This window comes from Xanthomonas sp. CFBP 8445 (assembly GCF_025666235.1).
Lineage (GTDB): Bacteria > Pseudomonadota > Gammaproteobacteria > Xanthomonadales > Xanthomonadaceae > Xanthomonas_A > Xanthomonas_A indica.
In genome coordinates this window covers 941,458-1,172,143 of sequence record NZ_CP102594.1, presented here as the reverse complement: position 1 = coordinate 1,172,143, position 230,686 = coordinate 941,458, and the positions used below count along the sequence as shown (strand labels likewise).

Sequence of the window (230,686 nt, the reverse complement as noted above, 5' to 3'; positions counted from 1 at the left end):
GATCAATCGCCACCTGTTCGAAGAGCTGGGCTATACCGGCAACCACGACGAGTATTACGACCCGCGCAACAGCTACATGAACCAGGTGTTCGAGCGGCGCCTGGGCAACCCGATCTCGCTGGCGCTGGTGCAGATGGAAGTGGCGCGGCGCCTGGACATCCCGCTCGACGGCGTGTCCTTCCCCGGGCATTTCCTGGTGCGCCTGCCGGTGGACGACGGCCTGCTGGTGATGGACCCGTTCAACGGCGGGCGCCCGCTGGCGGTGGAGGAACTGCGCGAGCGCGCGCGGCCGCACATGGGCGGCGAAAGCCCGGACGACCGCGCCCTGCTGCAGATCCTGGACCCGGCGCCGCATCGCGCGATCCTCGCCCGTGTCCTGCGCAACCTGCACGGCCTGTATGCCGAACGCGACGAGTGGGACCGCGCCGCGCGCAGCGCCGACCGCGTGCTCAAGCTGATGCCGGACCAGCCCGAAGCCCTGCGCGACCGCGGCATGGCGTACCTGCAGATGGACTACGTGCCCGGCGCGCGCCGCGACCTGGGGCGCTACCTGCAACTGAACCCCGAGGCCTCCGACGCCCTGCCGATCCGCGAGCGCCTGGTGGAACTGAGCGCCCGCGCGCAGCGGATGCACTGACGGCGGGGATTCGGGATGAGCCGCCTGCGGCGGTGGAAAGCCGGGATCGCAAGAACCAACCTGCGGCTGTTGAACGCCGGAACTCGGGATTTGGACGAGCCATGCAGTGTGGCGTCGCTGTAAGCGCTCCACACCGTCACGGACTTCTTTGAGGCGCGCGCAAACCGCGTCGTCGACGCATCGCCACTGTGGGAGGGGCTTCAGCCCCGACGCCACAATGGCGGACGGGTGGGAACTGAAGCCTCTCCCGCATCACGCCAGTCAGCGGCGCCATCGCGGCAAACGCGATCGCATCGCCCAGACACCCAGAGAAAGCCGCATCTAAGACATGGATCTCGGGAGCGGAGGCTGCCTTCACTCCCGAATCAGGCATCACCAGCGCCACATCGCGGCTGATCCAGGGGAACGAAGCCGCATCTACCAGCAGGAAAAAAGGCGGAACCGGGCTCCAACGAATCCCCAATCCCGACTCCCCAATCCCGGCCTCACTCCATTTCGACCATCTCGAAATCGTCCTTGGTCACGCCGCAGTCCGGGCAGGTCCAGGTGTCGGGCACGTCTTCCCAGCGGGTGCCGGGGGCGATGCCTTCTTCCGGCAGGCCGTCGGCCTCGTTGTAGATGAACCCGCAGACGACGCACATCCAGGTGCGATAGGTGGTGGCGGTGGCGTCGCTCATTGGATAATCGCAGGTCACAGTCGGACGGAACGGCATTGTCCCATCGCCGTCGACGCATCGGAAGGCTTGGCCATGAACGCATCTCCGGCGCCGCGCGGCGTGTACCTGATCACTCCCGACGAGGCCGACGGCGCGCGCCTGCTGGCGCGGGTGGCACCGCTGCTGGACCAGGGCGTGACCTGGCTGCAGTACCGCAACAAACGCGCCGATGCGGCGCAACGGCAGCAGCAGGCCGCGGCACTGCAGGCGCTGTGCGCGCAAGCCGGGGTGCCGCTGATCGTCAACGACGACGTCGCCCTGGCGCAGGCGGTGGGCGCGGCCGGCGTGCACCTGGGCGAGGACGACGGCGACCTGGCCGCCGCGCGCGCCACGCTCGGGCCGCAGGCGCTGATCGGCGCGTCCTGCTACGACGACCTGGCGCTGGCCCGCAGCGCCGCGGCCGCCGGCGCCAGCTACGTCGCCTTCGGCGCGTTCTTCCCCACCCGCAGCAAGGTCACCACGCGCCGCGCCACGCCCACGTTGTTGCACGAGGCCGCGGCACTGGGTCTGCCGCGCGTAGCGATCGGCGGCCTCACCGCGGACAACGCGCGCCCGCTGGTCGCGGCCGGCGCCGACCTGCTGGCGGTGATCAGCGGTGTGTTCGATGCGCCCGACCCGCGTGCGGCGCTGGCTGCGTACCGCGCCTGTTTCGACTGAGGCACGGAACCTAGCGCCTTCCTTCTCCCACCGGGACCAGGCTCCCCTTCTCGGGGGAAGGTGCCCCGAAGTGGCGGATGAGGGTATGGGCGCAGCCTCATGCACCCGGACGTCGCGCTCCGCTGCGCGCCGGACCCTCACCCCAACCCCTCTCCCGATGGGAGAGGCGCTTAGCGTTTCCCTTCTCCCTTTGGGAGAAGGTGCCCCGCAGGGGCAGATGAGGGTACGGGCGAAGCCTCGTGCACCAAGACATCGCGCGTCGCTGCGCGCCGGACCCTCACCCCACCCCCTCTCCCCGCGGGAGAGGGGCTAGCGCTTGAGCGTAGACAGCAAATCACGGCGCGGCGCCAAGCGCGGCGGATCGACGACATGGCGCATGCCGGCGGCAGCCGCGACAATAGACGGCCTCGCTCCGTGCCCGGCAGATCGGCCTGGCCAGCATCGCCAAGGATTTCCGCTCATGAACCTTTCCCGCTCGCACGCCCTGTTCGCCCAAGCGCAGTCGTTGATTCCCGGCGGCGTCAATTCGCCGGTGCGCGCTTTCAAGTCGGTCGGCGGCGAGCCGTTCTTCGTGCAGCGCGCCGATGGTCCGTACCTGTACGACGTCGACGGCAACCGCTACATCGACTACGTGGGCTCGTGGGGGCCGATGATCGCCGGCCACAACCACCCGGCGGTGCGCGAGGCGGTGCAGCGCGCGATCGGCGACGGGCTGTCGTTCGGCGCGCCGTGTCCGGCCGAGGTGACGATGGCACAGACCATTACCCGGCTGGTGCCGTCCTGCGAGATGGTGCGCATGGTCAACTCCGGCACCGAGGCCACGCTGTCGGCGGTGCGCCTGGCGCGCGGCGCCACCGGGCGCAACCGCATCGTCAAGTTCGAAGGTTGCTACCACGGCCACGGCGACTCGTTCCTGGTCAAGGCCGGCAGCGGCATGCTGACCCTGGGCGTGCCGACCTCGCCGGGCGTGCCGGCGGGCCTGAGTGAACTCACCGCCACTCTGGCCTACAACGACGCCGAGGGCGCCACCGCGCTGTTCGAGCGGATCGGCCACGAGATCGCCGCGGTCATCATCGAACCGGTGGTCGGCAACGCCAACTGCATTCCGCCGCGGCCGGGCTATCTGCAGCACCTGCGCGAGCTGTGCACGCAGCACGGCGCGCTGCTGATCTTCGACGAGGTGATGACCGGTTTCCGCGTCGCCCTGGGCGGCGCGCAGGCGCACTACGGGGTCACCCCGGACCTGACCACCTTCGGCAAGATCATCGGCGGCGGCATGCCGGTGGGCGCCTACGGCGGGCGCGCCGAGCTGATGCGGCAGGTGGCGCCGTCGGGGCCGATCTATCAGGCCGGCACGCTCAGCGGCAACCCGGTGGCGATGGCCGCGGGGCTGGCGATGCTGGAACTGATCCAGGCACCGGGCTTCCACCAGCGCCTGGACACGGCCACCGCGCAGCTGTGCGCCGGGCTGGAAGCCGCCGCGGCGGCGGCCGGCGTGGCGGTCACCACCAACCAGGTCGGGGCCATGTTCGGGCTGTTCTTCACCACCGAGAAGGTCGAGACCTATGCGCAGGCCACCGCCTGCGACACCGCTGCGTTCAACCGTTTCTTCCACGCGATGCTGGAGCGCGGCGTGTTCCTGGCGCCCTCGGCCTACGAGGCCGGCTTCGTCTCCAGTGCGCACGACCAGGGCGTGCTGGACGCCACCCTGGCCGCGGCGCGCGAGGCATTCGCAGTGGTCGCCGCCGGCTGAGATGCCGGCGCCACGACTATGGCATGACGACAACGCACGGCGCCGATGGCTGGCGCCGCGACGCTGTGCTGGATCAGCCGAATACGAACTTGCCCTTCATCACCGCCCAGTGCCCCGGGAACGAACAGAAGAAGGTGTAGTCGCCGCCCTTGCTGAGCTTAGCGGTGGAGAACTTGACCGTATCCGACTGCCCCGCGCCGATCACCTTGGTGTGGGCGATGATCCGCGGATCGTTCTTGGGCAGGTAGCTGTCGGCCAGGCTGGAGCTGGTGCCGGCACTGGCCACCGCCTGGAAATCCGGGGTCTTGGTCAGCACCCAGTTGTGGCCCATCACCGCGGCGGCGAGCTTGCCGCTGTGCTTGAGCGTCACCGCCACCTCGGTGCAATCGGCCGCGACCTTGATCTGGGTCTGGTCGAAGGACATCTGGTCGGTGCCGGTGATGGTCACCGCGCAGGTCTTGGCCCAGGCGGCAGGCGCGAACGCGAGGCCGGACAGGACGAGCAGCAGGGACGGAAACTTGGTGTTCAAGGCGGATTCCTCGGCAAGAAAGACAGGTTTGCGCCACGGCAGATCATGCGTGCGGCGATGTGCCCCGACTGTCCACTCGCGCGTAACGGCTTGTCAACGACAAGCGATGGCGCATTGCATCATCGACACGCGCTGCGGCGCGCGGCGGCGAGCGCGAAACGCGGCTCGATCGGCGCAGCTCCCTCGCCACGTTCACTGCGCTTGCAGCCAGCCACGCAGGCGCACGCATGTCCGCCATGATCCGCGCGCGGCCGGCGCTGCTGCTGCTCGATTTCGATGGAGTGCTGGCGCGCTACACGCGCGCCGCGCGCATCGCCGCGCTGGCCGCGCACTGCCGATGCGAGGCGGCGCAGGTGCGCGAGGTGCTGTTCGGCTCCGGGCTGGAGACCGCCTACGACGGCGGCGCACTGGACACCGCCAGCTACCTGCAGCGGCTGAGCGCGGGCCTGGGCGCCGAGGTGGATGCGACTGCATGGATCGCTGCGCGGGTGGCGGCCACGCGCGCCGATGCCGGCGTGGTCGCGCAGGTGCTGGCGCTGGCCGAACGCGTGGCCGTCGGCGTGCTGACCAACAACGGCCCGCTGATGGCACAGGCGCTGCCGCAGATCGTGCCGGCACTGTTCCCGCTGCTGCACGGGCGCGTGCTGTGCAGCGGCAGCCTGGGCGGGCGCAAGCCGGACGCGGCGGTGTACCGGCAGGCGCTGGCCCACTTCGGTGTCGCGCCGCGGCAGGCACTGTTCATCGACGACCTGTTCGTCAACGTGCGCGGCGCCCGCGCGATCGGCATGGCCGCGGAAACCGCCAGCGGCGCACGCGCCCTGCGCCGCGCGCTGGCGCGGCAAGGGCTGGGTTGAACTGCTGGATCAGCGCGCGGCGAGGTAGGCGCGCAGCGCGCTGCGCAACCGCGCCAGGCCTTCGCCCAGTTCGGCATCGGTGAGATTCAGCGCCGGTACGAAGCGCAGCACGTCCGGCCCGGCCTGCAAGGTCAGCACGCCGTGCGCGGCGGCGTGGTCGAGGATCGTCCCGGCCTGCCCGGCATGCGCCGGATTCAACACCGCACCGAGCATCAGGCCGCGGCCGCGCACCTGCGAGAACAACCTGAACTCCTCGTCGAGCGCCGCCAGGCCCTTGCGCAGCGCCGCCGACTGCCGCGACACGTTGGCGGCGATCGCCGTCGAGGCCAGCTTGCGCAGCGCCACCCGCGCCACCGCCGCGGCGAGCGGGTTGCCGCCGAAGGTGGTGCCGTGCGCGCCGAACTGCATGGTCTCGGCGACCTTCGGCCCGGCCAGCAGCGCGCCGATCGGGAAACCGCCGCCCAGCGCCTTGGCCAGGGTCACGATGTCCGGCGTCACCTGGTCCTGCCAGTGCGCGAACAGGGTGCCGGTGCGGCCCATGCCGCATTGGATCTCGTCCAGCACCAGCAGCGCACCGTGGTGGTCGCACAGCGCCCGCACCTGCGCCAGGAAGCCCGGCGCCGCCGGCATCACCCCACCCTCGCCCTGCACCGGCTCCAGCATCACCGCGACCACGTCGCCGGCGGCCATCGCCGTTTCCAGCTGCACAATGTCGTTGAAGTCGACGTAGCGGAAACCGCCGGGCAGCGGCTCGTAGCCTTCCTGGTACTTGGGCTGCGCGGTGGCGGTCACCGCCGCCAGGGTGCGGCCGTGGAAGCTGCCGCGGAAGGTGACGATCACCCGCCGCTGCGGCGGGCGGCCCTGGGCGGTGGCCCATTTGCGCACCAGCTTGATCGCCGCCTCGTTGGCTTCGGCTCCGGAATTGCACAGGAACGCCTTGTGCGCGAAGCGCGAGGCCACCACCAGTTCCTCGACCAGGCGCAGCGGCGGCTCGCTGTAGAACACGTTGCTGGTGTGCCACAGCTTGCCGGCCTGCTCGAGCAGCGCCGCCTGCAGGTCCGGATCGTTGTGGCCGAGCCCGCACACGGCGATGCCGGCGGACAGGTCGATGTAGTCGCGTCCCTCGCTGTCCCAGACCCGGGCGCCCTGGCCGCGCTCCAGCACCAGTTGGCGCGGACGGTAGATCGGCAGGCTGTAGCGTTGACCGAGGGCGATCAGCTCCGCGGCGGAAGAAGCGGTCATCGAGGCAGTCCTGCGGGGAAAGCGCCGATTATAGAGACCGCCGCGGCAGGCGCGGCGGTCGGACCGCGACCGGCGGCGCAACGCGGCGCCGGCTCGCCGCGACGGACACACGCTCGCGCGCCGCTGGCGACGGCGCGGCGGCGGCAGCGCTGGCTGTGCTTACCAGACGCCGGTGTTGGGCATCGACGCCCACGGTTCGGCCGGGGCCAGCGCCTCGCCCTTCTGCAGCAACTCGATCGAGATCAGGTCGGGGCTGCGCACGAAGGCCATGCGCCCATCGCGCGGCGGCCGGTTGATGGTCACGCCGAGCGACTGCAGGTGCGCGCAGAGGGCGTAGATATCGTCGACCTCGAAGGCCAGGTGGCCGAAATTGCGGGCGCTGCCGTAGTCCTCGTCCGAGCCCCAGTTGTAGGTCAGCTCGACCTCGGCCTCCGGGTTCTCCGGGGCGCCGAAGTACACCAGGGTGAACTTGCCGGCTTCGTTGTCGATGCGGCGGGTCTCGTGCAGGCCCAGGCCTTCGGTGAAGAATTTGCTGGTCTTCTCCAGGTCGTGGACGCGGATCATGGCGTGCAGGTATTTCATCGTGACAACTCCGATGGTGGGGGATGGGGCGCGCGCGGTACTGCGGCGGCGCGCGGAGAGCACGCATAGGGTAGCGCCGGCGCCGTGCAGGCATGGCGACGCCGCGGCAGCACCGGTTCAGCGGAAATAGCAGGCCTTCAGCGGCAGCGCCGCCGCGCCCACCGCACTGGCATCGGCGGTGGCGGCGGCCGGCAGCAGCACCGGCAACGGCCGCGCCTGACCGCGGCGCGGCTGGTTGTCGATGCGCACGTGCGGAATCAGCCGCGTCGCCAGTTCGCGCGGCATGCGCCCGCCGAACACCACCGCCTGCGGATCGAAGATCGCCACGATCGCCGACACGATCAGCGACAGGCCCGGCGCCACCCGTGCGATCCAGCGCTCGATCGCCGGCCACGTCGGATCGTAGGCCGCCAGCAGCGCGCGGATGTCGGGCAGCGCAATGCCGTCCTCCGCCAGCAACTGCCGCAACAGCTCCAGCGTGCCGCGCTCCAGCCCCTGCTGCGGCAGCATGCCGGCGAACTCGCCGGCGTTGCCGTGCGCCCCGCGCAGGCAGGCGCCATCGATCACCACGCCGCCACCCAGGCCGTAGTTGAAGTGCAGGTAGGCGAAATCGCGGTATTGGCGGCCGATGCCGAGCAGGCTCTCGCCCGCCGCCGCCACCGTGCCGTCGTTGTCCACCCACACCGGCAAGCCCAGTGCCTCGGCCAGCCAGTCGCCGATCGACAGCTGGCCCAGCGCGCGCAGTGGCTCGGGCGGGTTCATGTGCACGCCGTCCTCGACGAAGAAGCCGGTCATCGCCACGCCCGCGCCCAGGCGCGGACCGAGTCCGGCGCCGGCCGCCGCCGTCAGCGCGGCGTCGGCCTCGCGCAGTTGCGCCAGCAGGGCGGCCGGCTCGGTCGAGCGCAGCGCATGCTCGGCGGTGGCGCGGATCTGCCCGCTGAAATCCAGCAGCGCCAGCGACAGCGCATCGGTGGCGATCGCATAACCGACGGTATGGCCGTAGCCGGGGTTGAGCGCGATGCCCGCGCCCGGCTTGCCGCGGCCCGCGTGCGCCAGCGAGGCGCCGATCGCGACCAGGCCGCGCTCGGCCAGCGCATCGACCAGGCGCACCGCCGATTGCACGGTCAGCCCGGTGCTGCGGCTGAGATCGGCGCGGGTGGCGGTGCCGGCCAGGCGCAGGCGATCGAGAATGTGCCGCTCGTTGTCGCTGAGATCGGCATGGATGGCGTGGCGGGACTCGGGAAGGCGCGGCAGGGCGACGGCGACTGGAGCGGGCATGGGCGGCGGTGGCATGAAGACCCCGGCAGCATAGCCGCGCCGCGCTTGGTCATTGCGGCACCGACCGCGATCGGATGGAACAGAGCGTCTTCGCAGCGCGCCGCCGCCCGCACGCAGCGCGTCGCGATCGCGGCCTCCCAGCGTCCGGAACGCGCGCCGCGTCGCATCTGCCGCGCGCCCGCCACCAGCGGGTCTCAATCCAGGAACAGATCCGGCAACAGTGGCTGCGAGGGATCCAGCGCATAGCCGGACAGATCGTGCACGCCGGCCTCGGCCAGCACTGCGTCGTCGATCAGGAATTGGCCGTAGAAACCGGCGGCCGGCCGGGTCAGCACGGCGTGCGCGGCATCGGCCATGATCTCCGGGCGGCGGCCGTTGCCGGCCTCGACGCCAGGGATCATGTTCAACGCCTCGGTGGCGATCAGCGTGCGCGGCCACAGCGCATTGACGGCAACGCCTTGCGGGCCGAACTCGCCGGCCAGGCCCAGGGTGACGAAGCTCATGCCCATCTTGGCCAGGGTGTAGCCGGTATGCGGCGCCCACCACTTCGGATCCAGCGACGGCGGCGGCGCCAGGGTCAGGATGTGCGGGTTGGCGCTGCGCAGCAGATGCGGCAGGCAGGCCTGCGCGCACAGGAAACTGCCGCGCGCGTTGACCTGCTGCATCAGGTCGAAGCGCTTCATCGGCGTCTCCAGCGCCCCGCGCAGCCAGATCGCGCTGGCGTTGTTGACCAGGATGTCGATGCCGCCGAAGGCCGCGACCGTCGCCGCCACCGCCGCGCGCACCTGCTCCTCTTCGCGGATGTCGCACTTCAGCGCCAGCGCGCGCCCACCGGCCGCCTCCACCGCCGCCGCCGCGCTGTGGATGGTGCCAGGCAGCTTGGGATTGGGCACCGCCGACTTCGCCGCGATCGCCACATTGGCACCATCGCGCGCCGCCCGCAGCGCGATCGCCAGCCCGATGCCGCGCGAGGCGCCGGTGATGAAGAGGGTTTTGCCTTGTAAGGTCACGGGATTGGGGAGTCGGGATTGGAGATTCGCCAAAGCTTAGCGCCTTGCTGTCCCCACCAGGGCAGGGTCAGGCGCCACCATGCGCCGTTGCCAATCCCCAATCCCGAATCCCCAATCCCGGCCCTTCAGGGCTTCGGCCCCTGCCCCTCGTTGTCTTCCCACTTGAGCAGACGCCGAGTGACGAAGCGGTACACCGGCTTGCCGCTGGCGAACCACAGGTCGCGCACCCAGGAATGGCGCTTGAGCAGGCGCCGTTCGACCGGGGTCAGGGCGTGGGCGCAATACATGCGCTTGTGCTTGAGCAGGTGGCGCAGGTCCTCGCGCGCCAGCAGGCGCATCCAGCGCGCGCGCGGAGCGCCGCGCACGGCGAGCTGGAAGTCGATCAACGCCGGGCTGCCGTCTTCCAGCACCAGCCAGTTCGCCTCCTTGGCCAGATCGTTGTGCGCCACGCCGCGCCGGTGCACCTGCTGCAGCAGGCGCCGCGCGGCGCGGAAATACGCCAGGTCACCACGTGGCGGCCGCTGGTACATCGCCGCGCCGTCCAGGTAGCTGCGATCCAGGAAGGTGCCGTCCCAGCCGCGCAGTTGCGGCGTCGCCGGCATGCCGTCCAGGTGACGCAGGGCGAGCGCCTCGCGCCGCGCCAGCCACCACGCCGGCAGCCGCAGCCACCAGGGCGAGGCGGTGAGGTCGCGGCGGACGAAGCGCGCCTCGCCCTCGCCCAGCAGCAGGATGCGGCCGAAGCTGTCGGCCTTGAGGATGTGCACGGTGCGGGACGCGGGGGCAGGCATCCGGCCAGTGTAAACGTGCCCTGCCGTTTGCGAGGCGGGTCGGGCCCGTCGCACCTTTGTCCCTGCCGGCAGCGCGCCGTTCGCCGCGGCGTCACACGATCTCGCCGGAAGCGTCCGGCGCTCGGGCGATGCCGCAGGCTAAGCTTGCGGCCGATCCACGCGAAAGCGCCCCCATGAGTTCCAACGACCTGTTCCTGCTGTTCACCGCGCTCTTCAGCGTCATCGCCCTGGTCCTGCTGATCGTGGCACGCCCCAAGCTGCATCCGCTGCTGGCGCTGCTGCTGGTGTCGCTGGTCGCCGGCCTGGTGGTCGGCATGCCGATGGACGCGCTGCTGCACGCCGTCGCCACGGGCGCGGGCAAGACCCTGGGGGCGGTCGGCCTGGTGGTGGCGCTGGGCGCGATGCTCGGCAAATTGCTGGCCCAGGCAGGCGTGACCGACACGCTGGCCAACGCGATCCTGCGCCGCGCGTCGCCGCGCGCGCTGCCCTGGGCCATGGCAGGCGTCGCCTTCATCGTCGGCATCCCGATGTTCTTCGAAGTCGGCCTGGTGATCCTGCTGCCGCTGATCTTCGGCGTGGCCCGCAAGCTGCAAGCGGATCGTCAGGTCAACGGCTCGGCCTATGCCTACGTGGGCGTCCCGGTCATCGCCGCCCTCGCCGCGATGCACGGCATGGTGCCGCCGCATCCCGGTCCGCTCACGGCCATCGCCACGCTGGGGACCAGCGTGGGCGCCACCATGCTCTACGGCTTCATCGCGGCCATTCCGGCCATCGTCCTGGCCGGACCGCTGTACGGCCGCTATATCGCGCGGCACATCCAGGCCGAACCGGATGCCGCACTGCTGGCGCAGTACGCGTCGGCCGACGCCGCGGACGGTGGCGCGTCCGCACAACGCACGCCGCCCGCCTTCGGCCTGGGCGTACTGGCGGCGCTGGCGCCGGCCCTGCTGATGCTGTGCCATGCGGTGGCCGAGATGCTGCTGCGCAGGGACTCGGCGGTGCTGCATGCCACCGCCTTCGTCGGTCACCCCATCGTGGCGATGCTGCTCGGGGTGCTGTTCGCGCAGGTCGCGTTGCGGCCGGGAACACCGGCCGCCCTGCGCAAGACTCTGGGCGACAGCGTCAAGCCGGTCGCCGGCGTGCTGCTGATCATCGCCGGCGGCGGCGCCTTCCAGCAGGTGCTCACCGATGCGCACGTGGGCGATGCGATCGTGCACATGAGCCAGCAGTTGGCGCTGTCGCCGCTGCTGCTGGGTTGGCTGATCTCGATGCTGCTGTCGGTGTCCACCGGCTCGGCCACCGTCGGCGTGGTCGGCGCTGCCGGGCTGCTGGCGCCGCTCGGCAGCGCCGAGCCCACGCTCAACCTGCCGTTGCTGGCGCTGTCCATCGGCTGCGGTTCGCTGTTCTTCAACTACGCCAACCATGCCGGCTTCTGGCTGGTGAAGGAATCCTTCGGGATGAGCATGGGCGAGGCCACCAAGACGATCTCGGTGGTGCAATCCATCGTGGCGCTGGTGGGCCTGGGCATGGTGCTGCTGCTGAACCTGCTGCCGCCCTTGGCGTGACCCGCGGCGACGGCCTCGCCGCCTCGCCGTCGCCCGGCGGCAGCGCAGGCAGGCCCAGGGACCGGTCACGATCGGCAACGCGGTCGCTTGCACGGACGGTCATCGTGCTCCCTCTATAATCGCCCGATGAATGCCTCATGGACCGATGCCACGCTGGAGTGGATCGCAGCACACCCCGTCCTGGCCGGCGCGGTCATCTTCGCCATCGCGTTCTGCGATGCGGTCATCATCCTCGGCACGCTGGTGCCGGCGCTGCCGTTGCTGTTCGCGATCGGCGTGCTGATCGGCCTGGGCCAGATCTCCGGCCCGTATGCGGTGATCAGCGCCGCGCTCGGCGCGCTGATCGGCGATGCGGTCAGCTACTGGGTCGGCTATCGCTGGGGCCATCAGCTGCGCAACTATTGGCCGTTCAAGCGCTACCCGCAGTTGCTCGACCGCGGCGAGGCGATGTTCCGCCGCAACGCCTTCAAGAGCATCCTGGTGGCGCGCTATGTCGGCGCCATCCGTCCGTTCGTGCCGGCGGTGGCGGGCATGATGAAGATGCCGCTGCGGCGCTATCTGCTGCCCAGCAGCGTGGCCGCGGTGACCTGGGCGCTGCTGTTCCTGGGCCCGGGCTGGCTGTTGGGCCAGGCCTACGACGCAGTCGCCGCCGTCGCCGGCCGCCTGTTCCTGGTTGTGGGCCTGCTGGCGCTGGCGCTGGGCCTGGTGTGGGCCATCGTGCTGTACGGCTACCGCTGGTCGGCCGGGCACATGGACGCGCTGCTGGCGCGCGGCCTGGATTGGTCACGCCGGCATCCGGTGCTGGGCCGCTATTCGATCGCGGTATTCGATCCGCAGCGGCGCGAGTCGGTGCCGCTGGCGATGCTGGCGGTGATGCTGCTGGCGCTGGGCTGGGGTTGGTTCGCGCTGCTGATGGTGGTGGTGGCACACGGCGAGCCGCTGCGCCTGGACCTGGCCGTGCACGACCTGATGCTGGCCTTGCGCAACCCGCTGGCCGACTACCCGATGACCGCGCTGGCCTCGCTGGGCAACTGGCAGGTGCTGGTGCCGCCGACCGCGCTGGGCCTGCTCTACCTGGCCTGGCGCCGGCGCTGGATGGCCGCGGCGCACTGGCTGGCGGCGCTGGCCTTCGGCCTGGCCCTGACCAAGCTGCTCGGCGCCACCGTGCACGTGGTACGCCCGCCGGCGGCCAGCAGCGGCTTCGGCTTCCCGTCGGTGGCGGTGACCATGGCCACGATCAGCTTCGGCTTCTTCGCGGTGCTGATCGCGCGCGAACTGCCGGGGCGCTCGCGCGTGTGGCCGTACCTGCTGTCCGGCGCGGTGGTGACCCTGATCGGCTTCGCCCGCCTGTACCTGGGCGCGCACTGGCTCAGCGACGTGGTCGGCGGCATGCTGTTCGGCATCTTCTGGCTGCTGGTGCTGGGCATCGCCTACCGCCGCCGCTTCAACCGCGGGTTCTGGATGAAGCCGCTGGCCTGGCTGTTCTACGGCGGCTTCGCGATTGCGGCCCTGTGGTACGCGCCGCGCCAGCTGGAACGCAAGCTGGCCAAGTTCGAACCGCCGCCGCCGCAGCTGACGCAGTTGGCCGACGCGGCCTGGTGGCAGCACGACTGGCGGCAATTGCCGTCGCGGCGCAACGAGTTCGACGACGATCAGCGCTGGCCGCTGGACATCCAGGTGGCCGGACCGCTGGCGCCGCTGCAGCGCCAGCTCGAAGCGGCCGGCTGGCGCGTGCAGCCGCAGGCCGGCTGGCAGCAGGCGCTGCAGTTGCTCGACTACAAGGCCACGCCGGCACAGGTGCCGGTGCTGCCGGCGACGCTGGACACGCGGGTGGAATCGCTGCTGATGCTGCGCCCCGGCCCGAACCCGGACGAGCTGTACGCGCTACGCCTGTGGCCGGCGCCGGCACGTCTGCAGCCGGGCAACGTGCCGCTGTGGCTGGGCAGCGCACAGAGCCTGCGCTACGAGCGCCACTTCAACCTGATCGGGCTGTGGCGGCCGCTGCGCGGCGCCGATCCTGCACTCACCGCCGTGACCGAGGCGCTGCACGCGCTGCCCACGCGCAAGGACATGCACCGCCGCAGCGAGATCCCGGTGCTGCTGGTGCGCAGCGACGGGCAGACGCCGCCGTCGCCCTGAGCGACGGCGGCAACGCGGGCCGCGATGGCGCACGCGCAGGCGACTCACGGTTGACGCGACCCGCCACTGGCGCAGGCGCGTCGCCGTCCCGCTACTTCACCTCGACCCGGACCGAACGCGAGTCGGTGGCCCGATCTTCCCAGTGCCGGGCGTAGAGGAGATCGATCGTGCCGCTGCCGTGCTCGGTGGCCTTGAAGGTGTAGGTGACATTGCTGGGGCAGCCCATCCGGCCGGCGGCGCAGGCCGTGCCCGGTGCATGTTCGATGTCGAGCAGCGACAGCGACGCGGGCAGACTGCGCAAGGCCCAGGCGCTGCCGGTCGAGCCGTTCTCGGACAGGGTGATGGCGAACAGTTGGCCGCGCTGCAGGGCGAACGGCTTCATCGACGGCGTCAGGCAGGTCTTGGGCGACACCTGATCGGCATTGCCGGTGACCAGGGCGATGGCGCCGCGCGGGCAATCGGCCTGGCCAGTGGTGGCAGCGGCGGTGGTGCCGGGCGGCTCGGCGGCGACGGCCGGCAGGCTCGCGGCGCCGCCGGCGGACAGCAACAACAGCAGGAAGGAACGCCTCATACGAAGTCCTCGATCGTGCGTGGATAGGACGTCAGGCCGCCAGGGCGGGATGCCGTTGCCGGCAGCCGGGCGGCCGCCGATCGCTGCCAAGCGTCGCCTGCGCCTGCTAGCGGCGCGCTGAATGCCGTGCGTGGGCGCCTTCGCTGCCCCATCGACGGCAGCGCGCGGCGATCTGTGTCGGATGGGGGCCGATCCTGGCGCGAGGCCGCGCAGAGCTCGGGCCGCTCTGCGCCGCGATGCGTCGTGCAGGCGAGGACGGCGCTACCGCCCTCGCCCGCCCCGCTCAGGGAATCCAGGCCAGCAACTGATCCAGCCGCGCGTGCGGGTCGTCTTCCTGCAGCAGCGACAGGCGCTGGCGTTCGTCCAGCGGCAGCAGTTCGGCCATGCGCCAGCCGACCCAGGCGGCCTGGTCGAGCTGGCGCGGACCGGCCAGCGGATACACCGCGGCGGCCTGGTCGAGGATGCTGTCGAGCACGGTCGCCAACAGCGCGTGCTGCGGGCGCAGTTCGTCGTCGCCGTCGGCTTCGCGCCATTCCACGTCGCCGACCACCAGGCCGTTGTCGCGGACCCGGCTGCGCAGCACGTGGAAGCGCCGTGCGCCGCGCAGGCTCAGCACCAGCACGCCGTCGGCGCCGACATCGAAATCGACGATGCGCGCCTCGGTGCCGAACGCCGCTGGCACCGCCGGGGCGCCGGTCTCGCTGCCGTCCAGGATCAGGCACACGCCGAAGCCGCTGTCGGTGCGCCCGCACTCGCGGACCAGGTCCAGGTAGCGGCGCTCGAACACACGCAGCTTGATCGAGGCGCCGGGCAGCAGCACCGCGTGCAGCGGGAACAGCGGCAGCGTGGTCCGCTGCGGGCTCACGCGCCGGCTCCGCCGTGCCCGGCGAGACTCATTGCAGCGCCGCCAGGAAGCGCCGCGGCGCTCCGTCGAAACCGCCATTGGACATGAACACCACGTGGTCGCCGGCGCGCGCCTGCGCCTGCAGCGCGGCCAGCAAAGCGTCCACGTCGGGCGCCGCGCAGGCATCCCCGCGCACCGCAGCGATCACCTTGCCCGCATCCCAGGCCAGCTCCGGCCGCTGCAGGAACACCACCGCGTCGGCGGCCTCCAGCGACGGCGCCAGCGCTTCGGCATGCGCGCCCAGCCGCATCGAATTGCTGCGCGGCTCCATCGCCACCACGATGCGCGCCGCGCCGACCTTGGCGCGCAGGCCTTCCAGCGTGGTGCGGATGGCGGTGGGATGGTGGGCGAAGTCGTCGTACACGGTGATGCCCTGCGCCTGGCCGAGCAGTTCCAGGCGCCGCTTGACGCTGCGGAAGCGCGCCAGCGCCGGCATCACCTGCGCCGGCGCCACGCCCACCGCATGCGCCGCGGCCAGCGCGGCCAGCGCGTTCATCACGTTGTGGCGGCCGAGCAGCGGCCAGTCCACCTCGCCCAGTTCGCGGCCCTGGTGCAGCACCGCGAAACGGCTGCCGTCGGCGGCGAGCAGGCGTGCGCTCCACTCGAAGGCCGGATCGAAGCCGAAGCGCTCGACCGGGGTCCAGCAGCCCATCGCCAGCACCTCGCGCAGGTGCGCGTCCTCGCCGTTGACGATCAGCCGGCCGCGGTGCGGCACCGTCCGCACCAGGTGGTGGAACTGGCGCTGGATCGCGGCGACGTCGGGGAAGATGTCGGCATGGTCGTACTCGAGGTTGTTGAGGATCGCCACCAGCGGCCGGTAGTGCACGAACTTGCTGCGCTTGTCGAAGAACGCGGTGTCGTACTCGTCGGCCTCGACGACAAACAGCGGGCGCTCCGCAAGGTCCGATCCCGCGTTTCCTTCTCCCCCAGTAAGAAGGTGGCGCGCAGCGCCGGATGCGGGTTCGGCAACGGCACGCCCCAGCCGCGCGGACACGCTGAAGTCCTCGGCCACCCCGCCGATCAGGAAACCCGGTTCGCGCCCGGCGGCCTGCAGCAGCCAGGTCAGGATGCTGGTGGTGGTGGTCTTGCCGTGGGTACCGGCCACCGCCAGGGTGTCGCGCCCCGGCAGCACCTGCTCGCTCAGCCATTGCGCCCCGGAGGTGTAGGCGCGCCCGGCGTCGAGCACCGCTTCCACGGCCGCATTGCCACGCGACAACGCGTTGCCGACGATCACCTGGTCGCAGTCCGCGGCGATGTGCTCGGGCAGGTAACCCTGCTTCAGCGCGATGCCAAGGTGTTCCAACTGCGTGGACATCGGCGGATAGATCGCCTGGTCGCTGCCCTCGACCGCATGGCCGAGTTCGCGCGCCAGCGCGGCGACACCGCCCATGAACGTACCGGCGATGCCGAGAATATGGATCTTGCTCATGGCCCGATTGTCGCCGATCCCCCGGCGCACGCAAACCAGCGACGTGCCGGCCGTTGGCGGCGACAGGCCCCGCGCGGGACCGCTTCGGAGCAAGTGCGCCGCTGCGCCGTCAAGTAGGGAATCCCCCACATCGGCTGGGTAAAGTTCCCGATAGGCAAGTCGGGAGCCGACGCCGAGAATGAACGGGCCAGCCTCGACACCCTGTGGTTCTACTCCCCAAGAGACCATCCCCAAGGGAGCTCATGTCGTGGGGCCCTGAGCAAGCCCGCTCGCTGGCACTTTTTTTATCGATCCTGGCCCCATGGCAAGCGACATGCGCGCCCACGGTCGATCACTCGCTGTGCGGCGGCGGGAGACAAGCTTACCTTCGTAGGAGCGGCTTCAGCCGCGATGGGCTTTCCCGGGAATGCCCGTCGCGGCTGAAGCCGCTCCTACGGGCGTTGCGCGTCGTGAATGGGGACGCGCAATCGTCGGGATCTAGCACCATCTGCACGTCCGGCGCCCGTCGCGGGCGCCGGCGTGTGTGCCGCCTCAGCGGCCGATCGCCGCCAGGATGCGGGCGAGCACCTCGTCCAGCGAGCCGACGCCATCCACCCGCGCCAGCGTGCCGCGCTTGTCGTAGAAGCCGATCACCGGCGCGGTCGAATCGGTATAGACCTGCAGGCGCTTGCGCACCGACTCGGGGTTGTCGTCCTCGCGGCCTTCGGCCTTGGCGCGGCCAGCGATGCGCTCGACCAGCAGTTCGTTAGCCACGTCCAACTGCACCACCGCGTCCAGCGGCTGGCCGAGCTTGGCCAGCAGTTCGTCCAGCGCGCCGGCCTGGGCCAGGTTGCGCGGGTAGCCGTCGAGGATGAAGCCGTTGCGCACGTCGTCGCGGCCCAGGCGCGATTCGAGCATGCCCAGCAGGATGTCGTCGGAAACCAGATCGCCGCGCGCCATCACTTCCTTGGCCTGCACGCCCAGCGGGGTGCCGGCGGCGACTTCGGCGCGCAGCAGATCGCCGGTGGAGATGTGCGGGATCTGCAGCTTGTCCTTCAGGCGGGCCGCCTGCGTGCCCTTGCCCGATCCGGGCGGTCCCAACAGAACCAATCGCATCAACCTGACTCCTCGAGGAAAGTACCGTGCGCGGCCGGCGGCGTTAGACTCGGGGGCCACGCCTGCGCTGCACCGCAAGATCCCCAGCTTACCGCATCCAGGCAATGTCCCGGCAATGTCCCCACCCCAGGAGCGAACCCCGACCATGGCCCAAGGCACCCTGCTGTACGCCCAGTCCGGCGGCGTCACCGCCGTCATCAACGCCAGCGCCGCCGCCGTCGTCGGCGAAGCGCGGGCACGCAAGGTCAAGGTGCTGGCCGCGCGCAACGGCATCCTCGGCGCGCTGCGCGAGGACCTGATCGACACGTCCAAGGAGTCGGCGGCGGCGATCGCCGCGCTGGCCCACACCCCCGGTGGCGCGTTCGGCTCGTGCCGCTACAAGCTCAAGTCGCTGGAGGCCGACCGCCCCAAGTACGAGCGCCTGCTGCAGGTGCTGCAGGCGCACGACGTGCGCTACTTCCTCTACAACGGCGGCAACGATTCGGCCGACACCGCGTGGAAGGTGTCGCAGCTGGCGCAGGCGTTCGGCTACCCGCTGCACTGCATCGGCGTGCCCAAGACCATCGACAACGACCTGGCGGTCACCGACACCTGCCCAGGCTTCGGCTCGGCCGCCAAGTACACCGCGGTGTCGGTGCGCGAGGCGGCGCTGGACGTGGCGGCGATGGCCGAGACCTCGACCAAGGTATTTGTCTACGAAGCCATGGGCCGCCATGCTGGCTGGCTGGCCGCCGCCGCCGGCCTGGCCGCGCAATCGCCGGACGACGCGCCGCAGATCATCCTGTTCCCCGAGCGCGCCTACGACGAGGCCGCGTTCCTGGCGCAGGTGCGCAAGGTGGTGGACAAGGTCGGCTGGTGCGTGGTGGTGGCCAGCGAGGGCATCCAGACCGCCGACGGGCGCTTCGTCGCCGATGCCGGCGGCGGCACCGACGCGTTCGGGCACAGCCAGCTCGGCGGCGTGGCGTCCTACCTGGCCGGCAAGGTCAAGGCCGAACTGGGCTACAAGGTGCACTGGACCCTGCCCGACTACCTGCAGCGTTCGGCGCGCCACATCGCCTCGCGCACCGACTGGGAGCAGGCGCAGGCGGTCGGCAAGGCCGCGGTGCAGTTCGCGCTGAAGGGCATGAACGCGGTGATGCCGGCGATCGTGCGCAGCAGCGACGCGCCGTACCGCTGGAAGATCGAGGCCGCGCCGCTGGCAAAGGTCGCCAACCACGAGAAGAAGATGCCGGCCGGCTTCCTGCGCAAGGACGGTTTCGGCATCACCGAGAAGGCGCGCCGCTACCTGCAGCCGCTGATCCGCGGCGAAGCGCCGCTGCCCTACGGCAGCGACGGCCTACCGAAGTACGTGGCGCTGAAGAACGTGGCGGTGAAGAAGAAGCTGCCGGCCTGGGAGGGCTGACAACGCGGGCAAGCGCCCCTGTGCCGCGACCGGCGCACGCCGGTGCGCGGTATGCTGCGGGACGGGCGCCAACGCCTGAAGCGCGGCGACGGAGGCGTGGCAGACCCCACTCGCTCACCACGCGCAGGCACGACGGCACGCGCGCCATCGTGCCGGCGCCCCGATGAAGTCCAAGAGGGCCGACATGCACGGCGGCAAGCGCGAAGACCGCACCAGCGAGCGCGCCCGGATGCACTTCGATTGGCACAGCGACACCATCACGCGCGCGACGCCGGTGGACGGACGCTACCGCAACACGCAGAACGTGCGCCGTTTTCTCGTTGCGGCATTCGGCGACGGCTTCGCCTTCGATCGCGCGTTCATGGCCTGGATCAGGAATGGCGTGGCCAAGACCATGGGCGACGTCGCCGACGCATGGCAGCGGCGGCACATCGGCACGACGTCAGCCGATGAGACGCCGCCGGTCGCACACACCGCATGCGCCGGATCGGCAACCAGCAGCTAGCGCGAGGCGCCACGCCGGGGAGCCTGGCCAGAGTCCTGATTGACGCACGCGCCGATACCTCACATCCGCCGGCATGGGCCGTGTCACGGCAGCTCCGTCATAGTCGCGCACACACGCTGCGGCAGTCGCGGCCGTGCCGCCCCGCCGTGCAGGCGAGTCGCCGAGACGGCCCAGCCAACCCGCTCGCTCAGCGGCAGGCCTTGCCTTCCACGGTCATCTGCGCGGTGAACTGCGGCACCTGCGCGACCTTGCCGGCGGCCGCCTGCTGCTTGGCCTCTTCCAGATAGATCCGCGACTGGCCCTGGCCATCGCGTTCGCTGTTCAGTGCGACCGGCTTGCGCCACACCCGCACCACCGCCTGCTGCGACGGACAGGCCGCGCTGGGCACGCGGATCAGATCGTTGAACTTCCAGCCGGTGGCCTCGCTGGGCTTGGCCTGGTCGAACTCGACCAGCCTGGCGCGCGGCTGGCAGGTGGGGCTGCTGCGCACGGCGGAGAAACGGTAGGGCTGCGCCGCATCGCCGGTGTACTCGCCCTCGAAGCGCACGCAGGCCTCGGGGATCTGGCGAATGGTGTGGACCACGCCTACCGCCTGCGGCGCGCTGGCCGGGCGCTGCAATTCGGGGGTCGGGTCGGCGGCCGCCGCGGCCAGCGGCGCCAGCGCGCACAGGGCGATGGCCAGGATCGAGGCGCGTGCGCGCAGTCGCGGGGAAATCGTCGATTGCATCGGAAGGCTCCTGGGAAGCGATGCGCCACGCTGCCATGCGCAGACTGAACCGGACGCCAAAAGTGCGACGCCCTGCCTGGTCGCTGGCGGCATCACGGAGCCAGGCGCATACTCGCCCACGTTCAGGCCAGATGACATTGCGATACGCACCAGCGGCGCGCGTTGTGGCCGCGGAGTCGTTGCATGCTTCAGCTCCTACGGTGTGATCCCTCGGTATGTCCAGCGCTTGGGCGCCATCCACATCCTTGGGAGGGGTCATGTTGGAACGATATGCGGTCACCGTGGCACTGGCGTGCGCGGCTCTGGCGGTGCTCTACGGCATCGTCTCCACGCGCTGGATCCTGGCGCAGCCTGCCGGCAACGAACGCATGCGGCAGATCGCCGATGCGATCCAGGAAGGCGCCCGCGCCTACCTCAACCGCCAGTACCTGACCATCGCCATCGCCGGCGTGGTGTTGCTGGTGCTGGTCGGCGTGTTCCTGAGCTGGTACACCGCCGGGGGCTTTGCGATCGGCGCGGTGCTGTCCGGGGTCGCCGGCTACATCGGCATGAACCTGTCGGTACGCGCCAACGTGCGCACCGCCGAGGCGGCGCGACGCGGGCTGGCGCCGGCCATGGCGGTGGCGTTCCGCGGCGGCGCGATCACCGGCATGCTGGTGGTGGGCCTGGGCCTGATCGGCGTGGCCGGCTACTACGGCCTGCTGCAGTGGCTGGGCCACAGCGTCGGCGACAGCCTGCATGCGCTGGTCGGCCTGGCCTTCGGCAGTTCGCTGATCTCGATCTTCGCGCGCCTGGGCGGCGGCATCTTCACCAAGGGCGCGGACGTCGGCGCGGATCTGGTCGGCAAGGTCGAGGCCGGCATTCCCGAAGACGACCCGCGCAACCCGGCGGTGATCGCCGACAACGTCGGCGACAACGTCGGCGACTGCGCCGGCATGGCCGCCGACCTGTTCGAAACCTATGCGGTCACGGTGATCGCGACGATGCTGCTGGGCGGGCTGATGGCCGCCGAGGCCGGGCGCAACGCGGTGCTGTATCCGCTGGTGCTGGGTGGGGTCTCGATCGTCGCCTCGATCGTCGGCACCTTCTTCGTGCGCGTGCGCCCGGGCGGTTCGATCATGGGCGCGCTGTACAAGGGCGTGGTGGTGTCGGCGGTGCTGGCGGCGCTGGCGTTCTGGCCGGTGACCCAGCAGCTGATGGGCGACACCGCCGCCGGTGCCGGCAAGCTCTACGGCTGCGCGCTGATCGGCCTGGTGCTGACCGGGCTGATCGTGTGGATCACCGAGTACTACACCGGCACCCAGTACAAGCCGGTGCAGCATGTGGCCCAGGCCTCCACCACCGGGCATGGCACCAACATCATCGCCGGGCTCGGCATCTCGATGAAGTCCACCGCGCTGCCGGTGGTCGCCGTGTGCGCGGCGATCTGGGGCGCGTTCGCGTTGTCGGGCCTGTACGGCATCGCCATCGCCGCCACCGCGATGCTGTCGATGGCCGGCATGATCGTGGCGCTGGATGCGTACGGCCCGATCACCGACAACGCCGGCGGCATCGCCGAAATGGCGGAACTGCCGCCGGAGGTGCGCGCGGTCACCGATCCGCTGGACGCGGTCGGCAATACCACCAAGGCCGTGACCAAGGGCTATGCGATCGGCTCGGCGGCGCTGGCGGCGCTGGTGCTGTTCGCCGACTACACCCACAACCTGCGCGCCGCGCACCCCACCGACACCTTCGCCTTCGACCTGTCCGACCACACGGTGATCATCGGCCTGCTGATCGGCGGCCTGATCCCCTACCTGTTCGGCGCGATGGCGATGGAAGCGGTGGGCCGTGCCGCCGGCGCAGTGGTGGAGGAAGTCCGGCGGCAGTTCCGCGAGATCCCCGGAATCATGCAGGGCACCGGCAAGCCGCAGTACGACCGCGCGGTGGACATGCTGACCCGCTCGGCGATCCGCGAAATGATCGTACCGTCGCTGCTGCCGGTGGCGGTGCCGATCGTGGTCGGCCTGTTGCTGGGCCCGCGCGCGCTCGGCGGCCTGCTGATCGGCACCATCGTCACCGGCCTGTTCGTGGCGATCTCCATGACCACCGGCGGCGGCGCCTGGGACAACGCCAAGAAGTACATCGAGGACGGCCATTTCGGTGGCAAGGGCAGCGAGGCGCACAAGGCCGCAGTGACCGGCGACACCGTCGGCGACCCGTACAAGGACACGGCCGGGCCGGCGATCAATCCGCTGATCAAGATCATCAACATCGTGGCGCTGCTGCTGGTGCCGCTGCTGTAGCCGCAAGGGCAGCGGGCGCCGGCGACATGCCGACGCCCGCTGCGCAGGACGCGCTTGGCTACAGGCAGTCGATCAGGCCGTCGTTGATGCTGCGCTCGCTGCGCGGCAGCGGCGCGAACAGCGGCCGCTCGCCCGACAGCGCCGTGTACAGCGCGTGCAGCCGGGTCTGCGGTTGCAGTGGCGTGCGGCAATGCCACAGCCGCGCATCGACCACCACCCGGCCGCTGTCCGGATCGATGCTGGCCTCGCTGGCGCCGAAGCTCCAGATGCACTCGCCGATCACCCCGTCGCGCTGGCGCACCGAGCAGCGATAGCGCAGCGGCCGGTAGTCGCTGTAGTCGCCCTCGCAGAAGGTGTCGCCGCACAGCTGGTCGAAGTCGTGCGCCAGCCGTTGCTCCAGGTCGGCGAACGCCTCCCAGCCCTCGCCGGGTGCCGGGTAGTCCATCGCATCCACGTAGGTCGGTTGCGCCTGCCGTGCCTGCGCAGCGCCGCAGGCCAGGACCAGCACCGCCAGCAGCGGCCACATCGATCGCCGGATTCCATTCATCGTCTTGCTCCGTGGTGGGGGACAGTGGCCACAGGATCGCCGCCGCCCGGTACCGGCACCATCGGACTGCGCCCCATGCGGGCCGGTATGGAGTCCGAAACCGCTGTAGGAATCCTCCGAACGGGCGTGCGCTGCATTGCAACAGCCAACCGACTAGAATGCCTGCCTCTTTAGAAGCCACTCCACTGGAGCTAGCGCATGGGTCTGGAACTGGTCACCTCCGGCAAGAACCTGCCGGAAGAAATCAACGTCGTCATCGAAATCCCCAAGGATTCCGAACCGGTCAAGTACGAAGTGGACAAGGCCAGCGGCGCCATCTTCGTCGACCGCATCCTCTCCACCCCGATGCGCTATCCCTGCAACTACGGCTACGTGCCCAACACCCTGTGCGGCGACGGCGACCCGGCCGACGTGCTGGTGGTGCTGCCGCTGCCGCTGGTGCCCGGCTGCGTGGTGCGCTGCCGCCCGGTCGGCGTGCTGAAGATGAGCGACGAGGCCGGCAGCGACGAGAAGATCCTGGCGGTGCCGGTGGCCAAGGTGTTCCAGGGCTATGCGCACATCGAGGACATCACCCAGGTGTCCGGCCACTGGATGGAGCGCATCGGCCACTTCTTCGAGCACTACAAGGACCTGGAGAAGGGCAAGTGGGTCAAGCTCGACGGCTGGGGCAACGCCGAAGAGGCCAAGCGCATCCTGCGCGAGTCCGTGACCCGTTTCGAAGCCGGCGCCTGAGCCGCTCGCCGTGGCGGGGCCCTGCCCCGCCGTGGCCGACCTGTTTCACGTTTTGCCGTTGCCGGGGCGCCGCCCATCGGGGTTTGCGGTACATTGCGCCATGGCATCACCGAGCCCGGTCCGTCCGCGACCCGGCTCTTCTTGGGGGACAGTCTCTTGCGCATCCTGTTCGTCGGCGACGAAGCCAGCCTTCCGTCCGAAGTCACTGAATACATTCGCGATCTTGGCGAGGACTGGCAGGTCCAGAGCGTCGCCGACGGCAATGCCGCCATCGCCGCGGCGGCCACCGTGCGCCTGGATGCGGTGATCGCCGCGCCGACGCTGCCGGACCTGACCACCGCCACCCTGCTCGGCCAGATCCGCACGCTGAGCCCGGAAACCATCCGCATCGCCTTGATCGAGGCCGAGCAAAGCAACCGTGCGCCGCCGGCGCGGATCATCGGCGTGGCGCACCGGTTCCTGCCGCTGCCGCTGTCGCCGGAGATGCTGCTGGAGGCGGTCACCAGCCTGGAGGAGCTGCAGGAACTGCTGGGCAACCCGCGCCTGCGTTCCAGCATCGGCCGCATCGAGAAGCTGCCCTCGCCGCCGCATCTGTACCTGAGCCTGATGCACGCGCTGGAGCAGGACGAAGGCAGCAACGCCGCCGACCTGGCCAAGCTGGTCTCGGCCGACCCGGCGATCGCGGCCAAGGTGCTGCAGCTGTGCAATTCGGCGTTCTTCTCCAACGGCCGCACCATTTCCGACCTGCGCACCGCCGTGACCCGCCTGGGCACCGCCACCCTGCGCGACCTGGTCCTGGCCAGCGAAGTGTTCTCGGTGCAGGCGCTGTCCAACGCCGAGCGCAACGCGCTGCAGCAGCGCTCGCTGCTGGCGTCCAAGCTGGCCGCGAAGATGCTGCCGACCTCCAGCGTCGAGCTGGGGTCGACCGCGGCACTGCTGGCCGACATCGGCCTGCTGTTGCCGGGCGTGCGCGACGAGCGCGAGCCGCCCACCGGTGACGACGACACCCGGCCGGGCCATGCCGAGGCCGGTGCCTACCTGCTCGGCCTGTGGGGCCTGCCGATGCCGATCATCGAGGCGGTGGCCTTCCATCGCCAGCCGCAGCGTTCCAGCACCCGCAGCTTCTGGGTCACCGGCGCGGTGCACGTGGCGATGGCGCTGGCCAGCGGTTCGGAAGTCGACGAGGAATACCTGGCCAAGACCGGCATGCTCGGCAAGTTGCCGACCTGGCGCGAGCAGGCCGAGAACCTGATGGGGCTGACGTCGGCCTGAGCCCGAACGTGGTGCGCGCGGCTTGCCGCCGTGCGCGCCGAATGGCGCTTGTGCACCTCGCCGGCGTCCTCGCTGCCGTTGGTCCGCTGTTTTCGGCGTATCTCGCCGGCATCGCGGCCCGCCAATGGGCCAATCCGCAAGACGGTCCGCCGCGCGCCCCTGCAGCGGCGCGACGACGGCACCATCGCGAGTCGCGGCAGGAGCCGCCCCCGCGAGCGCGTAGCGGCCGCGAAAGGGGCGGGTTCAGAGCATCCCGCGACGACGCGAAGCGCGCTGCCGCAGGAGCGGCTTCAGGGCGCCTCTAATAAACTAAGGACGTGTCCGTAGGAGCGGCTTCAACCGCGACGCGGGCGTTCCCGGTAAAGCCCGTGGGGGCTGAAGCCGCTCCTACGACAGCGACAGCCGGTGCTTGCAGCGGCCCTGATGCCGTGATCGTCGGCACGCGCTGCCAAGCCAAGCGCCTCCATCGCCAGCAGTCCCCGGGCCATAGCAGCGACGCGCACGCCAGGATGCGCCGGCCATACGCCGCGCCACGGTTCGCCAACCGCCTGCCTGCCGCCCAGCGTGCCACCTCACAGACGCCGCGCAGACACAAAAAAAAGACGGGCCTTGCGGCCCGTCTTCGTGTCACGCCAACAGCTCGATCAGAAGCGCTGGGTGTACTTCATGTACACGTAGCGACCGATGTCGAAGCCGCCGTAGTAGGCGAAGCTGCTGTCCGGGGCCGAGTACATCAGCGGACCGCGGTGGTCGAACACGTTGTTCGCACCGATGGCGATCGTCGCGTCCCACGGCGCCTTCCAGTTGACCTGCAGGTCGTGGAAGGTGTTGGAGCCGGTGTGACGCAGCGGATCGGATTCGCCGTTGGCGAAGTGGTCCGGCGCATCGCAGTAGTCCGTGGCCAGCGAGATGCAGCTTTCCTTCATGCCGGAGTAGTAGCGCAGGGTGTAGTTCACACCGAAGTCGCCCATCGTCCAGTTCACGCCCAGGTTGGAACGCACGCGGAAGATGCCCGGCTCGCCGACGCGGCCGATCGTGATGTTGTCGCCCGCGGCGTTCTGGCCGGCTTCGTCGTACTTGCTGACGTAGCTGGTCTGCCAGTCGATCATGATCTTGCCGAACGCCATTTCCGGCAGACGGTAGCGGATGCCCAGATCGTAGCCTTCGGTCTCCATCTGGCCGAGGTTGGCCACGCCGTAGGTCATCGCCGAGATGTGGCCGTCGGCGGCGCGGGTCACGCCGGCGCAGCGCTCGGCATTGCCCAGCACGTAGCAGTCGCGCAGGATGCGGTCCACGCTATCGGCGATGATCATGTCCTTGATCTCGTAGCGGTACCAATCCAGCGAGATGTCCAGGCCCTGCACCCAGCGCGGGCTCCACACCAGACCGGCGGTCTTGCTGGTGGAGGTTTCCGGCTTCAGGTTCGGGTTGGAGCCGCTGATGAACTCGTCCGGGGTCTGGCACGGATAGGTGGTGCACGGCACGTAGCCCTGGCCCAGCTGGGTGTAGCCGACCGGCACGCCGGCCGCGGAACACGCCGCATTGCCGTTGACGCTGTTCGGCGCGCCCACGCCGCACGGATCGACGTAGGACTCGAAGCTGCTGCTCAGGCCGCCGTACAGATCGCTGATGGTCGGGGCGCGGAAGCCCTCGGCGTAGGTGCCGCGGACCAGCAGCTCGTCGATCGGCTTCCAGGTGAAGCCGAACTTGGAGTTCACCGTGTCGCCGAAGTTGCTGTAGTCGGAGTAGCGGCTGGCCAGGTTCAGGGTCAGCTGCTTGGCGAACGCCATGTCGGCCAGGATCGGCACGTTCAACTCGAGGTAGAACTCGTCCAGATCGTAGTTGCCGGCGGTGGTCTTGGCGCCCAGGCCGGTGCTCTCACCCGACTGCGCGAAGGCGTCCGGCGAGAAACGGCCTTCTTCCTTGCGGTGCTCGTAGCCGACCGCGATGCCGAGGTCGCCCGCCGGCAGGGTCGCCAGCGTGCCGCTCAGGTTGGCGGTGTAGCTGGTGGTCTTGGTCAGGCCGGTGTCGGTGAAGTACGGGAACAGGAAGGCCTGCGTGTCCGCATCGGCCAGCGAGCCCGGGCCGGCCACGCCGTACGGCAGCAGCGGGTTCCACGGACGGCAGGCGCTCAGCGACACCGGCGCGGCGGCGGTGCCGCACTGGGCGACGCCGTTGGCGTTGATGAAGGACGAACCCAGCGCCTGGCGCGCCGCGATCAGGCTCATGTCGCCGTGACCGGTCTTGGTGCTCTCGTTGCGGTTCCACAGCGCACCGACGTCCCAGTCCCAGCTCTTGTCGGCGAACTCGAAGGAGCCGCTGATGGTCGGCGCGAAGCGCGTGGTCTTCAGCTTGCTCTCGGTGGTGCGCGGCACTTCCCACAGGCGGCGGCGGAAGTCGATGTCCTGGCCGATCGGGTTGAACGCGCTGTCGCCGGCCAGCGGGGTGCCGAACGCGGCGGACTGGTACGGGTAGCCGGCGATCTGCTGATCGGTGGTGCGCTCGTTGTAGAGCACGTCGGCGTTGAAGACGATGGAGTCGGTCAGGTCGTAGTTCGCGTTGGCGAACACCGACTTACGCTCGACGCCGGTCTGCACCATCATCTGCTGGTTGGAGTTGGCGCGCTCGGCCGCCGTCAGCGGGTGGTAGTCGGCCGGGTTGTTCGGGTTGCCGCCCGGGTTCAGGGTCTGCCACACCGCCACGTCCGGATCCGAGCAATCGACGGTCAGCGGGTTGCACCAGCTGCCGTTCTGGCTGATCGGGCTCCAGCTGCTCGGCGTGGAGTTCGGGCCACGGCTGCCGTCACGGCTGAACCAACGGTTCTTGGCGAACACCGGATCCTGCTTGGAGTACTCGGCGGTCAGCGCCACGCCACCGCGCTCGCCCTGGGTCCCGATGGTGAAGGAGTACTGCGAGGTCTTGCCGTCGCCTTCGCCGAACTGGCCGAACTCGGCCGAGGCCTCGGCGCCGTCGAAGCGCTTGCGGGTGATGATGTTGACCACGCCGGCGATGGCGTCGGAGCCGTAGATCGACGAGGCGCCGTCCTTCAGCACTTCGATGCGCTCGATCGCCGCCATCGGCACCTGGCTGAGGTCCTGCAGGCCCGAGGTGGTGGCGCCCAGGCGCTTGCCGTTCAGCAGCACCAGGGTGCGCTCGGCGCCGAGGTTGCGCAGGTCGACGTAGTAGCCGCCGACGTTTTCGCCGGAGGCCAGCGCGTCGGCGCGCGAGATCGCCGGGGAACCGGCCGAGGTCAGGTTCTGCAGCACGTCGGCGACCGAGGTGTAGCCCTGGCGCTCCAGCGCCTGGCGGTCCAGGGTCAGGATCGGCTGCTGGGTTTCGACGTCGGCGCTACGGATGCGCGAACCGGTGATTTCGATCCGGTCCAGCGTGGTGGTGGACGAGGCGGCGGCTTCTTGCGCGCCGGCAATCGCCGGCGTCAACGCGATCGCGATGCTGGCGGGCAGCAAGCCCAGCCGCACTGCGGGAGTGCGAAGGTTCATCAATCTCTCCAGGGTAACGTTAGGGGCGTGTTAAGACGCCCTCGGCACGTTACGTTCCGGTGAGCGCGGCTGCTTTGCCGCTGCCGCTCGCAGACTTTGCCGATTCTGGCGGCACGGTAGTGCCATGCCGATATTGCGAGGCGGAGACCCCGAAACGCGCACGGAACGCCCGCGCGAAGCTGCAGCAGTTGTCGAACCCGCTGGCCGCGGCCACCTCGCCGATCATCATCGTGGTCTCGCGCAGCAGATCCGCCGCACGCTCCAGGCGCAGGCGCGCCGACAGCGCCTGCGGGCTTTCCTCGTACAGGCTCTGGAACGTCTTGGACAGGTACCAACCGGAGAAGTTGGTCAGTTCGGCCAGTTCGCTGATCCGCACCACGCGGTCGCGATGGCCGTCCAGATACAGCCGCGCGCGCTGCATGCGCCCGAACACCTGGCGCTTGCGCATCCGCGAGCGCCCGGGACAGCGCTGCACGCGGCGCGACAACTCGCCCTGCATGGACGCCAGATGCAGCAGCACCGGCCGCATCGCCAAGGCGTCGCCCGGTCTCGCCGCCGCCTGCCGCCACAAGCGCAGCGCGGTGCGCGTCTCGCGCAACGACAGCTCGCCGCGCCCGGCATACAGGGTCTCGTCGGCCATGCGCCCCAAGGCCTTCAGCGCCTCACCGTCCAGACTCAGGCCGATGCACAGGCCGTCGCGGTCGGTCTGCAGCAGGGGACGCGAATCGCGTTCGAAGGCCAGCCACTGACCGCGGCGCAAGGCGAAACGCCCCTCCTTGGCCTCGATCCAGGCGCTGCCGCGCAACTGCAGCCAGACCGTGAAGGCGTTCGCCGACGCCTGCACGCTGGCCAGTCGGGCTGCGCCCAGGCAGGCGGGACCGGTCGGCGCATCGTCCGCGTCCAGTACCAGCTGTTGTCCATGATCGACCAGGAAAGATTGCCGCATCCGAGCACCTGTTTGACGTAAACCGGTGCGCAGTCTTTGCCGAATGTGGCGAGAGGTCAGGAAGGCCTGGCGATATTTGTCCGAAATCGCCACGACGCCCTTACGAACAACTTACGAAACCTATATGTCCTTGTGGATCAACCAGTTGTGCGAAATGGTCGAGAACCATTCCGGTTGCTCGTGCATCCGGATGAAGCCGATCTCGCTGCCGTCTTCGATCGCCAGCGACACATAGGCGTCGCCACTGCGCGGGTCGATGCTGAACCCGTTGACCGCGCTGAAATGGTCGCGGTCCAGGCACACGCTGGCGCCGAGACCGCCGCCGATCCGCGCCAGGCGGCTGGCGCATTCGCCGGTCTGGAACAGGTAATGTACCGCGCCATCGGGGCCCAGCGCCCAGCTGCGGTAGCGCCACAGCGATGGCAGGGTGTCGTCCACGGCACGCACGCTGTCCAAGTCCAGGCTGGCGTCGGCGCGCCACAGGCCGCTGCGTGCGAGCCGGGTGAACAGGATCTGCCCGGTGGCGGGATCGGTGCGGACCTGGGACACGTCCGGCAAACTCGCCAAGGGTCGCCACGGCACGGCGCGCCGGTCGTACAGCTGCAGGCGGGTGCGCCCGCTCTCGCCCAGCAGCACCAGCAATTGCCCGGGATCGGCGGTGTACAGCGCCTGCAGCGGCTCGCCGGCCGGCACCGGCAGGGCCGCCACGCTGCCGGACTGCGGCCGTACCTCGTAGATCGCCGACGCGCCGTGCGCATCGCGGCCGCTGACCAGGAGCGCCTGGCTGTCGTCCGACCAAGACAGGGGCTGCCGGGTTTCCGGGCGCACGCCCTCGATCAGCCGCAGCGAGGCCGGCTGGGTCACGTCGCCCCACCACAGCGAATAGCTGCCGTCGCGATCAGAGGTGAAGGCGAGTTGGCGTCCGTCCGGCGCAATGCTCGGCTGCCCGTCGCGGCCGGTGGAGGCGAACAGCCGCTGGCGCTCGCGTGGCACATCCGCCGCGCCGGCCGGGATGCGGTACACGGCGAACTGCGGGCGCCGGTGCACGAACGCCAGGCTGCCACCGTCGCGCGCCAGGCGCGGCGCCTGCGCATCGCTCAGGCCCAGGTCGCGCAGGCGCCGGGTCTGGGTGTCCAGCCGGTACAGCCGGGTCTCGCCATCGACGCGGCGCCCGAACACGATGCCGCGCCCGTCGCGCGCCCAGTCCCAGCCGCGGATCTCGGCGAATTCATGGGTCAGCGGCTCGGCGGTGCCGCCTGCGGCCGGCATCCGCCACAGCCCGCCCATCTGCGGATTGCGCACGAAGGCGATCCACTTGCCGTCCGGCGAGTAGCGCGGCGCGTAATCGAAATCGCCAGCGGCGACCGGATAATCCAATGCCGTCCAGCGGCCGCTGCCCAGATCCAGCACGCGGATGCCACGCACGGCCGAGCGCCCGTGCATGCTGCCGAACACCAGCCCATGGCCGTCCGGGGTCCAGTCGAAGCTGAGCAATTCGCTGTCGTCGCAGCGCGAGACCTCGCGCGCGGGCGTGCGCCCGTCGGCCTGCACCAGCATGACCCGGCACTGCCGCTCCGCGCCGAGGCGGGCGAAGGCGATGCGCGTGCCGTCGGGCGACCAGGCCGGCAGCCGGTCGGACTCGCCGCGCGCCGGGACGCCCAGCGAGCGCGGCGTGGTACTGCCGGCGCCGCCGCTGGTCGGCTGCACCAGCAACTGCGTGCCGTCGCTGCCGATGGCGCGCGCGGCATAGGCCACCTGCGCGCCATCCGGCGACAGCGCCGGCTCCAGCTTGAATCCGGAGGTGGCGGTGATCAACCGATAGGGCCGCTTGGGGCTGCCCAGCACCCGCTCCTGTTCGGCGCTGTCGGCAGGCACGGGCTCGCGGGCGAACCACCACCAGCAGGCCAGCGCCAGAACCAGCATGACGGCCGCACCGGCGGCGGCGGCGAGCCACGGCGGCAGGCGCCGCCGGCACGCTGGCGGCGGCCGTCGCCGCGGCGTCGTCCGCGTCCGTCGTCGAGGCCGCCACCACCTCCGTCTCGACCTCGGCCTCGACATCAGGCAAGGCCTGCACCGGTGCCACCAGGCGGTAGCCGCTCTTGGCCAGGGTCTCGATGTACACCGGCGCCTCGCCGCGCTCGCCTGCGGCGAAGGCCTTGCGCAACTGGGTGATGGCCTGGGTCACCACATCGTTGGTCGGCTGCGTGTCCGGCCAGACCTGCGCCAACAACGCCTCGCGCTCCACCACCTGGCCCGGTTGCGCCAGCAACACCCGCAGCACGCTCATCGCCTTGGGCGTGAGCCGTTGCGGTCGGCGCGCGCGTGGCGCATGCACTTCCCGCAAGGACAGCAGCACCAGGCAATCGCCGACCTGCATCCGTTGCGGAAGCGTCGGGGTGGCGAACGATGAGGAAACCATGTTGGACAACAAAGAAAACGCCGTGATGGAAGTGTCGCAGATGCGGCGGCGACGCAGCCACGGGTGGCCCGCAGTGGAGGCCAACGAGCAAACTCGGCAAAACGAGGCGGCGGATACCGTCAAGCGCGACCTGTCGTCGGATTCTACTCTAGTCGTCGCCGTTGCCACCGCGACGACGCATTCAGGCTCTCTCTCCGCCGACGCAATTCACATAATCGCTCCATGACTGCGCGCCCCTGGGCGCGCTTTTTTTACGCCGCGTTCACGCTTTCATGTGACGCGTGACGCTGAGCCCAATCAGCCGCGACACCACCAGCGCGATATACATCACCCCGGCGAACTGTTCGATCATCACCAGTGCCCGCGCGAACGGCTGCACCGGCACCACGTCGCTCAAGCCCACGCCCGACAGCACGCTGAAGCTCAGATACAGCAATTCCATCCAGGTCCGCGGCGAGGCCGCGTCCACGGCCGCCGTGAAGCTGCCCGGCCACCATTGCTGGCACACCGCGAAGACGAACGCGAACGCCCAGGCCAGCAGGGTGAAGGTGGCGCCGGCGGCATAAAGCTCGTCGCGGGTCACCACGTGGTCCTGCAGCATGTAGGCGATCAGGCTGCCGGCCGTATAAAAGTACAGCAGGCTTTCCAGCAACTGCGCCCAGGCGGTCATCGCCGGGTTGCCGAGCAGGGCCGCGGCGATCGACAGCGCCACCGACGGCAGCGCCAGGCAGCAGGCGATCCACAGCGCCGACGGCCCGCGGTTGACCACCCATAACGCCAGCGCCAGCACCACGATGCCGAACGCGCCGAACAGCGCGCGTCCGGCCGCGGTGTCCTCCATCCACGGATACAGCAGCACGCCCAGCAGTTGCACAGCAAGCAACAGTGCGGACGGATGGCGACGCAGCGCGAACGCGTAGCGCAGCATGAGACATTCCCTGTGGCGACCCAGCGCGCATCATAAATGTGCGCCCGCAAGGCGCCGTGGTCATGACCTCGGACGCACGCCGCACCTGTCGTGCACGTGAGCACTCCAGGCGTGGCGGTGCACAGGCGCACGGGGCCACCGGGCCACGTCAGCGGTCGGCGGACCGCGCCGCCGACCGCTGTGAGTCACTCGGCGCGGTACACCTGCGCGCCAGCCGCCAGGAACTGCGCCGACTTCTCCGCCATGCCGGCGTGCAAGGCCGCCTCGGCGTCGACGCCGCGTTCGGCGGCGTAGTCGCGCACGTCCTGGGTGATCTTCATCGAACAGAAATGCGGCCCGCACATGGAACAGAAGTGCGCCAGCTTGTGCGCGTCCTTGGGCAGGGTCTCGTCGTGGAACTCGCGTGCCTTCTCCGGATCCAGGCCGAGATGGAACTGATCGTCCCAACGGAACTCGAAGCGCGCCTTGGACAAGGCGTTGTCGCGCACCTGCGCGCCGGGATGGCCCTTGGCCAGGTCCGCGGCGTGCGCGGCGATCTTGTAGGCCATGATGCCGTCGCGCACGTCGGCGCGGTTGGGCAGGCCCAGATGCTCCTTGGGCGTGACATAGCACAGCATCGCGGTGCCGAACCAGCCGATCATCGCCGCGCCGATCGCCGAGGTGATGTGGTCGTAGCCAGGCGCGATGTCGGTGGTCAGCGGTCCCAGCGTGTAGAACGGCGCCTCGCCGCATTCGCGCAACTGCTTGTCCATGTTCTCCTTGATCAACTGCATCGGCACGTGGCCGGGGCCTTCGATCATGGTCTGCACGTCGTGCTTCCAGGCGATCCTGGTCAACTCGCCCAGCGTCTCCAGTTCGCCGAACTGCGCAGCATCGTTGGCATCGGCGATGCAGCCGGGGCGCAAGCCGTCGCCCAGCGAGAAGGCCACGTCGTAGGCCTTCATGATCTCGCAGATGTCCTCGAAGTGGGTATAGAGGAAGTTCTCGCGATGGTGCGCCAGGCACCACTTGGCCAGGATCGAGCCGCCGCGCGAGACGATGCCGGTGACGCGTTTTGCAGTCAGCGGCACGTAGCGCAGCAGCACCCCGGCATGGATGGTGAAGTAGTCCACGCCCTGCTCGGCCTGCTCGATCAGGGTGTCGCGGAAGATCTCCCAGGTCAGTTCCTCGGCGCGGCCATCCACTTTCTCCAGCGCCTGGTAGATCGGCACGGTGCCGATCGGCACCGGCGAATTGCGCACGATCCATTCGCGGGTCTCGTGGATGTGCTTGCCGGTGGACAGGTCCATCACCGTGTCCCCGCCCCAGCGGATCGCCCACACCAGCTTCTCCACTTCCTCGGCGATGCCGGAACTGACCGCGCTGTTGCCGATGTTGGCGTTGATCTTGGTCAGGAAGTTGCGGCCGATGATCATCGGCTCGCTTTCCGGGTGGTTGATGTTGCACGGCAGGATGGCGCGGCCGCGGGCGATTTCCGCGCGCACGAACTCGGGCGTGATCTGCTGCGGGATGGCGGCGCCGAATCCCTCGCCGGGGTGCTGCACGCGCAGTTGCGCATCGTGTAGGTCCTGCAGGCGCTGGTTCTCGCGGATCGCCACGAACTCCATCTCCGGGGTGACGATGCCGCGCCGCGCGTAGTGCATCTGGGTGACGTTGGCGCCATCGCGGGCGCGCCGCGGCAGGCGCCGCGCTGGGAAGCGCACCGCCTGCAGGCGCGCATCGTCCTCGCGCGCGCGACCGAACTGCGAACTCAGCCCGGCCAGCGCGACGCTGTCGCCGCGCTCAGCGATCCAGGCGGCGCGCAACGGCGCCAGGCCGGCGCCGAGATCGATCCGTGCCTGCGGATCGGTATAGGGCCCGGAGGTGTCGTAGACGGTGACCGGGGCGTTCTCCTCGCCGCCGAACACGGTGGGCGTGCGGGTCAGCGCGATCTCGCGCATCGGCACCTGCAGGTCGGCGCGGGAGCCCTGCACGAAGATCTTGCGCGAGCCGGGGATTGGGCGGGTCACCGCCGCGGACAAGGTATCGGTCTGCTGCTGCAGCGGATTGGGTACGGCGTTCATCGGCGTTCGTCCTGGTTCAAGTGACCCGCGGCGGAGGCGGGACGGGTGCGAGCGGACTCGCATCTCGGACGAAGCGGCGGCGCGGGCCCGCCACGTGCGCACAGGCGCCCGCGGCGGACTTGCGAAGCTTCCCTACGCCGGTATCAACCGGATCAGGTTCGAAGGGACTGTCTCAACCGCGGCCTGCGCCGGCGGTACCCCCGCTTCTGCGGCTATTAGACCCGTTTCCGCCGCTGGCCGCCAACCGGCGCGCCTGAACGCCGGCACAGCCGCCATGCGCATGTGTCAGCACCGCCACGCGCCACGCCGCCGGCGACAAACCGCGGCCACGTGGCCGGCCTAGCCTGCTCGCACAAGCATCAGGGCTCTCTCTCATCACCGTCGGCGCTGCCGGCGGCTTTTTTGCCCGCGTACCGCGCGCCTCGCGCGCTCACTCGAGTACGTAGGCCACGCGCAGCCCGCCCCAGTGGCGCCCGCGCACCTGCACCGGGACCGACAGGTCGAACAGGATCTGCCCGGTATCGCGCCGGTAGACCTGCAGCAGATAGGGCTCGGTGTGGCGGCCGACGTTGCGGCCGACCCGGTCGCTGAAGATGCGCTTGGTGCGGTTGCCGACCAGATCGCGCGCGCGATCGCCGCTGAGCGGCTGGCTGAAGCGCAGGTTATGGGTCGGCACGTAGCCGTCGACGTTCGCGCAGATCGCGAACACGATCCACGGATGCGCGGCCAGCAGCGGCTCCTGCAGCGGCGGCAGCAGTTCGTCGCACAGCGCATCGAAGGCGGTGCGGTACTTGGGCGGGTCGACACCCGGGATCGGGACATAGTCGGTGGCGAACAGCGCATCCTCGGCGATGCGCCCACGTGCCAGCGCGGCCTCGAACGCCTGGCCGATCCCGACGGCGGCGGCCCTGGCCAGATCGCGCACCCGCGCATGCCGAGGCTGCCGCATCGGATCGGCCGGCAAGCGGAACAGGTTCACGCAGTCATGCAGGGTCTCGCTGCCGGCCGCCAGGTCGGCGCTGCGCTGCACTACGCGCGCGGCGTGCTCCAGGTTGCTGCGGCTGAGTCCGACCACGTGCTCGACGGCCCGGTCGATGCCGCCGATCTCCCCGCTCTGGGTGGCGATGCGGCCGGCCACCGCGTCCATCGCCGCGCTGGCGCGACCGAGCAGTTCGCCGATGCCGCCCAGCACCTGTTCGGTGCGCTGCGCCGAGGCCGCGCTGTCCTGCAGGGCCGCACCGGTCTCGCCGATGATGCCGCGCACGTCGCGCGCCGCGGTGGCGGCACGTTCGGCCAGTTGCCGGATCTCGGTGGCGACCACCGCGAAGCCGCGCCCGGCCGGGCCGGCGTGCACCGCCTCGATGTTGGCGTTGATCGAGAGGATGTTGGTCTGGAACGCGACCGAATCGATCACTTCGATGACCTGGTTGGCGCGCGCCGAACGCCGCGCCACCTCCTGCATCGCCTGGCCCAGGGTGCGCGCCGCCTCCACGCCCTGGCGTGCGCTGTCGTCGGCGCTGGCCGCCACTGCGATCACCGCGCGCAGGTCGCGATCCATCTCGTGCAACCCCTGCAGCAGTTGCCGGGTGGTGGCCAGCACCGTCTGCAAGGCATCCAGTTGAGTCTGCGATTGCCGCGCCAGTTCGTCGTTCTCGGCGACCACGTGCGGCACGTCGGCGGCGATCTGCAGCGACAGCGCCACCGCCTGGCGGATCGCCTCGGCCAGATTGCCGAAGCCGGCCGACAGGCGCCGCCCCGGCATTGCCTCGGTCTCCTGCGCCGACAGCGGCGTCTGCAGCCCCAGATCCAGATCGCAGCCGGTCAGCCGCTCGCCGACCCGGTCCAGCAGCGCCTGCGCGGCCGCGCCCTCGTGGATCCGTTGCGCCAGCGCCTGCAGCGCCGGGCTGATCGCGCCCTGCGCCTGGCCGGCGCCGAGCAGGGCGACATCGCGCAGCAGCGCCGCGGTTTCCGGATGCGGCAGCGACAGCAGCCAGCCCTGGCCGCCGCGATCGCGATCGCGCTGGTAGCGCACGCGGCGCGTGGGATCGGCTCCCGGCGCCAGCCAACTGCCTTCGGCGTCGACCAGGGCGGTCAGCGGCAGGCCCCAGATCGCCTCGCTGGTGGCGCCGAGCAAGGTCTGCGCGGTCACTCCCAGCAGGTCGAGGGCCGCGCGGTTGGCGGCGCTGATGCGGCCGTCCGGTTCCAGCCGCAGCAGCGCGATCGGGGCGTCCGGCAAGCCGGCAGCGGGTGCGGCATCGACTTCCGGACTGCGTGAGAACAAGGCCATCGTCGTCTCCCTCGGTGCTGCGCCCATGGTATCGGCTCCCGCCCTGCTCCCGCAGCCACGGCCGCCGCAACCCGGGATCCTCATCATGCGCCGCCGCGTGACCGGCAGACGCGACAACGACGCGGTCATGACGCCGTCCTCGCGAGGATCGGGATCCATCACGCCACGACGGCGGTCGCGCAGGGCTCGGCGGGATGCGATCCGGCAGGACGCCGGCACCCCGATTCGCTGCGACGCGACGCGCGGTCCCCGCCTCCCCGCCCGCTTGCGCGAAGCCGGCGCACCCACCGTCCACGACTGGAGACGCATCCCCATGGTGTTCCGCATTTCCATCGCCCTGGTGGCGCTGCTGGTCCTGATCGCCGGCATCGCGCCCGGGCCGTTCAATGCGCTGGTGCAGGCGGCACTGGTGGAGGTGGTCCGTGGCGCCGGCTGGATGTACCTGCTGATCGTGTTCCTGACCTTGAGCTTCCTGCTGTACCTGGCCTTCGGCCGCTTCGGCAACTTGCGCATCGGCGGCGAAGACGCCGAACCGGATTTCTCGCGCGGCAGCTGGCTGTCGATGCTGTTCGCCGCGGGCATGGGCATCGGCCTGGTGTTTTGGGGCGCGGCCGAACCGATCTCGCATTTCCTTGCGCCGCCCGAGGGCCTGGCGCCGCAGAGCATGGAGGCCGCGCGCGCATCGATGCGCTATGCGTTCTTCCACTGGGGCCTGCATCCCTGGGCGATCTACGGCCTGATCGGCCTGGCGATGGCCTGGTTCCAGTACAACCGCAACGGCCGCGGCCTGGTCAGCGACATGCTGCAGCCGGTGATCGGCCGCCACCACCGCGGCTGGATCGGACAGAGCGTGAACATCGCCGCCGTGGTCGCCACCGCGGTCGGCGTGGCGACCACGCTGGGCTTCGGCACCATCCAGATCGCCGCCGGCCTGCAACGCGTGTTCGGCGTGCACGCCGGCATCCCGGTGCAGATGGCGGTGATCGCGGTGGCCTTCGTGCTGTACATGGCCTCGACCAGCAGTGGCGTGGAGCGCGGCATCAAGTGGCTGTCCAACTTCAACCTGGCCCTGGCGGCGCTGCTGCTGGCCGCGGTGCTGGTGCTCGGCCCCACCGGCTTCATCTTCGACACCTTCACCACCACGCTGGGCGCCTACCTCAACCAGCTGGTGACGATGAGCCTGCGCATGTCGCCGTTCTCCGGCAGCCGCTGGGTGGCGGACTGGACCATCTTCTACTGGGCGTGGTGGATCGCCTGGGCGCCGTTCGTCGGCGCATTCATCGCCCGCGTCTCGCGCGGCCGCAGCGTGCGCGAATTCGTCGTCGGCGTGGTGCTGGCACCGACCCTGCTCGGCTTCCTGTGGTTCTCGGTGTTCGGCGGCACCGCGCTGTGGTCGCAGTTGTTCGGTCACGTCGACATGCTGCAGGCGCTGCACAACGGCTACGAGACGGTGTTGTTCACGCTGTTCGACAGCCTGCCCGGCTCGCTGCTGCTGTCGAGCGCGGCGCTGTTGCTGCTGATGATCTTCTTCGTCAGCTCCGCCGACTCGGCGGTGCTGGTGCTGGCCAGCATGTCCACCGACGAGGCCGGCGACCCGCCGCTGGCGCGCAAGCTGGTGTGGGGCGTGGCGGTGGCGCTGATCGCCGCGGTGCTGTTGCTGGCCGGCGGCCTGGATGCGCTGCAGGGCATGATCACCATCGCGGCATTGCCGTTCGCCCTGCTGATGGTGTTGGTGATCGTGTCGCTGTACCGCGTGCTCGATGCCGAGTCCAACCGCGAACGCCGCAAGGCGCAGCGCGCGCGGCACATGATCGAGGCCTGGATCGCGCGCGAACAGGCCGCGCAGGCGCAGCGCGACGGCACCGACCCGGCGCCGCCCCGCGAACAGGCATGAACCCCGCCGCGCGCGGTCGGCTTCAGTAGCCGGCGGCCTGCCCGTCCTTGCGGCTTTCCGAGGCGCCGTAGTACACGCCGCTGTCCGGGTCGCGGGCGATCGCCTGGTAGCCGCCGTAGGGACCGTCGGCGAAGATCACCCGGTGACCCTTGCGCATCAGGTCGCGGATGGTGTCATAGGCAAAGCCGGTCTCCAGGTTCAGCTCGCCGCCGTCGCGCATCGCCGTGGCCTGCCCGGTCGGTTCGGTGGAGCCGTCGTGCTGGATCCGAGGCGCGTCGCCGGCCTCCTGCAGGTTCATGTGGAAATCGATGAGGTTCATCAGGATCTGCACGTGGCCCTGCGGCTGCATCGCCCCGCCCATCACGCCGAAGCTCAGCCACGGCTTGCCGTCCTTGGTCACGAACGCGGGGATGATGGTCTGGAACGGACGCTTGCCCGGTGCGTAGCCGTTGGGATGGTCCTTCTGCAGCACGAACATCTCGCCGCGATCCTGCAGGATGAAGCCCAGCCCGGGCGGCGCCATGCCGCTGCCCATGCCGCGGTAGTTGGACTGGATCAGCGACACCATCATGCCGTCGGCATCGGCGACGGTCAGGTAGATGGTGTCGCCCTCTTCCAGTTGCTTCGGTGTGCCCGGTTGCACTTCCTTGAGCGCGCGATCCATCGAGATCAGCGCACGCCGCTGCGCGGCGTAGTCCTTGGAGATCAACCGCGCCAGCGGCGCCGGCTGGAACGCCGGGTCGGCGTAGAAGCGCGCGCGGTCGGCGAAGGCCAGCTTCTTCGCCTCGGTGAACAGGTGCACGTGCTCGGCCGAGCCGAACGGGATCTTGGAGAAGTCGTAGCCTTCCAGGATGTTGAGCATCTGCAGCGCGGCGATGCCCTGGCTGTTGGGCGGCAGTTCCCACACATCGTAGCCGCGGTAGTTGGTGGACACCGGCTCCACCCATTCGCCATGGTGGCTGGCCAGGTCCTCGTAGCGCAGGAAACCGCCGTTGGCCTTGAAGTAGGCGTCGATGGTGCGCGCGATCGGCCCCTTGTAGAACGCGTCGCGGCCGCCGTCGGCGATCTGCTGCAAGGTGTTGGCCAGGTTCGGGTTCTTCCACAGCTCGCCCTTGCGCGGGGCGCGGCCATCGATGGTGAACTGCTCCTTGAAGCCGGGGTACTGCGACAGCCGCGGCACCGAGCGGTCCCAGTAGTAGGCGATGGTCTCGGCCACCGGATGGCCGTCGCGGGCGTAGCGGATCGCCGGGGCCAGGTTCTGCGCCATCGTCCTGCGCCCGAAACGCTCGTGCAGCGCGAACCAGCCGTCGACCGCGCCGGGCACCGACACCGGCAGCGGGCCGGTGGCCGGGATCTCCTTCAGCCCGCGGCGCTGGAACTCGGCCAGGGTCAGCGCCTTCGGCGAGCGGCCCGAGCCGTTGTAGCCATAGAGCTTTTGCGTCTTCGGATCCCAGACGATGGCGAACAGGTCGCCGCCGACGCCGTTGCCGGTCGGCTCCATCAGTCCCAGCGCGGCGTTGGCGGCGATCGCCGCATCCACCGCCGAGCCGCCTTCGCGCATGGTCTCCAGCGCGATCTGCGTGGCCAGCGGCTGCGAGGTGGCGGCCATGGCGTGCGGGGCGATCACTTCCGAGCGGGTCGCGAACGGCTGGCCGGTGATGCGGTCGGCGGCCTGCGCCGGCGCCGACGTCGCCAGTGCCAGCGCGAGCGCCAGGCGCGCCAGGGAAGGAAGCGAAACGGACATGCGCGGCTCTCCGAAAGAACAGGGGACACCCACCGTACCCGAGTGCGGCCGGCGCCGCCGCGGACACGTGCACAGCGCGCCGTCGGCAAAGGCCGGATTTCCGCGCAATTGGCGCTTTTCGCCGCCTGCGCCACCTCCGTTTCATGCGTAACCATGCAGCGCTGGCGCGGCTTTCGGCACATTCGCTCACGCACGCCCGCAACACAGTTGACAGTCGCGCAAAGCCCATGGTTATCTCGCTGCATGTTGCAGCGCCACACCCGCCCGAAGTCGACCCTCCAGCCCGCCGCCCTGCGCGCGGACGCTGCGGCGTCGCTCCTCGTACTCGTGCTTATTACCTCGCCCACAAGTGCGGGACGAACCGGCGTGTAAGCGACAAGCAGCCAGGATTCGATCAGACCCCGCACCGGCAACGGCGCGGGGTTTTTTGTTTCAGTGACCGCGAATGCAAGACCCCCCTTCACTCCAACACCGTTCAAGGACATCCGCCCCATGACCAGTTCCGCCCAGCCCACCACCAAGATCGCCATCGTCGGTTACGGCAGCCAGGGCCGCGCGCACGCGCTGAACCTGCGCGAGTCCGGCTTCGACGTCACCATCGGCCTGCGTGCCGGCGGCCCGACCGAAGCCAAGGCGCAGGCCGACGGCTTCGTGGTGAAGAGCCCCGCCGAGGCGGTGAAGGACGCCGACCTGGTCGCGGTGCTGACCCCGGACATGGTGCAGAAGAAGCTGTACGAAGAGGTGCTGGCGCCGAACATGAAGCAGGGCGCGTGCCTGCTGTTCGCGCACGGCCTGAACGTGCATTTCGACATGATCAAGCCGCGCGCCGACCTGGACGTGGTGCTGGTCGCGCCCAAGGGCCCGGGTGCGCTGGTGCGCCGCGAGTACGAGATCGGCCGCGGCGTGCCGTGCATCTGGGCGGTGTACCAGGACAAGAGCGGCAAGGCCGAGCAGTTCGCGCTGGAGTACGCCGCCGGCCTGGGCGGCGCGCGCGCCAACCTGATCAAGACCACCTTCAAGGAAGAGACCGAGACCGACCTGTTCGGCGAGCAGGCCGTGCTGTGCGGCGGCGCCTCGTCGCTGGTGCAGGCCGGCTTCGAAGTGCTGGTGGAAGCCGGTTACCAGCCGGAAATCGCCTACTACGAAGTGCTGCACGAACTGAAGCTGATCGTCGACCTGTTCTACGAAGGCGGCATCACCCGCATGCTCGAGTTCGTCTCCGAGACCGCGCAGTACGGCGACTACGTCAGCGGCCCGCGGGTGATCGATGCGGCGACCAAGGAGCGCATGCGCGACGTGCTGACCGACATCCAGAACGGCACCTTCACCAAGAACTGGGTGGCCGAGTACGACGCCGGCCTGCCGAACTACACGAAGTTCAAGCAGGCCGACCTGGACCACCCCATCGAAACGGTCGGCAAGCAGCTGCGCGCCAAGATGGTGTGGCTCAACGGCGACGCCGCTGCCGCTCCGGCCGCCGGCGGCACCAAGGCCGCGTAACCCGCGGCTCCCCCACCCGCTTCCACCGAAAGGTCGCCACCGTATGAACTCCTCCGCTCACGGCACGCCCCGCAACGGCGCGCGCTGGCTGACGCAGGCCCTGGAAGCCGAAGGCGTGGACACGCTGTTCGGCTATCCGGGCGGCACCATCATGCCGTTCTACGACGCGCTGGTAGACAGCCAGCTCAAGCACATCCTGGTCCGCCACGAGCAGGGCGCGGCGCTGGCCGCCAACGGCTACGCCCGCGCCAGCGGCCGGGTCGGCGTGTGCGTCGCCACGTCCGGCCCGGGCGCGTCCAACCTGGTCACCGGCATCGCCGATGCGATGCTCGACTCGGTGCCGATGATCTGCCTGACCGGACAGGTCGCCACGCCGCTGCTGGGCACCGACGCGTTCCAGGAACTGGACGTGTTCGGGCTGACCCTGCCGATCGTCAAGCACAGCTTCCTGGTGCGACACGTGGACGACCTGCCGCAGGTGCTGCGCGACGCGTTCCGCATCGCCCGCGAAGGGCGGCCGGGGCCGGTACTGATCGACCTGCCCAAGGACGTGCAACTGGCCGATGCCACGCATCTGCCCGCGCACGTGCCGGCGGAAGTGCCGACCCCGCCGGCGCCGCAGGATGCGGTGCTGGCCGAGGCGCTGGCGGCGATCGCCGGCGCCGAAAAGCCGGTGATCTACGGCGGCGGCGGCATCGCCCTGGGCGATGCGGTGGAGGCGTTCCGCCAGTTCGTCGAGGCCACCCGCATCCCCACCGTGCTGACCCTGCGCGGCCTGGGTGCGCTGCCGCACGCGCACCCGCATTACCTGGGCATGCTGGGCATGCACGGCACCCGCGCCGCCAACATGGCAGTGCAGGAGTCGGACCTGCTGATCGTGGTCGGCGCCCGCTTCGACGACCGCGCCACCGGCAAGCTGGCCGAATTCGCGCCGGTCGCGCGGGTCATCCACCTGGACGCCGACGCTTGCGAGATCTCCAAGCTGCGCCAGGCCGACATCGCCGTGCCTGGCGACGTGGCGCAATCGTTGCGCGCGCTGGCCGCGGCGACCAGCACCTGCGAGGCCTGGCACGCCCGCTGCGTCGGCCACCGCGAGAAGTTCGGCGCGCGCTACGACGCGCCCGGGCAGGACATCTACGCGCCCGGCCTGCTGAAGCGGCTGAGCGAACTGGCACCCGCCGACACCGTGATCGCCTGCGACGTCGGCCAGCACCAGATGTGGGTGGCGCAGCACTGCCGCTTCAACCACCCGCGCAATCACCTGACCAGCGGCGCGCTGGGCACCATGGGCTTCGGCCTGCCGGCGGCGATGGGCGCGCAGTTCGCCTGCCCGGACCGCACGGTGGTGCTGGTCAGCGGCGACGGCAGCTTCATGATGAACGTGCAGGAGCTGGTCACCATCGCCCGCTGCAAGCTGCCGGTGAAGATCGTGCTGCTGGACAACAGCTCGCTGGGCATGGTGCGGCAATGGCAGGAACTGTTCTTCGCCGAGCGCTACAGCGAGATCGACCTGTCCGACAACCCGGATTTCGCCGCGCTGGCGCAGGTGTTCGGCATCCCGGCCAAGCGCATCACCGCGCGCGGCCAGGTCGAGGACGCGCTGGCCGAGCTGTTGGCGCAGCCGGGCCCGGCGCTGCTGCACGTGGCCATCGACGCGCGCGCCAACGTGTGGCCGCTGGTGCCGCCGAACACCACCAACAGCACCATGCTGGAAAGCAATCCCGCCGCCCAGCGCCAGGAGACGACACATGCGTTACCAGCTTGACCTGGTGCTGAAACCGATCGACGGCGCCCTGCTGCGCGCGATCGGCATGGCCGAACGCCGTGGCTTCGCGCCGATCTCCATCAGCGGCGCGCCGGTGGCCGAGGACGCCGGCCGCTGGCACCTGCAACTGGTGGTGGACGGCAACCGCCCCGGCGAGACCCTGCGCCTGCAGATGGAGAAGGTCTACGACTGCGAATCGGTGCGCGTGACCGCGCTGGATGGGGTGGTATGAAAAGGTCGGGATTCGGGACCCTGGACCCGGGACCCGTGGCGGTCGCCGCGGGTGTCAGGCGCAGCGCGAAACGCGCGCAAGCGAGGGCTGCACGGAGGTGTCTTCTTCCATGGAGGTCGCTTCTCCGGGAACCCGCTTTTCCCGGGTTCCGGGTCCCGGGTCCCCGGTCCCGGCTCCATGTCTAACATCACCGTCCCGCAGGAGCCGGACGTACCGCACGTCGCCGTCAGCGTCGCCGACGTGCTGGCCGCGCAGGCGCGGTTGCGCCGCTACCTGCCGCCGACGCCGGTGCATTACGCCGAGCGCTTCGGCGTCTGGCTGAAGCTGGAAAACCTGCAGCGCACCGGTTCCTACAAGGTGCGCGGCGCGCTCAATGCGTTGCTGGCCGGGCTGGAACGCGGCGACGAGCGCGCGGTGATCTGCGCCTCCGCCGGCAACCACGCGCAGGGCGTGGCCTGGGCCGCGCACCGCCTGGGCGTGCAGGCCATCACGGTGATGCCGCACGGCGCGCCGCAGACCAAGATCGCCGGCGTCGCGCACTGGGGCGCCACCGTGCGCCAGCACGGCAACAGCTACGACGAGGCCTTCGCCTTCGCCCGCGAACTGGCCGAGCAGAACGGCTACCGGTTCCTGTCCGCCTTCGACGACCCGGACGTGATCGCGGGCCAGGGCACGGTCGGCATCGAGCTGGCCGCGCACGCCCCGGACGTGGTGATCGTGCCGATCGGCGGCGGCGGCCTGGCCTCCGGCGTGGCCCTGGCGCTGCGCTCGCAGGGCGTGCGCGTGGTCGGCGCGCAGGTCGAGGGCGTGGATTCGATGGCGCGGGCGATCCGCGGCGACATCCGCGCCGTGGATCCCGTCCCCACCCTGGCCGACGGCGTCAAGGTTAAAATCCCCGGGTTCATCACCCGCCGGCTGTGCGCCAGCCTGCTCGACGACGTGGTGATCGTGCGCGAGGCGGAACTGCGCGAAACGCTGGTCCGCCTGGCGCTGGAGGAGCACGTCATCGCCGAGGGCGCCGGCGCGCTGGCCCTGGCGGCCGGGCGCCGCGTCGCCGGCAAGCGCAAATGCGCGGTGGTGTCCGGCGGCAACATCGACGCCGGCGTGCTGGCGACGCTGCTGTCGGAGGTGCGCCCGCGCCCGCCGCGCAAGCCGCGCCGCCGCAGCGCAGAGCGACTTCGCAGCCAACGTCCCGCCCCGCCCGCTCCTGCCAGCATCGCGTCGTCCCCGCATCCCCATCCGCAAGCCACCGCCGCCGTAGAGGAACCCATCTGGTGAACACTTCCATTTCTTCCCAGACCCCCCGCATCCGCATTTTCGACACCACCCTGCGCGACGGCGAGCAATCCCCCGGCTGCAGCATGACCCCGCCGCAGAAGCTGGTGATGGCGCGCGCCCTGGCCGAGCTGGGCGTGGACATCATCGAGACCGGCTTCCCGGCCAGTTCGCAGTCCGACCGCGAGGCGATGGCGTTGATCGGCCGCGAGCTGCGCACGCCGACCCTGGCGGTGCTGTCGCGCTGCCTGGCCGCCGACATCGAGACCTCGGCACGGGCACTGGAAGCGGCGGCCAATCCGCGCCTGCACGTGTTCCTGTCGACCGGCCCGCTGCACCGCGAGCACAAGCTGCGGATGAGCCGTGAGCAGGTGCTGGAGTCGGTGCGCAAGCACGTGGCGCTGGCGCGCCAGTACGTGGACGACGTGGAGTTCTCGGCCGAGGACGCCACCCGCACCGAGGAGGATTTCCTGGCCGAGGTCGCCAGCGTGGCGATCGCCGCCGGCGCCACCACCATCAACCTGCCCGACACGGTCGGCTTCACCACCCCGGAAGAGATCCGCGGCATGTTCGCGCGGATCATCGCCAGCGTCCCCGGCGCCGATCGGGTGGTCTTCAGCACCCACTGCCACAACGACCTGGGCCTGGCCGTGGCCAACTCGCTGGCCGCGGTGGAAGGCGGCGCACGGCAGGTGGAATGCACCATCAACGGCATCGGCGAGCGTGCCGGCAACTGCGCGCTGGAAGAGATCGCGATGGCGCTGAAGGTGCGCAACGCGTTCTACGAGCTGGACACCGCGATCCACACCCCGCGCATCGTCGCCACCTCGCAGCTGCTGCAGCGCCTGGTCGGCATGCCGGTACAGCGCAACAAGGCGATCGTCGGCGGCAACGCCTTCGCCCACGAGTCGGGCATCCACCAGCACGGCATGCTGCGCCACCGCGGCACCTACGAGATCATGCGCCCGGAAGACGTGGGCTGGGAGTCCTCGCAGATGGTGCTGGGCCGCCACAGCGGCCGCGCCGCGGTCGAGCAGCGCCTGCGTGCGCTGGGCTATGTGCTGGACGAGGCCGAACTGAACATCGCCTTCGATGCCTTCAAGGCGCTGTGCGAGCAGCAGCGCGTGGTCAACGACGCCGACCTGCAGGCGATGATGCAGGACGCGCCGGAGAGCCAGGGCTACCGGCTGTCGTCGATGACCGTCAGCGACCGCGGCCAGCGCGCCAGCGCGCAGGTCGAGTTGTCCGATCCGGATGGCCAGCGGGTCAGCGAGCGCGCCGAGGGCGACGGCCCGGTGGACGCGCTGTTCGCCGCGCTGTCGGCGGCCACCGGCGTGCAGCTGGTGCTGGACAGCTACCAGGTGCACAGCGTCGGCATCGGCGCCGACGCGCGCGGCGAGGCCAACCTCAGCGTGCGCCATGGCGAGGTCGAGTACGACGGCACCGGCACCAGCCGCGACATCATCGAGGCCAGCGCGCTGGCCTGGCTGGACGTGGCCAACCGCGTGCTGCGGCAGCGCCAGGGCGCGCCGGCCGGCATCGCCGACGCGCTGGCCTGAGCCGCCACCGCACGGTCATCGTCGTGGTGCACGCTCGCCTTCGCCCGTCCTTCCCGCCCAGCTTTCCTGCCAGGTAGTTCCGCAATGTCCGCCACTCCCCGCACCCTGTACGACAAGCTGTGGGACGCGCACGTCGTCGTCCCCGAAAGCGCCGCCGCCCCGGCGGTGCTGTACATCGATCTGCACCTGATCCACGAAGTGACCTCGCCGCAGGCGTTCACCGAGCTCAAGGCGCGCGGCCTGACGCCGCGCCGGCCGGACCGCACCAAGGCGACCATGGACCACTCCACGCCGACCCTGCCGCGCGGCGCCGACGGCAAGCTGCCGTACTACACCCCGGCCTCCGAGGCGCAGGTGGACATGCTCGCGCGCAACTGCGCCGACTACGGCATCGAACTGTTCGACATGGGCTCGGACAACCGCGGCATCGTCCACGTGATCGCGCCGGAACAGGGCTTCACCCAGCCCGGCATGACCATCGTCTGCGGCGACAGCCACACCTCCACGCATGGCGCGTTCGGCGCGCTGGCGTTCGGCATCGGCACCAGCGAGGTCGGCCATGTGCTGGCCACGCAGTGCCTGCTGCAGCGCAAGGCCAAGACCATGGCCATCACCGTCGACGGACCGCTGGCGCCGGGCGTCGGCGCCAAGGACGTGATCCTGCACATCATCGGCGTGATCGGGGTCAACGGCGGCACCGGCCACGTGCTGGAGTACCGCGGTTCCACCATCGCCGCGATGGACATGGAACAGCGCATGACCCTGTGCAACATGTCGATCGAGGCCGGCGCGCGCGCCGGCATGGTCGCGCCGGACCAGGTCACCTTCGACTGGGTCGCCAAGACCCCGCGCGGCCCCAAGGGGGCCGACTTCGAGGCCGCCGTGCAGCGCTGGTCGCAGTTGCAAAGCGATCCCGGCGCGCGCTTCGACGCCGAGGTGCGCATCGACGCGCGCGACATCCGCCCGACCCTGACCTGGGGCACCCACCCCGGCACCGCGATCGCGGTGGACGTGCCGATCCCGGCCGCGCAGGATCCGGCGGCGCAGAAGGGCCTGCACTACATGCACCTGGAAGCCGGACACGCGCTGATCGGCACGCCGGTGGACGTGGTGTTCGTCGGCTCCTGCACCAACGGCCGGCTCAGCGACATGCGCGAGGTGGCGCAGGTGCTGCGCGGCCGCAAGGTGGCGCCGCACGTGCGCATGCTGGTGGTGCCGGGCTCGGAGATCGTCAAGCGCCAGGCCGAGGCCGAGGGCATCCACGAGGTGGTGCGCGCCGCCGGTGCGGAATGGCGCGAATCGGGCTGCTCGATGTGCATCGCCATGAACGGCGACCTGGTGGCGCCGGGACAGCTGGCGGTGAGCACCAGCAACCGCAATTTCGAAGGCCGCCAGGGCCCGGGCTCGCGCACCCTGCTGGCCTCGCCGCTGACCGCGGCCTGGGCCGCGGTGAACGGCCGGGTCAGCGATCCGCGCGCGCTGTTCGCGGAGGTCGCGTGATGGCATCGCACATCGCCGCATTCGCGGCCACGCTGACCTTCGTCGCCACCACCACCCGCGCTTTCGCACACCGCCATCAGCCGCTGCTGCCGCCGCATGTGCCGCCCGCGGCACTGCCGCCAGCGGCCGACGCCGCGGCGCCCGCCCCCGACTCCGTCGCTTCCCAGGAGACCCCGTGATGGCCGGCTTCGCCACCCTCACCTCGCGCAGCGTGGTGCTGCGCCAGACCAACATCGATACCGACCAGATCATCCCGGCACGGTTCCTGTCCACCACCGAACGCGCCGGCCTCGGCCGCCACGCCTTCAACGACTGGCGCTGGCAGGCCGACGGCACGCCGAACCCGGAGTTCGCCTTCAACCAGGCGCACAACGCCGGCCGCCAGATCCTGCTGGCCGGGCGCAACTTCGGCTGCGGCTCCTCGCGCGAGCATGCGCCGTGGGCGCTGACCGACCTGGGCCTGCGCGCCATCGTCAGCAGCGAGATCGCCGACATCTTCCGCAACAACAGCCTCAAGAACGGCCTGCTGCCGATCGTGCTGGCCGAGGACGACGTGCAGACGCTGATGCAGCGCCCGGACGACGAACTGACCATCGACGTGGCCGCACGCGAACTGCGCACCCCCGACGGCCGCGTCTACGCCTTCCCGCTCGATGCGTTCTCGCAGACCTGTCTGCTCGAGGGCGTGGACGAGATGGGCTACCTGTTGCTGCGCCAACCCGACATCGAACGCTACGAGGCCACCCATGCACGCTGACATCGTCGTCCTGCCCGGCGACGGCATCGGTCCGGAAGTCGCCGCCGCCGCGGTCGCGGTGCTGCGCGCCGTGGCCGCGCGCCATGGCCACGACTTCCAGTTCCAGGAACACGACATCGGCGGCATCGCCATCGACCGCCACGGCGAGCCGTTGCCGGCGGCGACGCTGACCGCCTGCCAGCGCGCCGACGCGGTGCTGCTGGGCGCGGTCGGCGGACCCAAGTGGTCCGATCCGAATGCCAAGGTACGCCCCGAGCAGGGCCTGCTGGCGATCCGCCGCGGCCTGGGCCTGTTCGCCAACCTGCGCCCGGTCAAGCCGCACCCGGCGGCGCTGGACGCCTCGCCGATCAAGCCGCACCTGCTGCAGGGCGTGGACATCGTGGTGGTGCGCGAACTGACCGGCGGCATCTACTTCGGCGACAAGACCCGCAGCCCCAGCGACGCCAGCGACCTGTGCCGCTACACCGTCGCGGAGATCGAGCGGGTGCTGCGCAGCGCGTTCCGCCTGGCCCGGCAGCGCCGCAACCACGTGGTCTCGGTGGACAAGGCCAACGTGCTGGAAACCTCGCGGCTGTGGCGCGACGTCGCCGCGCGGATCGGCCGCGACGAATTCCCCGACGTGCGCCTGGAACACCAACTGGTCGATTCGATGGCCATGCACCTGCTGGCCAAGCCGCGCGAGTACGACGTGATCGTCACCGAGAACATGTTCGGCGACATCCTCACCGACGAAGCCTCGATGCTGGCCGGCTCGCTGGGGCTGCTGCCGTCGGCCTCGCTGGGCGAAGGCCGCATCGGCCTGTACGAGCCGATCCACGGCTCGGCGCCGGACATCGCCGGCAAGGGCATCGCCAATCCCTACGCGACCATCCTCAGCGCGGCGTTGCTGCTGCGCCACTCGCTGGGCCTGGAAGCCGAGGCCGTGGCGATCGAGCAGGCCGTGAATGCCGCGCTCGACGCACAGGCGTTCACCGCCGACCTTGCCGCACCGGGCCAGGGCATCTCCACCGAGGCCGCCACCGAGGCGGTGCTGCAGCGCCTGCAGGGCTGATCCGCGCCGGCGCCACTGGCGCCGGCCGCCTCCCGTCCGCCGCGACGATGCGGCGGGTGTGGAGCGCTCCCCTCTCTATCTTCGGTGCGCCTGCGTGGCGCCTGCGTCATCGCCCCTGCGCAGTCCTAGGCCAGCGCGCGGACCATGCGCCGCGCCTGCGCCGCCCCACCGCCCTAGCCGATCACCCGATCGCGGCCTTCGCGCTTGGCCTGATACAGGCGCTTGTCGGCCTGCACCAGCAGGTCGCGGCGGGTGCGCAGGGCCGGCGACAGGCAGGCGAAGCCGATGCTGGCGGTGAAGCGCACCGCGCGTCCGTGGTCGTCGTGCAGCACCAGATCGGCGATGTGCAGGCGCAACGCGTCCAGGCGCGCCTGCGCCGGCTCCTGGTCCAGGCCCGGCAGCACCAGCAGGAACTCCTCGCCGCCATGGCGCGCGGCGAAGGCCTGCTCGCCGAGGCTGGCGCGCAGCGCCTCGCCGACCCGGCGCAGCACCTCATCGCCGATCTCGTGGCCGTAGGCATCGTTGATCTTCTTGAAATGGTCGATGTCCAGCAGCGCCACGCACAGGGGCGTGCGCGTGCTCAGCGCCCGCTCCAGCGCCGCGTTGAGGTAGGGATCGCCGGTGCGCCGATTGGGCAGGCCGGTGAGCGCATCGTGCCCGGCCTGGTAGGCGAGCTTGCGCACCAGGTCCTCGCGCTCGAGGTTGGCCAGCTTCAACGCCAGGTTCTTCGCCTTCAGTTCGTGGGTGCGCTCGGCGATGATGGTGTTGAGCCGGCGCTGGCGGCGCCGGTAACGGCGGCTGCGGCCGCGGTACCACCACAGGAGCAGGCCGGTCGCGCACAGCGCCACCAGCACCACGAACGGCCAGCGTTCCCAGAACGGCGGCACCAGCTGCAGGCGCAGCGAGGCGCTGCCGATGCGCTCGCTGCGCGACCAGTCCAGCGGGCTGGTCATCGCCTGCACGTCCAGGCGGTAGCTGCCCGACGGCAGGTTGGTGTAGACCGCTTCCTCGCTGCTGCCGGCGTCGACCCACTGCCGATCGAATCCCTGCAGGCGGTAGCGGTAGCGCACCTTGTCCGGCGAGCGGAAGCTCAGCCCGGCATAGCCGATCGCGAGGCGGGCAACGCCGCCGTGCAGGCGGTAGTCGCCTTGCAGTGGCTGCGCCACGCCATCCACCTGCACATGGGAGATCACCAGCGGCGGCGCACGCACGTTGCGCCGGCTCGGCAGCGCCGGATCGATCAGCGCCAGCCCGGCCGAGGTCGGGATCAGCAGCACGCCGTCGCGGCTGCGCCAGCCCGCCGGCGCACTGCTGCCGTTGCCCTGCCCGCCCGGCATGCCGTCGCTGCGATCGACCACGTCCACCGCCAGGGTGCTGCGCTGGCCGGCGTCCAGTTCCGCCAGGCGCGCACGCGCGATGCGCAGCACGCCGCGATTGCTGTTCGCCCACAGGTTGCCGTTGCCGTCGTCGAGCAGGCGGAACAGCTTGTCGCGCGGCAGGCCGACGCTGTGGTCGTAGATGCGCCACTGCCCGCCGCGCAGGCGCAGCAGGCCGCGGTCGCTGGCGACCCACAGGGTGCCGTCGGCATCCTCCAGGAAATCGAAGGCGTTCTGCGCCGGGAAGCCGTGGCCGCTCGGCCGCGCCTGCAGCGTGCCGTCCGCGGCGAGCGTGGCGATGCCCTGGTTGGTGCCGATCCACAGCACCCCGGCACGGTCGCGGTACAGCGTCTGCACCTGCCGCCCGGGCAGGCCCTCGGCGGTGCCGTAGGCCCGCGTGCGATCGCCCTTGCGATACAGCAGTCCCTCGTTGCCGCCGATCCACAGGCCGCCGTCGGCATCGGCCAGCAGCGCGCGCACCATGGTCCGCGGCACGCCCGCGGCCACGCCCAGGCGTTGCCGGATGCTGCCGTCGGCCGACAGCAGCAGGACGCCTTGGTCGTAGGTACCGACCCACATGCCGCCGTCGCGGGCGGCGGCCAGCGCCAGCGCAGAGGGATCGCGACCCGGGCGCTCGCTCAGCCGCACCGCGCGGATGCGGCCGTCCTGCCAGCGGTCCAGGCCGGCGGCATGGCCGATCCAGATCGCGCCATCGGCGTTCTGCTGGACCACGCGCACGTAGTCGCTACCGAGCCCGTCCTGGCGGGTCAGGCCGCCGGCATCGCCGTTGGCGACGCGGAACAGGCCATCGGTACTGCCGGCCCATACCAGGCCCTCGTGGTCCTCGATCAGCGCCGGGCTGACCACGCCGGAGATCGACAGCACTTCCTCGCTGGCGCCGTTGGAAGCGCGCCGCAGCAGTTGCCCACTGGACAGACTCATCCACAGCTGGCCCTCGTGGTCCTGCAGCGCGGCATCGACGCGCTGACCGCGCCGCAGCCATTGCAGGCCGCCGTTGGCGCCGAGCCAGAACACGCCCTCGTCGCTGGCGACCAGCAGGCCGCCCTGGCGGTCGGCGGCCAGGCGCCGGATCGACGCGGTGCGCATCGCTGCCCCGCCCCAGCGCTGCGCCTGCGTGCCGTGCGCGGCCATCCGGAACAGCCCCTGCGGCGTGCCCACCAGCACCGCATCGCGGTAGCGCAGCAGGGCAGCGATGCGGGTCTTGCCCAGCCCCGCGGCGGCACCGACGTCGACCAGGCGGCCGTCGGCCTCGATCCGGAACAGGCCGTCCTCGCTGCCGACCCACAGTCCGCCGTCGGCGTCGCGCAGCATCGCCGTGACCCGCAGCCGCTGCGCGCGCGCATCGCCCAGATGCTCCCAACGCCCGGCGGCGTAGCGGAACACGCCGTCGTACGCGGTGCCGACCAGCATGCCGCCGTCGGCGTCGGCGAGCAGCGCGAACACTCCCGACAGCTCCATGCCCGGAGTGTTCTGTCGATCGAAGACGGTGAAGGCGCGGCCATCGAAGCGCGCCACGCCTTCCCAGGTGCCGACCCAGATCATGCCGTCGCGATCCTGCGCCAACGCGTGCACCAGGTTGTGCGGCAGCCCCTCTTCCATGGTCCAGCGCGCGATCACCGGGCGCTCGAGCACGGCGCGCTCGGTCAGCGGCGCGGCCGGTTCGGCGGCGCGCGCGACGACGCTGGCACACCACAGCGCCAGCAACAGGCACAACATCACACCCACGCGGTGACACAGCGCATGCGCGCCGTCGCGACTATCGTGACGCCGATCCCCTTGTTCCATCCCTTTCCGAATCACACCGGCAACGGCGCGCGGTACCCCCTGTGGGCAGATACCTAATCTATCACCGCCTGTTCGCTGCCGATGTCAGGGACTTCCTGACGGCTGGGCGGTCCTGGGGCGGCCGGCGCACGCCTTCGCCGGCTTCCGGCGCAGCGCGGCCGAACGCAGCGTCACAATAATGAACCCACGGGTCTAGTATAAATATCGAACCGACTGGTCTAGTATTGCCGCCATGGTCAGCAAATCGCCCGCCGCCTCCGCCAAATCCTCCTCGCGTCCCGCCGGGCCCGGTCGCCCCAAGGACATGGGCAAACGTGCCGCGATCCTGGAGGCGGCGCGGGAGATGTTCACCGAACTGGGCTTCGGCGGGGTCAGCATGGACGGCATCGCCGCCCGCGCCGGCGTCTCCAAGCTCACCGTCTACAGCCACTACGGCGACAAGGAAACCCTGTTCGCCGAGGCGGTGCGCGCGCAATGCCAGGCGCTGCTGCCGGACGACCTGTTCGGGCATGCGCTGAAAGGCCCGCTGCGCGCGCAGCTGGTGGAGATCGGCCTGGCCTTCTTCGCCATGATCAGCAGCGAGGCGGCGATGGCCACCCACCGCATGATGCTGACCCCCGGCACCGGCGACGACCACGTCCGCGAGATGTTCTGGAACGCAGGTCCCAAGCGCACCCAGCAGGACCTGGCGACGCTGTTGCAGGCGCATGTCGCCGCCGGCGAGCTGGACATCGCCGACCTGAACCTGGCCGCCTCGCAGTTCTTCTGCCTGGTCAAGGGCGAGCTGTACTCGCTGATGATGTGCGGCCTGTGCCGCGACGCCGGCCAGGACCGGATCCGCGCCCACGTCGAGGCCAGCATCGACTTCTTCCTGCGTGCCTATGCGTGCCGCTAGCCCGGCCGCCAGGCCATTCCCCGGCGCCGATGACTTCCGGCACTGCGCGCTGGGCCGTCCGGCAGCGATGCTGCGGCATACGCCCGGCCTCCGTGCCGGCTAAAATGCCCGGCCCTCCGCGTTGGATGCCCGAAATGACGATCGACTACTCCCAAGCCCGCGAAAAGATGGTGGAACAGCAGGTCCGTCCCTGGGACGTGCTCGACCTGCGCGTGCTCGACGTGCTGTCGCGGCTGCCGCGCGAGACCTTCGTGCCGCCGGCGCACCGCGCCGTGGCCTACGCCGACCTGGAGATTCCGCTGGGCCACGGCCAGTACATGATGAAGCCGGTCATCGAAGGCCGCATGCTGCAGGCCCTGGACCTGCAGCCGGGCGAGGACGTGCTGGAGATCGGCACCGGCAGCGGCTTCGTCAGCGCCTGCCTGGGCGAGCTCGGCCGCGAAGTGGTCAGCCTGGAGATCGAGCCGGCCCTGGCCGCTGCCGCGCGCGCCAACCTGGACGCCGCCGGCCTGGGCAGCAACGTCCGCATCGAGACTGCCGACGCCTTCGCCTGGAACAGCGAGCGCCGCTTCGACGTGGTCTGCGTGACCGCCGCGGTCACCGAGATCCCGGCCCAGTTCCTGGCCTGGCTGCGCCCCGGCGGACGCCTGTTCGCGATCCGCGGCCGCGCGCCGGTCATGGAAGCGGTGCTGGTGCATGCCGAGGCCGGCGCGCCGCGCACGGAATCGCTGTTCGAAACCGACCTGGCGTACTACCTGCGAGGCGCCGCGCCAGTCCCCCAGTTCACATTCTGATCCATCAAGGAAGCCGCAATGATCCGCCGATCCCTCGTCCTGGCGCTGGCCGCCGCGCTGTCTCCGCTGGCCGCCAACGCCACGGACCTGCTGCAAGTCTACGAAATGGCCCGCAACAGCGACCCGCAGTTGGCCTCCGCGGAATCGACCCGGCTGTACGACAAGGAAGGCGAGGTACAGGCGCGCGCCGCGCTGCTGCCGCAGATCAACGGCAGCGCGTCGCTGCAGCGCAACCATAGCGAGGTCGAGCGCGGCGGCGGCGAACTGTCCGGCACCGGCAAGAGCCGCAGCTATGCGGTGCAGGGCCAGCAGACCCTGGTCAACTTCGCGCAGTTCTCCAACCTGCGTGCGCAGAAGGCCCGCGGCCAGGCCGCCGACTACACTCTCGACGCGGCCAACGACGACCTGATCGTGCGCACCTCGGCGGCCTACTTCAACGTGCTGGTGGCGATCGAGTCGCTGGTCGCCGCCGAGACCAACGAAGCCGCCGCCAAGAAGCAGTTCGACTACGCCGACAAGCGCCTGGAAGTGGGCCTGGCACCGATCACCGACGTGCACGAAGCGCGCGCCGAGTACGACCAGGCCCGCGCCGACACGATCACCGCACGCAACTCGCTGCAGGACCTGTACCAGGCGCTGACCGAGATCACCGGCCAGCCGGTGCGCGACCTGCGCGGCCTGCCGGAGGACTTCCGTCCGCAGCTGCCGGCCACCGGCGGCGACATCGACAGCCTGATCGCCTCGGCGCTGGACAAGAACCCGTCGCTGCGTTCCTACCAGTACCAGGTGCAGGCGGCCGAGGCCAGCGTCTCGGCGGCACGCGCCGGGCACCTGCCGACGCTGAACCTGTCGGCCAGCGCCGGCCGCGACGCGAACTGGGGCGACAGCGTCTCCGGTAGCGGCAGCACCCCGCGCGCCGACAGCAACACCATCGGTCTGACCCTGAACATCCCGATCTTCGCCGGCGGCGCCACCCAGTCGGCCGTGCGCCAGGCCCTGGCGCAGCGCGACATCGCCCAGGACACCTACGAGCTGCAGAAGCGCGCGCTCGACCGCAACACCCGCAACGCCTACCAGACGGTGGTGGCCGGGATCAGCGAGATCGAGGCGCGGCGCCTGGCGGTGGTGTCGGCGCAGGCCGCGTTCGACGCCTCGCAGGTCGGCCTGGAAGTGGGCACCCGCACCGTGCTCGACGTGGTGCAGAACCAGCGCACCCTGTACCAGGCGCAGCTGGCGTACGCGCAGGCCCGCTACAACTTCCTGCAGAACCGCCTGCTGCTGAGCCAGGCGCTCGGCTCGCTGGACGTGGCCGAGGTGCAGTCGATCAACGCGCTGCTGACCCAGAGCGCCGAGTCCAAGCTCAACTCCGCGAGCAGCACGCAGTAAACGCGTTCGCTGGCGCGAGCACCGAAACGGCGGGCCTTCGGGTCCGCCGTTTCGGTGTTGGGGAGCCGCTAGAGGCGATGTGTCGGAGCTCTGCCGCCTGCTCGCGGGTCGCGGCTGAAGCCGCTCCTACGGGGCGCGCATCGCGATGCGATACGCGCTATGCGCCGTGCAGCGTCGCCGTCGCGCCATCTGGCGGAGCGAACGCCGCACTGGCCGCTGACGCGACGCTCCGGCAACCCCGCTGTGGGAGGGACTTCAGTCCCGACGCGCTGTGCCATGGAATGCGATGGGCGAACGGAAAGTGCCTCATGCGTCGCGACTGAAGCCGCTCCCACAAGGGGTCTTTCTAGAATTCGGATGCCGTCGCAGATCCGTAGGAGCGGTTTCAGCCGCGACGCGCTTTACCGGGAACGCCCGTCGCGGCTGAAGCGGCTCCTACGGGCGAGCGCATCCCGAGCGACGCAGGTCACTCCTCCGCGCCCGCCAGCGGCGGCAGGTGCGGCGCGATCAGTTGCAGGGTCCGCTGCAGCGCGCCGCGGCCGTTTTCGACCAGCGCGCAGCCGGCCTCGGCCATGCGCTTGCGCGCCTCGGCATCGGCCAGCAGGGTCTGCAGGGCCGCGCACACGGCACCGGCATCCTCGCAGATGGCGACCGCGCCGGCCTCGCGCATGCGCCGCGAGATCTCGGAGAAGTTGTGCAGGTGCGGGCCGGTGACCGACGGCGTGCCGACGGCGGCCGGCTCCAGCAGGTTGTGCCCACCGATCGGCTGCAGGCTGCCGCCGACGAAGGCCACCTGAGCGCAGGCGTAGAAGCCCATCAGTTCGCCCAGCGTATCGATCACGAACACCGCATCGTCGGCGCCGGGCCACTGCTGCTGGCGACGCGTGGCCACCCGCCAGCCCTGGTCGCGCGCCAGCGCCTCGACCTTGGCGAAACGTTCCGGATGCCGTGGCGCCCACAGCAGCAGCACGTCCGGCCACTGGCGGCGCAGTTGCCGATGCATCTCGATCACCGCCGCCTCCTCGCCATCGTGGGTACTGGCGGCGATCCACACCGGACGCGTGGCCGGCACGCGCGCGCGGAACGCGGCGACCACGTCGGGCAGGTGCGCAGGCGCGGCGATGTCGAACTTCAGGTTGCCCAGCGCACGCACCTGCTCCGGGCGCGCCCCCAGGGCGACGAAGCGCTCGGCGTCCTCCTGCGATTGCGCCGCCACACAGGTAACGGTGCGCAGCGCGCGCCCGATCAACGGCCGCAGCACCCGGTAGCCGCGCAGCGAGCGCGCCGACAGCCGCGCATTGAGCACGTACACCGGTATGCCGCGGTCGCGACAGCCGAACAACATGTTCGGCCACAGCTCGGTCTCCAGGATCAGCGCCAGGCTGGGGCGGAAATGCTGCAGGAAGCGGCCGACGCTGCCGGGCACGTCGTAGGGCAGATACACATGGTCCAGGGCATCGCCCCACAGCGCGCGCACCCGCTCCGAGCCGGTCGGGGTGATGGTGGTGATCACCCAGCGGATGTCCGGGCGCTGCGCGCGCAGCGCGTTGACCACCGGCGCGGCGACGTTGACCTCGCCCACCGAGACCGCGTGCAGCCACACCCGCGGGCGCCCGCGCGCCTGCGAATACGAGGCGTAGCGCTCGTCCCAGCGCTGGAAGTACTGGCGCACGCGGAAGCCGCGCCAGACCAGGTGATAGACGGTGACCGGCAGCAGCAGATAGAGCACGGCCGAGTACAGGCCGCGCAGCAGCCGCTCGATGAAATCGTTGCGCATCCGGACAGCATAGCCGGTTGCGCGCGGGCGGCGGCAGACGATCGCCAGGCGCGCCGACGCGGCCGTGCGCGTGCCCGGCTAAACTTGGCGCATGTCTGCCGCTCCCACTCCGCCCGCCTCCGCGACCCACGCCGCACCGCCGCCGCGCTCGCCCCGCCACTGGCTCACCTGGCTGCTGCTCGGCCTGGCGGTGATCGCCGCGCGCCTGCCCTGGCTGCTGCAACGCGCCCTGGGCCGCGGCATCGGCTGGCTGGCGCTGCGCCTGGCCGGCACCCGCCGCCATGCCGCCGAGGTCAACCTGACACTGTGCTTCCCGGAGCAGAGCGCGGCCTGGCGCGAACGCCTGCTGCGCGACAGCTTCGATGCGCTGGGCGTGGGCGTGTTCGAGTTCGCCCGCGCCTGGTGGGGCGGCATCGGCGCGATTCGCCGGCGCACCCGCATCGAAGGCCTGGAACACCTGCAGGCGCTGCAGGCGCAGGGCCGCGGCGTGCTGCTGGTGTCGGGCCATTTCATGACCCTGGAGATCTGCGGCCGGTTGCTGTGCCAGTACGTGCCGCTGGCCGGGATGTACCGGCGCCACCGCAATCCGGTGTTCGAATGGGCGGTCAAGCGCGGCCGCCTGCGCTACGCCACCGCCATGTTCGCCAACGAGGACCTGCGCGGCAGCGTGCGCCATCTCAAGCGCGGCGGCTTCCTGTGGTACGCCCCGGACCAGGACATGCGCGGCAAGGACACGGTGTTCGTGCCGTTCTTCGGCATGCCCGCGGCCACCATCACCGCCACCCACCAGCTGGCGCGGCTGACCGGCTGCGCGGTGGTGCCGTACTTCCACCGCCGCGAAGGCGCCGACTACATCCTGCGCATCGCGCCGCCGCTGGAGGACTTTCCGTCGGAAGACATGGTCGCCGACACCGCGCGGGTCAACGCCGCCATCGAGGCGATGGTGCGCGAGGCGCCGGCGCAGTACCTGTGGATCCACCGCCGCTTCAAGCGCCAGCCCGGCGGCCGCAGCGACTTCTACGAGCGCGGCTGAGCGCTCACCCCGGCGCCGTGGCGTCGGCGCGCTCGCCCGGTTCGGGGTCGTTCGCCAGCAGCGCGCCGGCGTACAGGCCGATCAGCAGCATGGTCAGCCCGCCCCAGAACGACGAGTAGAACGCCAGGTGGGTGTTGAACGGGAACACCGTGATCAGCAAGGCCTGCATCGCCGGGCGCGCGCGTTCGCGCGCCTGCGCTGAGGCGTAGCGCCAGGCGCGCCATGCCTGCGCGGCACCGGCAAGCCACAGCAGCAGGCCGATCACGCCGGTCTCGGCGAGCACTTCGAGCACGATCTGGTGGGCATGGAACGCCGGCTCGCGCCCCCATTCCCCGCCATGGCTCGGATCCGGATCGCACCCGACGTAGGCCTCGCGGAAGCCGCGTACGCCGACGCCGTTGATCGGATGCTCGCGAATCATGCACCACGCAGCGGTCCAGATCTGCGCGCGCCCGGTCAGCGCCGCGTTGAGGTCGGCCGGATGCCCGCTGAGCGCGCGCGTGGTGCGCTCGAAGCGGTCGTGCACCTGCGGCGACACCACGCCCAGCACCCCGGCCACCAGCAGCGCGGCCACGCCCAGCGCCAGCAGCTTGCGCGCGCCGAGCAGGCGCCAGCCCGACAGTACCAGCAGCACCGCATAGGTGATCCACGAGGCGCGCGATCCCGCCAGCACCAGCACCACGCCCACCGCGGCCGCGGCGAACAGCCAGCCCCAGGCACCACCGCGGCGCGCCGCCACCCACAGCAGGAACGGCGACACGCTGGCCAGCACCTGGCCGAACTTCAGGTTGCACGGGCCGAACACGCCGCTGAGGCGATCGGCCAGGGCGATCTCCTGCGGCGTGCACAGGCCGTGGTGGCTGATCGCCCACTTCAGTTGGTCCATCGACCAGAACAGCGGGCTGGTCCCGCACAGCGCCTGCGCCAGTGCGTCCACGGTCCAGAGCGCGGCGATCACCGCCAGGCCGTTGAAGGTGATGCGGCGTCCTCGCGGCGTCGCCACCGCCATCGCCACCAGCCACAGGAACGGCAGGAAGCGCAGGTCCACCGCCGATTCGCGCAGGGCCAGCGGCACGTCCACCGCGCCCAGCGCCGACAGCGGCTGCGGCAGCCAGTAGGCGAAGAACAGCAGCGTGGTCAGCGCCCAGGCCGGGCCGCTGAGCAGGCGCCCGCCGCCGCGGAAGCGGCTGTGCAGCAGACGCGCCAGGGTCACCAGTGCGCCCAGCGCCAGCACCCCGGCCGCCAGGCCCGGCGCCGGCCACAGCGCGACGAAGAGCAGCACCCAGACCGGCGCCCAGCGCTCGCGGACCTCGGGCAAGGCAGAAGCGGACAGGGAACCGTCAGGGCCGGAGTTCGTCATAGATCGCCAAGGTACTGCGCTGCATGGCCTGCAGCGTGTAGGGGAGCGCCGCCGGCGGCGCGGGAGGTTGCGTCAGCAGCGCACGCGCGGCGGCCTGCAGGGCTTGGGCATCGAAGGTCGCCACCGCGCCGGCGGGCTGCAGCTGCGCGAGCAATTCGCCGACCCCGCCATGCGCCCAGCCCAGCACCGGCCGCCCGACCGCCAGCGCCTCGACCACGGTGCGGCCGAACGCCTCGGGCTTCCGCGAAAGCTGCAGCACCAGGTCGCTGGCGGCGTAGGCCTCGGCGATACGCGCGGTCGGCGGCGTGAACGCCACCGCGTCGGCCACGCCGAGTGCGGCGGCCTCGGCTTCCAGTTCGCTGATATAGGCCTCGCGCCCGGCCTCGCGTGCGCCGGGCAGCCACAGCCGCGCGTCGCGGCCGTCGCCGCGCAGCGCCGCCAGCAGGCGCAGCGCGTCGGCATGGCCTTTCAGGCGGGTGCCGCGCCCCGGCAGCAACAGCAGCGGCCCGTTCCCGGCCAGCGCCGGCGCCTGGCTGGCCGCCCAGGCCCGCGCCTGCGCATCGGGCCAGGCACGACGCGGGAACTGTGCCGGATCGATGCCGCGCGGCACCACCCGCAGGCGCGCCGGATCGGTCTGCGGATAGTGCTGCAGCACGTAGGCGCGCACGGTCTCGGACACGCAGATGACCCGCTCGCCGCGGGTCATCACCGCGCTGTAGCGGCTGGGCGAGTTGAGCCCGTGCACGGTGGTGGCCAGGCGCGGGCGCTGCGCCGCCGGCATGCCCTGCAGCGCGCACCAGCCCAGCCAGGCCGGGAGCCGCGAGCGCGCGTGCACGATGTCGGCGCGCTCGCGCGCGAACAGGCGCCGCAGCGCCGGCACATGGCGCAGGGTCAGCAGGGATTTGCGGCCGATGTCCAGGGCAATGTGCTCGGCGCCGGTGGCAGCCAGCGCGGGCAGCAGCCGGCCGCCGGCCGAGACCACCAGGGCACGATGCCCGGCATCGACCAGGGCCTGGGCGATTTCCAGCGTGGAGCGCTCGACGCCGCCGGACTCCAGCGCCGGCAGCAGCTGCACCACGGTCAGGCGGTGCATCGAACCCGGATCAGTCGACCAGCACGAAGACCGCGCCGCAGTAGGGGCACTTGGCTTCGAGGCCGGGCTCGTCCTCGATCGGCAGGTAGACCCGCGGGTGCGAATTCCACAGCGCCATCTCCGGCGTCGGGCAGCTCAGCGGCAGGTCGGCGCGGCGCACCTCGTAGCGCGTCTGGGCATTGGCGGGCGCGGTGGCGGTATGGCTCATGGCGGTGGGGACACGGCGAAAGGGACAGGCGATTCTAGCAGCCCGCCCGGGCCCGGCGTGGGATCCGCGAGGCACGGCACGACGTCCCTTCACGCGCTTTTCCTATTCGCTTGATGCAAGACGAACGCAGCACTATGCTGGTGTCACGCGGCGCCAACATGCCGCTTTGAGGTGTCTCGTGGATATAGGTGTGCGTTTGATGCAGGCGCGGCGAAATGCCGGTTTCACGCTGCGCGAGCTTGCCGCCTTGCTGGGCGTGGCGCATAGCACCCTGGGTCACTGGGAGAACAATCGTTCTGTCCCTAATGCCCGGCATTTGCTGAAGATCGCCGAACTTACCGGCGTCGACGCATATGTGCTGCTGACTGGCAAGCCTTCCAAGCTGAACCAGACCGACGGCGACAGCCTGCCGTTGCCGGTGGGCAAGCGCATGGCCTGAGTGCGGTGCGACGCCACTGGCGTCGCTCCCGTGCCCCGGCTTGACCCCGCGCGGCCCGCGTGCCGGCTGCGCACGATGGCGCGAATGGCACTGCGACATATCTTGTCGCCTGCGTATGAAACCGTTTTCAGCCCCCACGTTCTCTGACCCGCTGCGAAGCAGCGCCGCCCGTAGCGAAGACGCCCACGCTGCTGTCGTGATACTCCGACACTGATCCGCGCGCGATCGCCACCCTTCTCTGCCAGCAAGCCCGCCTGCTGCCACCTCACACCCTCTCAGGCACGGCACCGAACACGCCCCGCCTTCAAGCGCGCGCACAACGCACGCACCAACCTCGTAGGAGCGACCGGAAGGCAGCCAGGCTGCCGAGCGGGCAAGCTGTGCGCCCCGGCGGCGGTGCCGGGGCGCATGCAACACACCGGCGGCGCCTTCGCGCGGGCCGGTGTGCAACGGAGGCCGCGGCGGCGGCTTACTTCTCCGCTTCGAGCTGCTTGCGGATCTGCGCATCGACCGCGGCGATCGCGGTCATGTTCATCACCCGGCGCGAGGTGGCGCTGGTGGTGAGGATGTGCACCGCCTTGGAGATGCCCATCAGGATCGGGCCGATCGCCACGCCGTCGGTGAACACGCGCACCAGGTTGTAGGCGATGTTGGCCGCTTCCAGGTTCGGCAGCACGAACAGGTTGGCGCGGCCCTTCAGCGTGCTGTTGGGCATGATCTGCTTGCGCAGCGCCTCGTCCCACGCGGTGTCGCCCTGCATCTCGCCGTCGATGTTGAGCTCGGGCTTGCGCTTGAGCAACGCCTCGCGCACCTGCCGCATCTTCAGCGCATCGCGCGAATCGTGGCTGCCGAAGTTGGAATGCGACAGCAGCGCGATGTTCGGCTCGATGCCGAACAGCTTCAGGCGATAGGCGGCCTGCAACGTGGCCTCGACGATCTGCTCCACGCTGGGATCTTCCTGCACGTGGGTGTCGACGAAGAAGAACGCGCCCTGCTGGTTGATCACGCCGGTCATCGCCGAGGTGGAGCTGACCCGCGGTTCCAGCGGGATCACGCTGCGCGCGTAGCCGAGCTTCTTGTGGAAGCGGCCGACCACGCCGGTGAGCAGCGCATCGGCTTCGCCGCGCGCGACCATCACCGCCGCGATCAGCGTCGGCCGCGAGCGCATCAGCTCCTTGGCCGCGGTCACGGTGACGCCGCGGCGCTCGGTGAGCGCGTGGTAGTACTGCCAATAGTCGTTGAAGCGCGGGTCGTCATGGATGTTGGTGACTTCGAAATCCACGCCGGCGGTGATGCGCAAGCCCAGGCGCTTGATGCGCGCCTCGATCACGTCGGGGCGGCCGATCAGGATCGGGAACGCCAGGCCCTCGTCGATCACGCTCTGCACCGCGCGCAGCACCACTTCCTCTTCGCCCTCGGCGTACACCACGCGCTGCTTGTCGGCGCGCGCACGGTCGTACACCGGCTTCATCATCAGGCTGGTGCGGTAGACGAACTGGCTGAGCTTGTCGCGATAGGCGGCCATGTCGGCGATCGGCCGCGTGGCCACGCCCGAATCCATCGCCGCCTGCGCCACCGCCGAGGACAGTTCGACCAGCAGGCGCGGATCCAGCGGCCGCGGGATCAGGTAGTCCGGGCCGAAGCTCGGCGTCTCGCCGCCGTAGGCCGCCCCCAGGTCCGAGGCCTCGCGCCGCGCCATCGCCGCGATCGCCTTGACGCAGGCGATCTTCATCTCCTCGTTGATGCCGGTGGCGCCGACGTCGATGGCGCCGCGGAACAGGTAGGGGAAGCACAGCACGTTGTTGATCTGGTTCGGGTAGTCCGAACGGCCGGTGCCGATGATCGCGTCCGGGCGCACCGCCTTGGCCGCTTCCGGGGTGATTTCCGGATTGGGATTGGCCAGGGCGAAGATCACCGGCTGCGGCGCCATCGTCGCCACCATCTCCGGCTTGAGGATGCCTGCGGCCGACAGGCCCAGGAAGATGTCCGCACCCTCGACGATCTCGGCCAGGGTGCGCTTGTCGGTGTCGCGGGCGTAGCGCGCCTTGTCCGGGTCCAGGTCGGTACGGCCGGTGTGGATCACGCCGTCGCGGTCCAGCGCCAGGATGTTCTCCGGCTTCAGGCCCAACGAGACCAGCATGTTGACGCAGGAGATGCCGGCCGCGCCCATGCCGGTGGTGGCCAGCTTGACCTCTTCGATCTTCTTGCCGGTGACCACCAGCGCGTTGAGCACGGCCGCGCCGACGATGATCGCGGTGCCGTGCTGGTCGTCGTGGAACACCGGGATGTTCATGCGCTCGCGCAGCTTGCGCTCGACGATGAAGCACTCCGGCGCCTTGATGTCTTCCAGGTTGATGCCGCCGAAGGTCGGCTCGAGGCTGGCGATGATGTCGACCAGCTTGTCCGGATCGTTCTCGTTGATCTCGATGTCGAACACGTCGATGCCGGCGAACTTCTGGAACAGCACGCCCTTGCCTTCCATCACCGGCTTGGACGCCAGCGGGCCGATGTTGCCCAGGCCTAGCACCGCCGTGCCGTTGCTGATCACCGCCACCAGGTTGCCGCGCGCGGTCAGTTCGCTGGCCTGTTTCGGGTCGGCGACGATGGCCTCGCAGGCGAAGGCCACGCCCGGCGAATAGGCCAGGGAGAGGTCGCGCTGGGTCAGCATCGGCTTGGTCGCGGAGACCTTGATCTTGCCCGGCGGCTGCTGGCGGTGATAGTCGAGGGCGGCCTGTTTGAAATCGTCGTTTGACATCGAGGGCTTCTTTTGTCGAAAGGCGCGGAGGCCCGGAATTCTACCCCCAGCAGCAGGAGCGGTCCTGTCTGGCGGCTGTCACCAGGACCGCGGGCACCGGGAAAAACGCGACGCGCCGGCAGTGCCGGCGCGTCCAGGTTGCAGCGGACTCAGCGGGTCGGGGTGGCGACAGGATCGACCGTCACATCCGGCAGCGATTCTTCGCCGCCGTTCAAGGCGATGCGCAGGCGGTCGCGATCCAGCGCGTTCTCCCAGCGCGAGACCACCACGGTGGCCACCGCATTGCCGATGAAGTTGGTCAGCGAGCGGCACTCGCTCATGAAGCGGTCCACGCCCAGGATCAACGCCATGCCGGCCACCGGCACTTCCGGCACCACCGCCAGCGTCGCCGCCAGGGTGATGAAGCCGGCGCCGGTCACGCCGGCCGCGCCCTTGGAGCTGAGCATCGCCACCAGCAGCAGCGCGATCTGGTGGCCGAGGGTCAGTTCGGTATTGGTGGCCTGGGCGATGAACAGCGCCGCCAGGGTCATGTAGATGTTGGTGCCGTCGAGGTTGAACGAATAGCCGGTGGGCACGACCAGGCCGACCACGGACTTCTGGCAACCGGCCTTTTCCATCTTCTCCATCAGCGAGGGCAGCGCCGATTCGGACGACGACGTGCCCAGCACCAGCAGCAGCTCGGCCTTCAGGTAACGGATCAGCTTGAGGACCGAGAAGCCGCACAGGCGCGCCACCGCGCCCAGGATCACCAGCACGAACAGCAGCGAGGTCACGTAAAACGAACCCACCAGCCAGGCCAGATTGACCAGCGATCCCACGCCGTACTTGCCGATGGTGAAGGCGATCGCGCCGAACGCGCCGATCGGCGCGGCCTTCATCAGGATATGCACCAGCTTGAACACCGGCGCCACCAGCGCCTCCAGCAGGTTCAGCACCGGCTTGCCGCGCTCGCCCACCATCGCCAGCGACACGCCGAACAGCACCGCCACGAACAGCACCTGCAGGATGTTGTCGCCGACGAACGGGCTGAGCAGCGTCTTCGGGATGATGTCCATCAGGAAGCCGACCAGGGTCAGCTCGTGCGACTTCTCCACGTAGCTGTGCACCGCGCTCTGGTCCAGGTCGGCGGCATTGATGTTCATGCCGGCGCCGGGCTGCACCACGTGCGCGACGATCATGCCGACGATCAGCGCCAGGGTGGAGAAGAACAGGAAGTACACCATCGCCTTGGCGAACACCCGCCCCACCGTCTTCAGGTGGGTCATGCCGGCGATGCCGGTGACGATGGTCAGGAAGATCACCGGCGCGATGATCATCTTCACCAGCTTGATGAAGGCGTCGCCCAGCGGCTTGAGCTTCTCGGCGAACGCCGGCTCGAAGTGGCCGAGGATGGCGCCGAGGACGATGGCGACCACCACCTGGAAGTACAGCTGCCGGTAGAACGGCAGATGCCGGGGCGCGTGACCCGCCGGCGAGGTTGGAATATGCATGGCTTGCGCTCCGGGACGGTCCGCCCACCCGACGCGGGTCGCGGAATGCTGCCTTTGTACGCGTCGCCGGCGTCTAAGCAGATAACCTATTGGTACTAGGCCCGGCGCCTGGCCATGTCGACGCGGTTACAGTGCCGCGGTACGCTCACGGAAGGGCCGAACGCAACGCCGCAGACAGACGCCGCCCTGGCGGCCTGTGGCGGCGCCGTCGCCATCGCAGCGCGTCCCCAGGGGAGGCGGCGCCGCGGGAATTGCAACATCGCCGTAAAGAACGGCCGGGCGCGTCCGCTATTGCATGCAGGGGGCAATTACGTCCGGCACCGTGTCCGCATCGCGGCGGCTCGCCGTTCGCGTGCGGCCCGCCACCGCACTGCCCGCGCCATCGCACCACCAGCCCGGCCGGGGACTGCCGCGCCTTCATTCCTTACCGAGACGACTCCATCATGCGCCACACCCTTCTCTTCGCTGCGCTGGGCCTGACCGCCGCCGCTCCCGCCATCGCCGCCGATAACTTCGACAATTGGCCGACCAAGGTCGCCTTCAACGACGGCACCGAACTGGCCGTGACCGGCAACTACGCCTACGACTGGAACAACTTTTCCAACGACGACGGCCGCCTGGAGGACGACAACGCGTTCCGCCGCAAGGAATTCGGCGCCACGCTGAAGAAGAAGGGCGTGTACGACGCGATGGTGTACTTCGACTTCGAGTCCAAGCTGTGGCTGGACGTGTTCTTCCGCTTCGAGACCAAGGCCCTGTTCGGCGCCGATTACGGCAAGGTGCGGCTGGGCTACATCAAGGTGCCGGTGGGCCTGGAAGGCGTGACCAGCTCGCGTGCGGACAGCTTCATGGAAGTGGCGCTGCCAGTGCAGGCGATCTACCAGGGCCGCCGCACCGGCGTGGAGTGGACCTTCGAGCGTCCGCAGTACCTGCTGCAGGCCGGCGCCTACGGCGGCAAGGACCTGCAGGGCGACAACCCCGGCACCACCCAGGCGGTGCGCGGCGTGTGGACCCCGTTCAAGGCCGAGGGTGACGTGCTGCACCTGGGCCTGGCCTATTCGCAGGAGAATCCGCGCGGCTACCACAACGGCCTGGACGTGAGCTTCAGCCCGCGCGCGCGCTTCCGCGCGCGTCCGGAAGCCGGCCTGACCGACGTGCGCCTGATCGACTCCGGCACGCTGGTCGACGTCGACCAGGTGCGCCGCACCGGCCTGGAGGCAATCTGGATCAAGGGGCCGTTCTCGATGCAGGGCGAGGCGCTGCGCGCCGACGTGACCCGCGACAACGGCCGCCCCGACTACACCGCCGACGGCCAGTACGTGTTCGCCAGCTACGTGCTGACCGGCGAATCGCGGCCGTACAGCGCCGGCAACGTCGGCAACATCAAGCCGGCCAATGCCTACGGCGCGGTCGAGCTGCTGGCGCGCTACAGCCGCCTGGACCTGGACGACGGTACCGTGCTCGGCGGCCGCCAGCACGACTGGACCTTCGGCGCCAACTGGTACCTGACCAGCCACTTCAAGTTCCAGGTCAACTACGTGCGCGCCGATGCCGAACGCGCCGGCGTGCGCCTGAAGCCGAACTCGCTGGACGTCCGCGCCCAGGTCCAGTTCTGAGCCGTCGCACGCCGGCCGATCCGACGCGATCGGCCGGCGTGCCTACTGCGGCGCCAGCCGCAGCGACCGTGCAAGGAACCGCAGCGCAGCCCGTCGTCGATGCCGACGGCCCGCGTGCACTCCGGCCTCGCCGCCCACAGCGTGTCCGCGGCGCATCTGCGGGTCGCTACCGGCGACGCTCGCTGACGCGATTGCCGTCCAGGCCTGACCGGGCCGTTTCTAGACGATCAGCGACACCGGCCAGCGCCAGCGCATGCCGCAAACGGCATCGCACCCTCTAAGCTGATGCGGCCCCTGTCGCCGCATTCTTCCGCATGCCCTCGCTCCTGCGCCATCGCCGCCTCGTCCTGCTGCTGGTCGTCATCGTCGGCGGCATGGCCTTGGCGATGCTGTCGGCGCAACACGTCGCCGAACAACGCGCCCTGCGTGCCGAGAGCGTGCAGTTGCGCCAGCAACTGGAGCTGTATGCGCAGACCCTGCAGCAGCGCATCGATCGCTACCGCACCCTGCCGCAGGTACTGGCGCTGGATCCGGAACTGCGCGATGCCCTGACCCACCCGCTGGACGCGGCCACGCAGCGGCAACTGAACCTGAAACTGGAACGCGCCAACGATGTCACCCGCTCCTCGACCCTGACCCTGATCGACGCCAACGGCGTGGCCCTGGCCGCCAGCAACTGGCGCCTGGCCAGCAGCAACGTCGGCGCCGACTACAGCTTCCGCCCGTACGTGAAGCAGGCCTTGGCCCAGGGCAAGGGCCGCTTCTACGGCATCGGCATGACCACCGGCGTGCCCGGCTACTTCCTGTCGCAGGCGATCCTCGATGCACGCGGGCGTCCGCTCGGAGTGATCGTGATCAAGATCGAGCTGGCCGCGCTGGAGCACGAATGGCTGCGCGTGCCCGACGTGGTGCTGGTCAGCGACCGCCACGGCGTGGTGTTCCTGTCCAGCCGCGACGTCTGGCGCTACCGCCAATTGCAGCCGCTCAGCGCGCGCGAGCGCGGCGAACTGCTGGCCACCCGCCAGTACGCGCAGCAGACCCTGCTGCCGGCGCAACGGCGGGTGCTGGAGACGCTGGACGACGGCGGCCAGGTGATGCGCATCGACATGCCGGCGCAGCCGGCGCCGCTGCTGTGGCAGAGCATGGCGCTGCCGGAGAGCGGCTGGCGCCTGCACCTGCTGCACGACATCGGCGGCAGCCGCGCGGCCGGCCGTGCCGCCGCGCTGGCCGCCGCCGGGATCTGGCTGGCGTTGTCATTCCTGGGCCTGCTGTTCCAGCAGCGCCAGCGCCTGGCGCGGCTGCGCCAGCGCAGCCGGCGCGAACTGGAGTCGCTGCTGCAGCAGCATGCGCAGGAGCTGCGTACTGCCCAGGACGGCATCGTGCAGGCCGCGCAGCAGGCCGACACCGGCCTCAGCCGCAGCCTGGAGCACCTGCCGCAGGGCGTGGTGATCATCGACGCGCAACTGCGCCTGGTGGCGTGGAATTCGCGCTATCTGGAGATCTTCCGCTTTCCGCCGGAACTGATCCGGGTCGGCCGCCCGATCGAGGACGTGTTCCGCTACAACGCGCGTCGCGGCCTGCTCGGCCCCGGCCCGGTGGAGGCGGCCATCCAGCGCCGCCTGGACCACCTGCGCAGCGGCCGCCCGCACATGCGCGAGAGCGAGAAGGACGACGGCACGGTGCTGGAAATCCGCGGCAATCCGCTGCCCGACGGCGGCTTCGTCACCAGCTACGCCGACATCACCAGCTACAAGAACGCCGCGCGCGAACTGCGCTCGCTGGCCGACGCGCTGGAGCACCGCGTCGCCGAACGCACCCGCGACCTGGCCGAGGCCAAGCGCGAGGCCGAGAACGCCAACCGCTACAAGACCCGCTTCGTGGCCTCGGCGGTGCACGACCTGCTGCAGCCGCTCAACGCCGCGCGCATGTTCGTCTCGGCGCTGCGCGGCAAGCTGCACGAGGCCGATGCGCGGCAGATCGCCGACCATGTCGACAACGCGCTGGCGGCGCAGGATGCGATCCTCAACAGCCTGCTGGACATCTCGCGGCTGGAGGCCGGCACGCTGAAGACGCAGGTGCAGGATCTGGCGCTGGATCCGCTGCTGCAGACCCTGGCGCGCGAGTTCGGCATCGTCGCCGAAGGTCGCGGCCTGCGCCTGGACTGTGTGCCGACGCGCGCCACGGTGCGCAGCGATGCGACCCTGCTGCGGCGCATCCTGCAGAATTTCCTGTCCAACGCGGTGCGCTACACCCCGCGCGGGCGCGTGCTGCTGGGCTGCCGGCGCGAGCGCGCGCAGTTGCGCATCGAGGTCCACGACCAGGGACCGGGCATTCCCGACGCCCTGCAGCAGGAGATCTTCGAGGAGTTCCGCCGGCTCGGCGACGGCGTCGCCAACGACCGCGGCGCCGGCCTCGGCCTGGCGATCGTGGAGCGCATCGGCCGCCTGCTCGGCCATCGCATCGGCCTGCGCTCGCACTTGGGCCGCGGCAGCGTATTCTCGGTGACGGTGCCGCTGGGCGATGCCGCTGCCGCGCAGCGCCAGGCGCCGGCGGCGATGGCCAGCGACAACGGCGACGACCCGATCCTGCACGGCTGCCGGGTGTGGTGCATCGACGACGACCCGCGGGTCTGCGAGGCCAGCCGCACTCTGCTGACGCGCTGGGCCTGCCAGGTGGAACTGGCCGCTGGCCCGGAGCAGGCCCTGGCCGCGGCGCAGCCGGCGCAGGCGCCCGAACTGGTACTGCTGGACGTGCGCATGGGCGACCGCGACGGCCCGAGCCTGTTCGCGCAGCTGTGCGCACGCTGGCAGGCCGAGCCACGGGTGATCCTGATCACCGCCGAAGCCGATCCGGCGTTGCGCGCCCTGGCGCAGGAACGCGGCTGGGGCTTCCTGGCCAAGCCAGTCCGGGCCCCGGCCCTGCGCGCGCTGATGACGCAGATGCTGCTGCGGCGTGGGTGAGGCGTGTTGTGGAGGCTGGATGTCTGGCCGCGGTACTTTGGCGGCTAGGGAAACCCGGCGCCCGTACCCTCATCCGCCCCTTCGGGGCACCTTCTCCCGAGGGGAGAAGGAAGAGCCGGAGCGTCGCGCTTGAGCCACCTCCCCGGGAGAGGGGTTGGGGTGAGGGTCGGCGCGCGCAGCGCCACCTGAGGCTTCACGCAGTTGGCGAGCCATTCCCGCCTCGCCCTTGAGAGAGGAAGCCCCCGGGCCGCCGCACCCTCATCCGCCCCTGCGGGGCACCTTCTCCCGAGGGGAGAAGGACAAGCCGGAGCGTCGCGCTTTAGCCCCTCTCCCGTCGCGAGAGGGGTTGGGGTGAGGGTCGGCGCGCGCAGCGCCACCTGAGACCTCATGCGCAGTTGGCAAGCCCTCCCCGCCTTGCCCTTGAGAGAGGAAGCCCCCCGGGCCGCCGCACCCTCATCCGCCCCCTTCGGAGCACCTTCTCCCGCCGGGGGAAGGGGGCCGCCGTCACCACTCGCGCGGGGCGATCAGCTCTTCGACGTCGGCGTCTTCGAAACCGTAGGCCTTGGCGATGTGCAGGAAATCCACGCCGATGTTCTCGCGCGCGGAGGTCTCGATCTCGCTGTCGTGGGCCTCGAACTCCAGCGCCAGCTTGTTGAACTCCTCGGTGGCGGCATGGGTCAGCCGGTACAGCGCCGCCAGGTCCGCCGGTTCCTGCGCCTCGATCGCCTCGCACAACCGCAGCAGGATCTTCTGCCCCTTGCCGACCAGCGACGGGGGAAAGTAGTCATCGTCCAGCATCTCCTGCAGGAACGGATAGTGGGCGGTCTGCTCGTTGCGGATGGTCGTGGTGGGCATGGTCCGGTGGTCTCCGCCCGCAGGGGGCGCGGGCATCGGCGCATAGCATCGCGTATCCGGGCGCCGCGGAAAACGCCCCCCGCCGGCGCCCGGTTCAGGCCTCGCCTTCCGGCTCCAGCGCCTTCACCAGCACCGCCGCCTGGGTGCGGCTGTGGCACTCGAGCTTCTTCAGGATCGCGGTGACGTGGACCTTGACGGTGTTCTCGGCCAGGCCCAGCTCGTAGGCGATCTGCTTGTTGAGCAGCCCGTCGGCCAGGCACAGCAGCACCCGGAACTGCTGCGGGGTCAGTTGCGCCAGGCGCGCGGCCAGCTGCGCATCGGCCTCCGAGCGCGCCGCGGTCAGCGGCGGGAACCAGGTGCCGCCGTCGAGCACCGCCGCCACCGCGATGCCGATGGTCTCGGCCGGCGAGGACTTGGGGATGAAGCCGGCCGCGCCGAACTGCTGCGCGCGGCGGATCACCCGCGGGTGGTCGTTGGAAGAGATCACCACCACCGGCACGTCCGGACGCTCGCCGCGCACGTGCAGCAGGGCCGAGAAGCCGCGCGCGCCGGGCATGGCCAGGTCCAGCAGGATCAGGTCGGCATCGGCTTGCGCGGCCAGTGCGGCGTCCAGGGTGGCGGCGCTGGCCGCCTCCACTACCAGGGCGCGCGGCAGGGCCTGGCGCAGCGCGTGCAGCACGGCGGCGCGGAACAGCGGGTGGTCGTCGGCGACCAGGATCGTCGGGGCATCCATGGGCGTGAGGCGGCTGGCATGACGCCGCAACGCGGCATCGGGTGGGCGCGGACAGCGCGCAGGACAGGCAGTGTACGTGCGGCGCGGATGGATGCCGAGCGTGCACGTGCCCGATCGGACCGCGGCGCGGCCAATGGCGGCCATGGTCGGCCTGCGGGACGCCACCGGGGCGCGTCACCCGGCGCAAGTCGGCGCGTTGCGCACGGGACGCACGTATCGCAAGCCGCCAGCCGCTACCGCAACGGCGACAGCGACGGCCGCGTATTCAAGACCAGCACCACACTGGCCGATAAGACGGCGTGATCGTCTCGCTCTCCAACCTGCTGGGCCGCCTGCCGCTGGCCGCGCGCTGCCTCCTCCTGTGCCTGGCGCTGGCGCCGACCGCGGCGGCGGCCGTGACGGCCAACGACGACGACCTGCCCAGCAGCCTGGAACACTTCGGCCTGGACGAGGGCCTGTCGCAACTGTCGATCAACGCCTTGCAGAGCGACGACCAGGGCTTCCTGTGGGTGGGCACGCAGGAGGGCCTGAACCGCTTCGACGGCCATCTGTTCCGCGCCTACCGGCGCGAGCTCGGCAGCGACAGCCGGCAGAGTCTGCTGAGCAGCAGCATCGACAGCCTCGGCTTCGAGCCGAAAGGCACCCGCCTGTGGCTGGGCACCAACGATGCCGGCCTGGAAGTGATCGAGCTGGCCACCTGGCAACGCCACCGCCTCGGCAAGAAGCAAGGGCTGTCGCACAACCGCATCACCCAGATCCTGATCGATCCGCAGGGCGGCGCGTGGCTGGGCACCGAACGCGGGGCCGACCGTGTCGACGCCGACCTGCAGCGGGCACGTCCGCTGGGCGGCGATGCGCCGGTGGTGGGCCTGACCTGGATGCCGGACGGCAAGCAGCCGGTGGCGCTGGACAGGCAATGCCGGCTGTGGCGGCTGGGCCGCGACACCCGCGAGGCACTGCCGGCACCGCCCGGCATCGACGAATGCGTGGGCCTGCAGTCCGGGCCGGAGGGGCTGTGGCTGGCCTCGGCGCGCGGCGGGCTGTTCCAGCTCGATCCGCGCGGCGCGGTGCTGGCGCACTGGACGCCGGCGCAGCTGCTGACCGGCGGCAGCGACCTCAGCGCGCTGATCCGGCTGCACGATGGCCGTGTGCTGGTCGGCACCACCAACGCCACGGTGACGCAACTGGACAGCGCGCGGCATGCGCCGCAGCGGCTCAGCTTCGACATAGCGCCGAACAGCGCCATCATCCGCTTCTACCAGGCCCCCGACGGCACCTGGTGGATCGGCACCTACACCGCCGGGCTGTACCGGGTGCGGCCGTTGTCGGCGGTGATCCGCAACGACGAGGAGCGCGTCAGCGACACCCACGACTGGCCCAGCAGCAGCGTGCGCAGCATCTGGCGCGACGGCGAGCGCATGCTGATCGGCACCGACCAGGGCCTGTTGCTGCGCGACGGCAACCGCGCCGCGTGGCGCGTGGTACCGGGACTGGCCAGCCAGGCGATCCGCAGCATCGCCGCCGACCGCGACGGCTGGTGGCTGGGCACGCGCCAGGGGCTGTGGCGCCTGGACCGCAGCGGCGCTCTGCGGCGCCTGGGTGGGCTGGCCGACGCGCACATCAACGATCTGCTGCTGGAAGGCGACACCCTGTGGGTGGCCACCCGCCGCGGCCTGAGCCGCGTGGTCGGCGGCCAGGTGCGCAACGATCCGCGCTGGGCGCCGCTGAACGGGCACACCCTGACCCGGGTCTACCGCGACAGCGAAGACACGCTGTGGATCGGCTGCAACGACTGCGGCGTGTGGCGCATGCGCAGCGGCCGCCCCGCCGAGCTGTACCGCCCGCGCGGCAGCACCCTGTACCCCTCGGTGTGGTCGCTGTACGAACACGACGGCGTGCTGTGGGTGGGGACCTTCTCCGGCGGGCTGTACCGCATCGACCTCAAGCGCGACGTGGCAGTGCGCTACAGCGACCGCGAGGGCCTCAGCAGCAACGTCATCTACACCATCCTGCCGGATCCGCAGGGGCGGCTGTGGCTGAGCACCAACAACGGCCTGAGCGTGCTCGACCCGCGCACCCGCATCGTGCAGAGCCTCGGCCGCCGCGACGGCTTGCAGAACCAGGAATACAACAGCGGCCGCGGCTATCTCGACGCACACGGCCTGCTGTACTTCGGCGGCACCCAGGGCGTGGACGTGATCGATCCCACGCGTCTGCCGCTGCGCAGCCCGCAGGCGCGCGCGGTGCTCACGGACCTGCGCATCCTCAATGCCGGCGAGGATCGCAACGGCGGCCAGAACCAGGCCGAGAGCGACGTGGTCTACGCGCAGCGCATCGCCCTGGACCATCGCGACAATGTGTTCACCCTCGGCATGACCGCGATCGACTTCGCCGCGCCCGGCACCGCGCGCCTGCGCTACCGCGTCGACGGCTTGCAGAAGGGCTGGGTGTATCCGCAGACCGCGCACAGCGATTTCTCGGTCAGCCACCTGCCGCCGGACCGCTACACCCTGGTGGTGGAAGCGGCCGGGCGCGACGGCCAGTTCGGCGCCGCGCGGCGGCTGCAGATCGAGGTACTGCCGCCGCCGTGGCGGCATCCGCTGGCCTATGCCGGCTACGTGCTGCTGGGGCTGGCGGTGATCGGCCTGGTGCTGCATCGCGTACGGCGCACGGTCAACCGCGAGCGCGACATGGTGGAGTTGCTGAACCTGACCGTGGCCGAGCGCACCCGCCAGCTCGAGCGCGCCAATCAGCAACTGCTGCAGAGCAACGCGCGCTTGCAGGCGGCCACGCGCCTGGATCCGCTGACCCAGGTCGCCAACCGCCGCGAACTGCAGGACTGGCTGGCACGCGAATGCTCGGCCCTGCTGGCGGCGCTGGACGAAGGCAGCAGCGCCGATGCGCTGTACTTCTTCATGATCGACGTGGACAACTTCAAGCGCATCAACGACGACTACGGCCACCAGGCCGGCGACGCCGCGCTGGTGCACTGCGCCGATCGCCTGCGCGGGCTGTGCGGCGAGCACGACCTGCTGGTGCGCTGGGGCGGCGAGGAATTCCTGCTGGTCACGCGCCTGCCGCGCGAGGGCGCCGCCACCGACCTGGCCGAACGCCTGCGCGCGGCGGTGGCGACGCAGGGCTTCGCCCTGGCCGAGCGCGAACTGACCCTGACCTGCTCGATCGGTTTCGCGCCGTGGCCGTTCGTGGCCGCGTGGCCGGCGCTGGGCGACTGGGAACAGAGCGTGGGCCTGGCCGACCGCTGCCTCTACGCCGCCAAGGGTGCCGGCAAGGACGCCTGGGTGGGACTGGCGCCGGGCGCCGCACCGGACCGGCCGCGATTGCACGCGCTGCTGGCCGGCGGCGCGCCGGAGGAACTCGGCGACGGCGTGCGCGTGCTGTGCTCGCCCGGGCGCCAGCCGCGCTTCGCGCGCTGAGCGCCGCCACCGCGGCTCAGCCCGGCGGCGCCTGCTGCATGCTGCTGCGCCAGGCGTCCAGGAACTGGCGCCGCTTCAGCGCATCCAGGTACACCAGCAGCCCCGGGCCCAGCGCGATCGGGCGGAACGCCGCGGCGGCGGCCGGCCCGCCCTGCGCCACCCTGCCCGGCTGCGGCAGGATCGGCTGCAGCCGTGCCTCGCGCGACAGCACCTGCTGTCCGCGCGGCGACAGCAGGTAGTCCAGGAAACGTCGCGCCTCGGCCGCATGCGGGCTGTCGCGCGGGATCACCGCGGTACGCAGCGCCACCAGGGTGTAGTCCTCCGGCTGCACGATGGCCAGTGGCGCGCCGGCATCGATGCGCGCCTGCGCATACGAGCCCAGCACGTTGTAGGCCAGCAGCAGTTCGCCGCGCGCGACCTTGTCCAGGAGCACGCCGGTGCGCTCCTCCAGCACCACCTGGTTGTCGCCCATCGCTGCCAGCAGCGCCCCGGCCATGCTGCCGAGCTGGCTGTCCTGGGTCGCGAACAGGTAGCCCACGCCACTGCGCTCCACGTCATAGGTGCCGATGCGTCCGCGCAGCGGCTGGCCCGGTGCGCGCAGCAGTTCCAGCAGGCGACGGCGGGTGCGCGGCACCTGCGCGGCCGGCAGCCGCGCGGTGTTGTAGACGATCGCCACCGGCTCGTAGCTGATGCCGAACAGTTCGTGCCGCCATTGCGCCCAGGCCGGAAGCGCCTCGGTCTGCGGCGAACGGTGCGCCAGCGCGTGGCCGTCGTTCACCAGCTTGGTCTGCAGGTCCATGCTGGCGCTGATCAGCAGATCGGCGCAGCGCGGGCCCGGGCCCGGCCGCAGATAGCGCTGGTAGATGTCCCAGGCGATCGCGTCCTGGTACACCACCTCGGTGCGCGGATGCAGGCGCTGGTAGTCGCCGATCACCGCGGCGAACACTTCGATGTCGGTCGAGCCCTGGATGCACAGCTGCGCGCTGGCGGCGCCCTGTGCCGGGAAGCGGCGCACGTCGCCGGGCGCGGCCAGCGCGGTGCCGGCGAGCAGCACGGTCAACAGCAGCGGCAGACGGCGCAACAGTGCGCACAGGCTCATGGATGCAACCTCGGCAGGTGCAGGCTGGCGATCAGGCCGCCGCCCACGCGGTTGGACAGGTCGATGCGGCCGCCATGGGCCTCGACCACGCGCTTGACGATCGCCAGGCCCAGCCCGGCGCCGCCGGCGGCCGCGCCCTCGCCGCGCACGAAACGCTCGAACACGCGCTCGGCCTCGGCCGCGGCGATGCCGGGACCGTGGTCGGCCACGGTCACCACGCAGTCGCGCGCATTGCAGGTCAGCGCCACCTGCAGCGGGCCGTCGCCGCCGTACTTGCAGGCGTTGTCGATCAGGTTCTTGATCGCCTCGCGCAACAGCAGCGCATCGCCGCGCACCAGCGCCGGTTCGCTGGCGACGGCCAGTTGCACGCGCGGCCGCGGCGCGGCCTGCGGCACGGCCTCGTGCAGCGCCTGGTGCAGCACCTCGGCCAGGTCGACGCTGGCGTAGCGCTGCAGGTTCGAACGGTGGATCACGCTGGCATCGCTGAGCAACTGGTTGAGCAGGCGGCTCATGTGCGTGGCATTGCGCTCGATCGCCTCCAGGCTGCGGCGCATCTCGTGCGGATCGTCCTCGTCCAGCGCCAGTTGCGCCTGCGCGCGCAGCGCCGCCAGCGGCGTGCGCATCTGGTGCGCGGCCTCGGCCATGAAGGCGCGCAAGGTTTCGTTGCTGCCGGCCAGGCGCGCCATGAAGCGGTTCAGCGCCGTCACCATCTGCTGCATCTCCTGCGGCGCGGTGGCGGCCACCGGCTTGAGCTCGGACGGTTCGCGCCGCGACAGCTCGCGCTCCAGCGTGCGCAACGGGCGCAAGGCGCGCGATACGCCCAGCCAGACCAGCGCCAACGCCAGCAGCGACAGCAGTGCGATCGCCACCAGCGCGTGCAGCACCACGTCCTGCGCCAGCGCCTCGCGTGCGCGGCGGGTCTGCCCCACCTGCACCCACACCTGGTCCTGCGCCGCCGCCGAGGACACCCGCCGCGACACCACCGCAAAGCGCACCGGCTCGCCGCTGTAGACCGCGTCGAACAGGCGCGGCGGTGCGCTGGCGCGCGGCAGCGACGGCGCCGCCGGCAGGTCGTCGTAGCCGGTGATGGTGCGCCCACGCGCATCGAACACGCGGTAGAACACCCGGTCCTCCGGCGCCATCGCCAGCAGGTCCAGCGCCGCGTACGGCAGATCCACCTGCCATTGGCCGCCGGCCAGCGCCACCGAATCGACGATGGACAGCGCCGAGGACACCAGCAGGTGGTCGTAGGAACGGTTGGCGGCGCGCTGGCCGTAATCGCGCGCCACGAAGAACAGCGCCACCGCGCCGAGCAGCGACAACGCGCCCAGGTAGCGCAACAGCGTGCGCCGGATCGACGGCGCTGGCGGCGCGGCCTCAGCCATCGCCGCCCGCTGCCGCCGGATCCGGCGGCGCCGCGGCCGCCTCCAGCTTGTAGCCGACGCCGCGCACGGTGACGATGCGCAGCGGCGCGTCGGCCAGCTTCTTGCGCAGGCGCCCGACGTAGAGCTCGATCGCGTTCGGCCCGGCCTCGTCGTCGAAGCCGAACAGGCCGTTGCCGATCTCGTCCTTGCCCACCACCTGGCCGAGCCGGCCGATCAGGATCTCCAGCAGGCGGTATTCGCGGTTGGGCAAGTCGATCGGCGTGCCGTCCAGGCTGACACTGTGCGCGGCGTTGTCGAAGGCGAAGCCGCCAAGCTGCACCACTTCGCTGGCCTGGCCGCGGTTGCGCCGCAGCAACACCCGGCAGCGCGCCTCGAACTCGCGGAAATCGAACGGCTTGCCCAGGTAATCGTCGGCGCCCACGTCCAACGCCTGCACCCGGTCCTCGATGCCGTCGCGCGCGGTCAGCATCAGCACCGGCGTGGTATCGCCGCGCTCGCGCAGCCCGGCCAGCACGCGCAGCCCGTCCAACCCCGGCAGGCCGATGTCCAGCACCACCAGATCGAAGCGCTGGTAGCGCAGCACCCCGGCCGCACTCAAGCCATCGCGCTGCCAATCCACCGCATGCCCGCTGCGGCGCATGCGCCGCACGATCGCATCGGCGAGATCGGCGTTGTCTTCTACCAGGAGCAGGCGCATGGGTCGGGTATTGGGGATTGGGGATTGGGGATTCGCAAGGCGGCTCCGTACGCGGATGCTAACGCGCCTGCGTCAGGGCAGACAGCGCGCACGGCGCTTTTACCAATCCCGAATCCCGAATCCCCAATCCCGGCCCCACCGACAGGTCGATGACAGCTACGCCCGACTAGGCTGCGTCCATGCCGGTCCGCGGCATGCGCTGGCGGACCGATCCAATCGCTGCGACACGCACCTGGGAGGGGACGTGGAACTGAAGACTCTGACATGGGGCAGCGCCTGCGCGCTGCTGTGCCTGGCTGGATCGGCGCGCGCCGCCACCGACGACGACGGCCCGGTGACCGCCGAACTCGGTGGCCGCCTGCACTGGGATTTCGCCCATTTCGACAACGACAATCGCGGCACGCCCAATCCCGACGACACCGAGATCCGCCGCCTGTGGCTGGATGTGTCCGGCAAGTTCTTCGGCTTCGGCTACAAGGTCGAAGGCGATTTCGCCGGGCTGCAGGACGATTTCAACGGCAAGGGCATCGAGGCCAAGGACGTCTACATCACCCGCAAATTCGGCGCCGGCACCCTGACCGTGGGCCAGTTCAAGCAGTACTTCACCCTTGATGACCGCACCGGCTCCAACTTCGGCCAGTTCCTGGAGCGCAGCGGCGCGGCCAGTACGCTGGCGCCGCTGTACCGCAAGGCGGTGTCGTGGCAGGCCGCAGGCACCGACTACACCTGGGCCGCCAGCGTCTACAGCCTGCAGAGCATCGACGTCTCCAACGTCCGCGGCCATGCGTTCGGCGGCCGCGGCACCTGGGCGCCGGGTGCGCGCGACGGCGACGTGCTGCACCTGGGCCTGTCGCTGGCGCATGAGCGCTACGACCATCCCGGCGCCGGCGGCGCGCCGGCGCTGAGCATCCGCCCGCGCCCGGCCGGGCATCTGTCCGACGACAGCCGCGTCACCCTGGCGCGCTTCGCCGACGGCCGCGATACCGACGTGGACAAGTGGTCGCTGGAATACGCGCAGGTGCGCGGCCCGCTGTCGTGGCAGGGCGAGTTCAGCGGTGGCGTGTTCGACGATGGTGCGCAGCGTGCCGACGTGATGGCGGCCTACGGCTTCGTCAGCTGGTTCGCCACCGGCGAATCGCGCCGCTACGACAGCAAGACCGGGCGTTTCACCCGCATCAAGCAGGTCAACCACAAGTACGGCGCCTTCGAACTGGCGCTGCGCTACGACCGCATGTGGGGCGAGCAGCACCGCGACGGCCAGCCGGATCTGCTCGACGCCTCCACCGCCTCGTGGACGCTGGCCGGCAACTGGTACCTCAAGCCGAACCTGCGGCTGATGCTCAACCTGATCGACAGCCGCAACCGCGATCACCTGGCGGGCGTGACGCTGGACCATACGCGGGCGATTACCGGACGCTTTCAGTATGACTTCTGAGTGCGGGGATTCGGGAGTGGGGATTCGGGATTCGCAACGGCGGCATTTCGCGATGTGACATCTGGTCGGCTTTCGATTTTCGGATCTCCGCTGCGGGATCCGCCTTCTTTCATGCACCACCCTGAGGAACTTCCATGCTGACCGCGCTCGGTTTCGGAATGGTCATTACCTTCATGTACCTGATCATGAGCAAGCGGCTGTCGCCGCTGGTCGCGTTGATCATCGTGCCGATCGTGTTCGCGCTGGCCGGCGGCTTCGGCACCGGCATCAACGAGATGATGCTGGAAGGGATCAAGAAGATCGCGCCCACCGGCGTCATGCTGATGTTCGCGATCCTGTACTTCGGGGTGATGATCGACGCCGGCCTGTTCGATCCGCTGGTGCGGCGCATCCTGCGCCTGGTCAAGGGCGACCCGATGAAGATCGTGGTCGGCACCGCGGTGCTGGCGTTGCTGATCTCGCTCGACGGCGACGGCTCCACCACCTACATGATCACCGTCTCGGCGATGCTGCCGCTGTACCGGCGGCTGGGCATGAACGCGCTGAACATGACTTGCGTGACCATCCTCGCCGGCGGCGTGATGAACCTGACGCCGTGGGGCGGCCCGACCGCGCGCGCGGCCACCGCGCTGCACGTGGACCCGGCCGACGTGTTCGTGCCGCTGGTGCCGGCGATGGCGCTGGCGATCGCCGGCATCCTGGTGCTGGCCTGGTACCTGGGCATGAAGGAGCGGCGGCGCCTCGGCGTGGTGACGCTGCCCGGCGATGCCTGGATGGACGGCAGCGTGGCCGACGACGGCGAGGCGCTGCCCACGGTGGAGGACGCCGAGGACATCAAGCGGCCGCGGCTGCTGTGGGTGAACCTGGTGCTGACCCTGGCGTTGATGGCCGCGCTGGTGATCGGCGTGCTGCCGATGCCGGTGCTGTTCATGATCGGCTTCGCCCTGGCGCTGCTGATCAACTACCCGAACCTGGCCGAACAGCGTCGGCGCCTGGTCAACCATGCCGGCAACGTGCTGTCGGTGGTGTCGCTGATCTTCGCCGCCGGCGTGTTCACCGGCATCCTCTCCAACACCGGCATGGTCGAGGCGATGTCGCGCAGCTTCCTGGCGGTGATCCCCGACGCCTGGGGCCCGTACCTGGCGGTGATCACCGCGCTGGCCAGCATGCCCTTCACCTTCTTCATGTCCAACGACGCCTTCTACTTCGGCGTGCTGCCGATCCTGTCCGACGCCGCCAGCCACTACGGCATCACCCCGGTGGAGATGGCCCGCGCCTCGCTGGCCGGGCAACCGGTGCACCTGCTCAGCCCGCTGGTGCCGTCCACCTACCTGCTGGTCGGCCTGGCCAAGGTCGATTTCGCCGACCACCAGCGCTTCACCCTGAAGTGGGCGGTGTTGATCTCGCTGGTGTTGATGGGTGGCAGCTTGTTATTCGCACTGTATCCGTTGGCCGCTTGAGCGCTGCCGGGAATGGGGAATCGAGAATCGGGAATCGCAAGAGCGGCCCCGCTTCCCACCATTCCCGATTCCCCACTCCCCATTCCCAACTCCGAAGGAGTTAAGCCATGACCCTCCGCATCGCCTACGTCACCAGCGGCATGGGCAGCATCGGTACCGCGATCTGCCAGAAGCTGGCGCGCAACGGCCACACCGTGGTCGCCGGCTGCGGCCCGGACTCGCCGCGCAAGTCGGCGTGGCTGCGCGAGCAGCGCGAGCTCGGTTTCGACTTCATCGCCTCCGAAGGCAACGCCACCGACTGGGATTCCACGGTGGCCGCGTTCGCCAAGGTCAAGGCCGAGGTCGGCGAGATCGACGTGCTGGTCAACAACGCCGGCGGCAGCCGCGACATGCTGTTCCGGCAGATGGGCCGCGAGGACTGGCAGGCGGTGATCGCCAGCAACCTGCATGCGCTGTTCAACATTACCAAGCAGGTGGTGGACGGCATGACCGCGCGCGGCTGGGGCCGCATCGTCAACATCGGTGCGGTCAGCGCGCAGAAGGGCCAGATCGGGCAGATCAACTACGCCACCGCCAAGGCGGCGATGCAGGGCTTCAGCCGTGCGCTGGCGCAGGAAGTGGCCTCGCGTGGGGTCACCGTCAACACGGTGTCGCCCGGCTACATCGCCAGCGCGGCGATCAGCGGCTTCCCGCCGGACGTGCTCGATCGCCTGGCCAGTTCGGTGCCGCTGCGCCGGCTCGGCAAGCCCGAGGAAGTGGCCGCGCTGTGCGCCTGGCTGGCCTCGGACGAGGCCGCCTACGTCACCGGCGCCGACTACGCGGTCAACGGCGGCCTGCACATGGCCTGAGACATGCCTCGCCTCCCGCGCTGTGCGCGCCGCGGTTGTGCGTGCGCGCGGCAGGCAGGCGCCATGACGGGGACGTGCGCCAGGCTCAGTGACACCGCAACGGGCCGCACAGACACGCCTCCTGCTTGAACCCGGCCGGCGCGGCGTGGCGGCGCCCACGGGCACGACGCGCCCACCACCGCGGCGGCGATACGGCCGCGGCGCGCAAAGCGGCGCGCCGCCTGCCTGGCATACACTGCAGCTTCCGCTTCGTTCGTCGCGCCCCGCTCCGCATGTCCGACAAACCCGAACCCGGCGCGCCCGCCGCGCGCCTGCAGATGGCCGACATCGCACGCATGGCCGGCGTCTCCGAATCCACGGTGTCGCGCGCGCTGGCCGACAATCCGGTGGTCGCCGAACGCACCCGCGCCTACATCAAGCAGCTCGCCCGCGACGCCGGCTACCGGGTCGACCCGGTGGCGCGGAGCCTGCGTTCGCGCCGCTCCAACATCGTCTGCGTCGCGGTGCCGCTGATGCACGCGCACGAGCAGCCGTTGTCGGACCCGTTCATGATGACCATGCTGGCGCTGCTCGCCGACGCACTGACCGCGCGCGGCTACAGCATGCTGCTGTCCAAGCTGGACCAGCACCAGGACCATTGGGTCGAGGACCTGGCGCGCAGCAGCCGGGCCGATGGCGTCATCATGCTGGGCCAGAGCCACGAGCACGCCTCGCTGGACGCGGCCGCGCGCGGCGGCCTGCCGATGCTGGTGTGGGGCAGCCGCATCGATGGCCAGGCCTATGCCAGCGTCGGCAGCGACAATCTGCGCGGCGGCGAACTGGCCACTGCGCACCTGATCGAGCACGGCCGCCAGCGCATCGCCTTCCTCGGCGACGAGCAACTACCGGAAGTGGCGCCGCGCTTCGCCGGCTACCGGCGCATGCTCGACGCGCACGGCCTGGTGTTCGACCCGCGGCTGCACGCGCGCAGCCACTTCCTCAGCGAGGACGCCTACCGCCTGACCCGCGCGATGCTGAAGAAGACCGATCCACCGGATGCGGTCTTCGCCGCCTCCGACGTGATCGCCCTGGGCGCGATCCGCGCCCTGATCGAAGCCGGCCATCGCGTGCCGCAGGACATCGCCCTGGTCGGCTTCGACGACATTCCGCTCGCCGCCTACAGCCAGCCGCCGCTGACCACCGTGCGCCAGGACCTGGCGCAGGCCGCCACCCTGCTGGTGGACGGCGTGCTGCACCTGATTGCCGGCACACCGGTCGACTCGGTGGAGCTGCCGGTGAGCCTGGTGGTGCGGGAGTCGGCTTGAAGGCTGGGAATGAGGAATCGGGAATGGGGAATCGGAAAGGCGCTGGTCGCGCGCTGACGCTGCATCAGCTGGCCTAGGGCTCTACATTCGAATTGCGCGCTTCCTGGCAATGGATTGCACGCAGATAGCGGAGTTGGAAATCGGTTGCCACGCGGAGTCTCAGCGCACGATGCCGCGCTTTCCCGATTCCCCACTCCCGGTTCCCCATTCCCGACGCTTCACCAACAACATCGCCACCGCCGCCAACAGCATCAACACGCCGGCCAGGCGGATCACGTTGCGCGGGTCGCCCTGCAGCAGGCTGTCGTAGTACAGCGGCAGGGTCACGATCTGGATCAGCATCGGCAGCACGATGAACAGGTTGAACAGGCCCATGTACACGCCGGTGCGTTCGGGCGGGATGCTGTTGGCCAGCATCAGGTAGGGATTGCCCATCATGCTGGCCCAGGCCAGGCCGATGCCGATCATCGGCAGCAGCAACAGCCAGCGGTCGTGGATCGACGGCAGCAGGCACATGCCGAGGCCGGCGGCGACCAGGCAGGCGGCGTGGGTGGCCTTGGGACCGAACCGGCGCGCCACCGGCACCATCGCGAACGCGGCCAGGAACGCGACGAAGTTGTAGAAGCCGCCGATCTGCCCGTTGACCAGGCCGGCCTCGCGGAAGCCGTGCGAATCGGCCGCGGTGGTGCCGAACAGGGTGGTGGACAGCGACAGCACGATGTACTGCCAGTAGCAGAACATCGCATACCACTGGAACAGCATCACCGGCGCCATCTGCCGCATCGTCGGCGGCATCTGCCGCACCGCGTCGACGATCTCGCGCAGCGTCGCCAGCGGCCCGACCGCGGCGCGGCGCAAGCGCTGCAGTTCCGCCGCCGTCAACACCGGCTCGCGCACGCTGCGCGCGGTGAGCAGGATCGACGCGGCGGAAAACCCCGCACCGATCGCGAACGCGGCGATGGTGACGTAGGGAATATGGTGGGCATTGGCCGCGTCCTGGTTCATGCCCAGCCACACCAGCAACGGCGGAGTGACGTAGGCCAGGGTCTGGCCGAGGCCGGTGAACGCGCTCTGGGTCAGGTAACCGAGCGGCCGCTGCGGCGGCGCCAGCACGTCGCTCACCAGCGCACGGTACGGCTCCATCGCCACGTTGTTGGCCGCATCCAGCATCCACAGCAGCGCCACCGCCATCCACAGCGCCACGCTGAAGGGCATGGTCAGCAGGCACAGGCTGCAGACCAGCGCGCCCACCACCATGTACGGCATGCGCCGGCCCCAGCGGGTCACGGTGCGGTCGCTGAGCACACCGACCACCGGTTGCAGCACCAGCCCGGTGATCGGGCCGGCCAGCCACAGATACGGCAGGTTGGCGTGGTCGGCGCCCAGGTAGTTGTAGATCGGGCTCATGTTGCTCTGCTGCAGCCCGAAGCTGTATTGCACGCCGAAGAAACCGGCGTTGAGCGCCAGCACGCGAGAGAGCGGAAGCAGAGGGCGATCGGAACGCATGAGCATCGGCATCGGCCTGGGGCGGGTCGGGCACGCGGGAGGCGTGCCGCAGCGGCGGAGCGGAGTGTCGCCGTGCCTGCAATCGTTTGTAACGCTGCGCTGCACCATGCAAGATATGCCCTGTCTCTTCCTGATCGGAATCCATCGGCACCGCTGCCGGCTTTGCTGCACTGCAAATTGCAAACGATTGCAAGCAGCCGTATCTGTAGCCCGCCGCACCCACCGTCCGTGCCGCGCCCTGCCCGTTTCCGGCGGTGGCGCGCCGCCACCTACTGCACCACTTCGCTTCGGGAGAGACAGCGATGCACCACCCTTCGATCCGCCTGCAGACCCTGGCCCTGGCCGTCGCCGCGGCGCTGTCCGCGCCGGCTGCGCTCGCGCAACAGGCCACGCCCGCCGCTGCCGACGCCCCGGCGGCGCAGGGCGACGTGGTCAGCCTGGACTCGGTGTTCGTTACCGGCACCGCCACACCCAAGAGCAAGCTCAAGTCCAGCGTCTCGGTCAGCACCGTCGGCGCCGAGGCGATCGAACAGTCGGCACCGCGCAGCACCGCCGAGATCTTCCGCAACATCCCCGGCATCCGTTCCGAATCCAGCGGCGGCGAAGGCAACGCCAACATCGCCGTGCGTGGCCTGCCGGTCGCCTCCGGCGGCGCCAAGTTCCTGCAGTTGCAGGAAGACGGGCTGCCGGTGCTGGAGTTCGGCGACATCGCCTTCGGCAACGCCGACATCTTCCTGCGCGCCGACTACAGCCTGGAGCGCATCGAGGCCATCCGCGGCGGCTCTGCCTCCACCTTCGCCAGCAACTCGCCGGGCGGCATCATCAACTTCATCAGCAAGACCGGCGACACCGCCGGCGGCAGCGTCGGCCTCACCCGCGGGCTGGGCGGCTACGACAACACCCGCCTGGACTTCGACTACGGCGCGCCGTTCGCCGAACACTGGCAGTTCAACGTCGGCGGCTTCTACCGGCGTGGCGACGGCGTGCGCGACGCCGGCTACACCACCGACAAGGGCGGCCAGCTCAAGGCCAACCTGACCCGGCTGTTCGACAACGGCTACGTGCGCGTCTACGCCAAGTACCTCAACGACCGCGCCGCCGGTTACCTGCCGGTACCCACGCGGGTCAGCGGCCGCGACGGGTCGCCGCACTTCGGCAGCATCGACGGTTTCGACCCCGGCACCGACACGCTGTACAGCCCGTACTTCCGCAGCAGCGCCACCCTCGACGGCGGCAACAAACCCTCGCGCGTGGAACTCGGCGACGGCATGCATCCGCTGTCGCGCGCGTTCGGCGCCGAGGCGCAGTTCGATGTCGGCGGCGGCTGGACCCTGACCGACAAGTTCCGCATCGCCGACACCTCCGGGCGCTTCGTCTCGCCGTTCCCGGCGCAGGTCGCCGATGCCGCGGCGCTGGCCGCCAGCATCGGCGGCGCCGGCGCCGGCCTGCGCTACGTCGACGGCCCGAGCGCCGGCCAGGCCTACACCGGGCTGGCGCTGCGCACGCACCTGTTCAACGTGCATCTCAACGACCTGGGCAACGTGGTCAACGACCTCAGCCTGGCGCGCGACTTCGGCAGCGGCGACGGCGGCAACCTCAACCTCAAGGCCGGCTGGTACACCTCGCGGCAGACCATCGACGTGGACTGGACCTGGAATTCCTACGTGCAGTCGCTGGCGCACCGGCCGCGGCTGCTGGACGTGGTCGCCGCCGACGGCAGCCTGCGCTCGCAGGACGGACTGTACGCCTACGGTGTGCCGTACTGGGGCCTGGACGTCACCCGTCATTACGACGTGCGCTACGACATCAACGCACCGTACCTGGCGCTGAGCTGGGACCAGGGTCCGCTGAGCCTGGACGGCAGCCTGCGCTACGACGTGGGCCGCGCGCGCGGCAACACCGCCGGCGGCCTGCTGGCCAGCAACGTCGACGTGAACGGCGACGGCGTGATCGAGGCGCCGGAGCAAAGCGTGGCGACCATCGACTACGGCAACCGCAAGCCGGTGCGCTACGACTGGAACTACCTGTCGTACTCGTTCGGCGGCAATTACATGCTCAACGACGATCTGGCCGCGTTCGCGCGCTACAGCCGCGGCGCGCGCGCCAACGCCGACCGCCTGCTGTTCGGCGTGGTCCGCGACGACGGCTCGGTGTCCTCCAACGAGGCGGTCAACGTGGTCAAGCAGCTCGAGGGCGGGCTGAAGTGGCGCAGTGGCGGGCTGAGCCTGTTCGCCACCGCCTTCGCCGCGCGCACCCAGGAGCAGAACTACGAAGCGACCACCCAGCGCTTCTTCGACCGCACCTACAAGGCGCACGGCCTGGAACTGGAAGCGGCGTACCGCGCCGGTGGCTTCAACCTCAACGGCGGCCTGACCTGGACCGACGCCACCATCGACAAGGACCAGATCACCCCGGCCAACGCCGGCAACACGCCGCGTCGGCAGGCGCGCTTCGTCTGGCAGCTGACGCCGAGCTACCGCGGCGAGCGCTACCAGGTCGGCGTCAACGCGATCGGCACCAGTCCGGCCTACACCCAGGACAGCAACCAGTTGAAGATGCCCGGCTACACCCAGGTCAACCTGTTCGGCGACTACCGCATCACCGATGCGCTGACCGTCTCGCTCAACGTCAACAACCTGTTCAACACCTTCGGCCTGACCGAAGCGGAGGAAGCGTCGATCGCCGATGCGTCTTCCGGCGTGATCCGCGCGCGCTCGATCCCGGGCCGCACCTCCAGCATCAGCCTGCGCTACGACTTCTGACGAGGACCGCACATCCGCGCCCCGCCCGGGGCGCGGCCAAGCCCCCCATGACCGCACCCGCTCCTTCCGCATTGTCCGCGCTCGCCCACAGCCTGTGGCAGGCGCATCTGCCTCCGGATGCCGCCGCCGCGCTGTTGCCGCGCCTGCAGCGCCACGGCGAACGCTTGCTCGCCCCATTGCACGCGCTGTACGGCGCGCATCCGGCCTTCGCGCAGTGGCTGCCGCAGTGGCTGACGCAACTGGCGGCCGCCGCCACTGCGCGGCCGCCGGCGCTGCGCCAGCTCGACGCCGAGCGCGCGCCCGACTGGTTCGCCACCCCGACGATGCTTGGCTACAGCGCCTATGTGGACCGTTTCGCTGGCACCTTGAACGGCGTCGGCGAACGCGTGCCCTACCTGCAGGAACTGGGTGTGCGCTATCTGCACCTGCTGCCGTTCCTGCGCGCGCGCGACGGCGACAACGACGGCGGCTTTGCGGTCAGCGACTACGGCCAGGTCGAGCCGCGGCTCGGCGACACCGACGACCTGGCGGCGCTGACCGCGCGCCTGCGCGCTGCGGGCATCAGCCTGTGCGCCGATTTCGTGCTCAACCACACCGCCGACGACCACCCCTGGGCGCTGGCGGCCAAGCGTGGCGATGCGCGGCATCTGGACTACTACCACCACTTCCCCGACCGCAGCGTGCCGGACGCCTACGAGCGCACCCTGGGCCAGGTGTTCCCGCACACCGCACCGGGCAACTTCACCTGGGTGGAGGAAGCCGACGCCTGGCTGTGGACCACGTTCTATCCCTACCAGTGGGATCTGGACTGGAGCAATCCGGCGGTGTTCGGCGAGATGGCACTGGCGCTGCTGCACCTGGCCAACCTTGGCGTGGAGGTGTTCCGCCTGGATTCCACCGCCTACCTGTGGAAGCGCCCCGGCACCGACTGCATGAACCAGCCGGAGGCGCACATCATCCTGCAGGCGCTGCGCGCGCTCACCGACATCCTGGCGCCGGCGGTACTGCTGAAGGCCGAGGCGATCGTGCCGATGGAGCAGTTGCCGCCCTATTTCGGCACCGGCGCCGCGCGCGGCCACGAATGCCACCTGGCCTACCACAGCACGCTGATGGCGGCCGGCTGGGTGGCGCTGGCCGAGCAGCGCGGCGACATCCTGCAGGCGGCGATCGCGCACACGCCCGCGCTGCCGCCGGCCTGCGCCTGGCTCAGCTACGTGCGTTGCCACGACGACATCGGCTGGAACGTACTGCAGCGCGAAGCCGCCGGTGGCGAGGGCGTGGCCCCGTTCGCGCTGGCGCGTATCGCCCAGTTCTACGCCGGCCGCACCGCCGACAGCTACGCGCGTGGCGAGGCGTTCCAGAGCAGCGGCGACGGCGTACACGGCAGCAACGGCATGAGCGCGGCACTGACCGGCATCGCCACGGCGCTGGCCGCCAACGACAGCGACGCACTGGAGCGGGGCGTGCGCCGCCTGCTGCTGCTGTACGCGGTGGCACTGGCGATGCCGGGCATCCCGCTGCTGTACATGGGCGACGAACTGGCCCTGGGCAACGACGAGACCTACCGCGACGACCCGCTGCGCTGCCACGAAGGTCGCTGGTTGCATCGGCCAGCGATGGACTGGACACGCGCGGCGCAGCGCCACGACACCGCCAGCCTGCCCGGCCAGGTCTACACCCGCCTGCGCGGGTTGATCGCCGCGCGTACCGCCACCGCGGCACTGGCCGCCGACCAGCCGCTGCGCGCATTGCCGCTGGGCGATCCCGCGCTGCTTGGCCTGGCCCGCGGCGAGGCGTTCGTGGCGGTCTACAACTTCAGCGCACAGCCGATCGCAGTGGATGTCGCCACCACGCTGGGCGAAGGCGACTGGCAGGTCATCGCCGATGGCGGCAGCGATCCCTCGGCACTGTCGAACTGGGACGGCATCCTGCCCGCCTACGGCCTGCGTTGGTGGCGGCGCGGCTGAGCCGAAAACAGCAGCGGCGCCTGTACGCGCCGCTGCTGTACATCTGCGCGTGCGGGTGCGTGCAGTCGGGACTGAAGTCCCTCCCACAGGCGTGCACCCTGCCTGGTACGCGGTGGCACATGTGCGTCGTAGGAGCGGCTTCAGCCGCGACCGGCTTTAATGGGAACGCCTGTCGCGGCTGAAGCCGCTCCTACGGAAGGCAGCGCGTAGGTGGATCCAGCGAGGCGCTGCAACCGCGGCTGCCAGAGGTGCGCTTCAACCGCTGCGCCGGCACCCCGCCAGGAAGCGATGTCCTCTCACACCGAGATGGCGGTCGCCTTGCCAACCTCGCGATCGATAGCGCTCACTTCCCGCGCAGCAGTCCCAGCAACGCCTCGGCCGCCGCCTCGGACGAGGCCGGGTTCTGCCCGGTGACCAGGCGCCCGTCTTCGACCACGTGCACGCCCCAGTCGGCGCCCTTGCTGTAGTCGCCACCCAGGCGCCGCAGTTCGTCCTCGACCAGGAACGGCACCACCTCGGTCAGGCCGACCGCGGCTTCCTCGCCGTTGGTGAAGCCGGTGACGCGGCGTCCCTTCACCAAGGGCGCACCATCGGCCGCGGCGACCCGGCGCAGCACGCCCGGCGCATGGCAGACGAAGCCGATCGGCTTGCCGGCGCGCGCGAACGCCTCGATCAGGGCGATGGAGTCGCGGTCTTCGGCCAGATCCCACAGCGGGCCGTGGCCGCCCGGGTAGAACAGCGCGTCGTAGTCGTCCATGCGCACCGACGCCAGCGTTTGCGTGCTCGCCAGTTGCTGCTGCGCGGCCGGGTCGTCCTTGAAGCGCCGCGTGGCCTCGGTCTGCGCGTCCGGCGCATCGCTCTTCGGGTCCAGCGGCGGCTGCCCGCCCTTGGGCGAGGCCAGGGTCAGTTCGGCACCGGCGTCCTTGAACGTGTAGTACGGCGCGGCGAATTCTTCCAGCCAGAAGCCGGTCTTGTGACCGGTGTCGCCGAGGCGGTCGTGCGACGTCAGCACCATCAGGATCTTCATGCGGAGTTCCTCGTGAGGGGAAGCGGCCATGCGGGGGGCAGGCCAGGCGCCGCAGTATCGGCAGCCACACATTCGCGGCGGGTGAGCATCGCGAGAGGCGGTTCAACTTATCTGCTCGATCCTGCAAGGCCGCCGAGGCCACCACTACGGCATCAACCCATCCGCTACGGTGGCTCACCCAGCTTGCAGGAAAGGGGATATCCCAGTTGACCAAGCTGCGGACCACGTACAGGCGGCGGCCTCCCTACGCCAGACGTAGTCGCCCGTGCCCTGGGTCAGTCCATGCGTGTCCGGGTTGCGCTGCATACACTGCACAATCTGTGGGAAGTGAAATGGAACTGCAGGCCAAACAGCAGCGCGCCTCGGAATCCGCGACAGCCCAGATCCCCCGCGCAATGGGCGTGGATGCCGACGAGGCGCGCGCTTGCTCGATGACGACTCCCAAGCATGCGACTACTTCTTCACGACAGGGGCTCCCGGGAGACTCTGGATGACGTCACCCTTGTCATCAATAAAATCCAACGATGCCTTTCCACCAGGCGTGACGGACATGATGATCCTGGGATTTCCGGAATCGTCCGCGAGAATCACCGCAGACGATTTTCCGCGAGTACGCCCGACAAAGAGTCTCTGCGTCTGCTCACCACCCGCGTCCTTCCACTGCTTCAACAGCGCATCCTTCTCCGGCCCATTCGGGGCCGCCAGATACTTTTCATACAGCCCTTCGTACTGCTTGGAGAGTCCGCGGTCGAACACGGAAAGGCCGGTTTCCATGAAGCCGCCCTCCTCGTAGTGATGCAGGGCGATTTGCTGATCTCCGCCGAACCGATCCATCGAAAGATGCACCCCGCCACTGGGCTTTCCATCTTTACCGATACTGCCGTCATAGATGAGCCCGCCGACCTCGTCGCCCACGCCGTTATAGAACAGCATTCCGGGCATGTTGCTCCTCTCGGTTTTCATGACCTTCCCGCCCATCACCGGATCGGGCAGCAAACCGGGGGCGGCCAACACCATGGACCTGGACCCGTCCTCATTGACGATATTGATGCGCTTGACATCGATCTCGGAAAATACCTGCTTGCCGCCAGCGCTTCGAGCACCCATCAGCATTAGCGTCAAAGGAAAGGCAAGCGCAACAGCCGAAAAAATCTTCAGAATTCGATTTTGCCTGCGCAACTGCGCGATGACGCCAGCCGCTCCCACGTCCTCACCCCTACCTTCCGCCATAGACACGCGAGCCCCCTTATTAGCGATAAATGTGCGACCCAGCATAGGTACTGAATTCTTCTTTCTGCAAGCAAGACGGACATGAGTGAGCCATCTTCTTGCCAGAGAAATGCCTTGGACTTCTTTTCGTTTCTTCCCGCAATGCAGGGTTGCGACAACCACAGGAACAGTGCAGTCGCATTCGACGCTTCGGCCGTCCACGCGACTGATCGCCGCGAATGCCGCCCACCTCCTGCAGCGACAACTCCTTTCTTTCTGGAGCGCCCCCTACTCCACCTGATCCATGCGAATCCGGTTGGCGAACAGCGAGAACGCCAGCATCCCGGCCAGGCCGCTGGCGCGCGCCACCCACGTCGGCAACCAGCGCGGCGGCGCCAGCACGCCGGACTCGAACAGCGGCGCGAACGCGGCCACGTCCTCCAGCGCCATCTTGCCGGCGAACAGCCAGCGGCACAGCGGCAGGCGGTCGCGCTGCAGCGCCTGGCGGAAGAAGGTGTGCACCGACACCAGCCCGCGCAGATACACCGTGTCCTTGGTGAAGGCAGCGCCGCCGGTGGTCGGCACGCCGCGGAACACGCGCTGCGCCGAGGAGAAACTCTCCGCCGGCGCCTGCCCGGCTGCGTCGAAGTAGCGGAACACCTCGATGAAATCGGCACCGTCGCGGGCCAGCGCGATCGCCTCGATGCGCAGGCTGATCCGTTTCATCCGCGCGATGTCGATGCTGCCGGTGATCTGCTCGGCGAAGGTCGCCAGGCCTTCCTGGGTGGCGGTGGTGCGCGGCGAGGACAGCGCCAGGCTCGGCAACTGCGCCTGTTGCCGGCCGTTGAGCGCGGTCAGCGAATGCACCAGCGCCTCGTGGTGGAACAGTTGCGCGCGGTCGTAGTCGCTGAAGTGCGCGCCGGAGCGCAGGCGGATGCGCTGCGCACCGGCGGCGGCCTTGGCCAGCAGGTCCGGATCCAGTTCCACCGTGATCACCCGCGCGCCGAAGAATTCGTCCAGGTCGCGCTGCAGCAGCAGGCGCAAGGCGGTGGCCGACACCGGCACCTGTTCTTCGGCCGAGAACAGTTCGCGGTCCAGCTCCTGGGCGATGCGGATGAAATGGCCAGCGGCCTCGCGGGTGGTGGGGCCGTGGCCGGGCATCGAGTCGTCCGGCACCCCGAACAACTGCGCCGAGTACGTGCCCACCGCCGGCGTGCCCAGCGTTTCCAGCAGGGCCGCGGCCAGATCCCAACTGTGCACGGAGGCCTGCAGGTAGGCGCCGAGCGGATGCGCCGGATCGGCGGCCTGGGCGATCGCGGCCAGCTCGCGGCGGGTGTCGGCGAAATCCAGCCTGGGGTAGTCCACCTGCGGCAGCTGCGGCTGCCCGCGCGCCACGCTCTCCAGGAACGGCGCCTGCAGCGCCACCGGCCAACTGGCCAGGGCCAGCAGGCGGATGCCGCGCACCGCCTTGACCAGCCGCGCATCGAGTGCGGCGTGGTGGCGGATCTCGACCGGCAGCGCGCGCTTGGCCACGGCCGGCGTCAGCGGCGCAGGTTGCGCGGCGGCGGGCGCTTGCCGCCCGGCTTGCCGCCGCTGGGCTTGCCGCTGCGGCCGGCGGCCGCGTTCTGCGCCTGGCGCTGCGCCAGCTTGCCGGCCGCACCGGCCACTTCCTCGCGCAGCTTCAGGTAGTTGGCCAGGCGCGCGGCATCGATCTCGCCGCGCTCGATCGCCGCCTGCACCGCACAGCCCGGCTCGGCCAGGTGCGCGCAGTCGTTGAAGCGGCACTGCGCGGCCAGCGCCTCGATGTCGGCGAAGGCGCCCTCGGCCAGGTCTTCCTCGCCAGTGGGCTTGAGTTCGCGCATGCCGGGGGTGTCGATCAGGCAGGCGCCGGACGGCAGCGGCAGCAGCGCGCGATGGGTGGTGGTGTGGCGGCCGCGCGAGTCGGCGGCGCGTACCGCCGCGGTGCGCATCTTCTGCACGCCCAGCAAGGTGTTGGTGAGGGTGGACTTGCCGGCACCGGACGAGCCGACCAGCACCGCGGTCTGCCCCGGCCCCAGCCACGGCCGCAGCGCGGCGACGCTGTCGGCCTCGCGCGCGTTGACCGTGAGCAGCGGAATGGCCTGCGCCGCCAGTTCCTCCAGCACTGCCAACGCGTCGTCGGCGTACTCGGTGAGATCGGCCTTGGTCAGCACCACCACCGGCGCCGCGCCGCCGCCGCCCACCAGCAGCAGATAGCGCTCGATCCGCCGCGGATTGAAGTCCGCATCCAGGCCGCAGACGATGAACACCGTGTCGATGTTGGCCGCGATCACCTGCTGGTGATAGTGCTCGCCGGCGGCGCCGCGCTTGATCGCGGTGCGCCGCGGCAGCAGCGCGACGATGCGCGTGTCCTCCAGCAACACCCAGTCGCCAACCGCGGCGCGTTCGTGGCTGGGGAAGCGCGGCCGCTGCCAGTCCGGCAGCGATTCGACCTTGAATCCGGTGTCCACCGCATCGGCGACCACGTAGCCGGTGCGGTGCTGCTCCACCACCCGTGCCGGCCGTGCCTGCGGATGTGCGTCGAACAGCGCGCGCCAGGCCGGCTCCTCGGGCATTCCGGGCCAGGGCCAGCCGATGGGGCGCAACGCGTCGAAGTCGATCGGGGAGGAAGTCATGCGCGGATTCTAGAGGGTGTGCCACGCCCCGCGGTGAGCGCCAGGCCGCAGCCATGGCCACGCACAATGACGGCCTGGGGTGGCGGCCGCGCCCAACCACGCAGGACAGCGCAGCACCGGGCAGCCCGCCGCGGCGCTGCGCCCGTGGCGGGGCGAGCGCTGCGGCGTGCGTCTGCGGCAGCCACGCGGGCCATCCCGGCGCCTCGCCCGATGCGGCGCCCGATGCGGCGCCCGCGGCAGCGGCCGGCCGCCGTAGACGACCGGCTGCCGCGGCGCCCTCTGCCCCGCCGTGGTGTCACATTTCCGCTACCATGCAGGTCCCACGCCCCACCGGCCAATGCGATGCCCACCCTGCCGATCAAGCCGCTCGCGATCCGCGAACGCCTGTCCGAAGTCCGCTACGAGATCCGCGGCGAACTGGCACGGCGAGCCCGCGAGTTGGAGGCCCAGGGGCGCAAGCTGATCAAGCTCAACATCGGCAATCCCGGCGCGTTCGGCTTCCGTGCACCGGAGCATCTGCAGCGCGCGATCGCCGACGACATGGGCCGCACCGACCCCTACACCCACCAACAGGGCCTGCCGGAGGCGCGCGAGGCGATCGCCGCGGCCTACGCCCGGCGCCAGCATCCGGACGCGCACCCGGACCGCATCTTCGTCGGCAACGGCGTCAGCGAGCTGATCGACCTGTCACTGCGCGCGCTGCTCAACCCGGGCGACGAAGTGCTGGTGCCCTCGCCGGACTATCCGCTGTGGTCGGCCGCCACCATCCTCAACGACGGCCGCCCGGTGTACTACCGCTGCGCGCCGGAGAACGGCTTCCAGCCCGACCCGGTGGAGATCGAGACGCTGGTGTCCTCGCGCACCCGCGCCATCGTGCTGATCAACCCGAACAACCCCAGCGGCGCCAGCTACTCGCGCGCGCTGCTGGAGAAGATCGTCGCCATCGCGGTCAAGCACAACCTGCTGCTGATGGTCGACGAGATCTACGACCAGGTGCTGTACGACGCCGCCGAGTTCGTGTCGGTGGCGCCGCTGGCCGGTACGCATCCGTGCATCAGCTTCGGCGGCCTGAGCAAGGTGCACCGCGCCTGCGGCTGGCGCGTGGGCTGGGCGCTGCTGTCCGGCGATAGCGAGCGCGTCGGCGATTTCCGCAACGCCATGGACCTGCTCGGCGCGCTGCGCCTGTGCGCCAACGTGCCCGGCCAGTTCGCCATCGATGCCGCGGTCAATGGCCCGGACACGATCTCGCCGTTGTGCGCGCCCGGCGGCCGCCTGTACGAGACCCGCCGCGCGGTGATCGAGGCCTGCGCGGCCAGCGAGCACCTGTCGCTGGTGCAGCCGGCCGGTGCGCTGTACGCGTTCCCGGCCGTGGTCGGCGCCGCCGCGCGCGGCTTCGACGATCACGCCTTCGCCCTGGAACTGATGGAACAGGAAGGCGTGCTGGTGGTGCCCGGCTCCAGCTTCAACGTGCCCTACCGGCACCATTTCCGCGTCACCCTGCTGCCGGAAGCGGCGACGATGCGCGAGGTGTTCGCGCGCATCGACCGCGTGCTGGCGCACCGCGCCGAGGACGCCACCAAGGTGGTGCCGCTGAAGCCGCGGGCGGCTGTGGGGCGGTGAGTGGGGAATGGGGAATGGGGAATGGGGAATGGGGAATGGCAAAGCGTGCGCCGTTACTGCGAGCGCGCGTGCCGGTGATGGGGCTGCCATTGGCGCCGCGTAGATGAGCCAGGCGCGTTTCGCCTCAGTCCAGCACACACCGCTGCGCTATCTGGCGCTGGGCGATTCCTACACGATCGGCGAAGGCGTGGACGCCGACGGACGCTGGCCGATGCAACTGGCCGCGGCGCTGCGCCGCGACGGCATCGCGCTGGACGATCCGCAGATCGTCGCCACCACCGGCTGGACCACCGACGAACTGGACGCCGGTATCGACGCGGCCGCGCCACAGGGTCCGTTCGACCTGGTGACGCTGCTGATCGGCGTCAACAACCAGTACCGCGGCTATCCGCTCGACAATTACCGCGCGCAGTTCGACGCGCTGCTGCAGCGCGCGATCGGTTTCGCCGACGCGCGGCCGCAGCGGGTGCTGGCGGTGTCGATCCCGGACTGGGGCGTGACCGCCTTCGCGCAGCCACCCGCGCACGATCCGGCGCGCATCGCCGTGCAGATCGACGCCTTCAATGCCGCCGCGCAAGCCTGCTGCGCCGCGCGCGCGGTGCGCTTCGTCGACATCACTGCCTGCAGCCGCGACGGCGGCGGCGATCCGGCGATGCTGGCCGCCGACGGGCTGCATCCGTCGGCGGCGATGTATGCGCGCTGGACCGCGCTGTTGTCATCGGCGGCACGCGATGCGTTAGCCTAGCCGGCACACGACGCCCGCTGCCAAGGACCGACATTGCGCGACGCCAGCACCACCCAGCCCATGACCCGCCCGCAGGCCCTGGCCATCGCCCGCGCCTTCCTGCCCACGCATCCGCTGGGCAATCGCTACGACTACTACTACACGCGCACCAAGCTGCGCACCGATCCGCTGTATCCCGGCGTGCTCGCCGCGCTGCGCGGCACCGACGCGCCGGTGCTGGACCTGGGCTGCGGGCTGGGCCTGCTCGCGCACGCGCTGCGCGCCGACGGCCAGCGCCAGCGCTACCACGGCGTGGACATCGATGCGGCCAAGATCCGCCGCGCCGGCGCCATCGCTGCGCGCAACGGGCTGCAGGACACGCAGTTCGCGGTGGTCGACCTGGGCCAGTCGTGGCCCGAGCATCACGGCAGCGTCGCGATCCTGGACGTACTGCAGTACCTGGACCGCGACATGCAGTCCAACCTGATCCGCAGCGTGGCGCGGATGCTCACGCCCGGCGCCAAGCTGGTGATCCGCAGCGGCCTGGGCGATACCAGCGGCCGCGGCCGCACCAGCCGCATCACCGACGTGCTGGCGCACCTGGCCGGCTGGATGCAGGAGCTGCCCAAGGCCTACCCCACCCGCGACAGCCTGCAGGCCCAGCTCGACGCCGCCGGCCTGCGCGCCAGCTTCGCGCCGCTGTACGGCAACACGCCGTTCAACAACTGGCTGATCGTCGCCGAGCCGCGTTGAGGCGACCGCGCGCCGGCGGTTGGCAGCGCCGCGGTCGCAGCTGAAGCGCTCCTAGGCCGATCATGGTCGTGATCGCGTACGGTGCCTCGGCTGCTTGGTGCCGCAGCCCCGTGGTGCGTGTGCGACAGCGGGCTTTCCGGTAATGCGCATTGCGCGCACGCCGTGGCCGCCTGCGCGGCCCTGGCGCACGGGCCGCAAGGTGCCGGGATGCGCATGCCTGAACGCTCGGCGGCCAGGTCGGCGGCGCGGCACGGCGGATGCGGCGCCGCCAATGCGCGCAATCGATCACAGAGAGCAACAGACCGCCCGTGTCGGCCGCCGGTTGGACGCGTCGGCTGTGCCATAGTCGGCGCAACCAGCCAGGGATCCGGCGAAGAAGCACATGAAGGGTGCGACACTGTTACGCCGGCTACGGCGCGCGGCCGCAGCGATCGGCTTGGCGCCGTGGCGCGAGACCGCGGACAGCCGGCGCCGCTTCAGCGACCGCGGCGCCATGCACCGATACTTCGACGAACAGCATGCGGCCGGCTACGACTGCTTCGTCACCGCGCGGCGGGACGGCTGGGAGGTGCGCTGCTACAAGCGCAGGGCTTGACGCCTTGGCATGCGCCCGCAGGCGCGACGGCCCATCGCGTTGCGATGCCGACTGGATCTCCGCGGACGTGCTGCGTCCGCGCCTGGATTGCATCGGGAAGCGTCGGCGCAGCGCCATGACCTTCGTGGGTGCGCCGGCGACGCTGTGATCGCGCCGACAAAACCGATGCGGCCTGCCCGACGGGCTTGCTGGCGGTTGCGCCCGATCCTCGCGTGGAGACGCGCGATCTCGATCGGGAATCGGGGCCAGGCAGTCGCCTGCAGCACGGCCGCGCGCCATGCCGGCACGCGACCGGCAGCGATCGCGCATCAGGTCGGGCAGGTCGTCTGCAATCCGCGCGCCTGCACCGCCTGCAACACGCCCTCCACGATCGCCGGATTGTGTCCGTGCGCCGCGCCCTCGTGCAGCAGCACGATGGCGCCGGGGCGCAGGTCGCGGGCGATGCGCGCGACGGTGACCGCGGGGTCGCAGCGCACCCCGTCGAAGCCGCGCGCGCTCCAGGCCACCCGGGTCAGGCCATGCCGGCGCAGCGGCGCGGCGACGAAGGGGTTGGTCATGCCCACCACCGAGCGGTACCAGCGCGGCGCGGTGCCGGCGATCGCGGCCAGCGTCTGCTGCGCCTGGCCGATCTCCTTGGCCATGCGCCGCGGCCCCAGCGCCCAGAACCAGGCCTGCGGGTGATGCTGGCTGTGGTTGCCGATGCCGTGGCCGCGGCGCAGGATCTCGCGCACCAGCTGCGGGCGCGCGGCGGCGCGGGCGCCGACCAGGAAGAAGGTGGCCTTGGCCTGATGGCGGTCGAGCAGGTCCAGGATCGCCGCGGTGTCGTCGGAGGGGCCGTCGTCGATGGTCAGCCACACCCGCGGCGCGGTGCCGGGCAGGCGGTCCAGCACCGGCGCGTACAGCCGCGCCCGCGGCAGGAACACCGGCAGCACCAGCGCCGCGTGCGACAGCAGCAGCGCCGGCAACCCGACGTGCCAGCCGCAGGCCCACCACAGCACCGCCACCAACACCTGCGAGGCCAGCGCCCAGGGCAGCCAGCGGTACGGGTGGCGCGGGATGCGATGCAGCGTTTCCGGAACTGTCATGCCCCATGATGCCATGCGGCGTAGAATGACCGGTCCGACTCTGCGACGACTGCTGCCATGTCCCTCGACCCCGCCCTGCGCTCCCGTATCGAAACGCTGCTCAGCTCCAACCGCGTCGTGCTGTTCATGAAAGGCCAGCCGGGCATGCCGCAGTGCGGATTCTCCGCCAAGGCGGTGGGCGCGCTGAACGAGCTCGGCGTCGACTTCGCCCACGTCAACGTGCTGGCCGACCAGGACATCCGCGAGGGCATCAAGGTCTACGGCGACTGGCCGACCATCCCGCAGCTGTACGTGGACGGCGAGCTGATCGGCGGCAGCGACATCATCCTGCAGATGGCCGGCAGCGGCGAGCTGAGCGAACTGCTCGGCGTGCCGGCGCCGGACCGCACCCCGCCGTCGATCACCATCACCGATGCCGCCGCCGAGATGCTGCGCGGCGCGCTGGCCGACGCCCCGGGCGCGAGCCTGGCGCTGGCGATCGACGCGCAGTTCCAGCCGAACTTCCAGCTGGCGCCGACCGATCCCAACGCCATCGCCGCCGAGTCCAACGGCCTGCGCGTGCAGTTCGACCTGGGCAGCGCGCGCCGCGCCGACGGCATCACCATCGACTGGGTGGACGACATGCGCGGCCGTGGCCTGGCCATCGACAATCCCAACGCGCCCAAGCCGGTGCAGGACCTCAGCCCGCGCGACGCCGACGACCAGGTGCGCGCCGGCAGCGTGATCCTGGTGGACGTGCGTCCGCCGGAGGAGCGCGCGGTGGCGTCGGTCAACGTGCCGTTCCGCACCCTCGACGGCGAGCAGCGCGCGCAACTGGAAGCGCTGCCCAAGGACACCGCCCTGGCCTTCCTGTGCCACCGCGGCGGCCGCAGCGCGCAGGCAGCCGAGCACTTCCGTTCGTTGGGCTTCACCAAGCTGCACAACGTGGTCGGCGGCATCGACGCCTGGACCGACCAGGTCGACGGCAGCGTGCCGAAGTACTGAGTCGGGGACCACGTCGTTCGCCTCCAGCGCGGACACGTCGAAAGGGGCGATCGAACGATCGCCCTTTTTTTCGCGCGCCGCGATCGCCACAACGCGCAAATACGCAAACGCGTAGGAGCGGCTTCAGCCGCGACCGGGCTTTACCAGGAACGCCCGGTCGCGGCTGAAGCCGCTCCTACCCGAGGCAAAACCGCTTGGCGTCTTGCGCAGGTGCCGGCGGCAGTACCGAGTTTCGGCAATCCGCTGTGGGAGGGCCTTCAGTCCAGACTGCAACGAGATCCGATGCGCCCGATGGCTCCGCTCGTCGCGACTGAAGCGGCTCCCACAAGGAGCAGACTCCCATGTCTCCTGTGCGAGCACTGAGTGAATGCGGAAGGCGGTGCTCACTGCCTGATGCCTCCCTGTGGGAGGGACTTCAGTCCCGACTGCGAGAGATCCAATGCGCCAGTGGCTCCGCTCGTCGCCATCGAACTCGCTCCCACACCATGCCCGCTGTCTCCAGGCGCGCTGGACGCGGATGCCGAAGCATTGCCGCCGCGATACGATGTTCGACAAGGAGCGCGAAGCGCATGAGGCGCTGAACGTGTAGCCCCCCTCGACCAAGCTTCTCTCAATCAGACATCTCTCAACCAGCAAAACCACCCGCATCCAGGAACGCCTGCTCCTCCGGCGTCGTCGTACGCCCCAGCGCCGCATTGCGGTGCGGGAAGCGGCCGAAGCGTTGGATCACGTCCTCGTGCACCACCGCCCACTGCAGCGACTCGGCGTCGCCGAGCGCGCTGAACAGTTCCACTGCCTGGCGCTGCCGCGCGGCGTCCTCGGCATGCGTATAGGGCAGGTAGAAGAACATCCGCAATTCCGCATCGGCCTGCTGATCGAAGCCGGCCGCCAGCGCCTGGTCGGCGTAGCGGCAGGCCAGGCCGTCGGTGGCGAAGGCGTGGGCGCTGCCGCGGAACACGTTGCGCGGCACCTGGTCGAGCAACAGCAGCAGCGCCAGCGCGCTCTCGGCGTCGGCCAGCCAGTCGGCGCGTTCGCCGCGCGCGGCGGCATGGTGCGCGTCCAGCAGGTGCTGGCGGACGTTGGCGTCGAAGGAGTCGTTGGCGGCGAACCAGCGTTCGCGGCCGGCGCTGCGCCAGAAGTCCACGACGGTGCGCGCGGGGGTGTCGGTCATCGCAGTGTCCATGAGCGGGAATGGGTCTGCATACCAGGTTTCGCGTCGCGATCCGGTGCATCAAACCACGCCCATGCCGCACCCGCACTTGGCAAGCGCGCCGGCTCGGGCTAGCGTGCGGGCACGGCCGCAAGGGCCGCGTCCATCTTCCGGGGAAAATCCGATGCGTCATCTGTTGCTCGCCTGCCTTGGCGTGGCGTTGTGCGGCCCGGCCGCTGCCGCCTCGCGTTTCGTCGACGATCCCTATCCCAGCACCTACCGCGCGCTGCCCTCGGTGCCGGTGCTGATCGAACACGCCACCGTGCTCACCGGCACCGGCGAGCGCCTGGACGATGCCGACGTGCTGCTGCAGGACGGCCGCGTGCAGGCGGTCGGCCGTGCGCTGGCCGCGCCGGCCAACGCCACCCGCATCGACGGCCACGGCAAGTGGGTCACGCCCGGCATCATCGATGTGCACTCGCACCTGGGCGTCTACCCCAGCCCGGGGGTCAGCGCGCACAGCGACGGCAACGAGGCCACCGCGCCGGTGACCCCGAACGTGTGGGCCGAGCATTCGATCTGGCCGCAGGATCCCGGCTTCGGCACCGCGCTGGCCGGCGGCGTCACCGCGCTGCAGGTGCTGCCCGGCTCGGCCAACCTGGTCGGCGGCCGCGGCGTCACGTTGAAGAACGTGCCGGCCACCACCTACCAGGCGATGAAGTTCCCCGGCGCGCCGTGGGGCCTGAAGATGGCCTGCGGCGAGAACCCCAAGCGGGTCTACGGCGAGAAGGGCGGCCCGTCCACGCGCATGGGCAACGTCGCCGGCTACCGCGCCGCCTTCATCGATGCCAGCGAATACCTGCGCAAGAACGCGCCGAAGCAGAAGAGCCCGCCCAAGCGCCACTGGTGGAGCCGCGGTGCCGGCGACAACGACAGCAGCGGCGACAGCGGCGGCAAGCGCGACCTGAAGCTGGACACCCTGGCCGGCGCCATCAACGGCGACATCCGCGTACACATCCACTGCTACCGCGCCGACGAGATGACCACCATGCTCGACCTGGCCAAGGAATTCGGCTTCAAGATCGCCGCCTTCCATCATGGCGTGGAGGCCTACAAGATCGCCGACCGCCTGGCCCAGGAGAACGTCTGCGGCGCGCTGTGGGCGGACTGGTGGGGCTTCAAGATGGAGGCCTTCGACGGCATCCAGGAGAACATCGCCCTGGTCGATCGCCCGGCCAACGGCTGCGCGATCGTGCATTCGGACTCGGAGGAAGGCATCCAGCGGCTCAACCAGGAAGCGGCCAAGGCGATGGCCGCCGGCCGCCGCGCCGGCATGGACATCCCGCCCGAACGCGCGATCCGCTGGCTGACCAGCAATCCGGCCAAGGCGCTGGGCATCGACAAGCAGACCGGCTCGCTGGAGCCGGGCAAGATGGCCGACGTGGTGCTGTGGAACGGCAACCCCTTCAGCTCCTACGCCCTGGCCGACAAGGTCTACATCGACGGCGCGCAGGTCTACGACCGCGCCGACCGCCGCCTGCAACCCACCTCCGATTTCATGCTTGGTCAGGAGGCTGCCCCATGAGCCGCGCCCTATCTTCGCCGCACCGCCTGGCGCAGCGCCTGGCGCTGGCCGCCTGTCTGCTGCTCGGCAGCGCGCCCGGCGTCGCCCAGGACGTGCTGATCCGCGGCGCCACCGTGCACACCGCCAGCGCCCGCGGCACCCTCGCCAATGCCGACGTGCTGGTCCAGGGCGGGATGATCCGCGCGGTCGGCCCCGGCCTGAGCGCGCCGGCCGGCGTCGCCGTGGTCGAAGCCAAGGGCCGGCCACTGACCCCGGCGCTGTTCGGCGGCATCACCGAGATCGGCATCGAGGAGGTCTCCGGCGAGGCCTCCACCGTCGACAGCACGCTGACCCTGCCGCACGACCAGCCGATGCGTCCCGAGTTCGACGTGACCCTGGCCTACAACCCCGAATCGGTGCTGATCCCGGTCGCACGCGTGGAAGGCATCGGCTTCACCGCGCTCGGCGCCAACACCGGCGGCGCCTTCGTCGCCGGCCAGGGTGCGGTGATGCGCCTGGACGGCGGCGCCGATCCGATCGGCCCGCGCGCGCTGTACCTGCACCTGGGCAGCGATGCGCTGGAACTGAGCGGCAAATCGCGTGCGGCGCAGTGGATGTTGCTCGACCAGTTGGTGGCCGAGGCCCGCGGGCGCATGCCCGCCGACTCGCCGCACGCGCTGCTGACCCCGGCCGGCCGCGCGGTGCTGGCGCGCTACCTCGCCGGCCAGGGCCGCATCGTGGTGACGGTGAACCGCGCCGCCGACATCCGCCAGCTACTGCGCTGGGCGCAGCGCGAGAAGGTGCGCATCGCCATCGCCGGCGGCGACGAGGCCTGGAAGCTGGCGCCGGAACTGGCAAAGGCGCAGGTGCCGGTGTTCGTCAACGCGCTGGACGACCTGCCGGCCAGCTTCGACCAGATCGGCGCCACCCTGGAAAACGCCGCACGCCTCAATGCCGCCGGCGTGGCGGTGAGCTTCACCCAGGGCGGCGACGGCGCGCACAACGCGCGCAAGCAGCGGCAACTGGCCGGCAACGCGGTCGCCCACGGGCTGCCGTGGGACGCCGCCCTGGCCGGCCTGACCCGGGTTCCGGCCGAGGCCTTTGGCGTGGGCGACCGCCTGGGCAGCATCGCCCCGGGCAAGCTCGCCGACCTGGTGCTGTGGGAAGGCGACCCGCTGGACGTGGCGCATTACGCCGAGCAGGTCTGGCTGGGCGGCCGTGCCATCCCGATGCGCTCACGGCAGACCGAACTGCGCGACCGCTACATGCAGCACAGCGGCGCGCTGCCGAAGGCCTACACCCACTAGCCCACCGGGGACGCGGAGACGGCAGCGTGCAGACGCTGCCGTTGCCCGGCGACAGCACTTCGCCGCGCGCTCAACCGCGCGCGGCTGAGCGCCACCCGACCGGCGCGCGTCGGCGACAGCCGGCAGCGCACCGGCGCGCAGTAGGCTGTGCGCCTGCTTGCCCTTGCGCGCACCGCCATGCCCCGCCTGCCTCGCCTGCTGCTGTGCCTGTTCGCGCTGACCAGTGCAGCGCCCGCATGGGCCGGGGCCAGCCGCTTCGGCGTCGCCCGGGTCGGCGAACGCTTCGTCGTCGACAGCGGCGCCGAACTGCAGTTCAGCGTGGACGCGCGCACCGGCGACGTGGTCTCCATGCGCTACCGCGGCGTCGAACTGGAGAGCCCGGAAGCCAAGCACTCGCAGATCGCCTCGGGCCTGGGCAGCGCCAGCGTCGCCGCACGCACCGTCGGCGACACCATCGTGGTCTCGGCCAGCGCCGGCGACCTGGTGCAGTACTACATGGCGCGCAAGGGACGCGACGCGATCTATCTGGCCACCTACGCACCGACCCTGCTGCCGGTCGGCGAATTGCGCTTCATCGCCCGGCTCGACGCGGCCAAGCTGCCTAACGCCGAGCGCGAGCCGGATTCCAACGTCGGCACCGCGATCGAAGGCAAGGACGTGTTCCTGCTGCCCGACGGCCGCACCAGCTCCAAGTTCTATTCGGCGCGGCGCGCGATCGACGACACCGTGCATGGCGTCAGCGATCCCGGCCTCGCCGTGCGGATGTGGATGGGCGATCGCGAACACAGCGCCGGCGGGCCGTTCTTCAAGGACATCGCCACGCAACGGACCGCGCGCACCCACGAGCTGTACAACTACATGTTCTCCAACCACACCCAGACCGAACCGTACCGCGGCGGCCTGCATGGCGTGTACGTGCTGCAGTTCAGCCAGTGCGGCGCGGCGGCGCAGGTGCCGCCGGACCTCCGCTTCGTGGACGCGTCGCTGGGGCTGCAGGGCTTCCTGGGCGCAGCGGAGCGCGGCGCGGTGGCCGGCCAGGTCTACGGCATCGCCGTGGGGCAGCCGGCGGTGGTGGCCCTGCGCAACGCGCAGGCGCAGTACTGGGCCAAGGCCGACGCCGATGGCCGCTTCCGCATCGCCGGCATCCGCCCCGGCGCGTACCGCATCGCGCTGTACCAGAACGAGCTGGAGGTGGCCCACGCCACGGTGCAGATCAATGCCGCGGCCACCGCACAGGCCGAGCTGCACGCGGTACCGCTGCCGGGCCAGGTGATCTGGCAGATCGGCGATCCCGATGGCACGCCGGCCGGCTTCCGCAACGCCGCGCTGCTGGCGAGCGCGCATCCTTCCGACCGGCGCATGGCGCCGTGGGGGCCGCTCACGTATCGCGTGGGCCGCGACCCTCTCGACGCGTTCCCGGCAGCGCAATGGCGCGGCGTCAACACGCCCACCCGCATCGCCTTCGTGCTCGGCCGCGACCAGGTGCACGCCTATCGCCTGCGCTTGTTCGTCACCTTGACCCAGGCCGGCGGCCGTCCGCAGCTGCGGGTGAACGCGCGCTGGAACGGGCCGGTGCCGCCACGCCCGGAGCAGCCGGATAGCCGCGGCATCACCCGCGGTACCTATCGCGGCAACAACACGGCGTATCTGTTCGACATCCCCGCCAGCGCCCTGCAGGCCGGCCTCAACACGCTGGACATCGAGGTCGCGTCGGGCACGCCGGACAACGGCTTCCTCGGCCCCGGCCTGGTCTTCGACAGCGTGCAACTGCTCGCGCCGTGAGGCGGCACCGTGAGGCGCTGGAGAGACGCCGCTTGCCTGCGCACGCTGGCACCGGGCTGGAACGCGCCGGCAACGATGCCGAGGACATGCGCCACGGCGTGCCGCCTGGCGACGCCGACGCGTTCCTGCCGATCGCCCGCGCCGCCCGGCACAACGCGGCGCGGCGCAAGGCGCCGCCGCCCTGCGCCCGGCGGCGCCCTACAGCGGCTCAGTTGGCGCCGATGTTGGCCTGGATCCAGGCCCAGCCGTTGCCGCGCACCACCTCGAAGCCCGCCTCGACCACGTGCAGGTACATCGCGTTGCTGAAGCGTCCGTCCTGCGCGCGGTGATTGTGCAGCCAGGTCAGGAATGGCTTGATGTCGATGTTGAGATTGCCGTTGCTCGGCAGGGTCGGCTGGCCGGCGGTGTTGTGCGGAATGAAGGTGTACACGTAGTAGCCGGCGGCGCTGTTCATGCCTTCCCACAGATCGAAGGTGTAGCCGCCGGCGCTGATGACGTTGCTGGCGGTGAGCGTGCCGATCGGATACGAGTTGTGGCCGCCCCAGATCATCACTTCGGTCTGCGGGATCGCGCTGGAGGAGACCGTGCTGTCCCAGCGGAAGAACAGGTCGTAGGCGAAATCGCCGCCCAGGTTGCTGCCACCGGACGAGTAGGCGAAGGTCGCCGGCAATGACCGCAGCGCCGAGACCTGCCGCGGGAAGGTGCGGTCGGAAGTGGGATTGAAGCCGTAGTGCGAGCCGCGCAGGATCGCCGGATAGCCGTACAGGCTCGCGTTGGGGAAATTGAAGGTCACGGTCATGCTCGGCGTGCTGCCGCTGTGGAAGGTGCCCTGGATGACGTTGTTGGGATCGTTGAAGTTGTTCACCCAGGCGTACTGGTTGCCGTACACCTGGTAGGGACCGGCCAGCGCCATCGGCGCGACGGCGAGCAGGGCCGCGGCGAGCAGCGCGCGCACGGTCCGAGTGCGGCCGCGCAACGACCGTGCGAGCGTGACGGGAAAGCGCGGCGAAGCGGCGCCGGAAACGGGAGCGGAAGCGTGCATGGCGGTCTCTCCTGAGCGTGCAGGGGCAGCGACAGTGCTGCCGCGACGGACGCTAGCAAGGCGTGCGCGCCGCGAGCTATGACAAGACCCGCGCACGCCATGCGCCAACGCAATAGCGCTACCGCGATCCAGGGCGCGGGCGTGGGGCGCTTCACAGGTATCTCGTGCCGGCGAGATTCTCGCCCGCGCGTCGTCTACGCCGCGCTGTCTGCGCGCGCCCACACGGCACCGGCCTCCCGCACTGCAGCATGCACAGGCGTGCAGTCGCCGCGCGCGCGGCGCCGCGATAAGCTGAGAGGTCATTGCGGAGAAGCACGATGCGATTGCGCTGGTACTTCGATTTCATCTCGCCGTTTTCCTATCTGCACTGGCAGCAGGTGAAAACGCTTCCGGAATTCGCCCGGATCCAGCCGGTGCCGATCGTGTTCGGTGCGGTGCTGGCGCAGTTGCAGGCGCGCGGGCCGGCCGAGGTGCCGCACAAGCGCGAGTTCACCTACCGCTTCGTGCAGTGGCAGGCGCAGCAACAGGGCGTGCCGCTGCGCTTCCCGCCGGCGCATCCGTTCAACCCGCTGACGGCGCTGCGCCTGTGCGTCGCTGCGGGCACCACGCCGCAGGCCATCGATGCGATCTTCGACTGGCTGTGGCGCGACGGCCACGCCGGCGACGACGCCGCGGCGCTGGCGCCGGTCGGCCAGGCGCTGGGCATCGCCGACGTGGCCGCGGCCACCGCCGAGGCCCGGGTCAAGGCGCAACTGCGCGCCAACACCGAGCAGGCGCTGGCGGCCGGCGTATTCGGCGTGCCGACCCTGCAGATCGACGACACCCTGCTGTGGGGCAACGACGCGCACGCGCTGATGCGGGCGGTGCTGGCCGACCCGCAGCTGCTGCAGCGCGGCGAGATGGCGCGCCTGGCGACGCTACCGGCCGCCGTGCAGCGGGGCGCCTGAGTGGCCGCCATGTCCCTCGACATTTCCCAATCCCGGAGATCCAGCGGATGCGCATCGGCATCGTCGTAGATTCCGCCTGCGATCTGCCGCAGGACTACATCGCAGCGCACGACCTGGTGGTGTTGCCGATCAGCGTGCGCCTCGGCGGCACGGTGCTCGCCGATCGCCGCGACGAGGCGGCGACGCTGGAGTTCCTGCACGCGCAGGTCAGCGCGCACGGCGCCGAGGCCGAGACCGTGCCGTACAGCGTGGCGCAGATCCGCGAACTGTTCCTGGGCAGGCTGGTCATCGACTACGACCACGTGTTCTGCCTGACCATCGCCAAGACCCGCAGCCCGATCCACGATCACGCGCAGCAGGCCGGCTTCGCCATCCTCAACGACTACAAGCCGATCCGCCAGGCCGCCGGTCATGCCTCGCCGTTCGCGCTGCGGGTGATCGACACCCAGAACCTGTTCGCCGCACAGGCGGTGGTCGCCGTCGAGGCGGTGCGGTTGCGTACCGATGGCGCCAGCGTGCAGGCCATGCGCGAGCGGCTGGAAACGCTGGCCGAGCACACCCATGGCTACATGATCGCGCGCGACCTGTACTACCTGCGCAGCCGCGCGCGCAGCAAGGGCGACCGCAGCGTCGGCCTGCTCAGCGCCGCGCTCGGCTCGGCCCTGGACATCAAGCCGGTGCTGCACTGCCATCGCGGCGAGACCGCGCCGGTGGCCAAGCTCAAGGGCTTCGACCACGCGGTGCAGACGCTGTTCGGTCTGGCCGCCAAGCGCGTGGCCAGCGGGCTGATGACGCCCACGCTGTGCCTGAGCTATGGCGGCGAGCTGGCGCACCTGCACGCCCTGCCCGGCTATGCGGCGTTGCGCGAGGCCTGCGAGCGCCAGGGCGTGGACCTGCTGGAAAGCGTGATGAGCCTGACCGGCATGGTCAACGTCGGCAAGGGCGCGCTGGTGCTGGGCTTTGCCGGCGAGGCGCTGCGCTTCGGCTGATCCGCCCCTTGGCCGCGTCGACGACGACACGCCGCCAGCTCTGCTAGGCTGCGCCGCTTCGTACCGCCCACAAGAGATGCCCATGGCCGTCACCTACTCGATCAGCCTGCCCGATCCCGCCCGTGCCCGCGGCAGTAATCCGTCGCTGAGCTTCACCGCGCACGGCGCCGACGCCTTCGCCGAACAACTGCAGGCCGCCCTGAGCGATCCGGCCTGGTTCGAGCGCTGGCGCGCGCTGCAGCCGGAGCCGGACGAGGTCGATCCGGCCCTGGGCGTGACCGATCCGGCAGCACGGGTGACCGGCCGCCAGGACGATCTGCGCATCGACCTGGCCGCCACCACCAGCGTCCCCGGCGACATCCTCAAGCAGCGCCTGCGCCTGCTCGCCGGCAGCGGCTGGGAACTGCGCGACGTGCGCTGAGCCCGGCGGCACGGCCACCGCACTGCGGTGGCCGCCGCATGGCCGTATTGCCGCGCCCGCGCTAGGACGCGGCGACCGCCCGGCGCGGCCAGGACCAGCGCAGATTGACCGCCAGCGTGCCCAGCACGATCAGCGCCAGGCCCAGCCATTGCACCGGCACCAGCCGGTGGCCGTACAGCAGGTAGTCCAGCAGCAGCGTCACCAGCGGATAGACGAAGGCGACCACCGCGATCGCTGCCACATGCAGGTGCCGGTAGGCGCTGTAGAACAGCACGTACACCACGCCGCTGTGGATCACCCCCAGGCCGACCAGCCAGAACCAGTGCCGCCCGGGATGCAGCGCGACGCTGCTGGAGAAGCCGGCCAGCATCGCCGCCCCGACCCAGCACTGCACCGTCACCACCGCCAGCGGCCGCTCTCGGCTGATCCGCCGCGACATCAGCAACGACGCCCCGCACAGCAGCGCGCCCAGCAGGGTCAGCGCGATCCCGCCTAAGTAGCCACGGTCGGCGCTGGACCACAGCCGCAGCGGGTCGGCCGAACAGGCCACGCCGACGAAGGCCAGCAGCGTCCAGCCCAGGTCGGCACGGCGGCTGCGCTCGCCGTGCAGCAATGCCGCCAGGATCAGCATGACGAACGGGAACACGTGGTAGACCATGGTCGCCACGCCGATCGACGAGCGCGCCATGCCGGCGAACAGCGCCACCCAGTTGAGCACCAGCAGCACGCCGCTGAGCGCGGCGTCGCGCAGCAGCGCGCGCTCGCGCCACAGCCCGCGCAACTGTCCGCCGAGCAGGCCGCACACGGTCAGGAACAGTGCGCCGAACAAGCAGCGGTAGAACACCGCGGTCACCGGGTCCTGGCCGCTCTCGTGCACGAACACGCCGACCGAGCCGATCAGTACCTCGGCCAGCAGCAACTGCCACAGCGCGCGCCGGGATGCACCCGCCGATATCGCAGGTGCCGCGCTCACAGCGCGATGCTCCCGTGCAGGTACTGCACCGCCGCGCCGCGCACCTGCACGTGGTCCGGCAGTACCCGGCACTCCAGCTCGCCGCCGCGCGCCGAGGCCTGCCACGCACGCAGGTCGCGCTTGCCCAGCCGCTGCGCCCACAGCGGCGCCAGCGCGGCGTGGATCGAGCCGGTGACCGGATCCTCGGCACCACCGTTGGCCGGCCAGAAATAGCGCGAGACGAAATCGTGCTCGCGGCCAGGCGCAGTGACCGCGACATCGCGCGGCGCCAGCGCCAGCATCCGCACCAGGTCCGGCACCACCGCGCGCACCTGGCCTTCGTCCGCGTACACGGCGATATAGGCCTGGGCGTTGTGGTACGCCGCCTGCGGCGCGATCGACAGGGCCTGCGCGAGGGCCTGCGGCACCGCCGCCAACGCGGTCGGCGCCTGGTGCGGGAAGCGCAGGACGAAGCGCCCGTCGGCTTCGCGATCTACCGCCAGTTCGCCCACACCCGCGGCGCGGAACCGCAACGGCAGCGGCGCCAGGCCCTGGGTGGCGACGACGAAGGCGCTGGCCAGGGTGGCATGGCCGCAGAACGCCACTTCGCGCAGCGGCGAGAACCAGCGGATCGCGAACCCGCCATCGGCCTCGCGCACGAAGAACGCGGTCTCCGACAGATTGTTCTCGCTGGCGATGGCCTGCATCAGCGCATCCGGCAACCACGCCTGCAGCGGCACCACCGCGGCCGGGTTGCCGCGGAACCGCACGCTGGTGAACGCATCGACGATGAACAACGGCAGCTGCACGCGCGGTCTCGCGGGATCGGATAGGACACGGCCAGTGTGCGCCGGGCTGGGCGACCAGCACAGAGTCAGATACGCTGCAAATCGACCGATACAGATGAGGCCGGCGCATGCGCCTGTACGAAGCGCTCGCCAGCCAGCTGCGCGACCAGATCGCGCAGGGCACGCTGCGCGCCGGCGAGCGCCTGCCGTCGATCCGGCAATTGGCCGCCGGCCACGGCATCAGCGCCGCCACCGCGGTGCAGGCCTGCCTGCAACTGGAACGCGAAGGCCGGGTGCAGGCGCGCCCGCGCTCCGGCTACTTCGTGCGTGCTGCGACCACAGCGCAACCGACCGGCGCAAGCGCCACCACCCGGCGGCGTGCGCCGGGCGCGATCGCCAATCCGGCGCTGCAGGGCGTGCTGGACATGCTCGCGCGCTCGGACCTGGTGCCGCTGCACACCGCCACGCCGGCCGCGGCGCTGCTGCCCGGCGCGCACCTGGCCAGCGCACTGGCGCGGCAATTGCGCCGCCAGCGCAGCGCCGCGCTCGACTACGCGCCGCCGCAGGGCCATGCCGCGCTGCGCCGGCAGATCGCGCAGCGCTACGCGCATTGCGCCACCGCCGTGGCCGCCGACGAGGTGGTGGTAACCGCCGGCGCGATGGAGGCGATCAGCCTGGCCCTGCGCACCCTCACCGCGCCCGGCGACGTGGTGCTGGTCGAGACTCCGACCTATCACGGCATCCTGCAGGCGGTGGCGGCGCTGCGGCTGAAGGTGCTGGAAGTGCCCAACCGCCCGGGCCAGGGGATCGACGCCGCACGCCTGGACGCACTGCTGCAGCGCACCCCGGCGCGCGCCGCGGTGCTGGTGCCGAACTTCAACAATCCGCTCGGCAGCCTCACCCCGGACGCGGCCAAGCGCGCCCTGCTGGAGAGTTGCGCGCGCCACGGCACGGTGGTGATCGAGGACGACATCTATGGCGAACTCGACTGGTCGGGACAGCGCCCGCGGCCGCTGCGCCATTTCGACACCCACGGCAACGTGATCACCTGCGGCGCCTTCTCCAAGGTGCTGGCGCCCGGCCTGCGCGTGGGCTGGCTGCTCGGCGGCGCCTGGACCGATACGCTAGTGCGCGCCAAGTACTTCTCCACCATCGGCGGCGCCAGCCTGCCGCAACTGGCCCTGGCCGACTACCTGGAACGGCACGACCTGGAGCGGCACCTGCGCAAGCTGCGCCGCACCCTGGCCGACAACGGCCAGCGCCTGCGCGAGGCGGTGCTGCGGCACTGGCCGGCCGGCACCCGCATCGGCGACCCGGCCGGCGGTCTGTCGCTGTGGCTGCAACTGGCCGACGCCGGCAGCGGCCAGGCCTTGTTCGAGGCCGCCCTCGCCGAGGGCATCGGCACCTCGCCCGGGCATCTGTTCTCCAGCCGCGGCGACTACGCCGACCACCTGCGGCTGAGCTGCGGCCAGCCTTGGACGCCCGCCTTGGAGCAGGCCATGCGCCGGCTCGGCACGTTGGCCGCGCGGCTGTCGCGCTGAAAACGGACGTCCGGCACCGCGCCGCAGTGCCGAGGCGGCACGCGCGCTGCCAGCGTCTACCTGGCTGGTGACCGCACCACGTCCCGCCCGCTTGCCAAGCGGGGCCCTACACCTGCATCTACACGAGTGTCGGCCAGCCACAACGATGGCCGCGGCGCGACGCCACCGCAGTGGTGGCGTCAGTTAGCGTGCGTGGACCCGACCGACGGCAGCCAGCGGCGGCTTGCGCTATGGCGTGGCCGCACCGATCGCCAGCGCCACGCAGGCGCCGAACAAGGTGCAGGCGAGCATCGCCACGGGGCTGAGCGGGCTGCGCCAACGCTGCCAGGGGAGCTGCAGGGTGCGACGGCAAGACATGGCGCGGCTCCGATCCAGGGACGTGGCGATGGCGATCCCTGCGGAATCTAGCCAGCGCCCGTCTCAGCAGGTGCGAACGCGATCGCACATCCGCATGCCGGGTGGTACTGCACCACGTTTGTTTACGAGACCGGCCACGCCGCCGCCGTGGCGGTCACCGCGCTGTCATGCGCAGGCCGGCGAGCCCACATCTGCGCCGCTCGCCTCCGGCCACCGGCCACCGGCCACCGCGCGGCACGGCACGGCAGCGACGACAGCCCGGAGGGCCGGGGTGCACCGGCACCGCCGCCAAGCGCGCGGTGCCCTGCCCGGCGGTCGCGTCGTGCGCGACCGCCAGCGCATTGCGTTCAGTCCTGCAGCGCGCGCGCGTGGAAGGCGATGTGCTCGCCGATGAAACTGCCGATGAAGTAGTAGCTGTGGTCGTAGCCCGGCTGTACGCGCAGGGTCAGCGGATAGCCGGCGGCCTCGGCGGCCGCCTGCAGCAGCTGCGGGCGCAACTGCTTGTCCAGGAATTCGTCGCCGCCGCCCTGATCGATCAGCAGCGGCAGGTGCTCGCTGGCGCCGCCGATCAACACGCTGGCGTCGTACGCCTGCCATTGCGCGCGGTCCTCGCCCAGGTAGGCGGTGAAAGCCTTCTCGCCCCACGGTACCTGGCTCGGCGCGACGATCGGCGCGAACGCCGACACGCTGCGGTAACGGCCGGGATTCTTCAGCGCGATCACCAGGGCGCCGTGGCCGCCCATCGAGTGCCCGCTGATGGCGCGGCGGCCGTTGTGCGGGAACTGCGCCTCGATCAGCGCCGGCAGTTCCTGCACCACGTAGTCGTACATGCGGTAGTGCGCGGCCCACGGCGCCTGGGTGGCGTTGACGTAGAAGCCGGCGCCCTTGCCCAGGTCGTACCCCTCGGCGTCGGCGACCTGCTCGCCGCGCGGGCTGGTGTCGGGGGCGACCAGGATCACCCCATGCTCGGCCGCATAGCGCTGCGCGCCGGCCTTGGTGATGAAGTTCTGCTCGGTGCAGGTGAGGCCGCTGAGCCAGTACAGCACCGGCAGTTTGACGTGCTCGGCCTGCGGCGGCAGGTACACGGCCACCTGCATGGGGCAGCCGAGCACGGCCGAGTCGTGGCGATAGACGTCCTGCCAGCCGCCGCAGCAGGCGTGGTGTTCGATGCGTTCCATGGACAGTTCCGAAATGTGGGCCTGCGGCCGCGACCGGCCGCAGGCGGAGATGCCGCGACGCGTCGACCGGCGACGCGCGGCAGCGGACTTCAGTGCAGCACGCCGTTCTTGCGCGCCACGTGGGTGGAGATCGCGTCCATCAACGGCGGCGACAGGCAGTCGTACGGTTCCAGCTTCAGTTCGCGCAGGCGGTTGCGCACCCCGTCCATCGCCTCCGGCCGCGTACCGCTCTCGATGATCGAGGACACGAACGCGGCGAAGCCCGGCGCCGACCAGCCCTGCTGCGGCGACAGTTCCGTATGCACGAAATCCAGGCCGTAGAACGGATGCTCGGTGTTCTCGATGCGGCCGTACATGTGCACGCCGCAGCCGGTGCAGGCGTGACGGCGGATGGTCGCGCTCTCGTCCACCACCTTCAGTTTCTCCTCGTGCGCGGTCACCTTGACCTTGTCGCGCGCCACCACCGCCACCACCGAGAAGGTCGCGCCCTTCGGCTTCCAGCACTTGGTACAGCCGCAGGCATGGTTGTGCGCGGTCTGCGCCCCCACTTCCACCACTACCTTGTCGCTGGCGCAGTGGCATTCCAGGGTGCCGCCCTGGAACTGCTCCGCGCCGGCACGCACGCCGGCATCCACCGACGGATGAATCGTCACAGTACTCATCTTGCCCCCTCCCGGGTTCGTTGCGTCGCTGCACTGCGCGGAAACGGCCGCGCGCCGGCCTGACCTGCGGGTCAGAAGTGGATGACGGTGCGGATCGACTTGCCTTCGTGCATCAGGTGGAAGGCCTCGTTGATTTCGTCCAGCGGCAGGGTGTGGGTGATGAACGGATCGAGGTCGATCTCGCCGTGCATCGCCTGTTCCACCATGCCAGGCAGCTGGGTGCGGCCCTTGACCCCGCCGAAGGCGCTGCCGCGCCAGACGCGGCCGGTGACCAGCTGGAACGGACGCGTGCTGATTTCCTGGCCGGCGCCGGCCACGCCGATGATGACGCTCTCGCCCCAGCCCTTGTGGCAGCATTCCAGCGCCGAACGCATCACGTGCACGTTGCCGATGCATTCGAAACTGAAATCCACGCCGCCGTCGGTCAACTCGACGATGACCTCCTGGATCGGCTTGGAGTAATCCTTGGGGTTGATGCAGTCGGTGGCGCCCATGCTGCGCGCCAGCTCGAACTTGCCCGGATTGGTATCGATGGCCAGGATGCGCCCGGCCTTGGCCTGCACCGCACCCTGGATCACCGCCAGGCCGATGCCGCCGAGGCCGAACACCGCGACGCTGTCGCCTTCCTTCACCTTGGCCGTGTTGTGCACCGCGCCGATGCCGGTGGTGACGCCGCAGCCGAGCAGGCACACCTTCTCCAGCGGCGCCTCGGGATTGACCACCGCCAGCGAGATTTCCGGCACCACCGTGTACTCGCTGAAGGTGCTGCAGCCCATGTAGTGGTAGATCGGCTGGCCGTTGTAGGAGAAGCGGGTGGTGCCGTCGGGCATCAGGCCCTTGCCCTGGGTGGCGCGCACCGCCTGGCACAGGTTGGTCTTGCCGGACAGGCAGAACTTGCACTTGCGACACTCGGCCGTGTACAGCGGGATCACGTGGTCGCCGACCTTGACGCTGGTCACGCCCTCGCCCACCGCCTCGACGATGCCGCCGCCCTCGTGGCCGAGCACCGCCGGGAAGATGCCTTCCGGGTCGTCGCCGGACAGCGTGAACGCGTCGGTGTGACACACGCCGGTATGGGTGATGCGCACCAGCACCTCGCCCTGGCGCGGCGGCTCGACATCGATCTCCACGATCTGCAGTGGCTGGCCGGCTTCGAAGGCAACGGCGGCTCGGGATTTCATGCGCTTTCTCCTGGCTGAGGAAATGGGTGTGGGGTGTGGATCACTTGAGATAGGAGCGGACCAGCATGCCCATCTCGCGCACGCGCGCGGCGCGCTGCGCGTCGGAGCTGGCCGGCTGGCCGAATTCTTCGCGGACGTGGGCTTCCATCACCTCGGACATGAGGCCATTGACCGCACCGCGGATGGCGGCGATCTGCTGCAGCACCGCCGCGCACTCGGCGCCGCCTTCGAGCGCGCGCTCCAGTGCTTCGGTCTGGCCACGCAGGCGGCGGATGCGGGCCAGGACGCGCTTCTTCTCGTGCGGGGTATGTGGCATGCGATGGCAACCCGGAAACTATACTGGGGGATAGTATCCGCGAGACCGAAAAAAGGAAATGCCCGCGCCGCGCGGCCGCCCCGCCAGATCGGCTCCAGCCACCGCCGGAGGCCGCGACAGCGCGGGTGCCGGCGCGTGGCAACGCGTGTCGGCACCAGACACGAACCGGCCATGTTCGCGCCGCCGGCGCTGCCTATGATGGCCATGCGGTCAAGCGCGGGCCCGGCTCCGGCGGCCACGTCCCTGCCCGCGCCCAGTTCCAGGCAGCCGCGGCCACGTCTAGACTGGGCGACTCCCGTGTGGCCGCCCCTCAAGATCGTGGACATGAAATCCTTCATTCTGGTCGTCGACGACGATCCGGATCTGCGCCGACTCATCAGCGAGTTCCTGAGCGACCACGGCTATCAGGTGGACACCGCCGAAACCGTGGCGGAGATGCGCCTGCGGATGGCCGAGCGCCAGCCGGACCTGGTGATCCTGGACGTGATGATGCCCGGCGAGGACGGCCTCAGCGCCGCCCGCCAGCTCGCCAGCGAGCGCGGCGCACCGGCGGTGATCATGCTCAGCGCGCTGGGCAGCGACACCGACCGCATCATCGGCCTGGAAGTCGGCGCCGACGACTACCTGGCCAAGCCCTGCAATCCGCGCGAGTTGCTGGCGCGGGTGCGCGCCCTGCTGCGGCGCAGCCAGGCGGCGACGCTGCCGCCGGAAGCGCGCGGCAACGTCTACGAGTTCGCCGGCTGGCGGCTGGACGTGATCCGCCGCGACCTGCGCGACCCCACCGGCATCTTCATCAATCTCTCCGATGGCGAATTCGCGCTGCTGCGCACCTTCGTCGAGCACCCGCAGCGCGTGCTCAGCCGCGACCAGCTCCTCGACTACGCGCGCGGCCGCGACACCGAGGTCTACGACCGCGCCATCGACAGCCAGATCAGCCGCCTGCGCCGCAAGATCAACGAACGCGTGCAGACCGAACTGATCCGCACCGTGCGCAACGAAGGCTACATGCTGCTGCCGAGCGTCGCCCGCCTGTGAGCGGGCCCACGCGCGCCCGCCGTGGCGTGCCGATCTTCGCCCGCGCCTTCCTGCTGCTGGTGGTGGCGCTGCTCACCGCGCAGTTGATCGGTATCGCCCTGGTGCTGCGCACCCCGGTCTACGAAATGCCGGTGCACCCGCCGGAAGTGATCGCCCTGCTCAGCACGCGCATGCCGGCCGGCACCCAGACCCTCAAGGTGCAGGACACGGCGCATGCGCCGCTGCCGGCGCGCGACCAGGTGCGCGACCGCAATGCCGAACGGGTGATGGCGCACTGGCTGGAGGTGGCGCCGGACCAAGTGCGCTTCTACCGCAACAGCGACGGCCGCCTGGAGCGCCTGCGTCTGCGCCTGGGCGAACGCCCGCCGCCGCCACCGCATGCGCTCGCTGCCGACGACGCCATCCCCGCACCCGACGACCTGGCGCCTCCGCCCGATGCGCAGCAACCACCGCCGCTGGAGCCGCCACCGGCACCGGGCGAGGCACCGCGCACCGAGGCGTTTGGCGCGACCATGCGCGCAGTGGGCTGGCGCGAACGCGGCTTCGCCCCGGCGGTGCCGTTGCTGGACGGCTTCACCGCGGCGCTGCGCCAGCCCGATGGACACTGGCGCAGCGTGATGTCGCCGCCGCGCCGCTTCTCCAACGCATTCAAGACCCAGGTGGTGATGCTGTTCCTGGTCGGCATGCTGGCGATGCTGCCGCTGGCCTGGTGGTTCTCGCGGGCGCTGTCGGCGCCGATCCGGCGCTTCGCCGAGGCGGCCGACCAGCTCGGGCGCAACCCCGACGCGCAGCCGCTGCGGCGTAGCGGCCCCAGCGAGATCGTGCAGGCCGCCGACTCGTTCAACGCCATGCAGGCGCGCCTGAACCGGCTGATCAACGAGCGCACGCACATGGTCGCGGCCATCGCCCACGACCTGCGCACGCCGCTGGCGCGGCTGGCGTTCCGCCTGGAGAACCTGCAGTCGCCGCTGCGCGAGAAGACCATGGCCGACATCGACGAGATGAAGGCAATGATCTCCGCGGCGCTGGACTTCATCCACAACGACAGCCGCCGCGGCACCCGCTCGCCGCTGGATTTCCGCCTGCTGGTGGAGAGCGTGGTCGACGACGCCAGCGACACCGGCGCCGACGTGGTCCTGCTGCTCGGCGACGCCATCACCCTCGACGGCGACTCGCTGTCGCTGCGGCGCATGGTGATGAACCTGGTGGAGAACGCGCTGAAGTACGGCAAGCGCGCGCGCCTGCAGCTGCGTCACGACGCCGGCGAGTGCCTGCTGTGGATCGACGACGACGGCCCCGGGATCGATCCCGCGCAGCGCGAGAAGCTGTTCCTGCCGTTCTTCCGCGGCGAGAACTCGCGCAACCGCGACACCGGCGGCATCGGCCTGGGCCTGTCGGTGGCGCACAGCATCGTGCTGGCGCACGGCGGCCAGATCGCCCTGGACAACCGCCCCGAGGGCGGCCTGCGGGTCAGCGTGCGGCTGCCGTGCCAGGCGGTGGGCGGCTGAGCCGGGCCTGCCCCACACCGCCGCACCGATCGGCTCAGCGCGGGTGCGGCTCCACGACCACGGCCGTGCCGTAGCACAGCACCTCGGTCAGCCCGGCCATCAACTCGGTGGCGTCGTAGCGCACCGCAACGATGGCGTTGCCGCCCATCTGCCGCGCGTGCTGCAGCATGTCCCGGTAGGTCTCCAGGCGCGCCTGCTCGCACAGTTGGGTGTAGATGGTGATATTGCCGCCGAAGATGGTCTGCAGCCCACCCAGGAAATTGCCGACGATGGAGCGCGAGCGCACGGTGATGCCGCGCACGATGCCCAGGTTGCGCACGATGCGGTAACCGGGAAGCTCCAGCGCGGTGGTCACCATCGCATCGGTGAGCGGCGAAGCCGCCACCGCGCGCGGCGGCGAGGAATTGTACGGATCGGTCATCGATGTCCCCTGGTGGCGTGGTCCGTGGCGCCGCGGACCGCGGCCCCGGCGCGCATGCGCCGAGGCGGGCAGTGTTAGCACCGCAGGAAGAACCACGCAATCGCCAAAACCAGGCAGCCACTCCATAGCAGCATCGCCACGATGGCGGCCAGAACGACCGCCACGCGCCGCCATCGGCGAAGCCCGCGCGCGCGCCGCACCACGTGCACGCACAGCCAGCCGCCCAGCAGCACGCCGCTGGCGACCACCGCCCATCCGAGCAGATCGATGAGCGGATCCTTGGAACCGAACTCGGTGGGGCATCGGCTCGTCGCATGCGCGGATGCCATGCATCCGAGCGAGGCGACCAGAACGCCGAGCAGACCGCCACGATGGCGCCGAGCACCGCTGCGCGCCGCAAGGCAGGTGGCAAGGCGAGTGCGAACGATGCGAAGTGCGCGTATTGCAAAGCGACCCGTCGAGCAACAGCGCATCACGTGCCGCTGGTCGTGAATCTCTGGCCGAACGAGGAAGGGAACCCTCACGCAGCGGACACCCTCATCGCGGCACATGCTCGTAGCGCCCCGTGCGCCGCCAATCGGACAGCACATGTCGATACCAATAGAGCATTTTCGACCAGTTTGAAGTCTCCAACACCAGCAGTGCACCCCACGCGCCACTGCGTTCGCCCACACAGCGGTCCTTCCAATGCAGGATCGGAATGATGAACAGCCAGATGAGAAGCGGCACCACCAGCAGCCCTCCGACAGCGACAATCACTTCGTGCTCCGCGCTCCAGCCAGCGACGATGAGCGCGCTTCCCAGCCCGGCGGCGCCCGCGAATCACTTGAGCCATCGCCATTTCGATGCGAACCACTCCGCACACAACATGGAGCCCCCCCCCTGCCTGAAGCACCGTTACCGCAAAACACGAAAAACTGCAGATCAACGCCTCGGTGGCGCGCCGCTGCCGCCCACCGTCGGCAATGAACGTCGAAACTCGGCAGCGACAGGTCGTGAAAGCAAGCGCGCGATGATCCAGCCATGCAGGACGACGAAGACCGCAGCAAACACCACGCCGATCGCCGCCATGGCCCACATCATCGGCTGCATATCCGGCGCGCCGTGCATCTGCGCAACCGCGAGCTGTTGCTGCATGAACCCGATCATCTGCACCTGCACGACTGCGCCGCCCAGATTCCATGCGATCACCAGCACCATGGCACCGATGAAGCACCACCGCGCCCAGTTCAGCCGCCGCAGAAGCCCGATCGAACTCGCCAGGGTCCACGCCGAAAACAGCACAGTTCCAAGAAACAACCAACGAAAGTTGGAAAAAATGAAGGCAGTGGTGGGCGGCATCCCTGGCGGAAGCCTCCTTGCCAGATCGGCGAACTGCACGTGATCGAACACGGCGAACAGAACGAAGATCTGCATGACGCCGACCACCGTTCCGAAACCAGAGAGTGCGATGAAGATCCAGGCCAGGATGGTGACAAAGCTGGACCGCGGTGGTGCTTGGTGCATACATCCCCCTGAAGCCGAGTCGACAATAGTGACGCCTGGCCGCTCACCGCGCCATCACCTGCAGCCACATCCGATTGCCGAATTCCGACGAAATACATGGACCCGTCGGTCGCCGATTCTCTCGCGGCGCTGCCATGCGCAGGCGTCGGTCGCCGCCGCTGCTCGGTCGCGCGCAAGCAGGACGCCCGACGGGCCAAAAGACGCTCACCGGCACCGTCATGACGGCGCCAACATCGCCTAACGTCGCTGCGCCAGGGCCGCCGCATGGCGCGCCAGCAACAGCGGCATGGCGGTCGCCCGCCAGAACACCAGGCTGACGTACCCCGATGACATGCCGCCATGGCTGTGGCGCGGCACGAAGACCGATTCGACAGAGGCGTCGTCCAGCGCCGTGCCGACCAGGCGCGCGAAGGTGTCGGCGAGCAGCGCCTCGCACTGTGCCGACGTCGCCGGCAGCGGCACGCCGGCCAGGGTCGACGCCATTTCCTCCCAGAGATACGGATCGCCACGGCCGCCCCATGTGGGCGGCTCGTCCTGGAACAGGCCCGCCATGCCCTCGATCGTGATCATCGTCGTGCTGGCGTACCGGCGTGCGGCGCGACGCTCAGTACGCGAATTCGCGGAACACGTGGTCGATGTCGCCTTGCCACGCGCCGTGGTACAGCGCCAGCTTGCGCTCGGCCGCGGTCTCGCCGGCGTGCAGGATTTCCACCAGCGGTTCCAGGAAGCGCGATTCGTCCTGGCCGTCGCGGTTCAACCGCGCGCGGCGGCGCAGGCCGCTCAGGGCGATCTTCACCGCTTCGGCGGCCAGGTCCTGCACGGTGCCGTTGCGGAACGGCAGCTTCAGCGCCTGCTTCGGCACGCCGTCGCGCAACGCGTGGCGTTCGACCAGGCTGAAATCCTTGACCAGGTCCCAGGCTGCATCCAGTGCGGCATCGTCGTACAGCAGGCCCACCCAGAACGCCGACAGCGCACACAGCCGGCCCCACGGGCCAGCGTCGGCGCCGCGCATTTCCAGGTACTTCTTCAAGCGCACTTCCGGGAACGCGGTGGTCATGTGGTCGGACCAGTCGCGCAGGGTCGGCAACGCACCCGGCAAGGCCGGCAGCTTGCCCTGCAGGAAGTCGCGGAAGCTCTGCCCGCTGGCGTCCACGTAGGTGCCGTTACGGTAGGAGAAGTACATCGGCACGTCGAGCAGGTAGTCGACGTAGCGCTCGTAGCCGAAGCCGTCTTCGAACACGAAGTCGAGCATGCCGGTGCGGTCGGCGTCGGTGTCGGTCCAGATGTGCGAGCGGTAGCTGAGGTAGCCGTTGGGCTTGCCGTCGGCGAACGGCGAATCGGCGAACAGCGCGGTGGCGATCGGCTGCAGCGCCAGCGACACGCGGAACTTCCTGATCATGTCCGCTTCGCTGGCGTAGTCCAGATTGACCTGCACCGTGCAGGTGCGGGTCATCATGTCCAGGCCGAGCGCGCCGACCTTGGGCATGTACGCCTGCATGATCTTGTAGCGGCCCTTGGGCATCCACGGCATCTCGTCGCGGCGCCATTTCGGCTGGAAGCCCATGCCGAGGAAGCCCAGGCCCAGTTCGTCGGCGACCTGCTTGACCTCGTTGAGGTGGCTGCCCACCTCCACGCAGGTGTCGTGGATGGTTGGCAGCGGCGCGCCGGACAGTTCCAGCTGGCCGGCCGGCTCCAGCGTCACCGAGGCGCCATCGCGCAGCAGCGCGATGGTGTGCCCGGCTTCGCGCACCGGCTCCCAGCCGAAACGGGTCAGGCCGAGCAACAAGGCCTCGATGCCGCGCTCGCCGTCGAAGGTCGGCGGCCGCAGGTCGTCGAGCCGGAAGCCGAACTTCTCGTGCTCGGTGCCGATGCGCCACTGCGCTTCGGGTTTTTCTCCGGAGGCGAGCACCTGGACCAGTTCGGCGCGGTCGGTGATCGGCGTCTCGGCAACGTGGCTGGGGCTCGACAAGGGCAGGACTCGCGCAACGGGTGGAGCGATGTGGGGGCCGGCCGCCAGCACCGCAAGGCCCCGCACTATAACGCGCCGGGGGTGAGGCCCATATCGCTACCGGCGGCACTGCAGCATTCCACGACCGCGGCAGCTGGCGGCGTCGAGAGTGAGACGCAGCAAGCGCTCGCGGCGCCGGCTTCGGTAGGCTGCGGACTCTCTCACCGCCCGCAGCAGGCAACGCATGCGCCCGACCCACACCGAACGCCATCGCACCGACCGCGCCGGCTGGCTGCGCGCGGCCGTGCTCGGCGCCAACGACGGCATCCTGTCCGTGGCCGGCCTGGTGGTCGGCGTCGCCAGCAGCGGTGCGTCGGCGGCCACGGTGCTGACCAGCGGCATCGCCGGCCTGGTCGCCGGTGCGATGTCGATGGCCGCCGGCGAATACGTGTCGGTGCAATCGCAGGCCGACACCGAGCGCGCCGACCTGGCGCTGGAGCGGCGCGAACTGCACGAGGATCCGCAGAGCGAGCTGGACGAACTCACCGCGATCTATCGCCAGCGCGGGCTCGATCCCGTCCTGGCCCGCCAGGTCGCCGAGCAGTTGACCGCGCACGATGCCCTGGGCGCACACGCGCGCGACGAACTCGGCATCACCGAGAGCCTGCGCGCGCGTCCGCTGCAGGCGGCGGCCGCCTCGGCGGCCGCGTTCTGCAGCGGCGCGGCGCTGCCGATCGCCGCCGCGTGGCTGGCGCCGGACGGCCGGCAATTGTGGGTGACCGGCGCGGCGACGCTGCTCGGCCTGTCGCTGACCGGCGCGCTGGCCGCCCGCGCCGGTGGCGCCTCGGGCCTGCGCGGCGCGGTGCGCGTGGTGTTCTGGGGCGCGGCGGCGATGCTCGCCAGCGGCGCGATCGGCCATGTATTCGGCGTGCATGTCTGAGCGGACGCACACCGTACTGGGTAGCATCACCGGCATGGCCGATACGCGTTTCCCCGAAATGCAAGGCAAGCGCGCGCCCATCGCTCAAAACGGAACCTGACCTGGAGGACTGGAGATCAACACTGGCACCTTCGTCGTCGATCACATGGGATTTTCCGTTTCATCGCTGGATGAGGCGATCGCGTTCTGGACTGAGGCCATGGGCTTCGAGCTTGTCCGCAGAGGCGAAATGGGCGGCGATTTCCTGCGCGAGGTGACGGGCGTCGACGATCCGCGTTGCCGCATGGCGCTGGTGGTATCGCCTGCCGGCTTCCCCATCGAACTGCTGGAATACTCGACGGCCCGCACGTTGGGCAAGACACCCGCAAGCGCTGGCGCGATCGGCGCGGCCCATCTTGCCGTCACCGTGCCGGAGATCGACGTCGCTGTCGCCAGGATCCAGGCGCAGGGATGGCACTTGAAAGGATCTCCGCGACCGATCGAGGCCGGGCCACGCGCGGGAACCGTCGTTGCCTACGTCAGCGGGCCCGACGGGATCACCATCGAACTCATGCAACCTCCCAGGTAAGAGTGGCCAACAAAACGACTGCGCAGCTGCCAGAGCGGCGCGTGCAGCGCTCGCAATCCTCGTGTAGCGCTGTACATCGCAGTTCCTGTGCCCGTCCGCGCCCGCCTGGCGACTGCTCGCGCCGTTTTGTCAGCCACTCTGAAGTCTCATCCTGCATGGTGCGGGGCGCTTCGATCCTTTGATCGCCGCTGGCTAAAGTGGGTAATGCACATTGAGGCGCTATGCCTCGCCTGTCCGCGGCGCGGCCGGCCAACCCGCGGGGAAACGGCCTGTGGCGCGCCGAGACCGGCAGTTTGCGAGGCCGGCACCGGCGCAGCCGTGGTGGTCATGGTGGTCCTGCCGGCTGCGACACAGCGGCCCGGCGCTTTGCTCTGAGCGCGCGCGCCGCGCTGCGCTAGCATGACGGCCATGGCCGACACGACTTCCCCCGACGCCTTGCTGCTGGCGCGCCTGGCCAGCCTGGCCGATTGCTCGCAGGCCGACGGCTACGCCTGCATCACCGCGCGCCGCGAACACGGGGCGCGTTCGGTGGAGATTCCGCAGCCGCACCTGGCGATCCTGCTGCAGGGCCGCAAGCAGGTGCGCACCGCCACGCAGACCCTGGAGTTCGTGCCGGGCGACCTGTTCCTGGTGACGCGGCGCTGCCGCATCGATGTGGTCAACATCCCGGATCCGCACAGCGGCCTGTACCTGAGCGTGCTGGTACCGCTGTGCGAGGAGGCGCTGAGCGCCGCACGCATGCTGTGGAACGAGCCGCTGCCCGCTGCCGGCGCGGAACTGGCACGCCTGCGCGCCGAGGCGTTCGGCAGCACCCTGCTGCAATGGCGGCAGGCGCTGCAGGACGGCCATTACACCGAGGCGCGGCTGGCACTGGCGACGCTGGTGGTGGCGCTCTGCCGGCGTGGCCATGGCGGCCTGCTGCTGCCGCCGGCGCCGAGCGTGGCCGCGCAGGTGCGCGACCTGATCGCCGCACAGCCGCAACGCGCCTGGCGTTCGCGCGACATCGAGGACAGCCTGGGCCTCAGCGGCGCGACCCTGCGCCGGCACCTGGCCGGCGAACGCACCTCGTTGCGCGAACTGCTCGCCGATGCGCGCCTGGCGCATGCGATGCAGCTGCTGTACACCACGCGCTGGCCGCTGAAGACGGTCGCCGCGCACGCCGGCTACCGCTCGGTTCGCAGCTTCAGCCAACGCTTCCAGCAACGCTACGGCCTGGATCCGGCCAGCATCGGCAATTGAGCGGCGACGGCTTGAGCGCCGCGCGCAGCGGAATGAGCGAATCGCGCAGCGACGCAGGCGCAGCATGCCGGTACCGCGGCACCTGCCGCTCTGCCAGGAAGTCCCCATGTCCGTGTTTCCCTTGCGTGCGCTGTGCGCGCTGGCCCTGACCGCCAGCACGGCGCTGACGCTGCCATCCCCCGCTCGTGCCGCCGCGGCGGACGCTACCGCGACGCAGGTACCCGGCGTCTATCGCCAGGCGATCGGCCGCTTGCGCGTCACCGCCCTGTTCGACGGCACCGTCGCGCTGCCGCGCGCGCAATTGGCGAACATTCCGCCGGCGGCGATCGCGCGCCTGCTCGACCACCGCTACGTGCCGGAGAGCGACAAGGGCCTGCAGACCGCGGTCAATGCCTACCTGATCCAGGACGGCACGCACCTGACCCTGGTCGACACCGGCACCGCCACCTGCTTCGGCCCCGGGCTCGGCCAGGTGCTGGCCAACCTGCGCGCAGCCGGCTATGCGCCCGAGCAGGTCGACGACGTGCTGCTCACCCACGCCCATCCCGATCACCTGTGCGGCCTGCTGGACGCGCAAGGCCAGCCGGCCTACCCCAAGGCGACGGTGTGGCTGAGCGCCGCCGACGCCGCGTACTGGCTGGACCCGGCCAGCGAGGCAGGGGCACCGCAGATGCTGCGCTTCGCCTTCCCGTTGGCGCGCGCGGCGGTGGCGCCGTACCAGGCCGCGCAGCGGCTGCGCCGCTTCCGTCCCGGCGATGCGCTACCCGGCGGCGCGGTCGCGCTGGACACCCACGGGCACACGCCCGGGCACGTGTCGTACCGCTTCGAGGGCGGCGCCGGGCAACAGCTGCTGGTGTGGGGCGACCTGGTGCACTACCACGCGGTGCAGTTCGCGCAGCCGCAGGCCTCGTACGAGGCCGACAGCAACCGCGACGCGGCGATCGCCGCGCGCAAGCGCATGCTGGCGCAGGCGGCGGACCACGGCTGGTGGGTGGCCGGCGCGCACCTGCCGTTCCCGGGCCTGGGTCACGTCCGTCGCGAGGGCGAGGCGTTCGCCTGGGTGCCGACCGAGTTCTCGCCGTTGCCGGCCGCGCGTTGAGGCTGGTCTTCTCCCGATGGGAGAAGGAACCGCGGTTAGCCCCTCTCCCCCCGGAGAGGGGTTGGGGTGAGGGTAAGGCGCGCAGCGTCCCGCGGAGTCCGGGCATACGAGGCTTCGCCCGTACCCTCATCCGGCCCTTCGGGCCACCTTCCCCCAAAAGGGGGCCATGGTCCCGAGAGGAGAAGGAACAGCTATTAGCCCCTCTCCCCCGGGAAAGGGGTTGGGGTGAGGGTCCGGCGCGAACGTCTCGCAGGATTCAAGCGTAGGAGACCGGGCCCGGCGCCGCCGCGCTTTACTCCGCGGCGGGCGGCTCCGTCTCCAACCCCAGCCAGCGGCCGACGATGCCGCGCGCTTCGTCCACGCCCTGGCGGGTCTCGCCGGAGAAGGCCTGCACGCTGACCGTGTCGCCGAACGCGCTGGCCAGTTCCTTGCGCACCTGCTGCAGCGCCTGCGCCTGCTGGCCGCGGCCGAGCTTGTCGGCCTTGGTCAGCAACGCATGCGCCGGCAGGCCGCGCTGCACCGCGTAGCCGAGCATCTGCCGGTCGTAGTCCTTGAGCGGATGGCGGATGTCCATCACCACCACCAGCCCGCGCAGCGCCTCGCGGGTACGGAAGTACGTGTCGATGAACTTCTGCCAGTGCGCCTGCAGTTCCAGCGGCACCTTGGCGTAGCCGTAGCCAGGCAGGTCCACCAGGCAGCGCTCAGGCTGGACCTCGAAGAACACCAGTTGCTGGGTGCGGCCGGGCGTCTTGGAGACGCGGGCCAGGGCGTTCTGCCGGGTCAGCGCGTTCAGCGCGCTGGACTTGCCGGCGTTGGAGCGGCCGGCGAATGCCACTTCCCAGCCGCCGTCGTCCGGCAACTGGCGAGCGTTGTGGGCGGAAAGCAGATAGTGGGCACGTTCGAGGATCAGCGACATCCGCCTAGGATCGCACGTCCGCGGCCCCGGGCGGGCTTCGTTGACCGCCAGGCCGCGGCATGCCGATAATCGCGCGAGTGCGGTCGCCGGCCCGGCAGCCGCGGGGTCGGGTCATACGGAGCTTCAGCAATGCGCCACGCTCGCGTTCTTGCCTTTGCCGGTCTAGCGGTTTCCGTCGCCGCCGCGGTCGCGTTCGCGCAGACCTCGGTGGTTCCCATTCCCGACAACGCCCCGGTGCGCACCACGCCGCTGGAGGGCGACATCGGCAAGGCCGCATGGGGCGACCCCAAGGCCGGCCAGGCCAAGGCCGCGGCCTGCGCCGCCTGCCATGGCGCGGACGGCAATCCCGCCATCGCCATGTATCCGCGCATCGCCGGCCAGGTGGAGCGCTACAGCGCGCGGCAGATGGCGCTGATCGCCCACGGCGAGCGCACCAGCGGCGCGGTCGCGGCGATGGTGCCGTTCGTGCAGCCGCTGAGCGCGCAGGACATGCGCGACATCGGCGCCTACTTCGCCACGCAGAAGGCCGGCGCCGGCATCGCCGACGACGCGGTGATCGCCGACGGCCCGTATGCGGGCATGAAGTTCTACGAGGTCGGCCAGCAGCTGTATCGTGGCGGCGACGCGAGCCGCGGCATCCCCGCGTGCATGGCCTGTCACGGCCCGGCCGGCGCCGGCAACCCCGGCCCCGCCTATCCGCACCTGGGCGGCCAGCATGCCGACTACGTGGCGCGGCGCCTGCAGGAATATCAGGCCGGCACCACCCAGGAGCGCGATCCGACCCTGTTCAAGATCATGGCCCAGGTCGCCAAGCCATTGACCGACCAGGAGATCAAGGCGCTGGACAGCTATCTGCAGGGCCTGCACGACCGCGCCGACGATGCGGCCGCCGCGCAGGTGACGCCGGCGGCCGCAACGCCACCGCAGCCGGCCCCCGCGCAACAATCCTGACCGTGCGCCGCCGCGGCGGCGCCGACCCGTTTCCCCCTTGCGCCGGTCCGACGACCGGCGTTCGTTTTTTGCCATTGGAGATCGCATGAACCGTCTGCCCCGCCTGCTGTTGTGCCTGCTCGCCCTGCTGCCGTTGAGCGCCTGCGCGCAACCCAAGTCCGCCACCGCGGTGGAAGGCGAGGACTACACGCTGATCGCCGATCCCAAGCCGTTCGCGCCGCTGGCCGGCAAGATCGAGGTGGTGGAAGTGTTCGGCTACACCTGCCCGCATTGCGCGCACTTCGAGCCGCTGCTGGAGGAATGGGCCGGCAAGCAGGCCAAGGACGTACGCCTGACCCTGGTGCCGGCGGCGTTCGGCGGCTACTGGGACAACTTCGCCAGCGCCTTCTATGCCGCGCAGCAGCTGGGCGTGCAGAGCCGCAGCCACCGCGCCATGTTCGAGGCCATCCACGACAAGCGCAGCGTGCCGGTGCAGAACGTGGCGCCGGAGGAACTGGCCACGTTCTACGCCGGCTTCGGGGTCAAGCCGCAGGCCTTCATCGCCGCCTACCAGAGCCCGCAGGTCGCCGCGCAGGTGAAGGCCGCGCGCGATTTCGCCGTGCGCGCCGACATCGCCGGCACCCCGGCGCTGATCGTCAACGGCAAGTACCTGGTCAAGGGCAAGAACTTCGAGGACATGCTGCGCATCGCCGATGCGCTGATCGCCCGCGAGCGCGCAGGCAAGTAATCGGCGCACGGCGCTTCATCCGCGCCATGGCATCATGACGGGGTGGCCGGACCGCGCTTGCGGCGTCCGGCATTTGTCCCCCATCCTGCTGGAGATGTCGCCGATGAAGACCCGCTTCGCCCTGACCCTGATGGCCCTGCTGCCGATCCTGGTGGCATGCAAGGCCCAGGACGGCACTGCCGACACCGTCGCCCCTGCCTCCGGCACCACCGCGGCCCCGGCCGCGCCTGCCGCCGGCAACGATGCCGCCGCCGCGCCCGCCGAGACCCCGGCCGCTCCCGCGACCACCACCGCCGATGCCGCCGCGCAGCCCGCCGCCACCGAAGGCGACAGCACCGCCGCGGCCAAGCCGGTCGCCGCCAAGACCCCGAACGGTCCGGAGCCGGTCGCCGGCACCGACTATGTCGACATCGCGGGCGGCCAGCCGTTCCAGCCGACCAACGGCAAGATCGAGGTGGCCGAGATCTTCGGCTACGTCTGCCCGGCCTGCGCGCGCTTCCAGCCCCTGATCGGCCCGTGGAAGGCCGGCCTGCCCTCCGACGTGCGCTTCGTCTATGTGCCGGCGATGTTCGGCGGCACCTGGGACGACTACGCCCGCGCGTTCTACGCCGCCGAGGCACTGGGCGTGCAGGAGAAGACCCACGATGCGTTGTACAAGGCCATCCACGTCGACCAGACCCTGAAGGGCGAGCGCGGCCGCGACTCGGTGCAGGACATCGCCAACTTCTATGCCAAGTACGGCGTGGACCCGAAGCAGTTCGCCGACACCATGGGCAGCTTCGCGGTGGCCACCAAGACCAACCGCGCCAAGCAGTTCGCCACCCGCAGCGGCATCAGCGGCACGCCGTCGCTGATCATCAACGGCAAGTATCTGGTCAAGGGCAAGAGCTACGACGACATGCTGCGCATCGCCGATCACCTGATCGCGCGCGAACGCACGGCGATGGCCAAGTAAGCCGTCCGCCCCGGCCCGCCCCGCCGTGACCGCTCCCGCCACCCGCACCCTGCGCGTGCTGACCGCCAACATCCAGGCCGGTTCCAGCACGCGCCGCTACAGCGACTACGTGACCCGCAGCTGGTCGCATGCGCTGCCGGCCGGGCGCAAGCGCAGCAGCCTGGACGCGATCGCGCAGCTGGCCAGCGACCACGACATCGTCGGCCTGCAGGAGGCCGACCCCGGCAGCCTGCGCTCGGGCTTCACCAACCAGACCCACTACCTGGCCGAGCGCGCCGGCTTCAACTACTGGAGCCACCAGCCGAACCGCCGCGTGGGCGGGGTGGCCTCCAGCGCCAACGGCCTGCTCAGCCGGCTGGAGCCGGTGGAAGTGCAGGACCATGCCCTGCCCGGCCGGCTCGGCGGGCGTGGCGTGCTGCTGGCCAAGTTCGGCAACGGCGCCGAAGGCCTGGCGGTGGCGGTGGCGCACCTGTCGCTGGGCGCCAACTCGCGCGCAGCGCAACTGGCCTTCATCGCCGAGCTGCTGTCCGATCACCCCAACGTGGTGCTGATGGGCGACTTCAACTGCGTCGCCGACCGCCCGGAAATGCAGTTCCTCTACCAGCGCACCCGGCTGCAACCGCCGGGCTGCGTGGTGCCGACCTTCCCCAGCTGGCGCCCGCAGCGCGCCATCGACCACATCCTGGTCAGCGACGGCCTGCGCTGCAACGCGCAGCGCGCGGTGCCCGCCGCGTTCTCCGACCACCTCGCCGTGGCCACCGAGATCGAGGTGCCGCAGCACTTGTTGCGCTGAGGCAGCCACGCCGGTTCTTGCACCACGCGTAGGAGCGGCTTTAGCCGCGACGGGCGTTCCCGGGAACATCGGTCGCGGCTAAAGCCGCTCCTACAGCATCAAGGTCGCTTCGGCCCACCGCATCAGCCGCGCCCTGCAGGAGCACACGCGCGCTCCCGCACGGTTGCATGCGCAGGCCGCGACTAGAACTTCAGATCCGCGCGCACGTACAGGTAGCGCCCGCCCGGGATGCCGTAGGTGGAGGCGTCGTAGCCGTTGAGCGAGCACGACAGGCAGATCGGCGGGTCCTTGTCGAAGACGTTGTTGACGCCGCCGCTGAGGGTCAGGCCCTTGAGCCAGTCGAAGCGGTAGCCCACCTGCAGGTCGTGGTAGGTGATCGCATCCAGCGTGTTGGTGCCGGCGACCGGGTCGCTGCACACCGGGAACGCGACCGCATCGCCGCACTGTTCGGTCAGCTCGGAGATGTGCCGCAGCGTCCACGACGCATTCCAGCGGCCAAGCGACCAGTCCAGGCTCAGATTGCTGGTCCACTCGGGAATCGAGCTGTCCACCACTTCCACGCCCGGGCGCTGCGGCTGCACCTGGCCGGCCGCGCCGGTGGCGACGTAGCGGGTGACGAAGGTGTTCTGCCAGCCGACCTTCAGGCGCCCCGCGGCGGTCGCCGGCGTGGTCCAGAACAGGTCCACGTCCCATCCGTCGGTCTTGATCGAGCCGAGGTTGGTGAGCCGGTTGTTGAAGCCGTTGATGCCGCCGGTGGACGCGCGGGTGATGCCGTCGCAGTACGTCGGCGACAGCGTGTCCACGCACAGATCGAGCTGGGTCTGCGCGTTGATCGCCTGGATCGCGCCATCGATGTCGTGGCGGTAGAAGGTCACCTCCACGTCGAAGCGGTCCGACCACGGCACGTTGCTGGCGAACCACGGGCTCCAGACGAAGCCGGCGCTGAAGCTGCGCGCCGTCTCCGGCTCCAGCGCGCGGTTGCCGCCGGTGGTCACCGAGATCTGCGAGTTGGCCTGCTGGTAGCCGGCCGGGACGCCGAGCGCGGCGCAGTTGCTGGCGCTGCCGCGCGGCGCGGTGCCGCCCAGGCCGATCGAGCACGGGTCGGACAGGGTCAGGTCGGCGCGCGCGGCCGAGCCGTACAGTTCGCCGATGCTGGGCGCGCGGAAGCCTTCGGCATAGCTGGCGCGCAGCACGAAGTCCGGCGCCACCTGCCAGCGCAGGCCGTACTTCGGGGTGAACTTGCCGCCGAAGGTGGAGTAGTCGGAATAGCGCCCGGCCAGGCTCAGGTCCAGTTTGTCGCCCAGCGGCGAGTCGGCGAAGATCGGCACGCTCAGTTCGAGGTAGGCCTCCTTGACGTCGTAGCTGCCCTGCGTCGGCAGCGACGGCACGCCGTTGTAGTGGCCGATGACGGTCAGCGGATCGGGGCGGTAGAAGCCCTCGTACTTGCGGTACTCCACGCCGGTGGCGAAGGACACCGCGCCGGCCGGCAGCCGGAACAGGTCGCTGCTGAGGTTGGCGGTGAACTGGGTCAGTTCGTTCTGGCTGCGGTCGTGCACCACCGGCTGGATCCAGCGCAGCATGTCCGGGGTGATGCTGCCGGCGCCGCCGAAGATGTTCAGCGGCACGCAGCCGGCCACCGCCGCGCACGCCGCCGGATCGCCCAGCGCCAGGTTGATGTTGTAGATGTTGTAGCTGCCGTAGTTGGTCTGCTCGGCCTTGTTCTTGCTGTAGGCGCCGTTGACGTCCCAGAACCAGGTGCGGTCGGCGCCCTCGAAGCTGCCGATGAAGCCGGTGCCGACGTACTGGGTGTCCACGCGCTGCTCGAACACGCGCGCGCCGCCTTCCACCGGGCGGCGCCCGATCATGATCAGGTTGCTGCCCGAATCCAGCGCGAAGCCGAACGGGTTGTACGGGTTGGCCGCGGAAATGACGATGTTGTCGGCCAGCGGATTGCCGGTGCCGGCGTCGGGGCCGAGGAAGATCGGCTCCGGCGCGGCCTGGTTGGTCGATTCGCGGCGGTTGCCGAGCAGTTTCAGGTACCACTGCACGTCGTCGTTGAAGAAGAAGCGGAACTGGCCGAACACCCCCTTGCGCTCGGACGGCGTCAGCAGCAGGTTGGACGCGGCGAAGTTGTAGCGGTCGGCGGTGGTGAAGCAATGGTAGTCGTCGCTGCGGGTACAGCCGCCGGCGCCGTCGTAGCGCGGCGTGCCCACGCCGCTGTTGGGGGTCAGGTTCTGCTCGGCGCCGGTGTTGGGATCGACGAAGATGAAGCGCCCGTCCGGCGTGGCCGAGCTGCCGAAGCTCAGGCCGGTGCCGGGAATCGGATACAGCGACTGCGCACGGTCGCGTGCGTAGATCGGGTCCTGCTTGGTGTAGCTGGCGCCGAGGAACAGGCTGGTGCGCTCGGTGCTGTGGCCCCAGGCCAGGTCCACGCCCTTGCTGGCGCCGTCGCCCTTGTCGTACCCGCCGTAGTTCAGGGTGACCTGGCCGCCTTCGAAGCTGCGCCGGGTGATGATGTTGACCACGCCGGCGATGGCGTCCGAGCCGTACAGCGAGGAGGCGCCGTCCTCCAGCACCTCGACGCGTTCGACGATGGCCAGCGGGATGGTATTGAGGTCGGTGGCCGCGCCCACGCCCGAGGCGGAGGACTCGTTGACCCAGCGCATGCCGTCGACCAGCACCAGCACGCGCTTGGCACCCAGATGGCGCAGATCGACCTGCGCCGAGCCGGCGCCGACGCCGCTGCCGTCCGGCGGAAAACCGAAATTGCCGGAGGAATTGAACTTGGCGTTCAAGGCCGAGCCGGAGGCGGTGAGCTCCTGCAGCACATCGCCGATGGAGGTCAGGCCGGTGCGCTCGATGTCGGCGCGGCTCAGGGTCTGCACCGGCACCTGGCCCTCCACTTCGGCGCGGCGGATGCGGGTGCCGGTGACCTGCACGCTGTCCAGGGTGGTGGCGCCGCCGGGGGCGGCCGGGGTGCTCTGTTGCTGGGCGCCGGCGATGGCGGGGACGCCGCCGAGCAGGGCCAGGGATACCGCGAAGACCAAAGGATGGCGGTGCAGGAAGTTCATCCGTCTCTCTCTCCAGAAAGGATGTGGGTCGGCCGCTGCGACCCCCTGCACCGCGACGGCGTGGAATTCTTTGTAAACAAATCGTAAACGGGCTGCAAGCGCCCGGCAGGCAAAGCGTGGGCGATCGATGCGACTGGTCGATCTGGTAGACACAGGCTCGCGAGACGTCATCCAACAGCGACGCAATGCCAAAGCCCTCTCCCCTCGGGAGAGGGGTTGGGGTGAGGATCCGGCGCGCGAAGCGCCCGCGGCGATAAGGGGCTTCGCCCGCACTCTCATCCGCCCCTGCGGGGCACCTTCCCCCGAAAAGGGGGCCATGGTCCCGATGGAAGAAGGGAGAAGCCAAGCCCCTCTCCCCCGGGAGAGGGGTTGGGGTGAAAGTACAGAGGCGAAGCGCCCGCGCCGATCTGCGACAAGAGGCTTGTCCACTCTCTCATCCGCCCCTGCAGGCACCGGATACCGGCCCGGCGAGCGGCGCCAAGCTGCAAACGCTGCAGCGCGTTGCACCGACACGACGTGCAGCGGCTCCACCCGTCAGCACGTCGGCATCGCGTCATCCAGCGCAATCGTCGCGCGCCCGGACGGCACGGGACAACAGCGCCGCAGCCGCGACAGCGGACGCAACGACAGCACCCACCATCGCCCGTGGCACGGCGATTCATCGGCCTTCGGTATAGTCCCGCGCATGATCCTGCGCACGTCTCTCCTGCTGTTCGCCGCCGCGCTGTGCGGCCCCGTTTCCGCCCTCGCCCAGTCCCTGGATGCGCAACGCCCGGCGATCCGCTCGGCGATCGACGATGCCGAGCAGGGCCGGTTCGATCCGGTCCGCGCCGCTGCCTTCAGGCAGCATCCGCTGTACGGCTGGCTGGAGTACGCCAATCTGCGCCGCACCATCGACAAGGTGTCCGATGCGCAGGCGCAGGACTTCCTCAAGCGCTACGCCGGGCAGCCGGTGGCCGAGAGCTTCCGCGCGCTGTGGCTGCCGGCGCTGGCGCGGCGCGAGGACTGGCCGGCACTGCTGGCGAACTGGAAACCCACCGAGAACCTCGGCCTGCGCTGCGCCCAACTCAATGCGCGCCAAGCCACCGACCGCGCCGACGCACAGTGGGTGGACGAGGCGCAGGCGCTGTGGCGCAACGCCGGCAAGTCACTGCCCGACGCCTGCGATCCGGTGTTCGCGGTGCTGCAGGCGCGCGGCGGCATGACCGATGCGCTGCGCTGGGCGCGCGTGGAAGCGGCCGCGGACGCCCAGCAACCGGCGGTGATGCGCGCCGCCGCGCGCGGTCTGCCCACCGCCGAGCTGGCGCTGGCCAACGACTACGCCGCGTTCCTGGACGCAGTGCATCCGCGTGCGCTGAGCTGGCCCAAGACCGAGCGCAGCCGCAAGGTGGCGGTGGACGGGCTGGAAAAGCTGGCCAAGACCGACCCGGACGCCGCCGAGCGGCAACTGCCGCAGTTCGCCCAGGCGCTGCAGTTCAGCGAGGCGCAACGCGGCGCGGTGCTGTATCAGATCGCGCTGTGGACGGTGGCCTCGTACGGCCCCGATTCGGCGCGCCGGCTCAATGCCGTGCCCGAGTCCGTCTACGACGAACGCCTGCACGAGTGGCGCGCGCGCGAGGCGATGGCGCGCGGCGACTGGCCGGCGGCGCTGGCCGCGATCCGCAAGATGCCGCCGGCGCAGCGCAGCGATTCGCGTTGGCAGTACTTCGAAGCGCGCCTGGCGGAGAAGACCGGCAATGCCAGCGAGGCGCAGCGCCTGTATCGCGCGGCGGCCACCTCCGCCACCTTCCACGGCTTCCTGGCCGCCGACCGGCTCAAGCAGCCGTATGCGCTGTGCCCGTGGGAACCGAACGACAGCGCGCAGGCGCAGGCGGCGGTGGCGCGCGACCCGGCGCTGATCCGCGCGCTGGAGCTGTTCAAGATCGACCGCGCCGGCTGGGCGGTGGCCGAGTGGAACGATGCGCTGAGCCGCTTCGACGACACCCAGCGGCGCCTGGCGGTGGAAGTGGCCAGCGCCAACGGCTGGTTCGACCGCGCGGTGTTCGGGCTGGGCAAGCGCCCGGAAGAGCAGCGCCTGTACACGCTGCGCTTCCCGCTGCACCACGCCGAGACCATCCGCCGCGAAGCCGGCAGGAACGCGATCGATCCGGCCTGGGTGGCCGCCGAGATCCGCGCCGAGAGCGTGTTCAATCCCAATGCGCGCTCGCCGGCCAATGCCATGGGCCTGATGCAGGTGGTGCCGGCCACCGGCGCCAGCGTCGCCCGCAACCTCGGCCTGGCCGGCTACGGCGGCGCAGCGAGCCTGTACGACCCGGACACCAACATCGCCATCGGCACCGCCTACCTGCGCCAGTTGCTCAACACCTACGGCCTGCCCTACCTGACCATCGCCGCCTACAACGCCGGCCCCGGCCCGGCCTCGCGTTGGCAGACCCAGCGCCCGGGCCACGATCCCGACTTCTGGATCGAGACGGTCAGCTACAAGGAGACCCGCGAGTACGTGGCGCGCATCCTCGCCTTCAGTGTGATCTACGACTGGCGCCTCAACGGCGACGCCCTGCCGGTCACCGAGCGCATGCTCGGCAAGCTGGACGCGCCGCGGAAGAAGTTTGTGTGTGAGGCGGGGAGTCGGGATTAGGGATTCGGGATTGGCAACAGCGCAGCGCGCCCACATGCAGGTAGCATCGACATAGGCGGGAGCGGTATTTCGTTCCGACAATCCGCCTTTGCGAATCCCGAATCCCCACTCCCGAATCCCAGCCCATGAACACCTACCTCGTCGGCGGCGCCGTCCGCGATGCCTTGCTCGGGCAGCCGCCGGGCGATCGTGACTGGGTGGTGGTCGGCGCCACGCCACAGCAGATGCTGGACCTGGGCTACAAGCAGGTCGGCCGCGATTTCCCGGTGTTCCTGCATCCGCGCAGCGGCGAGGAATACGCCTTGGCGCGCACCGAGCGCAAGGCCGGGCGCGGCTACCTCGGCTTCGTGGTGCAGGCCGATCCGTCGGTGACGCTGGAGGAGGACCTGCAGCGCCGCGACTTCACCATCAACGCCATCGCCCGCGACGAGGCCGACGGGCGCCTGGTCGATCCCTACGGCGGCGTGCGCGATCTCGAACAGCGGGTGCTGCGTCATGTCGGCCCGGCCTTCGCCGAGGATCCACTGCGGGTGCTGCGCGCGGCGCGGTTCATGGCGCGGCTGGCGCCGCTGGGGTTCCGTGTCGCCGACGAGACCATGGCGCTGATGCGCACGATGGCCGCCGGCGGCGAACTGGAAACGCTGGTGCCCGAGCGCGTGTGGCAGGAGCTGCGCCGCAGCCTGGCGTCCGCGCAGCCATCAGCGTTCCTGCGCACGCTGCGCGAGGCCGAGGCGCTGCGCTGGGTCCTTCCCGAACTGGACGCGCTGTACGGGGTGCCGCAGCGCGCCGAGTACCACCCGGAGATCGACACCGGACGCCACCAGGAACTGGTCAGCGACATGGCCGCGCGGCTGGCGCCGGGCGACGCGCTGATCGGCTTCGCCGCGCTGACCCACGACCTGGGCAAGGCGCTGACCCCGCCCGAGGAATGGCCGCGCCACCTGATGCACGAGCAACGCGGCCTGGCGCCGTTGCGCGCGCTGTGCGAGCGCCTGAAGCTGCCGCAGGAGCATCGGCAACTGGCCGAGATCGCCTGCCGCGAACATCTGAACGTGCATCGCCTGGCCGAGTTGCGCGACCGCACCGTGCACGAACTGCTGCAGCGTTGCGACGGCTTCCGCAAGCCCGAGCGCATCGCGCAGCTGGCGACGGTGTGCGAGGCCGACAAGCGCGGCCGCCTCGGCAGCGAGGACGCCGATTATCCGCAGGGCCCCGCGCTGCAGCGCCTGCATGCCGCGGCGCTGGCAGTGAACGCCCGCGACCTGGCCGCGCAGGGCCTGAGCGGCCCGCAGATCGGCGAGGCACTGGCCAAGGCGCGGATCGCGGCGATCGCCGCGGCGCGGCGGGAGCTGCCGGCCGACACGCTCTGAGCGCTGCCACGTCGCGCTTGCATCGATGCGCGGTGGAAGCGGGGCTCATCCGCTTGCTGGGCATGAGCCGCGACAGGCTCAACTGGATGGTCCATCGCAACGGAAGCGAACATCCAGGAGCGATTGAAGGCACCGCTGAGAACCTGAAACCCATCCATTGCGATCTGTGCACATTAGTGTTTTCCAGGCGCTTTGGTCGCGGTCTTTGCCGTTATTGAGGTGCCCTAGCCGCACGTGTAGGAGCGGCTTCAGCCGCGACCGCGTTATCGGGAACGCCAGTCGCGGCTGAAGCCGCTCCTACGGGTGCAGTAACGTACCCGCTTGATGCGTGGCAAGCATGCCGCCGCACCTGACACCGCGCCTGCAGACAACGGCAAGCTGCCCGAATTGCGTGGCGGCGATTGCAGCGCTGCCACCACCCGCCGCAGTGCTCGCCGGACACCCGCTAGGGCACCTGGATCGCCTCCCCGCTGGCCACGACCACCGTGGCGATCTGCGATGCGGCATCGCGGCTGTCCACGTCGGCGATCGCCCCCAACAGCGTGCTGTTGTCCTGCATGTCCAAGGCGTCCCGATAGCGCGCGTTGGCCACATCGGTCAGTTGCAGGCCGAGTTCGCTGACGCGCAGCGACGCGGCGTCCACCACGCCGTCGAGCAGCTGCGCGCCCTGCAGCGCGATGCGTGCGGCGCGCGCGTTGGCGACATCGCCGAGATCGACGATGCCGGCGAATCCGTCCAGCGTGCCTGCCGCGTCGATCACCTCATCCATCAACTCGCCATCCACGATCGACACGCGCTGGGCCGACGCCGATAGCGCGCCTCCGGCATTGCCGCTGCGCCGCACGCGCAGTTCCGCGCTGGCATCGCGCGCATCGATCAGGTCCAGCACTTCGTCGACCAGTTCGCCCTCGACGATGTCCAGCGCCTGGACCCGGGCGTTGCCGGCATCGGCCATGTCCAGGCGCAGCTGCGCGCGGGCGAGCGGGCCCTGCAGGTCGACCGCCTCGTCGATCAGTTCGCCATGGACGATGGCCAGGGCGTCGCCGGTGACGTTGCCGCTGTCCGCGAACGCGACGTCGAGCGTGCCGCCGTCGATGGACCCGGCATCGATCGCCTCGTCGATCAGTTCGCCCTCCTCGATCCGCGCGGCCACGGCATGCAGGTTGCCGGCATCCTCGAAGCGAACCGCCAACACCGCATCCTGTATCGCCCCCACATCGATCGCTTCGTCGATCAGTTCGCCGTCCACGATCCGCGCTTCGGCAGCGACCGCATTGCCGCTGCGCAGCAGCGTGACCGCGACATCGGACGCGAGCAGGTCGGCAGCGTCCAACGGCTCGTCGATCAGCCCGCCATCGCCGATGCGCAGCGCGCCCTCGATGCTGGCGTTGCCGGTATCGGTCAGGCGCAGGTCGATCGCCGCGCCCTGCACGTGGCCGGCGTCGACCAGTTCGTCGACCAGCACCGCATCCTGGATGTCCAGTGCGCGCGCATCGACATTGGCCACGTTGGCGAGTCCGATCGCGATCTGGCCGCCCAGCCACGGCCCGGCGTGCACCACCTCATCCAGCAACTGGCCGGCGAACAGGCGGACCTCGTCCGCCGCCACAGTGGCCACGTCGTCCGCCTGCACGGCGACATGGCTGCCGCGCAACGGATGGGCGATCAGCGCGCCTTGCAGGCGGCCGCCGCCGATCGTCAGCAGGCCACGATCACCGCGCACCCGGTCGCTGCGCTCCACGGCGACCGCGAGACAGGCGCCGTCGGCCGCCGCGACCGCTGCATCGCGTGGCGCGATGAGCCGTTCGCTGAGGCTGCCGCCGCCCAGGTGCAGGTGGCTCTGCGCGGTCTGCAGACTGACGTTGGCCGAGTCGCGCAGGCGCACATCGAGACGCGCACCGTCCGCGATGGGGCCGTCGACCAACGTGCCGATCAGCGCGGCCTGCACCAGCCCCGCCGGCGCATGCAAGCTGCCGTCGGCCGCACGCGTGTCCTCGCCCAGGATCAACCGCCCGGCCAGCGCCACGTTGGCGCTGTCCTGCACCAGGATCGCCAGCGTGGCGTTCGCACCGACACTGTGCACCAGCGTCGGCAACAATGACGGCTGCGCTTGCCACCACGCATCCTGCACGGTCTGATTGGCCTGTCCGCAGATCGCGATGGCCAGGGTTTCCCCGGCGGGCACATCGAGCGGCGTGGCGAACGCATAGGGCTGCCAGGACCCGCCGTTGCGGGCGATGAAGCGCCCGACCGCGGTCGGACCCGCGCACGCCACCGGCAACGCCGGCCGCCGACACGCCGCCGGTGGCGTCGCGGCCCAGGTCGGCCAGGCCGTGGCCCATAACAGCAGGACGGCCCCGGCGCGCATGCTGCCCGCGCCAAGCAGCTTCGACATCTGCACCTGCGGCCGCTCAGCCGCGCGACGCGGCGCATCGCCGATACCATGCCATTGCCTGCGCCAAGCCACGACGACACGCGACATTCCGTCGAACCACCCTTCACCGCTGCCGCAAGAACGCGGCACCGTCCGTACGATGCGCATGACGATCTCCCCCTGTGGCGATCGCCTGCGATCCTAATGCATGCAGGTGACGCCCCCGCGTGCGGGGAGAGAGACAGAAGACTTTTAATCTTTTGCTCAACAGGCATGCCCAGCGGTGACTGGCGCCGCGGCGCTGCCGACATCGCCGCTCAAGCGAACCGCGCTTCCAAACGATTCGCGTGGTTGCGCCTGCACCCTGCGCACCGTGCGTCCGCCACGCGAGCGCGCGCCTCAGTCCTCGGCGACAAAGAATTCGAAGAAGTCGCGCTTGTCCTCGGCGAAGGCACTGACCAGCCTGCCTTCGGGAATGCGCTTGACGCCGAGGCCGCCGACGCAGATGCCGAGGCGGCGAAACAGCGCGTAGCGCGGCCCGATCGCATGATCGGGATCGAGCGCCATCAGCTGCGCCAACGCGTCCGACGCATAGATGGCGATCCCCTCGACCACCGGGGCCACATCCCGGTTGAGCGTCACGTAACACAGCGCCTTGCGTTCGTAGACCAGTTCGCAGCCTTCGCGTGTCTCGGTCACGATCTTCTGGCTGTTGTCGATCACCGTGGTGAATGGCGCGCCGTGCGCCTTGGCGATCTGGACCTGGCTGCAGCCGAAACGGAATCCGCCCACGGTGGCATAGGGTTGAATCGCGTAGATCACCGGACGTTCCTTGTGAGGTGGAGCGGAGCTGGCGCCTGCCTGCGTCCGCGCGGCGAGGGCGCGGCATCGCCGATGCGCCGGCGCCAGGCTACCGCACCTATCCACGGCCGGCGGCACGATGTTTCCCTGCGCGCACCGACAGGCGGTGCCGGCAGCCGCTTACTCCATCGCGCCGGCGATCCAGGTGTGGCGGACCTGCAACGCGGCGTCCAGCAGCACCAGGTCGGCCTGGTAGCCGGGTGCGATGTGGCCGTAGCGGTGGTCCAGGCCCACGCACTGCGCGGGGTACAGCGAGGCCATGCGTGCGGCCTCTTCCAGCGGTACGCCCAGCCACTGCACGCTGTTGCGCACCGCACTGGCCATGTCCAGCGCCGATCCGGCCAGGGCGCCGGCGGCATTGCGCACCACGCCGTCGATGGCGGTGATGGTTTCGCCATACAGATCGAAGGCGGGGCTGTCGGCGCCGACCATCGGCATCGCGTCGGTCACCAGGAACACGGTGCCGCGCGGCTTGGCCGCCAGCGCCACGCGCAGGCTGGCCGGATGCACGTGCACACCGTCGACGATCACTCCGCACCAGGCGTTGCGGTCTTCCAGCGCGGCGCCGACCACGCCGGGATCGCGACCCTGCAGCGGGGTCATTGCGTTGTACAGATGGGTGAAGCCGCAGATGCCGGCGTCCAGCCCGGCGCGGGTCTCCTCGTAGCTGGCAGCGGTGTGGCCGGCGAACACGCGCGCGCCGGCCGCGGCCAGGGTGCGGATGCTGGCCGCCGGCACGCGTTCCGGCGCCAGGGTGATCAGGGTGACGCCGTTGTCCAGCGAGGTCGCCAGCGCCAGTTCCTCGGCGTCGGGCACGCGGAACTTGTCGGCGTTGTGGGTCCCCTTGCGCGCCGGCGCCAGGTACGGGCCTTCCAGATGGATGCCGAGCACGCCCGGCACGCCCTCGGCGATGGCCTGGCGGGTCGCGGCGATCGCCGCACGCATCACCTCCACGTCGTCGCTGATCAGCGTCGGCAGGTAGCCGGTGGTGCCGTAGCGGCGATGGCCCTGGCCGATGCGGCGCAGCGCCTCGACGTCGGTGCGGTTGTTGAACAGCACGCCGCCGCCGCCGTTGACCTGCAGGTCGATGAAGCCCGGCAGCAGGCTGCCGCCGCCAAGGTCGTGCTGCACCGGCGCTGCCGCCACGCGCGGGTCGGCGTCGTCGAGCAGGGCGAGGATGCGCTCGCCCTCCAACAGCACGCTGACGCCATCGAGGAAACCGTCCTCGCCGAGCACGCGGGCATTGCGCAGCGCCACCGTGGTCATCAGACGGTCTCCGTCACTTTGTTCAGGTGCGGCGGCAGGTCCGGGTTGTAGCCGCGGCGCAGCGCCAGGGCGTTGATCGCGCGGTAGAAGCTCTGGATCGCCAGCAGCGGCGCGCAGGCCGGGTGCGGCGCGGCGACCAGCGGCAGGTCGCCGCCGGCGCTGGCCAGCCACACCTGCGCGCCGCGGCCGCGGAATTCCTCGGCCAGGCGCCGGGTACCCTCGCCCGCTTCGTCCGGCTGGTCGAACGCCAGCACCGGGAAGCCCGGGCCGACCAGCGCCATCGGCCCGTGCTTCACTTCCGCCGAGCTGTAGGCCTCGGCGTGCAGGCCGCAGGTTTCCTTGAACTTCAGTGCCGCTTCCTGCGCCGCCGCCAGGCCCAGGCCGCGGTCGAGCACGAACAGGTTGTGCGCCTCGACCAGGCCATCGGTGAGCGAGCGCCAATCGGCCTGCCAGGCCGCGCGCAGCGCCTGCGGCAAGTGTTGCAGCGCGTCCAGCAGCGCCGGGTCGTTCTTCCAGTGCGCACCGAGCTGCAGGATCGCCGCCAGCGACGCCAGGTAGCTCTTGGTCGCGGCCACGCTCTTCTCCGGGCCGGCGCCCAGCGGGATCACCGTGTCGGCCAGTTGCGCCAGCGGCGAGTCTTCGACGTTGACCAGCGCCACCACGCGCGCGCCGGCGTCCTTGGCGGCCTGCGCGTTGCGCAGCAGGTCCGGGCTCTTGCCCGATTGCGAGATCACCAGGTACAGCGCCCCGCGCAGTTGCAGCGGCGCCTCGTACACCGAACCCACCGACGGCGAGGCCGAGGCGGTGACCACGCCGAGCTGGGTCTCGAACAGGTACTTGGCGTAGGTGGCGGCGTGGTCGGAACTGCCGCGTGCGCAGGTCACCACGAACGGCGGCGGATCGGCGCGCAGCGATGCGGCCAGTGCGGCCACCGTGGCGTGGTTGCGTTGGAACTGCGCGGCGACGACCGCGGCGGCTTCCGCGGCTTCGCGGAACATCAGGGTTTCGGTTTCGGAGGGCAGCGCCATGGGCAGGGTCATGTGGGGTCGGGGGCGGAGGAACGGCGGGAATGCGGCTGCATGGGCGCGGTCGAGCCGCGCACCACCAGTTGCGGCACGAAGCCCTGGTTGTGCACCGGCGCCGGATGGTCTTCGTAGGCATCGCTGCGCAGCTGGCTGATCAGCAGCCGCGCGGCATGGCGGGCGATGTCCTCGGTGGCCTGCTTGGCGGTGGTCAGCGGCGGCCACGACTGGCGCGAGAACGGGCTGTCCTCGAAGCCGGCGATGGACAGGTCGTAGGGCACGTTCATGCCCGCCGACTTGGCCGCGGCCAGCACGCCGGCGGCGATCTCGTCGTTGGAGCCGAAGATCGCCGTCGGCGGTTCGCGCAGCGCCAGCAGCCGCCGCGCGCCGCGGAAGCCATCGTCGAAGGTGTAGTCGCCGGGGATCACCAGGTGCTTGTCCAGGGTGATGCCGTAGTCCTTCAGCGCCGCCTCGTAGCCGGCATAGCGCTCGCCGCTGGATCGGTGCGAGGTGCCGCCCCACAGGAAGCCGATGCGCTGGTGGCCGAGCTGGATCAGGTGCTCGGTGATCTCGTAGGCGGCATCGCGGTCGTCGACATAGACGCACGGGCCGTCCTGCGGATCCTCGGTGGCGGCGATGATGCGCACGGTCTTGATGCCGCGCGCGGCCAGCGCCGCGACTAGGTCGGCGCGCTCGGACATCGGCGCGGTCAGCACCAGCCCGGCCAGGCGCGAGCGCTGGGTCCACTCGGCCAGTTCCTCGGCGAGCATCGGCGCGGTGGAATCGCAGGGATGGATCTGCAGGCCGAAGCCGGTCTCGCGGCAGGCAGCGAGTACGCCGTTCTGCACGCCGATGATGTGGTACGGATTGGGGTTGTCGTACACCAGCCCGATCACGAACGGCGTGCCGCTGCGCAGGTTGCGCGCCGACGGATCCGGCTCGTAGTCGAGTTCGGCGATGGCGTGCAGCACGCGCGAGCGCGTGGCCTGCATCACCGACGGTTCGTTGTTGATGACCCGCGAGACGGTCTTCAGCGACACCCGCGCCCGTTCGGCGACGTCTTTGATGGTGGGTCTGCGCATTGGAATGAGTTTGCCGAGTTGGAGAAAAGCGCGTCAGCTCACCGCGCGCCCTGGCCCACGCGGTGACCGCGCAGCGCGAAGAACAAGATGTACAGGTAGCAAGCGATCATCAAGCCGGCGAAGACCACCTGGAAATCGAAGAACTCCTTCAGATGGGCGAACAGCTGCGGAACCGCCGCCCCGCCCACGATGCCCATGATCAACAACGCCGCGCCCTTCTCCGTGAACTTTCCCAGCCCCTTGATGGCCAGGGGGAAAATGGCCGGCCACATGATGGCGTTGGCGAATCCGAGCGCCGCGACGAACGCCACCGAGACATAGCCGCCGGTCAACATCGCGCACAGCGAGAACACGATGCCAAGGCCTGCCGAAATGGACAGGTACTTTTCCTGGGAGATGTACTTCGGGATCAGCACCAGGCCGACCAGGTAGCCTGCCAGCATGCAGGCCAGCGTGCCGATGGTGAAATACTTCGCGTAGTCGAGCGAGAGGCCGAGGCTGTTGCCGTAGATGCCGATCGCATCGCCCGCCATCACCTCGGCGCCGACGTACACGAAGATGCACAACGCGCCCAGCCACACGTGCGGAAACGCGAAGATGCTGTCGCGGCTGCGCTCGTCGGAGGCCGACGCGTTCGCCTTCTCGGCGCTGATCTCGGGCAAGGGCGAAAACAGGATGGCGACGGAAAGCACGGCAAGGACGCCGGCGATCGCCATGTAGGGGCCGTGGATGCGACCGGCGAACTCCTGCAACAGCAGTTCCTTCTGCGCCGGCAGCACCTGTTCGATCCGGGTCGAAAAATCCTCCATCCCGTGCAGGACCACCTTCGCCAGTCCATAGGTGGCCAGCGCTCCGGCCACCTTGTTGCAGATGCCCATGAGCGCGATACGGCGCGCTGCGCCATCGATCGGCCCGAGGATGCTGATGTACGGATTGACCGCAGTCTGCAGCAAGGCCAGGCCGCCGCCGATGATGAAGATGCCGCTCACCGCACCCGCATACGAACGAGCATTGGTGAACTGGCCGAAGATGGCGGCGCCGATCGCCATGATCAGCAGGCTCAGCGCCAGGCCCTTTTTCATCCCGGTCAGCTTCAGGATGAACGAAGCAGGCAATGCCAGGCAGAAGTAGGAAATGTAGAACGCGCTCGGGATGAGAAACGCGAACGTGTCGCTGACGTTGAAAGCGACCTTGGCGAACAGGATCAACGGCCCGTTGATCCAGGTAAAGAAGCCCATGATGAAGAACAACAGGCCGACGATGGCGATGGAGGCGTAGGGACTGGCGGGCCGTGCGGTGGTCATGGGCGGGCGTGCTCCGGGTGGGCGCAGGGTTCGGCGATCAGCGTCGCAGTTCGGCGACGAAGTCGTAGTAGTCGTTGTGGCAATAGGTGTCGGTCAGCTCGATCGCGCTGCCGTCGCGGGTGTAGCCGACCCGCACCACGTGCAGGATCGCCTCGCCTTCCTTCATGCCCAGGTGGCCGGCCAGCCGCGCCGGCAGATTGATGGCGCGGAAGTACTGCAGCGCCCGCACCACCGGGGTGCCGCGCTCGTCCAGGTAGGTGTAGAGCGAATCGGCGATGGCGTGCGGATCGGGCACCACGTGCTGCGGCAGCACCGCCTTTTCGTAGGCCATCACCCGGCCGTCGGCGCTGCGCAGGCGGGTCAGCGCCGCGACCACCGTGTCCGGCGACAGGCCCAGACGCAGGATCTCCTCGCCGTGCGCCGGACGCGTGCGCCGCTCCAGCCAGCGCGTGCCCGGCTCCAGCCCCTTCATGCGCAGGGTCTCGCTGAAGCTGGCCAGGCCGCTGAGCTGGTGCTGGATGTGCGAAGTGACGAAGGTGCCGGCACCCTGGCGGCGCGACACCAGGCCCTGCTCGACCAGCGCATCCACGGCCTGGCGCAGGGTCACCCGCGACACCTGCAGGTATTCGCACAGTTGCCGTTCGGCCGGCAGCGCCTCGCCCGGCTTCCACTGCCCGCCCTTGATCGCCTCCACCAGCTTGCTGGCCAGTTGCAGGTACAGCGGCGTCGGCGCGTCCGGGTCCACGGCCAGCGCATGCAGGCGCGGATCGGCCTGCGGCTTGGGCTTGGTCATGGCGCGCTCTCCAGTCCGCATGAATTCGTTATGTCCAATATAGTACCAATTCGCGGTCCGTGCACGCCGGGTCACAGCCGCAGGTACAGCCTTCGCCGGTCCATCCACCAGCCCACCGCCCAGCACAGCAGGGTGTAGGCCAGCGCACAGGCCAGGCTGCCCCCGGGGCCGGGCAGCAGCCGCTGGAACACCTCCACGCCCAGCCACTGGTACAGGTCCATGCCGCTGGCGCCGGCCCGGACCAGCCGCAGGCAGACCACGAACAGTTCGGAAAACAGGTAGATCGCCAGCGGATTGCGCCCTAGCACGGTGAAGAAGCCGCTGCCGGCCTGCCAGCCGCGTACCTCGATTGCCCACAGCAACGCGCCCAGCAACAGCAGGTCCAGGCCCACGGTCAGCAGCACGAACGAGCCAGTCCACAGCTTCTTGGCCAGCGGGAACCACGGCTGCCAGGCCAGCGCCAGCAGGACCAGCGCGACACCGGCCAGCCACAGCCAGCGCCCCGTGCGTGCCTGCTTGCCGACACGGCGCACGTACAGCCCGGCCAGGTAGCCGGCGAGGACGTTGACCGTGGCCGGCAACGTGCTGAGCAGGCCTTCCGGATCGAACCCGCCGTCCTTGCGGTACAGCTGCGCCGGGTCCAGCAGCCACAGGTCCAGCCGCGTGCCGGCATTGCCGAGCTTGCTCAGCTCCGCGCCCGGCTGGCCCCACAGGTACAGTGCACCCCAGTAGCCGAGCAGCAGCGCGACGCACATGAGCAGCAGCCCGCGCGGCGACAGCCAGCGGCACAGCAGCGCCGCCAGCGCGTAGCACAGCGCAATGCGCTGCAGAACGCCGGGCACGCGAGTCTGGTCGATCGCGGTGACGCTCCAGTGGCCGTCGGCGCCCTGCTGCACGAACGGAAACCAGTACATCAGGAAGCCGAGCAGGAAGATCAGTGCGCTGCGCTTGCCGACCCGGCGCAGGAAGGCGCCGAGCGGCTGGCCGCGGTCCAGCGCGAAACTCATCGCGTTGCCGACGGCGAACAGGAACGACGGGAACACCAGGTCGGCGGCGGTGAAACCGAACCACGGCGCGTGCCGCAACTGCACGAACGCATCGGCCCCGGCGCCCGGCGTGTTGACCAGGATCATCAGGAAGATGGTCAGGCCGCGGAACACGTCCAGCGACAGGAAGCGTTGGCGCGACGGCGCCGCGGCGGGAAGGCGGACGGACGCGGCGCTCATGGCGCATCCACCTGTTGCAACAGCGTGCGCACCGCGGCGACCGGGTCGGCCGGCGCCTGCCGCAGGTAGGCCGTGTCGCGCGCCACCCAGTCCCGCTCCCAGTCGCGCAGCCGCTGCTGCAAGTGCGCCTCGTCCACGCTGCCGCCGGCGACCGCCGCTTCCCGCAGCATCTGCAGCGCCAAGGTCCAGCGTGGCAGGTAGTAGTCCGCGTACATGCCCTGCCAGGCCTTGGAGGCGTAGTCGCCGAGATTGCCCTCGCCGCCCCACACGCTGACCTGCGCCTTGGCGTCGCGCCGGTAGTAGGCCGCGTCCTGCGGGGTCTTGGCGTAACCGGCCGCCGCGTCGAGCCAGCTCGACAAGGTGTCCTGCTGGCCGCCGACCAGACGGTCGAGTTGCATCACCGCGTCTCGCACGCGCGCGACCGCGGCGTCGCCGGCCGCAACGTCGCCACGCCGGTACGCGGCCACGGCCTGCTGCAACTGCACGTCCACGCGACCGGTGGCGTAGTGGCGGGCGAAGTCGACCAGGTCGTAGCGGTACAGCGGCGCGTCGGCGTACTCCGGCGCCAGCGCCAGCAACTGCTGCAAGGCGCGGCGCAGCCGCGGCGGATCGCCGGGCGCGCCCTCGAACTCGCCGATGTCCAGCGTCGGCCGCTTGAACAACAGGTAGGCGCCGGCACGGCTGCGCCACCAGCGCGGTGTCCAGTAGCGGGTCGACAGCACCGACGCCTGCAGGTCGTCCCAGGCCGCGCGCAAGGCCGGCGAGGTGTGCCCGTAGCGGGCGCGGGTGTAGTCGTCGAGCCAGTCCTGCAGCGGGCGCTGCTGTGCGCCCCAGGCCAGTGTGTACATGTACTCGTAGACCACCGAGGTGGTGTGCAGCCCTTCCGGGAAGGCGCCGAAGCCGACCAGTTGCTGCTTGTCCTTGTCGGCGAGCAGCGTGCGCAGGTCCTCGCGGTAGAACGCCAGGTCGCCGTACACCGGATTGCTGCCGCCGTAGTTGTGTACGTAGCCGTAGATCCACTGCTTGCCGTCGAACGCGTCGGACAGCTTCCAGGTGCCGGGGTAGCGGTCGTTGCCGATATCCAGCACCAGCAATTTGTCGTTGGGCACTTCGCGCAGGAATGCGGCGATCGCCTGCGGCGTCCAGAAGTGGCGGTCGGCGCCGAACAGCCAGCCCTGCATCACCCACACCGCATCCGGGTTGGCGCGGTGGATCGAGGCGTACAGCGCGCGACCGTACTCGGCCAGGCGCTTGTCGCGCTGCGCCGGCGGCACCTCGGGCGGCTTGGTCGTGGCGGAGTTGGCGGTGCTGTCGCCGTAGCTGGCCAGGCGCGCGTCGCTGCCGTCGGCGGCGATCGGCGGCAGCATCTCGTTGAACGCATCGGCCAGGTAGTAGGTGCCCTTGCCGTAGGTGCGGTCGTAGAGCTGGATGAAGCGCTGCGCGATCTGCGCGAACAGCGGATCGGCCGGATCCAGCCAGTAGGTCTCGTGGAAGCCCTCCCAGGCGCGCATGCGGTAGATCCGCGCCTGCGGATGTGCCTGCGCGAACGCCTTCGGCACATAGCCGGCGAACGCCGGCAGCACCGGCTTCATGCCCAGCGCGCGCATGCGCTGCAGGATGCGCAGCTGCAGCGCGTGCTTGTCCTCGATCCACTGCTGCGGCAGCGGCGCATCGTAGCCTTCGATGTTGCCCATGCGCTGCCATGGCGCGAACGCCGGGCCGGAGAAGTACTGCGCCAGGTCGGCATCGGCGACGCCGAACTCGCGCCACAGTGCCTGCCACACGTACTCCTGGCCTTCCATCGCCAACGGCATGTCGATGCCGTGCAATGCCATCCAGTCGATCTCGCGCTCCCAGCGCGCCCAATCCCACCACGGCGTGGTGTAGCCGTAGGTGCAGACGTTGAGATAGGCGCGGTGCGCGAACGGCGTGGCCATCCGTGGGCCGTGGACGTCGGCATACGCCGCAGGCAGTGCCACGCGGCTGCCTTCCCAGCTCACCGACGCCGCGCCGATCGACTGCAGATAGCTGTACGCACCGTGCGCCAGCGCCACCTCCGAGGACCCGGACACGCGCAGCGCGCCGGCCTCGGCGGTCACCTGGTACCAGTCGTTGCCGCGGCCGCGCGGTTGCCGTTGCAGCTGCAGCTCGGCCGCGCGTGGGCCAAGCGTGCGCAGCAGCACCTCGCGCGCGGCGCCGCCCTGCGTGCCCTGCGCGGGCGCGGCGACAGCGATCGGCGCCAGCAGCGCACAGGCCAGCAGCAACAGCACCACATGCGCGCGTCCCGACGCCGCCCGGAGGCGGCGCAGCCCGGCAAGGCCATGCGGGAAGATCTGGCGGAAAACATGGTTCATTGGCTCAATACTCCACTGTCGCGACATCGTCGAAGCCGAAAGGCGTCCCGGCCGTCACCTGCATCACCACGGCCAGCACCCGTTCGCCGGACGCCGGCGGCAGCAGCAGGGATGCCGGCTGCCCCGCCGCCACGTCGGCCACCCGCTGCCGGTCCAAATACACCTGCACCGCGCCGGTCGCGCGGCCGAGCCGCACGCGGCCGCCGCGCTGCTGGATCCCGGCCCAGGGCGTGAACGTGGTCCGGTACAGCACATAGCCATCGCGCTCGGCGCGCGTCTCCAGGTTGCCCGGCTGGCAGAAGCTCCAGCTGTTGTTGTCGTTGGGTGCGCGCGGCAGCGCCGGATCCGGCGGGGTGGCGAACGGCAGGGTGTGCCGCCAGCCGCCCACCACCATCGCCGCGGCAGCCGGCGGCAACGACAACGGCGGCGGCGCCGCGTCCAGCGTGATATTTGCCTGCGCCGCACGCAAGGCAGGCGCGCTTGCCACGATGCGTAGCCGACGGCGATCGCTGCCGGCCTCGACGATGGCCTGCGCCAGGCCGTTGAACAACTGCACCTGCGGCACGTTGTCCGGCGCATGCCGGTTCGGGTCGCCGTTGCCGACGCCGAGCAGGCGCCCGCCGTCGATCTGCAGCGCGATCTGCGCATCGGCGAAGGGCACGTGGCGGCCCTGCGCGTCCACCGCTTCCAGCGTGATCGGTTGCGCGTCGCGGCCATCGCCGCGCATGCGTGGGCGGTCCGGGGTCAGCCGCAGCGCGACCGGCGCGCCGACGGTCTGCACCCGCTGCCGCGCCACCTCGCGCCCGTCGCGGTACGCCACCGCTTCCAGCACGCCGGGCGCGTACACGACCTGCCAGGTGTTCATCGCGATCCGGTCCACCGCCTGTCGCCCCTGCGAGCGGCCGTTGAGCCACAGCTCCACCTGCTGCGCGTTGCAGAACGCCATCACCTTGATCGGCGTGCCCTCGCGGCCCGGCCAGTTCCAGTGCGGCAGCAACTGCAGCACCGGCGCCTCGTCGATCCACTGCGCCTGGCGCAGCCAGTAGGCGCCCTTGGGGAAGCCGCACAGGTCCATGATGCCGAAGAACGAGGACACCGATGGCCATTCGAACGGCGTCGGCTCGCCGCGATAGTCGAAGCCGGTCCAGACGAAGCTGCCGGCCAGGTAGGGCCGCTCGTCGATCAGCTTCCAGGACGTGCGATGCGTGTTGCCCCAGGGCGCAGCGACCGAATCGTCCTCGGCGATGACGTGCGCCTCCATGTCGGTGAACCAGGCGCCGCGGGTCTGGAACGCGCTGGTGTCCTCGCTGGACAGCAGCGGCGTGTGCGGCATCGCCGCATGCACCCGGTCGTAGTTGAACTGGCGGTAGTTGAAGCCGACCACATCCACCGCCTGGGACGCGTTGCGCTGGGTCAGCATGCCGTCGTTCATCGCCGCGGTCACCGGGCGGCTGTCGTCGAGTTCACGCACCAGCGCCACCGCACGGCGCACCATTTCATAGCCGGCGGCGGTGCCCTGCATCGGCTCTTCGTTGAATACCGACCACAGGAACACACAGGCGCGGTTGCGGTCGCGGCGCACCAGCCAGCGCAGTTGCGCCGCATAGTCCGGGGCAGGATTGAACACGCGGTTCTCGGCCATCACCAGCATGCCCAGGCGATCGCACACGTCGAGCAGTTCGGCGGCCACGGCATGGTGCAGGCGGATCGCGTTGCAGCCCAGCGCCTTGAGCCGGCGGATGCGGAAGTCCAGCAGGCTGTCCGGCACCGCCACGCCGACCCCGGCATGATCCTGGTGCAGGCAGGCGCCCTTGATCTTGAGCGGCCGCTCGTTGAGGAAGAAGCCCTGCTGCGCATCGAAGCGTAGCGTGCGGAAGCCGATCGCGCACTCGCGGCGGTCGCGCTCGCGGCCTGCGCTGCGCAACACCGTCGCGAGCCGGTACAGATGCGGCGCGGCCACGTCCCAGCGCTGCGGCTGCGAGACCTGCAATACGACCCGCGCCTCCGCCTGCGCCAGCGCGCTGGCCTGCAGCGCGGTGCTGCCCTGCGCCACCACCGTGCCCTGCGCGTCGTACAGGGTCGCCTCCAGCAGCGCCGCATCGGCGTGCTCGCCGACGTTGGCGACGGTGACCGTCACCGGCAGCGTCCAGCGATCGTCGGCCCCGGCACGCGGCACCGCATGCACGCCGTCGCCGACGAGATGCAGCGCATCGCGCACCGCCAGCCAGGTATGCCGGTAGAGCCCGGCACCTTCGTACCACCAGCCGTCCATCGCCTCGGCGTCCACGCGCACCGCGATGGTATTGAGATCCTGGCCATAGCGCGCGATCGCGGTCATGTCGATCGCGATGCCGTCGTAGCCGCTCCAACTGCGCGCCATCAGCAGGCCGTTGACCCACACCGTGGCGCGGCTGGCGATGCCGTCCAGGCGCAATTCCAGCGCCTTGCCGCGCTGCGCCTCGTCCAGCCGCAGGCTGCGCCGGTACCAGGCGATGCCGCGGCGGCGATAGCCCTGCGCCACGTTGGCGCTGGCCTCGATCGGCTGCTCGATGGCGAAATCGTGCGGTAGCCGCAGTTGCCGCCACTGGCTGTCGTCGAAATCGCCGGCGGCCGCGCCCCAGGCCTTGCCGGCCTTGGCGTTGTCGTAGCTCGCGTCCTGCCCGGTGATCGGCGGAAACGGGATGTCGCCCTCGTGGAAACGCCAGCCCTCGTCCAGACAGAACAGGCCGGGATCGGCCGCCAGGGTCACCCCTGGCACGGCCGCCAGCGCCGCGGTATCGGCGCCGGCGAGGCCGGCGGACGCCGCCGGGCCGGCGCGGCTGCCGCGTGGCAGCGCCAGCAGCAGGCCGGCGCCGGCGCTGCCGGCCAGGAAGGTTCTTCGTTGCATGCGCTTGTCCTCATCGGAACGACCGCCCGGCGCCACCGCGGCGCCGGGCCAGGGTCGCGCTAGCCCGCAGGCGCGTGCGCCGCCCTCACAGGATGTCCCACTGCATCGACACGTAGAAGCTGCGGCCGGTGACCCCGGTCATCTGCCAACGGCTGCTGATGTCCTTGTACGCCTCTTCCTTCTTGTTGGTCAGGTTGAGCGCGCCGAGCTGGAAGCTGAGCGTGTCGGTGGCCTGGTAGCCGAGCACCGCGTCGACCTGGGTGCGCGCCTTCATCGTGTGGCCTTCGCGGGCGAAGAAGCTGTCGCTGCTGTCCTGCTCGTACTCGCTGCGGTGGTTCAGCGACACGCGCGCGGAAAACATCGCGTTCTCCCAGTAGCCGGTGGCGTTCCAGGTCTTCTCCGACAGGTTGCGGATCTTGAAGTCGGTGTCGCGCTGCGGGATCACCCGGGTGAAATTCGCGGTCAGGCCGAAGCCCTGGATCGGCAGCCAGGCATCGAAGGATTGCGTCCAGCCCAGTTCGTAGCCCTTGATCTTGACCTTGCTGGGATCGTTGCGGGTGGCGGTGATCTCGTAGATGTTGCCGCCACCGTCCACACAGTCGCCGGCGCCATTGGTGGACAGCGCCGTGCCGTTGAACGTGGCCGGGCAGACGATGCTGTTGAAGGTGCCGTTCTTGACGTTCTTCCAGAAGCCGGCCAGGGTCAGCCCGCCGCCCTGCCCGTAGTACCACTCCAGGCTGAGGTCGGCCTGGTCGGCGGTCAGCGCCTTCAGGTCGGTCTGGCCCAGCGCCACGTCGTAGGTGGTGGTGCCGCCGGTGTTGCTGCCGGAGGAGATGGTGGTGGCGATGGCGGTGTTGCTGTCCAGGATCGGCCGCACCAGCACCTTGCCGGCGGCAAAGCGCAGCAGCAGGTCCTCGCGCATGTCCAGCACCAGATTCAGGCTGGGCAGCCAGTTGTGGTAGTCGTACGGGGCGCGCTCGGTGCCGACCACCTCGTTGGCGTCCTCGCTGTACTGCGAGGCGGTGGTCAGATAGGTGTCGGTGGTGCGCTTGGTGTTCTCGTAGCGCACGCCGACGTTGCCGCGCAGGCGCATGCTGCCGAGGTCGGTGTCGATCTTCGCCAACGCGTAGGCTGAGAAGATGTCGTTGCGGATGTGGTAGCTGGCCTGCGGCGCGAACAACACCGGCACGGTGATGCCGGAGGCGGCCAGGGCCCGGGCGTAGGCGTACACGTCCGGCGCCACCCAGTCGCTCTGCGAGGCCAGGTTGCCGTCGAGGAAGTTGCTGACGTTGGAACTGGCCGCCGACAGCTCCGGGAACATGTCGTAGCCGGACACCGCGCCGGAGTTGATCAGGTACAGGAAGTCGCGGCGCCAGACGTTGCGGTCGAAGGTCTCGCGGCGGAACTTGGTGCCGACCTTGACCGCATCGAGGAAGCCGTTGCCGACGTAACGCTCCGCATCGAACTGCAGCGACCATTCCTTGTTGCGCAGCGCGTTGATCGCGCCGTTGGGGTATTCGTCGCGCACCAGGTTGGCCTTGTTCCAGGCGCTGGCGTCGGTGGCGTCGGCGTCCGTGGTCAGCGAGATGGCGCCGGGGTTGGACATGTCGAACAGCGTCGCGCTCGGCTTGCGGCCGAGGATCGCCGCACGCTCGTCCTCGTCGGTCTTGCCCTCGGTGTAGTTGGCCACGCCGCTGAAGGTCCACGCGTCGCCCTTCCAGCGCGCGTCCCAGGTCAGCAGTTGCGAGGTCAGATCGTGGCGCTCGAGCTGGCGGTTGTTCTCCAGCCAGTAGTTGGAGGCCGACACCTTGGTTGCGGTCAGGCCGTCGGTCTGCAGCACGCTCAGGAAGTTGCGATCGAAGGAATAGACCAACTGGTTCATGTCGTTGTCGGTCTTGTCCTGCGAATACAGCGCGGTCAGATTCATCTCCAACCGGTCGTTGGGTTTCCACTGCAGCCCGGCGGTGAGCATCTTGCGGTCGGTCTCGCGCTCGATCGAGCGATAGCGCGGACGGCGCGGGATGTACAGGGTGCCGTCGTCGGTGGCCTGGGTGTACCAGCGGTCGATCCACAGGTAGTCGGCACGGTCCTTGAGCTTCTGGTAGCCGGCGTTGACGAACACGCCCAGTTCGCCGCCGTCGGCCAGATGGAACTGGTCGATGTAGGTCAGCACGCCCTTCGGCGTCGGCGCGCCGCCGGCGAATTCGGCGTACTGCTCCTTCGCCGAGAAGATCAGCTTGCGCGCCTTGTAGTCCAGCGGTTTGGTGGTCTCGATGTTGACCGTGCCCGAGAGCCCGCCGGCATCCATGTCCGCCGATGGCGACTTGATCACCTGGATCGCCGCAGCCACTTCCGGCTGGATGATGTCGTAGCGGAAACCGTCGGTGAAATCGGCGCTCTTGATGGTCTGGCCGTTGATGGTGGTAGCCGAATACTGGGGACCCAGGCCGCGGATGCTGATGGTCGACCCGCGCCCGTTGATGGTGGAGATCTGCACGCCGGGAATGCGCTGGATCGCCTCGGCGATGTTCTCGGCCGGGAACTTGCCGATGTCCTCCGAGGAGATGCCGTCGGTCATGCGTGCGTCGGTGCGTTTGTTGTCCAGCGCGGTGATCAGGCTCTTCTGGTAGGAACTGGTGACGGTCACCGTATCGAGCTGGGAGACCGCGTCGGATGCGGGCGTTTCCTGCGCCTGCGCAGCGGCGCTGAGCAGGCCGAGCGCGATGGCGCTGGCGAGGACGGACAGGGGACAACAATGCGAACGGGAGCGGGCGACATGTGGCATTGGGCTATCCTGGTTGATGGCGGATCGGCACGACGACGGCTGACATCCAGGGCGGCGATCGGCAGGCAGCACCCTCCATTGCGCCCCACGCGACGCGCAGGGCGATGCCGTCCGTGCGGACACGGAGTGAATGGAGCGTTCTGGCTGTTTCCTGCGCCCGGTCTTGCAGGAGGCGCGTCCCCGTCCCTTCCCCGGAACGAGCGACTGCATGGTGCGGCTGGACGAATCTGGCCCGAATTGGCAAGGACCAATTCCAGGCGCTTCGATTCTTATGGTCTTAGAAAGATTGTGTCAACGCCGTGCCGCACGAAATCGCACAATGACCCCTGGACTTGCGCGCGCATTCCGATAAATCGCTTATTTATCAATTGTATGCGCCGGCAAAATATTTCCGGCGCGGCATTTTCCACGCATCGTTGTCACGATACCTATGTCGCACCAATTGTGACAACGAGACCAATTTGTGCACCGCCGCATAATCGCACTGCATTCTCATTTGCGCACGGCCACGAACTGTTACAGCCTCTTGTGCAACTAATTGATAAATATGCATTCCCACTCCACCACACCGTCCTTTCCGGGATCCAGTGCCGAGATTGAGCGGCAAAACCAGAACCAGACAAATTTTCTTGCCAAGGCTTGACATCGTTGTCATGGCCTCGTAAGAATCGGCGCACACGGGGGTGTAGCCGCGCATGTGCGGCGCGAAAGCGGGCCAAGGGAGGCATGTGATCGCAATGATCCGTTCGCACGCATCGCGTGTCGCACGCGGCACTTCATGGCATTCGGAAAGACGGCGTCGCGCCTTGCCCGGCGCGAGGTCGTCGGCGCACGCCGCGTCCAGTGCCCTGCCACCGTTTCCGCGGCGTCCCGCCATCGGAACGTGGTCCGATCGACCGCGATGGGCGGCCTCGCCAGCGCACCTGCTCGATTCACGCGATATCGCCGTGCACGCGCCGCGGCCGCTCGCGCCTGCACGTGCGCACGACACCGGCAGCACCCGTCGTCCCGTGCAGCGCGGGACGGCCTCTAGGTTCCGCAGCACCCGGCACTCCAGCCCGCATCCGCACCCCAGGCAGTAAGGCAACAGGCAACTCCGGCACGCGGCCCGACGTCCGCGCAATCGCGTTGATCCATTGAATGATGAGGGAGAGACATCATGCAATACCGCCATTCCGCCCTGTCGGCGGCCATCGCCGCCAGCGTCCTCGCCTTCGCCGCGCAGGCGCAGCAGGCCGATTCCGCCGCCACCGACCTGGACGCGGTCCAGGTGGTCGGCATCCGCGCCAGCCTGGAGAAGTCGCTGGACACCAAGCGCAACAACGTCACCGTGTCCGAGGCGATCACCGCCGAGGACATCGGCAAGTTCCCCAGCACCAACGTCGCCGAGGCATTCGCGCAGATCCCCGGCGTCACCATCGACCGCCGCTTCGGCCAGGGTGAGCGGGTCAGCATCGACGGCACCGATCCCAGCCTCAACCTGTCGTTCCTGGACGGTCACCCGGTGGCGCAGGCGATCTGGCTGTACGGCGAGCAGCCCAACCGCGGCTTCGACTACACCCTGCTGTCGCCGCAGATCCTGGGCCGCGCGGAGATCGTCAAATCCACCGAGGCGCGGCTCACCGAAGGCAGCCTTGGCGGCACCGTGCTGATGCACAGCCGCCGGCCGCTGGACCTGAAGGCCAACGAGATCGCCGGCTCGGTGGGCTACAGCTACAGCCAGCAGGCCAGCGAGGGCAAGCCGAATGCGTCGCTGCTGTACAGCTGGAAGAATCCGCAGGAGACCTTCGGTATTGCGGTCTCCGCGCAGCACTACGAGGAACGCGTCGACCGTCAGGGCCTGGAAGTGTTCGGCTACGCCAAGGCCGGCACCTTCGCCAACGCCACCGGCGTGCCCGCCGATGCGGACGTGCCCAACTCGATCAACGCCGCCTGGTTCCAGCAGGACCGCAAGCGCGACAGCGCGGTGGTGAACCTGCAGCTCAAGCCGAGCGACGCGCTGGAGTTCAACCTCAGCGGCCTGTACATCAAGGAAGACTTCGACAACTACAACCAGTCGATGTACAGCTTCCTGACCTGGAACCCGGGCACCATCGCCGCGGTCGATGCGCTGGGCGACGTGCGCAACGGCGTGGTCCGCAGCGGCCATTCCGGCGCCAACGCCAACGCGGGCGGCGGCACGGTGATCTACGACAACAACGTGCGCCAGTCGCAGGTGACCACCAAGGGCCTGGACCTGCGCGGTGCCTACCGCGGCGAACGCTGGACCCTGCGCGGCCAGGTCGGCCAGAGCAAGTCCGACAACGATCACCTGGCGCAGTATTTCATCGAGCCGTTCTACAACGGCGGCTTCCGCTGGGATCTGGACCGCGGCATCCGCTTCGACGACCCCACCGCCGCGCGCAACCCGGCCAACTGGGGCTCGGCCGGCGGCTGGATCGGCAACAACGGCGTGTTCTCCACCCAGAGCAAGGACCGTTACGGCCAGCTCGATCTGGACCTGCAGTTCGACGGCGTGTTCAACCAGCTGCTGGCCGGCGTACGCCAGGGCAAGCACGACGAGGACTTCGCCCTCAACGTGTACGGTGGCGTCACCCCCGGCACGCTGGCCGACATCGGCACCATCGGCCTGACCGACATCCGCGGGTTCTATCCCGACCAGGGCCAGCACGTGCAGGCCGGGCGCGGCAACGTGATCGACTGGATCCGCAACAGCCCGGTCGACTACGCCAACCCGGACCCGTCCAGCTACCTCAACAATACCTGGGCGCTGCAGCAGACCAACAACGCCGCCTACGTGCAATTGAACTTCTCCAACGCCGGCCTGCGCGGCAACCTCGGCCTGCGCTACGTGCGCTCCAAGACCGAGGGCAGCGGCTTCGTCTACAGCGGCACGCCATCCCTGCAGGACCTGGACAGCAAGTGGCAGACGCGCACGCAGACCGAGCACTTCCTGCTGCCGTCGCTGAACCTGGTCTACGACACCGACAACGACTGGGTGTTCCGTTTCGGCGCCGGCAAGGTGATCGCCTGGGCGCCGTACAACCAGATGGTCAACAACACCTTCCTCAACGACACCACGCTCACCGGCAGCGGCGGCAATGCCGAGCTCTCGCCGTACGAATCGTGGAACTTCAACCTCTCGGCCGAGTACTACTTCGCGCCGCAGGCGGTGGTGGCCTGGTCGATTTTCTACAAGAAGATCGACAACTACATCGACACTTCGGCCACCATCGAGCGCCAGTACAACGCGATCCGCGACACCTCGCCGCAGACCTGGGCGCAGATGCTCGGCAGCAACGGCTGCACCGCCGACGGCTATTGCGACTACAGCATCCAGCGCCCGCGCAATGCCGGCGACGGCAAGGTCAAGGGCTTCACCCTGGCCTACCAGCAGCCGTTCGGCGAGACCGGCTTCGGCCTGTCCGCCAACTACACCTACGCCAGCGGCGAGAACAACAGCGGCAACCCGCTGCCCTACCAGTCGCGCAACAGCGTCGCCTTCAGCCCCTACTACGAGAAGGGGCCGTGGAACGCGCGGATCAGCCTGAACTGGCGCGACAGCTACCTGGCCGGCGGCTATGTCGCCGGCGCCGCGCCGGCCAGCGTCGACGACTACACCGACCTGGGCGCCAGCGTGGGCTACGCGATCAATGCACAGTGGTCGCTGCAACTGGACGCGCAGAACCTGCTGGACGAGGAGTACCTGCAGTACCTGGGCGACAAGGACCACCCGGCCGGGCGCTACCACAACGGCCGCCGCTACATGGCGACGCTGCACTTCAAGTTCTGAGCGCTGCCACGCCTGCGCCGCGGAGCCAACGCCGCGGCGCAGGCGCGCGCATGCGGGCCGCGGCAGCGCCGGCATGCGCTGGCGCCGGCACGCCTCAGCGCGGGAACTGCACGTGCCCGTCGGCGAAGTACACGCCCTTTTCGCCCTGGCTGGGCAGCGCACCGAGGGTATCGGTGACCACTTGGCCGCGAATATCGGTGAGGCGGATCTCCAGCAGTTGCGCGCCCATCTGCTCGCCGACGAAATGGTTGTACGCGGTCTTGGGCAGGCTGACCCAATCGCCGTTCTTCTTGTATTCGAACTTCACCACCGGATAGCGGTGGTTGCGCACCTGGATCGCCGCCCAATACTGCGAGCTGCCCTCCTTGATCCGGTACACCACGTTGCCGCTGACCGGCGCGGCCACCACCTGCCAGCGGATCGGGATGCGCCCGGCACTGGTGTCGCCGATCGCGGCGAACGCATTGGGCGACAGATCCAGCCCGCAGTCGGCGCCGTCCGGATACAGATCGGTGACGTACACCGTGACCGTGCCGCGCGGCCCCTGCACCTGCAGGTAGGCACCGGCCAGCGCCGCCTGGATGCCGCCGGCATTGAGCTGCGTCGGATTCAACGCGGTGATCGTCGCGGCCGGGTCGATGGGATCCAGCAGCAGGGCGCCGCCGGAATAACCGGAGCTGGTGTAGGTGGCGGTGCCGCTGCAGACATCGTTCCAGGCGGCGCTGGCGGGTGTGGCGCTGGCGGCCAGGCACAACGCGGCGAACAGGCCGGCGCCGCGCGCGGCACGGGGGGAGTGTCGTGCTTGCATGCGTGTTCTCCTGCAAAGGCGCGCGGAGCCGCCGCGCGGCGACCGGGCAGCCCGCCCGGCGCCGGCACTCTAGGACGCGGCGCGCCTGCCGCGCCTTGCGCGCGGACAGGAAATCAGGGTTTGGCCGAGACCGTAGACCGCGCGGCCACGTCGCTCAGCGGCGGCGCAGGCTGCCGCGTTCCAGCCGCCACAGCAGATCGCGCCACGGCGTGGCCGCGGTGGCCATGCCGGCAGCCACACCCAAGGCATCGGCCAGCGCATCCAGCGGATCGGCCGAGCGCGTGGTGGTCCAGGCGCCCTGCGCGAACTCGATGCCCACGCCCAGCGCCAGCAGGCCCAGCGCAGCCCAGGCCCAGGCGCGTGGTCCGGCATAGACCTGCACCGCCGCGGCGGCCAACAGCAGGTAGGCGATGAAGTGCTCGGCCTTGTCGCTGTCGGGCAGGTCCGACAACTGCGGCGGGTGCGGCATCATGCACACGTAGATCAGCACCGCGATGCCCAGCCACCACAGCCCCAGCCACACCCAGGGCCAACGGAAGGCACGCACTGCCGCCATCACAGCCGCCAAGTCAGGTCGCCGGACAGGAACGCCGGCGCCAGCGACACGTCGCGTTCGAAGCCCATCACCTGGAAGCGCTCGCCCATCTCGCTGGGCAGGGTCAATTGCTTCACCTGCTGGCGCAGACGCAGCCGCGCGGCCTCGTCGCTGCGTGCCTCGGCCTCGGCCAGCAGCGCGTCCAGGCCATTGCCGAGCAGGAAGCTGGCCTGGTTGCAGTAGCCGGCTAGGTCGAAGCCCGCCCCGGTGCCGGCCTCGGCCAGCGCGGTGAAGTCCACCGACGCGGTCAGATCCTGCAGGCCCGGCCAGCGGTACGGATCGGCATGCGTGCGGTGCCGGTAGAACGCGCGCAAGGTGCCGTCGTCGCGTTCGGGCAGATAGAACTCGCGACGCGGATAGCCGTAGTCCACGAACAGCATCGCACCGCTGCGCAGGCCGCCGGCCACCGCCTGGATCCAGTACGGCAACTGCGGCAACAGCTCGGAACGGTAGCCATCGGCGAACGGCGCCTGCAGATAGCGCTCGACGTGCCGCACCGCCGCCGCCAGCAGCGGATCGGCCGGCTGTTCGCCACGGCGGAAGCGGCCCTCGCCGTCCAGGGTCACGGTCTCTTCGAACACCTCGCCGTCGCGTAGCGCGAAGCGCGGCGTCGGCAAGGCGTCGATCACCTCGTTGGCGAACAGCACGCCGTTCCAGTCGTCGTCGAATGGTCGGTCCAGCCACTCCACCAAGTCGAACACCGGCGGGATCAGCGCGCGCGCCAGACGCTCGCGCTGACGTTCGCGCAGGTCGGCACTGGGCTCCAGGATCGCGTAGCGCTCGGGCAACGCATCCAGCGCCAGCAGGCGCTTGAGCATGACCTCGGCGAAGGCGCCGCTGCCGCCGCCCACCTCCAGCATGCGTGCCTGCGGCCCCAGTTGCTGCAGCACCGGCGCCAGCGCATTGGACACGGTCGCGGCGAACAGCGGCCCCAGTTCCGGCGCAGTGACGAAATCGCCCTCTTCACCGAACTTGCTGCTGCCGGCGCTGTAGTAACCGAGACCTGGCGCGTACAGCGCCAGCTCCATGAAGCGCGAGAATGGAATGGCCCCGCCGGCGGCGGCGATCTCGGCACGCACGTGCGCGGCCAGGCGCTCGCTGTGGGCCAATGCGGTGGCATCGGGCGAAGGAAGGTCGGTGGGCATGCGGCGCCGGATTGCGTGGACAATGCACAGCATAGCCGAGCATGGAACCCGTACATGACCCAGACCAAAGTCGCCCTGATCACCGGCAGCGCGCGGCGCATCGGCGCCGGCATCGCCCGGCGCCTGCACGCGGCCGGCTACGACCTCGCCTTGCATGCGCACACTTCGCAGGCCGAGCTGCACGCGCTGGCGCAGGAACTGGAAGCCATGCGCGCCGGCAGCACGCTGACCCTGCAGGCCGATCTGCGCGACACCGCGCAGTTACCGGACCTGGTGGCGCAGTGCGTGGCGCGTTTCGGCCGGCTCGACGCGCTGGTCAACAACGCCTCCAACTTCTATCCCACGCCGTTGCACGAGGCGACGCCGGCGCAGTGGGACGACCTGTTCGCGGTCAACGCGCGCGCGCCGCTGTTCCTGGCGCAGGCCGCGGCCACGCAACTGCGCCAGCATGGCGGCGCGATCGTCAACCTCACCGACCTGCACGCCGAACAACCGCTGCGCGCGCATCCGCTGTACAGCGCGGCCAAGGCCGCCCTGGCGATGCTGACCCGTTCGCTGGCGCTGGAACTGGCACCGCAGGTGCGGGTCAACGCCATCGCCCCCGGCGCGATCCTGTGGCCCGACGCGGGCAAGGACGCGGCCGCGCAGCAGGCCCTGCTGGCACGCACCGCGCTCGCGCGCACCGGCCAGGTCGAGGAAATCGCCGACGCCGTGCGCTGGCTGCTCGACGATGCCAGCTTCGTCACCGGGCAGACCGTGCGGGTGGATGGCGGGCGCGGGCTGATGTGAGGCCGGGATTGGGGATTCGGGAGTCGGGATTCGCTTCAGGCAGCAGCAACAGCGAGACCGCATCGGGTAAGCCCAACGACGTTCAAGCGGGCGCCATCGGACCGCTGCAATCCGCCTTTGCGAATCCCGACTCCCGACTCCCCGCTACTCAACCAATTCCACCACCTCGAACACCTTCCCGTGCTCGGCATGCGCCTGCCATAGCGCAGCCAGGGATTGGCCGCTGACCGGGTCGACGAAGTCGGCGGCGATGTCGGCCAGCGGCTTGAGGACGAAGGCGTGGCGCAGTTCCGGACGCGGGATGCGCAACTTGCCGGGCCCCTCGACGATGCGGTCGCCGTAGAACACCACGTCGATGTCCAGGGTGCGGTCGCTGAAACGCGGGCCGCTGCGGTCGCGGCCATGCGCGTCCTCCAGCGCATGCAGCCAGTCGTCCAGCGGCGCCAGCTCCCAGTCGGTCTGCAGCGCCACGGCGTTGTTCAGGAACGCCGGCCCGTCGAAGCCGACCGCCGCGGTGCGATAGGTCGGCGACACGACGATCGCGCCGAACTGCCGGCGCAGCGCCGCGATCGCCGCGGCCAGGTGGTGATGCGGGCGCAGATTGCTGCCCAGGCTCAGAAGCACGGTGGTCATGCGCTATTCGCGCATGCCGCGGCGGCGAGCGTCAACGGTAGCCAAGCCCGAGCCCCCCGCATAGAATCGGAACGTACCTGGTTTTTCGGCAGCGCCATGACATATTGCGTCGGCATCGAAGTGGACGAAGGCCTGGTCTTCGCCGCTGACACCCGCACCAACGCCTCGCTGGACGACGTCCGCGTGCACCGCAAGCTGCACGTGTTCGAGTATCCGGGCCAGGCGGTGTTCGCATTGATGTCGGCCGGCAACCTGGCGACCACGCAGCTGACCCTCTCGCGCCTGCAGCGCGACGCCGACGATCCCGAGGCGCCGCGCAGTCTGCGCAGCTTCCGTCACCTGTTCGAGGTCGCCGAGTATGTCGGCGAAGTGCTGGCCTCCAGCCAGATCAAGCTCTCCGAGCAATCCCAGCACAGCGGCGTCAACGTGCAGTCGACGCTGATCCTGGGCGGGCAGATCGCCGGCGAACGGCCCGGGCTGTACATGATCTATCCGCTCGGCAACGCCATCGCCACTTCGCCGGAGACGCCCTACCTGCAGATCGGCGAATCCAAGTACGGCAAGCCGATCCTGGACCGCATCATCCGCTCGGAGATGCAACTGGAAGACGCCGCGCGCACCGCGCTGGTGTCGCTGGACTCGACCATCCGCTCCAACCTGTCGGTGGGCATGCCGATCGACCTGGCGCTGATCCGCCGCAACGACCTGCGCGTGACCGAACGCATGCGCCTGGAAGCCGACACCCCGCTGTACGCCGAGATCCACGACACCTGGTCGCGCAAGCTGGAGAACGCCGTGCGCACCCTGCCGCGTTTCCCCTGGGAACCGGCCCTGGCCGCCGACCCCGACAACGAAACCCGCGACATCCTGCCGCCCCTGCCGCCCCGTCGCGCCCCCGCCCGTCGCGACCCGGAAGACCAGTCAGCCCAGCAGTGAGGCGCCGGGATTGGGGAGTCGGGATTAGGGATTCGCAAAAGCGGATCCCTGGGGAGCTGACACAACGCGCCTAGCGCGTTGCTGCGCTTCGCGCGCCGAGCGGCGTCGGCTGTTGTTGTTGCCCCGGGCGAATCCCCAATCCCGACTCCCCAATTCCGGCTTCACAACAAATCCCGAATCCCGACTCCCCAATCCCAGCCCCTGGATCAACCACTCTCAAGCGCATGCGCCACGGCGCGGAACACGCGCTGCATTTCCAGCGGCTTGCGCAGGACGTGCACGGCGATGTCGGCGGGGAAGTGGTCGCGTTCCAGGTGGGTGCCGGTGTCCTCGAGCACGATCGCCGGGCCCTGGTAGCCCAGGTCCTGTAGCGCCAGCAGCAAGCGCACCGCCGACAGCAGGATGATGTCGCTGTCGACGATCACCAGGTCCGGCAGGCCGTGCTCCTCGACGTCGCGCAGCGCCGCGGCGCCGTCGGACGCCAGCTGCGGGCGGTAGCCCTGGCTGGACAGCGCATTGCCCAGCAGCGACAGCCGCGTGGCCTCGCCGTCGACCAGCAGCACGCGCTGGCCCTTGCCCATCGGCAGCGACAGCTCCGGCTCGGTCGACGGCGCCGGCGTGCGCAGCGGCATCAGCAGTTCGAAGCAGGTGCCCTCGCCCGGCGTGCTGTCCACGCCGATCCGGCCGCCATAGCTCTCGACGATGCGCTTGCAGGAGATCAGGCCCAGGCCGGTGCCGTCCGGCTTGGTGGTGAAGAACGGGCTGAACAGCCGCGCCTGGGTCTCCGCATCCATGCCGATACCGCTATCGCGGACCAGAATGCGCACCTGCTCGCTGCCGTCGGCGCCGATCGCCGGCGTCGCCGACAGGCTCAACTGGCCGCCCTCCGGCATCGCCTGGATCGCGTTGAGGCCGAGGTTGAGCAGGCACTGCTGCAGTTCGGTGTAGTTGGCCTCGATCGACAGCGCCGGATCGGCCACGTCCACCTTCAGCGAAACCCGCTCCGGCAGGCTGCTCTTGAGCAGCATCTGCACCGCCTGGAACAGCTCGGCCAGGCGCACCCGCTCGCTGGGCGTGCGCGAACCGCGCACGAACGAGAGCATCGACTCGGCCATCTCATGGCCGCGCCGGCCGCACTCGGCGATGACGTCGGCCAGGTGCCGCAGTTGCGGATCGTCGCTGCGCCCGACGATCAGTTCCGGCACGATCAGCAGCGGCTGCAGGATGTTGCGCAGGTCGTGGCTGAGGCCGGCGGCGAGCAGGGCCAGGCTCTCCAGCCGCTGCGCGCGCATCAGTTCGCGCTCCACCCGCTGCCGCTCGCGCTCGGTGCGGGCCTCGCGGATCGCCCGCGCCACCGCCGACGGCAGGCGGGTCGGGTTGTGCTTGATGATGTAGTCGTTGGCGCCGTCGCGCAGCGCCTCCACCGCGGTCTCCTCGCCGATGGTGCCGGAGACGAAGATGAAGGGAACGGCGTTGCCGTCCTCGCGCACCACCCGCAGCGCCTCGTGCCCGGAGAACCCGGGCATGCTCAGATCCGACAGCACGATGTCCGGAGCGAACTCGCCGAGCGCTTCGCGCAGCGTCGGTTCGCTTTCCACACGGCGGAACGTCGCCTCCAGGCCGGCGTCCAGCAACTGGTCGGACAGCAGCTCGGCATCCTCCGGCGAATCCTCGACCATGAGGATCCGGATCGGGCCAAGCCTGGGGCCGGTGGTGGGCATGCGCGCTTACTCTTTGTCCGGCGCCTGGTTGATCAGCGCCCAGAAGGTGCCCAGGGTCTTCACCGCGGTGAAGAACTGGTCCACGTCCACCGGCTTGACCACATAGGCGTTCACGCCCAGGTCCCAGCTGCGGGCCAGGTCGCTTTCCTCGCGCGAGGACGACAGGATCACCACCGGCAGGCGCTTGAGCGACTCGTCGCTGCGCACCAGCTTGAGCACTTCCAGGCCGTCCATGCGCGGCATCTTGATGTCCAGCAGCAACACCGCCGGCAGGCCTTCCTCGCGGTCGGCGTAGGCGCCGCGGCGCAGCAGGTAGTCCATCGCCTCGACGCCGTCCTCGACGTGCACGATGGGGTTGGCCAGGCGCGCGTCGCGCAACGCATCCACCGCCATTTCGGCATCGGCGGGGCTGTCTTCGGCAAGCAGGATGGTGCGGATGGCGGTCATGCAATGAACTCGGTAGAGGGCGTTTCGGGCGCCGGGGGCAAGACGAAGTGGAAGGTGGCGCCCTGGTCGGGGGCGGACTCGGCCCAGATATGGCCGCCATGGCGGGCCAGCACGCGGCGCACGCTGGCCAGGCCGATGCCGGTACCGGAATACTCGCTGGCCTTGTGCAGGCGCTGGAACACGCCGAACAGCTTGGCCGCGTAGGTCATGTCGAAGCCGGCGCCATTATCGCGCACGCTGAAGTGATGGCTGCCGTCCGGCTGCACCTGGTAGCCGACCTCGATCTGCGCGACCTCGCGCTTGGCGCTGTACTTGACTGCGTTGCCGAGCAGGTTCAGCCACAGCTGCCGCATCATGTTCTCGTCGGCCACCAGGATCGGCAGCGGCGCGATGTTCCATTCGATGCGGTGGCCGCTGCCGCCGTGCTCGGACTGATAGTTGGCGTCGAGCACCGAGCGCGTCTCCGCCACCAGCGACTGCATGTCCACCGCCTGCAGGCGCAGCGCGCTACGGCCGAGGCGCGAATACACCAGCAGGTCGTCGATCAGCGAGGCCATGCGCCGCGCCGAGGTGCCGATCACCTCGAGATAGTGCCGGCTCTTCTCGTCGGCGCCGTCGCCCAGGTGGCGGGCCAGCTTGTCGGCGAAGCCGGCGACATGGCGCAGCGGCGCGCGCAGATCGTGCGAGACCGAGTAGCTGAACGCCTCCAGCTCGCGATTGACCTCCGACACCTGCTCGACCTTGCCCTCCAGTTGCCGGTTCAGCTCCTGGATGCGCTGTTGCGCCGTCTTCTGCAGGGTGATGTCGCTGACCGTCATCAAGACCACTTCATCCTCGCTGTCAGGCAGCGGCATGCGCCGCGCATTCAGCAGCATGGTCCTTGGTACCCCGTCCGCGCCGAGTTGTTCGTGCTCGAAATCCCACAATTCGCGTCCGCGCAGCAGCACGTCGGCCAGGCGCTGGACGATGATCGGATCCTGCCAGACGCCGTGGCCCACATCGGCCAGCATCTTCGGCGGATCGGCCAGGTCCATCCCGTACAGTTCGGCGAAGGCGGTGTTGTGCATCAGCATGCGCTGGCTGCCGTCGAGCAGCACGATGGGTTCGCGCACGGTCTGCAGCACCGCCGCGGCGCGGCCGTTGGCGCGCAGCATGTGGCGCTCGGCATCCAGGCGCCGGCCGATCTGCCGCTGCAGCAGCCAGATCACCAGGCCCAGCAGCAGCAACTGCACCATCAGCGAACTCCAGCTGACCATCGAGGCGACCATGCGACGCTGTTCGGCGTCGGCGGTGCGCTCGCTCAACAGTTCGTCCTCGCGTCGCTGCAGTTCGGCGATCAGGCCGCGCACCGGATTGTCGGCGGTCATGTCCTGGATCAGCGCGCGGATCCGGTCCGGATCGCGCGTCTGCGCGATCCGCTCGGCGATCAGGCCGCGCCGTTCCAGCGTGCTCTGCAGGCGGCCGATGCGGATCTGCTGGTCGGGGTTGTCGCGGGTGAGTTCGGCCAGGTGGGCGATGGACGGCTGCAACGACACGCGCGCGTCCTTGAGGCGCGCAGTCAGGATCGGCGACTGCACGCCATGCGACATTGCCATCGCCGCCGACTCCATGTCGCGCATGTCCGCCTCCATCGCGTTCAGCGTGGCGGTCACCTCCTGGCTGTGGCCGACCCAGTCGGCGGCACGCAGAGTGCTGGCATTCATCTGCCGCAGCAGCAGCGAGGGCAGGATGACGATCAGGACGACGGCCAATGCCAGCAGCGGCAGGCGCCAGCGGTCCCAAGCATCGTGTTTGGCGATGGTCTGCATAGCGGGTGCGTCAGAAGGAGAAACGGCTGCGGCCATCGCGGGCGCGCATTGTCGCCCATCTTCCCCGGCAGCAGATGAATTATTCAGCGGGAGCGCGACACCCCGATCGCGCCAACGGCATGGACTCTATCCCACTTCGCGCACGCGTCCACGCCAGCGGCCCCCGGCCGCCGGCAGGAGCGCCACGTACGCGCGGCGCTCAGGGCTGGCGCGCCACGCGGGCGGCTGGACCGGCCTGGGTGCCGACCAGCGCCCAGGCCGGCATGCCGGCGCGGACCAGCAGGAAATCGGCATGGCTGCGCAGGCGCCGGCGCTCGGATTGGCTCAGGCCCTGATCCAGTTCCTGCATCAGCGCCGAGAAGGCGGGCCAGAAACCGGCATCGTCGTGGAAGGTGGTCAACAGCATGCTCAACTGCGCCTCGAGCCGGCGTACCGCGGGCAGCAGCGGCGACCCCTGCGCCGCATGGCCGGACAGCGCGGCGCCCAGCGCCTCGGCGGCTGCGGCCGCATGCCCCGCGGCCGGGTGGGGTTGGGTGTCCAACATCGCGCGTGATCCGTTGAGGAACATGAAGGGATGATGTCCGAACCGGTGTCAAAGCGACGCGAAATGTTATGTGCGTCTCAATTATTCGGCATCCACCAAAAAAAACGCACCCCGCAGGGTGCGCCATGGCCGGTGTCGCGGGTGGGGCGCCTCGTCGCATCCCCACCCGCGGCCGCGGATCGCACTACTTACTTCTTGGCAGCCGCGCTGACCTTCAGGTCGGTCGCATCCACCTTCTTGACCCCGTCGATCTTCTTGGCGACCGCCACGGCCTTGTCCTTCTCTGCCTTGGTCGCGACCGCGCCGGACAGCTTGACGGTGCCGTTGACGGTATCGACCTTGATCTCGGTGCCCGACACGTTCTTGGTCGCCAGCAGATCGGCCTTCACCTTGGTGGTGATCCAGGTGTCGGTGACCGGCTCCTTGGAGTCGTGGTGGCCTGCCTCGTGGGCGGTCGTGTCGTGCTGCATGGTGTCCTGCTGGCCCATGGTGCCGTGGTCCTTGGCGCCGGTGGACTGGCCGGCCGCGAACGCCTGGCCCGCGCCGAACGCAAAACCGGCCACCAGGGTGGCGCCAAGCAGGGTGCGTGCATTGATCGTTTTCATCGTGTCTTCCTCCGCTGAAGGTGCGCGCAGTCTCCACCACGCCGTCGTACAGGCGGCGTGACCGCCGAATCGCCGCAGCGTGAATGCGCAATCCGCCGACATGGGCCGCGCGATACTGGATTCCCGTCGCTCTCGCCCGCGCCCATGTCCGACTTCAATCTCGCCCTGCTCGGCTTCGGCTATGTCGGCCGTACCTTCCATGCACCGCTGATCGCCCACACGCCCGGCCTGCGCCTGCACACCGTGGTCTCGCGCCAGGCAGACGCCGTGAACGCGGCCTGGCCGCAGGCGCATGTGGTTGCGGATGCGGCGCAGGCCTTCGCCGATCCGCAGATCGACGCCGTGGTGATCGCCACGCCCAATCAGACCCACGCGCCGCTGGCGCTGGCCGCGCTGGCGCATGGCAAGCACGTGCTGGTGGACAAGCCGTTCACCCTGGACGTGGCCGAAGCACAGCAGGTGCTCGAGCAGGCGCAGCGGGCCGGCCGCATCGTCAGCGTGTTCCAGAACCGGCGCTGGGACGGCGACTTCCTCGGTGTGCGCGCGTTGCTGGAAGCCGGCACGCTGGGCGAGATCGCCGAGTTCCATTCGCACTTCGACCGCCATCGCCCGCAGGTGGGCGACCGCTGGCGCGAGCACGCCCTGCCCGGCTCCGGGCTGTGGTTCGACCTCGGGCCGCACCTGCTCGACCAGGCGCTGCAGCTGTTCGGACCGCCGCAGGCGGTGCAGACCGACCTGGCACTGCAGCGCCCCGGCGCACAGGCCGTGGACTATGTACACGCGGTCCTGCGCTATCCGCGGCTGCGGGTGGTGCTGCATGCCGGCTCGCTGGTCGCCGCGAACGGGCTGCGCTTCGCGATCCACGGCAGCGGCGGCAGCTATCTCAAGCACGGCCTGGATACGCAGGAAGCGCAGTTGCGCGCGGGCGTGGCGCCGGGCGCGCCGGAGTGGGGCGAGGATCCCCTGCCCGGCCAACTGCGTCTGGTCGGCGCCGACGGCACGCATTCGGTACAGACCCTGCCGGCACACCGCGGCGATTACCGCGACTGCTATGCGGCCTTTCGCGAAGCGCTGGCCGGGCGCGGGCCTGCGCCGGTGGATGCGGCGCAGGCGCTGGCGGTGATGCGGCTGCTGGAGGCGGGCGTGCGCAGCGCCGCCTCCGGCTGCAGCGTGACGCTGGACTGAGCGGCGCGGGTCAGGCGGGACGCGTGCCGCCCGGCGCGGGCGCGTCGCCGCCCTCGTGCTTGATCGCATGGCCGCCGAACTGGTTGCGCATCGCCGCCAGCAGCTTGTCGGCGAACGAGTCGTCGTCGCGCGAGCGCAGCCGTTCCAGCAGCGAGAGCGTGATCACCGGCGCCGGCACGTCTAGGTCGATCGCCTCGGCCACGGTCCAGCGGCCTTCGCCGGAGTCCTGCACGTACGGCGCGATCCCGGCCAGGGTCGGATTGGCGCCCAGCGCGTCCGCGCACAGGTCCAGCAGCCACGAACGCACCACGCTGCCCTGGCGCCAGACCTCGGCGACCTGGTGCAGATCCAGCGCGAACTCCTGCTTGCGCCCCATCAGCGCGAAGCCCTCGGCGTAGGCCTGCATCATCCCGTACTCGATGCCGTTGTGGACCATCTTGGTGAAGTGGCCGGCGCCGCTCGGGCCGACATGGCCCCAGCCGGCATCGACCGCCGGTGCCAGGGTCGCGAACACGTCGTGCAGGCGCTGCACCGCGGCGGTGTCGCCGCCGATCATCAGGCTGTAGCCCTCGCGCAGTCCCCACACGCCGCCGCTGGTGCCGCAGTCGACATAGGCGATGCCGTGCGCGGCGAGTTCGCCGGCGCGGCGCATCGAATCCTTGTAGTAGGAATTGCCGCCGTCGATCACCACGTCGCCCTTGCCCAGCAGCGGCAGCAACGCCGCCAGGGTGTCGTCGACGACCTTGCCGGCGGGCACCATCAGCCACACCGCGCGCGGCGCCGGCAGCGCCGCGATCAGCGCGGCCATGCTGTCGACCGCGTCCACCCCGCGCTGCTGCGCCGAGCTGCGCGCGGCCTCGCCCAGGTCGAAGCCGACCACGCGATGCCCGCCGCGCACCAGCCGCTCGGCCATGTTGGCGCCCATCCGGCCCAAGCCTACAAGTCCCAGTTCCATGCGTCGTTCCCGGTTCGAAAAAAGGAGGGTTAGGGTCTCACGAAGCGGCGGCGCCGACGTGACGCGCAGCTAAGGCGCCGCTGCGGCGGCCGGCACCGGCGCCTGCGCGCAGTCGCGCAGTTGCAGGTCGCGCCAGCGCCGGTACAGCGTGGTGTGCAGGTTGTGCAGGGTCAGTTCGACCGCGAACGGCGTGCGCGGGTTGCGGTCCAGCAGCCGCACCACGTGGTAGCCGATCGGCTTGACGCCCTTGGGATGCACGTAGACCTGAAAGCCACGGTAGAACGGATCGTCGAGCAGGGCATCCAGTTGCGCGAGCACGGCCTGCTGCGCGGGATCCAGGCGTGCGCGCAGCGCCGGGGCGCGATCGTACAGCAGGCGCTCGAAGCGTTCGCGCCCGGGACCGCGCAGCGCCCGCGCCAGTTCCCAGATGCGCCGGTTCTGGCCGTCGTAGTACGCGAAGCCACCGTGCGTGCGCAGCGCGGCGGCGGCCTCGGCGCTGACCGCGGCGACCACGAAGTTCTCCGCCTGGTTGTTGATGTCGTCCAGGTAGCGGCGTTCGAACACATGCACGATGTAGCCCGGCGCACCGAGGAAGGCGGCACGGCCGCGTTGCGCGGTCTTGGCCGCCTTGCCGTCGGCGAAGAAATCGCCGGCGTGCGCGCCGAGCAGGACGCTGTCGGTGTCGTGCAGGGTCAGGAAGGTGCCGATCGACAGTTCGTCGGCGCTGAACGCACGATCGAACGCGGCATCGCCATACAGTTCGCGCTGCGTGGCCAATTGCGCGATCTGCCGGCCGACGCCGCATTCCGAACGCACATGGCCGCTGTAGAACGTCTCGATCGCCTGCGCATTGCCGCCTGCCGGGCGATAGCCGCGGCCGAAGCTGCGGAAGCGCTCCCAGCCCTGCGCCTGCGCGCCGCGCACGCCGAAGCCGATCCAGCCCAGCTGCAGCGCCGAGAAGCGATAGCCGGGATTGTCCTGCAGCCGCGCGACCGCGCGCGTCGTGGCCGCGCCCAGTCGCAGGAAATAGCCGCACTGCGTCGCCGGCGTGTCCAGCAAGGCGCGCAGCGCCTGCCGACGCTGCGCGTCGTTCCAGGCAGCGGGCAAGGCCACCTGCAGATCGCCGTGCGCCTGCGCCTCGGCCAGCGAACCGCGCTGGCACGGCGCGCCGGCCGCGATCTGCGGCTGGGCGGCGGCAGTGCTGCCGATGCGCCAGCCCAGCCGCTCCAGCAGCGCGGCCAGGCAGGTCGCGCTGGCCTGGTCGGCCGGCGCCGGCGTGGCGTCGGCCGCGGCACTGGCCAGCAGTGCGGCCAACAGCAGGCCGACGCCGCGGCGACGCGCAACGCGAGCGAACCTGAGTGATCGAATCATGCAGCGGGCATCGCGGGCAGGAACTCCGTCGGCCGCAGCGGCGGCGGCGCCGGTGCAGCCTGCCGCATCGCCCGTGCAGGCGTCGCGAAGTCATCCGGTCCCCCACCACCCGTGCGGCGTTCACTCTTCCGCCATGCCCGACGCACCTACACTGCGGCTCTCTTGGCGCAAGCGACCCCCTGCATGCACGTGCTCGTTACCGGAGGCACCGGATTCATCGGCCGCGCGCTGTGCGCTGCCCTGCTCGACGCGGGGTACAAGGTCAGCGTGCTCACCCGCGACCCGGCACGCGCAGCGCGCCTGTTGCCGGCGGTGCAGACGCTGGATGACCTGCAGCGCGCCGGACCGGCCGATGCGGTGGTCAACCTCGCCGGCGAACCGCTGGGCGAGGGCCGCTGGAGCGCCACCCGCAAGCGCCGCTTCCGGACCTCGCGCATCGGCACCACCCGCGCCCTGATCGACTGGATGAGCGGGCTCGACGCCGCGCGGCGCCCGGGCTGCCTGATCTCCGGCTCGGCGATCGGCTACTACGGCGATCGCGGCGACGAGGTCTTGGACGAAACCAGCACGCCCGGCGACGACTTTTCCGCACAGCTGTGCCGCGACTGGGAAGCGGAGGCGCTGCGCGCGCAGGACCTGGGCGTGCGCACCAGCCTGGTCCGCACCGGCGTGGTGCTGGGCCGCGACGGCGGCGCACTGGCGCGGATGCTGCTGCCGTTCCGGTTCGGGATGGGCGGGCGCATGGGCGATGGCCGCCAGTGGATGAGCTGGATCCACCGCGACGACCAGGTCGGGCTGCTGCTGTGGCTGCTGCAGCACGGCGGCGAAGGCGCCTACGACGCCACCGCGCCGGCGCCGGTGACCAATGCCGCGTTCGCGCAGCAACTCGCCGCCACCCTGCATCGTCCGGCACTGCTGCCGATGCCGGCGGCGGCATTGCGCCTGGCCTTCGGCGAGATGGCCGACCTGTTGCTGGGCAGCCAGCGCGTCCTGCCGACGCGCGCACAGCGCGAGGGCTATGTGTTCCGCTACCCGCAACTGGACGCAGCGCTGCGCGCCGTGCTCGCCGACTGAGCCACTGCGGAGGCGCCGCGTCGCCCAGCGCCGCAATCAGTACCGAAACGAAAACGCCCCGGCGGAGGCCTCCGCCGGGGCGTTGCACCAGGTCGCCGCGCCGGCGTCAGGCGCCGGTCGACGCGATGCGTTGGTGCGACTCAATAGCGCTTGCAGACGGTCTCGACCACGCGGTTGCCGTTGGCCTGCTGGCGCTGGCCCTGGATGTAGCGGCCGGTGGCGCCGCCGGCGACCGCGCCGCCGACCGTGGCCAGCTTGCGGCCATCGCCCTTGCCGATCTGGTTGCCGAGCAGGCCGCCGATCGCCGCACCGGCCAGCGTGCCGCCGAGGCGGTCGGGGTCGGTGCTGTTCTTGCGCACCGCGACCTTCTTGCAGTGCACGCGGGTGCCGTCGCTGAAGCGGCGGCCGTTGTCCTCGGGGCCGTAGTGGCGCTGCGCCTCGGCCAGCGGCGCGGCGGCCGTGGCGATGGCGAGCACGGAAAGACACAAGGCGGACTTGAGAGTGTTCATGCTGATTGCTCCTGGGTGGCGGAGCCGATGCACAAGCACCGCGCTCTCGACGGGCGCCACCTTCTCACCCACTTCGCGAATGGTTCGTGAAGCGAAATCGCGCGGATTCAGCTTCCGCAGCGGGGCCTGAATCAGTCGGCGCCGCCGGGTTCGCCGCTCTGCGGCGCCGTCGTCGCAGGCGGCTGCGTCGCGGTGGTGGCCGCGGGTGCCGGCGGTGGCACAGGCGTCGCCGTGGGCATCGGAGTCTGCATCACCGGCGCTGCCGGAGTCGGTGCCGGCGCCGGTGCGGTCACGGCCGCCACGGCGGGCGGATGCGCAGGCGGCTCCGGTGCCGGCTTGTTCTTGGGCAGGTACTCGCTCATCAACTGGAAAAAGCGCTTGTAGAAGTCGCCGTCCTGCACCGTGCTGCTGGCCACGCGCACCATCGAGTCGTCGCTGCTGCCGATCGGCAGCGAGACCGAACCGAGCACGCCGACGCCGACGCTGGCCGAGGTCGGGCTCTTCTTCAGCGCATAGCGGTCCTGCAACGCACTGACGAACACCCAGGATTCGTCCTGCCCATGCGCCACGCAGGACACCCGCAACTCGAGCTGCTCGTGCAACTCGTCGCTGGGCTGGAAGTTCTTGGTGCCTTCCACCGCATCGGCGGTGGCCTTGGAGACCACATAGCCCTGGCTCAGCAGGGCGCGGCGCGCCGATTCGCAGGCCTGCGCCGGCTGCACCGGGTAGTTGCGCGAATAGGTGTTGTCGGAATTGAAGGTCTCTTTCACCAGGCCGTCCTGCTTGCGGGCGAAGCAGCCGCTCAGGCCGATCGCGATCAGCGCGAGCGCGGGAATGGCGAGAACCTTGGAGGGAGCGGACATAGGCCGTTGACCGGAGAGAGGGAACCGCGGCAAAGAATAGCCGCAAGCGCGTCGGCGCGGCCTTGACGCCGGCGCGGCCGCTCATCCCGCGGTTAGCGAGGTGCGCGGCGTGGGCCGCGCCGACTCAGGCGGCGGCGGGTTCCAGCGCCAGGTCCACGCGCAGCAGGCCGCCGTCGTGGGCGCGGCGTTCGGCGCGCAGGTAATGATGGGCATCGAGCAGTTCCAGGGTCGGCGGCGCCGCCAGCGGCTCGCCCCACAGGCTCAGCAGGAAGCCACGCGCGCGCAGCCATTCGAGCAGCCGCAGCAGCCCGTCCAGGTCGCGCGGCAGCAGCAGGTCGACGTCGCCGGGCGGGCGCGGTGCCGCCGCCGGATCGCCCAGCCAGTGCGGATAGCTGCCGTACAGCGCAAAGGCGAAGCCGTCGGCACGCAGGGCCGCCAGCAACTGCGCCGTGCCGGGCAGGTCGATGGGCTGGCGCCGGTGCTGGAAGATCAGCGCGTACTCGTGGCTGCGGTCGTTGCGGGTGTCGCCGGGCGCCAGCGGCTGCGCCGTCTCGCGCGGGTAGCACAGCACGCGCTCAGGACAGGGCGCGAACAGGCTGCCGAGGATCCGGGCCAGGTCCCAGGCCTGCGGCACGGTGGCGTCGCCGAGCTGCACGTTCTCCACCATCGCGATGCAGAAGCCGTCTTCGCGCAGGACACGGCGCACGCCATGGAACACTGCACGCAGGCCATGCAGGTAGGCGGCGTAGTCGGCGCTGGCGTAGAGCTGGCCGGGTGCCGCCGCGGCCGGCCAGGCGCAGCCGAAGTACGGCACGTTGGTCAGGCACAGGTCCACCGGCACGGCCGGCATGCACTGGGGCAAGCCGCCGTCCAGCACCTCGGCCTGCAGGCCGAGCCGCTGCAGCCGTTCGCGCGCCAGCCGCGCGCGCGCCGGGTCGATCTCCAGGCCGATGCCGTGGCGACCTTCCAGCTCGGCGGCGAGCAAGGTGCTGCCGAAGCCGCAGAACGGATCCAGCACGCGTGCGCCGCGCGCGCTGAAGTGGCGCACGAACGGACGCATCTGCCCGACCCAGCCGCAGTCGCGTGCGCCCAGCGGATCGCGCTGGCGCAGATCCTCCGGTAGCCGATGTTGCGGCGGATCCGGCGACGGCGTCCACCAGCTGCGGCTATCCATGCGGCGCCCGCCACAGCAGATCGCGGTCCGGCTGCCAGCCGGCGCACAGCCGCCCATCGGCGAAGAACACCAGCTTGTAGATGTCGCCGCTGTCGTGGCGCGCGTGCATCGCGCCGTAGTCGGAGGTCTCGAATACCACCTCCATGCCGTCGGCGCTGGCCAGGCGCACATTCCAGAAGTAGTAGCCCTCGGTGATCTGCAGCGGCTGCAGCGCACCCCACCACGGCGCCGCCATGCAGGCGCCGAGGACCTGCTCCACCGCGACCCGCGCCTGCGCCAGATAGCGCGCGGTGCCGCCGTCGCGGTAGCCGTCGCCGAGTCGGGAGAACTCGCGGAAGATCACCGTGCGCGCCCCGCAGGCGCGCGCCCAGTCCAGGTAGGCGGCGACGCCGTCGGCGTCGGCGATGCCGCCGTGCTGCAGGATGCACACCAGGCGCAGCGGCAGCGCTTCGGCGATGCGCTGGGCGGTGGCGACGAAGACGTCCGCATCGGCGATCGCCTCGCCAGGGCGGAAACGCATGATCGCGTCGTTGCGCGCCTGCTGCGGATGATGCCGCGACAGTTCGATCCACGACAGGTCGAAGCGCTGCAAGGCCTGCAACAGCGCATCGCCGTGGCCGCGGGCAAAACCGGCGCCGTTGCTGTACAGCACCCGCTGTTCGACCAACAGGCCGTCGCGCTCGGCCGCGCCCAGGGTCTGCAGCAGTTCCAGGAACCAGGCTTCGTCGTCGGTCATCTCCAGCCCCGACAGCGAATGCGACAGCGGCAGCCCGTGCAGTTGCGCCAGCGCCTGGCGCAGTTGCGCGAAGTAGTGCGGCGGCGGCCGCAGGCTGGCCGCGGCGGTGCCGCCGCTCTGCGGCCGCAGGGTTTCCGAGCAGAAGCGGCAGCGCGCCGAACACGGCCGCACCGATGCGTAGGGAGTGAAGGTCACTGGCTGCGCGACGCGGTAGCCGCGCGCGCCGATGCGCTGCTGGCGCCAGCGCGACGCATCCGCCGCGGCCGGCACCCGCCATTCCAGATGGGGGGTGCTGGCGCGCAGCGCGGCGAACAGCGGCGAGCCGCCGCTCAACGGCGGCGCACTCGGCAGGGAGGCGTGCATGGCCGCCTCCTACAGGCGCGCGGCGTTCGCGCGCTCGCGTACCTCGGCGAAGGTCCAGTCGTGCAGCAGGCGGCCGTTCTCCCACACGGTGACCATCGCATCGTCGTAGCCGGCCGGGCCGGCGACCGCTTCGGCCGACACCGCGTCTGGCGGCACCGGCTCGGTGCGATAGCTGCCGTACTCGCGGTGCCGCAGCAGGCGCATGCGGCCGCGCTTGCTGAGCTTGCCCTTGTCGGTGACCGGATCCTTGTAGACATCGATCCAGCGGCCGTCGACGCGCGCGGCCGAGCACTTCAACGCGAACTTCTGGGTGTCGCGGTCGAGCCGCTGCAGCAACGCGCCGCCCATGCCGAAGGCCAGGTTGTCGGTGGCGTAGCCGGCGCTGGTGATGCGCTCCAGGATCGCGCGGATGCTGGTCGGGTTGACCCCGTCGCCCTGGATCACCCGCACGTGGTTGAGCACCTTGTAGCCCTTGCCGTTGACGCTGTGGCCGAAGGCCTCGTCGAGCAGTTCCAGGCACTGGTGCACCACCGCCACCGGATCGCCGGAGTCGGGGCGGATCACCACGGTGGCGCCGGAGGCGATCACTTCCTCGCGCAGCGTGGTACCCCAGTGCTCGCGGATCGCGTGGAAGATGTCGTAGCTGTCCGATACCACTGCGACCACGCCGCCGGGCTTGCCGAACTGCTTGAGCATATTGCGGTAGGCCTCGACCTCGCGCTCGCGGCCCCAACTGGTGATGGTGCTGTGCTCGGCGGCAGGAATCGAATAGCCGGCCATCGGCTCGTGGTAATGCGCGCGCGCCAGCAACAGCCCGGATACGGTATCGGTGCCGAGGAAGTTGACCAGGTGCGCCGCGCCGCCGATCGCGGCCGATTCCAGGCTGGACACGCCGCGCGCGCCGAAGTCGTGCAGCTTGAACGGCAACTGCCCATCCGGATCGTCGCTGGTGCGCTCCAGGAACTGGCGCAGGGTCTGCTTGGCATGCCAGCTCACCGTGGCCACCGTCACCGGGTACCAGATGCGCAGCAGCAGCGTCTCCAGGTACGACGGCACCCAGTAGGCCTGCGCGTCGGTGGACTCGATGGTCATCAGCGCGTTGTGGGTCGGCACCACGCTGCCCTCGGGCACGGCGCGGATACGGATCGGCAACTGGCCGCCGAGGCGGTCGACGATGTCGCGCCAGCCGGCCTCGTTGAACGGCTCGCCGTGCGCGGCGAACAGATCGCGCGCCTCGTCGATGTCGGCATGGGTGACGGGGCGGCCCAGCGCCTCCTTGAGGATCGACTGCAGGCCGAAGAACACGGTGCGGTCGTAGACGCCGCCGCGCGATTCCACATAGAAGAACGTGGCGTCGGTACCGGGCGGGTACTGCAGCCAGTGGCTGGCCTTGTAGCTATCGGTGTTGAGCAGCAGGTTGTTCAGGCATTGCATGACGGAAGCTCCTTCGCGTCGGGGAAAGCCGGCGGTCTGTCCGCCAGCCGGGAGGCCGCGTCAACCGCGGCCCAGGAAGAATTCGAGCAGGTGCAGGTGGTCTTCGAACAGTTTCGGGCCCATGCCCAGCACTTCGCTGACCGGCACCCAGCGCGCCTTGTCGGCGTCGTCGCCGCCGCGCACCTCGGGCAGTTCGCCGAACACGAACTCGAAGTGGAAGGCATGGGTGATGGTGCGCCCGCGCAGGCTGCGCTCGGGGTGGTCGAACACGTGGCGGTTCTTCAGCGAACCCTTGAGCACCGGCACCGGGATCTTCAGCCGGGTCTCCTCGCGCAGTTCGCGCAGGCAGGCGTCGAGGATGCTCTCGTGCTGGCCGACGAAGCCGCCCGGCAGCGCCCACAGGCCCTTGCCCGGCGCCGCGCGGCGGCGCACCAGCAGCACGTGTCCGGAATGCACCACCACCGCGTCGGCGGTGACGAAGGTCGGCGGATACGGCGCCTCCTTCCAGGCCGCGCGGTACTGCTCGATGAACTGGTATTCGGCGAGCAGTTCGGCATACGACGGCGAGTTCTTGCGGAACGCCTCGAGCATGTCGAAGACCGGCGCCGGCACGTTGCCGCGCAGCATCAGCAGCGCGCCGTGGAAATCGATGCTGCCGGCCTCGAACAGGTAACGGCGCAGCTCGGTCGCCGACAGCGTTTCGGTGTGCTGCACGTCGACCAGCGGCCACTGCGGGAACTCGCGCAGGTAATAGCTGCTGGCGTCCTTGTCCATGCCGATCAGGCCGATCCGCGCCTCGGCGCTGCCACCGTCGCTGCGCACCGCCTCGGCCACCGTGGACTGCACCGCGGCGATCCATTGGCTTTCGTTGTACAGGTGGTCGCGCAGCGGTCGCAGGATCAGGCGTTCGCTCGCACCCTCGAGCGCCGCCTGGATCATCACGCTGCGCTCGGCAACGGTCCAGGGATTGCGGATGGTACGAGGCGTCTCGGCCGAGCCGATCAGGAAGATGAGTTTCTGGCCACGCGCCAGGGCGTGGCGGGCAACGGCGGCATGGCCGTTGTGGAAGGGCTCGAAGCGCCCGATGAACACCAGATAGTCGAACTCCATGAGCATCCCTCACGGTTGGATGGATCGCCGCGGGTCTGTCCCTTGGCGTGGGCGAAATGCTACGCCGATGCCGCATCGCGTCAAGTGACGCACCGCGCAGATTCATCGGCCATCCAGACAGCGCGTCCGGACGCGTGCCAGCGCCGCTGCAGTGCAGCGCGCGTCGCCAAGGCGATCGCGCTAGCCTCGTGCGCGCCGCGGCCAAGGGGACACAGCCCGGCAGTCCTGCCGGCCGCCGTTCGGGGCCGCGCGACCCCCTCCTTCCCTCCTTCCCTCCTTCCATCACTGCGAGAATCGCATGAACCGATCGAGCAAGCGCGTGTCCGCCTGGCTGCTGGTGTTGTTGCTCGCCTGCCTGTGTGCGCCGGCCATGGCGCAGACCTTCGCCAAGGGCGCCGATGTCAGTTGGATCGACCAGCAGGAGAGCAGCGGGCGCGTGTTCCGCAACGCCTCCGGTGCCACCACCGACTTCTTCTCGCTGCTCAAGGGCGCCGGGGTCAACGCGATCCGGTTGCGCGTGTGGGTCAATCCGCAAGGCGGCTGGAACGACGGCGCCGACACGCTGAACATGGCCAAGCGCGCCAAGGCGCAGGGCATGCGCATCATGATCGACTTCCACTACAGCGACAGTTGGGCCGACCCCGGCAAGCAGACCAAGCCGGCGGCCTGGAACGGCCACGACTTCGCCACCCTGGTGAAGGACGTGTACGCGCACACCAGCGGCATCCTGTCCTATCTCAAGTCCAACGGCATCGACGTGAGCTGGGTGCAGGTGGGCAACGAGATCAACAGCGGCATGCTGTGGCCGGACGGCAAGACACCCAACTTCGGCAACCTCGCGCAGCTGATCAACAGCGGCTACAACGCCAGCAAGTCGGTCTACCCCAACGCCAAGGTGGTGGTGCACCTGGCCAACGGCTACGACAACGCGACCTTCCGCTGGTTCTTCGACGGCCTCAAGTCGGCCGGCGGCAAGTGGGACGTGGTCGGCATGTCGCACTACCCGTCCCCCAATGCCTGGCAGAGCGCCAACACCCAGATCGCCAGCAACATGCAGGACATGGTGGCGCGCTACGGCTCGGACGTGATCGTCAGCGAGGTCGGCATGGACTGGCAGCAGGCCGCCACCACCCGCGCGATGCTGGCCGATCTGCTCACCAGGACGCGCGCGCTCGGCAGCCGCGGCCTGGGCGTGTTCTATTGGGAACCCGACGCCTACCCGGGCTGGCAGGGCTACACGATGGGTGCGGTCAACAACAACGGGCAGCTGACCCAGGCGCTGTCGGCGTTCAACTGATCGCCGCTCGACAGGCGCGCCGCGCGGTGGTCACCGACACCACCGCCGTGCCACCATCGCGCGTTCCGCTCCTGTCGAGATCTGCCATGTCGCTGTCGCTGTCGTCCGCGCGCAAGCTCGCGCTCCCTCTGCTGCTGGTGCTGGGCGTGTGCATTGCGCCGGCGCAGGCACATAAGCCGGCGCCGCCCGCCGCGCCGGCCCCGCTCAAGGTGATGAGCTTCAACGTGCGCGTGCCGGTCGACACCGACGGCGACAAGCGCTGGGACGTGCGCCGCAGTGCGATGGCCGCGCTGATCCGCACGCAGCATCCCGACGTGTTCGGCACCCAGGAACTGGTCAAGCGCCAGGCCGACTACCTGGCCGCGCAACTGCCGGAGTACCGCTGGTTCGGCCCCAGCCGCGACGGCAAGGACGACGGCGAACGCATGGGCGTGTTCTACGACAGCCAAAAACTGAAGCTGGTGGAGTCGGGACACTTCTGGCTGTCGGACACGCCGGAGGTGATGGGCAGCATCAGCTGGGGCCATCCGCTGCCGCGCATGGTCAACTGGGGGCTGTTCGAGCGCATCGGCGATGGCCGCCGCTTCTACCTGTTCGATACCCACCTGCCCTATCGCGACGAGGACGAAGCCGCGCGCGCCAAGGGCGCGGCGCTGATCGTGTCGCGCCTGAAAGCGCTGCCGGCGGACGTGCCGGTGGTGCTGACCGGCGACTTCAACACGGTGCCGGACTCGCCGACCTACCGCACCCTCACCGCCAGCCTGGCCGACGCGCGCACGCAGGTGGCGCAGCCGCAGGGCCCGGAAGCGACCTTCCACGATTTCACCGGCCACCCGGACCGGCGCATCGACTGGATCTTCTCGCGCGGCCTGCAGGCCACCCACTACGCTACGCTCGACGCGCGGCCGCAGGGCCACTGGCCGTCGGACCACTTCCCGGTGATCGCCACGTTCGCCTGGCCGCAGTGACGCGCGTGGGCCTGCGGCATGGGTCGCAGGCCCCACGATCGGCAGCGGTTCCCATCTGTTCGGAATCAGCCGCGACGAGGCGCCAGCGGTAACGCCTGTCGCGGCTGAAGCCGCTCCTACGAGGCAACGTCATGCCCGGCGAGGCAGACGGTGCGCTAACGAAGTGCCGCTCCTCGTAGGAGCGGCTTCAGCCGCGACGCGCATGACGCGAAAGGGCTCGGCGTGGCTGGCTGGCCAAGGCCACATCGAGCGCTGCAAGACAGGCGATACCTCCGGCACAGCCAAAGCAGAAGCGCGTGATCCGCGCAGTGCTTCAGTCGCGATCTCGCACCGGAAAGCATCCGGCTCCGATAGCAGTCGGGACTGAAGTCCCACAGGAAGCAACTGCGCTGACAGAGGGCCGGGCGTCCGCAGGAGCGGCGTCAGCCGCGACACGCGTCACCGGGGAACAGCCGTCGCAAGCGATCCCGAACAGCGTAGCAAGGCCCGCGCCTGCCGGTTGACGATGCCTCGCTGCACCAGTGCGCAAGCGCATCGTCAGAGGCGTCCGTCGTGCGCCAGCCGGCGGATCCTCAGGCCTCCGGCGCGGCATGCGCACGCAGCCAGTCCAATACCCGCTGCACCGGCGGCGACGGCGCCGGTGTCGGCCGCCATACGATCGACAACCGGCGCAGCGCCCACGGCTCCTGCAGCGGCACCGCGACCAGCTGCGCGCGCACGCTGACCCGCTCCAGCGCCGCCTGCGGCAGGATCGCCACGCCGGCGCCGCGCGCCAGCATCCGGCACAACGGTTCGATGCCGTGCACCTGCGCACGCAGGCGCAACTGCCCGCCTGTGCGCGCGGCCTGCGTGCGCAAATGCCGCTGCAGCGCACTGTCCTCGGCGAGCCCGAGAAACTGTGCCTGCCACAGCTCCGAAAACCGCAGTTGCGGCGCCTGCGCCAGCGGGTGCGTGGCCGCGGCCACCAGCACCAGCCGGTCCTGCCGGAACGGGTGCGCGTGCAGGCCCTGCAGATCGGCATGGTCGGCGATCACCGCCAGATCGGCGCGTTGCTCGCGCAGCGCGTCGGCCGCGGCGACGCTGCCTTGCTCGCGCAGCGCCAGATCGATGCGCGGATGCGCCACCAGGAATTCGGCCAGCACCTCCGGCAGCCATTCCGACAACGCCGCGGTATTGGCCAGCAGGCGCACGCTGGTCGGGTGGCCGCCGGCGTACTCGCCCAGTTCGCTGCGCATCGCCTCGGCCTGGCCCAGCAACTGCCGCGCGTGCCGCAGCAACGCGGTGCCGGCCGCGGTGAGGCCGACGCCGCGCGGGCCGCGCTCGAACAACGCAACCTCGAGCTGCGTTTCCAGCGCGCGGATGCGGGCACTGGCGGCGGCCAGCGACAGCGCCGCGCGGTCGGCGCCGGCGGTGATGCTGCCGGCCTCGGCCACCGCCAGGAACAGCCGCAGATCGGTGAAATCCAGATGCATCGGCACTCCCGCCTTCGTCGTTGCCGAAGTCTGCCTGAAGCATTCGCGCATTGTCCGGCCGCCGCGGCGCGCCGATGCTGGCCCCCATGGACACCCTCGCGCCGCACCTGCTGCCGATCGCCCTGGTCTTCCTGCTCGCCGGCGGCGTCAAGGGCGTGGCCGGCATGGGCCTGCCGACGGTGGCGATGGGCCTGCTCGGGCTGTGGCTGATGCCGACCGAGGCCGCGGCACTGCTGGCGCTGCCGTCGCTGCTGACCAACCTGCAACAGGCATGGGGCGCCGGCACCGGCACGCTGCTGCGGCGGCTGTGGCCGCTGCTGGCGTGCATCATCGCCGGTACCTGGTGCAGCGCCGGCATCCTCGCCGGCGCCGACCCGCGGCTGGCGCGCGCCGGGCTGGGCGCGTTGCTGGCGCTATACGCCGTGCTGGGCCTGGTCCAGTGGCAGGGCCGCCTGTCGCCCTCGCAGGCGCGCTGGGCGGCCCCACCGGTGGGCCTGGCGACCGGTCTGCTGACCGGCGCCACCGGCGTGTTCGTGTTGCCGGTGCTGCCCTACCTGGTGGCGTTGCACCTGCCGCGGGACACGCTGATGCGCGCCCTGGGCAGTTGCTTCGCCGCGGCCACCCTGGCGCTGGCCGCGGCCCTGATCGCGCACGGCGCCTTCCCCAGGCAGGCGCTAGGCCCCTCGTTGCTGGCGCTATTGCCCACCGCGATCGGCATGTGGCTGGGCGCGCGGCTGCGCGAGCGCATTTCCGCCAGCGCGTTCCGTCGCGTGTTCTTCCTGACCCTGCTGGGGCTGGGCCTGCATCAGCTGTGGCAGGCGTGGGTTGAAGACGTGATTTCGCCGCGGCACCGGTCAGCCGTAGGACGACCCGGCATCCCCTAGAAGCCCTGTCGCGGCTGAAGCCGCTCCTACGACACAACACGGCAAGGACGCGGCGGACCAGACGCCGCATTCGGGTGCGTGCCGATCACCAGGCCGTGGCCTGCCGGCCCGCGCAGCCCGCCGGTTCCTCCGCACGCACCGACACCGATACCCTGGACCGATCGGCCGGCGCACGACGATGGCGCAGACCGGGACCCAACCCGAACCTGCAACGAAAAACGCGCCACCGCTGAGCGATGGCGCGTTCGTGTTCGCACGACGGTGGAGCGTGGACTCAGTCGGCCCAGCGCCCCGGGCCGGTGGACTGCGGCAGCACCTGCACCGACAGCGGACGGTCCTTCTCCAGCAGGTTGACCGCATCGCTCAGGATCGACGCCGATTCGCGCAGCAGCGGGTCCGGGCGCTTGTCGACCAGCTTCTCGCGTGCGGCATCCTTGACGATGTCGCGCTCGTTGCCGGTCAGGCCGTCGTCGCTGCTGTCGTCGGCGAGCGGATCCAGCGGCAGGCCGAGCTGCTTGCGGATCTCCTGGCGCTGCTTGCGCTGCGCGTCCTGCTTCTCACGCTCGGCGCGGCGCTCGGCCTCGTTGAGCACCACATACTTCTTCGCCGCCTCGGTGCGGAACTGGCGCACGTCCTCTTCCCACCACTGGAATTCCTTGTCGTTGGCGATGCGCGTGGTGTGCAGCGCCTCCAGCTTAGGCAGCAGCGGCGCGAAATTGCCGTACTGGGTGTGCGGCACCGCGGCGATGCGGCTCCACGGCAGAGCATTGTCGTAGGTGCTTTCGCCGAACTCGGTGGCATCGACGCTGGCCGGGAAGGCGATGTCCGGCACCACGCCCTTGTGCTGGGTGCTGCTGCCGCTGACGCGGAAGAACTGGGCGATGGTCAGCTTGACCTGGCCGAAGCGGTCGGTCTCGTTGGCCGGCCAGCGGTCCAGGTCGACGATGTTCTGCACCGTGCCCTTGCCGAAGCTGGTCTCGCCGATGATCAGGCCGCGGCCGTAATCCTGGATGGCGCCGGCGAAGATCTCCGACGCCGAGGCCGACCCGCGGTTGATCAGCACCGCCAGCGGGCCGTCCCAGGCCACGGCCGGATTCTGGTCGCTGTTGACGGTGACGCGGCCGCCGGATTCGCGCACCTGCACCACCGGACCCTGCTCGATGAACAGGCCGGTCAGCTCGATCGCCTCATCCAGCGAACCGCCGCCGTTGTTGCGCAGGTCCAGCACCACGCCGTCGACCTTGTCGGTCTTGAACCCGGCCAGCAGCTTGGCCACGTCGCGGGTCGCCGAGGCATAGTCCTTGGCGTTGCGACGGCGGCCTTCGAAGTCCTGGTAGAACGCCGGCAGCTTGATCACGCCAATGCGCCGCGCCGGCTCGCCGTCCTTCGCCGGCAATTCGATGGTCTCGCCCTTGGCGGCCTGTTCGGCCAGGCGCACCTTCTGCCGGGTCAGCAGCACCTGGCGGTGCTTGCCGTCCACGCCGGCCTCGGCCGGGATGTATTCCAGGCGCACCTGGGTGTCCTTGTCGCCGCGGATCTTGGCGACGACGTCGTCGATGCGCCAGCCGATCACGTCCTCGACCGGGCCGCTCTTGCCCTGGCCGACGCCGACGATGCGGTCGCCCGGCTTGAGCGTGCCGTCCAGCGCCGCCGGACCGCCTGGGATCACCTCGCGGATCACCACCAGGTCGTCCTGCTTCTGCAACTGCGCACCGATGCCTTCCAGCGACAGCGACATCTGCTGGTTGAAGTTCTCGGCGGTGCGCGGAGTGAAGTAGTCGGTGTGCGGATCGACCGTGTTGGTGTAGGCGTTCATGAAGAACTGGAACACGTCCTCGCTCTTCAGTTCCTTCACCGAGTCGTCGAGGTTGGCGTAGCGCTTGTCCAGGGTCTTGCGGATGTCTTCCGGCTTCTTGCCGGCGAGCTTGAGCCGCAGCCAGTCGTTCATCACCGACTTGCGCCACAGCGCATCCAGCTCCTGGTCGTCCTTGGCCCACGGCGCGTTCTTGCGGTCGTACTCGAACTTCTCGTCGCCGTCGAAGTTGAAGTCCTGCTTGAGCAGCTTGCGCGCGTAGGCGATGCGCTCGTCCACCCGCTGCCGGTACACGGCGAAGATCTGGAACGCCGGTTCCAGCTGGCCGGAGGCGATGTTGGCGCCGAGGTTGTTCTGGAAGCTGGCGAACTTGTCGACGTCGGCCTGGGTGAAGAACTGCTTGCTGCCGTCGAGGGTCTCCAGGTACTTCTTGAAGACCTCCTTGGAGGTCGCCTCGTCGAGGGCGCGCGGCCGGTAGGCGTAGCGGCTGTCGGACAGCAGGCCGTACACCAGCTTGGCGGTGGTGGCCTGGTCGGCGGTGGCAGCGGCCGGCAGTGCGGGCGCATCGGTCCGGGCGAACAGCGCCAGCGGTGCGGTCAGCGCAAACGCCAGCAGGAAGGCGGAAGCTTTGAATTTCATCTGGGGACTCTCGGCACCAGGCCGTCAGGGGGGCAGCACATCGCGTGAGACAACACGACAGTGACGCAAGTTGCAGGCCGTGTCACCTGTTCATGAAGCAGACTAGCGGCCGACCTGCGCAGAAGTGTGAACGCTGCCGGTGCGAGCCGTGCGGACGGCGGTGCTGCGGCGACGAACGCGCAGCGCCGGCGCGACAGGACGCGCGGCGCGCGATCGCGCGGATGCGGCTCAGGCAGCGACGCCAGCGCCGGCCGCCTGGCGATCGGCGTGGTAGGAGGACCGCACCATCGGCCCGGAGGCGACGTGGCTGAAGCCCAGCGCGTTGCCGTACTCCTCCAGCGCCTTGTACTCGTCCGGGGTCCAGTAGCGCATCACCGGGTGGTGATGGGCGGTCGGCTGCAGGTACTGGCCGATGGTGACCATGTCCACGTCGTGCGCACGCAGGTCGCGCAGGGTCGCCTGCACCTGCTCCAGGGTCTCGCCCAGGCCGAGCATGATGCCGGACTTGGTGGCGATGGCCGGGTGCTGCGCCTTGAACTTCTTCAGCAGGGTCAGCGACCACTGGTAGTCGGCGCCGGGACGCACGTTGGGATACAGGTCCGGCACCGTCTCGATGTTGTGGTTGAACACGTCTGGCGGGTTGGTCGCCAGGATCTCCAGCGCGCGGTCCATGCGGCCCTTGCCGCGGAAGTCCGGGGTCAGGATCTCGATGCGGGTGGTCGGCGCGGCCACGCGGATCGCGCCGATGCAGTCGGCGAAATGCTGGGCGCCGCCGTCGCGCAGGTCGTCGCGGTCGACGCTGGTCACCACCACGTACTTCAGGCCCATGTCGGCCACGGTCTGCGCCAGGCTGGCCGGCTCGCCGGCATCCGGCGGCTTGGGCCGGCCATGGGCGACATCGCAGAACGAGCAGCGCCGGGTGCAGACCTCGCCCAGGATCATGAAGGTGGCGGTGCCGTGGCCGAAGCACTCGTGGATGTTCGGGCAACTGGCCTCTTCGCAGACGGTGACCAGGCGGTTCTCGCGCAGCTTGGCCTTGAGGTTCTGCACCGCATTGCCGGAGGGAATGCGTACGCGGATCCACGACGGTTTGCGCAGCACCGGCGCGTCGGCGAACTGCACCGGCGAGCGCGCGATCTTGTCGCCGCCCAACTGCTTGACACCGGTCTGCAGCGGCGCGGACGCGCTGTCGCCGGAAAGGACCTGCAAGGGGATGGAGCGTGCGCTGGGCTGGGTCATGGCGTGGTCGGCGGGCAGGCGGTCAGGCCGCGTGCGTGAGCGAGAGATCGGGCAAGGCGTCGAGCGGCTGCAGGGTCAGCCCGAACTGGCGCGCCAGTTGGGCCAGCAGGACCGGAGTGACCGCCTGCATGCCGGAGGGACCGCCCAAGTCTAGCACCGCGGTCACCTGCAGGCCCTGGTAGCCGCAGGGATTGATCCGGTGGAACGGCTCCAGGTCCATCGCCACGTTGAACGACAGGCCGTGGAAGGTGCAGCCGCGGCGCACGCGGATGCCGAGCGCGGCGACCTTGGCACCGCCGACATAGACGCCCGGCGCGCCGTCGCGGCGCTGGCCGAGGATGTTCCATTCGTCGAGGGTGTCGATGATCGCCTGCTCGATCCGGCACACGTAATCGCGCACGCCGATGTGCAGCCGTCGCAGGTCCAGCAGCGGGTACACCACCAACTGGCCGGGGCCATGGTAGGTGACCTGCCCGCCGCGATCGACCTGCAGTACCGGAATGTCGCCGGGCGCCAGCACGTGTTCCGGCTTGCCGGCCTGGCCGAGGGTGAACACCGGGTCGTGTTCGACCACCCACAGTTCGTCGGGCGTGGCCTCGTCGCGCGCGTCGGTGAAGCGCTGCATCGCCCGCCACACCGGCTCGTAGGGCTGGCGGCCCAGCTGGCGCACCCGGCACGGCGGCAGCGTCGGTGCCGGCGCCAGGGGCGCGTCCTCGGCTACAGCGTCCACTTCACTTCCGGGTGCTCGCGCAGCGCCTGGTGCGCGGCGTCGTACTGGGCGCGGTCGACGGCGCGGAAGGCGATGCGGACCGACACGTACTTGCCGTTGGACGAATGCTTCCAGCTGATGCGCTCCTCCATCACCTCCACGCCGGCGGCGACGAGCAGGCGCGGCAGTTCGGCCTCCAGGCCGGTGTTGGCGGTACCCATGGCGCTGAGTTCGAACACGCCGGGGAACTGGAAACCGTGATCGGGGTTGTCGGAAGTGATGTCCATGCCCGCATTATCGGGCCGGCGCCGGGCAAACCCAAGGCCGCGCCGGTGGGTAGCGAAGCAGCCCTCGGCGCCGGCGCGTCCGAGGCGCCCGGCGGTCAGGCGCCAATGCCCCTGCGCGCAGGGGCATTGGCTTCCTGCTCGCACGTCGCACTACCGCCTTCACACCGCAAGCGGGCAAATGGGACGGACAAACCCAAGCGGACGAATTTGTCCGCCGACGCGCATACACCTATCCTTGTCGCACGGGCTGCGTTCATGGTCCCTGCTGTTCACCCCTGCCACCGGCGGCGGGCGGGCGGCGCCGTCCCCCTCCTCCGAACAGAGACGCCATTCATGCCGTCATCGCGCCCGCTTCTTCCGCTGGCTGTTGCCCTCGCCCTCATCGCCGCGCCCGCAGCGGCCACCGCGCAATGCCCACGCGACACCCTGGAAGCGACCGCGCCGACGGTCAACTTCCGCGTCGACAACGACCTGTTCGGCGGCGCCGGCCAGGACCAGGGCTATACCAACGGGTTCGGCCTGATCCTGGTCTCGCCGAATCTGCGCGACTACACCGACGACCCCTGCCTGCCGCGGCTGGCGCGGACGGTGAACCGCGCGCTGACATGGTTGCAGCCAAACAGCGACTTCACCCAGCGCAACATGACCTTCGCGATCGGCCAGGCGCTGTTCACCCCCACCGACAAGACCCGCCGCGACCTGATCGAGGACGATCGTCCCTACGCCGGCCTGTTGCTGATGAACATCGGCTACAACGCGCGCAACGACGAGCGCCTGCGCACCACGCAACTCACCCTGGGCCTGATCGGCCCGTCAGCGCAGGGCAAGCAGGTGCAGGATGCAGTGCACGAACTGCTCGGCGACGCCAAGTTCCAGGGCTGGGACAACCAGTTGCACGACGAGCCGGTATTCCGCGTGCTGCACGAACGGCTGCGCCGCTGGTCCGGCGACGGCAGCCGCGACGGCTGGGGGTGGGACGCGATCAGCCACTGGGGCGGCGCGCTCGGCACGCTGGATACCCACGCCAATGCCGGCATGGAACTGCGCCTGGGCTGGAAGCTGCCCGACGATTTCGGCAGTTCGCCGCTGCGCCCTGCCGGCGAAAACGTCGCCCCGCCGGCCAGCAGCGTCGGCAGCGGCTGGTCGGCGCACCTGTTCGTGACCAGCGACGGCCGCTGGGTGCTGCGCGACATCACCCTGGATGGCAACACCTTCCGCGACAGCCACAGCGTGAAGAAGCGCCCCTTCGTCGGCGACGCCGGCATCGGCCTGGCGGTGATGCGCGGCAAATGGAAGTTCGCGCTCGCCCGCTACTGGCGCACCCGCGAGTTCGACCTGCAGCGGCAGACGCCGGTGTTTGGGAGTTTTACGGTGAGCAGGCGGCTTTAACCGCCGGGTTTTGGGAGTCGGGATTAGGGATTCGAAGGTCTTCGCGAGCGCGCAGTGCCGTAGGAGCGGCTTCAGCCGCGACGCTTTATCGGTAAGGCGTCGCGGCTGAAGCCGCTCCTACGAAGAGCGAGAGGCGGCACGCACGCGCTGTTGCCACCAATCCCCAATCCCCAAGAAAAAAGCCGGCGTCAGCCGGCTTTTTTCGCGAGGAGAGGAACTTATTCCGATTCCCACCACATCCAGAAGCTGTCCCACAGACGCTTGAAGAAGCCGGCCTCGTCGACCGCCTTCAGCGCCACCAGCGGGGCCTGCGCCACCACCTTGCCGTCCAGGGTCACCTTGACCATGCCGATCGCCTGGCCCTGCTTGATCGGGGCCTCCAGGGTCTTGGGCACTTCGATCGAGGGCTTCAGTTCGTTGTAGCGGCCGCGCGGCACGCTGACCAGCAGCGGCTGCGCCACGCCCAGCAGCACCTGCTTCTCGGTGCCCTTCCACACGCGCTGCTGCGCGACCTGCTTGCCCGGCTCGTACAGGCTGTGGGTCTCGAAGAAGCGGAAGCCCCAGTTCAGCAGCGCCAGGCTGTCCTCGGCGCGCTGCTTCTCGGAGCTGTCGCCCATCACCACCGCGATCAGGCGCTGGTCGCCGCGCTTGGCCGAGCTGAGCAGGCAGTAGCCGGCTTCGGAGGTGTGGCCGGTCTTGATGCCGTCCACGCTGGGGTCGCGCCACAGCAGCAGGTTGCGGTTCGGCTGGGTGATGTCGCCGACGCGGAATTCCTTGATCTTGTTGTACGCGTAGGTTTCCGGATAGTCGCGCACCATCGCCCGGCCCAGCAGCGCCAGATCGTAGGCGGTGGTGTAGTGGCCTTCGGCCGACAGGCCGTGGGCGTTGACGAAGTGCGAACCGGTCATGCCGATCTTCTTCGCGTACTCGTTCATCAGCGACGCGAAGGCTTCCTCGCTGCCGGCGGTATGTTCGGCCAGCGCGATCGCCGCGTCGTTGCCGGACTGGATCGCCATGCCCTTTTCCATGTCTTCCAGGCGCGCGGTCTTGTTGACCGGGAAGCCGCTGTAGCTGCCGTCGGTGCCGGCGCCGCCCTCGCGCCAGGCGCGCTCGCTGAGCATGACCTGGTCGTCGCGGGTGATCTTGCCCAGCTTCAGTTCGGCCGCGATCACGTACGAGGTCATCACCTTGGTAATGCTGGCCGGGGCCACGCGTTCGTGTTCGTTCTCGCCGGCCAGCACTTGGCCGGTGGCGTAATCCATCAGCACCCAGGACTTGGAGACGGCCGGCTTCGGCGCGGGCGGGATCGCCACGGTGGCCGGAGCGGCGGCAGCGGCGGCCGGCGGCGCGGGAACCGGACCGGGCGTCTGCGCGGAAACCAGGCCGACGGCGAACGTGGCCACGGCAGCGACGGCGAAGCGGAATTTCATCTAAAACGACTCCTGGCGGGCCCGAAGGCCGATGGAAAACGCGACATTGTAGGCCGAGCCGGCGCCCGGGCAGACGCACACACGCTGCCGCCACGACCCGGCGTTAAGCCATCGGCATGGCCGCACGCCCGCAGCCGCGGGCGCGACGCCTCAATCCTTGACGATCTGCGGCCGGCCGAAGCCCAGGCCGGCGATGCGCGCGGCCAGTTCCGCGGCGCGACCATGGTCCTCGGCGGCCACCCGCAGCCGCCACAGGGTCCGGCCACCGGAGACGATATCGCTGACGCTGGCGCCGACGATGCCGGCCGAGGCCAGCTGCGACAGCGCGCGGTTGGCGTTCTCGCGGCTGGCGAAGCTGGCCACCTGCAGCAGGATGCCGAGCGGCCCGCGCGCGCTGTCGGCCTCGGGACGCGGAGCGACAGTGGCGACCGCCCTGGGCGGCGTTGCGGGCGTCGCCACCGCGACGCTCGGCGCGGCCACGGCGGCTGCAGGTGCGGCAGTGGGCGTGGCGGTCGCGGTGCCGCGCGAGCCGCGCCCCGGCGTGCTCGCCGCGGCCACGCTGGGGGCGGGCGTGCCCGGCTTGCCGGTGGCCACGCGCACGCCGCGCGACTTCATCCAGGCGTCGAAGCGGTCGGCGTCGCCGACCCGGCCCGGCGCGTCCTGGACGCGATAGCGCCACCGCTCGCCTTCCGGCAGCGCCGCGGCCGTGGCCGTCGCCGCTGCCGCGGTGGGCGCGGCGACCGCGGCCGGGACGGCGCGCGCCGGCACGGTCGTGGCAGCGGCCACCGTGGTGCCGGCCGATCCGGCCGACTTCGCCGGCAGGGCCTTCACCAAATCGTCCATCTGCGCCGCGCGCCGCACCGCGGCGGGATCGCGCGTGACGGTATCGCTGCGCGCGCTGGCCAGCAGCGTCGCCGGCGCACGGCCGGTGCGGCGCCGCGCCAGCAGGTCGCCGTTGTCGGCCGGGGTCAGTCCGCGCACTTCCACGCGGCCGGTGCCCTTGCCGGTGATGCCGAGCTTGACCGCAGCTGCGTAGCTCAGGTCGATCAGCCGGTCGTCGTGGAACGGGCCGCGGTCGTTGATCCGCACCACCACCGATTCGCCGTTGTCCAGGTTGGTGACCAGGGCGAAGCTGGGCAGCGGCAGGGTCTTGTGCGCCGCGGTGAACGCGTACATGTCGTAGACCTCGCGGTTGGAGGTCAGCCGGCCATGGAACTTGCTGCCGTAGTACGAGGCGGTACCGCGCTCGACGTAGCTGTGCGGATCGTCGATGACCACGTACTCGCGGCCCAGCACCATGTACGGGGAGCGGTTGCCGATCGCCGACCGCGGCTCGTCGGTGACCAGCGGCTCGGGGATGCAGGCAACGTTGGGCACGTAGTCCGGGGTGGTGTCGCGCACGCCGGGCGCGTACAGGCCGCCGGCGGTGTAGTTGCCGCGCTTGGACGGGTCTTCCTTGGCCGGCGCGTAGGGCGAGGTCGAGGGGCAGCCGGTGGCGACGTGCGCCGGGCCCTTACCCTCGACCCGGATGCCGGGCCCGGCGCCGCCGGCGGTCTTCTTCGGGGCGCTGCTGCAGGCGGCCAGCGCCAGCACAGCGACGACGGGAGCGATCCGGAGCAGCGCGTTCGGGTTCATGCCGGGGGTAACTCCTTGCCGGCGATGGCCTGGGACAGTTGATACACGGCCATCGCGTACATCTTGGAATTGTTGTAGCGGGTGATCGCGTAGTAGTTCTGGAAGCCCAGCCAGTACTGCTTGCCGGCGCTGCCGTCGAGCGCGATCGGGGTGGCGGTGGCGCCAGCCGGCACCGGCACGGTCGGCGTGTAGCCGCGCGCGGCCAGGTCGGCCAGGGTGTAGGTCGGCGTCCAGTCGGTCGGATTGAATTCCTCGGCACCGGGACGCAGCGTGGCCGGCACCGCGACCAGCCCGTCGCGCACCCAGCCGCCCTTCTTGACGAAGTAGTTGGCGATGGACGAGAACGCGTCGTCGTAGTCGGTGAACAGGTTGCGCTTGCCGTCGCCATCGCCGTCGACCGCGAACTGGCGGTAGCTGGAGGGCATGAACTGGCCCAGGCCCATCGCGCCGGCATAGCTGCCGATCAGCGTGGTGATGTCCAGGTTCTCCTCGCGCGCCAGCGCGAACAGCTGGCCGAGCTCATCGCGGAAGAACAGCTCGCGGCGCACTTCGCGCTCGAGCTTGGCCGGATCGCCGCTGCGCGGATAGCGGAACGCCAGCGTGTACAGCGCGTCCAGCACGCGGTAGGAACCGGCGTTCTTGCCGTAGCTGGTCTCCACGCCGATGATCGCGACGATGGTCTCGGCCGGCACGCCGGTGCGCGCCTGCACCCGCTGCAGTTCGTCGCGGTGCGTGGCCAGGAACGCGCGGCCGCCGTCGATGCGCGCCTGGCTGATGAACATCGGCCGGTACTCGCTCCACGGCTTGACCCGCTCGGCCGGGCGCGACATCGCCGCGACGATCGCATCCTTGAACTGCGCCTGCGCCAGGGTCGCCTCGATCTGCGCCGGATCGATGCCGTACTTGGCCGCGGTGTCGCGGACGAAGTTGGCGCGGGCGACCTCGAACGGCACCGGGGTCAGGTCCACCGGCGGCGCCTGCACCGCCTCGGGCGCGGCTTCGACCGGCGGTGCCGGGCGTGGGGCCGGCGGCGGCGCGCTGGCCTGCGGCGGCGAAGGCGGCGCCTTGGGCTGGGTCGCGCATGCGACCAGGCCAAGCGTGAGCAGGCAAATCAGCGAGCGTCGGATCATGCCGGCAGACTACCAGATTCAAGATGAATTTCTACCAATAACGCCATGAAACAAAAGAAGTTTGCTCCGGGTCAAGTGCGCCTGCAGCATTCTCTCCCTGGGGCTCCCTGCACTTCCGGGGTTGCCGCTGCCGCAGCGTGAGACGCCGGCCCGGAGTGCCCGTCCGCGGCGGCGCAAGATTCTCCGCGTGATAGCGCTCTCGCAACGAGCGGACGGCAGGCCGCGCAACGGAGCGCGCGAGCAGCATGGGCATGGACCGCCCTCGCCGCGCATTCGCCCCTGGCCGCGTCTCGCAAAACCAGTGAGGACTCACGAGGTGTAGAGCGCAGCGGGCTACAGCGCCGGAAACACCGGTGCGCTGGTGCAGGCCGGGACCGATCCGGCCAGCGTGACCGCGTAAGTGGCGGCCGCGCTGCTGTCCTCGCCCGGTTGCAGGTTGGACTGGTCCACGCCGATGCGCGCGTTGCTGGCATGCAGGGCGGTGACGTCGGCGGCCACGTGCGCCAGCACCAGGTCCAGCGGCGTCGCGGCGCTGTAGCCCTGCACGATGCTGCCCTTGCCGGCGGGCGTGTCCTGCGCGCGCAGGCCATCGACCACGATCCCGACGAAGGTCGGCACGCTGTCGCTTTTGCTGCCGCCGTGGTCGTGGCCGTACAGCGGCGTGATCACCAGCGGCCTGGCCACGCCGAACAGGCAGGTGTTGCGGTAGAGCACGTCGCGCACCGGGCCGCCCTTGCCCAGGCCGGTCTTGATGCGCAGGCCGTTGTTGTCGGTGGCGACGATGCCGTCGGCGTCGTGGCCGACCAGGCGGTTGCCGTCCACCAGCACGTTGCCGACGCCGTACATCACCTCGCTGCCGATGGAGATGCCGTGGGTGCCGTAGAAGCGCGAGTCGCGCACGGTGATGTCGGCCGAACGCGCCGCGCTGGTCTTGATCGCGACGCCGTCGTCGCCGGCCATCACGTCGTTGTCGGCCAGGGTCGCGTTGCGCACGCTGTCCAGATCCAGGCCGTCGGTGTTGGGGCTGTTGGCCGGCGCCCTGACCCGCACGCCCCATACGGTGACGCCGTCGCCGCCGTGCACGAACAGGTGGAAGTACGGCGCGTCGAGCAGGTTGAGGTGGTAGAGCTGCAGATCGGCGACGTCCTGGGCGCGGATCAGGTCGGGGGCGTTCTGGGTCAGGCCGGCGGCCTTGGCGCTGCGCGCGAACTGCCACCAGCTGTCGCTGCCGCCGAGCATCGGCAGGTCGCCGCGGCCGTCGATGCTGCCCTGGTGGCCGGCGGCGTCGCGCACGCCCATCACGCCCAGGGCGCGCCCCTGCAGGGTGATCAGCGCGCGGCAGCTACCGCTGCGCGTCGCCGCCTGGCCGCAGGCGCTGCGGCCGGGCACCTGGTAGTCGGCGGGCTGGCGCGAGGCGAACAGGGTCACGCCGCTGTCGATCGCCAGCGTGGTGTTGCTGCGCATCGTCAACGGCCCGCTGAGGAAGGCCGTGCCGCGGCCGGCGCGCAGCAGCACCATGCCGTGCGCGCCGTCGGCGCAGCGGTCGAGCGCGGCCTGGATGCGCGCGGTGTCCGGCGGGTTGCGTTCCTGCGCGTCGGCGAAGCGGCGTTGCTGCGCCTGCAACGTAGCGTCGAGCGTGGTGCACAGCGACGGCAGGCGCGGTTCGACGACACGGCGGGAATCGCCGGTCGCCGCCCTACTGCCGCACGCAGCGGCGGCGAGCAGGCCGCCGAGCAGCAGCGCCGCGCGCATGGGTGAGGTCATTGCCGGAGTGCGCCCTGCGCTGGCTGCGGCGTGGCCGAGGGCGACGCTGCGGCCGGCGCGGGGTGCGGCGGCGCTCGCAATTCGGCGATGGGCTGCGCATCGGCGGACAGCTGTTGCCAGCGGTCGTCGACGATCGTCGCCAACCCTGCCGGGTGTTGGTCGAAATGGTGACCGCCGTGCAACACCACCACCTCCGCGCCGCGTGCGCGCAGTTGCGGGCAGAGTGTGTCGGTTTCCTTGTCGCCGTACACGCACAGCAATTGCGCCGGGGCGATGCGCGCCAGTTCCGGCAGCACCGGCAGCGCGTCGTCGGCGTCGCCGAGATTGAGCCAGCCGCGCACGCGGATCTGGAAATCGGCCTTGTGCTCCAGGCCCAGCAATGCGACCAAGCCGACCTGCTCGCGCTGCGCCGGCGGCAGCCGGTTGACCATGAACGGCAGCGTGGTGGCGCCGAAGGAATAGCCGACCAGCAGGATCTTCTGCGGCCGCCAGCGCTGCTGGTAATAGGCGATGACCCGGCTCAGGTCGGCGCTGGCCCGCGCCGGCGGCTTGGCCCGCCAGAAGTAGCGCAGGCTGTCCCAGCCGACCACGGCGACGCCGCGGCGCTGCAAGGCCTCGGCCATGCCCTTGTCGATGTCGCGCCAGCCGCCGTCGCCGGACAGCACGATGGCCAGCGGCGCGCCCGGGATGTTCGACGGCAGTTCGGTCAGCGGCAGGTCGTCCAACGCGCCGCCGCGGCCGCGCGCATGCAGGTGCGCGGCGACCCGTGCCGTCAGCGCGGCATCCACGTTGCCGTCGGCCGGCGCCGCCACGGTGTCGACGAAGCCCTGGGCCGGGGTGGCGGCGGCAGTGCCGGCGCAGACCTCGGTCGGCGCCGGCGCCACGCCGATGGCGCCGCCCAGGGTCGCGGTGGGCGCGGCCCCGACGATGCGCCCGGCCAGCGTGGCAGCCGTACCGGTGCCGGCCAGCACCGGCAGGTAGTAGTTGTCGCCGTGCAACTGCCGCTGCAGCCGCCGGCTCAACTGCTCGGCATCGTGCCAGGCCTTGTCGCACCCGTGGCCGCCACGGCGCAGGTGCTTGAGATAACGCTGGCCGTCGACCACCGCGACCAGCGCGCCGCTGGAGGCGATGCGCTGCGCAGCGGCCTGCCGCTGCGCCGGGCTGCCGCTGGCCAGCAGGATCACCAGGCCCTGCGGCGCGCCTTGCGGATGCACCAGGGTCGCGCGGCCATAGCCGCGGGCATGCAGCGCCCCCGGCGGAAAGTAATAGCGCAGCAGTGCGTAGCCGCTCAGGCCCAGCACCACGCTCGTCAACAGCAACACGCGCAGGAATTTCATCGACACGCATCCATCTCGGCCAGCGCCGAGCATCGGGACAACCACGGGAACGGCGAGGGAGCGGCGGACGACGCGGACGGACGGGCCGGGGCCCGGATCGACGGATGCGCTGCGTGGGTGCCTCGGCGATGTGGGCTGGGATGGATGCGCGGGGTCGCACCTGCCTACCCGGAAGTTCCTGCACGCGTGTGGGCCGGGGGGAGCGGCGCGCGTCACGTGGCATCGGCGCGCATTGTGCGCAAGCGCGACACGCGCCGCAATCATGCGGCAACCTGCCTCGAGGGCGCGGTTAAGCCAGCGCGCGCCGCCGCCGCACCGCTGGCTCAGTAACCGTGCACCGGACGGTGCGCCTTCACCGCCATCACCAGGCCCAGCCCGGCCAGCAGCGACACCGCCGAAGTACCGCCGTAGCTCATCAGGGGCATCGGCACGCCGACCACCGGCAGCAGCCCGGAGATCATGCCGCCGTTGACCAGCACGTAGACGAAGAACGCCAGGCCGGTGGCGCCGGCCAGCAGCCGCGAGAAGGTATCCCGCGCCTGCGAGGCGATCCACAGGCAACGCCCGATCACAATCAGGTACAGGGTCAGCACCGTGGCCACGCCGATCCAGCCGAACTCCTCGCTGAGCACGGAGAAGGCGAAGTCGGTGGTCTGCTCGGGAATGAAGTTCAGGTGCGACTGCGAGCCCAGGCCCCAGCCCTTGCCATGCAGGCCGCCGGAGCCGATCGCGATCTTGGACTGGATGATGTTCCAGCCGGCGCCGAGCGCATCGTTCTCCGGGTTGAGGAACATCATGATGCGGTCCTTCTGGTAGGGCCGCAGCAGCCACAGCCAGGCCACCGGCGCGGCCGCGGCGACGCCGCCGACGGCGATGCCCACCCACCACCACGGCAAACCGGCCAGCAGCAGCACGAAGCCACCGCTGGCGGCGATCAGCACGCCGGTGCCGAAGTCCGGCTGCAGCATGATCAAGGCCGTGGGAATGCCGATGATGACCGCGCTGACCAGCACCGTGGGGATGCGCGGCGGCAGCGGCATGCGGTGCAGGTACCAGGCCACCATCATCGGCATGCTGATCTTCAGCAACTCGGCCGGCTGCAGGTAGAACACCTTCAGGTCCAGCCACTGCCGCCCGTACTTGCCGGTGCCGAGCACGAACACCGCCAGCAGCGGCAGCATCGACAGCGCGTAGATCAGCGGGGTCCAGGCGCGCAGGCGCAGCGCCGACACCCGCGACAGGCTCCACATCGCCGCCGCGCCGATCGCGAAACGCGCGCCCTGCGCCATCACCAGGTGCATGCCGCCGGCGCTCTTGAGCACCGCCAGCCCCATCGCCATCAGCGCACCCAGCGCCAGGCACAGCGGCCAGTCCAGGGTCCGGGTGAAGCGGCCGCCGATCTCGACCAGCCAGCGCAGGAAATCCTTCATCGCTCGTCCGGAATCTCGTCGGGGATCGGTGGCGGCGCGGACGGCAGCGGCACCGCCGCGGCATCCACCTCGGCCTGGCCGATCAGCACCGGGGGTTCGCCGGCGGCCAGCGCCACCGCGTCGGCGGCGCCGCGCGAGCCCGGATCCTCGGCGTAGTACAGGTGGCTGCCGAACGCGGTGGCGCCGCGCAGGCTGTCCAGCGGCTCGACCCCGGGCGGCAGCCGGCCGAGCAACCAGGCATCGAAGATCTTGCGCGCGATCGGCGCGGCGGTGCTGGCGCCGTAGCCGCCGCCCTCCACCGCGATCGCCAGGGCGATGGTCGGCCGCTCGGCCGGCGCGAAACCCTCGAACAGCGAACGGTGGCGCAGGTGCATCGGCAGGCTGCGCGGATCGACCGCGGCGATGCCCTTGCGGCTGACCACCTGCGCGGTGCCGGTCTTGCCGGCCATCTGATACGGCGCACCGACGGTGATGGAATAGCCGCTGCCGCCCGGGCGCATGGTGTCCATCATGCCTTCGCGCACCGCCTGCAGATTGCTGGGGTTGTCGCTGATCGGCTTGCTCGTGCCCGGCTGCACCGGCGCCCAAGGCTGGTCGAAGGCCTGGCGCGTGGCCATCACCAGGTGCGGCGTGCGCAACTGCCCATCGGCGATGCCGGCGACCCCGCGCACCAGTTGCAGCGGCGTCACCTTCCAGTCGCCCTGGCCGATGGCGATGTTGACCGTGTCGCCGGGGTACCAGGCTTCCTTGCGGCTCTTGGCCTTGTACGCCGGCGACGGCACGATGCCGCCGGTCTCGCCGACCAGGTCGATGCCGGTGGGCACGCCGAAGCCGTAGCGGGTCATGTACTGGTCGACCTTGGTGATGCCCATGTCGATGGCCAGCTTGTAGTAGTAGGTGTTCACCGACTGCGCGATGGACTTGCGCAGGTCGGTCCAGCCGTGGCCGCCGCGGTGCGAGTCGCCCCAGCCGCGGCTGACCCCGGGCAGGTAAAACATGCCGGTGGAGAGGATCTTGTCCTCCGGGCGGCGGGTGCCGCTGTCCAGGCCGGCCAGGCCCATGAACGGCTTGATGGTGGAGCCGGGCGCCACGCCGCCCAGCACCAGGCGGTTGAACTGCGGCCGCGACGGGTCGCTGTTGAGCGCCTGGAAATCGGCGTGGGAGATGCCGTTGACGAACAGGTTGGGGTCGTAGGACGGCAGGCTGACCATGGCCAGGATCTCGCCGGTGCGCGGATCGATGGCGATGGCCGAGCCCTGGTAGTCGCCGAACGCGGCGACCATGGCGCGCTGTAGGTCGGCGTCGATGGACAGGCGCAGGTCGGCGCCGGACTGCGCCGGCACCCGGCCGACGGTGCGGATCGCGCGGCCCTGCACGTTGGTCTCGACCTGCTCGTAGCCGACCTTGCCGCGCAGTTCCTCCTCGTAATAGCGCTCCAGCCCGGACTTGCCGATGTGGGTCAGCGCGGCGTTGCCCTCGCCCAGCGCCTCCAGGTCCTTCTCGTCGATGCGGCCGACGTAGCCGATGACGTGCGCGAACAGGTCGCCGTAGGGATAGTGCCGGGTCAGGTAGGGCTCCAGCTCCACGCCCGGGAAGCGCCAGCGGTCCACCGCGAAGCGCGCCCGCTCTTCCTCGCTGACGCGCAGCTTCAGGGTGATCGGGCGGAAGCTGCGGCTGGCCTTGCGCGCGGCCTGGAAGCGCTCGATGTCTTCCGGCGACAACGCGATGACCTTGCCCAGCTCGGCCAGCAGCGCGTCCATGTCGGCGACCTTGTCCGGGGTCACGTCGAGCCGGAACGCGGGGACGTTCTCGGCCAGCAGGCGGCCGTTGCGGTCGTAGATCATGCCGCGCCCGGGCACCACCGGCCGCGGCTTGATGCGGTTGGCGTCGGAGCGGGTGGCGTAGACGTCGTGGTCCAGCACCTGCAGCTTGAAGTACCAGCCGCCCAGGCCCAGCAACGCCACCAGCACGCCAAGGAAGCCCAGCGCCGCGCGCCGCCGGAACTGCTCGGCCTCGGCGTGCGGGTTCTTCTGCGCGCGGCGCGGATGCAGGGCCATGCTACTTGCTCCGCCGGCCCAGCCGCAGCGCGTCCAGCAGCACGAACAGCGGCGGCCACAGCGCCATGCCCAGCAGCGGCGCCCACCAGTAGTTCCACGGCAGCGTCGGCTCGCCAACCGCCAGATGCACCGCCGCGGCGACGATGCGGTCGTTGACCAGCAGGCCGCCGATCGCCAGCGCCTGCTGCGACATCGGGAAGAAGCGGATGCGCGCGCGGAAGCGCTGCAGGATGAAGCTCAGAATCACCAGCCGCAGCGCCTGCTCGCCCAGCACCCCGCCGTACAGCAGATCGGCCAGCACCCCGACCGCGAAGGCGAAGCCCAGCCCGACCTTGTCCGGCGTCTCGATCACCCAGTACGCCACCACCAGCGCCAGCCAGTACGGCCGCAGCGGCTGCACCACCAGCGGCAACGGCATCAACCCCAGCAACAGCGCCACGATCACGCTGACCGGAAGCACCCAGCCTTTGCTGCGCAGGCGGCTCATCGGGTGGGCTCCTTTGGAGCCGGGATTGGGGATTGGGGATTGGGGATTGGGGAAGCGGTCGCCCGTTTGGGCGTGGCGGAGGTACCGCTGCCGTTGGTGGCGTGAGTCATCGATTCGGTCTTGCGTGCTCCCGGCGTAGCCGCTGGAGCGGTGGCCTGGATACCCGGGGTCGCGGAGGCAGCCGGCGGCTGGGCCGCCGCCGAGGAGGCGTCGGCGCTGTTGGCCCGGCTTTTCACCAATCCCGAATCCCCAATCCCCAATCCCGTTGCCGCGGCCGAAGGCCGCAGCAACAACACATCCCGCCCGCGGTCCAGCTTCGCCGCCGGCTTCAGTTCGCCGACCAGGAAGGCATGGGTGTCGTCCGGGCGCAAGGCGGAGATGGTGCCGACCGGGAAGCCGGCCGGGAAGCGGCCGCCCAGGCCGGAGGTGACGATCTCGTCGCCCACCTCGACCCCGGCGCTGAGCGGGATGTCGCGCAGCTCCAGGCTGCCGCCGCGGCCATAGACGATCAGGCGCACGCCGTTGCGCGCCACCGTCACCGGCACCGCATGGTCGGGATCGGTCAGCAGCAGCACGGTGGAATGCAGCGGGGTCACCGCGATCACCTGGCCCATCAGGCCGCCGGCGTCGATCACCGCCTGGCCGACGTGCACGCCGTCGCGGCTGCCGGCGTCGAGCACCAGCCGCTGCCGGGTCGGGTCCAGGTCGATGTCCAGGATCGGCGCCAACTGCACGTCCAGGCCGCGGCGCTCGGCCACGCCCAGCAGTTCGCGCAGCTGCGCGTTGTCCAGCGCCGCGGTCTGCAGCCGGGTCAGGCGCGCCTTGGCGATCAGCAGTTCGTTGCGCAACGCGCGGTTTTCCTTGACCAACTGCGCGTGACTGGCCGCGTTCTCCTGCACCTGGGTGCCCAGCCGCCCGGGCAGGCCGGCCAGCGCCCAGATCGGCTGCACCAGCACCGTGGCCTGGCTACGCAGGCGAGCCAGCCAGTCGGCCTGCGCATCGAGCACGATCAGCACCAGCGCCAGCGCCAGGTAGACCAGCAGGCGCGGCGTGCTGGCGGATTCGCCGGGGCGGGCGGTGACGGGAGGACCGGCGTAAGGAGGCACGGTTAGAGCCGGGAATGGGGAATCGGGAGTGGAGAATCGGAACGCAATGGCGCGCTCCCGGCGCGATCGGGCCGGGGCGCAGGCAGGCGAGTGGAGACGGCGCCGGCAGGGCAGCGTCGGAGGGGCCATTCTATTCCCCATTCCCCACTGCCCATTCCCGGCCTCACATTCACTCCGGCGCGAAGAACTCGTTGCCGTGCATGTCCACCAGCTCCAGCGCACGGCCGCCGCCGCGGGCCACGCAGGTCAGCGGATCGTCGGCGACCTGCACGTGCAGGCCGGTTTCCTCGGAGATCAGCCGGTCCAGGTCGCGCAGCAGCGCGCCGCCGCCGGTCAGCACGATGCCGCGCTCGGCGACGTCGGCGCACAGTTCCGGCGGGGTCTGCTCCAGCGCCAGCTTGACCGCCGAGACGATGCCCGACAGCGGCTCGTGCAGCGCTTCCAGCACTTCGTTGGAGTTGATCTTGATCATCTTCGGCACGCCCTCGGCGAGGTTGCGGCCGGAAATCTCCATCTCCTGCACCACCGCCTGCGGGTAGGCGCAGCCGATCTCCAGCTTGATCCGCTCGGCCGTGGCCTCGCCGATCAGCATGCCGTGGTTGCGGCGCACGTAGTTGGTGATCGACTCGTCGAAGCGGTCACCGCCGATGCGCACCGACTGCGAATAGACGATGCCGTTCAGCGAAATGACCGCCACCTCGGTGGTGCCGCCGCCGATGTCGATGACCATCGAGCCGCGCGCCTCGGTCACCGGCATGCCGGCGCCGATCGCCGCGGCCATCGGTTCCTCGATCAGGTACACGTCGCGGGCGCCGGCCTCCTCGGCCGATTCCTTGATCGCGCGGCGCTCCACCTGGGTGGAACCGGCCGGCACGCACACCAGCACGCGCGGGCTGGGGCGCAGGAAGCGCGACTTGTGCACCTTCTTGATGAAATGCTTCAGCATCGCCTCGGTGTAGGTGAAGTCGGCGATGACGCCGTCCTTCATCGGGCGGATGGTGGTGATGTGGCCCGGCGTGCGGCCGAGCATCTGCTTGGCCTCCGCGCCCACCGCGGCCACCGAGCGGGTGCCGCCGATCGCCCGGTCCTGGCGCACCGCCACCACCGACGGTTCGTTCAGCACGATGCCCTGGCCACGCACGTAGATGAGGGTGTTGGCCGTGCCCAGATCGATGGACAGGTCGTTGGAGAACATGCCGCGGAGTTTCTTGAACATCGGGGGATTGGGTCCTGGGGCGCGCGCCGTCGCCAGAATGGCGAAAAAATGGGCAGAAAACGAAGTCCGCTAGCCTAGCAATCCGCCTGGGTGCGGGCAAGGAAAATTCTCGCTAAAACCGCGCGTTGCGCGGCATTGCCGGGACCGCCGCGGATCGTGGTTCTGGCCCTGCCGGGCCGCAGCCGTTACCCTTTGCGCCGCGGCGACCCCGCCCCTCGCCCGCCTGAATGCGGGCTCATCCCTCCGCCAAGGCCTGCCCGATGTCTGCACTGATCTGTGGTTCTCTCGCTTACGACACCATCATGGTGTTCCCGGACCAGTTCAAGAACCACATCCTGCCGGACAAGGTGCACATCCTGAACGTGTCGTTCCTGGTGCCGCGGATGCGCCGCGAATTCGGCGGCTGCGCCGGCAACATCGCCTACAACCTGCACCTGCTGGGCGGCCACCCGATCCCGATGGGCACCGTGGGCCAGGACTTCGGCCCGTACCGCGAGCATTTCCAGGCACTGGGCATCGACCTGTCGCGGGTCAAGGTGATCGAGGAACTGTTCACCCCGCAGGCGTTCATCACCACCGACCACGACAACAACCAGATCACCGCCTTCCACCCCGGGGCGATGATGCGCAGCTACGAGAACCACGTGAAGGACGTGCCGGGCGTGACCCTGGGCCTGGTCGGCCCGGACGGGCGCGAGGGCATGATCCAGAACGCCGAGGAATTCAGCGCCGGCGGCGTGCCGTTCATCTTCGACCCCGGCCAGGCCATGCCGCTGTTCAACGGCCCGGAACTGCGCCAGTTCATCGAGCAGGCCGACTACGTGGTGGTCAACGACTACGAATCCAACCTGCTGCAGGAGCGCACCGGCTGGGACGAGAAGGACATCGTCTCGCGCGTGCAGGCCTACATCACCACCCAGGGCCCGAAGGGCGCGCTGGTGCACACTCCCGAGAAGACCTACGACATCCCGCCGGCGCACGAGCGCCGCGTGGTCGACCCCACCGGCTGCGGCGACGCCTTCCGCGCCGGCCTGATCTTCGGCATCCAGCGCGGCTGCGACTGGCTGACCATCGGCCGCATGGGCAACCTGATGGGCGCCCTGAAGGTCGAGCACCCGGGCACGCAGAACCAGCGCTTCGACTTCGACGAGTTCAACGACCAGTTCAAGCAGCAGTTCGGCTACGCGTTGTAAGGCTGGGATGATCAGCCATTCGGCTGCTGAAAAGCCGGGAATCGGGATTGGGGATTCGCCAAAGCGCAATCCGCGTCTTGAAGCCACGAAGAACCGCGACCGCGCGGTTTTTTCGTTCTGGCCGCAGAGCGGAACAGGATCGGCACCAGGTAGCCGCTCTGACCAATCCCCAATCCCAATCCCCCAATCCCCGCTTTTGCTGCACTGCGGTTTGAGCGCGGCACCCGATTGTGCGTCACTGGCGGCCTGATCCGGGGTCGGATCGAGGGGCGCCACGTGTCGGAGTTGACTGTAGCCAACCTCCCGCAGGCCGCGGCCTCGGCGCCATCGGCCGCCGAGGCCGAGTCCGCCTTGCTGGCGCGGATGCGCCGGTTCCGCCAGATCGATCCGTTGCCGCCTGCCCTGGCGCGCTCCTGGCGGCGCTGCCTCGACGACTACGGCCTGGACCCGGACACCCATCCCTCGCCGATGGTCCACGACAATGGCCAGCTGCGCGAGCGCCAGCAGCGGCTGGAAGCGCTGCTGCGCATCGCCAAGGTGGAGATGGAGAATCTCTACGAGCAGATCGCCGGCGGCAGCTACGCGGTGGTGTTCGCCGATACCGAGGCCACCGTGCTGCACAGCGTGCAGGATCCGGCGCTGCTGCGCGCGTTCCGCGAGACCGGGCTGTTTTGCGGCGCCAGCTGGGCCGAACGCTACCAGGGCACCAACGGCATCGGCACCTGTGCGGTGGAGTGCAGCGCGCTGAGCGTGCACCGGGGCGAGCATTACCTGGAACGGCACCTGCCGCTGTCGTGCAGCGGCGCGCCGATCCTGGATCCGCAAGGCCACCTGCTGGCGGTGCTGGATGCCTCCACGCCCGACGCGCGTGACACCAAGCTGGTGCAATGCCATACCGGCGCGCTGGTGCGCATGTCGGCGGCGCAGATCGCCCGCGCCTACTTCCTGGAGCAGTACCGGCATGCGTGGATCCTGCGCTTCCACAGCCGCCCGGAGTTCGCCGGGCTGCTGCACGAGGCGCTGATCGCGGTCGGCGGCGACGGCCGCGTGCTCGCGGTCAACGAGGCGACGCTGGAACAGCTGGGCAAGCCCGATCGCACCGCGCTGGTCGGGCGCGACATCGCCCAGGTGATGCAGCTGGATTTCGATACGCTGGAGCAGCGCGCACGCAACGACGCCAGCACCCTGTGGTCGATCCGCTGCGCCTGCCACGGCCGCCGCTTCTTCGCCCTGGCGCAGCCGCCGCGCGCGCGCAACACCGCGGGCCGCGCCCGCGCCGCCGGCGAGGACAGCCAGGCCAGCCGCGCCAACGACCATGTCGGTTCCGATCCGCGCATGCTGCACAACCTGGACAATGCGCTGAAGCTGGCCAAGCACCGCGTGTCGATCCTGCTGTGCGGCGCCACCGGCACCGGCAAGGAGGAATTCGCCAAGGCGGTGCACCGCGGCTCGCCCTGGGCCGACCGGCCGTTCGTGGCGGTGAACTGCGCGGCGATTCCCGAAGCGCTGATCGAGAGCGAACTGTTCGGCTACGCGCGCGGCGCCTTCACCGATGCCGCGCGCGAAGGACGCCACGGCAAGCTGCTGCAGGCCAGCGGCGGCACCTTGTTCCTGGACGAGATCGGCGACATGCCGCTGCCCTTGCAGACGCGCCTGCTGCGCGTGCTGGAGGAACAGAGCGTGACGCCGCTGGGCAGCGACCGCGCAATGCCGCTGGAACTGCACGTGATCAGCGCCAGCCACCGCGACCTGGCGCAGATGGTCGGCACCGGTGGCTTCCGCGAGGATTTGTACTACCGGCTCAACGGCGTGGTGCTGCACCTGCCGCCACTGCGCGAGCGCAGCGACAAGGCCGAACTGATCCGCACCCTGTTGCGCGAGGAGAGCGGCGAGCAACCGGTGCGCATCAGCGAGGACGCCCTGCACAAGCTGCTCAGCTATGCCTGGCCCGGCAACCTGCGGCAGCTGCGCAACGTGCTGCGCACCGCCGCCGTGCTGTGCGCCGACGGCGTCATCCGCATCCCCAACCTGCCGCAGGAGATCGTCGACGCCGACAGCGGGCCGTGCCTGCTCGGCGACGATGCGCACGCCGCCGACGGCGTGCCCGGCCGCGTCGCCCTGGACAGCGCCGAGCGCAGCGTGCTGCAGCAGCAACTCGAGCGCCACCGCTGGAACGTCAGCCGCACCGCCGATGCGCTGGGCATCAGCCGCAACACCCTGTATCGCAAGTTGCGCAAGCATGGGTTGGCGACGGTGTGAGTCGAGGCGGTGTCGCACCCTTGCGGACCTTACTGAGCGTCGCGAATGCAGGCTCGTCTGTCGCGACCTGCCATTCGGTAGCGACGTGAGTGCTGCCGGTATTCGCGTCCCGACCGCTGAGGCGGCTGGAGGATGTCTGGCTTCGATGTCGCGGCTGAAGTCGCTCCCACACCAGCCGGCGAGTCGGTGAGACCGCACAACCTGTGGCGGAAACTTCAGTCCCGGCTGTTGTCGAAGCCAGAAGCTTTTCGGCCTGGCGGTCGCGGCTGAAGCCGCTCCTACGACAACAGCAGGCAAGCCGATTAGGCGACACACCCTGTGGGAGGGACTTCAGTCCCGACTGCTGTCGAAGCCAGATAGTTTCCGGCTCCGAGGTCGCGGCTGAAGCCGCTCCTACCTGGGAGCATGCTGGTTGCCGGCGTCGCATTTCCTGTAGGAGCGGCTTCAGCCGCGACGGTCGCCGGCCAGGCGGCGGCTTCCGCCACGAGAGCGAAGGAAACCGCGCGCAAGAGATCAGCGCCCACGCCAACCGCGCAACGCCCGCTAGAAACGCCAGCGCAGGCCGACCTGATATTGCCGCGGGGCGCCAGGCGCGACGAAGCGCGAGGGGCCGTCCTCCACCGCGGCGTCCTGTGGGCGCGCCAGGGCGCCGCCCGGGAACAGGTCCTCGGCGATCGCCGCATACGTCGCGTAGCGGCGATCGAACACGTTGTTGATCCGCAGGTACAGCGACAGCCCGTCGGCGAGTTCCCAGGTGCCGTGCAGGTCGAGCAAGGCGTAGCCGCCAGTGGACAGGTCATGGCGCGCGGGCGCCTCGCCGTCCTCGGGATCCTCGACCAGCCCGTCCTCGTTGCCGCTGGCCACGCGCCGCGACACCGCGCGCAGGTCCGCGCCCAGCGCCAGCTGCACCAGCGCCTGCCATTCCACGCCCAGCTTCAGCGTGTTGCGCGGCAGCCCGGCGATGCGCGTGCCCGGGCGCAGCGCCACGGTGCGTTCGCCCGAGAGCAGTTCGCCGACGCTGCGGTAGGTGGCGTCCAGGTAGCTGTAGCCGGCGAACCAGCGCAGCGCGCCGTGGCTGCCGCGATAGCTGAGGTCGGCGCCCTGGTAGCGGGTGCGGCCGACGTTGTCGAAATAGCCCTGCTGGGTATTGGGCGCGCGCAGGAACAGGATGTCGTCGCGGTTGTCGGCGCGGTACAGCGAGGCGTTCAGCGCCTGCGCCGGCGACGGGTTCCAGCGCAGGCCGAGTTCGTAGGTGCGCGAGACGATCTGCTCCAGGCGCGGATCGGCCTGCAGCCCGGTCGGCAACCGGCACGGCTGCTCCGGGTCGGCGCAGCCGAGTTCGATCGCGGTCGGCGCGCGGCTGTTCTGCGAGGCCGAGGCGAACGCGGTGACGCCGCCGCCCAGGCGCTGGGTGATGCCCAGCGAGGGGTTGGCCTTGGCGAACACGAAGCGCTCGCGCGGCAACACGCCGTCGTCGGCGGTGGACAGGGTGTTGGCGACGGCGACGCGGTTCCAGCGCAGCGCGCCGCTGACATGGGTGGCCTCGCTCAACTCCCAGGTATCGGCGGCGAACAGGCCCAGGGTGCTGCTGCGGCCGTCGACGCCGGAGAAGAACGCGCGGTCCTCGTCGGGATCGGCGACCACCGAGCGGTCGTCCTGCACGAACGCGTCCTGAGCGTACTGGCGGTAGCGCACGCGGTTGCGGTCGTAGGTGGCGCCGATGCTCAGCGCATGCGCGCCGGCCTGGCGGCTGAGATTCAGCGCCACGCCCTCGGCATGCTGGCGCATCTGCGTGGTGTTGAGCACGCCGTTGTGCAGCGCGTCGGCATCGGCACGCGCGACCGTGCAACCCGCATCCAGCGGCGTGCCATCGGCAGCGTAGCCGTCGGCGCAGCCGTCGACGAAGTCTTCGTAGTCGTCGTTGATGTCGCCATTGACGGTGTCGCGGCGCCCCTGCCGGTAGTAGGCCAGCACATGGAGCGCGGTGCGTTCGTCGAAGCGATGGTCGAACTGGCCGGTCAGCAAGGTGTTGCGGTTGCGGGTCAGGTCCGGCGAGGTGTAGACCGCGGCACGGTCGGCTTCATACAAACCAGGTTCGATGCCCTCGTCGGAGTAGCGATGGCTGGGCAGCAGGCCGTTGCCGACCAGCCGGCTGCGCCCGTGCAGCAGCGACACGTCCCAGTCGGTGCGCTCGCCCTGCCGCCCGAGCTTGCCGAACACGGTGCCCAGGCGGCCGGCGGAGGCGTCGCGCCAGCCGTTCTCGTCGAAGCCGGTGGCCGCGACGAAGGCATGCAGGCCGTCGCGGCCGGCGTAGCCGTAGGACGCGTCCAGGCGCTTGCGCGCGCCGCTGCCCACCGACAGGTCGGCGCGCAGGCCCGGCGCGGTCAGGCCGGACTGGGTGGTGAAGGCCAACGCGCCGCCCAGCGTGTTGGGACCGAACAGCGGGTTGGATCCCGGCATCAGCGCCACGCTGCGGATCGCCGCCTCCGGCATCATGTCCCAACTGACGATGTCGGCGAACGGCTCGTTCATGCGCACGCCGTCCAGGTACACCGACACGCCCTGCGAGGCGCCGGGCAGCGCCGAGGCGCGGAAGCCGCGGAAGGTCAGATCGGTCTGGAACGGACTGCCCTGCACCTCGTTGGTGTCCACGCCGTTCATCTCGCGCAGCAGGAAGTCGGTGAGGTTGCCGGCCTGGCTGCGCGCGATGTCGTCGGCATTGGCGGTCTGCACGGTGTACGGCAGCAGGTCGGCATCGATCAGCGTGCCGGGAATCGGCGTGGCGGTGACCTCGACCCGGTCCAGCGCGGTGATCTGCGCATCGTCGGCGTTGACCGTGGTCTGCGCGCGCGCCGGTGCGGCGAGCACGCCGATGGTGGTGGCGACGGCCAGCGCGAGCAGGCTCGCCGGCGGGGTGCTGCATCCTGGAGTCAGGGTCATGCCGGTTCCTTGAGGCTCAGTAGAGGACGATCGATTTGATGCCACGGCCTGCGCGCAGCGTTTCGAAGCCGCGATTGATGTGGTCCAGCGGCAGGGTTTCGCTGATGAGTTCGTCGATGCGGATCTCGCCGGCCAGGTAGCGCTCGGCATAGGCCGGCAATTCGCTGCGCCCCTTGACCCCGCCGAACGCGCTGCCGCGCCAGGCGCGCCCGGTGACCAGTTGCAGCGGCCGCGTGCTGATCTCCTGCGCGCTCGGCGCCACGCCGAGGATGATGCTTTCGCCCCAGCCCTTGTGGCAGCACTCCAGCGCCGCGCGCATCGCGCGCACGTCGCCGACGCAGGCGAAGCTGTGGTCGGCGCCGCCATCGGTGAGGTCGACGATGACCTGCTGCACCGGCGCGCCGAAATCCTTCGGGTCCAGGCAGTCGGTGGCGCCCAGCGCGCGCGCCAGCGGGAACTTGTCGCGGTTGATGTCGACCACGATGATGCGTTCGGCGCGCGCCATCACCGCGCCCTGCACCACCGACAGGCCGATCCCGCCCAGCCCGAACACCGCCACGTTCTCGCCCGGCCGCACCCGCGCGGTGTTGAGCACCGCGCCGATGCCGGTGGTGACCGTGCAGCCGAGCAGGCAGGCCTTGTCCAGCGGTGCCGACGGATGGATCCTGGCCACCGCGATCTCCGGCAGCACCGTGTATTCGGCGAAGGTGCTGGTGCCCATGTAGTGCAGCAGCGGACGCCCGTGCAGCGAGAAGCGGCTGCTGCCGTCGGGCATCAGCCCGCGGTCCTGGCTGCTGCGGATCGCCTGGCACAGGTTGGTGCGGTTGGAACGGCAATACTTGCACACGCCGCACTCGGGCATGTACAGCGGGATCACGTGATCGCCCGGGCGCACGCTGGTCACGCCGATGCCGACCTCCTCGACCACGCCGGCGCCTTCCTGGCCCAGGATCACCGGGAACGCCGCCTCGGCATCGGCGCCGGACAGGGCGATCTCGTCGCTGTGGCAGATGCCGCTGGCGACCATGCGCACCAGCACTTCGCCGGCCTTGGGCGGCTGCAGATCCACCTCCTCGATGGCCAGCGGCTGGTTCGCCGCCCAGGCGACCGCGGCTCGCGTCTTCATTCCGGCTCTCCCCGCCTCCCCGTCGCGGCGCCCGCTGGCGCCGCTGGCCTCACCTCATTGCGCCACGACCACACCCCATGGCGTCTCGCCCACCGCGATCTGCTTGATCTCCTTCATCGCCGCCGTGTCGATGACGCTGACACTGTTGGACCGGCCGTTGGCCACGTACAGCGTCTTGCCATCCGCGCTCAGCGCCGGATTCCACGGCCGCTGCCCGACCGGGATCTCGGCCAGCGTGCGCCGCGCGGCGGTGTCGATCACGCTGACCGTGCCGGCACCGTTGGACGCGTACACGCGGCTGCCGTCGCGGGCGATGGCGATGCCGGCGGTGCGCTGCCCGGCCGGAAGGCTGGCCACGCGCTTGCGCGCCGCCAGATCGATCACGTCGACCACGTTGGCCGACTCCTGCGCCACGTAGACCGTCTTGCCGTCGGGCGCGAACGCCATGCCGCGCGGATGCCCGCTGGTGGCGATGACGCCGGTGGACGTACCGGCCTGCACGTCGATCACGTCCAGGTCGTTGGAGCCTTCGTTGCTGGTCAGCAACAACGCACCGTCCGGGGTGTAGACGCAGTGTTCCGGGGCCTGCCCGCGGGTGGCGATGTGCGCGCCGATCGCGAAGCTGGCCGGGTCGATCAGCATCACCTGGTTCTGCCCTTCCACGCACACCGCGAGTTGGTGACCATCCGGTGCCACCGCGACGCCTTCGGCGTTCTCGCCGATGTCGACGCTGCGCAGCACGCGGTCCTGCACGGTATCCAGCTCCAGCAGGCGATGGCCCTGCGCGTCGATGACGTACAGATGCCCGGCCGGCCCCGGCACCACCTGCTGCAGGCGCTTGCCGAGCTGGCCCTGCGCCGACAGCGTGCGCACCACGCGGTCGCTGCCGGTGTCGATCACCGAAATAGTGCCGCTGCGCTGGTTCGGGACGTAGGCCAGCGCCGCCGCGCTGGCCGCAGGCGCCGGTGCGGCCGCCGCGGCATCGGTGCCGGCCGCCGGCGCAGGCGTGCGCTGGCAGGCCGCGGCGAACAGCGACAGCGCGACGACGGCGGACAGGCGCAACCCGTTCCTCATTGCGTGGCGCCCGCGGTCTTGTTGATGGAGTGGATGAAGGCCAGCAGCTTCTCGGTATCGCCCGGCTTGAGCACCGGCCCGAACGGCGGCATCTGCCCCACCACCTTCTCGTGGCCGATCCGGGTCTTGCCGTGCGCGGCCATCCCGGCGGTGCCTTCGGTGATCAGCGCGCGCAAGGTGTCGTCGTCGTTGCCGTACACCCAGATGTCGTTGGTCAGCGGCGGGCACATGCCGCCGCCACCGGTGCCGCCGTGGCAGGCGGTGCAGCCGGCGGAGTTGAAGATCGCCTTGCCCTCGGCGACCAGTTCCGGAGTGACCTTGACCGGCGGTCCCTTCGGAATCGGCGTCACCGCCGCAGCCGGTGCCGGTGCCGGTGCGGCGGCAGCGGGTGCAGCGGGCGCGGCCGCCGTCGGGGCGGAGGCAGGCGCAGACGCGGGCGCCGCGGCAGGGGCGGCCGGTGCGGGGGTGGCCGCCGGCGCTGGTGGCGTCTCCTGCTTGCCGCAGGCGGCCAACAACAGGAGCAAAGCGAACAGGAACACGGGGAACAGCAGGGAGGCGGTGCGACGACGGATGGAGGCAGGACGCATGGGGACAGCACCTTTGCGGAGTGCACGATGGGAAGAACAGGCCGCGCGAGCGGCGTGTGCGGGACGGCAGGAAGTGGTCATTGCGTGCGGCGGTGCTGGGCCTCCGTCAGCAGGTGGGCGAGTTCGGCATTGCCGCGTTGCTGGGCCAGCACCGCCGGGGTCTTGCCGTCGGCGTCGCGCGCATCGGCGCTGGCACCGGCGGCGAGCAGGCGCCGGGCGCTGTCCTCGCGCCCGGCGGCGGCAGCAAGCATCAACGGGGTGACGCCGGCGCGGTTCGCACGGTCGGCCTCGGCGCCGCGCTCGAGCAGCAGGTCGAGGATCGCCGGATCGTTGCGCGCCACCGCGAACATCACCGGCGTAAAGCCGGCCGGGTTGGCGCGGCGCACGCTGGCGCCGGCGTCGAGCAACGCCTGCACCACGTCGGCGTCGGCGTAGGAGATCGCCAGGTCCAGCGGCGTCCAGCCGTCGGTGGACACGGCCTCGACCTTGGCGCGATGCGCCAGCAACTGCGCGACGCTCTTGCCGTCGTTGGACCAGGCCGCCTTCATCAACGGCGTCCAGCCATTGCTGTCGCGGCGTTCGACCTGGGCACCGGCGGCCAGCAGTTCGCCGACCAGCAGCGGCGCCTGGTTGCGGATCGCCTGCTGCAGCGGCGGCTCGCCGAGCCGGTTGGGCTGGTCGGCGCTGGCGCCGTGACGCAGCAGCCAGGCCACGCGCACGCCATCGCCGGCGTCGAGCGCATGCGCCAGTTCCTCGTTGGGATCGGCGCCACCGGCGATGCGCAGCTGCAGTTGCGCCAGCATGTCCGAGGAGGCCTGCGCGCTCGGCGTGTCGTCCTGATCGGCAGGCGCCGGATAGGGGCCGTGCGAGCGCAGGTCGCCGGCGACGATGCAATCGGCGCAGGCCACCAGCGGCACGTGGTAGTCGCGCAGGATCGCGCCGATCTTGCCAGCGCTGCGCTGCATCGCCGCGTTCAGCGCATCGCGCAGTGCCGCGTTCTTGCGCGACACCGCCCATGCCATCGAATACTCCAGCACCTCGTTGTCGATGACGTTCAACGGCACCACGCCGAGGCCGCCGCGCGCGGCGTAGTAGCCGGCCACCGGCCCCCAGGATTCGGCGGCATCGAGCTTGCCGGCGGCGACCTGCTCGGCGAGCTTGCCGGGATGCTCCTGCGGCGCGCTGGCCGAGTCGTAGAACAGGTACTGCACCTCGCCCTGCACGCGATGGTCGAACAGCGCCTGCCGCGCCGGCGAACTCTGGAACACGCCGACCTTGAGTTTTTTCAACGCCGGATCGTCGAGCGAAGCCGGCCGCAGCTCCAGGCCCTTGCGGGTGACCAGCACATAGGTGGAGCGATACAGCGGGCGCGTGGGCAGGCCCATCTCGAAATCGCTGTTCATGTCCATCAGCACGTCGCAACGCCCGGCGTTGATCGTGCTGCGCGCCAGGCCGCGCTGGTAGTAGCTGCGCCACTCGTACTGCAGGCGCCGGCCCATCTCCGCGGCCACCACCTGGGCGATCTTGTTCTGGAACCCCTCGCCTGCGCGATCGGACAACGGCATGTTGCCGGGATCGGCGCAGACCCGCAGTACCGGCGCATCGGCCGGCAGCGTCGTGGCGGGCGCAGCGGAAGCCGGCGCCGCGGCAGCGGGCGGGGCCGCAGGAGCGCGAGCCGTCGCGGACGACGGCTCGCGCGTGCAGCCTGCGGCGACGAGTCCGAGGCTGCACCACAGCAACACGGCGCGCGCGCCCGCAGGCAGGCGCCACGCAGCGGGCGCCATGCGGCCCCCGCTCGCCTCCTGGACGCGGCGCCGCCGGCTCATCGCACCGTCTTGGCGGCGACCGCCGCGCTGCCGCCGCCCGCGGCCGCGGTGGCGGTCGTGGTGGGGGTGACGGTCTTGCCGGCGCCGTCGATGCGGAAGGTGTGCACCATGCCGCCCAATGGGATCTTGTCGAAGCCGTTGCTGAAGGCCAGGCCGGCGGCCCCCAGCGCGCCGTACGGATCGCCCGGATCCAGGCCGGCGGCGACCGGCAGGCCGATCCAGCCGCCGATGCCCGAGAACACCGCCACGTACTGGTGGCCGTTGGCCTTGTAGGCGATCGGGTTGCCGATGATGCCCGAGGGCAACTTGGTCTCCCACAGCTTCTTGCCGGTGTCCTTGTCCACGGCGCGGAACCAGCCGTCCAGCGTGCCGTAGAACACCAGCCCGCCATCGGTGACCAGGGTGCCACTCCACACCGGGAACTTCTCCTTGATCTCCCACTTGGATTTGCCCTCGACCACGTCGAATGCCTTGACGATGCCCAGCGCGCCGGGCTCGTTCGGCTTCATCAGCACGTTGGCGAACACGTACGGCAGGCCCATCATGGTGTTGCCGCGCTCCTGCGGGTCCAGCTCCATGTGCCAGTTGTTGGTGCCGCAGAAGAACACCGCCGCGTTGGCCGGATCCACCGAGCACGGCTGCTGGTCCTTGCCGCCCATCGCCGAGGGGAACGCCTCGACCTTGCGGCCGCGCTCCAGCGGCGAATGCGCCGCGACCTTGACCGGGCGCCCGGTCTTCATGTCGATGCGCTCGGCCCAGTTGGCCGGCACGAACTTGTTGGCGCGCAGCAGCGTGCCATCGCGGCGGTCGAGCACATAGGCGAAGCCGTTGCGATCGAACTGCACCACCGAGGGCACCTGCTTGCCGTCGATGGTCAGGTCGACCAGGATCGGCTCGTTGATGCCGTCGTAATCCCACTGGTCGAACGGCGTCTTCTGGTAGCCCCACACCGCTTCGCCGGTGTCGATCTTGCGCGCGAACAGGGTCATCGACCACTTGTTGTCGTACTCGCCGGTGTCGCACTCCTTCTGCGTGGTCTTGCCGCAGCGGTACGACGGGCTCCACAGGCCGGGATTGCCGGTGCCGTAGTAGACCAGCTTGAGTTTCGGGTCGTAGCTGTACCAGCCCCATGCCGCGCCGCCGCCGCGCTTCCAGCCTTCGTCGGGATAGGTCTTCTGGCCGAGGTCGCCGAGCTGGCCATGCTGCGGATTGGCCTTGTTGAAGTCCGGGCCCAGGCAGATGTCCTTGTCGGTGCCGGTGGCTTCGCAGGACCAGGCCTGCTTGCCGTCGGCCAGCGCATACGCGGCGACGCGGCCGCGCACGCCGAACTCGTTGCCGCTGATGCCGGCCACGACCTTGCCGTCGGCGATGATCGGGGCCATGGTGATGGTCTCGCCCTTCTCCGGATAGGCGAGCTTCTGCTTCCACACCTCCTTGCCGGTCTTGGCATCGAGCGCGATCACGTCGCCGCTGAGGCTGCCGAACACCACCTTGCCGTCGGCGTAGGAGGCGCCGCGGTTGACCGTGTCGCAGCAGGCCACCGCCACCGCGCGCTCGTCCTGCTGCGGGGTGTACTTCCACAGCACCTTGCCGTTGTCTTCCTGCGACAGGTCGATCGCGAACACGTTGTTCGGATAGGCGCTGACCATGTACATGGTGCTGCCCACCACCAGCGGCTGGCCTTCGTGGCCGCGGGTGGCGTCGGTCTTCATCTCCCACGACATCTTCAGATTCTTGACGTTGTCGCGGTTGATCTCGGCCAGCGGGCTGTGCCGGGTCAGGCCGAAATCGCGGCCGACGCCGCCCCAGTTGTCGGGGTTGGCGGCATTGCTGGCGAACTCGCTGTCGGTATCGGCGACCGCGGCCGGCGCGGCGGCCGGCGGTTGCTGCGCGGCGGCCGGCGCGGCCGGCGCCGCGGCCTCTTCCTGCTTCTTGCAGCCCGCCAGCGCCAACGCAGTGGCCAGTGCGAGCAATGTACAAGCCTGGGTACGACGTGAATGACTGTGCATCGTTCTACTCCCCTCGTTGAAGAGCCGCGACAGCTGCACCTGGTGGGCGTGTGCCACGGAACCTGAAGCGTGGGTGTCTACGAGCAACGTCCATGCCATCGCGCCGCTGCGATGCAACATCCCTTGACGGGCGGATCACAACGTCGGTGGTCGTCCCAGCACTGCACGCATCGCGATCGAAGACGTCTCGAGAACGTGACACTTTGTGCCATGCCCTTGCATCGCGATTGGCGCAGTGCCGGCATGCGCGCGCGTGGCACCGCCTGTGCCATCGGCGCGCACGCGGCGCCGGCCCACGCGGATGCGCACGGCGCAACGCGCGGCGGGAGCGCGCACGCGGCCGCCCGCCGCCGCTGCGTGGGACGGGAGAATCGGGTGGATGCGCGGCGGCGCGCAGCCGCCGCGGAGCAACGGTCAGTGCGGCGGCGGCCCGGCGTGGTCCTGCCACCACGCCAGCAGCGCGGCGCAATCGGCGAAATGCAGGTCGGCCAGCGCCGGCCAGGGATTGTCCGGATGCAGCAGCACGGTGGTGGCGCCGGCGTGGCGCCCGCACTGCAGGTCGTAGGCGTGGTCGCCCACCATCGCCAGCGCCTGCGGCGGCACGCCCCAGTGTTCGGCCAGCTGCAGCAGGCCGCCGGGATGCGGCTTGGGCGGGGCCTCGTCGCGGCCGAGGATGGTCACCTCCTCGAACAGGTCGTCGACCTCGATCTCTTCCAGCGTCAACTGCGCCAGCTCGCGCGCATTGCGGGTGAGCACCGCCAGCCGGCAATCGGCCGCATGCAGGGTGCGCAGCAGCGCCGGCGCGCCATTGGCCGCGGTGGCCTCCTGGGCGAGGACGCGCTCGTGCTCCAGCAGCCAGGCGTGCTTGCTGGCGCGCTGCGCCTCCGGCAGCGCCGCCAGGTGCTGCAGGATGTCGGCCTGCGGCGGGATCTGCAGTTCGCGGCGGATCAATGCGAAATCGTGCACGGCGCGGGTCAGGGTGCCGTCCATGTCGAACACCCAGTGGCGCACCTGGCGCAGCGCCTCGGCCGATGGCGGTATCGCAGCGTGCATCGTGCTCAATCCCAGCCCGGCATCTGCGCGCCGTCCAGGCCGCCGGTCTCGAACACCGCGGTGCGGGTGCCGCCGGCCTTCACCGGGAAGGTGATCTGCAGCACCGTGGTCTTGCGCGCCAGCTTCCACAGCGCCTTGTCGTCGCTGATGAACATGGCGATGGCCTCGTCGGTCTTGGGCCGCCAGGCCGCGGCCGCGCGTGGCGGCGCGTCGTCGGCCTTCAGTTCCACCTTGCAGCCGCCGGCGCAGCGGAAATCGCCGGACTGCAGCACCAGGTAGGCGCTGCGCTTCCATTCCGGATGGTCGCGGAACACCAGTTGCACCGGCTTGGGGCCGCTGCCGTCCACGTCAACCTTGTCGCGGCTGTACAGCATCGCCGAGCGCTGCACGCCCTTGCCGGCCGGCACCTGCGAGTACTGCCAGGCCGCCTGCATGCGCCGCAGCTCGCGCGCCGCCTCGCCCTTGGCCTTGACCTCGGCGTAGCCGGGCTGGATGCGTTCGGCCGCGTCCGACCCGGGATACTGCTGCAGCAGCGCCGCGCCGTGGATCCGCGCCAAATCCCAGTTGCCCGACTTCACCGCGGCGTCGTACTGCTTGGCCAGGTCGTCGGCGGCCTGCGCCTTGGCCTGCGCTTCGGCGGCGGCCTGCGCCTTGCGCTCGGCCTCGTGATCGCCGCAAGCGGCCAGGGCGACGGCGCACAGCGCGCCGAGCAGGATGCGTTTCATCGTGGGGTTCCTCGTTGGATCAGGGTGTCGATGGCCTGCGCAACCTCGGCGGGCTTCTCGACGATGGACATGTGGCCGCTGCCGTCCAGCAGCACCTGGATCGCCTGCGGCAGGCGTTGCGCGTACAGCGCCAGCGCGCTGGCGTCGATCACCGCGTCCTGCACGCAGTTCAGCAGCAGCGCCGGCTGGCGGATGTGCGCAGCCTCCTCGAACGGCAGGAACGCCTCCTCGCCGCGGCCGATGCGCGCCAGTACCTGTTGCTCGAACGCGGCCTCGCGGCGGCGCCAGGCCACCACCGCCGGCACCGCCCAGCGCGGGATGCGCGGCTTGGCGCGGTCGAGCAGGAACACGGTGTCGATGTAGCGCTGCAACGATGCGGCATCGTGCACCGCGAACGGATTGTGCCCATCCAGCACCGCCTGGCCGAAGGCGTTGTCGGCGAAGCGGACGCCGGCGGCGTTGAACAGACCGACCCGGTCGAATACCGCCGGATGCCGCGCCGCGGCCAGCGCGGCGATGCCGCCGCCCATCGAATGCCCGAGCAGCACGCAGTCGCTGCCCTCACGGCGCGCGCACTGCCGCGCGAACGCGGCCACGCGCTCGGCCTGCGCAACGAAGCCGTAATCCTGCCCGGCGATGCGCTGGCTCTCGGCCCAGCCGGGCAGGTCCGGGATCACCAGGTGATAGCGGGTGCCCAGCGCGCGCGCCAGCGGCAGCCAGTTCTCCTTGCTGCCGGTGAAGCCGTGCACCAGCAGCAGGGTCGGCGCAGCGGGATCGGCCGCGGCGCGCACCAGATAGGTCCAGGCATGCCCGGCGACGTGCGCCTGGCGGCGCTGCAGTCCGCTGCCGCGCCGCTGGCGCAGGCTTTCCAAACGCACCAGCAGGAACGGATCGCGCAGCACCAGCACCATGCCGATCAGCGCCGCCACCACCAGCAGCACCACTGCCAGCAGCAGCCAGGCCATGGTCAGCACCAGCACGGCGACACCAGGGGGCGGATCCGGGTCATGCGCTCACACCACCACGTCGGCTTCGCCGAGATGGAGGGCCAGCCACACGGTCGGCTGGTCGGGATCGGTGAAGGTGACCCAATGCGGCGTGTCGGCCGGGATGAACAGATGGTCGCCCGGCGCCAGCGTCACCTCGCGCTCGCATAGCACCACCCGCGCGCTGCCGCGCAGCAGCAGCACCCATTCGTCGTGCGCCTGCTGGTAGGGCGTGTCCTGCGGCGTGGTCTGCCCGTGCGAGACGATGCGCTCCACACGGCAACCGGAGCGCCGGAGCAATTCGGTGAAGATTTCGCCGCCACGCGCATCGGGCAGCGCGGCCAGCAGGGAATCGGACAGGACGCGGGCGTCGCTCATCTCACCGCCTCGCCTGGCGCAGGTGGGTCCGCTTGCATCGGCGCCGGCCGTCGCCTGCCGGGGCGATGGCGCTTGCAGCGGAGACCGGGGCGGCGGTGGCGGACGATGTCATGCACGCATGGACCGGGAACCATCGGGACTGCCGAGGATATCGCGAATGCGTGGCAGCGGGTCACTGCCCAGCAGCGGCGGGGCGTGTGGAACTCGTTAACGCCGTGGTGGACATGCGCGCCTCCCGAAGTAAGCGCATGCGACGCCGCGCACGGTGACATGGCGCAACGCGCGCATGCCCAATCCGTCGCCGCGATCGTCTCGCTCCAGCACGGCGCGATCATCGCAACCTGCCTGCCGCACAAACGCACACGGCGCCGGGATCGCTCCCGGCGCCGTGTGCGCGGTCTGCCGCGGGCGCCGCGCGTCAGTGCGCGGTACTGCCCGCCTTGGCCTTGTCCAGCATCTCCTGCACCGACACCGTGGTGATCGGGTGGTAGCCGGGCTTGGCCTTGGCGAACACTTCCTCGGCGAAGGCCAGCCCGTCCGGGGTCTTCACCAGTTCGGCGTAGATCGGCAGGATCAGCTTGCGGCGGCCGACGCGGGCGATGAACTCGCCGGCGGCCGGGCGTGCATCCACATAGCCGCTGCGGATCGCCAGCGGATACCAGCGCATGGCGATCTCGCCGTTGGCGGTGCCGGTGAAGTGATAGGCGTCGTCGAGCTGCTTGAGCTGTGCCGGGGTCAGCTTCTCGCCCAGGCCGCTGAGGAAGCGCGTCCACTCCTGGGTGCTCCACGCATCGGTCACCTGCTTGCCCGGCAGCGTGCCGCTGCCGGTCCAGGCGATGCGCGCGGTGTCGACCATGGCGAAGTTGCGCGAGCGCGCCTTCTGCGCGAACGCCGGGATGCCCGGTTCGTCCAGCCACGCATGCAGTTCCTGCGCGGTCACCGCGTCGGGCTTCTTGGCCAGCAGGTGCGTCTTCAGGTAGTCGACGAACTGGTCGGTGTTGGCGCTCTGGAACGCATGGTCGTCGAACCAGCCGCGCAGGAACGGATCGAAGGTGTCGCGGCCGAAGCGCTGCTCCAGGAACTGCAGGAACCACGCGCCCTTGACGTAGGCGACCTGGCTCAGCGCCTCGTCCGGATCGCGCTCGGTCAGCGCCGGCAGCGCCAGCGCCTGGTCGGCCGGGCTCATGCCCTTCAGCTCGGCCAGCAGGTCGGTCTGGTCGATCTCGCGCTCCATCTCCGCCGCTTCCGGGCCGTACAGCGCCTCGGTGATGCGCGCCTGCACGTAGGTGGTGAAGCCTTCGTTGAGCCAGATGTCCTTCCAGCTGGCGTTGGTCACCAGGTTGCCGGACCAGCTATGCGCCAGCTCGTGCGCGATCAGCGACACCAGCGACTTGTCGCCGACGATCACCGTCGGCGTGGCGAAGGTCAGGCGCGGATTCTCCATGCCGCCGAACGGGAACGACGGCGGCAGCACCAACATGTCGTAGCGGCCCCAGCGGTACGGACCGTACAGCGTCTCGGCGGCCACGATCATCTTCTCGGTGTCCTCGAACTCCTTGGCCGCCTTGTCGACCATCGCCGGCTCGGCCCACACGCCCGAGCGCGCCGAGATCGGCTTGAACACCAGGTCGCCGGCGGCGATCGCCAGCAGGTAGGACGGGATCGGCTGCGGCATCTTGAAGCGGTAGTCGCCGTTGCGCACCGCCTTGGGATCGTTGTCGGCGCTCATCAGCACCATCACGTCCGGCCGCGAGACCACATGCGCGCTGTAGGTGAAGCGCACGCTCGGCGTGTCCTGCAGCGGCACCCACGAGCGCGCGTGGATCGCCTGCGACTGGCTGAACATGAAGGGCAGTTGCTTGCCCTCGGTCATCGACGGCTCCAGCCACTGCAGGCCCGAGGCGGTCGGCGCGGTGTGGTAGGCGATGCTGATCTTCTGCGGCTGGGTCGGCGCCTCGATGGTCAGCTTGCTGCCGTAGATCTTGTCGGCCGGCGCCAGCGCGTACTGCAGCGGCGTCATCTGGCCCTTGCCGTCGTCGGCCTGCACCTTCTCGATGGTCAGGTCGCGGGTGTCCAGCACCAGTTGCTTGGCGCTCTTGTCCTTCCAGTCCAGCGTGTAGGTGGCGGTGCCGCCGATCTGCTTGCTGTCGAAATCCAGCTTCAGATCCAGCGCCAGGTCCTTGATCACGACCTTGGACGGCTCGGCGTAGGAGGTCTCGTCGTGGCTGCGGTCGGCCGGCTTGGCCGCGGCGGGCGCCGGCTTGGCGGCGGGTGCGGCCGCATCGGGCGCGGACGCTTCACGTGAACACCCGGACGCGACCATCGCGGCCAGGGACAACAACAGGAACGGGGAACGCATGGCAGACAGCACCGGTTCGGGGAAACCGGAAGTTTACCGGAAGGCTGGGATTCGGGATTCGTGAGTGGGGATTCGCAACGGCAGTGCGGCGCGTGCTGACGAATGCCGAATCTCCAATCGAAGCGGGGATTGGGAATTGGAGATTGGGGATTCGCAGCAGCGAACAGCCGGCGCGCTTACGCATCCCGAATCTTCAGTCCCCAATCCCGCCGCCACTCAGATCTTGTCGCCGAGTCGATCGCCACGATGCCGCCGGCAAGGTTCTTGTAGTGGCTGCGGGCGACGCCGGCTGCTTCCATCCTTGCCTTCGCGTCCTGCGGTGGATGCTTGCGCCGGCACCGCCGGACCGCGCGTCGGGACTGAAGTCCCTCCCACAAGGACGGCACGGGCCCTGCGATCGGTCAGCAACCGATCGCCTGCTCTTGCGATTCCCGAATCCCGATTTCCCAATCCCGGCTCTAAATCTTGTAGCCCGAGTGGATCGCCACGATGCCGCCGGTGAGGTTCTTGTAGTGGCTGCGAGCGAAGCCCGCCTCTTCCATCATGCCCTTCAGCGCGTCCTGCGGCGGATGCTTGCGGATGCTCTCGGCCAGGTACTGGTAGCTGTCGGCGTCCTTGGCGAACAGCTTGCCCAGGCGCGGCAGCACCTTGAACGAATGGAAGTCGTACAGCGGCTTGAACCAGTCGGCGGTGACTTCGGAGAACTCCAGCACCCGCGCCTGGCCGCCGACCTTGAGCACGCGGTACATCTCGCGCAGCGCCGCGTCCTTGTCGGTGACGTTGCGCAGGCCGAAGGCGATGGTCACCAGGTCGAAGCTCTGGTCCGGGAACGGCAGCGCCTCGGCATTGCATTGCACGTAGTCCAGGCCCGCGACCAGGCCGCGGTTGGTGAGGCGGTCGCGGCCCACCGAGAGCATGCCGGCGTTGATGTCGCCCAGCACGATCTCGCCGTCGGCGCCGACCCGGTCCTTCAGCAGCGCGGCGATGTCGCCGGTGCCGCCGGCCAGGTCGAGCACGCGGTCGCCCGGCTTGACCTGCGCGGTGGCGACGAAATAGCGCTTCCAGACCCGATGGATGCCCATGCTCATCAGGTCGTTCATCAGGTCGTAGTTGCCGGCGACCGAGGTGAAGACCTCGCCGACCAGCTTCTGCTTGTCCTTGGCGGCGACGTCGCGGAAGCCGAAATGGGTGGTACCGGTCTTGTAGGGAGATTCGCTCATGCCGGGATTATCGCACTGCCGGCCGCTGCGTGCCGGTGAAGCGCCGCACGGGATGACAGCCGCCGGCCGCCTGGGCCAGACTGCCGCCAGACTCCCGTTCCCGCAGGCCATTCCATGCTGACCACGCCCGACTACCGCGCCCTGCTCGACACCGCCATCGCCGAAGCCCGCCAGGGCCTGGCCGAGGGCGGCATCCCGATCGGCGCCGCCCTGTACCACCGCGACGGCCGCCTGCTCGGCTGCGGCCACAACCGCCGCGTGCAGGAGGGCGACCCGTCCGTGCACGGCGAGACCGACGCCTTCCGCAAGGCCGGACGCCAGCGCCGCTACAAGGACACCATCATGGTCACCACTCTGGCGCCGTGCTGGTACTGCAGCGGCCTGGTGCGGCAGTTCAACATCGGCACGGTGGTGGTCGGCGAATCGGTGACCTTCCAGGGCGGCATCGACTGGCTGCGCGAGAGCGGCGTGGAGGTCATCGACCTGCACAGCCAGGAGTGCATCGACCTGCTCGGCGGCTTCATCGCCGCCCACCCGGACGTGTGGAACGAGGATATCGGCGAGGACTGAGCGGCCCGCCGCGGGCGTCGGGCTCGGCACACCAGGCAAGTCGCCAGCCGCCGCACCAACCAGCCCAAACCGGGCAACGCCGACCGACGCCAATCCGGCGCGCCGGCTTGCCCCGCCGAACCTTGCCGCCGCAGCGCCGGCAACCCTGCGCCGCCATGGCCTGAGCCCCCGCGCCAGCCGTCTGGGAGTGGCCTTGCCACGCGAGTGTTATATTGTTTCAAAACCAACACCGATCGCACTGCATGCCGTCTGTTGCCCTCGCCTCACCTACCTCCCTCGCCGTTCCCGCAACGCCCGCCGCGCGGCTGGCCTCGATCGATCTGCTGCGCGGCACGGTGATGCTGCTGATGCTGCTCGACCACGTGCGCGAGACCTTCTACCTGCATCACCCGGTCGGCGACCCGATGGAGGTGGAGGGCACGGCGCCGGCGCTGTTCGTCGCGCGCACCCTGGCGCACCTGTGCGCGCCGGTCTTCGTGTTCCTGACCGGCCTGTCGGCCTGGCTGTACGCGGCGCGGCAGGCCGACGGCCGCGCGGCGGCCGCCAGCTTCCTGCTCAAGCGCGGCCTGTTCCTGATCGTGCTGGAGCTGACCCTGGTCAACCTGGCCTGGAGCGGCGCCTTTCCGCCGCAGGCGCTGTACCTGCAGGTGATCTGGGCGATCGGCCTGAGCATGCTCGCGCTGGCCGCGCTGCTGTGGCTGCCGCGACCGGCGCTGGCGCTGCTGGGCGCGGCGCTGGTCGCCGGTCACCACCTGCTGGACGAGGTGCAGGTCCAGGGCGACGGCCCGCTGGCCGCCGTCTGGGCGGTGCTGCACGACCGGCGCTGGCTGGAGCTGGGCGACCTGCGCCTGCGCACCTCCTATCCGGTGCTGCCGTGGATCGGGGTGATCGCGCTCGGCTACGCCGCCGGCCCCTGGTACGGCGCCGCCACCGATCCGGCGCAACGCCAGCAGCGCCTGCTGGCCTGCGGACTGGGCGCACTGGCCGGGTTCCACCTGCTGCGCTGGCACAACGGTTACGGCGATGCGCCGTGGCAGGTGCAGGACGACCTCGCGCATACCGCGATGAGCTTCTTCAACGTCACCAAGTACCCACCGTCGCTGCAGTTCCTGCTGCTGACCCTGGGCGTGGGCCTGCTGTTGCTGCGCCTGTACGAACACCCCACCGTGGCCCGCGCGCTGGCGCCGCTGGCGGCGGTCGGCGCGGCGCCGATGTTCTTCTACCTGCTGCACCTGTACGTATTGAAGCTCGCCTACCTGGCCGCGGTGGCGCTGTGGGGCGCCAACCAGGGCGATCTGTTCGGCGTGGACAGCGTGGCCGCCTTGTGGGCGATCGCCGCCTTGCTGGGCCTGGCCCTGTACTGGCCCACCGCCGCGTTCGCGCGGCTGAAGGCGCGGCGCCGCGACCTGGCCTGGCTGCGCTACTTCTAGCGACGGGCCGGGGTGGTTCATCTGCGTGCAATGCCGGCGTGCTCGACTGCCGCTTCCTTCGTCCGCGCCTGGAGACCTGCGATGTCCACCCGCCTGCCGCCGTTGCTGCTGATCGGCCTGACCCTTGCCGCATGCGCCGGATGCGCGACGGCGGCGAGCAAGCGCGACGCCTGGGTGGTGCAGCAGATCCACGACTACAACCATCCCTACGCCGCGCAGCAGACCGAGCTGGACACCAAGATGGCGACCATGGCCACCAGCGCCTACGCCTTCTACCGCGGCACCGACCACATCTTCTACCAGGACATGAAAACCCTGCCGGGCTCGCTGTGGACCTCGCCGCAGACCGGCTACACCTGGCTCGGCGGCGACACCCACCTCGGCAACTTCGATGCGGCGCGCGACAGCAGCGGCAAGGCGGTGTTCAAGGTCGCCGACTTCGACGAGGGCCACCTCGGCCAGTACGTGTGGGACCTGCGCCGGCTGGCCGCGAGCATGGTCCTGACCGGCCGCGACAACGGCCTGTCCGACAGCGACATCGGCGACGCCATCGACACCATGGTCGGCGCCTACCTGGACAAGATCGCCGATTTCCGCGGCAGCGACGCCGAAGCGAGCTTCCAGCTGAGCAAGCGCAACACCAGCGGCGCCGTCGCCAAGATCATCGACAGCGCCGACGGCAAGAGCCGCAGCAGCCTGCTGTCCAAGTACACCATGGTCAACGGCGGCAAGCGTCAGTTCCAGGACCTGGACAACCTGGTCGCGGTGGACGCCAACACCGCCTCGGCGGTGGCCGCGGCGATGAACGGCTACCTCGGCTCGATCGCCGCGTCCAAGCGCTATGCGTCCGGCTACTACACCATCAAGGACGTGCACCAGAAGCTGGGCTCGGGCACCGGCAGCCTCGGCCGCCTGCGCCTGTATGTGCTGATCGAAGGCCCGAGTGCGTCGACCAGCGACGACGTGATCCTGGAATGGAAGCAGGAAGCGGCCAGCGTGGTGGCGGTGGCGGCGCCGTCGCAGATGCCGGCCTCCAGCTACGACAACAACGAGGGCGCGCGGGTCGCGCGCACCGCCAAGGCGCAGACCATCGACGCCGACGTGCTGGTCGGCTACGCCAGCGTCAACGGCACCCCGTTCTACGTGCACGAGAAGTCGCCGTTCCAGCAGGACCTGGACCCGACCACGCTGGACAGCGCCGGCAAGCTCGCCACCGCCGCGACCTACCTGGGTCAGGCCCTGGCCTCGGCGCACGCGCTGGCCGACCAGGACTACGACGCGAACGTGGTGCCCTACAGCATCGACAAGCAGATCGACCAGGCGGTCACCAGCAAGAGCGGCCTGACATCGGAACTGCGCCAGTTCGCGTTCGACTACGCCGCGCAGGTGCAACTGGACTGGCAGTCGTTCGCGGCGGCGTACAAGGCGGGCACGCCGCTGTATTGAGTTCGCGCCGGGTGCGGGCGGGCGACGCACGCGCTGTGCGGTTTTTGCGGCGTGCCCACGGCGGAGCCGCCTGTTGTAGGAGCGGCTTCAGCCGCGACCAGGCGTCACCGGCAAGGCCTGGTCGCGGCTGAAGCCGCTCCTACGACAGCAATACCATCTTCGGCGCGTGTATCCATGCGTCGACCAGGCGGGCCCGCAAGCGCAATGGCTGCGGCACGTAACTCTTGTAGGAGCGGCTCAGCCGCGACGGGGCGTTACCGGGAGACCCGGTCGCGGCTGAAGCCGCTCCTACGACACGCGCGACGCAGGCACGACATACGTTTTCAGGTGCACAGCGGCAGGCGCGGGCAACGCGCCTGCCGCCGTGGATCGCGCCGGACCTTACAGGATGTAACGGCTCAGGTCAGGATCCTGCACCAGCTCGCCCAGGTGCGCATCGACGTAAGCCGCGTCGACGGTGACGCTCTGCCCGTCGCGGTCCGGGGCCTCGTAGCTCAGCGTGTCGAGCAGGCGCTCGAGCACGGTGTGCAGGCGCCGCGCACCGATGTTCTCCTGGCGCTCGTTGACCAGGAACGCGATCTCCGCCAGGCGCGCGATGGCGTCGTCGGTGAAGCGCAGGCTCACGCCCTCGGTCAGCAGCAGCGCCTCGTATTGCTTGGTCAGCGCCGCCTTCGGCTCGGTGAGGATGCGGATGAAATCGTCCTTCGACAGCGCCGACAGCTCCACCCGGATCGGGAAGCGGCCCTGCAGTTCCGGGATCAGGTCGCTGGGCTTGGCTAGGTGGAACGCGCCGGAGGCGATGAACAGGATGTGGTCGGTCTTGACCGTGCCGTACTTGGTGCTGACGTTGGAGCCTTCCACCAGCGGCAGCAGATCGCGCTGCACGCCCTCGCGGGAGACGTCGCCGCCGGTGGCGCCGGCCTCGCTGCGCTTGGCCACCTTGTCGATCTCGTCGATGAACACGATGCCGTGCTGTTCGCAGGCCTCGATCGCGGCGGCGCGCACGTCGTCCTCGTTGACCAGCTTGCCGGCCTCTTCC

General features: G+C 70.1%; 184 protein-coding genes, 1 other RNA gene, 3 pseudogenes and 1 riboswitch (2 of these 189 running past the window's edge). Of the genes and pseudogenes, 75 read left to right on the top strand and 113 right to left on the bottom strand.

The features are described from left to right. On the top strand, nt 1–637 hold the 3' portion of the coding sequence (locus NUG21_RS05050; RefSeq protein WP_019796091.1) for a SirB1 family protein. It extends 209 nt beyond the left edge of the window; the window shows 637 of its 846 coding nt (coding positions 210–846); its start codon lies beyond the left edge, outside the window; its stop codon occupies nt 635–637. 485 nt (nt 638–1,122) lie between these two features. Here the strand turns inward: NUG21_RS05050 and NUG21_RS05045 are convergent, their stop codons facing one another. Further along, nucleotides 1,123–1,314, bottom strand: coding sequence for a rubredoxin (locus NUG21_RS05045; protein WP_019798180.1), 192 nt, complete (start codon nt 1,312–1,314; stop codon nt 1,123–1,125). 72 nt (nt 1,315–1,386) lie between these two features. Between NUG21_RS05045 and thiE the strand changes: the two genes are divergently transcribed. Next, complete coding sequence (thiE, locus tag NUG21_RS05040) at nt 1,387–2,010, top strand: thiamine phosphate synthase (protein ID WP_263392453.1); 624 nt, start codon at nt 1,387–1,389, stop codon at nt 2,008–2,010. A 460-nt stretch (nt 2,011–2,470) separates the two neighbouring features. Beyond that, nucleotides 2,471–3,763 carry a glutamate-1-semialdehyde 2,1-aminomutase gene (gene hemL, locus NUG21_RS05035; protein WP_263392452.1) on the top strand — a complete coding sequence of 431 codons (1,293 nt, stop codon included), beginning with the start codon at nt 2,471–2,473 and terminating at the stop codon, nt 3,761–3,763. Between the two features lie 73 nt (nt 3,764–3,836). Here hemL and azu read toward each other — a convergent pair whose 3' ends face one another. Beyond that, nucleotides 3,837–4,187: an azurin gene (azu, locus tag NUG21_RS05030; RefSeq protein ID WP_237473029.1), complete on the bottom strand. Its 351-nt coding sequence runs from the start codon at nt 4,185–4,187 to the stop codon at nt 3,837–3,839. 341 nt (nt 4,188–4,528) lie between these two features. Here azu and NUG21_RS05025 point away from each other — a divergent pair, with 341 nt between their 5' ends. Further along, nucleotides 4,529–5,146: an HAD family hydrolase gene (locus tag NUG21_RS05025; RefSeq protein WP_263393032.1), complete on the top strand. Its 618-nt coding sequence runs from the start codon at nt 4,529–4,531 to the stop codon at nt 5,144–5,146. A gap of 9 nt (nt 5,147–5,155) precedes the next feature. On the opposite strand, the gene NUG21_RS05020 is transcribed toward NUG21_RS05025, so the two are convergent. The 5 genes from NUG21_RS05020 to NUG21_RS05000 form a co-directional block, all read right to left on the bottom strand. Then, nucleotides 5,156–6,388, bottom strand: coding sequence for an acetylornithine transaminase (locus NUG21_RS05020; RefSeq protein ID WP_263392451.1), 1,233 nt, complete (start codon nt 6,386–6,388; stop codon nt 5,156–5,158). Nucleotides 6,389–6,547: 159 nt separating this feature from the next. Next, entirely contained in the window at nt 6,548–6,970 is a 423-nt protein-coding gene (locus tag NUG21_RS05015) for a VOC family protein (protein ID WP_019798348.1), read from the bottom strand. A 117-nt stretch (nt 6,971–7,087) separates the two neighbouring features. Next, nucleotides 7,088–8,248, bottom strand: a complete 1,161-nt coding sequence (locus NUG21_RS05010; protein ID WP_263392450.1) for an ROK family transcriptional regulator — start codon at nt 8,246–8,248, stop codon at nt 7,088–7,090. Nucleotides 8,249–8,442: 194 nt separating this feature from the next. Then, on the bottom strand, nt 8,443–9,258 hold the full coding sequence (locus NUG21_RS05005) for an SDR family oxidoreductase (RefSeq protein ID WP_160945325.1): 816 nt from the start codon (nt 9,256–9,258) through the stop codon (nt 8,443–8,445). Between the two features lie 125 nt (nt 9,259–9,383). Then, nucleotides 9,384–10,046, bottom strand: a complete 663-nt coding sequence (locus NUG21_RS05000) for a serine/threonine-protein kinase (protein ID WP_160945326.1) — start codon at nt 10,044–10,046, stop codon at nt 9,384–9,386. 173 nt (nt 10,047–10,219) lie between these two features. Here NUG21_RS05000 and NUG21_RS04995 point away from each other — a divergent pair, with 173 nt between their 5' ends. After that, a complete protein-coding gene (locus tag NUG21_RS04995; protein ID WP_263392449.1) occupies nt 10,220–11,611 on the top strand; it encodes a GntP family permease in 1,392 nt (463 codons plus the stop codon). Nucleotides 11,612–11,737: 126 nt separating this feature from the next. Continuing rightward, entirely contained in the window at nt 11,738–13,750 is a 2,013-nt protein-coding gene (locus NUG21_RS04990; RefSeq protein ID WP_263392448.1) for a bifunctional DedA family/phosphatase PAP2 family protein, read from the top strand. A gap of 91 nt (nt 13,751–13,841) precedes the next feature. Here NUG21_RS04990 and NUG21_RS04985 read toward each other — a convergent pair whose 3' ends face one another. From NUG21_RS04985 to NUG21_RS04970, 4 genes are all read right to left on the bottom strand, one after another. Then, on the bottom strand, nt 13,842–14,321 hold the full coding sequence (locus NUG21_RS04985; protein WP_160945329.1) for a protease inhibitor I42 family protein: 480 nt from the start codon (nt 14,319–14,321) through the stop codon (nt 13,842–13,844). Between the two features lie 283 nt (nt 14,322–14,604). Continuing rightward, nucleotides 14,605–15,186 (bottom strand): LON peptidase substrate-binding domain-containing protein, encoded by a 582-nt coding sequence (locus NUG21_RS04980; RefSeq protein WP_010343368.1) that lies wholly within the window; start codon nt 15,184–15,186, stop codon nt 14,605–14,607. Between the two features lie 28 nt (nt 15,187–15,214). After that, entirely contained in the window at nt 15,215–16,654 is a 1,440-nt protein-coding gene (mpl, locus tag NUG21_RS04975; RefSeq protein WP_263392447.1) for a UDP-N-acetylmuramate:L-alanyl-gamma-D-glutamyl-meso-diaminopimelate ligase, read from the bottom strand. Between the two features lie 531 nt (nt 16,655–17,185). After that, the gene (locus tag NUG21_RS04970; RefSeq protein WP_010343370.1) at nt 17,186–17,749 is read right to left on the bottom strand and encodes an adenylate kinase; all 564 of its coding nucleotides are present in this window, start codon (nt 17,747–17,749) and stop codon (nt 17,186–17,188) included. Between the two features lie 145 nt (nt 17,750–17,894). Here NUG21_RS04970 and NUG21_RS04965 point away from each other — a divergent pair, with 145 nt between their 5' ends. Beyond that, complete coding sequence (locus tag NUG21_RS04965; RefSeq protein WP_263392446.1) at nt 17,895–19,151, top strand: 6-phosphofructokinase; 1,257 nt, start codon at nt 17,895–17,897, stop codon at nt 19,149–19,151. Between the two features lie 184 nt (nt 19,152–19,335). After that, entirely contained in the window at nt 19,336–19,656 is a 321-nt protein-coding gene (locus NUG21_RS04960; RefSeq protein WP_263392445.1) for a DUF6434 domain-containing protein, read from the top strand. A 187-nt stretch (nt 19,657–19,843) separates the two neighbouring features. Here NUG21_RS04960 and NUG21_RS04955 read toward each other — a convergent pair whose 3' ends face one another. After that, nucleotides 19,844–20,383, bottom strand: coding sequence for a hypothetical protein (locus NUG21_RS04955; protein ID WP_263392444.1), 540 nt, complete (start codon nt 20,381–20,383; stop codon nt 19,844–19,846). Between the two features lie 257 nt (nt 20,384–20,640). Between NUG21_RS04955 and NUG21_RS04950 the strand changes: the two genes are divergently transcribed. Further along, the gene (locus NUG21_RS04950) at nt 20,641–22,668 is read left to right on the top strand and encodes a sodium-translocating pyrophosphatase (protein ID WP_160945333.1); all 2,028 of its coding nucleotides are present in this window, start codon (nt 20,641–20,643) and stop codon (nt 22,666–22,668) included. 58 nt (nt 22,669–22,726) lie between these two features. Here NUG21_RS04950 and NUG21_RS04945 read toward each other — a convergent pair whose 3' ends face one another. Beyond that, nucleotides 22,727–23,215: a hypothetical protein gene (locus tag NUG21_RS04945; protein WP_263392443.1), complete on the bottom strand. Its 489-nt coding sequence runs from the start codon at nt 23,213–23,215 to the stop codon at nt 22,727–22,729. A 198-nt stretch (nt 23,216–23,413) separates the two neighbouring features. Between NUG21_RS04945 and ppa the strand changes: the two genes are divergently transcribed. Next, on the top strand, nt 23,414–23,947 hold the full coding sequence (ppa, locus tag NUG21_RS04940) for an inorganic diphosphatase (RefSeq protein WP_017917485.1): 534 nt from the start codon (nt 23,414–23,416) through the stop codon (nt 23,945–23,947). A gap of 156 nt (nt 23,948–24,103) precedes the next feature. Further along, nucleotides 24,104–25,219: an HDOD domain-containing protein gene (locus NUG21_RS04935; protein WP_160945335.1), complete on the top strand. Its 1,116-nt coding sequence runs from the start codon at nt 24,104–24,106 to the stop codon at nt 25,217–25,219. Between the two features lie 644 nt (nt 25,220–25,863). Here the strand turns inward: NUG21_RS04935 and NUG21_RS04930 are convergent. From NUG21_RS04930 to NUG21_RS04915, 4 genes and pseudogenes are all read right to left on the bottom strand, one after another. Beyond that, complete coding sequence (locus NUG21_RS04930; RefSeq protein WP_242082081.1) at nt 25,864–28,719, bottom strand: TonB-dependent receptor; 2,856 nt, start codon at nt 28,717–28,719, stop codon at nt 25,864–25,866. 49 nt (nt 28,720–28,768) lie between these two features. Continuing rightward, nucleotides 28,769–29,665 carry a helix-turn-helix transcriptional regulator gene (locus NUG21_RS04925; RefSeq protein ID WP_242082080.1) on the bottom strand — a complete coding sequence of 299 codons (897 nt, stop codon included), beginning with the start codon at nt 29,663–29,665 and terminating at the stop codon, nt 28,769–28,771. Nucleotides 29,666–29,785: 120 nt separating this feature from the next. Continuing rightward, nucleotides 29,786–31,588 (bottom strand): TolB family protein, encoded by a 1,803-nt coding sequence (locus NUG21_RS04920; RefSeq protein ID WP_263393142.1) that lies wholly within the window; start codon nt 31,586–31,588, stop codon nt 29,786–29,788. Between the two features lie 220 nt (nt 31,589–31,808). Beyond that, nucleotides 31,809–31,952 (bottom strand): annotated as a pseudogene (locus NUG21_RS04915) (winged helix-turn-helix domain-containing protein); the annotation flags it as partial. A 130-nt stretch (nt 31,953–32,082) separates the two neighbouring features. On the opposite strand from NUG21_RS04915, the gene NUG21_RS04910 reads away from it, so the two are divergent. Then, the gene (locus NUG21_RS04910; RefSeq protein ID WP_263392442.1) at nt 32,083–32,310 is read left to right on the top strand and encodes a hypothetical protein; all 228 of its coding nucleotides are present in this window, start codon (nt 32,083–32,085) and stop codon (nt 32,308–32,310) included. A 36-nt stretch (nt 32,311–32,346) separates the two neighbouring features. Here NUG21_RS04910 and NUG21_RS04905 read toward each other — a convergent pair whose 3' ends face one another. The 3 genes from NUG21_RS04905 to NUG21_RS04895 form a co-directional block, all read right to left on the bottom strand. Then, nucleotides 32,347–33,012, bottom strand: coding sequence for an ion channel (locus NUG21_RS04905; protein ID WP_242082078.1), 666 nt, complete (start codon nt 33,010–33,012; stop codon nt 32,347–32,349). 185 nt (nt 33,013–33,197) lie between these two features. Next, nucleotides 33,198–35,075, bottom strand: coding sequence for a phosphomethylpyrimidine synthase ThiC (gene thiC / locus NUG21_RS04900; protein WP_263392441.1), 1,878 nt, complete (start codon nt 35,073–35,075; stop codon nt 33,198–33,200). Between the two features lie 111 nt (nt 35,076–35,186). Next, a riboswitch (TPP riboswitch) is annotated at nt 35,187–35,287 on the bottom strand. 218 nt (nt 35,288–35,505) lie between these two features. Further along, complete coding sequence (locus NUG21_RS04895) at nt 35,506–37,362, bottom strand: methyl-accepting chemotaxis protein (RefSeq protein ID WP_160945341.1); 1,857 nt, start codon at nt 37,360–37,362, stop codon at nt 35,506–35,508. A gap of 313 nt (nt 37,363–37,675) precedes the next feature. Here NUG21_RS04895 and NUG21_RS04890 point away from each other — a divergent pair, with 313 nt between their 5' ends. Then, a complete protein-coding gene (locus NUG21_RS04890; protein ID WP_263392440.1) occupies nt 37,676–39,256 on the top strand; it encodes a BCCT family transporter in 1,581 nt (526 codons plus the stop codon). A 22-nt stretch (nt 39,257–39,278) separates the two neighbouring features. Here the strand turns inward: NUG21_RS04890 and ggt are convergent, their stop codons facing one another. Next, on the bottom strand, nt 39,279–41,000 hold the full coding sequence (gene ggt, locus NUG21_RS04885; protein ID WP_263392439.1) for a gamma-glutamyltransferase: 1,722 nt from the start codon (nt 40,998–41,000) through the stop codon (nt 39,279–39,281). A gap of 492 nt (nt 41,001–41,492) precedes the next feature. Between ggt and ilvC the strand changes: the two genes are divergently transcribed. From ilvC to leuB, 9 genes are all read left to right on the top strand, one after another. Further along, nucleotides 41,493–42,500 (top strand): ketol-acid reductoisomerase, encoded by a 1,008-nt coding sequence (ilvC, locus tag NUG21_RS04880; RefSeq protein WP_242160521.1) that lies wholly within the window; start codon nt 41,493–41,495, stop codon nt 42,498–42,500. A gap of 43 nt (nt 42,501–42,543) precedes the next feature. Further along, nucleotides 42,544–44,265, top strand: coding sequence for an acetolactate synthase 2 catalytic subunit (gene ilvG / locus NUG21_RS04875; protein WP_263392438.1), 1,722 nt, complete (start codon nt 42,544–42,546; stop codon nt 44,263–44,265). After that, the gene (locus tag NUG21_RS04870; protein ID WP_017910519.1) at nt 44,249–44,497 is read left to right on the top strand and encodes an ACT domain-containing protein; all 249 of its coding nucleotides are present in this window, start codon (nt 44,249–44,251) and stop codon (nt 44,495–44,497) included. Before ilvG ends, NUG21_RS04870 begins: the two co-directional genes overlap by 17 nt. Nucleotides 44,498–44,674: 177 nt before the next feature. Beyond that, entirely contained in the window at nt 44,675–45,775 is a 1,101-nt protein-coding gene (locus NUG21_RS04865) for a threonine dehydratase (RefSeq protein ID WP_263392437.1), read from the top strand. Continuing rightward, nucleotides 45,772–47,331, top strand: a complete 1,560-nt coding sequence (locus NUG21_RS04860; protein WP_263392436.1) for a 2-isopropylmalate synthase — start codon at nt 45,772–45,774, stop codon at nt 47,329–47,331. Before NUG21_RS04865 ends, NUG21_RS04860 begins: the two co-directional genes overlap by 4 nt. 84 nt (nt 47,332–47,415) lie before the next feature. Continuing rightward, a complete protein-coding gene (gene leuC, locus NUG21_RS04855) occupies nt 47,416–48,831 on the top strand; it encodes a 3-isopropylmalate dehydratase large subunit (protein WP_160945348.1) in 1,416 nt (471 codons plus the stop codon). Further along, nucleotides 48,831–49,010, top strand: coding sequence for a hypothetical protein (locus NUG21_RS04850; protein ID WP_242082071.1), 180 nt, complete (start codon nt 48,831–48,833; stop codon nt 49,008–49,010). Before leuC ends, NUG21_RS04850 begins: the two co-directional genes overlap by 1 nt. Further along, complete coding sequence (leuD, locus tag NUG21_RS04845) at nt 49,010–49,588, top strand: 3-isopropylmalate dehydratase small subunit (protein WP_242082070.1); 579 nt, start codon at nt 49,010–49,012, stop codon at nt 49,586–49,588. The genes NUG21_RS04850 and leuD overlap by 1 nt, the downstream gene beginning before the upstream one ends. Beyond that, complete coding sequence (leuB, locus tag NUG21_RS04840) at nt 49,578–50,639, top strand: 3-isopropylmalate dehydrogenase (RefSeq protein ID WP_263392435.1); 1,062 nt, start codon at nt 49,578–49,580, stop codon at nt 50,637–50,639. Before leuD ends, leuB begins: the two co-directional genes overlap by 11 nt. Nucleotides 50,640–50,812: 173 nt before the next feature. Here leuB and NUG21_RS04835 read toward each other — a convergent pair whose 3' ends face one another. After that, complete coding sequence (locus NUG21_RS04835) at nt 50,813–53,752, bottom strand: ligand-binding sensor domain-containing diguanylate cyclase (RefSeq protein WP_263392434.1); 2,940 nt, start codon at nt 53,750–53,752, stop codon at nt 50,813–50,815. A 301-nt stretch (nt 53,753–54,053) separates the two neighbouring features. Between NUG21_RS04835 and NUG21_RS04830 the strand changes: the two genes are divergently transcribed. The 3 genes from NUG21_RS04830 (at nt 54,054) to NUG21_RS04820 (ending at nt 56,896) form a co-directional block, all read left to right on the top strand. After that, complete coding sequence (locus NUG21_RS04830) at nt 54,054–54,716, top strand: TetR/AcrR family transcriptional regulator (RefSeq protein ID WP_263392433.1); 663 nt, start codon at nt 54,054–54,056, stop codon at nt 54,714–54,716. Nucleotides 54,717–54,850: 134 nt separating this feature from the next. After that, nucleotides 54,851–55,510, top strand: a complete 660-nt coding sequence (locus NUG21_RS04825; protein ID WP_160945352.1) for a protein-L-isoaspartate O-methyltransferase family protein — start codon at nt 54,851–54,853, stop codon at nt 55,508–55,510. A gap of 18 nt (nt 55,511–55,528) precedes the next feature. Continuing rightward, nucleotides 55,529–56,896, top strand: coding sequence for a TolC family outer membrane protein (locus NUG21_RS04820; RefSeq protein ID WP_160945353.1), 1,368 nt, complete (start codon nt 55,529–55,531; stop codon nt 56,894–56,896). Between the two features lie 466 nt (nt 56,897–57,362). Here NUG21_RS04820 and waaA read toward each other — a convergent pair whose 3' ends face one another. Next, a complete protein-coding gene (gene waaA / locus NUG21_RS04815) occupies nt 57,363–58,673 on the bottom strand; it encodes a lipid IV(A) 3-deoxy-D-manno-octulosonic acid transferase (protein WP_263392432.1) in 1,311 nt (436 codons plus the stop codon). 91 nt (nt 58,674–58,764) lie between these two features. On the opposite strand from waaA, the gene NUG21_RS04810 reads away from it, so the two are divergent. Next, entirely contained in the window at nt 58,765–59,706 is a 942-nt protein-coding gene (locus NUG21_RS04810) for an LpxL/LpxP family Kdo(2)-lipid IV(A) lauroyl/palmitoleoyl acyltransferase (protein ID WP_242082067.1), read from the top strand. A gap of 4 nt (nt 59,707–59,710) precedes the next feature. Here the strand turns inward: NUG21_RS04810 and NUG21_RS04805 are convergent, their stop codons facing one another. The 3 genes from NUG21_RS04805 to NUG21_RS04795 are packed head-to-tail and all read right to left on the bottom strand — an operon-like array spanning nt 59,711 to nt 62,367. Beyond that, nucleotides 59,711–61,066: an O-antigen ligase family protein gene (locus tag NUG21_RS04805; protein WP_263392431.1), complete on the bottom strand. Its 1,356-nt coding sequence runs from the start codon at nt 61,064–61,066 to the stop codon at nt 59,711–59,713. After that, entirely contained in the window at nt 61,047–62,159 is a 1,113-nt protein-coding gene (locus NUG21_RS04800) for a glycosyltransferase (RefSeq protein ID WP_263392430.1), read from the bottom strand. The genes NUG21_RS04805 and NUG21_RS04800 overlap by 20 nt, the downstream gene beginning before the upstream one ends. Before the next feature lie 10 nt (nt 62,160–62,169). Beyond that, nucleotides 62,170–62,367 (bottom strand): zinc-finger domain-containing protein, encoded by a 198-nt coding sequence (locus NUG21_RS04795; protein WP_010344507.1) that lies wholly within the window; start codon nt 62,365–62,367, stop codon nt 62,170–62,172. Between the two features lie 199 nt (nt 62,368–62,566). Between NUG21_RS04795 and NUG21_RS04790 the strand changes: the two genes are divergently transcribed. Then, nucleotides 62,567–62,806 carry a helix-turn-helix domain-containing protein gene (locus NUG21_RS04790; protein WP_040902394.1) on the top strand — a complete coding sequence of 80 codons (240 nt, stop codon included), beginning with the start codon at nt 62,567–62,569 and terminating at the stop codon, nt 62,804–62,806. Nucleotides 62,807–63,275: 469 nt separating this feature from the next. Here the strand turns inward: NUG21_RS04790 and NUG21_RS04785 are convergent, their stop codons facing one another. Then, nucleotides 63,276–65,561, bottom strand: coding sequence for an NADP-dependent malic enzyme (locus NUG21_RS04785; RefSeq protein WP_160945359.1), 2,286 nt, complete (start codon nt 65,559–65,561; stop codon nt 63,276–63,278). Between the two features lie 149 nt (nt 65,562–65,710). Continuing rightward, nucleotides 65,711–67,051, bottom strand: a complete 1,341-nt coding sequence (locus tag NUG21_RS04780) for a dicarboxylate/amino acid:cation symporter (protein ID WP_160945360.1) — start codon at nt 67,049–67,051, stop codon at nt 65,711–65,713. 443 nt (nt 67,052–67,494) lie between these two features. Between NUG21_RS04780 and NUG21_RS04775 the strand changes: the two genes are divergently transcribed. Both NUG21_RS04775 and NUG21_RS04770 read left to right on the top strand, forming a co-directional pair. Then, nucleotides 67,495–68,667, top strand: coding sequence for an OprO/OprP family phosphate-selective porin (locus tag NUG21_RS04775; protein ID WP_160945361.1), 1,173 nt, complete (start codon nt 67,495–67,497; stop codon nt 68,665–68,667). Between the two features lie 314 nt (nt 68,668–68,981). After that, nucleotides 68,982–71,627, top strand: coding sequence for a hybrid sensor histidine kinase/response regulator (locus NUG21_RS04770; protein ID WP_263392429.1), 2,646 nt, complete (start codon nt 68,982–68,984; stop codon nt 71,625–71,627). 504 nt (nt 71,628–72,131) lie between these two features. Here NUG21_RS04770 and NUG21_RS04765 read toward each other — a convergent pair. After that, a complete protein-coding gene (locus tag NUG21_RS04765) occupies nt 72,132–72,482 on the bottom strand; it encodes a DUF5713 family protein (protein ID WP_019796691.1) in 351 nt (116 codons plus the stop codon). A 94-nt stretch (nt 72,483–72,576) separates the two neighbouring features. After that, a complete protein-coding gene (locus NUG21_RS04760) occupies nt 72,577–73,215 on the bottom strand; it encodes a LuxR C-terminal-related transcriptional regulator (RefSeq protein ID WP_048490880.1) in 639 nt (212 codons plus the stop codon). A 299-nt stretch (nt 73,216–73,514) separates the two neighbouring features. Between NUG21_RS04760 and NUG21_RS04755 the strand changes: the two genes are divergently transcribed. Further along, entirely contained in the window at nt 73,515–76,649 is a 3,135-nt protein-coding gene (locus tag NUG21_RS04755; RefSeq protein WP_263392428.1) for a ligand-binding sensor domain-containing diguanylate cyclase, read from the top strand. Nucleotides 76,650–76,665: 16 nt separating this feature from the next. Here the strand turns inward: NUG21_RS04755 and NUG21_RS04750 are convergent, their stop codons facing one another. The 3 genes from NUG21_RS04750 to NUG21_RS04740 are packed head-to-tail and all read right to left on the bottom strand — an operon-like array spanning nt 76,666 to nt 79,830. Beyond that, entirely contained in the window at nt 76,666–77,748 is a 1,083-nt protein-coding gene (locus NUG21_RS04750) for an ABC transporter substrate-binding protein (protein ID WP_263392427.1), read from the bottom strand. Then, entirely contained in the window at nt 77,745–79,133 is a 1,389-nt protein-coding gene (locus NUG21_RS04745; protein WP_263392426.1) for a sensor histidine kinase, read from the bottom strand. The genes NUG21_RS04750 and NUG21_RS04745 overlap by 4 nt, the downstream gene beginning before the upstream one ends. After that, nucleotides 79,126–79,830 (bottom strand): response regulator transcription factor, encoded by a 705-nt coding sequence (locus tag NUG21_RS04740; protein WP_263392425.1) that lies wholly within the window; start codon nt 79,828–79,830, stop codon nt 79,126–79,128. Before NUG21_RS04740 ends, NUG21_RS04745 begins: the two co-directional genes overlap by 8 nt. 244 nt (nt 79,831–80,074) lie before the next feature. Between NUG21_RS04740 and NUG21_RS04735 the strand changes: the two genes are divergently transcribed. From NUG21_RS04735 to NUG21_RS04720, 4 genes are all read left to right on the top strand, one after another. Beyond that, nucleotides 80,075–81,265 (top strand): OprO/OprP family phosphate-selective porin, encoded by a 1,191-nt coding sequence (locus NUG21_RS04735; RefSeq protein WP_263392424.1) that lies wholly within the window; start codon nt 80,075–80,077, stop codon nt 81,263–81,265. 134 nt (nt 81,266–81,399) lie between these two features. Then, nucleotides 81,400–82,725, top strand: coding sequence for a CitMHS family transporter (locus tag NUG21_RS04730; protein WP_019797679.1), 1,326 nt, complete (start codon nt 81,400–81,402; stop codon nt 82,723–82,725). A 107-nt stretch (nt 82,726–82,832) separates the two neighbouring features. Then, nucleotides 82,833–83,573: an acetoacetyl-CoA reductase gene (gene phbB, locus NUG21_RS04725; protein WP_010344527.1), complete on the top strand. Its 741-nt coding sequence runs from the start codon at nt 82,833–82,835 to the stop codon at nt 83,571–83,573. Nucleotides 83,574–83,845: 272 nt separating this feature from the next. Further along, on the top strand, nt 83,846–84,877 hold the full coding sequence (locus NUG21_RS04720) for a LacI family DNA-binding transcriptional regulator (protein WP_242160957.1): 1,032 nt from the start codon (nt 83,846–83,848) through the stop codon (nt 84,875–84,877). Between the two features lie 159 nt (nt 84,878–85,036). Here the strand turns inward: NUG21_RS04720 and NUG21_RS04715 are convergent, their stop codons facing one another. Further along, nucleotides 85,037–86,383: an MFS transporter gene (locus NUG21_RS04715; RefSeq protein ID WP_263393031.1), complete on the bottom strand. Its 1,347-nt coding sequence runs from the start codon at nt 86,381–86,383 to the stop codon at nt 85,037–85,039. Between the two features lie 302 nt (nt 86,384–86,685). Between NUG21_RS04715 and NUG21_RS04710 the strand changes: the two genes are divergently transcribed. Together NUG21_RS04710 and NUG21_RS04705 are read left to right on the top strand one after the other, a co-directional pair. Then, complete coding sequence (locus NUG21_RS04710; RefSeq protein ID WP_263392423.1) at nt 86,686–89,145, top strand: TonB-dependent receptor domain-containing protein; 2,460 nt, start codon at nt 86,686–86,688, stop codon at nt 89,143–89,145. A 47-nt stretch (nt 89,146–89,192) separates the two neighbouring features. Then, nucleotides 89,193–91,112: an alpha-amylase family glycosyl hydrolase gene (locus NUG21_RS04705; RefSeq protein WP_263392422.1), complete on the top strand. Its 1,920-nt coding sequence runs from the start codon at nt 89,193–89,195 to the stop codon at nt 91,110–91,112. A 343-nt stretch (nt 91,113–91,455) separates the two neighbouring features. Here the strand turns inward: NUG21_RS04705 and NUG21_RS04700 are convergent, their stop codons facing one another. The 4 genes from NUG21_RS04700 to rsgA all read right to left on the bottom strand — a co-directional run bounded on the left by NUG21_RS04700 (nt 91,456) and on the right by rsgA (nt 96,002). After that, the gene (locus NUG21_RS04700) at nt 91,456–92,139 is read right to left on the bottom strand and encodes a type 1 glutamine amidotransferase domain-containing protein (RefSeq protein WP_263392421.1); all 684 of its coding nucleotides are present in this window, start codon (nt 92,137–92,139) and stop codon (nt 91,456–91,458) included. A gap of 453 nt (nt 92,140–92,592) precedes the next feature. Continuing rightward, complete coding sequence (locus NUG21_RS04695; RefSeq protein WP_263392420.1) at nt 92,593–93,414, bottom strand: hypothetical protein; 822 nt, start codon at nt 93,412–93,414, stop codon at nt 92,593–92,595. Between the two features lie 222 nt (nt 93,415–93,636). Next, the gene (locus NUG21_RS04690) at nt 93,637–94,881 is read right to left on the bottom strand and encodes a flavohemoglobin expression-modulating QEGLA motif protein (protein WP_263392419.1); all 1,245 of its coding nucleotides are present in this window, start codon (nt 94,879–94,881) and stop codon (nt 93,637–93,639) included. An 8-nt stretch (nt 94,882–94,889) separates the two neighbouring features. Then, on the bottom strand, nt 94,890–96,002 hold the full coding sequence (rsgA, locus tag NUG21_RS04685; protein ID WP_263392418.1) for a ribosome small subunit-dependent GTPase A: 1,113 nt from the start codon (nt 96,000–96,002) through the stop codon (nt 94,890–94,892). A gap of 342 nt (nt 96,003–96,344) precedes the next feature. On the opposite strand from rsgA, the gene NUG21_RS04680 reads away from it, so the two are divergent. The 4 genes from NUG21_RS04680 (at nt 96,345) to NUG21_RS04665 (ending at nt 99,694) form a co-directional block, all read left to right on the top strand. Further along, nucleotides 96,345–97,622: a pyridoxal phosphate-dependent aminotransferase gene (locus NUG21_RS04680; RefSeq protein WP_263392417.1), complete on the top strand. Its 1,278-nt coding sequence runs from the start codon at nt 96,345–96,347 to the stop codon at nt 97,620–97,622. Between the two features lie 103 nt (nt 97,623–97,725). Beyond that, nucleotides 97,726–98,367, top strand: coding sequence for an SGNH/GDSL hydrolase family protein (locus NUG21_RS04675; protein ID WP_263392416.1), 642 nt, complete (start codon nt 97,726–97,728; stop codon nt 98,365–98,367). Between the two features lie 60 nt (nt 98,368–98,427). Next, nucleotides 98,428–99,099: a methyltransferase domain-containing protein gene (locus NUG21_RS04670; RefSeq protein WP_263393030.1), complete on the top strand. Its 672-nt coding sequence runs from the start codon at nt 98,428–98,430 to the stop codon at nt 99,097–99,099. A 382-nt stretch (nt 99,100–99,481) separates the two neighbouring features. After that, nucleotides 99,482–99,694 carry a hypothetical protein gene (locus NUG21_RS04665; protein ID WP_242082051.1) on the top strand — a complete coding sequence of 71 codons (213 nt, stop codon included), beginning with the start codon at nt 99,482–99,484 and terminating at the stop codon, nt 99,692–99,694. Nucleotides 99,695–100,002: 308 nt separating this feature from the next. Here NUG21_RS04665 and NUG21_RS04660 read toward each other — a convergent pair whose 3' ends face one another. After that, nucleotides 100,003–100,794: a polysaccharide deacetylase family protein gene (locus NUG21_RS04660; protein WP_263392415.1), complete on the bottom strand. Its 792-nt coding sequence runs from the start codon at nt 100,792–100,794 to the stop codon at nt 100,003–100,005. Nucleotides 100,795–100,836: 42 nt separating this feature from the next. Between NUG21_RS04660 and grxD the strand changes: the two genes are divergently transcribed. Next, nucleotides 100,837–101,763 (top strand): Grx4 family monothiol glutaredoxin, encoded by a 927-nt coding sequence (gene grxD / locus NUG21_RS04655; protein WP_263392414.1) that lies wholly within the window; start codon nt 100,837–100,839, stop codon nt 101,761–101,763. A 625-nt stretch (nt 101,764–102,388) separates the two neighbouring features. On the opposite strand, the gene NUG21_RS04650 is transcribed toward grxD, so the two are convergent. Beyond that, nucleotides 102,389–102,934: a DUF924 family protein gene (locus NUG21_RS04650; protein ID WP_160945382.1), complete on the bottom strand. Its 546-nt coding sequence runs from the start codon at nt 102,932–102,934 to the stop codon at nt 102,389–102,391. Between the two features lie 163 nt (nt 102,935–103,097). Between NUG21_RS04650 and NUG21_RS04645 the strand changes: the two genes are divergently transcribed. The 3 genes from NUG21_RS04645 to NUG21_RS04635 all read left to right on the top strand — a co-directional run bounded on the left by NUG21_RS04645 (nt 103,098) and on the right by NUG21_RS04635 (nt 107,566). Continuing rightward, a complete protein-coding gene (locus tag NUG21_RS04645; protein WP_263392413.1) occupies nt 103,098–104,498 on the top strand; it encodes an amidohydrolase in 1,401 nt (466 codons plus the stop codon). Beyond that, complete coding sequence (locus tag NUG21_RS04640) at nt 104,495–105,784, top strand: amidohydrolase family protein (protein ID WP_263392412.1); 1,290 nt, start codon at nt 104,495–104,497, stop codon at nt 105,782–105,784. Before NUG21_RS04645 ends, NUG21_RS04640 begins: the two co-directional genes overlap by 4 nt. A gap of 177 nt (nt 105,785–105,961) precedes the next feature. Next, entirely contained in the window at nt 105,962–107,566 is a 1,605-nt protein-coding gene (locus NUG21_RS04635) for a rhamnogalacturonan lyase B N-terminal domain-containing protein (protein WP_263392411.1), read from the top strand. Nucleotides 107,567–107,774: 208 nt separating this feature from the next. Here the strand turns inward: NUG21_RS04635 and NUG21_RS04630 are convergent, their stop codons facing one another. Beyond that, nucleotides 107,775–108,608, bottom strand: coding sequence for a GH12 family glycosyl hydrolase domain-containing protein (locus NUG21_RS04630; protein ID WP_242160937.1), 834 nt, complete (start codon nt 108,606–108,608; stop codon nt 107,775–107,777). Nucleotides 108,609–108,925: 317 nt separating this feature from the next. Here NUG21_RS04630 and NUG21_RS04625 point away from each other — a divergent pair, with 317 nt between their 5' ends. The 3 genes from NUG21_RS04625 (at nt 108,926) to NUG21_RS04615 (ending at nt 110,965) form a co-directional block, all read left to right on the top strand. Beyond that, entirely contained in the window at nt 108,926–109,555 is a 630-nt protein-coding gene (locus tag NUG21_RS04625) for a 2-hydroxychromene-2-carboxylate isomerase (protein ID WP_242160936.1), read from the top strand. Between the two features lie 47 nt (nt 109,556–109,602). Next, nucleotides 109,603–110,544, top strand: a complete 942-nt coding sequence (locus NUG21_RS04620) for a DegV family protein (RefSeq protein WP_263392410.1) — start codon at nt 109,603–109,605, stop codon at nt 110,542–110,544. Between the two features lie 82 nt (nt 110,545–110,626). Then, nucleotides 110,627–110,965, top strand: coding sequence for a hypothetical protein (locus tag NUG21_RS04615; RefSeq protein ID WP_242160934.1), 339 nt, complete (start codon nt 110,627–110,629; stop codon nt 110,963–110,965). A gap of 61 nt (nt 110,966–111,026) precedes the next feature. Here NUG21_RS04615 and NUG21_RS04610 read toward each other — a convergent pair whose 3' ends face one another. Next, nucleotides 111,027–111,938, bottom strand: a complete 912-nt coding sequence (locus NUG21_RS04610; RefSeq protein WP_242082043.1) for a DMT family transporter — start codon at nt 111,936–111,938, stop codon at nt 111,027–111,029. Further along, nucleotides 111,935–112,726, bottom strand: coding sequence for a PhzF family protein (locus NUG21_RS04605; RefSeq protein ID WP_263392409.1), 792 nt, complete (start codon nt 112,724–112,726; stop codon nt 111,935–111,937). Before NUG21_RS04605 ends, NUG21_RS04610 begins: the two co-directional genes overlap by 4 nt. A gap of 107 nt (nt 112,727–112,833) precedes the next feature. Here NUG21_RS04605 and NUG21_RS04600 point away from each other — a divergent pair, with 107 nt between their 5' ends. Continuing rightward, entirely contained in the window at nt 112,834–114,246 is a 1,413-nt protein-coding gene (locus NUG21_RS04600; RefSeq protein WP_263392408.1) for an aminotransferase-like domain-containing protein, read from the top strand. Nucleotides 114,247–114,474: 228 nt separating this feature from the next. On the opposite strand, the gene NUG21_RS04595 is transcribed toward NUG21_RS04600, so the two are convergent. The 5 genes from NUG21_RS04595 to NUG21_RS04575 all read right to left on the bottom strand — a co-directional run bounded on the left by NUG21_RS04595 (nt 114,475) and on the right by NUG21_RS04575 (nt 117,940). Continuing rightward, on the bottom strand, nt 114,475–114,603 hold the full coding sequence (locus NUG21_RS04595) for a hypothetical protein (protein WP_263392407.1): 129 nt from the start codon (nt 114,601–114,603) through the stop codon (nt 114,475–114,477). A gap of 347 nt (nt 114,604–114,950) precedes the next feature. Further along, the gene (fghA, locus tag NUG21_RS04590) at nt 114,951–115,781 is read right to left on the bottom strand and encodes an S-formylglutathione hydrolase (RefSeq protein WP_263392406.1); all 831 of its coding nucleotides are present in this window, start codon (nt 115,779–115,781) and stop codon (nt 114,951–114,953) included. Nucleotides 115,782–115,870: 89 nt separating this feature from the next. Beyond that, nucleotides 115,871–116,443: an S-(hydroxymethyl)glutathione synthase gene (gene gfa, locus NUG21_RS04585; RefSeq protein WP_043090701.1), complete on the bottom strand. Its 573-nt coding sequence runs from the start codon at nt 116,441–116,443 to the stop codon at nt 115,871–115,873. 71 nt (nt 116,444–116,514) lie between these two features. After that, the gene (locus NUG21_RS04580; protein WP_048490914.1) at nt 116,515–117,624 is read right to left on the bottom strand and encodes an S-(hydroxymethyl)glutathione dehydrogenase/class III alcohol dehydrogenase; all 1,110 of its coding nucleotides are present in this window, start codon (nt 117,622–117,624) and stop codon (nt 116,515–116,517) included. A 40-nt stretch (nt 117,625–117,664) separates the two neighbouring features. Next, nucleotides 117,665–117,940, bottom strand: coding sequence for a metal/formaldehyde-sensitive transcriptional repressor (locus NUG21_RS04575; protein WP_048490915.1), 276 nt, complete (start codon nt 117,938–117,940; stop codon nt 117,665–117,667). A 318-nt stretch (nt 117,941–118,258) separates the two neighbouring features. On the opposite strand from NUG21_RS04575, the gene NUG21_RS04570 reads away from it, so the two are divergent. Beyond that, nucleotides 118,259–118,975 (top strand): response regulator, encoded by a 717-nt coding sequence (locus tag NUG21_RS04570; protein WP_026143454.1) that lies wholly within the window; start codon nt 118,259–118,261, stop codon nt 118,973–118,975. Continuing rightward, complete coding sequence (locus NUG21_RS04565; RefSeq protein WP_160945396.1) at nt 118,972–120,483, top strand: ATP-binding protein; 1,512 nt, start codon at nt 118,972–118,974, stop codon at nt 120,481–120,483. Before NUG21_RS04570 ends, NUG21_RS04565 begins: the two co-directional genes overlap by 4 nt. 34 nt (nt 120,484–120,517) lie before the next feature. Here the strand turns inward: NUG21_RS04565 and NUG21_RS04560 are convergent, their stop codons facing one another. From NUG21_RS04560 to NUG21_RS04535, 6 genes are all read right to left on the bottom strand, one after another. Beyond that, the gene (locus NUG21_RS04560) at nt 120,518–120,904 is read right to left on the bottom strand and encodes a YbjQ family protein (RefSeq protein ID WP_019796436.1); all 387 of its coding nucleotides are present in this window, start codon (nt 120,902–120,904) and stop codon (nt 120,518–120,520) included. Nucleotides 120,905–120,978: 74 nt separating this feature from the next. Continuing rightward, nucleotides 120,979–121,233 (bottom strand): hypothetical protein, encoded by a 255-nt coding sequence (locus tag NUG21_RS04555; RefSeq protein ID WP_019796437.1) that lies wholly within the window; start codon nt 121,231–121,233, stop codon nt 120,979–120,981. 208 nt (nt 121,234–121,441) lie between these two features. Further along, nucleotides 121,442–121,663, bottom strand: coding sequence for a hypothetical protein (locus NUG21_RS04550; RefSeq protein WP_160945398.1), 222 nt, complete (start codon nt 121,661–121,663; stop codon nt 121,442–121,444). Nucleotides 121,664–121,828: 165 nt separating this feature from the next. Continuing rightward, nucleotides 121,829–122,410 (bottom strand): hypothetical protein, encoded by a 582-nt coding sequence (locus tag NUG21_RS04545; protein ID WP_019798188.1) that lies wholly within the window; start codon nt 122,408–122,410, stop codon nt 121,829–121,831. 237 nt (nt 122,411–122,647) lie between these two features. After that, a complete protein-coding gene (locus tag NUG21_RS04540; RefSeq protein ID WP_263392405.1) occupies nt 122,648–122,980 on the bottom strand; it encodes a hypothetical protein in 333 nt (110 codons plus the stop codon). A 34-nt stretch (nt 122,981–123,014) separates the two neighbouring features. Continuing rightward, a complete protein-coding gene (locus NUG21_RS04535; protein ID WP_019797236.1) occupies nt 123,015–124,379 on the bottom strand; it encodes a glutamate--cysteine ligase in 1,365 nt (454 codons plus the stop codon). Between the two features lie 223 nt (nt 124,380–124,602). Here NUG21_RS04535 and NUG21_RS04530 point away from each other — a divergent pair, with 223 nt between their 5' ends. The 5 genes from NUG21_RS04530 (at nt 124,603) to NUG21_RS04510 (ending at nt 128,204) form a co-directional block, all read left to right on the top strand. After that, a complete protein-coding gene (locus tag NUG21_RS04530) occupies nt 124,603–125,298 on the top strand; it encodes a VIT1/CCC1 transporter family protein (RefSeq protein WP_242082034.1) in 696 nt (231 codons plus the stop codon). 145 nt (nt 125,299–125,443) lie between these two features. Next, complete coding sequence (locus tag NUG21_RS04525; RefSeq protein ID WP_019796241.1) at nt 125,444–125,866, top strand: VOC family protein; 423 nt, start codon at nt 125,444–125,446, stop codon at nt 125,864–125,866. Nucleotides 125,867–125,927: 61 nt separating this feature from the next. Next, a non-coding RNA gene (locus tag NUG21_RS04520) (sX9 sRNA) lies at nt 125,928–126,001 on the top strand. Between the two features lie 273 nt (nt 126,002–126,274). Further along, entirely contained in the window at nt 126,275–127,105 is an 831-nt protein-coding gene (locus tag NUG21_RS04515; protein ID WP_242160921.1) for a helix-turn-helix domain-containing protein, read from the top strand. A 106-nt stretch (nt 127,106–127,211) separates the two neighbouring features. Then, a complete protein-coding gene (locus NUG21_RS04510; RefSeq protein WP_263392404.1) occupies nt 127,212–128,204 on the top strand; it encodes an MBL fold metallo-hydrolase in 993 nt (330 codons plus the stop codon). Nucleotides 128,205–128,496: 292 nt separating this feature from the next. Here NUG21_RS04510 and yihA read toward each other — a convergent pair whose 3' ends face one another. Next, nucleotides 128,497–129,120: a ribosome biogenesis GTP-binding protein YihA/YsxC gene (gene yihA, locus NUG21_RS04505; RefSeq protein WP_160945406.1), complete on the bottom strand. Its 624-nt coding sequence runs from the start codon at nt 129,118–129,120 to the stop codon at nt 128,497–128,499. A 129-nt stretch (nt 129,121–129,249) separates the two neighbouring features. On the opposite strand from yihA, the gene NUG21_RS04500 reads away from it, so the two are divergent. The 4 genes from NUG21_RS04500 to NUG21_RS04485 all read left to right on the top strand — a co-directional run bounded on the left by NUG21_RS04500 (nt 129,250) and on the right by NUG21_RS04485 (nt 132,546). Next, nucleotides 129,250–130,071: a c-type cytochrome gene (locus NUG21_RS04500; RefSeq protein ID WP_263392403.1), complete on the top strand. Its 822-nt coding sequence runs from the start codon at nt 129,250–129,252 to the stop codon at nt 130,069–130,071. 85 nt (nt 130,072–130,156) lie between these two features. Continuing rightward, nucleotides 130,157–130,798: a thiol:disulfide interchange protein DsbA/DsbL gene (locus NUG21_RS04495; protein WP_263392402.1), complete on the top strand. Its 642-nt coding sequence runs from the start codon at nt 130,157–130,159 to the stop codon at nt 130,796–130,798. Nucleotides 130,799–130,901: 103 nt separating this feature from the next. After that, nucleotides 130,902–131,753, top strand: coding sequence for a thiol:disulfide interchange protein DsbA/DsbL (locus NUG21_RS04490; RefSeq protein WP_263393029.1), 852 nt, complete (start codon nt 130,902–130,904; stop codon nt 131,751–131,753). Between the two features lie 25 nt (nt 131,754–131,778). After that, complete coding sequence (locus NUG21_RS04485; RefSeq protein WP_152237554.1) at nt 131,779–132,546, top strand: endonuclease/exonuclease/phosphatase family protein; 768 nt, start codon at nt 131,779–131,781, stop codon at nt 132,544–132,546. A 182-nt stretch (nt 132,547–132,728) separates the two neighbouring features. Here NUG21_RS04485 and NUG21_RS04480 read toward each other — a convergent pair whose 3' ends face one another. After that, nucleotides 132,729–135,617, bottom strand: coding sequence for a TonB-dependent receptor (locus tag NUG21_RS04480; RefSeq protein ID WP_263392401.1), 2,889 nt, complete (start codon nt 135,615–135,617; stop codon nt 132,729–132,731). A gap of 685 nt (nt 135,618–136,302) precedes the next feature. On the opposite strand from NUG21_RS04480, the gene NUG21_RS04475 reads away from it, so the two are divergent. Then, nucleotides 136,303–138,255, top strand: coding sequence for a transglycosylase SLT domain-containing protein (locus tag NUG21_RS04475; RefSeq protein ID WP_263392400.1), 1,953 nt, complete (start codon nt 136,303–136,305; stop codon nt 138,253–138,255). Nucleotides 138,256–138,380: 125 nt separating this feature from the next. Next, the gene (locus tag NUG21_RS04470; RefSeq protein WP_263392399.1) at nt 138,381–139,625 is read left to right on the top strand and encodes a multifunctional CCA addition/repair protein; all 1,245 of its coding nucleotides are present in this window, start codon (nt 138,381–138,383) and stop codon (nt 139,623–139,625) included. A 445-nt stretch (nt 139,626–140,070) separates the two neighbouring features. On the opposite strand, the gene NUG21_RS04465 is transcribed toward NUG21_RS04470, so the two are convergent. The 12 genes from NUG21_RS04465 to NUG21_RS04410 form a co-directional block, all read right to left on the bottom strand. Then, on the bottom strand, nt 140,071–142,167 hold the full coding sequence (locus NUG21_RS04465) for a hypothetical protein (protein ID WP_263392398.1): 2,097 nt from the start codon (nt 142,165–142,167) through the stop codon (nt 140,071–140,073). 231 nt (nt 142,168–142,398) lie between these two features. Then, entirely contained in the window at nt 142,399–142,821 is a 423-nt protein-coding gene (locus NUG21_RS04460) for a hypothetical protein (protein ID WP_019797616.1), read from the bottom strand. Between the two features lie 159 nt (nt 142,822–142,980). Next, nucleotides 142,981–144,126 (bottom strand): N-acetylglucosamine-6-phosphate deacetylase, encoded by a 1,146-nt coding sequence (gene nagA / locus NUG21_RS04455; RefSeq protein ID WP_160945414.1) that lies wholly within the window; start codon nt 144,124–144,126, stop codon nt 142,981–142,983. Further along, nucleotides 144,126–145,154 carry an SIS domain-containing protein gene (locus tag NUG21_RS04450; protein ID WP_242082024.1) on the bottom strand — a complete coding sequence of 343 codons (1,029 nt, stop codon included), beginning with the start codon at nt 145,152–145,154 and terminating at the stop codon, nt 144,126–144,128. The genes nagA and NUG21_RS04450 overlap by 1 nt, the downstream gene beginning before the upstream one ends. Before the next feature lie 8 nt (nt 145,155–145,162). Further along, on the bottom strand, nt 145,163–146,230 hold the full coding sequence (locus NUG21_RS04445; RefSeq protein ID WP_263392397.1) for a LacI family DNA-binding transcriptional regulator: 1,068 nt from the start codon (nt 146,228–146,230) through the stop codon (nt 145,163–145,165). A 38-nt stretch (nt 146,231–146,268) separates the two neighbouring features. After that, nucleotides 146,269–147,534 carry a sugar MFS transporter gene (locus NUG21_RS04440; protein ID WP_019796175.1) on the bottom strand — a complete coding sequence of 422 codons (1,266 nt, stop codon included), beginning with the start codon at nt 147,532–147,534 and terminating at the stop codon, nt 146,269–146,271. Nucleotides 147,535–147,571: 37 nt separating this feature from the next. Further along, on the bottom strand, nt 147,572–148,327 hold the full coding sequence (locus NUG21_RS04435; protein WP_019796176.1) for a GntR family transcriptional regulator: 756 nt from the start codon (nt 148,325–148,327) through the stop codon (nt 147,572–147,574). 71 nt (nt 148,328–148,398) lie between these two features. After that, nucleotides 148,399–149,553, bottom strand: a complete 1,155-nt coding sequence (locus tag NUG21_RS04430) for an acyltransferase family protein (RefSeq protein ID WP_263392396.1) — start codon at nt 149,551–149,553, stop codon at nt 148,399–148,401. Beyond that, the gene (locus tag NUG21_RS04425) at nt 149,550–151,907 is read right to left on the bottom strand and encodes an alpha-N-acetylglucosaminidase (RefSeq protein ID WP_263392395.1); all 2,358 of its coding nucleotides are present in this window, start codon (nt 151,905–151,907) and stop codon (nt 149,550–149,552) included. The genes NUG21_RS04430 and NUG21_RS04425 overlap by 4 nt, the downstream gene beginning before the upstream one ends. Nucleotides 151,908–151,911: 4 nt before the next feature. Beyond that, a complete protein-coding gene (galA, locus tag NUG21_RS04420) occupies nt 151,912–154,794 on the bottom strand; it encodes a beta-galactosidase GalA (protein WP_263392394.1) in 2,883 nt (960 codons plus the stop codon). Between the two features lie 85 nt (nt 154,795–154,879). After that, the gene (locus tag NUG21_RS04415) at nt 154,880–157,579 is read right to left on the bottom strand and encodes a TonB-dependent receptor (protein ID WP_263392393.1); all 2,700 of its coding nucleotides are present in this window, start codon (nt 157,577–157,579) and stop codon (nt 154,880–154,882) included. A gap of 364 nt (nt 157,580–157,943) precedes the next feature. Then, a complete protein-coding gene (locus NUG21_RS04410; RefSeq protein WP_263392392.1) occupies nt 157,944–158,276 on the bottom strand; it encodes a hypothetical protein in 333 nt (110 codons plus the stop codon). Between the two features lie 462 nt (nt 158,277–158,738). Between NUG21_RS04410 and NUG21_RS04405 the strand changes: the two genes are divergently transcribed. Beyond that, the gene (locus NUG21_RS04405) at nt 158,739–161,372 is read left to right on the top strand and encodes a TonB-dependent receptor (protein ID WP_263392391.1); all 2,634 of its coding nucleotides are present in this window, start codon (nt 158,739–158,741) and stop codon (nt 161,370–161,372) included. A 94-nt stretch (nt 161,373–161,466) separates the two neighbouring features. Here the strand turns inward: NUG21_RS04405 and NUG21_RS04400 are convergent. The 3 genes and pseudogenes from NUG21_RS04400 to NUG21_RS04390 form a co-directional block, all read right to left on the bottom strand. Further along, nucleotides 161,467–162,072 (bottom strand): annotated as a pseudogene (locus NUG21_RS04400) (expansin EXLX1 family cellulose-binding protein); the annotation flags it as partial. A 262-nt stretch (nt 162,073–162,334) separates the two neighbouring features. Continuing rightward, nucleotides 162,335–162,736, bottom strand: a complete 402-nt coding sequence (locus NUG21_RS04395) for a VanZ family protein (protein ID WP_242082017.1) — start codon at nt 162,734–162,736, stop codon at nt 162,335–162,337. Beyond that, entirely contained in the window at nt 162,736–163,920 is a 1,185-nt protein-coding gene (locus NUG21_RS04390) for a class I SAM-dependent methyltransferase (protein WP_263392389.1), read from the bottom strand. Before NUG21_RS04390 ends, NUG21_RS04395 begins: the two co-directional genes overlap by 1 nt. Nucleotides 163,921–163,974: 54 nt before the next feature. On the opposite strand from NUG21_RS04390, the gene NUG21_RS04385 reads away from it, so the two are divergent. After that, complete coding sequence (locus NUG21_RS04385) at nt 163,975–164,709, top strand: pteridine reductase (protein WP_263392388.1); 735 nt, start codon at nt 163,975–163,977, stop codon at nt 164,707–164,709. Between the two features lie 144 nt (nt 164,710–164,853). On the opposite strand, the gene folK is transcribed toward NUG21_RS04385, so the two are convergent. Then, complete coding sequence (gene folK, locus NUG21_RS04380; RefSeq protein ID WP_019795883.1) at nt 164,854–165,342, bottom strand: 2-amino-4-hydroxy-6-hydroxymethyldihydropteridine diphosphokinase; 489 nt, start codon at nt 165,340–165,342, stop codon at nt 164,854–164,856. A 96-nt stretch (nt 165,343–165,438) separates the two neighbouring features. Here folK and NUG21_RS04375 point away from each other — a divergent pair, with 96 nt between their 5' ends. Next, entirely contained in the window at nt 165,439–166,278 is an 840-nt protein-coding gene (locus NUG21_RS04375; protein ID WP_160945424.1) for a proteasome-type protease, read from the top strand. A 206-nt stretch (nt 166,279–166,484) separates the two neighbouring features. On the opposite strand, the gene NUG21_RS04370 is transcribed toward NUG21_RS04375, so the two are convergent. The 5 genes from NUG21_RS04370 to NUG21_RS04350 form a co-directional block, all read right to left on the bottom strand. Beyond that, nucleotides 166,485–167,999 (bottom strand): ATP-binding response regulator, encoded by a 1,515-nt coding sequence (locus NUG21_RS04370; protein ID WP_242082013.1) that lies wholly within the window; start codon nt 167,997–167,999, stop codon nt 166,485–166,487. 6 nt (nt 168,000–168,005) lie between these two features. Beyond that, nucleotides 168,006–168,446 carry a response regulator gene (locus NUG21_RS04365; protein ID WP_019797077.1) on the bottom strand — a complete coding sequence of 147 codons (441 nt, stop codon included), beginning with the start codon at nt 168,444–168,446 and terminating at the stop codon, nt 168,006–168,008. Then, entirely contained in the window at nt 168,443–170,254 is a 1,812-nt protein-coding gene (locus NUG21_RS04360; RefSeq protein ID WP_263392387.1) for a sensor histidine kinase, read from the bottom strand. Before NUG21_RS04360 ends, NUG21_RS04365 begins: the two co-directional genes overlap by 4 nt. A 199-nt stretch (nt 170,255–170,453) precedes the next feature. Beyond that, entirely contained in the window at nt 170,454–170,798 is a 345-nt protein-coding gene (locus NUG21_RS04355; protein ID WP_263392386.1) for a hypothetical protein, read from the bottom strand. Nucleotides 170,799–170,986: 188 nt separating this feature from the next. Further along, a complete protein-coding gene (locus tag NUG21_RS04350; protein ID WP_019796628.1) occupies nt 170,987–171,403 on the bottom strand; it encodes a BON domain-containing protein in 417 nt (138 codons plus the stop codon). A gap of 144 nt (nt 171,404–171,547) precedes the next feature. Here NUG21_RS04350 and NUG21_RS04345 point away from each other — a divergent pair, with 144 nt between their 5' ends. Further along, a complete protein-coding gene (locus tag NUG21_RS04345) occupies nt 171,548–172,588 on the top strand; it encodes an oxidoreductase (protein ID WP_263392385.1) in 1,041 nt (346 codons plus the stop codon). Nucleotides 172,589–172,598: 10 nt separating this feature from the next. Here the strand turns inward: NUG21_RS04345 and gnd are convergent, their stop codons facing one another. Then, complete coding sequence (gene gnd / locus NUG21_RS04340) at nt 172,599–173,543, bottom strand: phosphogluconate dehydrogenase (NAD(+)-dependent, decarboxylating) (RefSeq protein WP_263392384.1); 945 nt, start codon at nt 173,541–173,543, stop codon at nt 172,599–172,601. Nucleotides 173,544–173,612: 69 nt separating this feature from the next. After that, nucleotides 173,613–174,914 (bottom strand): hypothetical protein, encoded by a 1,302-nt coding sequence (locus tag NUG21_RS04335; protein ID WP_263392383.1) that lies wholly within the window; start codon nt 174,912–174,914, stop codon nt 173,613–173,615. A gap of 183 nt (nt 174,915–175,097) precedes the next feature. Here NUG21_RS04335 and NUG21_RS04330 point away from each other — a divergent pair, with 183 nt between their 5' ends. Next, the gene (locus NUG21_RS04330; RefSeq protein ID WP_242082007.1) at nt 175,098–175,988 is read left to right on the top strand and encodes a TIGR01777 family oxidoreductase; all 891 of its coding nucleotides are present in this window, start codon (nt 175,098–175,100) and stop codon (nt 175,986–175,988) included. A 140-nt stretch (nt 175,989–176,128) separates the two neighbouring features. Here NUG21_RS04330 and NUG21_RS04325 read toward each other — a convergent pair whose 3' ends face one another. From NUG21_RS04325 to NUG21_RS04300, 6 genes are all read right to left on the bottom strand, one after another. Then, nucleotides 176,129–176,497 (bottom strand): glycine zipper 2TM domain-containing protein, encoded by a 369-nt coding sequence (locus NUG21_RS04325; protein WP_160945432.1) that lies wholly within the window; start codon nt 176,495–176,497, stop codon nt 176,129–176,131. Nucleotides 176,498–176,628: 131 nt separating this feature from the next. Beyond that, nucleotides 176,629–177,360: a DUF2242 domain-containing protein gene (locus NUG21_RS04320; RefSeq protein WP_263392382.1), complete on the bottom strand. Its 732-nt coding sequence runs from the start codon at nt 177,358–177,360 to the stop codon at nt 176,629–176,631. 124 nt (nt 177,361–177,484) lie between these two features. Next, nucleotides 177,485–178,534 carry a TRM11 family SAM-dependent methyltransferase gene (locus NUG21_RS04315; RefSeq protein ID WP_263392381.1) on the bottom strand — a complete coding sequence of 350 codons (1,050 nt, stop codon included), beginning with the start codon at nt 178,532–178,534 and terminating at the stop codon, nt 177,485–177,487. Further along, nucleotides 178,527–179,633 (bottom strand): hypothetical protein, encoded by a 1,107-nt coding sequence (locus tag NUG21_RS04310; protein WP_263392380.1) that lies wholly within the window; start codon nt 179,631–179,633, stop codon nt 178,527–178,529. Before NUG21_RS04310 ends, NUG21_RS04315 begins: the two co-directional genes overlap by 8 nt. 9 nt (nt 179,634–179,642) lie before the next feature. Further along, nucleotides 179,643–181,067 (bottom strand): nicotinate phosphoribosyltransferase, encoded by a 1,425-nt coding sequence (locus NUG21_RS04305; RefSeq protein WP_263392379.1) that lies wholly within the window; start codon nt 181,065–181,067, stop codon nt 179,643–179,645. Nucleotides 181,068–181,127: 60 nt separating this feature from the next. Beyond that, on the bottom strand, nt 181,128–182,183 hold the full coding sequence (locus NUG21_RS04300; protein ID WP_019796534.1) for a bifunctional nicotinamide-nucleotide adenylyltransferase/Nudix hydroxylase: 1,056 nt from the start codon (nt 182,181–182,183) through the stop codon (nt 181,128–181,130). Between the two features lie 292 nt (nt 182,184–182,475). On the opposite strand from NUG21_RS04300, the gene NUG21_RS04295 reads away from it, so the two are divergent. Both NUG21_RS04295 and NUG21_RS04290 read left to right on the top strand, forming a co-directional pair. Next, the gene (locus NUG21_RS04295; RefSeq protein WP_019796533.1) at nt 182,476–183,474 is read left to right on the top strand and encodes an arabinogalactan endo-1,4-beta-galactosidase; all 999 of its coding nucleotides are present in this window, start codon (nt 182,476–182,478) and stop codon (nt 183,472–183,474) included. An 86-nt stretch (nt 183,475–183,560) separates the two neighbouring features. Next, nucleotides 183,561–184,442, top strand: a complete 882-nt coding sequence (locus NUG21_RS04290; RefSeq protein ID WP_019796532.1) for an endonuclease/exonuclease/phosphatase family protein — start codon at nt 183,561–183,563, stop codon at nt 184,440–184,442. A 572-nt stretch (nt 184,443–185,014) separates the two neighbouring features. Here NUG21_RS04290 and NUG21_RS04285 read toward each other — a convergent pair. Continuing rightward, a complete protein-coding gene (locus NUG21_RS04285; RefSeq protein ID WP_263392378.1) occupies nt 185,015–185,914 on the bottom strand; it encodes a LysR family transcriptional regulator in 900 nt (299 codons plus the stop codon). An 86-nt stretch (nt 185,915–186,000) separates the two neighbouring features. Here NUG21_RS04285 and NUG21_RS04280 point away from each other — a divergent pair, with 86 nt between their 5' ends. Further along, the gene (locus NUG21_RS04280; protein WP_263392377.1) at nt 186,001–186,798 is read left to right on the top strand and encodes a sulfite exporter TauE/SafE family protein; all 798 of its coding nucleotides are present in this window, start codon (nt 186,001–186,003) and stop codon (nt 186,796–186,798) included. A 274-nt stretch (nt 186,799–187,072) separates the two neighbouring features. Here the strand turns inward: NUG21_RS04280 and NUG21_RS04275 are convergent, their stop codons facing one another. The 4 genes from NUG21_RS04275 to NUG21_RS04260 all read right to left on the bottom strand — a co-directional run bounded on the left by NUG21_RS04275 (nt 187,073) and on the right by NUG21_RS04260 (nt 191,485). Next, nucleotides 187,073–189,250: a carboxy terminal-processing peptidase gene (locus tag NUG21_RS04275; RefSeq protein WP_017908122.1), complete on the bottom strand. Its 2,178-nt coding sequence runs from the start codon at nt 189,248–189,250 to the stop codon at nt 187,073–187,075. Between the two features lie 228 nt (nt 189,251–189,478). After that, a complete protein-coding gene (gene lipA / locus NUG21_RS04270; RefSeq protein WP_242081998.1) occupies nt 189,479–190,489 on the bottom strand; it encodes a lipoyl synthase in 1,011 nt (336 codons plus the stop codon). A gap of 22 nt (nt 190,490–190,511) precedes the next feature. Next, nucleotides 190,512–191,219: a lipoyl(octanoyl) transferase LipB gene (gene lipB, locus NUG21_RS04265; protein ID WP_242160879.1), complete on the bottom strand. Its 708-nt coding sequence runs from the start codon at nt 191,217–191,219 to the stop codon at nt 190,512–190,514. Continuing rightward, on the bottom strand, nt 191,207–191,485 hold the full coding sequence (locus NUG21_RS04260; RefSeq protein WP_160945443.1) for a YbeD family protein: 279 nt from the start codon (nt 191,483–191,485) through the stop codon (nt 191,207–191,209). The genes lipB and NUG21_RS04260 overlap by 13 nt, the downstream gene beginning before the upstream one ends. A 333-nt stretch (nt 191,486–191,818) precedes the next feature. On the opposite strand from NUG21_RS04260, the gene NUG21_RS04255 reads away from it, so the two are divergent. Then, complete coding sequence (locus NUG21_RS04255) at nt 191,819–192,874, top strand: lipid A deacylase LpxR family protein (RefSeq protein ID WP_263392376.1); 1,056 nt, start codon at nt 191,819–191,821, stop codon at nt 192,872–192,874. 218 nt (nt 192,875–193,092) lie between these two features. Here the strand turns inward: NUG21_RS04255 and NUG21_RS04250 are convergent, their stop codons facing one another. The 10 genes from NUG21_RS04250 to NUG21_RS04205 all read right to left on the bottom strand — a co-directional run bounded on the left by NUG21_RS04250 (nt 193,093) and on the right by NUG21_RS04205 (nt 206,466). Then, nucleotides 193,093–194,304 carry a D-alanyl-D-alanine carboxypeptidase family protein gene (locus NUG21_RS04250; protein ID WP_048491032.1) on the bottom strand — a complete coding sequence of 404 codons (1,212 nt, stop codon included), beginning with the start codon at nt 194,302–194,304 and terminating at the stop codon, nt 193,093–193,095. A 150-nt stretch (nt 194,305–194,454) separates the two neighbouring features. Further along, complete coding sequence (locus NUG21_RS04245) at nt 194,455–195,939, bottom strand: septal ring lytic transglycosylase RlpA family protein (RefSeq protein ID WP_263392375.1); 1,485 nt, start codon at nt 195,937–195,939, stop codon at nt 194,455–194,457. After that, a complete protein-coding gene (gene mltB / locus NUG21_RS04240; RefSeq protein WP_160945446.1) occupies nt 195,936–197,069 on the bottom strand; it encodes a lytic murein transglycosylase B in 1,134 nt (377 codons plus the stop codon). Before mltB ends, NUG21_RS04245 begins: the two co-directional genes overlap by 4 nt. 333 nt (nt 197,070–197,402) lie before the next feature. Further along, entirely contained in the window at nt 197,403–198,833 is a 1,431-nt protein-coding gene (locus NUG21_RS04235) for a glycoside hydrolase family 28 protein (RefSeq protein ID WP_263392374.1), read from the bottom strand. Further along, a complete protein-coding gene (locus NUG21_RS04230; protein WP_263392373.1) occupies nt 198,830–200,170 on the bottom strand; it encodes a virulence factor family protein in 1,341 nt (446 codons plus the stop codon). Before NUG21_RS04230 ends, NUG21_RS04235 begins: the two co-directional genes overlap by 4 nt. A 323-nt stretch (nt 200,171–200,493) precedes the next feature. Continuing rightward, nucleotides 200,494–201,600 carry a rod shape-determining protein RodA gene (rodA, locus tag NUG21_RS04225; RefSeq protein ID WP_160945449.1) on the bottom strand — a complete coding sequence of 369 codons (1,107 nt, stop codon included), beginning with the start codon at nt 201,598–201,600 and terminating at the stop codon, nt 200,494–200,496. Next, a complete protein-coding gene (gene mrdA / locus NUG21_RS04220) occupies nt 201,597–203,657 on the bottom strand; it encodes a penicillin-binding protein 2 (RefSeq protein ID WP_263392372.1) in 2,061 nt (686 codons plus the stop codon). The genes rodA and mrdA overlap by 4 nt, the downstream gene beginning before the upstream one ends. Nucleotide 203,658: 1 nt before the next feature. Continuing rightward, complete coding sequence (gene mreD / locus NUG21_RS04215) at nt 203,659–204,144, bottom strand: rod shape-determining protein MreD (RefSeq protein ID WP_010343694.1); 486 nt, start codon at nt 204,142–204,144, stop codon at nt 203,659–203,661. Continuing rightward, the gene (gene mreC, locus NUG21_RS04210; protein ID WP_263392371.1) at nt 204,141–205,250 is read right to left on the bottom strand and encodes a rod shape-determining protein MreC; all 1,110 of its coding nucleotides are present in this window, start codon (nt 205,248–205,250) and stop codon (nt 204,141–204,143) included. The genes mreD and mreC overlap by 4 nt, the downstream gene beginning before the upstream one ends. A 169-nt stretch (nt 205,251–205,419) precedes the next feature. Further along, the gene (locus NUG21_RS04205) at nt 205,420–206,466 is read right to left on the bottom strand and encodes a rod shape-determining protein (protein WP_010343692.1); all 1,047 of its coding nucleotides are present in this window, start codon (nt 206,464–206,466) and stop codon (nt 205,420–205,422) included. Between the two features lie 260 nt (nt 206,467–206,726). Between NUG21_RS04205 and NUG21_RS04200 the strand changes: the two genes are divergently transcribed. Next, nucleotides 206,727–207,659 (top strand): carbohydrate kinase family protein, encoded by a 933-nt coding sequence (locus NUG21_RS04200; RefSeq protein ID WP_010343691.1) that lies wholly within the window; start codon nt 206,727–206,729, stop codon nt 207,657–207,659. A 276-nt stretch (nt 207,660–207,935) separates the two neighbouring features. Further along, the gene (locus NUG21_RS04195) at nt 207,936–209,918 is read left to right on the top strand and encodes a sigma-54-dependent Fis family transcriptional regulator (protein ID WP_263392370.1); all 1,983 of its coding nucleotides are present in this window, start codon (nt 207,936–207,938) and stop codon (nt 209,916–209,918) included. 543 nt (nt 209,919–210,461) lie between these two features. On the opposite strand, the gene NUG21_RS04190 is transcribed toward NUG21_RS04195, so the two are convergent. The 12 genes and pseudogenes from NUG21_RS04190 to ubiE all read right to left on the bottom strand — a co-directional run bounded on the left by NUG21_RS04190 (nt 210,462) and on the right by ubiE (nt 226,201). Continuing rightward, nucleotides 210,462–212,858 carry a TonB-dependent receptor gene (locus NUG21_RS04190; RefSeq protein WP_263392369.1) on the bottom strand — a complete coding sequence of 799 codons (2,397 nt, stop codon included), beginning with the start codon at nt 212,856–212,858 and terminating at the stop codon, nt 210,462–210,464. Nucleotides 212,859–212,874: 16 nt separating this feature from the next. Then, on the bottom strand, nt 212,875–213,984 hold the full coding sequence (locus NUG21_RS04185) for an S-(hydroxymethyl)glutathione dehydrogenase/class III alcohol dehydrogenase (protein WP_242160866.1): 1,110 nt from the start codon (nt 213,982–213,984) through the stop codon (nt 212,875–212,877). A gap of 54 nt (nt 213,985–214,038) precedes the next feature. Next, nucleotides 214,039–215,058 (bottom strand): beta-propeller fold lactonase family protein, encoded by a 1,020-nt coding sequence (locus tag NUG21_RS04180; RefSeq protein ID WP_263392368.1) that lies wholly within the window; start codon nt 215,056–215,058, stop codon nt 214,039–214,041. Continuing rightward, on the bottom strand, nt 215,055–215,645 hold the full coding sequence (locus NUG21_RS04175; RefSeq protein WP_263392367.1) for a c-type cytochrome: 591 nt from the start codon (nt 215,643–215,645) through the stop codon (nt 215,055–215,057). Before NUG21_RS04175 ends, NUG21_RS04180 begins: the two co-directional genes overlap by 4 nt. A 77-nt stretch (nt 215,646–215,722) precedes the next feature. Next, nucleotides 215,723–217,387, bottom strand: a pseudogene (locus NUG21_RS04170) (quinoprotein dehydrogenase-associated putative ABC transporter substrate-binding protein); the annotation flags it as partial. Nucleotides 217,388–217,467: 80 nt separating this feature from the next. After that, on the bottom strand, nt 217,468–219,480 hold the full coding sequence (locus NUG21_RS04165) for a methanol/ethanol family PQQ-dependent dehydrogenase (protein WP_263392365.1): 2,013 nt from the start codon (nt 219,478–219,480) through the stop codon (nt 217,468–217,470). A 414-nt stretch (nt 219,481–219,894) separates the two neighbouring features. Next, on the bottom strand, nt 219,895–220,533 hold the full coding sequence (locus NUG21_RS04160) for an HAD family hydrolase (RefSeq protein WP_263392364.1): 639 nt from the start codon (nt 220,531–220,533) through the stop codon (nt 219,895–219,897). 5 nt (nt 220,534–220,538) lie between these two features. Continuing rightward, nucleotides 220,539–221,258 (bottom strand): hypothetical protein, encoded by a 720-nt coding sequence (locus NUG21_RS04155; RefSeq protein WP_160945460.1) that lies wholly within the window; start codon nt 221,256–221,258, stop codon nt 220,539–220,541. After that, a complete protein-coding gene (locus tag NUG21_RS04150) occupies nt 221,255–222,238 on the bottom strand; it encodes an alpha/beta fold hydrolase (protein ID WP_263392363.1) in 984 nt (327 codons plus the stop codon). Before NUG21_RS04150 ends, NUG21_RS04155 begins: the two co-directional genes overlap by 4 nt. Nucleotides 222,239–222,271: 33 nt before the next feature. Continuing rightward, nucleotides 222,272–222,622: a cupin domain-containing protein gene (locus NUG21_RS04145; RefSeq protein ID WP_019798941.1), complete on the bottom strand. Its 351-nt coding sequence runs from the start codon at nt 222,620–222,622 to the stop codon at nt 222,272–222,274. A gap of 418 nt (nt 222,623–223,040) precedes the next feature. Further along, the gene (locus NUG21_RS04140; protein ID WP_263392362.1) at nt 223,041–224,981 is read right to left on the bottom strand and encodes a M1 family metallopeptidase; all 1,941 of its coding nucleotides are present in this window, start codon (nt 224,979–224,981) and stop codon (nt 223,041–223,043) included. 458 nt (nt 224,982–225,439) lie between these two features. Continuing rightward, nucleotides 225,440–226,201 carry a bifunctional demethylmenaquinone methyltransferase/2-methoxy-6-polyprenyl-1,4-benzoquinol methylase UbiE gene (ubiE, locus tag NUG21_RS04135; protein WP_160945464.1) on the bottom strand — a complete coding sequence of 254 codons (762 nt, stop codon included), beginning with the start codon at nt 226,199–226,201 and terminating at the stop codon, nt 225,440–225,442. A 114-nt stretch (nt 226,202–226,315) separates the two neighbouring features. Between ubiE and NUG21_RS04130 the strand changes: the two genes are divergently transcribed. The 3 genes from NUG21_RS04130 (at nt 226,316) to NUG21_RS04120 (ending at nt 229,647) form a co-directional block, all read left to right on the top strand. After that, nucleotides 226,316–226,771: a nucleoside deaminase gene (locus tag NUG21_RS04130; protein WP_010341927.1), complete on the top strand. Its 456-nt coding sequence runs from the start codon at nt 226,316–226,318 to the stop codon at nt 226,769–226,771. A gap of 242 nt (nt 226,772–227,013) precedes the next feature. Then, nucleotides 227,014–228,201, top strand: coding sequence for an acetyltransferase domain-containing protein (locus NUG21_RS04125; protein ID WP_263392361.1), 1,188 nt, complete (start codon nt 227,014–227,016; stop codon nt 228,199–228,201). An 81-nt stretch (nt 228,202–228,282) separates the two neighbouring features. After that, the gene (locus NUG21_RS04120; protein ID WP_263392360.1) at nt 228,283–229,647 is read left to right on the top strand and encodes a DUF2252 domain-containing protein; all 1,365 of its coding nucleotides are present in this window, start codon (nt 228,283–228,285) and stop codon (nt 229,645–229,647) included. 381 nt (nt 229,648–230,028) lie between these two features. Here NUG21_RS04120 and hslU read toward each other — a convergent pair whose 3' ends face one another. Next, nucleotides 230,029–230,686 carry the end of an ATP-dependent protease ATPase subunit HslU gene (hslU, locus tag NUG21_RS04115; RefSeq protein WP_263392359.1) on the bottom strand. 710 nt of this gene lie beyond the right edge of the window, so only the last 658 of its 1,368 coding nucleotides appear in the window; the start codon falls outside the window, past its right edge — the gene reads right to left on this strand; its stop codon occupies nt 230,029–230,031.

Excerpts from the sequence above, each read along its gene's own strand:
- NUG21_RS05045 (WP_019798180.1), bottom strand. The coding sequence starts at position 1,314 with ATGAGCGACGCCACCGCCACCACCTATCGCACCTGGATGTGCGTCGTC.
- thiE (WP_263392453.1), top strand. The coding sequence starts at position 1,387 with ATGAACGCATCTCCGGCGCCGCGCGGCGTGTACCTGATCACTCCCGAC.
- hemL (WP_263392452.1), top strand. The coding sequence starts at position 2,471 with ATGAACCTTTCCCGCTCGCACGCCCTGTTCGCCCAAGCGCAGTCGTTG.
- azu (WP_237473029.1), bottom strand. The coding sequence starts at position 4,187 with ATGTCCTTCGACCAGACCCAGATCAAGGTCGCGGCCGATTGCACCGAG.
- NUG21_RS05025 (WP_263393032.1), top strand. The coding sequence starts at position 4,529 with ATGATCCGCGCGCGGCCGGCGCTGCTGCTGCTCGATTTCGATGGAGTG.
- NUG21_RS05020 (WP_263392451.1), bottom strand. The coding sequence starts at position 6,388 with ATGACCGCTTCTTCCGCCGCGGAGCTGATCGCCCTCGGTCAACGCTAC.
- NUG21_RS05015 (WP_019798348.1), bottom strand. The coding sequence starts at position 6,970 with ATGAAATACCTGCACGCCATGATCCGCGTCCACGACCTGGAGAAGACC.
- NUG21_RS05010 (WP_263392450.1), bottom strand. The coding sequence starts at position 8,248 with ATGCCCGCTCCAGTCGCCGTCGCCCTGCCGCGCCTTCCCGAGTCCCGC.
- NUG21_RS05000 (WP_160945326.1), bottom strand. The coding sequence starts at position 10,046 with ATGCCTGCCCCCGCGTCCCGCACCGTGCACATCCTCAAGGCCGACAGC.
- NUG21_RS04995 (WP_263392449.1), top strand. The coding sequence starts at position 10,220 with ATGAGTTCCAACGACCTGTTCCTGCTGTTCACCGCGCTCTTCAGCGTC.
- NUG21_RS04990 (WP_263392448.1), top strand. The coding sequence starts at position 11,738 with ATGAATGCCTCATGGACCGATGCCACGCTGGAGTGGATCGCAGCACAC.
- NUG21_RS04985 (WP_160945329.1), bottom strand. The coding sequence starts at position 14,321 with ATGAGGCGTTCCTTCCTGCTGTTGTTGCTGTCCGCCGGCGGCGCCGCG.
- mpl (WP_263392447.1), bottom strand. The coding sequence starts at position 16,654 with ATGAGCAAGATCCATATTCTCGGCATCGCCGGTACGTTCATGGGCGGT.
- NUG21_RS04970 (WP_010343370.1), bottom strand. The coding sequence starts at position 17,749 with ATGCGATTGGTTCTGTTGGGACCGCCCGGATCGGGCAAGGGCACGCAG.
- NUG21_RS04965 (WP_263392446.1), top strand. The coding sequence starts at position 17,895 with ATGGCCCAAGGCACCCTGCTGTACGCCCAGTCCGGCGGCGTCACCGCC.
- NUG21_RS04960 (WP_263392445.1), top strand. The coding sequence starts at position 19,336 with ATGCACGGCGGCAAGCGCGAAGACCGCACCAGCGAGCGCGCCCGGATG.
- NUG21_RS04955 (WP_263392444.1), bottom strand. The coding sequence starts at position 20,383 with ATGCAATCGACGATTTCCCCGCGACTGCGCGCACGCGCCTCGATCCTG.
- NUG21_RS04950 (WP_160945333.1), top strand. The coding sequence starts at position 20,641 with ATGTTGGAACGATATGCGGTCACCGTGGCACTGGCGTGCGCGGCTCTG.
- NUG21_RS04945 (WP_263392443.1), bottom strand. The coding sequence starts at position 23,215 with ATGAATGGAATCCGGCGATCGATGTGGCCGCTGCTGGCGGTGCTGGTC.
- ppa (WP_017917485.1), top strand. The coding sequence starts at position 23,414 with ATGGGTCTGGAACTGGTCACCTCCGGCAAGAACCTGCCGGAAGAAATC.
- NUG21_RS04930 (WP_242082081.1), bottom strand. The coding sequence starts at position 28,719 with ATGAACCTTCGCACTCCCGCAGTGCGGCTGGGCTTGCTGCCCGCCAGC.
- NUG21_RS04925 (WP_242082080.1), bottom strand. The coding sequence starts at position 29,665 with ATGCGGCAATCTTTCCTGGTCGATCATGGACAACAGCTGGTACTGGAC.
- NUG21_RS04920 (WP_263393142.1), bottom strand. The coding sequence starts at position 31,588 with ATGCTGGTTCTGGCGCTGGCCTGCTGGTGGTGGTTCGCCCGCGAGCCC.
- NUG21_RS04910 (WP_263392442.1), top strand. The coding sequence starts at position 32,083 with ATGTTGGACAACAAAGAAAACGCCGTGATGGAAGTGTCGCAGATGCGG.
- NUG21_RS04905 (WP_242082078.1), bottom strand. The coding sequence starts at position 33,012 with ATGCTGCGCTACGCGTTCGCGCTGCGTCGCCATCCGTCCGCACTGTTG.
- thiC (WP_263392441.1), bottom strand. The coding sequence starts at position 35,075 with ATGAACGCCGTACCCAATCCGCTGCAGCAGCAGACCGATACCTTGTCC.
- NUG21_RS04895 (WP_160945341.1), bottom strand. The coding sequence starts at position 37,362 with ATGGCCTTGTTCTCACGCAGTCCGGAAGTCGATGCCGCACCCGCTGCC.
- NUG21_RS04890 (WP_263392440.1), top strand. The coding sequence starts at position 37,676 with ATGGTGTTCCGCATTTCCATCGCCCTGGTGGCGCTGCTGGTCCTGATC.
- ggt (WP_263392439.1), bottom strand. The coding sequence starts at position 41,000 with ATGTCCGTTTCGCTTCCTTCCCTGGCGCGCCTGGCGCTCGCGCTGGCA.
- ilvC (WP_242160521.1), top strand. The coding sequence starts at position 41,493 with ATGACCAGTTCCGCCCAGCCCACCACCAAGATCGCCATCGTCGGTTAC.
- ilvG (WP_263392438.1), top strand. The coding sequence starts at position 42,544 with ATGAACTCCTCCGCTCACGGCACGCCCCGCAACGGCGCGCGCTGGCTG.
- NUG21_RS04870 (WP_017910519.1), top strand. The coding sequence starts at position 44,249 with ATGCGTTACCAGCTTGACCTGGTGCTGAAACCGATCGACGGCGCCCTG.
- NUG21_RS04865 (WP_263392437.1), top strand. The coding sequence starts at position 44,675 with ATGTCTAACATCACCGTCCCGCAGGAGCCGGACGTACCGCACGTCGCC.
- leuC (WP_160945348.1), top strand. The coding sequence starts at position 47,416 with ATGTCCGCCACTCCCCGCACCCTGTACGACAAGCTGTGGGACGCGCAC.
- NUG21_RS04850 (WP_242082071.1), top strand. The coding sequence starts at position 48,831 with ATGGCATCGCACATCGCCGCATTCGCGGCCACGCTGACCTTCGTCGCC.
- leuD (WP_242082070.1), top strand. The coding sequence starts at position 49,010 with ATGGCCGGCTTCGCCACCCTCACCTCGCGCAGCGTGGTGCTGCGCCAG.
- leuB (WP_263392435.1), top strand. The coding sequence starts at position 49,578 with ATGCACGCTGACATCGTCGTCCTGCCCGGCGACGGCATCGGTCCGGAA.
- NUG21_RS04835 (WP_263392434.1), bottom strand. The coding sequence starts at position 53,752 with ATGTTGTGCCTGTTGCTGGCGCTGTGGTGTGCCAGCGTCGTCGCGCGC.
- NUG21_RS04830 (WP_263392433.1), top strand. The coding sequence starts at position 54,054 with ATGGTCAGCAAATCGCCCGCCGCCTCCGCCAAATCCTCCTCGCGTCCC.
- NUG21_RS04825 (WP_160945352.1), top strand. The coding sequence starts at position 54,851 with ATGACGATCGACTACTCCCAAGCCCGCGAAAAGATGGTGGAACAGCAG.
- NUG21_RS04820 (WP_160945353.1), top strand. The coding sequence starts at position 55,529 with ATGATCCGCCGATCCCTCGTCCTGGCGCTGGCCGCCGCGCTGTCTCCG.
- waaA (WP_263392432.1), bottom strand. The coding sequence starts at position 58,673 with ATGCGCAACGATTTCATCGAGCGGCTGCTGCGCGGCCTGTACTCGGCC.
- NUG21_RS04810 (WP_242082067.1), top strand. The coding sequence starts at position 58,765 with ATGTCTGCCGCTCCCACTCCGCCCGCCTCCGCGACCCACGCCGCACCG.
- NUG21_RS04805 (WP_263392431.1), bottom strand. The coding sequence starts at position 61,066 with ATGACGAACTCCGGCCCTGACGGTTCCCTGTCCGCTTCTGCCTTGCCC.
- NUG21_RS04800 (WP_263392430.1), bottom strand. The coding sequence starts at position 62,159 with ATGCACCGCCTGACCGTGGTGCAGCTGCTGCCGGCGCTGGAGTCCGGC.
- NUG21_RS04795 (WP_010344507.1), bottom strand. The coding sequence starts at position 62,367 with ATGAGCCATACCGCCACCGCGCCCGCCAATGCCCAGACGCGCTACGAG.
- NUG21_RS04790 (WP_040902394.1), top strand. The coding sequence starts at position 62,567 with ATGCAGGCGCGGCGAAATGCCGGTTTCACGCTGCGCGAGCTTGCCGCC.
- NUG21_RS04785 (WP_160945359.1), bottom strand. The coding sequence starts at position 65,561 with ATGTCAAACGACGATTTCAAACAGGCCGCCCTCGACTATCACCGCCAG.
- NUG21_RS04780 (WP_160945360.1), bottom strand. The coding sequence starts at position 67,051 with ATGCATATTCCAACCTCGCCGGCGGGTCACGCGCCCCGGCATCTGCCG.
- NUG21_RS04775 (WP_160945361.1), top strand. The coding sequence starts at position 67,495 with ATGCGCCACACCCTTCTCTTCGCTGCGCTGGGCCTGACCGCCGCCGCT.
- NUG21_RS04770 (WP_263392429.1), top strand. The coding sequence starts at position 68,982 with ATGCCCTCGCTCCTGCGCCATCGCCGCCTCGTCCTGCTGCTGGTCGTC.
- NUG21_RS04765 (WP_019796691.1), bottom strand. The coding sequence starts at position 72,482 with ATGCCCACCACGACCATCCGCAACGAGCAGACCGCCCACTATCCGTTC.
- NUG21_RS04760 (WP_048490880.1), bottom strand. The coding sequence starts at position 73,215 with ATGGATGCCCCGACGATCCTGGTCGCCGACGACCACCCGCTGTTCCGC.
- NUG21_RS04750 (WP_263392427.1), bottom strand. The coding sequence starts at position 77,748 with ATGAGCCTGTGCGCACTGTTGCGCCGTCTGCCGCTGCTGTTGACCGTG.
- NUG21_RS04745 (WP_263392426.1), bottom strand. The coding sequence starts at position 79,133 with ATGGCTGAGGCCGCGCCGCCAGCGCCGTCGATCCGGCGCACGCTGTTG.
- NUG21_RS04740 (WP_263392425.1), bottom strand. The coding sequence starts at position 79,830 with ATGCGCCTGCTCCTGGTAGAAGACAACGCCGATCTCGCCGATGCGATC.
- NUG21_RS04730 (WP_019797679.1), top strand. The coding sequence starts at position 81,400 with ATGCTGACCGCGCTCGGTTTCGGAATGGTCATTACCTTCATGTACCTG.
- phbB (WP_010344527.1), top strand. The coding sequence starts at position 82,833 with ATGACCCTCCGCATCGCCTACGTCACCAGCGGCATGGGCAGCATCGGT.
- NUG21_RS04720 (WP_242160957.1), top strand. The coding sequence starts at position 83,846 with ATGTCCGACAAACCCGAACCCGGCGCGCCCGCCGCGCGCCTGCAGATG.
- NUG21_RS04715 (WP_263393031.1), bottom strand. The coding sequence starts at position 86,383 with ATGCGTTCCGATCGCCCTCTGCTTCCGCTCTCTCGCGTGCTGGCGCTC.
- NUG21_RS04710 (WP_263392423.1), top strand. The coding sequence starts at position 86,686 with ATGCACCACCCTTCGATCCGCCTGCAGACCCTGGCCCTGGCCGTCGCC.
- NUG21_RS04705 (WP_263392422.1), top strand. The coding sequence starts at position 89,193 with ATGACCGCACCCGCTCCTTCCGCATTGTCCGCGCTCGCCCACAGCCTG.
- NUG21_RS04700 (WP_263392421.1), bottom strand. The coding sequence starts at position 92,139 with ATGAAGATCCTGATGGTGCTGACGTCGCACGACCGCCTCGGCGACACC.
- NUG21_RS04695 (WP_263392420.1), bottom strand. The coding sequence starts at position 93,414 with ATGCTGGGTCGCACATTTATCGCTAATAAGGGGGCTCGCGTGTCTATG.
- rsgA (WP_263392418.1), bottom strand. The coding sequence starts at position 96,002 with ATGACTTCCTCCCCGATCGACTTCGACGCGTTGCGCCCCATCGGCTGG.
- NUG21_RS04680 (WP_263392417.1), top strand. The coding sequence starts at position 96,345 with ATGCCCACCCTGCCGATCAAGCCGCTCGCGATCCGCGAACGCCTGTCC.
- NUG21_RS04675 (WP_263392416.1), top strand. The coding sequence starts at position 97,726 with ATGAGCCAGGCGCGTTTCGCCTCAGTCCAGCACACACCGCTGCGCTAT.
- NUG21_RS04670 (WP_263393030.1), top strand. The coding sequence starts at position 98,428 with ATGACCCGCCCGCAGGCCCTGGCCATCGCCCGCGCCTTCCTGCCCACG.
- NUG21_RS04665 (WP_242082051.1), top strand. The coding sequence starts at position 99,482 with ATGAAGGGTGCGACACTGTTACGCCGGCTACGGCGCGCGGCCGCAGCG.
- NUG21_RS04660 (WP_263392415.1), bottom strand. The coding sequence starts at position 100,794 with ATGGCATCATGGGGCATGACAGTTCCGGAAACGCTGCATCGCATCCCG.
- grxD (WP_263392414.1), top strand. The coding sequence starts at position 100,837 with ATGTCCCTCGACCCCGCCCTGCGCTCCCGTATCGAAACGCTGCTCAGC.
- NUG21_RS04650 (WP_160945382.1), bottom strand. The coding sequence starts at position 102,934 with ATGACCGACACCCCCGCGCGCACCGTCGTGGACTTCTGGCGCAGCGCC.
- NUG21_RS04645 (WP_263392413.1), top strand. The coding sequence starts at position 103,098 with ATGCGTCATCTGTTGCTCGCCTGCCTTGGCGTGGCGTTGTGCGGCCCG.
- NUG21_RS04640 (WP_263392412.1), top strand. The coding sequence starts at position 104,495 with ATGAGCCGCGCCCTATCTTCGCCGCACCGCCTGGCGCAGCGCCTGGCG.
- NUG21_RS04635 (WP_263392411.1), top strand. The coding sequence starts at position 105,962 with ATGCCCCGCCTGCCTCGCCTGCTGCTGTGCCTGTTCGCGCTGACCAGT.
- NUG21_RS04630 (WP_242160937.1), bottom strand. The coding sequence starts at position 108,608 with ATGCACGCTTCCGCTCCCGTTTCCGGCGCCGCTTCGCCGCGCTTTCCC.
- NUG21_RS04625 (WP_242160936.1), top strand. The coding sequence starts at position 108,926 with ATGCGATTGCGCTGGTACTTCGATTTCATCTCGCCGTTTTCCTATCTG.
- NUG21_RS04620 (WP_263392410.1), top strand. The coding sequence starts at position 109,603 with ATGCGCATCGGCATCGTCGTAGATTCCGCCTGCGATCTGCCGCAGGAC.
- NUG21_RS04615 (WP_242160934.1), top strand. The coding sequence starts at position 110,627 with ATGGCCGTCACCTACTCGATCAGCCTGCCCGATCCCGCCCGTGCCCGC.
- NUG21_RS04600 (WP_263392408.1), top strand. The coding sequence starts at position 112,834 with ATGCGCCTGTACGAAGCGCTCGCCAGCCAGCTGCGCGACCAGATCGCG.
- NUG21_RS04595 (WP_263392407.1), bottom strand. The coding sequence starts at position 114,603 with ATGTCTTGCCGTCGCACCCTGCAGCTCCCCTGGCAGCGTTGGCGCAGC.
- fghA (WP_263392406.1), bottom strand. The coding sequence starts at position 115,781 with ATGGAACGCATCGAACACCACGCCTGCTGCGGCGGCTGGCAGGACGTC.
- gfa (WP_043090701.1), bottom strand. The coding sequence starts at position 116,443 with ATGAGTACTGTGACGATTCATCCGTCGGTGGATGCCGGCGTGCGTGCC.
- NUG21_RS04580 (WP_048490914.1), bottom strand. The coding sequence starts at position 117,624 with ATGAAATCCCGAGCCGCCGTTGCCTTCGAAGCCGGCCAGCCACTGCAG.
- NUG21_RS04575 (WP_048490915.1), bottom strand. The coding sequence starts at position 117,940 with ATGCCACATACCCCGCACGAGAAGAAGCGCGTCCTGGCCCGCATCCGC.
- NUG21_RS04560 (WP_019796436.1), bottom strand. The coding sequence starts at position 120,904 with ATGACCGATCCGTACAATTCCTCGCCGCCGCGCGCGGTGGCGGCTTCG.
- NUG21_RS04555 (WP_019796437.1), bottom strand. The coding sequence starts at position 121,233 with ATGGCATCCGCGCATGCGACGAGCCGATGCCCCACCGAGTTCGGTTCC.
- NUG21_RS04545 (WP_019798188.1), bottom strand. The coding sequence starts at position 122,410 with ATGCACCAAGCACCACCGCGGTCCAGCTTTGTCACCATCCTGGCCTGG.
- NUG21_RS04540 (WP_263392405.1), bottom strand. The coding sequence starts at position 122,980 with ATGATCACGATCGAGGGCATGGCGGGCCTGTTCCAGGACGAGCCGCCC.
- NUG21_RS04530 (WP_242082034.1), top strand. The coding sequence starts at position 124,603 with ATGCGCCCGACCCACACCGAACGCCATCGCACCGACCGCGCCGGCTGG.
- NUG21_RS04525 (WP_019796241.1), top strand. The coding sequence starts at position 125,444 with ATGGGATTTTCCGTTTCATCGCTGGATGAGGCGATCGCGTTCTGGACT.
- NUG21_RS04515 (WP_242160921.1), top strand. The coding sequence starts at position 126,275 with ATGGCCGACACGACTTCCCCCGACGCCTTGCTGCTGGCGCGCCTGGCC.
- NUG21_RS04510 (WP_263392404.1), top strand. The coding sequence starts at position 127,212 with ATGTCCGTGTTTCCCTTGCGTGCGCTGTGCGCGCTGGCCCTGACCGCC.
- yihA (WP_160945406.1), bottom strand. The coding sequence starts at position 129,120 with ATGTCGCTGATCCTCGAACGTGCCCACTATCTGCTTTCCGCCCACAAC.
- NUG21_RS04500 (WP_263392403.1), top strand. The coding sequence starts at position 129,250 with ATGCGCCACGCTCGCGTTCTTGCCTTTGCCGGTCTAGCGGTTTCCGTC.
- NUG21_RS04495 (WP_263392402.1), top strand. The coding sequence starts at position 130,157 with ATGAACCGTCTGCCCCGCCTGCTGTTGTGCCTGCTCGCCCTGCTGCCG.
- NUG21_RS04490 (WP_263393029.1), top strand. The coding sequence starts at position 130,902 with ATGAAGACCCGCTTCGCCCTGACCCTGATGGCCCTGCTGCCGATCCTG.
- NUG21_RS04480 (WP_263392401.1), bottom strand. The coding sequence starts at position 135,617 with ATGAACTTCCTGCACCGCCATCCTTTGGTCTTCGCGGTATCCCTGGCC.
- NUG21_RS04475 (WP_263392400.1), top strand. The coding sequence starts at position 136,303 with ATGATCCTGCGCACGTCTCTCCTGCTGTTCGCCGCCGCGCTGTGCGGC.
- NUG21_RS04470 (WP_263392399.1), top strand. The coding sequence starts at position 138,381 with ATGAACACCTACCTCGTCGGCGGCGCCGTCCGCGATGCCTTGCTCGGG.
- NUG21_RS04465 (WP_263392398.1), bottom strand. The coding sequence starts at position 142,167 with ATGCGCATCGTACGGACGGTGCCGCGTTCTTGCGGCAGCGGTGAAGGG.
- nagA (WP_160945414.1), bottom strand. The coding sequence starts at position 144,126 with ATGACCACGGTGGCGCTGCGCAATGCCCGCGTGCTCGGCGAGGACGGT.
- NUG21_RS04450 (WP_242082024.1), bottom strand. The coding sequence starts at position 145,154 with ATGGCGCTGCCCTCCGAAACCGAAACCCTGATGTTCCGCGAAGCCGCG.
- NUG21_RS04445 (WP_263392397.1), bottom strand. The coding sequence starts at position 146,230 with ATGCGCAGACCCACCATCAAAGACGTCGCCGAACGGGCGCGGGTGTCG.
- NUG21_RS04440 (WP_019796175.1), bottom strand. The coding sequence starts at position 147,534 with ATGACCACCGCACGGCCCGCCAGTCCCTACGCCTCCATCGCCATCGTC.
- NUG21_RS04435 (WP_019796176.1), bottom strand. The coding sequence starts at position 148,327 with ATGACCAAGCCCAAGCCGCAGGCCGATCCGCGCCTGCATGCGCTGGCC.
- NUG21_RS04430 (WP_263392396.1), bottom strand. The coding sequence starts at position 149,553 with ATGAGCGCCGCGTCCGTCCGCCTTCCCGCCGCGGCGCCGTCGCGCCAA.
- NUG21_RS04425 (WP_263392395.1), bottom strand. The coding sequence starts at position 151,907 with ATGAACCATGTTTTCCGCCAGATCTTCCCGCATGGCCTTGCCGGGCTG.
- galA (WP_263392394.1), bottom strand. The coding sequence starts at position 154,794 with ATGCAACGAAGAACCTTCCTGGCCGGCAGCGCCGGCGCCGGCCTGCTG.
- NUG21_RS04415 (WP_263392393.1), bottom strand. The coding sequence starts at position 157,579 with ATGCCACATGTCGCCCGCTCCCGTTCGCATTGTTGTCCCCTGTCCGTC.
- NUG21_RS04410 (WP_263392392.1), bottom strand. The coding sequence starts at position 158,276 with ATGCGCGGCTACACCCCCGTGTGCGCCGATTCTTACGAGGCCATGACA.
- NUG21_RS04405 (WP_263392391.1), top strand. The coding sequence starts at position 158,739 with ATGCAATACCGCCATTCCGCCCTGTCGGCGGCCATCGCCGCCAGCGTC.
- NUG21_RS04395 (WP_242082017.1), bottom strand. The coding sequence starts at position 162,736 with ATGGCGGCAGTGCGTGCCTTCCGTTGGCCCTGGGTGTGGCTGGGGCTG.
- NUG21_RS04390 (WP_263392389.1), bottom strand. The coding sequence starts at position 163,920 with ATGCCCACCGACCTTCCTTCGCCCGATGCCACCGCATTGGCCCACAGC.
- NUG21_RS04385 (WP_263392388.1), top strand. The coding sequence starts at position 163,975 with ATGACCCAGACCAAAGTCGCCCTGATCACCGGCAGCGCGCGGCGCATC.
- folK (WP_019795883.1), bottom strand. The coding sequence starts at position 165,342 with ATGACCACCGTGCTTCTGAGCCTGGGCAGCAATCTGCGCCCGCATCAC.
- NUG21_RS04375 (WP_160945424.1), top strand. The coding sequence starts at position 165,439 with ATGACATATTGCGTCGGCATCGAAGTGGACGAAGGCCTGGTCTTCGCC.
- NUG21_RS04370 (WP_242082013.1), bottom strand. The coding sequence starts at position 167,999 with ATGCCCACCACCGGCCCCAGGCTTGGCCCGATCCGGATCCTCATGGTC.
- NUG21_RS04365 (WP_019797077.1), bottom strand. The coding sequence starts at position 168,446 with ATGACCGCCATCCGCACCATCCTGCTTGCCGAAGACAGCCCCGCCGAT.
- NUG21_RS04360 (WP_263392387.1), bottom strand. The coding sequence starts at position 170,254 with ATGCAGACCATCGCCAAACACGATGCTTGGGACCGCTGGCGCCTGCCG.
- NUG21_RS04355 (WP_263392386.1), bottom strand. The coding sequence starts at position 170,798 with ATGTTGGACACCCAACCCCACCCGGCCGCGGGGCATGCGGCCGCAGCC.
- NUG21_RS04350 (WP_019796628.1), bottom strand. The coding sequence starts at position 171,403 with ATGAAAACGATCAATGCACGCACCCTGCTTGGCGCCACCCTGGTGGCC.
- NUG21_RS04345 (WP_263392385.1), top strand. The coding sequence starts at position 171,548 with ATGTCCGACTTCAATCTCGCCCTGCTCGGCTTCGGCTATGTCGGCCGT.
- gnd (WP_263392384.1), bottom strand. The coding sequence starts at position 173,543 with ATGGAACTGGGACTTGTAGGCTTGGGCCGGATGGGCGCCAACATGGCC.
- NUG21_RS04335 (WP_263392383.1), bottom strand. The coding sequence starts at position 174,914 with ATGATTCGATCACTCAGGTTCGCTCGCGTTGCGCGTCGCCGCGGCGTC.
- NUG21_RS04330 (WP_242082007.1), top strand. The coding sequence starts at position 175,098 with ATGCACGTGCTCGTTACCGGAGGCACCGGATTCATCGGCCGCGCGCTG.
- NUG21_RS04325 (WP_160945432.1), bottom strand. The coding sequence starts at position 176,497 with ATGAACACTCTCAAGTCCGCCTTGTGTCTTTCCGTGCTCGCCATCGCC.
- NUG21_RS04320 (WP_263392382.1), bottom strand. The coding sequence starts at position 177,360 with ATGTCCGCTCCCTCCAAGGTTCTCGCCATTCCCGCGCTCGCGCTGATC.
- NUG21_RS04315 (WP_263392381.1), bottom strand. The coding sequence starts at position 178,534 with ATGGATAGCCGCAGCTGGTGGACGCCGTCGCCGGATCCGCCGCAACAT.
- NUG21_RS04310 (WP_263392380.1), bottom strand. The coding sequence starts at position 179,633 with ATGCACGCCTCCCTGCCGAGTGCGCCGCCGTTGAGCGGCGGCTCGCCG.
- NUG21_RS04305 (WP_263392379.1), bottom strand. The coding sequence starts at position 181,067 with ATGCAATGCCTGAACAACCTGCTGCTCAACACCGATAGCTACAAGGCC.
- NUG21_RS04300 (WP_019796534.1), bottom strand. The coding sequence starts at position 182,183 with ATGCTCATGGAGTTCGACTATCTGGTGTTCATCGGGCGCTTCGAGCCC.
- NUG21_RS04295 (WP_019796533.1), top strand. The coding sequence starts at position 182,476 with ATGAACCGATCGAGCAAGCGCGTGTCCGCCTGGCTGCTGGTGTTGTTG.
- NUG21_RS04290 (WP_019796532.1), top strand. The coding sequence starts at position 183,561 with ATGTCGCTGTCGCTGTCGTCCGCGCGCAAGCTCGCGCTCCCTCTGCTG.
- NUG21_RS04285 (WP_263392378.1), bottom strand. The coding sequence starts at position 185,914 with ATGCATCTGGATTTCACCGATCTGCGGCTGTTCCTGGCGGTGGCCGAG.
- NUG21_RS04280 (WP_263392377.1), top strand. The coding sequence starts at position 186,001 with ATGGACACCCTCGCGCCGCACCTGCTGCCGATCGCCCTGGTCTTCCTG.
- NUG21_RS04275 (WP_017908122.1), bottom strand. The coding sequence starts at position 189,250 with ATGAAATTCAAAGCTTCCGCCTTCCTGCTGGCGTTTGCGCTGACCGCA.
- lipA (WP_242081998.1), bottom strand. The coding sequence starts at position 190,489 with ATGACCCAGCCCAGCGCACGCTCCATCCCCTTGCAGGTCCTTTCCGGC.
- NUG21_RS04260 (WP_160945443.1), bottom strand. The coding sequence starts at position 191,485 with ATGGACATCACTTCCGACAACCCCGATCACGGTTTCCAGTTCCCCGGC.
- NUG21_RS04255 (WP_263392376.1), top strand. The coding sequence starts at position 191,819 with ATGCCGTCATCGCGCCCGCTTCTTCCGCTGGCTGTTGCCCTCGCCCTC.
- NUG21_RS04250 (WP_048491032.1), bottom strand. The coding sequence starts at position 194,304 with ATGAAATTCCGCTTCGCCGTCGCTGCCGTGGCCACGTTCGCCGTCGGC.
- NUG21_RS04245 (WP_263392375.1), bottom strand. The coding sequence starts at position 195,939 with ATGAACCCGAACGCGCTGCTCCGGATCGCTCCCGTCGTCGCTGTGCTG.
- mltB (WP_160945446.1), bottom strand. The coding sequence starts at position 197,069 with ATGATCCGACGCTCGCTGATTTGCCTGCTCACGCTTGGCCTGGTCGCA.
- NUG21_RS04235 (WP_263392374.1), bottom strand. The coding sequence starts at position 198,833 with ATGACCTCACCCATGCGCGCGGCGCTGCTGCTCGGCGGCCTGCTCGCC.
- NUG21_RS04230 (WP_263392373.1), bottom strand. The coding sequence starts at position 200,170 with ATGAAATTCCTGCGCGTGTTGCTGTTGACGAGCGTGGTGCTGGGCCTG.
- rodA (WP_160945449.1), bottom strand. The coding sequence starts at position 201,600 with ATGAAGGATTTCCTGCGCTGGCTGGTCGAGATCGGCGGCCGCTTCACC.
- mrdA (WP_263392372.1), bottom strand. The coding sequence starts at position 203,657 with ATGGCCCTGCATCCGCGCCGCGCGCAGAAGAACCCGCACGCCGAGGCC.
- mreD (WP_010343694.1), bottom strand. The coding sequence starts at position 204,144 with ATGAGCCGCCTGCGCAGCAAAGGCTGGGTGCTTCCGGTCAGCGTGATC.
- NUG21_RS04205 (WP_010343692.1), bottom strand. The coding sequence starts at position 206,466 with ATGTTCAAGAAACTCCGCGGCATGTTCTCCAACGACCTGTCCATCGAT.
- NUG21_RS04200 (WP_010343691.1), top strand. The coding sequence starts at position 206,727 with ATGTCTGCACTGATCTGTGGTTCTCTCGCTTACGACACCATCATGGTG.
- NUG21_RS04190 (WP_263392369.1), bottom strand. The coding sequence starts at position 212,858 with ATGACCCTGACTCCAGGATGCAGCACCCCGCCGGCGAGCCTGCTCGCG.
- NUG21_RS04185 (WP_242160866.1), bottom strand. The coding sequence starts at position 213,984 with ATGAAGACGCGAGCCGCGGTCGCCTGGGCGGCGAACCAGCCGCTGGCC.
- NUG21_RS04180 (WP_263392368.1), bottom strand. The coding sequence starts at position 215,058 with ATGAGGAACGGGTTGCGCCTGTCCGCCGTCGTCGCGCTGTCGCTGTTC.
- NUG21_RS04175 (WP_263392367.1), bottom strand. The coding sequence starts at position 215,645 with ATGCGTCCTGCCTCCATCCGTCGTCGCACCGCCTCCCTGCTGTTCCCC.
- NUG21_RS04165 (WP_263392365.1), bottom strand. The coding sequence starts at position 219,480 with ATGCACAGTCATTCACGTCGTACCCAGGCTTGTACATTGCTCGCACTG.
- NUG21_RS04160 (WP_263392364.1), bottom strand. The coding sequence starts at position 220,533 with ATGCACGCTGCGATACCGCCATCGGCCGAGGCGCTGCGCCAGGTGCGC.
- NUG21_RS04155 (WP_160945460.1), bottom strand. The coding sequence starts at position 221,258 with ATGAAACGCATCCTGCTCGGCGCGCTGTGCGCCGTCGCCCTGGCCGCT.
- NUG21_RS04145 (WP_019798941.1), bottom strand. The coding sequence starts at position 222,622 with ATGAGCGACGCCCGCGTCCTGTCCGATTCCCTGCTGGCCGCGCTGCCC.
- NUG21_RS04140 (WP_263392362.1), bottom strand. The coding sequence starts at position 224,981 with ATGCGTTCCCCGTTCCTGTTGTTGTCCCTGGCCGCGATGGTCGCGTCC.
- ubiE (WP_160945464.1), bottom strand. The coding sequence starts at position 226,201 with ATGAGCGAATCTCCCTACAAGACCGGTACCACCCATTTCGGCTTCCGC.
- NUG21_RS04130 (WP_010341927.1), top strand. The coding sequence starts at position 226,316 with ATGCTGACCACGCCCGACTACCGCGCCCTGCTCGACACCGCCATCGCC.
- NUG21_RS04125 (WP_263392361.1), top strand. The coding sequence starts at position 227,014 with ATGCCGTCTGTTGCCCTCGCCTCACCTACCTCCCTCGCCGTTCCCGCA.
- NUG21_RS04120 (WP_263392360.1), top strand. The coding sequence starts at position 228,283 with ATGTCCACCCGCCTGCCGCCGTTGCTGCTGATCGGCCTGACCCTTGCC.